Below are 227,922 nucleotides of genomic sequence, written 5' to 3' on the forward strand. Positions count from 1 at the left end.
CCAGCTCAACGGCCGCCGCAGCGGCGCGGGCGGCCAGGGCTTCGCGATCCCGATCAACCAGGCCGTCGACATCGCGCACCGGATCGTCGCGGGCACCGCGACCGACAAGATCCACATCGGCAAGACGGCGTTCATCGGCGTCTCGGTGTCGGACGGTCAGGGCGGCGGCGCCCAGGTCCGCGACGTCGTCGCGCGCGGCCCGGCCCAGCAGGCGGGCCTCGCGGCGGGCGACGTCATCACGGCCATCGACGGCAAGGCGATCGACTCGGCGACGACGTTGACGAACGTGATGGACACCCACCACCCGGGCGACCAGCTGACGCTGACCGTGTCGGACGCGTCCGGGGCGCAGCAGCAGATTCAAGTGAAGGCGATCGAAGGTCCGGTCGGCTAAGAAGCCTAAGAAACTCAGCCCAGGATTTCGGTCAGCACCGCGCGGTGCGTCCGCTTCGCCGCGAGGTACTTCTCCCGGCCGGCGTCGGTGATCGTCACGAAGATGCCCCGGCGGTCCACGTCGCAGAGCGCGCGTTCGACCAGGCCTTCCTTCTCCAGGCGGGCGACCAGCCGGGACGTCGCGCTCTGACTGAGGTGGATCGCGCCGGTGAGGTCGGCCGAGCGGCACTTGAAGTCGCAGGTGGCCAGCCGTTCGAGGGCTTCGAACTCGTTCGCGCCGATCCCGTGGTTCTCCTGCAGGCGGCACTCGAGCGTGCCGAACACGGCCGAGTAGCGGGCCAGCAGCTCGTGCCACTCCTGCACCAGGCCGTCTTCGACCAGACTCTGCTCGTTCACAGCGTGCTCAGCGACGTCGCTCACGGCGACCAACTTAGCATGCGTGGGCATTTGATGCAAACACATAAGATGCTTAGACATTAGATGCGCGTGCATGTACTGTCGCTGTCATGAGTTCTTCCGCGGACCTGTCCACCACCTCGACCCGGTGGGACGCGCGCCTCTGGGGTGTCCTGCTCACGGTGTCCATCGTCATCGGCCTCGACGCGCTCGACGTGTCGATGGTCGGTGTCGCCCTCCCCGCCATCCAGGCCGACCTGGGCCTGTCCACCGCCGCGCTGCAATGGGTCGTCAGCGGCTACGTGCTGGGTTACGGCGGGCTGCTGCTGCTCGGCGGGCGCACCGCCGACCTGCTCGGCCGCCGCCGCGTCTTCCTCGTCGCGGTCGCGGTGTTCGCACTGGCCTCGCTGCTCGGCGGCCTGGTCGACGACGGCGCGCTGCTCATCGCGAGCCGCTTCATCAAGGGCCTGGCCGCCGCGTTCACGGCGCCGGCCGCACTGTCCATCATCACCACGACGTTCCGGGAAGGCCCCGCCCGCAACAAGGCGATCAGCATCTTCGCCGTTTTCGGCGCCAGCGGGTACTCCGCCGGGCTGGTCTTCTCCGGGCTGCTGACCGAGGTCGGCTGGCGCTGGACGTTCCTGCTGCCCGCGCCGATCGCCGTCTTCGCGTTCGTCGCCGCCTGGAAGCTGATCCCGTCCTACCGTCGCGAAGAGGGCCGGGGGTACGACTTCCCGGGCGCGATCACCGGCGCCGTCGGGTCACTGCTGCTGGTGTTCGGCGTCGTCGAGGCGCCGCAGGTCGGCTGGGCCTCGCCGCGCACGCTGGTCACGTTCGCCGTCGCCGTCGCGCTGCTGGCGGCGTTCGTCCTCATCGAGAAGCGCAGCGCCCACCCGTTGCTGCGCCTGGGCATCCTGAAGTCCGGGCCACTGGCCCGCGCCAACCTCGGCGGCGCGTTGTTCTTCGGCGCGTACATCGGGTTCCAGTTCGTGGTGATGCTCTACCTGCAGCGGGTGCTGGGCTGGTCCGCGCTGCAGACCGCGCTCGGCTTCCTGCCGGCGGCGCTGATCGTCGCGTTCGGCTCGCCGCGCATCGAGCCGCTGATCGACCGCGTCGGCACCCCGCGCACGATCTTCGCGGGCGTCGTCGCGCACGTCATCGGGTACGCGCTGTTCCTGCGGGTCGACGAGCACTCGGGCTACGCGGCCTACGTCCTGCCCAGCATGGTCCTGCTCGGCATCGGCTTCATGCTGGCGTTCTCCTCGCTCAACATCCAGGGCACGAACGGCATCTCCGACGACGAACAGGGCCTGGCCGGCGGCCTGCTCAACACGTCGCTCCAGGTCGGCGGCGCGATCGGGCTCGCGGTGGTGACGGCGGTCCTGACCGCCAACGGCGGCGGTGAGGCGTCGCCCGCCGCCCTGCTCACCGGGCTGACGCCGGCGCTGAGCGTGGTCACCGGCATCGCGGTGCTGGGCCTGCTGGTCGCGATCAGCGGTCTGGTGGCCCGGAAGCGTGTCGTCGAGGAACCGGTCGTCGAAGAAGATCTGCTCGCTCTCGCGGACTGAGAGCCGACAGCGGAAGGACCACCATCGCCGGGGGATGGTGGTCCTTCCGCGTTTCCCGGATCAGGCCCGCTCGTCCGTGCCGGGCACCTTCGCCGTGGTGATGGCGATGCGGTTCCACGTGTTGCTGGCGAAGATCACCGCGAGCAGCTGCGCCAGCTCCTCTTCGCCGAACTGGCCGGCGGCCCGGGCGTAGACGTCGTCGGGGACGCCTGCGGCCGAGATCAGCGTGACGGCGTCGGTCAGCGCCAGCGCCGCCCGCTCCTGCTCGCTGAAGAAGTTGGCGGCCTCCTGCCAGACGGTGATCAGGCCGAGCCGCTCCTCGCTTTCGCCCGCCTTCCGGGCGTCGGAGGTGTGGATGTGCAGGCAGTAGGCGCAGCGGTTGAGCTGCGCGGTCCGGATCTGGACCAGCTCGACCAGCGCGGGGTCGAGCCCGGCGCGGGCGGCGGCGTCGAAGCCGATCAGGGCCTTGAAGGCCTTCGGGGCGGACTTGGCGAAGTTGGTGCGCGTCATGACCAGAAATCTAGGGCCGGAATGACCGCCGTGTAGGGTGCATTTCCGTGCTGGAATCATGGGTCAATCTGGCCGAGCGGCTGGGCGCCGACCTGCACCTGGAGCTGTCCGGCACCGGCGGCAAGCGGGCCGCGCTCATCACCGCGCTGCGTGACGCCGTCCGCACCGGGCGGCTCGCCCCGGGCACCCGGCTGCCGCCGTACCGCTCGCTGGCCGCCGACCTGGGCATCGCCCGCAACACCGTCGCCGACGCCTACGCCGAGCTGGTCGCCGAAGGCCGGCTCACCGCCGTCCAGGGCTCCGGGACGCGGGTCGCCGACCGCGCGGAACTCCTCGCGCCGGTGCGGACGCCGAAGAAGGCGCCGGGCACCCCGGCACCGCGGTACAACCTCCGTCAAGGGCAGCCGGACGCGGCGTCGTTCCCGCGTGCCGAGTGGCTCGCCGCCGCGCGCCGCGCGCTGGCCGTGGCCCCGCACGACGCGTTCGGCCCCGGCGACCCGCGCGGCCGCCCGGAGCTGCGGGAGGCGCTGGCCGGGTACCTCGCGCGCGCTCGCGGGGTGCGCACCTCGCCGGACCGGATCGTCGTCTGCTCCGGGTTCGCGCACGCGCTGCGCCTGCTGTTCCCCGCGGTGCTGCCCGGCCCGCTCGCCGTGGAGTCCTACGGCCTGGCGTTCCACCGCTCGATCTTCACCGCGGCTTCGGTGGCGACGATTCCCTTGTCCCTCGACGAAAACGGCGCCCGCGTCGACGAGCTGACCGCGGCCGTCCGCACGGTCCTGCTCACCCCGGCGCACCAGTTCCCGACGGGCGGCCCGCTGCACCACGACCGCCGCACCGCCGTCGTCGACCACGCCCGCGCGACCGGCGGGCTGGTGATCGAGGACGACTACGACGGCGAGTTCCGCTACGACCGCAAGCCGATCGGCGCGGTGCAGGGCCTCGACCCGGAACGCGTGATCTACGCCGGCTCGGTGAGCAAGAGCCTGTCACCCGCGCTGCGGCTCGGGTGGCTGGTGCTGCCGGAGCACCTCGTCGACGCCGTCCTGGCGGTGAAGGGTGAGCGCGAGGCCTGGGCGGGTGTGCTGGATCAGCTCACCCTGGCCGAATTCGTCGAATCCGGCGCGTACGACAGGCACATCCGGCGGATGCGGCAGCGGTACCGCCGCCGGCGCGACCTGCTGGCCGGCGCCCTCGCCGCGCAGGCGCCGCACGTCGCGCCCGCCGGCGTCGCCGCCGGTCTGCACGCCGTGCTGCGCCTGCCGGCGGGTACCGAGGCGTCGGTGCTGAAAGCCGCGACGTGGCAGGGGATCGCGCTCGACGGCCTGGCCGCGTTCCGGCACCCGGCCGCCATGATGTCCACAGTGGACGGACTGGTCGTCGGGTACGCGACCCCGCCCGAACACGTCTACGCCGCGGCCGTCGACGCGTTGTGCCGCGCCCTGCCGCCCGCGTGAGCCGTTGTCCGACTGCGTCAGCCGACGATGTCGATCTCGAACGGGTCAGCGGAGCTGTAGTTGATGTCGGCCCACACCGCGCCCGGCAGCTCGTACCGCCGGTGCGACGTCAGCTTCGAGTTGTAGCCACCGACCTGCGCCGGGTTGTGCCCGACACCGTTGTGGTCGTTGCCCCACGCGAAGATGTCGCCGACCCACATCGGCTTCGAGAAGCCGTCACCGCCCAGCCGCGGGCGGACGACCACGGCCGAGCCCGGGCTGCCGGAAAGGAAGACCCGCACCGTGTTCTGCTCGGCGTTCGGCGGGGTGACGGTGATGCGTTCCATGATCTCCACTCCAGTCGAGGCGGATCCGTTGCCGTCCACTCCGGGCCAGAAGTCGACGACGGACGAGACGTCGTAACCCGGGGCGACGTCGCCGCGGTACTGCTTGGCGACGGCGCCGTCCGGGATGGTGGGATCGCCGTTGTAGTGGGCGATCCAGTAGTGCGGTTCGGCGACGCCGGCGGACGAGAACGCCGAGCGCACCGACGACCAGGTCGAGAGGTTGCAGTAGATCGTCGGGTCCGCGCCCGCCGCGCGGCGCATCCGGGCCCAGCCCGGCGCCTCGGCCGGGGTGGCGTCACCGGGTTCGACGTCGAGGACGTGCCCGTCGTTCGTGCTCGCCTTCTTGACGATCGTGACCTTGACCGCGTTGGGGAAGCGGGCCCAGTCGGCGGCCGACCAGGGTTCCAGCTTGATCTTGTCGATGTAGCCGGCTACGAGTTGCCCGCCGGCCGGGATGTTCGCGGCCGTGACCGCGTCGTACATCGTGCGCACGGGATTGCGTCTCCGTTCGGTGTATCGCCGGTTCCGGGGACGGCGAAGTCGTCTCCGCGATCCGCCATCGTGCTGTTACCCATGTGGGACGGGCGTCAAGCGCAAATGTTACGCAGTTCCTTTCTGTCACCGAGACGGCCGCGGCAAACGATTCCTTCACCACGGGATCACGCGGCGACGGTGACTTTCCGCTATCGGCACTGGCTTCGCGGTCACCCGGCTGGCAAGCTGCAAGCTCTTCACTAGGGAAGGTACGTGCATGGCCGCACACCCGGCGCGATCCCGGCGTCTCGACGCGCGGGTCGTCGTCCTGAGCGTGCTGCTCGTCGTGGCCCTGCTTGCCTGGTTCGGCGTGGACTACGTGAAGAACCGCCTGGCGAGCGGGGGTTGTGACACCACGACCCCGGTCCGCATCACCGCCGCGCCGGACGTCGCGCCGGTGCTCTCGGCGCTCGCGCGGTCGGTGCCGGAAGCGGACTGTTACACCGTGGACGTCACGGCGAGCGCGTCGACGGCCACCGCGACGGCCCTCGAAGCCAACGGCGCGAACGGGCCCGACGTCTGGGTGCCGGAGTCGAGCACCTGGCTGCTGCAGGCGCGCGACGGCGGCGCGTGGAACCTGCCGGAGACCGGGCAGTCGGTGGCGAGCTCGCCCGTTGTCCTCGCGCTGACCGACGAAGTCGCGAAACAGGCGGGCTGGCCGGCGAAGTCACCGTCCTGGTCGGACGTCGTCGCCGGCAGCCCGGTCGGGCTGCCCGACCCGGGCCGCGACCCGGCCGGGATCGCCGCGCTGATCGGCCTGCAGCAGCTGACGAAGAACGCGCCCGACCCGGCCGCCGCGTTCACCGAGGAGATCCGCCGGCTGTCGGCGGTGAAGGAGCCGTACACCGCTTCACCCGCGTCGGAACAGTCCGTGCTGGCGCGCAAGCTCGTCGCCGCGTACCCGGCCGTCGGGGTGCCCAGCTTCGACTACCCGTACGTCGTGCTGCCGCGCGCGTCGGAGGCGTCACGGACGGCGTCCGAACGGTTCCTGCGGCTGTTGCTCGACCAAGCGGCCACGAAGGCGTTCGCCGACGCCGGTTTCCGGACGCCGACGGGCCAGTTCCTGGGCGACCGCGCGCCCGACACCCGCACGAGCGCGGCGCCGCGGCCGGTCGGCCCGCCCACGCCCGAGGCGATGTACGGCGTGCTGCAGGCCTGGGCCGGGGCCAACCTGAGCGCCCGCGTCCAGGTGCTGCTCGACGTCTCCGGCTCGATGGCCGCCACCGTCCCGGGCACCGGCCGCAGCCGGATGGCGCTGACGCTGGAGGCCGCGACGCAGGGTCTCGGGTTGTTCAAGCCGACGACCGAACTCGGGTTGTGGCTGTTCTCCACCAAGCTCGACGGCGACCGCGACTACAAGGAACTCCTGCCCATGCGGTCCATCGCGGACCAGCTCGCCCAGGGCGGGCTGACGACGTTGCAGGCGGTGAAGCCGAAACCCGGCGGCGCCACCGGGCTGTACGACTCCATCCTCGCCGCGTACCAGAACGCCCGGCAGAGCTGGAAACTCGGCCGGATCAACGTCGTCGTCGTGCTCACCGACGGCCGCAACGAGGACAGCGACTCGATCGGGCTGCCCGGCCTGCTCGCCGAGCTCGGCAAGCTGCAGGACCCGCGCAAACCGCTGCCGGTGATCGGGATCGGCATCGGCCCGGACATCGACGCCGGCGAGCTGCGCCAGGTTTCGGCCGCGACCGGCGGCGAATCCTTCACCACGCCCGACCCGCGCAAGATCTCCGACGTCTTCTACCAGGCGCTGAGCAAGCTCATGTGCCAACCACCGGCGTGCAAGAAGTGAGGACTCCGTGCTGGACGAGCTGACCGAAGAGCCGCGGGTGCGCCCGAAGGTCTCCGCGGTGGTGGTCGCCGCGTTCGTCGCGGGCCTGGTCCCGTTCGTGCTGCACACCTGGGCGGCACTGCACGGGAATCTCGCCCAGGACGACTTCGTCGTGACGTACCGAGCGGCCGCCGCCGGGCCGTTCGACCTCGGGTTCCTGTTCCAGGACTACCACGGGCACCTGACGCCGGGCGGGTTCTTCCTCGCCGCCGTCCTGACCGCGTGGGCGCCGCTGAACTTCCCGCTGCTGGTGCTGCCGCTGCTGCTCATGCGCGCGCTCGCGACGGTGCTGTTCTGGTGCCTGCTGGTCCGGTGTTTCGGCCGCCGGTGGGCGATCCTGGTGCCGTTCACCGTGTTCACGGCGTCGACGCTGCTGCTCGTCCCGACGCTGTGGTGGGCCTACGGCGTCCAGATCGTGCCGGTCGTGCTCGCGACCGCCGGCGCGCTGTACTCCCACGTCCGGTACTTCCAGGACGGCGGCCGCTGGTGGATGGGCACCTTCGCGTGGACGCTGTTCGGCCTGGCGTTCTACGAAAAGGCCGCGGTGATCCCGGTGCTGCTGGCCGGCGTGACCGTCCTGCTCGGACAGTCCTTCCGGGACCGGTGGCGCTACTGGGCCGGGCACGTCGCGCTGCTCGCGGCGTTCGTGGTGGCCTACCTCGCGCTGACGTCGAGCCAGGTGACCCCGGGCGGCACGCCGATGTCCGCCGGCACCGTCGCCGACCTGACCGGCCGGATGCTCGGCGACACCCTGCTCCCCGGCCTCGCGGGCGGCCCGTGGTCCGGCCCCGGGCCGGGCGCGACCTGGGCGCCGTCGCCGTTCGTGGTCGTCGTCGTGGTGTTCCTGGCGGCGCTGGGCGTGCTGATCGCCGGGGTGCGCGCGGGTGGCCGCCGCGCGTGGCGGGCGTGGGCGCTGCTCGGGGTCCTGCTCGCCGTGGACGTCGCACTGCTGGCGCTGACGCGGCTGCGCGAGGTCGGCCCGGCGGCCGGTGACGATCCACGCTACCTCGCCGAGCTGGCGCTCGTCGCCGCCCTTTGTGGAGCGTTCGCTTTCCTGACCCCCGGCGAAGTTGCGCCGTCCGGCGGAAAGCGGGACCGGCCGATCGCCCTAGGCGTCTGCGTGCTTCTGCTCGCGAGCTCCACGGTCGGATTCCTGCAGCTGTCGCCCGGGATGCGGTTCGAGCACGCCGGCCAGTACGTCGCCAACGTCCGGGCCGCGATAGCCGAGGACCCGGATCTCGTCTTCTACGACAACTTCGTCCCGTCCGACGTGGTGTTCGAATGGTTCGGCGCGGACTCCTTCGCCTCGCGCGTGGTCGGCCTGCTGCCCGGCGCGCACTTCGACCAGCCGACCAGCCGGATGCACCTGCTCGACGCGGACGGCAAGCCGCACCGGATCACCGGCGTCGAACCGGTTTCCCGCGGTGTCCCCGGCCCGGTGCCGAACTGCGGCAACACCATCGGCGAGACGCTCGTGCGGATCCCGCTCGACACCCCGGTGCTCGGCCGGTACCTGCTCAAGCTCGACTACTACACCTCGGACGGCGGCGAAGGCCTCGTCGACCTCGAAGGCAAGCGCACGCCGGTCTGGTTCCAGGACGGGCTGCACTCGATGTTCGTGCCGGTGGACGGCCTGTTCGACCACCTCGGCGTGCAGCTGTCGAGCCCGGGTGCGCCGGTGTGCCTCGCCAAGGTGGAGGTCGGCAAGCCCGTCGTGAGTGGTAATTAGGGTTCTAACCCGCATTACCACTCACGACGGGGTCAGTAGGGGTCGTACGGGCTGTCGTGTCCGGCCAGCCGCGCCACCGGCCGCAGCCGCAGGCGCAGCAGGACCTTGATCCCGACGTTGCGGACGAACCACGGCAGCTGGGCCAGCACGCGCAGCCGGTCCGCCGGGGATGGCGGCGCGAGGCGGAACCGCGCCAGCGACGTCGCCCGGTCCAGATAGGTGTACCGGCGTCCGAAGAGGACTTTCGCGATCGTGCCGAGCGTGACGCCGATGGAGGAAAAGCAGTCGTGGACCAGGATTTCCGCACCCGGCGGCAGGTGGTCGGACCAGCGCAGGTCGTCGGTGTAGGTCCAGTAGTCGTGCTTGCCGTCGACGTAAAGCAGCTGTATGGGCCGGTCCCAGTCAGGGCGCAGTGCCGTGCTGTAACCGGCGACGAGCTCGACGACGTCGTCCAGCCCGGCCGCGCGGATGTTGCGCTCGAACAGTTGCCGTGTCGGCGATCCGCCGAACAGCCGGCCGTCGACGAACGGGTCGACCGCGATCACGGTGGCCCCGGCCGTGCGCGCCGCCGCGCCCAGCACGATCGTCGAGCGGCCCTGGTGGCTGCCGATCTCGAGGATCACGTCGCCCTTCTCCAGGCGGCGCGCGGCGTCCCAGAGCGCTTCGCCCTGCGCGCGCGTCAGCCAGCCCTTGACCGGCTCGGCCATGGCCCAGGCGTCGTCGAACGCCGTGTCTTCGGAAGGGATGACGCACCTGCCCAGGAAAGTCGGGGGACCGCGGAAATCGTCGGCACATGGTAGCCAGGTTTCGGCCTAGTATCTACCGGATGGTAACCGCCACCCGCGAACGAACCCGGGACGACGCCGATCCGGTGCGCCGCGCCCGGAAGTTCTCGCCGGGGGCGTTCCTCCGCCGGCCGAGCACGTGGATCGTGCTGGCGCTGACCACGTTGTCGTTCCTGCAGATGCCGGGGAAGACGACGTTCGACACCAAGCTCGACCTGGCCGTCGACCCGCTCGCGTTCCTCGGCCGCGCGCTGCACCTGTGGAACCCGGACGCCACCGCCGGCGAGCTGCAGAACCAGGCGTACGGCTACCTGTTCCCGATGGGCCCGTTCTTCGCGCTGGGCCAGGCGGCCGGCGTCCCGGCGTGGATCACGCAACGCCTGTGGGGCGCGCTGCTGCTGTCGGCCGCGTTCGGCGGGGCGCTGCTGCTGGCGCGCGCGATGAAGCTCGGCACCGAGCGCACCCGGCTGATCGGCGCGCTCGGGTACGCGCTCGCGCCGCGCATGCTGACCGAAATCGGCGGTCTGTCCGCGGAGATGCTGCCCGCGGTGCTGCTGCCGTGGGTCCTGGTGCCGCTGGTGCGGGCCGGGGTGACGGGCTCGCCGCGGCGCGCGGCCGGGCTGTCCGCGATCGCCGTGCTGTGCATGGGCGGCGTCAACGGCGCGATGGTCGTGATGGCGCTCGTCCTGCCCGGGTTGTGGCTGGTGACGCGCGAGTGGACGCGGGAGCACGTCCGGCTGGTGGCCTGGTGGGTCGTGTTCGTCGTCGGCGCGACGTTGTGGTGGATCCTCCCGTTGCTCCTGCTCGGCGAGTACAGCCTGCCGTTCCTCGACTACATCGAGTCCGCGACGAACACGACCGCGCCGATGTCGTTGTTCGAGGTGCTGCGCGGGACGAACCAGTGGGTCGCCTACGTCGTGCAGGGCACGCCGTGGTGGCCGGGTGGCTGGTCGCTGATCGACAACCCGGTGCTGATGCTCGCCACCGGGCTCGTCGCCGGCGTCGGCCTGTTCGGGCTGACGCGGCGGGGGCTGCCGGAGCGGCGGTTCCTGGTGCTGGGCGTCGTCACCGGCCTGACGCTGCTGACGATCGGGTACGTCGGCACGCTCGACAGCCCGCTCGCGGAGCAGGTCCGGCACCTGCTCGACGGGCCGCTGGCGCCGCTGCGCAACGTCCACAAGTTCGAGCCGGTGCTGCGGCTGCCGCTGATGCTCGCGTTCGTGCACGGCATTTCCAGCCCGGTGCACGTGAAGTCCGCGCGCCGGTTCCTGCGGCCCGCCGTGGGGCTGCTGCTGGTGCTGGTGATGGCCGCGCCCGCGTGGCTGCTGAACCTGCGCTCCGGGCCGGGCTGGGACGAGGTGCCGGGCTACTGGTACGACGCGACGAGCTGGGTCGCGAAGGCCGACCCGAACGCGCGGACGCTGCTGCTGCCGGCGACCGGCTTCGGCGAGTACGACTGGGGCCGCACGGTCGACGAACCCGCGCAGGCGATCGCGAAGAGCCCGTGGGCGGTGCGCAACCAGGTGCCGCTGGGGTCCGAAGGAAACACGCGGCTGATGGACTCCGTCGACGCCGCGCTCGCCGACGGCCGCGGCGATCCCGGGCTGGCCGCGCTGCTCGCGCGGTCCGGCTACCGGTTCCTCCTGCTGCGCAACGACATCGACCGGGTCCGGACCGACGCTCCGTCGATCGCCACCCTGCGCTCGGGGCTGGCGGGTTCGCCGGGCATCGGCAAGGCCGCGACGTTCGGGCCGCTCGAGGTCTACGAGGTGCGGCGGCCGGTGCCGCTCGCCACCGTGACGTCCACAAAGGATGTTCCGACGGTGAGCGGCGGCCCGGAGAACCTGCTCCCGCTGCTCGACTCCGGTCAGCTCGACCCGGCGACGCCGACCGTGCTGACCGGCGACGGCGGCTCGCCCAGCGGGCCGCGGCTGGTGACCGACGGGCTGCGGCGCGCCGAACGGAACGTCGGCGGCGTGCGCGACAACCTCAGCCAGACGCTCACCGCGGGCGAGGCGTTCCGGCAGGAGCGCGCGGCCGGCGACCTGCTGCCGTTCCCCGGTCAGGAGCACCAGACCGTGGCCGCCTACCGCGGCATCCGCTCGGTGACGGCGTCGACGGCGGCGTCGTTCGCCGACGCCTTCGGCGGGTCCGACCCGAGCCACCAGCCGTTCGCCGCGATCGACGGCGACCCGCGCACGGCGTGGCAGTCGTCGTCGTTCACCGGCCCGGTCGGCCAGTGGCTGGAGGTGGAGCTGGACACCCCGCGCCTGGTCACGGCCGTCGACCTGCAGATGGTCGACGACCTGCGCGTCGGCTGGCCGGCGACCCGCGTCCGGATCACCACCGACAACGGCTCGGTCGACCAGCAGGTCATCCGCGGCGCCGGGGCGCACAGCTACCCGGTCGCGGCGGGCGTCACCACGAAGGTGCGGATCACGTTGCTGTCGCTGGTGGTCGGGCGGCAGGACGGGAACGTCGGCATCGCGGAGCTGGACATCCCCGGCACCGAGCCGCAACGCGCGCTCGAGGTGCCCGCGGACCTGCCCGCCGGCGCGGCGCCCGGGTTCGCCTTCACGCGCGGCGCGCAGCCGCGGTACGCGTGCCTCCCGACCGGCGGCGCCGTTCGGTGCGACGCGACGGCCGCCCGCGACGGCGAGGAACCCGACGGCATCCGGCGGTTGTTCGGCACCTCGGCGGACGCGACGTTCCTCGTCGGCGGCTCGGTGCTGCCCGCGGGCGGCGGCAAGAACCCGGTGTCGCTGCCCGGGGTGACGGTCGCGTCGACGTCGCAGCTCGGCGGCGACCCGGCGGCGAGCGGGTTCGCCGCGGTCGACGGCGATCCGGGCACGACGTGGCGCCCCGACGTCACCGACCTGCGGCCGACGTTGACCCTGGGCTGGACCGCGCCGAAGCGGATTTCGGGGCTGCACATCGGGGTTTCGCCGTCGAGCGGGGCGAAGGCGCCGCGGCAGGTGGAGCTGGTCGGCCGGACGGGCAACCGCACGGTGCCGCTGGACGAGAGCGGGTCCGGCACGTTCGAGCCGCTCGACACCGACCAGCTGCAGATCATCGTCCCCGGTGACGACGACGATCCGGCGGCCCGCGCGGTGGTCGGCGTCGGCAGCCTGGAGCTGTCCGGCACGGACGGCCTGCTGCCGGGCCCGGACCCGGCGTTCACGGTGCCGTGCGGCGCGGGCCCGAACATCCACCTGGACGGCCTCGACTACCGGACGTCGGTGACGGGCACGCTGTCGGACATCATCGACCACCGCCCGCTGCCGCTGACGATGTGCCGCGACTCGGAGGGCGGCATCGAACTGCCGTCCGGCGGCCACGAGCTGCGCACGGACCGGTCGGAGTCGTTCGTGGTCCAGGACCTGTGGCTGCGTCCCGCCGTGGCCGCTGCGGCGCCGGCTTCGCACCGGGCGGTGCAGATCGGCACGTGGGACGCGACGTCGCGCTCGGTGACGGTCGCCCCGGGCGACGAGTCGGTGCTGGCCGTCCCGGAGAACGCGAACGCGGGCTGGGTGGCCACAATGGACGGCAAGCCGCTGACGCGCACCCGCGTGGACGGCTGGCAGCAGGCCTGGATCGTCCCGGCGGGTGCCGGGGGCGTGGTCTCGCTTGCGTTCACCCCGGATTCCACTTACCGCACGGGCTTGTTGATCGGGGCTTTGGCGGTGCTGCTGGTGCTGGTGGGCGTCGCCTGGCCGGCCCGCCGCCGCCGTTTCCCGGTGGTGGCGGGGGGCGCGGTCGTGGTGCCGGTGCTGCTGATCGGCCTGCTGGTCGCGCTGGGCGGGATGCTGCCGGTGGTGCTGTTGATCGCCTGCTTGCTGGCACGCCAGTTCTCGGAACGGGCACCGAGGTTCCTGGCGTTCGGCGGCATGGCGGTGGCCGCGGCGGTCTCGGTGACGGGCCGGGTACTGGGCCACGGCCAGGACTGGGCGTACGGCCCGGTCACCCAAGCGGCACTGTTGCTGGCGGCCGCGGCCACGGTAGCGACGTGCATCGACTGGTTCGCCCGCAAGGAGAACCCCACCGAGCCGACCGCCGGAGGGGCTTGACGATGGAGGATCTGGGACGTCAGGTGGCCAGAATCCTCCATCGAACTCACCCGGTGTGCACGTCCGGGCGGGGTCGGCCGCGGGCGATCCCGTAGGCCGCTCGCAACTCGGCGAGGACCTTCTGCGGTTCACTGCGGAGCCGGGCAGGCAGGGTCTGGAGCACTACCACGCCCGCTCTCAGGTAACGCGTGTTCCGCGCGAGCGTCCCGGCGTGCTCGCCCGGCCCGGAGTGGTGTCTGCGCGAGTCGATCTCCCAGGCGAGACCGACTTCGTCCCACCAGGCATCCGGGGTGGCGATGTAGCGACCGTCCGCGGTGAACAGCTTGATGTTCCACCGGCACTCAGGCAGTTTCGAGCGGCCGAGCAATCGCCACGCGTCCACCTCGGCCACTGAGCGTGCGCCGCCGAGCAAAGGCGCCAGCGCACGGGCGGGCAACACTCTCCCCGCGCGCTTGCCGTCCGCGAGTTCACGCGCAAGGGCTTCCGGCGTGCAGCGGCGACGCTGGATAGCTTCGGCCATCATCGCGACCACGGCATCGTGGTTTCGCATGCGCCGCGCGGCGTCGATCACCGCCCGGTGCGTCGGTACCGTCGGGACCTCTCGAAGCACTCGGGCAGGAGGCAGCCGTGTGGTTCGTTCGACGTGGACGAACGCCATGCTGCCGACGCGGCGGTCCGCGGGCACCAGCACGTGGACATCCGTCGGTTCGGGAGCGCTGCGGAGCCCGTGCCGGAGCATCGCGTGGATCCCGGTCAGCAGCGCGCCTTCACGGCCGTGCAGCAGCGCGGCGCGGATCCGATGTTCGTCGGTCGCCACCCGCGGACCGCCAGGGGATAGAAGCGGCTGCCGGGTCCAGTCTCCTCTTCGCACCCCTCCAGGATGAAACGATCTTCGCCGGAACGAAAGCGAAACGCACGAACGGTCCGTTCGTGCTCAGCCCGCGCGGCGAGCCCGGATCTCCACCAGCGCCCCCGCCACCGCCAGCCCGCCCGCGCAGCACGCCGCGACCGTCACCACCTGTGTCGCCGATCCGTGCAGCCAGGCCGGGATCAGCACCGCCTCCACCGCGACCGCCGCCCACATCAGGACCGTCACCCGGCGGTCACCGTCAGCCAGCCGCGCGTACAACAGGATCTGCACCAGCGCCAGCATCGACCCCGCCAGTGCGAACGGCCACAGCGGCATCGTGCTGCCGGCGTACCGGGCTCCGCCGATCAAGGGCAGCAACCGGGACCCGAACAGGAGCATCACCAGCACCACCACCGCGTCCAAAGCCGCGCACACGCCCAGCGCCACCGGCAACGCACGGCGGCGGGCGGCACCGTGAGCGAACCGGGGGAGCACCAAGACGCCCACCGCCTGTGGCAGCCAGTACGCGATCTTCGTGACGATCGCGCCCAGCGCGTACTCGCCCGCCTCCGCGGCGGGGAGCGTGTGGCGGGCCAGGACCAAGTCCAGGTTCACCAGCAGCACCAGCGCCAGCATCGCCTGGGCCGTGTGCAGGACGTCGCCGCCGTGGCGGTCGGCCCAGCGGGGGCGCGGGCGGCCGCAGATCTGCCAGCTCGCCGTGACCACCGCCAGGGACCCGATCGCCGTCCCGGCCAGCGCGCCCGTCGTCGAACCCGAGACGAGCAGGCCTGCCAGTGAGCCGCCGACCTTGCCGACGCCTTCGAGCGCGATGAGCCCGGCCAGCGTCGCGAAGCGGTGGCTGCCCTGCAGGAAGCCGTGGAACAGCCCCAGCAGCGTCAACGGCCCGAGTGACGCCGTCACCAGCAGCGCGGGTGCCAGCGAGCCCAGGTGCAGCAGGAGCACCAGCAACGGGCTGAGCGTCAGCGCCGCCGCCGCGACGATCCCGCTCGTCACCAGGCCCAGCGCGAACAGCGACCCCGTGTGCTGCGGCGAGCGCGCGACGCGCAGCGCCACCACCGTCTGCAGCCCCATCGCCGGGACGACGCCGATCACCAGCACCGCCAGCAGCGAGCTCAGCTCCCCGAACGCGCCCGGCGCGAGGATCCGCGCCGCCGCGAGGCTCAGGACGTAGCTGCCCGCGTTGTTGCCCGCGAGCGCCAGCGAGACGAGGATCGCCGCGACCCGGCTGCCGGTCCGCGCCGGTTCGGCTTCGGTGTCTACGCTCAACGACGGGCTCCCATTACCGGCGAGTAATGAGCAGCGACGATAACCGCGCGGAAGACGGAAAGGAAGGGCCGTGGACGCACCGGGCAGGCGGCTGGCCCTTCCCGCCGTCTCCGCCGTGCTCGCGTTCGCCGTCTGCGCGCCCCTGCTCGGCCGCGGGTTCGTCCTGAGCTACGACATGGTGTTCGCGCCGCGGCAGTACTTCGTGCCGGACGCCTTCGGGATCGGCGCCACGCTGCCGCGGTCGGTGCCCGCCGACGCCGCCGTCGCGCTCGTCACCACCGTGCTGCCCGGCGACGTCGTCCAGAAACTCGTGCTGCTGCTGGCGATCTTCTTCGCCGCGTACGGCGCGGGCAAGCTCGTCCCGACCGAGCACACCGGCACCCGGCTGGTCGCCGCGACCGCGTACGCCTGGACGCCGTATCTCGCGGAACGGCTGTTCATCGGGCATTGGCCGCTGCTGGTGGTGTACGCGTGCCTGCCGTGGATCGTCCGCGCCGGCCTCGCCGCCCGCGACCACGAACCGAAATCCCTGTGGCGCCTCGTGCTCACCTGCGCGCCCGCGGTGCTGACGCCGCCGGGCGGGGTGCTCGCCGCCGCCGTCGCCATCGTGGCCGCCGGGTCACGCCGGATCCCGGCGACGCTCGGCATCGCCGTGCTGCTCAACCTGCCCTGGCTGGTGCCGACGTTCCTCGACGCCGGCGGCACGTACTCCGACCCGGCCGGCGTCACGGCGTTCAGCGCCCGCGCCGAAAGCTGGGGTCCGGCGCTGCTCAGCGTCCTCGGCCTCGGCGGGATCTGGAACGCCGAGACGGTGCCCGGCAGCCGCGCGATGCCGCTGATCCCCGTGCTCGTGCTCATCACGGTGGCGATCGCGCTGGCCGGGCTGAAACCGCTCGCCGCGCGCTGGGGCACCCCGCCGGTCCGCGCGCTCTTCCTCCTCGGCGTCGCGGGCGTGCTGCTGGCTTCGCTCGCCACGCTGCCGTTCGGTGACGCCGTGCTGGACTTCGCGACGCGGCGGCTCCCCGGCGCCGGTCTGCTGCGCGACGCCCAGAAGTGGGTGGCCTGGTGGGCGTTGCCGCTCGCGATCGGGTTCGCGCTCGCGATCGAAGCCGCGGCGGCGAAACTGCGGACGAGACAGGGACGCACCGGGCTCGTCGCGGCCGCGGCGCTCTTCCCGATCCTCACCATGCCGGACCTGGCGTGGGGTGGCTGGGGCCGGCTCGGCACCGCGCAGTACCCGGACGACTGGCGCGCGGTGTCCGAAGTGCTCGGTGGCGACGATCGTCCCGGTGACGTGCTGGCGTTGCCGCTCTCGACGTTCCGCGGCTTCGCGTGGAACGGCGGCCGCACGCAGCTCGACCCGGCGCCGCGCGTGCTCCCGAAACCGGTGCTGATGGACGACACCCTGCAGGTCGGGGCCGACCGGATCGCCGGTGAGGACCCGCGGATCGGCGACGTGCGCGCCGCGACGTCCGCCGGGGAGCTCACCGCGGCCGGGGTCGGCTGGATCCTCGTCGAACACGGGACCCCGGGCGACGTCGACCCGCGGCTGCTCGCCGGCGCGACGCCGGTGTGGTCCGGGGAATGGCTGACGCTGTACCGGACCCCGGGTGAGGCACCCGTGAAAGCCGTTGCGTGGGGCCCGGCTTTGCTCGCGGACGGAGTAGCGCTCACGTTGCTCTGCGTCGCACTGTTGTGCCGCATGTTACCGATGCGTACATTGAGCCGCGGCAGGACTTTCCCGCCGCGGAAGAAGGAGTGACACGTGGGCACGCTCATCGGGGTGGTAGCCGCCGTCATCATCGGTGGCGGTCTGGCGACCGGCGCGGGCTTCGCCCTCATCCAGAGCGCCGACCCGGACAGCACCGCCCAGGTGCAGGACCAGCTCAACGCGCAGGTGAAGTACAACCCCGCGGACCACCCGGCCAAGCTGTACGGGAACCGCTGACGCGCATGACGCAGTCCGCCACCGACCACGCGCACCGCGTGGTCGGGCTCTACGGCGACCCCACCGTTTCCTGGAGCATCCTCCTGGAAGCGGACCTCTTTTCGGCCCCGGACCCGGAGAAACTCCGCGCGCGGCTGGCGGCCGTCCTCCCGCAGTACCCGCTCCTCGGCGCCGCGCCGGCGGTCGAACAGACCACCGCGGCCGGGATTTCCCGGGTCCGCGCCCGGTTCGCGGCCGAGCCCTACGAACGCGGCGCGCCCCTGGTGCGCGTCGCCGTCAGCACGGACGAACCGGCGTTGCTCGTCGCCGGCCACCACGGCGCGCTCGACGGCCTCGGCCTGCTCGCCCTGCTCGGCTTCCTCCTCGACGTCCCGGTTTCCTCGGCGGCGCGCGGCATCGGGGCGCGCGCCGACGGCGGGAAGCCGTTCCTCGTTTCGGCCGTCCAGCGGCTCGCCGAGGCGCTTTTCGCGCCACCGGGCCGGATCGTGCCCGACCGGGACGGCGAGACCGCGGGAGACGTCTTCGAAGCCCGCCGCGTGCCCCGGCTGCGGCTGGGTGCCGCGGGGTTCGTCGCGGCCGCCACCCGCGCGACCGGACGCTGGAACCACGCGCACGGCGCCCGCACGGTCCGCGTCGTCGCCGCGCTGGGTGCGTCGTGGCGCTCCGGCGCCGCGCCGGAACCCGTGCACGACAGCGCGTTCTTCCGGTTGCGGCTGCCGGCCGACCCGGACTCCGGCGCCGTCGCGGACGTCCTGCGCGCACAGCCGCCCGAGCCCGATTTCCCCGCGCGCAGCAGCCGGATCGCCCGGCTGGGCACCCGGGTGCTGGCGAGCAGGCTCGGCTCGACGTTCCTGGTGTCGAACCTCGGCGTGGTGTCCACCGGGGACACCGTCCGCTCGATCGCGTTCTACCCGGCCGCGAGCGGCCGCTCAGGCGTGGCGTTCGGCGCGGCGACCACGGGGGACACCACCACGGTGACCGTGCGCGCCCGCCGCAAGGACTTCGGCGCGGCGGCCGCCGGCCGGCTGGTGGACCGGTTCCGCGACGCGGTGCGGGAACAGGCCGGCTGAACTCAGGACGCGGGGCCGCGGCGCGGGCCGGCCGGCGACGTCCCGCACGAGGGACGCGAACTCGCCGACGCTCTGGTCCCAGCTGTACTTCCCGGCCCGCTCGGCGCCGGCCAGGCCCATCTCCGCGCGGCGCAGGCCGTCCGCGAGCAGGCCGTCGACGCGGGCGGTGAAGTCGTCGAAGTCGTCGGCGAGCAGCCCGGTCCGGCCGTCCACGATGGACTCGGCGACGCCGCCCGCCGCGCGGTAGGCGACCGAGGGCACGCCGTGCGCGGCCGCCTCCATGATGACGATGCCCCAGCCCTCCTTGACCGACGGGCACAGGTGCAGCCACGAGCGCGCCAGGATCTCGTGCTTGGCCTGCTCGTCGACCCAGCCGTGCAGGGTGACGCGGTCCGCGACGCCGCGCTCGGCCGCGTGCGCCCGCAGCACCTCGTCCCACGGCCCCTGGCCGACGACCTCGAGCCGCAGCTGCGGCCAGCGCCGCGCGAGCCGCGCGACGACGTCGATGGCGTGCTCGATCCGCTTGTGCGGCACCAGCCGGCTCACCGCGACCAGCGTGGGCGAACTGTCGCGTCCGGCCGCCACCGGCGGGGGCGCGTCGAGGCCGTTGGCGACCACGGTGACGCGGTCGCGGTCGACGCCCAGCCCGGCGAGCTCGGCCTTGGTGACCTCGGAAACCGTGACGTAGGCGCACTCGCGGAACAGCCACGGCGCCAGCCGCGACTCGATCCACCAGCCGATCCGGCCCAGCGTCTCGCCCAGCGCGCTGATCCACTGTTCCTTGTGGACGTGGTGCACGAGCACCAGCACCGGACAGCCGGCGACCAGCCGGGCGAAGAACGGCATCCCGTTCTGGACGTCCACCACCAGGTCCGCGCGGGCCCGCCGGATCGCCCGCAGCGCGTGCGCGTAGACGCCGAACTTGTTGCCGCGGCGCCGGTAGCGGACGCCGTCTCGCCATTCGCCCGCGGTCGCGCCGGGGTAGGCCGCGCACTGGATCTCGACCCGGTAGCCCGCTTTCGCGAGCCCTTCGGCCATCCGCTCGACGTACCGCTCGGACCCGCCGCCCTCGGGGTGGCCGGTGTCGCGCCAGTTGACCAGGAGCACACGAGGACGGTCCATCGGGTTATCCAAACTGTAGCGACGATGCTAGGTTACCGGTGCGTACACAGTATGCGTACACAGTAGAGGAACGTATTTCGGAAAGCGATGGTTCAATGGCAGTAAATCCGGTCGTCGCCCCGAACACCGAGCCGCACCGCGCGACGCTCCACCGTTCCGTGACGCTCTTCCGCACCTTTCTCACCGAACAGACCGACCCGGACGGCTTCTACTCGGCGCTCGCCGCCGACTCCGTGCGGCAACTGGCGGCCCACGCTCCGCTGTCCGGGCGCACGGTGCTCGACGTCGGGGGCGGTCCGGGGTATTTCTCGGACGCCTTCCGCGCGGCCGGCGCGACGTATCTCGGGGTCGACCCGGACGTCGGCGAGCTGTCCGCGCGCGGTGAGCCGGGGGAGAACATGATCCGCGCGAGCGGCACGGAACTGCCCGTGCGCAGCGGATCCGTGGACGTCTGCTACTCGTCGAACGTGCTGGAGCACGTCGCGAAGCCGTGGGTGATGCTCGACGAGATGTGCCGGGTGACCAAGCCCGGCGGCACCGTCTTCGCGTCGTTCACGCCGTGGTATTCACCCTGGGGCGGGCACGAGACCGCGCCGTGGCATTTCCTCGGCGGTTACTACGCGCGTCAGCGTTATTTCCGGAAGCTCGGGAAGCAGCCGAAGAACAAATTCGGCGAAAGCCTTTTCCCGGTGTCGGTCGGCGCCGCGCTCCGCTGGGCGAAGGCGACGCCGCTGGCCGATCTGGTGGCCGGGTACCCGCGTTATCACCCGAGCTGGGCGATGTGGATCGTGCGGGTCCCGGCCCTGCGGGAAATCGCGTCCTGGAATCTGGTCCTGGTGTTGCGGCGGCGCTGATCCGGCGGCGCGGCGTGATCCGGCCCGCCCGCGTGATTCAGGGGCCGGCGGTGAAGAGCACCTTCCGCGGCGGCTGCTTACCCCGCGGCGCGACCGGGGGTTCGGGCCGCCGGCGCCGGGCCAGCAGCACGATCGAGCCGATGATCAGCACGCCGCCACCGATCCCGAGCCACAGGGGACCGGTGCTGGAGAGGAACTCCAAACGGCCCTTGTTCGCGTTCACCTGGTCGGCCATCTTCGCGACGGTCTCCGCGGTGAAGGCGAGCGTCCCGTCGAACACCACGGCCGAGCTGGTGAGGGTGCGCAGCTCCTGGTGCTGCTGTTGCTGCTGCTTGACCTCGATCCCGGTGACCGGCTCCACCCACATCGTGTTGACACCGCGGTAGTAGAGGTCGGCCTTGACGGTCGGGTCCGCGGAGCCGACGAGGGAGCCCGGCACGTCCTTCGTGGCGGTCTTGGTGTCGGGGATGTCCTGGACGAACTTGTAGGTCTCGATCCCGTCGACGGTCTCGGTCCCGGAGTACTTGGCGGTGACGGCCGCGCCGGTGTTGTCGTCGTAGACCTTGTAGTCCTGCTGCTCGGTGCCGAACGGGAACTTGAACTGCAGCCCGGGCTGCGCCTTGTAGTCGTTCGTCTCCGGCGGCTTCTGGCCGTCCTTGTCCGCCTTGTCCTTCAGCTCGGTGACGAAGCTGCTCTTGGCGTCGCACTGCGGGTCGGACTCGCCGCGCGGCTCGTAGCCCTCGCCGGTGCGCCGGTCGAAGCAGACCTGCCGCTTGCTCGCGCTGAGCACGGTGTTGTCGGCGTCGTCGGTGACCTGCACGGCCAGGAGCCAGACCGCGTAGTCGGTGTCCTGGTGCATCTCCGGCGCCGCGAAGTTCGCCTGCACGTGGGCCGTCGCGGTCAGCTTGGCGTCCTTGCGGATCGCCGAGACCGGGCCGGAACCGTTGTCCGTCACGGCGAGCACCTGGCTCGCGGTGCCTTCGAGCAGCGACGTCGAATCCTGGTCGAGCGGCACCTTGGCGAGCTTGGGGTAGACGTAGGTCGGCAGGAGCACGGCACCCGCGACCGCGAATACGCCCAGTGCCAGCAAGATCAGGCCGAAAGCACGTCGCAACGGTCCTCCTGGTGTCACGCAAATTACCGGGCGGTAATCAGTGCCCGGATAGTGGCCCGCGCCACGCCGGGCGTCAAAGTGTGACCGGCGGTCACAGACACCCGGTACGACCGGAAGGTCGCATGTGCGCCGCCATTCGCACCAAGCGACCAAACATGTTTGTTCCCGGGCACAACGGGCATGGGCCCACCATCGGACGATCCTCACTCCGCCGCGCAGTACCGCAAGGGAGAATCCCCACTTTGTCGCAGGATCCTCCGATGGTCGCCATCGCGGCCACCGCTCGCTGGCGCGCCCGGATCGTGGCGGCGGCCGCGAGCGTCGGTGTCAGTCTCAGTGATCCGTCGGCGGGCATCCCGGGCATCCGCACGCTCGTCTGCGATCGCGGCGACCTGGCGCGGTTCGTCCCCCGCCTGGCCCGCGACGCCGAGCCACCCCGCCCGGCGATCGGCGCCCATTCGGACTCGATAGCCGACCGCGAGCTGCGCGACGCCGTCGCCGACGTGGCGGCCCTGCTTTCGTTGCACGGCAACGTGGTACTCGACCTGGACGCGGGCGGCCGCCGCCGCCCGGCGCCGCGAGCGGACGTGGTCGTCTCGGCCGCCGTGAACCGTCCCCAGTGGACGGAGCCGGCGGTGACGCTCCCCGTGGGCACGGCCCGGCGCGGGGGCCCGCTCACGGTGGAGCTCACCGCCGGCCCCGGCTTCGAGGGCACCCTGCTGGAACTGGCGAGGCTGGTGGAGCTGGACGCGGCTTAGCCCGGGGCCGAACGGCTCCCGCCGAGTCGGCCCTGCCGCACGCCGTGTCAGGAATTCGCGGCCGCTCCCTTCCGGTGGACCTCGCAGTCCGGGTTCGGGCATTCGGCCGCGAGCCGGGTGTTCCACGCCGCCAGCATCGACTCGTGGCGCCGCGCGAACCGGGCGTCCCGCCGCGCCTGCCACGCCGACGGGTTCACCATGCGGGTCACCAGGAACTGGCCGGGCATGTAGTCGTTGCCGACGTCGGCGACCTCCAGGCCGGCGGCCGTCAGGATCGTCCGCATCGCCTCGGCCATCGCTGCCCCGATCGCGGACGTCAACCGCCCGAACGCCGCGCATTCCGCGCCCTCGCGGTGCGGGTCGTCGCCCCAGGCTTCCTGCGCCGCGTCGAGCAGGATCGCGTGCTCGTACCAGTCGACCGCCACTCCGCGCAGATCCGGCACGTCGACGTACACGACCGCGCCGGCGGTGCCGGTCGGGTGTTCTCCCGGCGCCACCGGCAACCCGGCGGCGGCCAGTTCGGCCTGGACGATGTCGCGGAGGGTCTCCAGCCGGAACCGGCGGTCCGGTTCCGCCGCGGCGGGTGTTTCCGTCATGCCGCCATCGTCACAGACACCCCCGACAAAATCCGGGGGCTCAGCTCACGACGGCCGTGGCCCGGATCTCCACCCGCATCCCCGGTGCGCCCAAAGCCGCGACGCCGAGCTGGGTCCAGATGGGCGCTCGGTCGCCCATACGCTTGCGGAACTGCTCCACCATGACGCGCGTGTGGTCGTCGCCGATGGTGTCGGGTGCCGTGGGGATGTGGAACGAGTCCACCGCGACCACGTCGGTCCAGCTCGCGCCCGCGGTGGCGAGCGTGCGCTCGACGTTCTCGAAGGCCTGGACGATCTCCTCCTCCAGGGACTCGGGGAAGACGGTGTCGTCGTCCCAGCCGCCCTGGCCCGAGATCTCGACGCGGTCGCCGATCCGGACCGCCTGCGTGTAGTGCAGGGCGGCCAGGTGCTTGGGGCCGTAGCCGGGGGTGACGAAGAACTCGGGCATGACGTTCCCTTCGATTGACTTCACGCTTGAAGTCAACGTATCAGACTTCAAGAGTGAAGTCATGCCGAGCTGGGTAGAGTTCCCCCATGGCACCCGATGACGACGAGCCGCGCTGGCTGACGCCGTCCGAAAAGGACGCCTGGACCGGGCTGGCCTCGCTCGTCCTGCTGCTGCCGGGCAAGCTGGAAGCGCCGTTGCAGCAGGAAGCCGGCGTGACGCTCTTCGAGTACCTGGCGCTCAGCCAGATGTCGGAGGCGCCGGACCGCCGGCTGCGGATGAGCGAACTCGCCTACCTGGCCAACGGTTCGCTCTCGCGACTGTCCAACGTGGTCAAGCGGTTCGAGCAGCGGGGCTGGGTCGAACGCTCACCCGATCCCGGCGACGGCCGCTACACGCTGGCCGCGCTCACTGACGCGGGTTACGCCGTGGTCGTCGCCGCGGCGCCGGCGCACGTGCGGGCCGTGCGGCAGCTCGTGCTCGACCCGCTCACCGCGGCCGACCAGCAGGCCCTGGCCCGGATAGCCGAAAAGCTGCGGGTGCGGCCCGTCGACCTCGCTTAGTCGTTCTGTCCGGGGAGGTTGCGATCGGTGCGACACGTGATCGGATGATCTTGGTGTGAGGGATTGCGACGTCTACACCGAGCAACGGAGACCCTCGTGACCCACGCTGACGCACCTCTGACCCCGACCGGCAGGCTGCGCTCGGCAACATCCCCGACGGCGCGGCCACAAAGTCCACAGCCGTGAATGACCACTCCCGGCTGACCGACAACGGATCCTGCTACCGCTCACTTCCCTGGCGCGACACGCTGCGCGACGCGCACATCGTTCACAAGCGCACCCGGCCTTGCCGGCCGCAGATCAACGGCAAGGTCGAGCGGTTCGACCGGACCCTGCTCGAGGAATGGGCCTACGGCCGGCCCTGCCGCACCGAGACCGAACGCCGGGCGGCCCTGCCGGGCTGGCTGCACACCTACAACCACCACCGAGGACACACCTCACTGGCTAGTCAGCCACGCCCCCAACCTCACAGGGCAATACACCTAGTCGTCGACCCACTCCAGCAGGTCGCCGGGCTGGCACTCGAGGACCCGGCACATGGCTTCCAGCGTGCTGAAGCGCACGGCTTTCGCGCGGCCGTTCTTCAGGACGGCGACGTTGGCCGGCGTCAGCCCGACCTTCTCCGCGAACTCGCCGACGCTCAGCTTGCGCTTGGCGAGTTCGACGTCGATGCGCACGACGATCGCCATCAGATGACCGCTTCCATGTCGGTACGCAGCGTAGTGGCCTGGCGCAGCAGGGCGCGCATGACCACCATCAGCAGGCCGATCACGGTGATCCCGACGGTGGCCAGGAACAACACCATCGGCATCCCCGGGTCGTCCGCGTTGAAGCCGACGAAGATCAGCATGCCGGCGAAGACCACCCACGCGGCGACCACGGCCCAGACGATCGCGTCGACCCACTTCAGGGCGCCGCTGGTGAAGATCCGGTCCTTCTTGACCAGGGTCAGCAGCTTCCACGTCGCGACCACCACCACCTCGACGCACAGCACGAGGAACACCGCGATCGCGGTCAGCGGCCACCGGAGGCTCGCGTCGTTCGGGTTCTGCGACGTCGTGTACGCGATCCCGCCGGGCAGCGAGAGCGTCTGGAAGACGACCAGGACGGCGAACAGCACGACGAGGAAGACCCGGAGCGCGGGTACGGCCCACTTCTCTGCGAACATGTGACGACTATCGCTGGATATCTATCGAAAGTCAATCGACGGGATCCAGTCGTACCGATTCGAGGGCGACGTACAGCTCGCCGATGTCCACCGGATCGGTCAGGTCGCGCTTGGTCAGCTCCTGCACGCGCCGCAGGCGGTAGCGGACGGTGTTGGGGTGCACGAACAACCGGTCCGCCGCCTCCTTCGCCGACCCGTGGCCGCCGAACCACGCGAGCAGCGTGTCGAGCAGGACCTTGCGCTCGGCACCCGGCAGCGTGAGCACCCCCGACAACGCGGACCGCACGACGTCGCGGGCCATCCCCGGCGCGGCCGCGACCAGCGTGGTCACCGGCGAGTCGCCGAACACCACCACGCCCGCGGTCGCCGACGGCAGTGAGCGACGCGCGATCCGGGCCCGGTGCAGCGCGTCCGGGACGTCCGGGAACCCGGTGAACGGCCGGCTCAGCCCGGCCGCGACCGGCAGCGAACCCAGCACCTCCCGCAGCCGCCGGACGTCTTCGATCCGGTCGATCGCGACCAGGCCCGCTTCGCCGCCGGGCCGCCAGGCCGACCGCCAGCGCCGCGCCCGCATCAAGGCCTCGACGGTGTCCTGTCCGTCCGGTTCGACGCGTTCGGTGACGACGGCGACGAACATGCCCGCGGTCGGCAGCCCCAGCTCGCGGGCCGCGGACTCCATTTCGGACTGACCGGCCAGCCGGCCGCGCAGCAGGTCGTCCAGCCGCTGGACGTTCGCGTGCGACGGCTCGGCCGCGACCTCGTCGTACGCCGTGGTCAGCGCGTCCGAGTAGAGGTCGATCGCCTTCCAGACGTAGGAGTTGATCTCGATCGTGCGGGTGGAGCTGAGGAACTCGGGCCCGGCCAGCTCCAGCAGGGCCTCGTAGACGAACGTGCCGCCGATCCGGAACGCGCGCAGCACCGCCGGGAGCGGAATGCCCTGCCGCGCTTGGACGAGCCCGGTCTTGCGGGCCGCGTCGAGGGCGAGGCCGTGGCCGTCGGCCAGCGCCGTGAGCGCGCGTTCGAGGTTGGCGTGGCAGACCTTGCGCAGCTCGGCCGGCGCGACGTGGTCGACCTGGCGGTAGAACTCGTCCTCGTCGCTGAGCAGCCGGGCGAGGCGATCGGCGAACTCCGGCAGCCGGCCCAGCATTTCGCGCACCAGCTCACGGTGTTCGCGAGGTACCGGCCTGGCCAGAGCTTCGATGCCCATCCCTCACTTTAGCTCGGGTTCCGGCGCCCGGGATACGCACGAAGTTGAGTAAAATTCATATCCGCTGGGTGATCTTCCCGGTGAGGGGTTGACGCCACGACTGACTCACGAAACCCGGCGCGCGGTCAGGTAGACGTGCGGCTCGGGCGCGGCACCGGGGTGGTCCGGGACGAACTCCGCTCGCTCCTCGCGGATGATCTCCAGCCCGGCCGCGCGCAGCAGCCCGGCCAGCGCTTCGGCGGTGAAACTGCTCGCGCGCACGGGGTGCCCCATGAAGACGATGTCGAGCCCGTCGACATCCGCCGGCACGGTGGCCAGCAGGACCAGACCGCCCGGTTTCACCCAGGCCGCCAGCCGGCCGATCACGGTCTCCTGCTCCGCGCGCGTGAGCTGCAGCAGCGAGAAGAACGTCGTGACCGCGTCCCAGGTGCCGTCCTCGAAGGTCAGTTCGCGCAGGTCGCCGAGCTCGAACCGGGCGGCGGGCACCTGCGCCCGCGCGATCTCGACCATCTTCGGCGCGATGTCGTACCCGGTGACGTCGTGGCCCGCCGCGGCCAGCAGTTCGGCGACCGGGCGCCCGGTGCCCGAGCCCAGGTCGAGCACCTTCGCCCGCGGGGGCAGCGATTCGATCAACGCCGTGATCGCGTCCCGCTGGGCGATCGCGGTGCGGAAGGCGGCTTCGTAGTCCTTGCCGAGCGCGTCGAAGACCTCGGCGGCGGATTCGGGACGAGTCATGCCCCGACCGTGCCAGAAACCCACGCCCGCGCGGGAGTGAACGTCCGATTGCGCAAGTCTGCGACCGCACAACGCAAGTTCGGAGTAAGTTCGGGCAAAATTGGGGCAACGTCTTGTGGCCTGGCCGAAGTGCGACCTACTCTTCCGCCGCACGCCCGAGAGAAACGAGTCCCGCGATGTCGCGAAGCACCCTCGGAGCCGCGTTCGTCGCGGTCGTCACCGCTCTTGTCTCCGTCGCCGTCCCCGCGTCGGCCGCCATCGCCCGGCCTGTGGTGACGCGCGCCGCGCTCGACCCCGCGCTGGTCGCCGGGCGCGGCGCCACCGTCGGCTTCGCCGAGCAGGAGGCGGAGAACGCCCGCACCGACGGCACCGTGATCGGCCCGGACCGCTCGGCCTACACGCTGCCCGCCGAGGCGTCCGGCCGTCGCGCCGTGAAACTGACGGCGGGGCAGCACGTCGAGTTCACGCTGCCCGCCGCGGCCAACGCGATCACCGTCCGCTACAGCATCCCGGACGCGCCGCACGGCGGCGGGATCACCGCGCCGCTGGACGTCACCGTCGACGGCGGCCACCGGCAGGCGATGACGCTGACCTCGCAGTACGCGTGGCTGTACAACCAGTACCCGTTCACGAACGACCCGGACGCGGACCTGCTGCACCCGGACTGGTGGATCACCGAGTGCTCGTGCGTCCCCGCCGCGACCACCCCGCCGCCGGTCGTCGCGAAACCCTTCCGTCCCAACCACTTCTACGACGAACAGCGCCTGCTGCTCGGCAAGACCTACCGGGCCGGGGACAAGGTCCGGCTCACCGTCCCGGCCGGGACGCCCGCCGCGTGGACGGTCGTCGACCTGCTCGACTCCGAGCTCGTCGCGCCGCCGCGCGTCGACCTCGTGGCCGCGAACGTGCTGTTCTTCGGCGCCGACCCGACCGGCAAGCGCGACTCCGCCGACGCCCTCGACCGCGCGATCGCCTTCGCCCGCCGGGCGCACCTCAAGGTCTACCTGCCGCCCGGCACCTACCAGGTCAACCGGCACATCATCGTCGACGACGTCACGATCGAAGGCGCCGGCAACTGGTACACGATCGTCAAGGGGCACGAGGTCAAGCTTGACACCCCCGCGCCGGACGGCTCGGTGCACACCGGCGTCGGCTTCTACGGTCGTGACGCGTCCGCCGGCGGCAGCCACAACGTCCACCTCTCCGGCTTCGCGATCGTCGGCGACGTCCGGGAACGCGTCGACACCGACCAGGTCAACGCCATCGGCGGTGCGCTCAGCGACTCCACTGTGGACGGCCTGTACCTGCACCACACCAAGGTCGGCCTGTGGTTCGACGGCCCGATGAAGAACACGCGGATCACGAACAACGTCATCGCCGACCAGATCGCCGACGGCTTGAACTTCCACACCGGCGTCACGGACTCGTTGGTGTCGAACAACTTCGTCCGCAACACCGGTGACGACGGCCTCGCGATGTGGTCGGAGAAGACCGAGAACGCGCGCAACACGTTCAGCCACAACACCGTCCAGACGCCGGTGCTGGCCAACGGGATCGCGCTCTACGGCGGCACCGACACCACCGTGGCGGGCAACCTGGTCGCCGACCCGATCCGCGAGGGCAGCGCGATCCAGGTCGGCTCGCGCTTCGGCGCCGAGCCGTTCACCGGGTACGTGCGGATCACGGACAACACGACCGTCCGGGCCGGGACCTTCGAACTCAACTGGAAGATCGGGCTCGGCGCGATCTGGTTCTACGCCCTGGAAAAGAACATCGACGCCGACGTCCAGGTGACCGGCGACGCCTTCCTCGACAACACCTACAACGCGATCATGCTGGTCAGCGACTTCCCGGTGAAGGACCTGTACTCGATCAACGGCCTGAAGTTCGCGGACCTGCGCGTCGACGGCGCCGGGACGTCGGTGCTGAGCGCCCGCGCGGCCGGGTCGGCGTCGTTCCGCGACGTCGACGCCCGCAACGTCGGCGCGGTCGGCGTCAACAACTGCGGGTCGTTCAACTTCCCGCCGACGGGCTCGGAGTTCTCGCTGACCGACCTCGGCGGCAACTCGAGCTGGCTGGCCCCCTGGCTCCTCCCGAACACGATCACCTGCGACGACCGCCCGCCGGTGGTCCCGCCACCCGCACCGTCCACCTGGTGAGTGCCGCCCGGGGGTCGTGAGTGTTTAGGGCGGTTAGAACCGCCCTAAACACTCACGACCGGCCGCGGCAGAGGGCCCGGCCGCTAGGGTTCGTGGGGTGGCTGGGTTGCGGGGTGTGTTCGCGGGGTTCGGGAAGAGCAAGGCGTTCGCGGTGGTCGGGCGGGCGTTGATGCCGGCCGACCGGGTGCTGCTGCGGATCAGCGGTGGCCGGGTCGGCGTCGGCACCGCCGTCGGGCTGCGGACGCTGCTGCTCACCACGCTCGGGCGCCGCAGCGGCGAACCGCGTCAGGTGCCGCTGTTGTACGTCGAGCGCGGCGGCGGGTACGTCGTCATCGGCTCGAACTGGGGCGGCGAGGCGCACCCGGCGTGGTCGGCGAACCTGCTGGCCAACCCGAAGGCGACCGCCGCGATCGCCGGCCGGACGGCCGAGGTCACCGCGCGGTTGCTCATCGGGGAAGAGCGCCAGGAGATGTGGGACGCGGTCGCGGAGTACTGGCCCGCGTACGACCGCTACGCCGTGCGGGCCGGGCACCGCGAGATCCGCGTCTTCCTGCTGGAGCCGGTCAGTCGATGAGGTCGGTGTGCCGGATCCGGTACACCTGCAGCCGCAGGTTGTAGTACTTGTCGGTCTCGCCGACCCACTGCATGCCGAGCCGCTTGGCGACGGCGATCGCGCGCGTGTTGTTCGGCCGGGCGACCGCGAACAGTTCGTCGGTGTCCTGGGTGAACGCCCACTGGATGAGCGCTTGCGACGCCTCCGACGCGTAACCCTGGCCCCAGACGCCGGGGCTCAGCTGCCAGCTCAGCTCCAGGTCCTCTTCGAACGGCGGGAGCAGCCGGATGCCGAGGCCGCCGATCACGGCGCCGTCCTCCTTGCGCTCCACGGCCCAGCGCCCGCGCGGCGGCCAGAGGTTGGGCTGCGCCTCCTGCCACGCGTTCAGCACGGCGCGCATCGCGCCGACGTCGCTGACGCGGTCCATGGCCGGGGTCAGCCAGTGCGTGACGTCTTCCGCGCCGTAGATCTCGAACGCGGCTTCGGCGTCGTCCACCGTCCAGTCCCGGATCACGAGCCGGTCGGTGCTCAGCGCAATCTCCATATCAAGACGCTACGCCGGGAGGGCCGCGGTTGTTCCCGCCGGAAAGTGCTCAGAAGGTGAACACTTCACCCCCGATGATGTGGGCATGGAGACTTTGGACGGCATCGCGGTGCTGAAGGTCACGTCGGTCGCGCAGTGGCGGGAGTGGCTCGCGTCGCGCGGCACGGCGGCAGCGGTGTGGCTGGTGATCCGGCGCAAGCACAGCGCGTCGCCGGGGGTGCTGGTGCACGAGGCGATGGAGCAGGCGCTGTGCTTCGGCTGGATCGACAGCAAAGCGCTGCGGCGGGACGCGGAGAGCACGTACCTCTGCTTCACACCGCGGAACCCGAAGAGCACGTGGAGCCGCGTGAACCGCGACCGCGTGGCCCGGCTGACGGCGGCCGGCCTGATGACGCCGTCCGGGCAGGCGGTGGTCGACCTCGCCCGCCGCACCGGGACCTGGGACGCGCTGGCCGAGGCGCAGGACGGCGTCGTCCCGCCGGATCTGGCGCGGGCGTTCGACGCCGTCGCGGCCGCGCACTTCGCCGCGTTCCCGCCGTCGTCGAAGCGGCTGATCCTGGAGTGGATCGCGAAGGCGAAGCGCCCGGAGACGCGGCAGCGGCGCATCACGACGACCGCCGAGCTGGCCCGGGAAAACGTGCGGGCCGCGCACCCGAAGGCCGCCTAGAGTCGGGGCCGTGGACGAACTGCGTGACCTCCTGGCCCGGGCCGCCGCGCTGGCCGCGGACCACCGGGACTCCCTGGCCGAACGACCGGTGGCGCCGGCCGCCGACGCCGCCGCGTTGCGCGCGGGCTTCGGCGGGCCGCTGCCGACGGACCCGAGCCCGCCGTCCGACGTGCTCGAACACCTCGCGCGGGCCGCCGCGCCCGGGCTGATGGCGACCGCCGGGCCGCGGTTCTTCGGGTTCGTCATCGGCGGGGGACTGCCCGCCGCGACCGCCGCCGACGTCCTCGCCGCGGGCTGGGACCAGAACGCCTTCAACGCCGTGCTCTCACCGGCCGCCGCGGCCGCGGAAGACGTCGCCGGCGGCTGGCTCAAGGAGCTGCTCGGCATCCCGGCCGGCGCGACGGCCGGGTTCGTCACCGGCGGGCAGGCGGCGAACACCGTCGGGCTCACCGCCGCGCGCCACCACGTGCTCGCCGAAGCGGGCTGGGACGTCGAACGCGACGGGCTCTTCGGCGCCCCGCGCGTCCGCGTGGTCGCGAGCGCCGAACGGCACGCGACGATCGACCGCGCGTTGCGGCTGCTGGGCTTCGGCACGAGCGCCGTCGAGGAGGTGGCGGCCGGTCCCCAGGGCGCGATCGACGTCGCCGACCTGGTGCGGATGCTGGCCGCCGGGACCGGTCCGGCGATCGTCTGCCTGCAGGCGGGCAACGTGAACACCGGCGCGTGCGACGACCTGCGCGCCGCCCGCGAAGCCGCCGGTGACGCCTGGGTGCACGTCGACGGCGCGTTCGGCCTGTGGGCCGCGGCCAACCCGGCCACGGCGTCGCTGCTCGACGGCGTCGAGCTGGCCGACTCCTGGGCCTGCGACGGGCACAAGTGGCTCAACGTGCCCTACGACTCGGGGTTCGTGTTCTGCGCCCGGCCGGACGCCCACGCCGCGGCCTTCGCCAACCGCGCGGCCTACCTCGTCGGCGCGGGCGAGGTGGCCGGCATGGGCGACCTCACGCCGGAGTCGTCGCGGCGCGCCCGCGGGTTCGCCGTCTGGGCGGCCCTGCGCGAACTGGGCCGTGACGGCGTGGCCGAGCTCGTCGACCGCTGCTGCCGGCTGGCCCGCCGCTTCGCCGCGGCGCTCGCCGACGGCGGCGCGGAGATCGCCAACGACGTCGTCCTCAACCAGGTCCTGGTGTCATTCGGCGACGACGCCCGCACCGACGCGCTCGTCACGGCGATCCAGCGCGACGGCACGTGCTGGCTCGGCGGAACCACCTGGCGCGGCCGCCGGTACGTGCGGATTTCGGTGTCGAACTGGTCCACGACGGAGGCCGACGTCGACCGTTCGGCGGCGGCGATCCTGCGGCTGGCCGGACTTGGCCAGGGACTTCAGTAGCCTTCACGCACCGAAAGCGGCTCCGATTTCCACGAAATCGTCTTCGCGCCACCGGTCGGCCACGCCGACGAGAGCCGCCGCCGCACGCTGCCGAGCGCACCGAGGGTGACCAGGTCGACGCCGGAACCCTGCGCTGCCAACGAGTTCACCTCGGTGCCGGTCAACGGCACGATGTCGAAGAACTGGGCGTCCGCGCCGCCGGTCCAGTCGACGAACTCGGTGAAGATCGAGGCGAACGCCTGGCCGCATTCCGGACATTCGCGCAGGGAAACGCCGAAGTGCGACTGCTCCACCAAACGGTGGGTTTCCCGGAGCCGGGTCGTGCAGAACGCCATCGCGGTCAATGCGTCTTTGCCGCAACAGCGGGCGCAGCCGAACTCCGTCATGCGGGGATCTTCGCACACGGTGAATCCGCACCCGGCTGCGACACGACCGGGAAATCTGTTCGCCGCCCGCTTTTCGCTCTGTCCGCAGTGGTCTGGACCTGTTAGCCTCAGCCGGTCCGCCCAGCCGGTCCCGAAAGGGCGGTGACCCCCGAAGGGAAAGCCGTGCTCCGCATGAGAAAACGCATCGCCGTGATCGCGCTGGCGCTCGCCGCCGCCGCCGTCGTCGCGCCGCCCGCGGAAGCCGGGCCGGCCCACGGCGGTCAGTCCGACGGCAAGGTGATGGCCTACTTCGCCGACTGGGACGTCTACGCCCGCAACTACCACGTCAAGGACATCGAGACGTCCGGGTCGGCCGCGAAGCTGACCCACATCAACTACGCGTTCGGCAACGTGACCGGCGGCGGCTGCGCGGTCGGCGACCCCTGGGCCGACCACGACATGCCCTACGACGCCGCCGGCAGTGTCAACGGCCAGGCGGACAGTGGCACGCTCCACGGCAGCTTCAACCAGCTCCTGGAGCTGAAGAAGCTGCACCCGAAGCTCAAGGTGATCTGGTCGTTCGGCGGCTGGACCTGGTCGAGCGGCTTCACCGAGGCGGCGAAGAACCCGGCCGCGTTCGCCGAGTCCTGCTACAACCTCGTCAACGACCCGCGCTGGGCCGGCGTCTTCGACGGCATCGACATCGATTGGGAGTACCCCAACGCCTGCGGCCTGAACTGCGACACCAGCGGGCCGAAGGCGTTCACGGGCCTGGTCAAGGCGTTGCGCGCGAAGTTCGGGCACCAGCTCGTCACGGCCGCGATCACCGCGGACGGCTCGCGCAACGGCAAGATCGACGCGAACGACTACGCCGGGGCGAGCCGCTACCTCGACTGGTACAACGTGATGACCTACGACTACTTCGTCGCCGGCGGCAGCCCGGCCGGACCCACCGCGCCGCACTCGCCGCTGCGGTCCTACCCGGGCATCCCGACCGCCGGGTTCTACGCCGACGCGGCCATCCAGAAGCTGCGCCACCAGGGCGTCCCGTCGTCGAAGATGTTGCTGGGCCTCGGGTTCTACGGCCGCGGCTGGGACGGCGTGACGCAGAAGCAGCCGGGCGGCACGGCCACCGGCCCCGCCCCGGGCACCTACGAAGCCGGCGTCGAGGACTACAAGGTCCTCAAGACGACCTGCCCGGCGAACGGGAAGGTCGCGGGCACGGCGTACGCCAAGTGCGGTTCGCAGTGGTGGAGCTACGACACCCCCGAGACCGCGGCGGCCAAGGCGGGGTACGCGAAGTCGCAGGGCCTCGGCGGGGTGTTCGCCTGGGAGCTGTCGGGTGACACGACCAACGCGGAACTGCTGCGGGCCATCTCGTCCGGCCGCTGCTGAAAGCTGGAGGGCCCGGGCGCGAGCCCGCCCGGGTCCTTCGTCCAACTCAATACCGCTCAAGACGGCTGCACTCAAGACGGCTGCGGGAAGCCGTGCCGCCGGGCGCCGAGCACCACGGCGAGCACCGGCACCAGGAGCACGAGCAGCGTCCACGGGAACGCGGTGGGACCGGCGGCGTCGAGCAGGACGCCGCCGGCCACCCCGCCCGCGGCCATCGCGGCGTTCCACAACGTGACGAGCATGGCCTGCGCGTTGTCCGCGGCCTCGCCACCGGCGTTGCCGGCGGCGGTCTGCAGCAGCGTCGGGACGCCGCCCCAGCCGAGGCCCCACAGCGCCACGGCGACGTAGATCAGCGCGGGACTGTCCGCGATCATGAGCGCGGCGGCGACGGCGACCAGGATCGTGCTGAGGATCGTGAGCCGGCGCAGCGCGCGGTCGATCCGGGCGCCGACGATCCCGATGCCCGCCAGCGACGCGACGCCGAAGACCAGCAGGACGACGTCCACCGAGCCGCCGAGCCCGGCGTGGCCGAGGAACGCGGCGACGTAGGTGTAGAGCACGGTGTGGGCCAGCACGAACACGAGCGTCACGACCAGGACGGGCGCGACGCCCGGCACGGTGAGCGTGCGCAGCACGGGCAGCCGGCCGCCGCGGGCCTGCCCCGGGTGGTCCGGCACGCCGACGGCGATCCAGGCCAGCAGCACGACGGCGATCGCCGACATCACGCCGAACGCCGAGCGCCAGCCGAACAGGCCGCCCAGGAACGTCCCGGCCGGGATGCCGAGCGACAGCGCGAGCGGGATGCCGGCCATCACGACCGCGATGGCCTTGCCCTCCCGGCCGGCGGGCGCCAGCCGTCGGGCGTACCCGGCCAGCAGCGCCCAGACGACGCCCGCCGCGATCCCGGCGACGAACCGGGCCACCATCGTCAGCGCGTAGTCCGCGGACAGCGCCGTCACGGTGTTGGCGACGGCGAACCCGGCCACGCCGGTGAGCAGCAAACGTTTGCGGGGCCAGGTCGACGTCGCCGCGGCCAGCGGGATCGCGGTGAGGGCGGTGCCGAGCGCGTAGATCGTCACGGCCTGCCCGGCCGCGGACTCGCCGACGCGCAGGCCGGCGCTCATGCCGGGCAGCACGCCCGCGGGCAGGGCCTCGGTGAGCACCGTGACGAAGGCGGCGGTGGTCAGGGCGAGCAGAGCGGGGGTCCTCATGGGGATATGCTCGAACCCTCACATGGATGTGAAGGTCCAGCCCGGCGGACGTGAGGTGGCGCACATGCGGATCGGCGAGCTGTCCGAGCGCACCGGCACGTCCCGGCGGCTGCTGCGGTACTACGAGGAGCAGGGCCTCATCATCGCCTCCCGCGGCTCGAACGGCTACCGCGACTACGACGAGACGACGGTCGACCGCGTGATCCAGGTCCGCGGACTGCTGGACGCCGGGCTGCCGACGCGGATCATCAAGCAGATCCTGCCGTGCCTGGACAAACCCCGGGCGATCTACTTCCCGGACGCGACCCCGGAGATGCTGGCCACGCTGGAAGCGGAACGCGACCGCATGGCGCGTCGCGCGGAGTGCCTGCTGCGCAACCGCGACGCGATTTCCGGCTACCTGGACGCGGTCCGCGAGTACAACCGCGCCTGACGCCGCTGTCCGCTCGCCGAAGTCCGTGAATGCCACATCGACGGACACCATGTCCCTCGATGTGGCATTCACGGACCCGCGACGGTGGCCGGGTCGGCCGGGGCGGGGTTCGTCGCCGCGACCCAGTGCAGTGTGTCGGCTTCCGGCCACCAGCCGGCCGGGTCCGGGCGGGGACGGGCGCCCTCCTCACCCCACCAGCGCGGGGGCGCCTCGTCACCCATGTCCCCGACCGTAGGAGAGCCGCGCCGGCCCGCGCACCGGTCGGGTGCGGCCAACGTCCGGTACCGGCCAGCCGGCCGGTGGCCGGTACCGGACACTGACCGAAACCGCCCCTGCCGCCGCCGGCCGGGCGGGCCTAACTTGGCCGGGAGATCCCCGCTCCGGAAGGAAGACCATGATCAAGCGAGTGCTGGCCGGCCTGCTCGCCGCGGCGGCCATCGGCACCCTCGCCGTCCCGGCGGCCGCCGCGGCGCCGGGAACCGGCACGCCGGGGGGCCGGCCGCCCGGGACCGGCTGCGTCTGGATGTGGACCCAGGGCCCGCCGGAGTGCCGGAAGCTCGAGTAGCGCCGGCTCAACCGAGCCAGCCCAGCCGGGTGGCCGCGAACACCGCGGCCACCCGGTTGTCCGCCTGCAATGCCTCCAGCAGCCCCTGGACGTGCCGCCGGACCGTGCGCTCGCTGACGTCGAGGTGCCGCGCGATCGCGCCGTCCGTCATGCCGGTGGCCAGCAGGTCCAGCACCTTCGCCTGGGTCGGGGTGAGGCCGTGACGGGGCTGCGCGCCACCGCCGTCCACCGCGACCGCCTGGCTCCAGACCAGCTCGAACAGCATGCGCAGGGCCGCGACGATCGTCGGGCTGCGGACGAACAGCGCGCCGTCCATGCCGCTCGGGTCCAGCGGGACCAGCGCGGAATGGTGGTCGGCGACGACCATCTTCATCGGCAGCTCCGGCGCCACCCGCATGGCCCACCCGGCCGCGACGCTGGCGGCCACGACCTCCTTGGCGCCGTCGAACTCCAGGGCCGCGCGCTCGTAGACGTTGCGCAGCCGCACCCCGCGTTCGGTCACCGCGTCCGGCAGCCGCAGCACCGTGCCCGCGTCCGGTTTCCGCTTGAAGTGCCGCGTGGTGAACGTCAGGAACTCCTCGCGCGCGGACAAGCACAGCTCCAGCGACAGCGAGCCGATGCGCTGCGGGTCCGTCAGCACCTCGACGCCCGGGTCGCCGCCGCTGCCGTGCGCCGCGCGGTACACCGCCTGCAGCATGTCCAGCTGCTGGCGCGCCGCGACGATCTGGCGCTGCTGCTCCACGAGCCGCTGCTGCGCGCCCAGGATCGCGTGGTCGACGGCGCGCACCGGCTCCATCGGCGCGATCACCGGGTCGTCGCGGTAGTCGCGGCGCACGAAACCCTGGTCGAACAGCTCCCGCATCTCCGGGCTCTCGGCCCGCGGATCGTCCAGCGGCAACGGCCCGGTGCGCACCATCGCGTCGTACAGCGCGCCCGCGCCGGGCGTCAGCAAGCCCTCGAGCATCCGTGCCCCTCCTCCGGCAGCGGCGGGGACGTGGACGGCCGGATCCGGCCGGTGTCCGCTCTGCCACCTACCCCACGCGCCGGACGGCGGAAAGGATTAGGCCGGTCGGGAACTTCGCCGCCGGACCCGTCGAGGGGGCAGGTCCGGCGGCGGACCCGACAGGAGCCGGACAGCGTCGTGCAAGGGGACTGCGGCACGGTGACGCCGTCGTGGCCGGCACGAACCGCCGAGGGGGCGGGTCGTGTTCCCCAGCACGACGACCGCGGACCGGACTGTCGAGGTCCGGTGAGGTGGCGGGGCCGGACCCGGCCCCGCCACCTCACCAGCGGCGGGACGGGTCGATCACGTGGACGGCCGCTTCCTCCGCCGAGGCCGCGCCGCCGTCGACGCCCGCGTCGGAGGCGTACAGCTCCTCGTCGGTGTCCGCGCCGAAGCCCTCGTCCGAAGCGACGAGCCGGCCCGCGCGGACGTCGCCGACCTCGTCGTCGACCAGTTCGCCGTCGGTGTCCTCGCTGTCGCCCAGGCCGTCGTCGTCGGCGTCGTCGGCCAGGTCGGGGACCTCGCGGGCGAGCCGGCCGTCGAGGCTTTCGCCCTCCGCCGTCTCCCGCGCGGTCGTGCCCCAGTCCTCGGTCGCGCGCGTGTGCTCCGGCGGCGAGTAGCCCTCGGCCAGCTCGTCGCGGTCGAGCAGGGTGTCCTCGGGGTCGAGCACGCCGTTGTCGGCGTTGTCTTCGATGTCGTCGTCCATGGACCCCATCTTCGTCCAGCTCCTTGGGCCGCACCCGGTCCGGGTGATATCACGTGCAGGCCGCCGCACGGGCGGTGTTCCGGTGAAAGGTGATTCCCCATGCCGATGAGACGCAGGGTGCTGGCCGCGGGGCTGGCCGGGGTGTTCGGCGCCGCCGTGTCCGGGCGGACCGCGCAGGCCGCGACGGCGACGACCCCGCCGGTGCGGCTCGACCAGCTGAACCTGGTCAACCTGTCGCACGTCAACGACCCCGCGAAGACCAACGTGTTCCCCGGCGATCCGGCGTTCTCGCTGGAGACCATCGCGACCATCCCGGACGACGGCTACTACCTGCAGTTCGTCCGCGAAGGCGAGCACACGGGCACGCACTGGGGCGCGCCCGGCCACTTCAACACCGGTCAGCCCCTCGCCGACGCGATGGACCCGGCGGATCTATTCCGGCCCGCCGTCAAGATCGACATAAGAGCGAAGGCCGCGGCCGATGCGGACTACGGCGTCACGATCGACGACCTCAAGGCCTGGGAGAAGCGCCACGGCCGGATCCCCGACGACGCCGTCGTCGTGCTCTGGACCGGCTGGGACGCCAAGTGGGGCACCCCGGCCTACCCGAACACCGGCGCCGACGGCGTGCTGCACCAGCCCGGGTTCTCGATCCCGGCGGTGAAGTGGCTGATCGACACCGGCCGGCTGGGCCGCCAGGGCGGCACGGGCACCGACACGTTCAGCCCGGACGTCGGCACCGACGAGACGTACACCGTGTCCAAGCTGGTCTACCAGCGTCACCGGATCAGCCTGGAGATCCTGGCGAACCTGAAGGCGCTGCCGACGACGGGCGCGTGGGTGCTGGCGGGCGGCCCGATCAACCGCAGGGGCGCGGGCTCGACGGCGACGATCTTCGGCGTCCTCCCGCCGGGCGTGCACGCGGACTGAGCGCTGGGGCTCGTGAGTGTTTAGGGCGGTTAGAACCGCCCTGAACACTCACGACAAGCCGCGGCAGACCCGGGTCAGCTCGCCGAGAGCGGCGCGGCGCCCGAGAGGCGCAACGCCGACAGCGGCGCCGGGCGGCCGAAGCGGTAGCCCTGGGCCGTCGTGCAGCCCGCGCGGGTGATCAGCTCGGCCTGCTCGGCCGTCTCGATGCCTTCCGCGACCACCGCGAGGTCGAGGTCGGCGCACAGCCCGACCAGCGAGCGGCACAGGGCGGCGTCGCGCTCCGGCTGGATGCCTGTCGTCAGCGCGCGGTCCAGCTTGATCAGGTCGACCGGCAGCGCGTGCAGCACGGTCAGCGAGCTGTACCCGGCGCCGAAGTCGTCGAGCGCCACCCGGACGCCGAGGGCCTGCAGCCGCCGGATCGCGTCGGCGCCGGCCGCGAGGTCCGGCACCGGCACCGTCTCGGTGATCTCGACGACGAGGCGGTCCGCGGGCAGGCCGTACCGGGCCAGGCTCGCGCTGACGCTCTGCTCGAGCGTGGCCGCGCCGAGCCGGCTGGCGCAGACGTTGACGTGCACCGTCAGGTCCAGCCCGGCCGCGGTGATCTCGCGGCAGGCCAGGTCCAGCACCAGCGCGTCCAGCTCGGCCCCGAGGCCGGCGCCTTCGACCGCGCGGACGAACGTCTCGGGCGAGACCGGCGTGCCGTCCGGGGCGCTCCAGCGGGCCAGCGCTTCGACGGCCACCGGCGTCTCGTCGGCGAGCCGCACGATCGGCTGGAACACCAGCCCGAAGCCCTCCGGGACGCCGCCGGCCGCGCGGCGCAGCGCCGACGGGAAGTCCGGCGGGCCGTCCTGCGACGGCCGGTAGACCACGGTGGTGTCCTTGCCGAGGCGCTTGCCCGCGTACATCGACGTGTCCGCGCGGCCCAGCAGCACGTCGGAGGTGACCAGCGGCTCGGCCGGGTCCGGCACGACCAGGCCCATGCTCGCCCGCACCACGACCAGCGTGCCGTGCACCGAGAACGGCCGGCGCAGCGCGCCGCGGATCCGGTCCGCGACCGCTTGCGGCGCCTCGACCTCGCCTTCGAGCAGGATCGCGAACTCGTCGCCGCCGAGGCGCGCGACGGTGTCGGTCGAGCGCACGCAGCTCAGCAGCCGCTGCGCGACGCCGTGCAGCAGGAGGTCACCGCCGGCGTGCCCGAACCGGTCGTTGACCTCCTTGAAGTCGTCGAGGTCGACGAAGATCAGCACGAGCGGACGGTGGTCGCCGGTGGCTTCCGCGCCGTCGGCGACGGCCCGGTCGAGCCGGTCGCCGAACAACGCGCGGTTGGCCAGCCCGGTGAGCGGGTCGTGGTAGGCCTGGTGGGTCAGCTGCTGCTGGCCCTCGTACACCCGCCGCAGCAGCAACCGGTTGTCCAGCACGGAAAGCAGCTGCCGGGCGAGCACCAGGAACACCACGAGCACACCGACGAACACCTCGACGCCGTCCGGCCCGGCCCCGGCCACCAGCTGCGCGGTGATCAGCAGCGCCACGGCCGTGACCGGGATGTAGGGCAGCGCCAGCTGCCACCAGTCGACGCCGCCGGACTGGCCCGCGTCGTCGCGCCGGCGCGCGTTCGGCGTCGCCAGCAGCGCGAACGCGATGAACATCGGGCCGAGCACGAACCCCGCGTCGGCCCACGGCTTCATGCTCTCCGCGCCGATGCTGACGAGGTAGGCGAACACGCTGTCGGAGCAGGCGAGCGCGACGATCCCGACGGCCAGCAGCAGCAGGTTCGCGCGGTAGGGCCGGTCCACCCGGTCGAACACCACCAGCAGCACCGCGACGACCACGATGACCAGGTCCGACAGCGGGTAGGCGATGGCCACGGCCCATGAGCCCGCGTCCGGCGCGGTGGCCCGGACCAGCTGCCCGAGCGCCGCGGTCCAGGTCAGGATGAACAGCGAGCCGGTGACGACCAGGCCGTCGAGCACCACCGCGATGCCGAAGTGCGCGGTCCACTGCGCGGGCTGCCAGCGTTCGCGGTCCGGCCGGATCCGCGCCCGGGCCAGCGTGAACAACGCCGCGAGCGCGAAGACCGGGAAGCTCAGGTAGCCGACGTCGGCCAGCGACGGCGACGGCAGGCCCCGGCCGTCGACCAGCTGGAACCAGGACCAGACGCACTGCCCGAGCGACCAGCCGGCCATGCCGAGCGCGACGAGCAGCCGCCACCAGCGCTGGTGCCCGCGGAAGCGGCGGGCGACCAGGCAGCCGCAGACGACCGCGGCGACCCCGGCGCTCAGCTGCATGGCGTCGTCGATCCACAACGCGAAGGTGTCGCCCCAGAACGCGAACCCGTTGCCGGCGATCAGCGCCGCCGTGACGACGACGAGCGTGATCGCCACCGGGTACCGCCGCACTGTCATGGCACCTCACGTGGTCAAACCCGGTCAGTCGAACTGAGAAACACTACACCGGGCACGACCGGGAACCGGCTCACCGCACCGGCACCATCAGGCGATGTCACGCCGGTGGAGCAGCCACCCGCCGAGCACGGCGAACCCGACCAGGTACCCCGCGATCACCACGGTGGCCTGCCCGGACCCGACGATCTGCCCGACCCCGGGAGCACTCGCCCCGAACGACGCCGCGAGCGCGCCGGCGTTCGGCCCGGGCAGCACCTTCTGCAGCTCGGCGACCCACGTCAGCAGCGGCGCGGCGACCGAGGCGAGCAGGTTCTGCACGGCCAGCAGCCACACCAGGCCCAGCCCGATCGGCAGCGCGACCGAGCGCAGGCCGATGGCCAGCAGCACGCCGAGCGCGCCCCACATGGCCGTCACCAGCCAGCCGGCGCCGAGGCCCAGCAGGACGTCGGACGCGCTCGGCCAGACCAGCGCCTGGCCCTGCAGTGAGGCGACGAGCGCACTCGCGCCCGCGGTCGCCGCGAACAGCGTGAGCACCGTGGCGAGTGCCGCCGCCGTGACGACGACCAGCTTCGCGCCGAAGACCGTGACGCGCGAAGGGTTCTGCACCAGCACGGTCTTCCACGTGCCGAAGCCGTATTCGCTGCCCGCGACGAGCACGCCGAAGATCAGCGCGAGCGCGCCGACGAAGATCGGCAGCCCGCCGAGCGCGCTGCCGACGAACGCGTCCGGCAGCATCGCGCTCAGCCCGCGTCCGGCGCCGGGCCCGCCGGCCGCCGGGGCCCCGCCCAGGCCCGCGTAGGGGACGGCGTAGCCGAAGGTCAGCGTCAGCACGACGGCGACGGCCAGCAGCAGCCAGCTCGCGGGCCGGCGCGCCTGCTTCAGGAGCTCGGCTCGGATGTCACGCGGCATCGGGGGTACCTCCGGTCAGGGCGAGGAACGTCTGTTCCAGGTCGGGTTCGCGCCAGCGCAGCTCGCTGACGTCGAGGCCGGCGCCGACGAGCGCCGCGTTGATCCGCCCGGCCTCGCCGGGGTCGACGTCGAGCTCGAGCGCGGCGCCGTCGGCGTGGACGCGGTCCGCGCCGAGCAGCCGGCCGAGGTGCGCGCGGGCCTGGTCGAGCGGCCTGGCGACGACGCGCAGCGCGCCACCCGCCCGCAGGTCCGGCACGGTCGTCTCGGCGACGAGCCGGCCGTGGTCGAGCACGCCGACGCGGTCGCAGATCAGCTCGATCTCGGCCAGCAGGTGGCTCGAGAGCAGCACGGTGCAGCCGTCCGCGGCGAGCTTGCGCAGCGTGACGCGCATGTCGGCCATCCCGGCCGGGTCGAGGCCGTTGGTGGGTTCGTCGAGCACCACCAGTTCGGGCTTCTTCAGCAGCGCGGCGGCGAGGCCGAGCCGCTGCTTCATGCCGAGCGAGTACGTCGCGTACTTGTCCTTCGCCCTCTCGGTCAGGGTGACGACGTCGAGCACGGCGTCGACGCGGCTGCGCGGGACACCGGCGTGGTCGGCGAGGACCCGCAGGTTCGCCCGGCCCGAGAGGTACGGGTAGAAGGCGGGGCCTTCGATGAGCGCGCCGACGCGGGCGAGGCTGGCCGGGCCCGGTTCGGCGCCGAAGAGCCGGACGCGGCCGGACGTCGGCCGGATCAGGCCGAGCAGCATCCGCAGCGTCGTCGTCTTGCCGGCGCCGTTCGGGCCGAGGAAGCCGTAGACCTCACCGGCGCGCACCGACAGGTTCAGCTCCGCCACCGCGGCGGCCGGTCCGTAGCGTTTGGTCAGGGCGATCGTTTCGACGGGCAGGTTCACGGGTCTCCTTCCGGACGCGGCCCCACGGCTTGAAGACCGAGAGGACGCTGGCGAACAGCAACAGGCTGGGGGCGACGATCACGGGGTAGAGCAGGCCGGCCGGGTCACCCTGCGGGGTCTGCTCGGCGGCGAGCTGACGGCCGTACTCGGCCGCGTCGTAGAGCCCCGGGCGCAGCGCGAAGAGGATCAGCAGCGCCATCACGACGTTCACGGCCAGCTTCACGGCCACCCACCAGTAGCGGACGAGGCCGTACTTCGTGCCGAGGCCGAGCACGACGCCGGTGCCGAGCGTGAGGAGCGCGGCGATCAGCATCGGCCACACGGCGAACAGCTCCAGCGCCTGCAGGCTCGTGGCGACGACGGCGGGGTCACCGGAGATCAGCGCGGTGGCGACGAGGATGCCGAGGACCGCGTCGATCCCGATCCACGCGCCCCCCGAGACGATGTGGGCCACCAGGTACCACTTGCGGGCCCGGGCGCCGAGACGGCGTGTCATGGGTCCCTCCTTTCGCTGCCACCCATCCTCGGGATCCGCGCCGCCGGGGGCGTCCCCCGGCGTACGGCACTTGGGCCTACGGCAGCGCGCGTAGCCGGGTACGTCCGGTGTGGTGTGCGGGCCGGTTCTCCGGCCGCGTCCCGGGCGCCCCGATAGACTGAGTCCGGCACGCAGGACGAACCGGCAGGTGGTGCAGGTGACGCAGGCGAAGGAGCGGACCCGGGAGCGCATCTCCCGCAGCGGGGTGGACAAGTTCACCGAGCGGCGGGCGCAGCTGGCCGGGTCGGCGCTGCGGACGCTGGCCGAGCTCGGTTACGCGCGCACGAGCCTGCGGGAGATCGCCCAGAACTCGGAGTTCTCGCACGGCGTGCTGCACTACTACTTCGCCGACAAGGTGGACCTGCTCACCCACTGCGTCCGCCAGTTCGAGGAAGTCTGCGTCACCCGCTACGACGAGATCGTGGCCCGCGCGCGGACGGCCGAAGAGCTGAAGCGCGACTTCGCGGCGGCGATGGCCGCCACCCTGCGCGCGGACGCGAAGATGCACCGCCTCTGGTACGACCTGCGCAACCAGAGCCTGTTCGAGGAGTCGTTCCGCGCGGACGTCCTCGAGATCGACCGCCGCCGCGAAGAGATGATCTGGCACGTGGTGACGCGCTACGCGGACCTCGCGAAGACCCCGGTGGAGGTCCCGGCCCCGGTCGCGTACGCCCTGTTCGACGGCCTGTTCCAGCAAGCCCTGCTAAGGCACTTGGCCGGCGCACCCGACGTCCCGGAGGAGCTGGAAAGCGCCGTCCCGTCGGTGCTGACCCGGATCGTGGCCGGCTAGCGCCTCGCCGTCACACCGGCCGGACGCGGGTTTCGCCGACCACGACCGGGTCGAGGCCGGGTTATGACGGCGCCGGAGCGTCGCCGGGGGTGGCCGGCCGGGTTCCGGGGCCCGGCCGGCCGCTGTGCGCACAGCCCGTGTTCGTCACGCATGGCCCCGTCCTCAGCCGAAGACGACGGTCAGCAGGGCGAGGATCAGCCCGATCGCGTGGGTCTGCATGGTTGGCGCACCTCCTCTCGGCGGGCGAAGACCAGGGAGGCGGCCCGGCCACCGGAGTGGTGAAAACGCACCGGCAACCGTCATTTCGACTCCTTCGACAGTGCGCACCAGGGCAGCACTCGGCGCGGGGTTCACCCCGTGGTCTTCGGTTTTTGCCGCGGAATCGCCGCGGCCCGCCAAGAATGCGGCCGCCCGGAACGGCCCGGCAAGGAGTTTCCCGTTTCCCACAAGGAGAGGAAAGGAAACTGCGGCATAACGATCCGTATGTCGTGCCATGATCGACTGGACAGCGGCCGCGGGGCTGACGAGTATTGACGACCGTGCGCGGAACGGCGAGGGGAGGAACGGTGGTCCTCAAAGCGGCGGATGTGGTCGGCGAGCTGAAGATTCTCCGCAAGGGGAGGGGAATTTTCACCACACCGCTGGGGGAACGGGTCGGGCCGGCGCTGCGCGAGATATGCGGCATTCTCGAAGATGACGACCAGGCCGAGGTGCAGCGTAAACTGTCCGGCCGTTTGCTGCCGCTGGTCGAGGCGCTGCCGGAGGACCTGAAGATCGTCCTGCTCGCCGCGTTCGCGCTGCACGAGAGCGCCCGCAAGCCCTTCTACCAGGAACGGGTGCACTGGGCGGCGATCACGCTGCAGCGCGACGACCGGACGGTGCGCCGTCGTATCGACGAAGGCATCGAACAGATCGCGGCAATGGCGGTCAAGGTGACCGAGCCGGATCCCGGACCGCGGTATCCGAGCCGCAGTTGGCACACCGAAGAACTGCGGGTCGCGCTGACGTTGGGCGACCCGTCGGCCGAGGCGTTCGAATTCCGGCGGGTCGTCGCGGACGCCGACGAAATCACCGAGCTGGATCTGGCGCTGACGCTGAGCGCGGCCGCGAAGTCAGGCGAATCCGTGCACGAGTCGGATCTGGAAGTGGACGTCTTCCACGGCGGTGTGCTGACCAGCCGGGCGATGGAGTCGAGCGACCGGATCGGGCTGGCGTTGCGGTTGCCGGAACCGTTGCGGCGCGGGGAACAGCACGAAATCGCGTTGCGGTTCCGGGCGAGCATCCGGGAACCGCACTACGTGTGCGTGCCGCGGCACCCGTGCGATCTGTTCGACCTGCACGTCAAGTTCGGCGACCGGGTGCCGGAGCACATCGTCCTCCTGGAAAAGGCTTTCCAGGAGGACGCGCGCGACACGTCCCGGCGCGGGACGCTGCTCAAGGCCGACGACTCCGGCGAGGTGCACGTCCGGTTCCGGCACCTCGCCCCCGGTTTCGCCTACGGCATCCGCTGGGAACCCGCGGACGTCAACTGACCCCGGCCCGGCCGGGCCAGATCAGCCGTTCGACGGTGAACAACGCCGACACGAACGGCTGGGGCAGCCGCACGACCTGCCGGGCGGCCTGGGCCTTGGCCGCCAGCTCGGTGCTGACGCCGAGCGCGTCGACGACGTCCAGCGCGGCGCCGTCGACCAGCCCGGTCGCCCGGTCACGCGGGCCGTGACCGCTCAGCGCCAGCGCGATCCCGAGGTCGAGGCGGCTTTCGATGGTCTCCGGGTGGGTCCGGCCGAGCAGCCGGATCTGCGGCTCCACAATGCCTTCCAGCAGCTCGGCCTGGCGGCCGAACTCGCGCAGCTGGGCGTGCGCCAGGCCCATCCCGTGCCGGATCCGGTACCGCAGCCGGTGGTCCCCGCCCAGCACCCGCAGCACGACCCGCTCGGTCGCGGACAGCACGGCCAGCGCGCGTTTGGGCTGGCCCAGGGCCAGCAACGCGCGGTCGGCGTGCGCCGCGGCCGTCAGGGTCAGCGGGTTTTCCGAGCCGTAGCGGCGCGCGTAGCTCTCCTCGAGCTCGCGCAGTTCGGCCGCCGAGCGCTCCCAGTCGGCCGGGGCGGCCCGCAGGTCGGCCAAGTCGAGCGCCAGCATCGCGTCGGCGCGGACGAGCTCCGCTTCACCGCAGCGGACGTGCCGCTCCCGGCCCGCCGCGTGGTAGGCCGCGACGACCTCGCCGGCAACCTCCCGCGCCCGTCGCGGTTGCCCGGACAGCTGCAGGCTGCGCGCGTGTTCGAGCCGGACGGCCGCCGGTTCGTCGCCGTCCGGCGGGGCGTCCCGCAGCTCCGCGAGCACCGGTTCGAGGAGCGCGACGGCCTCCCGCGGCCGGCCGCGCAGCCGGTGGGCCTGCGCCGCGACGACGGCGGCCCGGTAGCGCTCGCCGCCGTCGTCGGGCAGCCGGTCCCCGATGCGCCGCCAGAACGTCCGGTCGGCTTCGGCGTAGTCGCCCTGGCAGTCCAGGGCCTGCGCCGCGGTCAGGCCGGCCGCGTACTGCTCGGCTTCGCTGTCCGCGAGCACGAGCGCTTCACGCGCGTGCCCGACGGCCTCCGGGTACAGGCCGCACGCGATTTCGACGCGGGCCGCGCGGGTGTGGTCCGCCGCCGTCGCCTCGCCGCTCGCCAGGATCACGGCGTGGATCTCGCCGGCCGTCGTCGGATCGCCCTGGGCTTCGAACGCCGCCGCGACCGGCCGCAGCAGCCGCACCCGGTGCGCCGGCGCGGTTTCGGCGAGAGCGCGGGCGTGCTGGAGCAGGAAGTCACGCCGGCCCCGGTGGCCGGCCAGCCAGGCGAGCAGGACGTCGGCGGCGCGGCCGGGCAGGTCACCCGGGTCGAGCCCGGTGCGGGCGACGTCGAGGGTGAGACCCAGGAACCGCAGGTCGCCGTCCGCTTCGGTGGCGAGCCCGCGGCTGACGAGCGCCGCTTCGGCACGAGAACCCAGCACCTCGGCCGCGAACTCCGCCGGGACCGGCACGGGCGCGAGCACCGCACCCAGCCGGACCAGGTCCCGGGCCGCGGCGCCGAGGCCGGCGAGCAGGTCCCGGACGGCTTCCGGCGCGGTGTCCGGCAAGGCGTCGAGCACCTCGCCGGCCGGCGGCCGGAGCGCCGCGGCGCGCAGGGTGACCGGATGGCCGTCGCAGCGCTCGGCGAACCGCAGCACGGCCGCGCGCTCGGCGTCGCCGGCAAGCGTCCGGAACAGCCGCAGGCTCTCCTCGCCGGTGAGGCCGGCCAGGTCCACGGTCGCCGCGTCCCAGCGGCCCGACCGGCTGGTGACCAGGGTGCGGACGTGGTCGCCCGGCAGCACGAGCCGGTCGAGGACCGCGGGCGGCAGCCCGGCCGGGACGTCGTCGACGAGCACCAGCACCCGCTCGCGAGCGGCGTCGATCCGGTCGGTGAGCAGCGCGCGCAGGCGGTCGAGGTCCAGCCCGGAGACGTCGGTGCCGAGCCGGTCCGCGGCGGCGCGCGCGAGGGCGAGGGGGAACTGCGCGAGGAAGTCGTCCGGGTCGAGGTGCCCGAACGGGCCGGTCCGGAGCACCCCGCCGGGGAAGGCGCCGGCGAACAGGCAGGCGTACTGCTCGGTGAGCGCCGTCTTGCCGATGCCGGGCAGGCCGCGCACGACCACCGGCCGCGGATCCGCGGTGGCGCCCGGGAAGAGCGCGCTGTGGACGGCCCAGAGCGCCGGGTAGCGGCCGGCCGGCGGGCCCGGCCGGCCCAGGGGGACGTCGGTCGCGGCGACCTTCGCGCGGACCTGGGCGACGAGGTTCGCCGAGGTCACGGCGAACCTCGCGTCCCGGAGTTCGGCCGGCTCGAGGTGCGCCGTGTCGGATTCGGAGTTGAGCACCAGGACGCGATCCGCCGGGTCGCCGTAGTGCCAGGCAGCGGCCAGCGCGGCCGTCAGCTGCCATTGGCACGCGTATTCCGCCGGCAGGGCGGGTGAATAGCAGGCGAGCAGGACGCGCGATCCGGCGAGGGCGTCGATGGGCGCGTCGAAATCGTCGAATCGGGCCCGGAATACGCGCAGCCCGTCGGCTTCGAGCGCTTCTTCGACCCGTTCCACCGCCGGGTCGGCTCGCGGGGAACACAGGAAGACGTCGAACCGGTCCGTCACGGGGTAACCGTGCGGGCCGGAATCGGAATCCGTCATCGGGGCACACTCTCCGGTGGCGTTCAATGGGTGATCATCGGTGGAGGTCCTGGGGGTAGGGGGCGGTCACGGGCGAAGCATCGGTGCGCGGCGCGATTTCGCTACCGGTTCCCGCGGTGTGGCGACTACTGTCAAGAATCTGACCAGCCGGGCGGGGCCGACCGCCGGGTATGCCGAGTGGGCCGTTTCTCGTTAACGGACAATATGTGGACAAGAACCACAGCACTGCAACGTTGCTGGTCAGCGCCTCGATAATCGAATGCGGGAACAGAAAACGAGTTCCTGCGGAGTAGGTATTTCCGGGTGGCCGGAACGAGGAGGGAACCCCATGGAGACCATGGCGTTGGACACGGTTCCGGCCGAAGAGGTCGACGGCTACACCGTGCTGAAGGAGCTGCCGCGACCGGAAGGCCGGCTGACCAAGGAGGACCTCGACCCGGTGGTCGCGGCGGCGCGCACCGGTGACCCGGCGGCGATCCAGGCGCTGCTGCGGCTGATCAAGCCGACGGTCGCCCGCTACTGCCGCGCCCGGATCGGCGGCCGCGACCTGTCGTACCTCTCGGCCGACGACGTCGCGCAGGAGGTCCTGCTCGCGGTGCTGAAGGTGCTGCCGGGCTACCAGGACCGCGGCGGCTCGTTCCTGTACCTGGTGCGGGCGATCGCGGCGAACAAGGTCGCCGACGCGTTCCGCTCGGTGGCGCGCGACCGCTCGAAGCCGGTGTCGGAGCTGCCGGACCGCCCGCTGGGCGGCAACGAGCCGGAGAACCACGTGCTGGAGATGGACCTCGGCGCCCGCCTGGGCCGGCTGATGGCGACGTTGCCGCCGCTGCACCAGGCGATCCTGTCCCTGCGGATCGTCGTCGGCCTGTCGGCGAACGAGACGGCGGAGTCGCTGGGGATTTCGCCGGGCAACGTCCGCATCACGCAGTACCGCGCCCTCCAGAAGCTGCGCGCGATGATCGGCGAAAACGAGGTCTAGCGCGTCACTCCAGGTATTCGGTGATGAAGTGGTCGCTTTCGTGGATGTGCACGGCCTCGTAGACCCCGGGGCCGAGCACCGCGAACTTGTGCGCGGTGCCGGCCGGGACGACGAGCACGTCCCCGGCACCGCCGTCACGTTCCTCGGTACCGATGGTGAACCGCGCCCGCCCCCGGATGATGACGAACGTTTCGGCGTAGGGATGCCGGTGCAGCCGCGGCCCGGACCCCACGACGTCGCTGCTTTCCCGGATGACGGAGATCCCGGACCCGACGTCGCGCCCCTCGAAGTTCTCGCTGTCGCTCACCCGCTCCAGCGTAGGCGCCCCACGCAGACCGCGGTGCCGGTTTTCGCGCGGCCCCGTGTCGACCCCCCAATCACGCGTGTCGACCCTCCAATCACGCGAACTGACCCTCTGATCACGCGAGCCGACCCTCCAGGCACGCGAGCCGACTCTCCGGGTACGCGAGTTCGCCGGTCCGGTACGCCGAACTCGCGTGATCAGCCGCGGATCTCACGTGATTGAAGGCGGATCTCGCGTGATTGGGGGCGCATCTCGCGTGATTGGGGGCGCATCTCGCGTGATTGGAGGGACATCACGTGTGATTGGGGGGTCGACACGGCGTCAGGGGCGGGACTCCAGGGCGGCGATCCAGTGCGGGGCCTTGCAGCGGCGGGCCAGTTCCAGGGCTTGGCGGTAGTGCGAAGCCGCGGGACGGTTCAGAGCCGTTGCCAGTTCGGCCAGGTAGAACGCCACCGGGCGGAGGGTCAGCATGCCGCTGCCCGCGCCGGCCAGCTCGGCCGCCGCCGGGAGGAGCGCGTCGTACAGGCGGGTCATGGCGGGGACGTCACCGGTGTTGATGGCCGTCAGGGCCTGGAGGGACAGGCGGGCCTCGTACAGGAGGTCGTGTGGGGCGTCGCCCGGGTAGTCCACTGTGGACGCTCCGCGTTGCACCCGGTGGCACCGCAGGGCGAAGTCGAGGATGCCGTCCTCCAGGCCGGTCATGCCCGTCCCCGGGAGGCGGGCGGCCGCCGCGCGGAAGAGCGCTTCCGCCGCCGGGTCGTCCGCGATGCTCGCCCGCAACGCGCGGTACCACTGCGTGAACACGCCGACCAGCGGCAGGTCGTGGTCGGCGGCCAGGCGGTCGGCCGCCTCGGCGTGGACGTCGGCCGCGGGCAGGTCGGCCAGTGCCGAAAACGCCTGGACCAGCACCAGATGACCCAGCACTTCGAACGTCACCAGGCCGTGCGCCGCGGCGACGTCGACCAGTTCACGCCCGATGCGCGCCCGCTCCGGCGCCAGCCCGGCCCGGTCGAACGCCTGCATGAACCGCGCGTTGAGCGCGAACGCGAGCAGCGCCGGCTCACCCAGTTCCCGCGCCAGGGCCTCGGCTTCGAAGGCCGCCTCCCGGCCGCGGTCGCCGCCGGTGTTGCGCAGCTCCAGCGCGAGCGTCGCCAGCAGCCGCGCGCGCTCGGCGCGGCGCTCCGGCGGCAGCGCGACCAGCGTCTTCTCGACGACCGTGACGATCCGCGCGGCCAATTCCGGGTCGTCGTTGGCTGTCCACACCGCCGGGACGTCGAACGCGCCCAGCACGGACGCGGTCAGCACCGGGTCGCCGAGGGACTCCGCCAGCGTCACGGCTTCCGCGCGGTGCTCGCGGGCCTGCGCCAGCGCACCCGTGACGGCCAGCGCCCGCACCAGCCCCATGATCAGGTCCAGCCGCTCCCGGACGTCGTCGCCGGCCCGGTCGAGCGCGGCCCGCCACAGCCGCGCCGCCTCGTGCGGGGCCACCCGGCGCTCGGCGCGCTCCGCCGCCAGCCGCGCGTACCGCACGGCGGCCGGGCTTTCCGCGAGCAGGAAGTGGTGGGCCAGCGCGTCGACGTCGTCGGGGCGCAGCCGCTCCAGCGCCTCGCCGACGTCGGCGTGCCAGCGGGCGCGGCGCGTGCGCGAAAGATCGTGGTACAGCGTGTCCCGCACCAGGTCGTGCGCGAACCGGACCCGCCCGGGCGCGGGCTCGACCAGGAACCCGGCCCGGACCGCGGCTTCGACGTCGTCGAGGACGTCGGTGCCGGCCAGCGAGCCGAGCAGCCCGAGGTCGACGTCGCGGCCGAGCACCGCCGCACGGCGCAGCACTTCCCGCGTGCCGGCGGGCAGCTGAGACGTGCGGTGGCGGACGACGTCGCGGACCCCGGGCGGCACGACGGCGTCGGAGTCGGCGTCGAAGAGCCGCGCGAGCTCCCGCACGAAGAACGGGTTGCCGCCGCTGCGCCGGTGGATCGCCGCCGCGGTGGGCGCGGGGACGTCGTGGCCGAGCGTCGCGCGGACGAGGTCACGCACTTCGGTGGCCCCGAGCCCGCCCAGGTAGACGCGGGCGGGTTCGGCCCGCGCGACGCGCCCGAGGAAGCCGGCCAGGGTGGCGGGCAGATCGGTGCTGCGGTGCGTCCCGACGACGAGCACCCGCCGCACGGACGGATCCGCGACGACGGAGGCCAGCAGCGTGAGGGTTTCCGCGCCGGCCCACTGGAGGTCGTCGAACACGAGCAGCAGCGGCGTCTTGCGGCCGAGCGCGGCGAGGTGGGCGGCGACGGCGCGGTGCCGCCGGAACCGCGCGGCCACGGGATCGCCGCCCGGTTCGGGATCGAGCGCCACGGCCTCGCCCAGCACGCGGGTCCACGGCCACACCGCGGGCAGGCCCTCGTCGTCCGGGCTGGCGCCCCACGCCGTGGTCCAGCCGTTGGCGGCCAGGCGCGCCGAGAACGCCTCCGCCAACGCGGTTTTGCCCGCGCCCGCCTCGCCGGAGATCAGCGCCAGCCTCAACCGGCCGGTGCGGGCGGTGGTTGCCTCCGCGGCCAGCCGGGCCAGTTCGTCCGCGCGTCCCACCAGGGGCGAGACGGCCGGAGTCGCCGCCAGGATGTCCGCCTCCGCCTGACGCAGCCCGGGGCCGGGGTCGATGCCCAGCTCCGACGCCAGGACGTGCCGCGCCCGCCGCAACGCGCCCAGCGCGTCACCCTGGCGCCCGGCCCGGTAGAGGGCCAGCGCGAGCAGCCGCCAGCCGTCCTCCCGCAACGGCCACGCCTCGACGTGCGCCGCCAGGTCCGGCACCGCCTCGGCCGCGCGGTCCAGCTCCAGCAGCGCCGCCGCCCGCCGCTCGACGCCCAGCCGGCGCAGCTCGTCGAGGCGGTTGATCTCGCCGCGGGCCCAGGGCTCGTCGGCGAACTCCGCGTACGCGGGCCCGCGCCACAGCGCCAGGGCTTCGTCCACTTCGGACAGTGTCGCGCCGGGCGTGGTCACCGCGGCCTCGAAACTCCAGGCGTCGACGGACTCCGCGCGCAACGCGTACCCGGGTCCCGAGGTGACCAGCAGCCGGGCCGGGGTTCGCGGCGCCCGATCGGGTTCCAGCGCGCGGCGCAACGCGGACACGAACGTCTGGAGCGCGCCGACCGCACCCGCGGGCGGGTCCGGCCAGAGGTCGTCGACCAGGACGTCCACCGGCACGACCCGGCCGCGCGCGATCAGCAGCCGCGCCAGGACCGCCCGGTGCCGCGGGCCCTTGAGCGCCAGGGGACCCCGCTCGTCCTCGGCCACGAGCGGACCGAGCACGCCGAACCGGACCATGCACGCACTGTAACGCGCTCAGCCGGCGCTGACCCGGCGCTGATCGGCTTGACGCAGGCTCGCCGGGCAACCACCGCGAAAGGACGTCCATGCAGATCCCCGGGTTCGACTACCAGCGCGTCACGGTCGGTGACGACGTAGCTCTCAACGTCGCCGTCGGCGGCTCCGGCGCCCCGATCGTGCTGCTGCACGGCTTCCCGCAGACCCACCTGATGTGGCGGCACGTGGCCGCCGACCTCGCCGCCGACCACACCGTGCTCGTCCCCGACCTGCGCGGCTACGGCGCCAGCGACAAGCCGGCCGACACCGGCGAGACGTACGCCAAGCGCACGATGGCCGCTGACGTCGTCGCCGTCGCCCGCGCGTTCGGGCACGAGCGGTTCGCCCTCGCCGGGCACGACCGAGGTGCGCTGGTCGCCATCCGGGCCGGCCTCGACCACCCGGCCGCCGTCTCCCACCTGGCGATCCTCGACGTGCTGCCGACCCTCGACACGTGGGACGTGCTGCACGGCGTGAGCGCGGCGGTCGGCTTCCACCTCTACCTGATGGCCCAGCCGCCGGGCCTGCCGGAGACGCTCATCGCCGGCGCGCCCGACGCGTTCTTCGGGTACTTCCTCGACGCCTGGACGCAGCGCCCGGACGCGATCCCGGCCGACGTCCGCGCCGAGTACCTGCGGGCCAGCCGCGAGGCCGTGCCGTCGATCGTCGCGGACTACCGGGCGACGGCGACGGTGGACGTCGAGCACGACACGGCGTCACGGACGGCGGGCGACCGGCTCGGCATGCCGGTCACCGTGCTGCAGCAGGACTGGGGCGCCGCGCTCGGCTACGACGCGACGGCGTTGTGGCGCCCGTGGACGGCCGATCTGCGCCACCGCACGGTGTCGTCCGGGCACTTCATGGCCGAGGAGGCACCCGCCGACGTCGTGAAGGAACTGCGGGAGCTGGTGGCACGCTGAGGGCATGACCTTCGGCGTGCACCACGTCCAGCTGGCCATCGAGCCCGGCAGTGAGGACCGCTGCCGCGCGTTCTACGTCGGCGTGCTCGGGCTGACCGAGATCCCGAAGCCGCCGGAACTGGCCGCCCGCGGCGGGCTGTGGTTGCGGGCCGGCGGGCTGGAACTCCACCTCGGCGTCGAGACGGACTTCCGGCCCGCCCGCAAGGCCCACCCGGGCATCCTCACCGACGACCTCGACGCGCTGGCGGCCCGCCTCGAAGCGCACGGCAGCCCGGTGGAATGGGACGACGGTTTCCCCGGCCACCGCCGGTTCTACACAAGCGACTGCCTCGGCAACCGCCTGGAATTCCTGACCCCGGTTCCACCGCCCGCTTGACCCGAAGTCCGTGAATGCCACATCGAGGGACACCAAGTCCCTCGATGTGGCATTCACGGCTTTCAGCGCAGGTGTTGTCAGAGATCCGGTGAGCGGAACGCGTCCAGCACGCGGCGCTCCCTTTTGGTCGGTCGGCCCGCGCCGCGCTCGCGGCGGGCGACCGGGATCACGGACTCCGGGGTCGGCTTCGGCGTCCGGTCCAGGAAGCACGTCGCGGCGTCCGGCGCGCCCACGCGTTTCTGGATCACCCGTACCACGTCGAGGATCCTGGTCGTGCCGCCGACGCGGACGCGGACCTCGTCGCCGGGGACGACGGTCGTCGCGGGCTTCGCCGGCTTGTCGTTGACGCGCACGTGGCCGCCCCGGCACGCCGCCGCGGCGTCCGGGCGGGTCTTCATCAGCCGGACCGCCCACAGCCAGCGGTCCACACGGGTCGACTCCACAGTCGTCCATCATGGCCCATTCGCGCCAATGCTGCGCCGTGCCTGGAGGTTACTCGCGGGTATATGTCGACTTGTCTGTACCAGTGAGCTATAACGTGTTCTAAATACCTCAACGGTGAGGAACATCACATGAGCGACGAAGCCATGGAGAGAACAAACTCTGGCGGTCTTTCCCGACGTCTCTTCATTGCAGGAACAGGTTCTATCTTGGCCGGGGCCGCGCTCGCCGGCCGAGCCGCCGGTGCGACGCCGAGAGCGGCCGGCCCCATCCCCGACGGGGCCCGGGTCCCGGCCCTGGTGATCGGCTCCGGCTACGGCGGCCAGGTCACCGCCCTGCGGCTCGCGCAGGCCGGCGTCGACGTCCAGCTGGTCGAAATGGGCATGGCCTGGGACACGCCCGGCTCCGACGGCAAGATCTTCGCCAACACGACCACGCCCGACCAGCGCTCGTTCTGGTTGCGCACCCGCACGAAGCAGCCGCTGTCCAACTTCCTCGGGTTCCCGATCGACAAGGACATCCCGAAGTACACCGGCATCCTCGACGCCGAGGAGTTCAGCGGTATCACCGTGTACCAGGGCCGCGGCGTCGGCGGCGGCTCGCTCGTCAACGGCGGCATGGCCGTGACGCCGAAGCGGGAGAACTTCGGCGCGATCCTCCCGACGGTCAGCGCCGACGAGATGTACAACACCTACTACCCGCGCGCCAACGCCGGTCTCGGCGTCGGCCTCATCGACCCGGCCTGGTTCGACACCGCCGAGTGCTACCAGTACGCGCGGGTCGGGCGGAAGCAGGCGCAGCGGTCCGGGTTCCCGTACGTCTTCGTGCCGGACGTGTACGACTGGAACTACATGAAGCAGGAGCAGGCCAACACCGTGCCGCGCTCGGCGCTGGCCGGGGAAATCCTGTACGGCAACAACTACGGCAAGAAGTCGCTGCAGAAGACCTACCTGCCGCAGATCCAGGCGACCGGCCGCGTCACCATCTCGCCGCTGCACCGGGTGGCGAAGGTGACGCCGGCGTCCGGCGGCGGTTACACCGTCACGATCGAGCAGCTCAACACCACGGGTGACGTGTCGGCGACCAAGGTCGTGACCGCGGCCAAGGTCTTCTTCGCCGCGGGCAGCGTGGGCACGAGCAAGCTGCTGGTGAAGTTCAAGGCCACCGGCGCGCTGCCGAACCTCAACGGCGAGGTCGGCAAGAACTGGGGCGACAACGGGAACGTGATGGTCGGGCGGGCCAACCAGATCTGGGACCCGACCGGCAGCCTCCAGTCGTCCATCCCGTGCGGCGGCATCGACAACTGGGCGGCCGGCGGCGCGTTCGCGGAGGTCGCGCCGCTGCCGACCGGGATCGAGACGTGGGCGTCGTTCTACCTGTCCATCACGAAGAACCCGAACCGCGCGCAGTTCAGCTGGAACCCGTCGACCCAGAAGGTCGACCTGAACTGGCAGACGGCGTGGAAGCAGCCGGGCATCGACATGGCCAAGACCATCTTCGACAAGATCAACGCGAAGGAGGGCACGATCTACCGGTCCGACCTCTTCGGCTTCTACAAGATCTGGGGCGACCATCTGACCTACCACCCGCTCGGCGGCGCGGTGCTCGACAAGGCGACCGACAACTACGGCAGGCTCGCCGGATACCAGGGCCTGTACGCGATCGACGGTTCCCTGATCCCCGGCAACACGAGCGTCAACCCGTTCGTCACCATCACCGCGCTGGCCGAACGGAACATCGAGAAGATCATCGCCACGGACTTCTAGGGTCTGCCGCGGCTCGTCGTGAGTGTTTAGGGCGGTTCCAACCGCCCTAAACACTCACGAGCGGTGGGACGGGAGGACGCAGGCGACGTCGAGACCCAGGACGTGGTTGAGCCGCCCGAAGGCCAGCCACGAACCGAGGCTCATGCTCAGCTCGACGACCTCCTGCTGCGTGTAGTGCTCGGCCATCCGCTTCCAGAACTCGTCGTCGATGCTGTGGTGGTCGAGCGCGTACCGCTCGGCGTACTCGGCCGCCAGGCGCGTCCGCTCGTCGAACAGATCCGTCGTGCGCCACTCCGAAACGGCGTCGGCGAACTCCTCTTCGACCTTGACGCCGTCGCGTTCGGTGCGCCAGTCGAGGCAGAAGACGCAGCCGTTGATCTGCGCGATCCGCAGCCGCGCGGCCTCGAACTCCCGCAGCCCCAACGTGGTGTGCGAATAGACCGCCAGCGAGAACTTCGAGGCGGCGACCCCGATACCGGGCACCATTTCGCCCCACACGTACCCGATCGGGTCCTTGCCCTCGGGGATGTCGATGTTCACGAGCGCCTCCTTCCGAGCTTGCCGGCTGCCGGGCGCAGCGGGACGTCGAGTGCGTCGTAGAGGCCGGGTTTCGCGTCGGCCAGCCAGTCGATCGCGCCGACGAGACGGCCGACCGCGGTGGCGTTGCCGCCCGCGGACCGGTTTTCGCCTTCGTCGCTCGCTTCGACGCTGACCTCGATGCGCGGCCGGCCTTCGATGATCACGCGGTGGGCGCCGTCGCCGCTGGGCGGCGTCGGCCAGTCCGGCGCGCACGCCGGGTGGATGCGGGTGACGTGCTCGATGACGATCCGCGGCTCGCCGTCGACGATGCCCTGCACCTCGAACCGCACCGCGCCCTGAGTGCCTTTCTCGAACTCGCCCATGGTCCGCGTGGACACGGTTTCCTCCAGCGGACGCCGGTGCAGCGTCTCGCGCAGCTCGTCCACCTCGACGCCGAGGCCGCGCGCGATCAGCCGGACCTGCCCGCCCCACACCATCGACGGCACGCCGGTCATCAGCATCGGCGGGTCGTAGTCCATCGGCTGGCCCATGCCGACCAGGTACCGCACGGAGTCGGGCTGCTCGTAGGTCGAGTAGTCGAAGATCTCCTGGCAGCGGATGACGTCGACGTCGGTGCCGAGCCCGCTGATCAGCAGCGGCAGCACGTCGTTGCCCCAGCCGGGGTCGACGCCGGAGACGAACAGCGAGCCGCCGCCGTCGGTGATCGCGGCCAGGACCGGGTCCCGCAGCTCCGGCGGCGCGTTGCGCTGGTCGTAGAGCGGGTAGAGGGCCGGCGTCACGACGATCGCGCCCGAGCGGATCGCGCGCACGATGTCGGCCAGCGCGTCGTCGAAGCGGATGTCGCCGGAAGCGGCGTAGACGATCGCGCGCGGACTCGCCGCCAGCACCGCCTCGACGTCGTCGGTCGCGGTGACACCCAGGTCGCCGACGCCGGCGAGCGCGCCCGCGTCCTTGCCGACCTTGTCCGGGTCGTGCACGAGAACGGCGGCGAGTTCCAGTGCCGGATGGGCCTCGACGGCCCGGATTGCGGCCCGGCCGACGTTGCCCGTGCCCCACACCACTGTGGCGATCATTTTGCCGAGTTTTCGCCGGTTCGCGAAGGCGCGGGAAGCAAATCGTTCCGGTGAGCGGACCGCGCGGACGCGGGTAGCATCCAGTGCGTCCGAACGTCGTATCGGAAGGCGCGTCATGACGATCGACCCGAAGCCCCGCAGCCGCACGGTCACCGACGGGATCGAGGCCGCACCCGCCCGGGGCATGCTCCGCGCCGTCGGGATGGGCGACGACGACTGGCGCAAGCCGATCATCGGCGTCGCCAGCTCGTGGAACGAGATCACGCCCTGCAACCTGTCGCTCGACCGGCTGGCACAGGCGTCGAAGGAGGGCGTGCACGCGGCCGGCGGTTACCCGCTGCAGTTCGGCACGATCTCCGTCTCCGACGGCATTTCGATGGGCCACGACGGGATGCACTTCTCGCTGGTGTCGCGCGAGGTCATCGCGGACTCCGTCGAGACGGTGATGCAGGCCGAACGCCTCGACGGCTCGATCCTGCTGGCCGGCTGCGACAAGTCGCTGCCCGGGATGCTGATGGCCGCCGCGCGCCTCGACCTCGCGTCGGTCTTCCTCTACGCCGGCTCGATCGCCCCCGGCTGGGTGAAGCTCACCGACGGCACCGAGAAGGACGTCACGCTGATCGACGCCTTCGAAGCCGTCGGCGCGTGCCGGGCGGGCCGGCTCAAGACCGCCGACCTGGACCGCATCGAACGCGCCATCTGCCCCGGTGAAGGCGCTTGCGGCGGGATGTACACGGCGAACACGATGGCGTCGGCGGCCGAGGCGATGGGGATGAGCATGCCGGGATCGGCCGCGCCGCCGTCCGCGGACCGCCGGCGCGACAACTACGCGCACCTGTCCGGCGAGGCCGTGGTCGGGCTGCTCGAAAAGGGCATCACCGCGCGCGACATCCTGACCCGCGAGGCGTTCGAGAACGCCATCACCGTCGTCATGGCCCTCGGCGGCTCGACCAACGCCGTGCTGCACCTGCTGGCCATCGCGCACGAGGCGAAGGTCGCGCTCGACCTCGACGACTTCAACCGCGTCGGCGACCGCGTCCCGCACCTGGGCGACCTGAAGCCGTTCGGCAAGTACGTCATGAACGACATCGACCGCCACGGCGGCATCCCCGTGCTGATGAAGGCCCTGCTCGACGAGGGCCTGATCCACGGCGACGCGCTCACCGTCACCGGTAAGACCGTGGCCGAAAACCTGGCCGAGCTGGACCCCGAGCCGATCGACGGCGAGGTCCTGCGCAAGCTGGACAACCCGCTGCACCCGACCGGCGGCATCACCATCCTGCGCGGCTCGCTCGCGCCCGAGGGTGCCGTCGTGAAGTCCGCGGGCTTCGACACGGCCGGCTTCGAAGGCCCGGCGCGCGTGTTCGAGCGCGAGCAGGAGGCGATGGCCGCGCTGAACGAGGGCCACATCGAGGCGGGCGACGTCGTCGTCATCCGCTACGAAGGCCCGAAGGGCGGGCCGGGGATGCGCGAGATGCTCGCCATCACCGCGGCGATCAAGGGCGCCGGGCTCGGCAAGGACGTCCTGCTGCTGACCGACGGCCGGTTCTCCGGCGGCACCACCGGCCTGTGCATCGGGCACGTCGCGCCCGAAGCCGTGGACGGCGGGCCGATCGCTTTCGTCCGCACCGGCGACCGGATCGCCGTCGACATCAAGGCCCGCAGCATCGACGTGCTGGTCGACGCGGCCGAGCTGGCCCGCCGTCGCGAAGGCTGGGAGCCGCTGCCGAACAAGTTCCCGGAAGGCGTGCTCGGCAAGTACGCGAAGCTGGTCCGGTCGTCGTCCTACGGCGCCGTCACGACCTGAGCGAGGGCGCGTTTGTCGACCTTGCCGACTTCGGTGAGCGGCAGCGCGTCGGTGAAGGACACGCTCGCCGGGACGTAGTGCTCCTGGCCGAACGCTTTTCGGGCGAGGGCCTGCAGTTCCTCGACGGTGATCGGGTGCGTCGCGACGACGACGGCGTGCAGCACCTGGCCGTCCACGGTGTGCTTGCCGAAGACGGCGGCCGCGCGGACCGCCGGGTGCGTCGCGAGGGCGTGCTCGACGACGGTCGAGGGCACCTTCGTGCCGTGCTCGCCGACCACGACGACGTCGTCCACGCGGTCGAGCAGGTAGAGGTAGCCCTCGTCGTCGAAGCGGCCGAGGTCGCCGGTGCGCAGCCAGCCGGCGCCGACCTCCGGGCCGCCGAGGTAACCGTCCATCATGGACAGTCCGCGCACCTCGACCTCGCCGTCGGCGAGCCGCGCCTCCATCCCGGGCACGATCCGGCCGACCGAGCCGAGCCGCTCGGGGTGCCCGGCCAGCTCGGCGGCGGAGATGCTCGCGATCATCGGGGCTTCGGTGAGGCCGTAACCCTGGCCGACGACCGGGCCGAAAACGTCGAGCGCCTGCGCGAGCCGGTGCGGCGGCAGCGGCGCGGCGCCCAGGGAGAGCGAGCGGACGCTGCTGACGTCGGTGCTCGTCAACGCCGGGTGGTCCAGGACCGCGGCGAGGCGCGGTGGCGTCAGGGAGAGCGTGTCGATCCGGTGCTCCTGGATCGCTTCGAGGACGGCGCCCGCGTCGAAGCCGTCCTGGAGCACGAGGGTGTCGCGGCGCAGGAGCGCGCCGAACACGGTGGCGTTGCCGGTCATGTGCGTCATCGGCGCGACGAGCAGCGTGCGGCCGGGGCCGTCCGGCGACGGGGCGAAGATGTAGGCCATGCCGTCGTAGATGCCGCTGTGCCGGATGAGCTTCGGGGTGCCGGTGGTGCCGCCGGTGGGGAACAGGACGCGGACGGCGCTGGGAAGGTGCAGGTCCCGGGGCGCGCCGTCGAGGTCGTCGAGGGTGCGGACGTCGTCGCCGGGCCAGTCGTCCGGCCGGTCGGTGACGACGGTGGTGACCCCCGCCGCGGTGGCCGCGGCGAGCCGGTCCGGCCGCGGCGCCGAAGCGGCGACCAGCAGCACGGTGGCGCCGCGCAGGAGCGCCGCGAGCTGCACGAGCAGGGTCTCGGGCCGGTTCCGGACGTCGATCGCGACGACGTCCACCTCGCCCAGGCCGCCGTGCAACCGGCGCAGGCGGTCCCGGGCCTGGTGGTAGGTCGTGACGCCGTCCTGGTGGAACAGGACGCGGTCGCCGCCGTCGTCGAGGGCGGCCAGGACGGTCGTCAGGAAGAAGCTCACCCGGCGACGGTACTGCTCAGTCCTGGTACGAGAGCTTCTCGAGTTCGGTGTCGAAGTCGAACCAGTCGCTCTCGCTGCCGGCCGGGATGACCTCGTACGTCGTGTCCAGGAAGGCGGCGAGCTCCTTCGCGGGCGCCTCGAGCACGGCGGCGCCGTCCGGGGAGGTCAGCTCGACGATCACCAGCTCCGGGTTGCCGGCGGGGCCGATGCGCACGTCACCGTCGCCGCAGCGGGCGAGCAGGCCGTCGGCGAGCAGGTCGCGCCCGAACAGCCACCGGACGGCATTCGCGCCCGCGTGGAGCACGACGGCGACCGCGTACGGGTCGCGGGTGTCGTACTCGAGCTCGGCCGGCACCGGCTTCGGCTCCGCCCCGAAGGTGCGGAGGGCGAAATCGACGCTGGTGCTGGTCAGGCTGTGCGGCTCGGCCATGGGGTGGCCCCTCACGTCTCGTCGGTTCTGTCGATCTTGCTCTGGAGATAACCCATAGTGAGGTCAATGCCTTCTCAATGCGAAAGCGTTTCACTCCATAGGGGGACCGAGAAGTGCTAAAGGTCACCGTGAGCGTGAACAAACGGGCAACGCGCAGCCTCGAACGTGAAGGATTCGTCGCGACTTTCACGAAGCGGCCGGACCGGACCGAGTCCGCGACACCAGGTCTTCGGAGCCGCTGACCGGACGGATGGGTCCGGCTGCCGAACTTGCCCCGTCCGGGTGGGACACGCCACCTCATCGCCGCACAGACCAGTCCGCCGCGCCCGCCGGTCGCGAATCCCCCGCAGATGCCGGAGGGCGTCGTGGGTGACGTGGAGGTTGCCGGGGATGGGTGAGCGTGGGCGGCTGCGGCTGCATACGGACGAGGCTCCGGTGACCGTGGCCAGTGCCGAGGAGCTGCTGCAGCGGGTCGGGGCCGGGGACGAGAGCGCTTTTTCGGCGCTCTACGACCTCATCGCCGGTCCGGTGCTGGGTCTGGCGATGCGCGTGCTGCGCAACCACGCCCAGGCCGAGGAAGTGGCGCAGGAGGTACTGGTGGAGGTGTGGCGCAAGGCCACGAGGTTCGCCCCGGAGCGCGGCAGCGCGCTGTCGTGGGTGCTGATGATCGCCCACCGCCGGGCCGTCGACCGCGTGCGCTCCCACCAGGCCGTGCTCGACCGCGAGGACAAGGTCGGCCGGATGGACGTGCAACGGCCGTTCGACGAGGTCACCGAGTCCACCATGGCCAGCCTGGACCAGGAGCGGGTGCGCCAGTGCCTGTCCGCACTGACCGACCTGCAGCGCGAGTCCATCGTGCTGGCCTACTACAACGGCTACACCTACCCGGAAGTGGCCGAGGTGCTGAAGGTGGCACCCGGCACCGTCAAGACCCGGATCCGGGACGGGCTCATCCGGCTGCGCGACTGCTTGGGGGTGGAACGATGACTGCCGAACTGCACACGCTGACCGGCGCTTACGCGCTCGACGCGGTGTCCGATGCGGAACGTGCCGAGTTCGAACGGCACCTCGGGGAGTGCGCCGCCTGCCGCCAGGAGGTCGAAGAGCTGCGGGCCACCGGCTCGCGGCTCGCCGTCGCCGTGGCGGTCGACCCGCCGGCGGAGCTGCGGGCCCGCGTGCTGGCCGAGGTGGCCCGGACCCGGCAGGTGCCGCCCAAGGTGACCGCCATCGGCGCCGCGCCCGGCCGGGCGCGGACCTGGCAGGTGCGCGTCGCGCTGCTCGGCGCCGCCGCCGCGGCCGTCGTGGCGGTCGCGTTCGGCGTGCACACCGCCTCCAGCGACCGGCAGCTCGACACCGCCCAGCAGGAACAGGCGTCGCTCAACTCGGTGCTGACCGCGCCGGACGCCTCGACGCTCAAGGGCTCCGGCCAGAGCGGCGCCACGCTCGTGGTGTCGCGCGGCCAGGGCAAGGCCGTCCTGCTCGCCTCCGGGTTCCCGGCGCTCGACGCGGGCCACGCCTACCAGGTGTGGTTCACCGGCACCGACGGCACGCGGTCGGCGGGGCTGATGCAACCCGAGTCGCCGCACCAGATGCGCCCGATGCTCGCCGCGATCCCGCCGGGCACCGACCACATCGGGATCACCGTCGAGCCCGCGGGCGGTTCCGCGGGTCCGACGACCGCGCCGGTCAGCACGATTTCCCTTTCTTGACCGGTTTCGCCGAAACGCCGGCAGGGTGACACAGCTTCGCTTTCACCGCACAGTGAGCCGTGTCACCCGATCGGACCCAATCCGTTTTCACCGCAGCCCCGAATGACCCACAACAAACAGTTCCGAGTGAACTGTCCAAGCCGCTTAATGGAGTGATTTTCGTGCGTAACCTTCGTATTGCCGGTATCGGTCTGACGGCGGCCGCCGCGCTCACCCTGACCGCGTGCAGCGGCAGCGACACCGCGTCGTCGGGCAGCTCCAGCGCCCCGGCTCCGTCGTCCTCGATGGCCGCCCCGTCCTCCAGCGCCGACGCCGGTGCTTCCGATGGCATGACGACCAACGCCGACGTCTTCGGTCCGGCCTGCTCGCAGCTGCCGCAGGGCTCCGCGCCCGGCTCGCTGGACTCGATGGGCCCGCAGCCCGTCGCTTCCGCCGCCTCGACGAACCCGCTGCTGACCAAGCTGGTCGCCGCGGTCAAGGCCACCAACCTGGTCGACACCCTCAACAGCGCGCCGGCCATCACGGTGTTCGCGCCGGCCGACCCGGCCTTCGCCGCTTTGGGTGACGCCAAGTTCAACGAGCTGGCGGGCAAGCCGGCCGAGCTGTCGCCGATCCTGCAGTACCACGTCGTCGGCAAGCGTTACGACGCCAAGGGCCTCGCGTCCGCCGGCACGCTCGACTCGCTCAACGCCGCGGGTGGTCCGCTGAAGATCGAGGGCACCGGGGACAACATGACCGTCAACGGCGCGAAGATCCTCTGTGGCAACATCCCCACCAAGAACGCCACCGTCTTCGTGATCGACAAGGTGCTGACCCCGGGCACCAACAAGTAAGCATTCCCCGGATCAGTCCACAGTGGCCTCATCGAGGCCACTGTGGACTTTCCGCGTCTCAGGGGTGCCGGCCGAGCTCCGGGCCGAGCTTCGTCGCGATGTCCGTGAGGATCTGGACGTAGTCCTCGTGCTCGAAGGTGAACGGCAGCGCGAACGCGACCTCGTCGATTTCCCGGAACGCGGCGTGGGCGTGCAGCCGCTCGGCGATTTCCGCGGAAGTGCCGACGAAATCGGGGGAAAACAGCATTCGCGCCGGGCCCTGCGGCGTTTCCGTGCGCGGCAGCCGTTTCGCGGCGAACTCTTCGTATTTGGCGCGCTGTTCCGGCGTGGCGCTGTCGGTCGGGACGACGACGAGCCCCTGCGAGACCCGCGCGTTCTCGCCGTCGGGGTGGGCGGCGCGGAAGGTCCGGATGTGGGACAGCTGGATGTCCGCGAAGTCGTCGGCCTCTTCGGCCTTGACGACGCTGCTGGTCAGGAAGTTCATCCGGTGCTTGCCGGCCCACTCCGCCGAGCGCAGGCTCGCGCCGCCGTACCAGAGGCGGTCGCCGAGCCCGGGCGCCTGCGGCTGGACGCGGTCGGAGAACACCTCGAAGCCCGCGGTGCCGCTGAACTCCGTCGCCGGCTCGCCGCGCACGAAGCCGAGCAGCCGTTGGACGCGCTCGTAGCCGAAGTCCTCGACGTCCGCGGTGTCCGGGTAGAGGGCCGGCTTGACCTCGTCCCAGCGCATCGGCGGCCCGACGCTCAGGCCCGGGTTGAGCCGCCCGCCCGAGAGCAGGTCGACCGTGGCGAGGTCCTCGGCCAGCCGCAGCGGGTTCTCCCAGCCCAGCGGGATCACGGCGGTACCGAGGTGGATCCGGCTGGTGCGCTGCGACGCCGCGGCCAGCACGGCGACCGGCGACGAGATGCCGTACTGCAGGTGGCGGTGGCGCACCCAGGCGCTGTCGAAGCCGAGCTGTTCCCCGAGCTCGATGATCTCGAGGGTCGATTCGTGGCCGCGGCGCGGGTCGGCCGCGTCGAACAGGCCGATGGTCAGGAAGCCGAGCTTCCGCAGGGGTCGCGACACCGGTGTTCCTCCACGATCCGGGACGGGATGACGCTCTCGATTCTGCCCCTCGGACGCCGTCGTCCCACCTGCTGAACGTTTGGACCAAGTGCGGCTACGTCCGGCTCAGGTCTCGAGGAGGCGGTCCAAGCCGTCGAGGATGAGGTCCAGACCGAACTCGAACTCTTCCTGATCGTCGCACCAGCCCAGCGTCGAGTCCGGGTCGTCGTGGGCTATCTCGCTCAGCATGCCCACCAGGTTGGGCAGCTGGCCGGCCAGGTCCGCGGGGGTGCTGTCGCCGCTCTCGGACGGGTCGAACAGCTCCTGGTTGAAGCCGAGCGCGCGGCTGCCCAGGGCGTGCAGCGAGTGGTGGACCAGGTCGTACGAGAAACCGCCCGCACGCATCAGGCCGACCAGGGCGTCGTAGTAACGCAGGACCGCCAGGCTCGTCGACGAGCGCGTTTCGAACAGTGCCGGTGCCCAGCGGTGGCGGAGGAACACCTCGCGCGCCGCCAGGATTCGTTGGCGCACCGCGGCTTTCCAGCCTGGAGCGGAGATGTTCGCGACGGCTTCGTTGATCTCCTGGGCCACCGCGTCGACGATGCCGTCGAGCACGTCTTCCTTCTTGGCCACGTGGTAGTAGAGCGACATCGCCTCGGCACCCAGCTCCTCCGCGAGACGGCGCATCGTGAGCGCGCGCAGGCCGTGCTCGTCCGCGAGTTCGACCGCCGCGCGCAGCACGCGCTCGCGGCTCAGCGGGGTCCGCGGTGCGGGGACGGCGTCGGTGGCCACCCGCAAGATCGTACAAGGTAAGGCTGGCGATCATGCGCCTTACGGCGTACGGTCGCCTTACAACGTACGACTTACGTTGTAAGAGCCGGGGAGACGTCATGAAAGCGCTGGTCCTGCACGCGTACGGCCCGCCCGAGCACCTGAGTTTCGAGGACGTCGCCGAGCCGGTGCCCGCCGCCGGTGAGGTGCTGGTCCGGGTGCTTGCCACCTCCGTGAACCCCTACGACTGGCACTACATGCGCGGCGAGCCGCGGATCGCGCGCCTGATGCCCGGCGGCCCGCGACGGCCACGCGCCGTGATCCTCGGCTGCGACCTGGCGGGCCGGGTCGAGGCGGTCGGCGAAGGTGTGACGGCGTTCCGGCCCGGCGACGACGTCTACGCGCTGCTGCCGCACGGGGCATACGCCGAGTACGTCACCGTTCCCGAAGACCTGCTCGCCCCGAAACCCGCGAACCTGTCCCACGCGCAGGCGGCGGCGATGCCGATGGCGGCCGTCACCGCGCTGGTCGCCCTGAGCGGGGTGGAACGCGGGCACCGCGTCCTGGTCAACGGCGCTTCCGGCGGGGTCGGTACCTTCGCCGTCCAGCTGGCCAAGGCGCTCGGCGCGCGGGTCGACGCCGTCTGCAACGCGGCCAACGCCGACCTCGCCCGCTCGCTCGGCGCTACCGAGGTGACCGACTACCGCGAAGACGACTTCACCCGCGGCGGCCGCACCTACGACGTTCTCCTGGACATCGCGGGCAGCCGATCGCTTCCGGCCTGCCGGCGGCTGCTGACCCGGACGGGCCGGTTCGTCGCCGTCGGCGGCCCGGCCGGGCGCTGGGTGCAGCCGGCCGGCCACGTGTTCGGTGCGCTGGCCGCCGGGCCCTTCACCGGACGGAAGGTCGTGCTCGCGGACGCGGTGGCCTGCCGCGACAAGAAGGCGGTCCTGAGCAGGCTGGCCGGGTACGCCGAGTCCGGCGCCCTCACGCCGGTGATCGATCGGAGTTACCCGTTCGGCGACCTCCGCGAGGCGATTGCGTACCAGGAAGCGGGGCACGCCAAGGGAAAGGTCGTCATAACCCGGTGATCGCCGTGTGCTCCTCGGGGCTCAGGGCGAGGTCTTGCGCGGCCAGGTTCTCCCGCACGTGCGCGATCGACGTCGTGCCGGGGATCGGCAGGACGGCCGGGGAGCGGCCGAGCAGCCAGGCCAGCGCGATCTGCGAGACCGTCGCGCCGTGCCGCGCGGCGATGGGCTCGAGCACGCGGCGGACCGCGTCCGGCCCGGCGGTGTCCGTGGGTGCGCCCGGGACGGACAACGACACCGGCTGCCACGGGACGAAGACCGCGCCGGCCTCGGTGGCGGCGTCCAGCAGCGGTTGCTCGTGGCGGTCCGCGACGTTGTAGTGCGCGGTGACGGCGGCGACGTCGACGATGCCCTGCGCGGTGCGCAGCTGCTCGAGCGTCACGTTCGACAGGCCGATGTCGCCGATCACGCCCTCCTCCCGCAGCTCGGCGAGGGTAACGACCTGCTCCTCGAACGACGCGTCCCGCGCCCAGCCGCTGTGCAGGTAGTAGAGGTCGATCCGCTCGACGCCGAGACGCCGCGCGCTCAGCTTCGCGGACTGGCGGAGGTACTGGCGGTGGCCGAGCGCGGCGATCGTCGCGAGCTCCGGGCCGCTGCGGACGAACCCGCCCTTGGTCGCGATCCGCAGGTGCTCCGGGTACGGGTGGAGCGCGTCGCGGATCAGCAGCTCGTTGGTGTGCGGGCCGTAGACGTCGGCGGTGTCGATCAGCGTCACGCCGGCGTCGGCGACCTGGCGCAGCAGCTCGACGCCGCCCTCGCGGTCGGGGTACTCGCCCCAGTGGCCCGGCCCGGTGAGCCGCATCGCGCCGTAACCGATTCGTGGAGTGGTCATGACCCCACCGTCGGCCGGCTGCGGGCGCCGGACCAGGGAGGGTGTTGCCTATGCACGCGCGTACCAGGCAGCCGGGCGCCGACCGGCGGACACTGGAGGGATGGATGGCACCGAACTGGGCGAGTTCCTGCGGGCCCGCCGCGCCGCGCTCGACCCGCGCCGGGCGGGGCTGCCCGACGACGGCCGGCCGCGGCGGGTGCCCGGCCTGCGGCGGGAGGAACTGGCCCAGCTCGCGCACGTGAGCACGGACTACGTGATCCGGCTGGAGCAGGGCCGCACCCGGCGGGTGTCCCGCACGATCCTGGACGCGCTCGCGGACGCCCTCCGGCTGGCCCCGGACGAGCGCGCGTACCTGTTCACCCTGGCCGACGTCGCGCCGCGCACCTCGCCCCGGCCGCCCACGGCGGATCGGGTCGCGGGCCCGTTGCGGCGCCTGCTCGACGGCATGCCCGACATCCCGGCGCTGGTGCTGAACCGCCGGCAGGACGTGCTGGCGTGGAACCGCGCGGCCGTCGCCCTGCTGATCGACTTCGGCGCGTTGGCGCCGGCCGAGCGCAACCTGATCCGGCTGACGTTCCTCGACGCCGGTTACCGCTCCCGCTACGCGGACTGGCCGCGGGCGGCACGCGCGTGCGTCGAGGTGCTGCGCATGGAGGCCGGCCGGGACCCCGCCGACCCGGTGCTCGCCGCGCTGGTCGGCGAGCTGGTGCTGAAGGACGCGGAGTTCCGGTCGTGGTGGAGCAGCCACCAGGTGCGCGGGCCGCGGGAGCTGACCAAGACCTACGTGCACCCGGTGGCGGGCGCGGTCACCTTGGACGTCCAGCAGTTCTCGGTGGAGACGCACCCGGGTCAGCGGCTGGTGGCCTACACCGCCGAGCCCGGGTCCGACTCGGAATCCGCGTTGCGGTTCCTGTTGCAGTGGGCCACCGAGCCCGCGCGGCGGTGAAGCGCGGGCCCGGCGGACCGGTCAGCCGGCGTGCGGGCAGTTGCCCCGGTAGTCGGAGATCGTCGTGCTGGTGCCCGGGATCGGGCAGAGGAATCGCTCGTACCGGGTGTCGTCGTCGATGAACCGCTTGAGCCAGGACAGCGTGTACTTCGCGATCGTCGTGTTCGCCGAGTTCGGCGCGAAGTGGCTGGCACCGCGCAGTTCCAGGTACGCCTTGTCCAAAGAGGACGGCAGGCTCGTGTAGAACGGGATCGAGTGCGACGCCACTGGGGCGACGGTGTCCGCCTGGGCCCCGACGACCAGCGTCGGCACCCGCACGGTCGACCAGCTCTTCGTCAGGTTCCAGCCGGTCAGCGGGATGGCCGCCTGCAGGGACGGCCGTGAGCGCGCCGCCTCCAGGGTGCCGCCGCCGCCCATCGAGTGCCCGACGACGCCGAGCCTGCTGCTGTCGATCCGCGACCGCACCGAGCTCTGCTGGGTCAGGTAGTCCAAAGAGGACAGCAGCTGCCTGCCCCGGCTGTCGGGCTGGTCGCTCGTGGTCAGCGTGTCGATGGTGAACACCACGAACCCCTGCGACGCGAGCCGCGGGCCCAGCCAGGAGATGCTCGACTGGGTGGCCGTGAAGCCGGGGGCGATCGAGATCGCGCCGAACGTGCCGGCGGTCGTGCTGGTCGGGTAGTAGATGGTGCCGCCGCCGAAGCCGGAGACGGCCAGCCGGGACACCGTGGTGGTGCCGGTCGCGAAGCTGCCGCGGCTGGCTTCGATGCTGGACGTGGTCGGTGCCGGACCCCGTTCGTAGGGGTTCGCGGCGGCCGGGGCCGGCGCGACGACACCGGTGGTCAGCGCCAGCGCGGCCGCCACGACACCGGCGGTCTTGCTGCGCCAGCCGAGGCGGCGGGTTTTCTCACCCGAGCCAGACGACGTCGGCGGGCTGGTGAGTACGGACATGGATCGCTCTCTTTCCCCGGGCAGGCGAAAGTGCGCCCGGATACGGACGGCGGATCGATGGAACCGTTGCACGGCAGGGGAACGCATGCCGCGTGCGAGGAGGCGGAGTGGGCCGCTCCCGTCGCCCCATGAAACACTTCGTCGAAATGTTCCACAACGGCCGAACGGGTGAGGAATTGTCCGGTTGTTGGTGAATGAGCGCCCAGGAGCTGTCCTGTGAGTCATCAGAGCCAGAGCGCGATGGCGGCGGTGGTGAAGTTCGGCCTGGTAGTAGGCAGCGCGTTTGGCGTAGCGGATCGCCAGGTCACGGAACTGTTCGAGCCGGTTGAAGCAGCGTTCGACGACGTTGCGGTGCTTGTAGATCTTGGCATCGAAGGCAGGCGGTCTGGTTGTCCCGCTCCGGGCTGACGAACCTGATTCGCCGGTCCCGCGTCGCTTCCCGGGTCGAGGGATGCGGGAGCCCTTGTCCGCGATGATCGTCTCCGACCGGCATCGTGGACGCCCCGGTCCGACGCGGGCGACGCTGATGCCGCCCGGCAACGGCACCAGCTGAGGGTTGTCGCCGGCCTGGCCCGGGGTGGGCAGGAACCGCATCGGCAGGCCACGTCCGTCGACGGCGAGGTGAATCTTGGTGCTCAGTCCGCCGCGGGATCGTCCAGCTCAGCCACGTACAGGACAGCGCCTAGCGCTCCAAGGCGCCTTGGACGAGCTTGTCGAGCAGCGTCGTCGCCACCGCGAGGTCGACCGCGCGCGCGGCCAGGACGTCCGAGTAGAGGAACGACTCGCCCAGGCGGACCACGGCGAACGCCAGGTCGGGCAGCGGGACCAGCGGGGTGAGCCCGGCGGCCTCGGCGTCGGCGCGGAACAGGTCGACGTGCGCGTCGACCAGGGCGGGCTGGACGCCGCCGCGCGGGTCGGTCAGGACCCGCAGGGCGACCGTCGACTCGGTCGCGAACAGCTTGCGCATGCCCTCGTTGCCGGCGACCTCGCGGCGGTACTCCTCCATCACCCACAGGCAGCGCAGCCGCCCGTCCGGGCCGCGGACGTCGTCGCCGTGCTTCGCGTACCAGCGCTCCAGCGCCTGCTGCCAGGTGCGGTCGGACAGCAGCAGGAGCCCGGCGCCCATCAGGTCGTCGCGGTTGCCGACGCGGCGGAAGAACGTCGTGCGCGAGATCCCCAGCTCGGCGGCCATCCGGCCGAGGTCGAGGCGGGTGCCGGCGAACAGCAGCCGGGCCGCGTGCCGGACGATGTCGTCGGTCGAGACAGTCACCGGGCGCAGCCTAGTACCCGCCCGGATCCCCCTGAGCGCAGGGAATTCCCCGCAGGTCGCCGACGGTTACGTTGAAGTGCGTGGTGCCCCGTGGTTACGGTGGTGGGAGTTCCCGATCAAGGAGTACGTCGTGCGCGTCGACATCTGGTCCGATCTCGTCTGCCCGTGGTGCTACCTCGGCAAGCGCCGGTTCGAGCAGGCCGTGGCCGAGCTCGGTGTGGACGTCGAGGTGGTGCACCACTCGTTCCAGCTCGACCCGTCGTTCCCGCGCGGGACGTCGCGGCCGACGCGCGAGCTGCTCTCGGAGAAGTACGGCCGGACGCTCGAAGAGGCCGACGAGATGGAGGCGCAGATGGAACAGCGCGCCGCGGCCGACGGGCTCGAGTACCACCTCGACGGTGTCCACATGGGAAACACCGTCGACGGGCACCGGCTGGTCCACCTCGCCGCCGATCGCGGGCTGGCCGATGAGGTCGTCGACCGCTTCTACCGCGCGCACTTCACCGAGCGGCGGTCGCTGTTCGACCGCGACTCGCTGGTCGAGCTGGCCGCCGAGGCGGGCCTGGACGCCGACGAGGCCCGCGCCGTGCTGGCGTCCGGCGCCTACGAAGCAGAAGTCGAGGCGGACGGCGAGCAGGCGCGGGCCCTCGGGGCGACCGGCGTGCCGTTCTTCGTGATCGACAGCCGGTTCGGCGTCGCCGGCGCGCAGACACCCGAGGTGTTCACCCAGGTGCTGCGCCGGGCCTTGGAGCCCGCGGCGGGCTAGCGGGGGTCAGCGGCGACGACGGCTCCGGCTGAAGCGCGAGCGGTCGGTGGCGACACCGGCCAGGTGCAGCGCGACGCACAGGAGCCCGGCGGTGGTCAGGGTGCTCGTGGTGATGACCGGGCCGAGGCTGAACCCGGCGAGCTCCATGATCAGGGCGATCCCGAACAGCACTGCGGCGACGATGGCGAGCATGACGTCCTCGTTTCCTTGGTGGACACCGCTGAATGGTCCACACCACTACGGCATTTGCGTTACCGGGCAACAAAATCGCCGTCCGGCTGGTGGCCAGTAGTTCCCCCTGGGACGTGGGGTGAAACCGGCTATTCCGGCGGCGGTGCCGTGCTGGCGCGCACGACCAGTTCGGTCGGGACGGTCACCGGCGCGCCCGCTTCGACGTCCGCCGCGATCTCGGCGAGCAGGGCCGCCACCGCGTGACGGCCGACCGCCTCGAACGACTGGCGGATCGTCGTCAACGGCGGCCAGAAGTGGGCGGACTCGTCCATGTCGTCGAAGCCCACGACGCTCACCTCGCCCGGCACGCTCCGGCCGGCTTCGTGCAACGCGCGCAGCAGGCCGAGCGCCATCTGGTCGTTCGCCGCGAACACCGCCGTCACCGCCGGGTCCGTGGCGAGCCACCGGCCCGCGCGGTAGCCCGATTCGGGGGACCAGTCGCCGGTCAACGCCGGCGGCACCTCGCGCCCGGCGCACTCCAAGGTGGCCTGCCACGACTTCCGGCGCCGCTCGGCCGCGTACGACTGCGGCGGGCCCGCGATGTGCCACACCGTGCGGTGCCCGAGGTCGAGCAGGTGCCGGGTCGCGGTCGCCGCGCCGTCGGCCTGGTCGGTATCGACGACCGGGTAGTCGTAGCGGGCGCTGGAGTCGATCACCACGACCGGGAGGCCGTGCGGCAGCTCGATCTCGCTCTGGTCGAGCTGGTGCTGCTCGATGAGGATGACGACGCCGTCGACGGCCTGCTCGTTGAGCTTGCTGAACGCGCCGGTGACCTCGCCCTGCGTCGGGCGCGTCACCGGCATCAGGATGATCGAGAAGCCCTCCGCGACGACCGCCGCCGCGATGGCGTCGAGCGTGCGGCTGTTCCCGAAGGTCGGCAGCGCCGAGATGATCACGCCGATGCTGCGGAACGTCCCGTTGCGCAGCGCGCGGGCCGCGCTGTTGGGCCGGTAGCCGATCCGGCGCATCGCGGCCAGTACGCGCTCGCGCGTGGCGTCGTCGACGTTCGTCCGGCCGTTCGCCACCCGCGAGACCGTCTGGCCCGAGACGCCGGCCTCGCGGGCCACGTCCGCCATCGACGGTCCACGGCGGGCGGGTGCAGCCGGCACGGGTGCTCCTTGGTTGGTGTCCTGGACATGTTTACGTCAACACGTTACCCTCCCGATCGTCCATGTTGACGTAAACATCAGCACGAACCGCCGGAGGGACGATGACGTCCACAGTGGCTTCACTGACTCCACTGACCCGCCGACCACGGCGTCAGTGGCGTGGCTGGCTCTTCGTCGCCCCGTTCATGGTCGTGTTCGCGCTGACGTTCCTCGCGCCGATCATCTACGCGTTCGGCCTCAGCCTCTTCCGCGACCAGGCCTTCTTCGGCGGGACGACGTTCGTCGGCGCCGCCAACTACGCCGACGTGCTCGCCGACGCGAAGTTCTGGGCATCCTTCCTGCGGGTGCTGCTGTTCCTCGCCGTCCAGGTGCCGGTGATGCTGCTGCTCGCGCTGGTCGCGGCGCTGGCGATCGACAGCGCCCGGCTGCACGCGGCCGGCTTCTTCCGGATCGTGATCTTCCTGCCCTACGCCGTGCCCGCGGTGGTCGCCGCGCTGATGTGGGGCTTCATCTACGGCGACCACTTCGGACTGGCCGCGGACCTGAACCACCTGCTCGGCCGCGACGTCGTGAAACCGCTGTCCGACCACTGGATGCTCGCCTCGATCGGCAACGTCGTCACGTGGGAGTTCGTGGGCTACAACATGCTCATCTTCTACTCCGCGCTGAAGGTGATCCCGAAGGAGCTGTTCGAGGCGGCGGCGATCGACGGCGCGGGCGCGTTCCGCACCATCACGAGCATCAAGCTCCCGGCGTTGCGGGGCGCGATCGTGATCGCCACGATCTTCTCGATCATCGGCAGCTTCCAGCTGTTCAACGAGCCGAACATCATGCGGACGCTGGCACCCAACGTGATCGGCACGTTCTACACACCGAACATGTACGCCTACAACCTCTCCTTCGGCGGCCAGCAGTACAACTACTCCGCCACGGTCGCGATCGTGATGGGCGCGATCACCGCCGTCATCGCCTACGTCGTCCAGTTGCGCGGCGCTCGGAAGGGGATGTGATGACGACGGTCTCCGTGACGCGCCCCCGCCGCTCGCGCGTGCTCACCACGGTCATGGCGCTGTACCTGCTCTACACCCTCGTCCCGCTGGTGTGGCTGCTGATCAACGCGACCAAGACGCAGGCCGCGCTGTTCACCAGCTCGGGCCTGTCGTTCGGCGGCCCGTTCGCGCTGTTCGACAACATCGGGCAGACGTTCACCTACGACAACGGGATCTTCCTGCGCTGGCTGGGGAACACGCTGCTCTACGTCGGCGCCGGGGCCGGCGGCGCGACGATCCTCGCCACCGCGGCGGGGTACGGGATGGCCAAGTACCGCTTCCCCGGCCGCAAAGCGGTCTTCGCCGTCGTCCTCGGCGCGGTGGCCGTGCCCGGGACGGCGCTCGCCGTGCCGACGTTCCTGATGTTCAGCAAGCTCGGCCTGACCAACACCCCGCTGGCCATCATCATCCCGTCGCTGATCAGCCCGTTCGGGCTCTACCTGATCTGGGTGTACGCCACCGAAGCCATCCCCGACGAGCTGATGGAGGCGGCGCGGATCGACGGCGCGGGCGAGCTCCGGATCTTCTTCACCGTGACGCTGCGCCAGCTGATCCCCGGCGTGGTGACCGTCGCGCTGTTCACGATGGTGTCCACCTGGAACAACTACTTCCTGCCCTTGATCATGCTCAGCGAGCCGAAGTGGTACCCGCTGACCGTCGGGCTGAACCAGTGGAGCGCGCAGGCCTCCGGCGCCGGCGCGCAGCCGGTGTTCAACCTGGTGCTCACCGGCTCGCTGCTCACAATCATCCCGCTCGTCGTCGCTTTCCTGCTCCTGCAACGCTTCTGGCAGTCCGGGCTCAGTGCGGGCAGCGTCAAGCAATAAACCGTCACACCGTCGTGAAGGGACACTCGATGTCACGCACCCGTAGTCGCGCCAAGGCGTTCGGCGCCGTCGCGCTGGCCGCACTGCTGGCCGTCGGCTGCTCGTCCGGAAGCTCGTCCGGGCCGGCCGGCGCCACCGGTACCCAGGACTCCGTCGACGCCGCGCTGAAGGCCGGCGGCGAGATCACCTACTGGAGCTGGACGCCGTCGGCGAAGGACCAGGTCGCCGCGTTCGAGAAGGAGTTCCCCAACGTCAAGGTCAACTACGTCAACGCGGGCACGAACAAGGACGAGTACACCAAGCTGCAGAACGCGATCAAGGCCGGCTCCGGCGCCCCGGACGTCGCGCAGGTCGAGTACTACGCGCTGCCGCAGTTCGCGCTGACCGACTCGCTCGCCGACCTCGGCCAGTTCGGCTTCCAGGCGTTCGAAAAGGACTACAGCGCGTCGACCTGGGCCCAGGTGAAGAACGACAACGGGCTGTACGGCCTGCCGCAGGACTCCGGCCCGATGGCGTTGTTCTACAACAAGGAGGTCTTCGACAAGAACGGCATCACCGTGCCGAAGACCTGGGAGGAGTACGTCGCCGCGGCGAAGAAGCTGCACGCGACCGACCCGACGAAGTACATCACCTCCGACACCGGTGACCCCGGCTTCGCGCTGAGCATGATCTGGCAGGCGGGCGGGCACCCGTTCACCACCGACGGCCGGAACGTGAAGATCAACCTGGCGGACGCGGGCGCGAAGAAGTGGACCGCGCTGTGGGACCAGCTGATCGCGGGCAAGCTGCTCGCCCCGGTCAAGGAGTGGTCCGACGACTGGTTCCGCGCGCTCGGCGACGGCACCGTCTCCTCGCTGGTCACCGGGGCCTGGATGCCCGGCAACTTCAAGTCCTCGGTCCCCGGCGGCGTCGGCAAGTGGGCGGTGGCGCCGATGCCGACCTACGACGGGCAGCCGGTCACCGCGGAGAACGGCGGCAGCACGCAGTCGGTGCTCAAGCAGAGCAAGAACCCGGCGCTGGGCGCGGCGTTCGTGCGCTGGCTCAACCACGGCAACGGCGTCAAGCCGTTCATCGAGAGCGGCGGTTTCCCGGCCACCACGGCGGACCTGACCTCGCCCGCGTTCGTCGACGAGGCCGTGCCGTACTTCGGTGGCCAGAAGGTCAACCAGGTGCTGACGCAGGCGTCGAAGGACGTCGCGACGGGCTGGACGTACCTGCCCTACCAGACCTACGCGAACAGCGTCTTCACCGACACCGTCGGCCAGGCCTACCTCAACGGCACGAGCCTCGAGGCCGGGCTGGCCGCGTGGCAGAAGGCGCTGGTCGACTACGGCAACCAGCAGGGCTTCACGGTCACCGCGGGATGAGCGTCCGGATCGAAGGTGACGTCCGCAAGGCTGTCGGGCCGGTCCCGCGTCGCCTCTTCGGCTCGTTCGTCGAGCACCTGGGCCGGGCCGTGTACACCGGGATCCACGAGCCGGGACACGCCACTTCGGACAGTCGCGGCTTCCGCGGCGACGTCCTGGAGCTGGTCCGGGAGCTGGGCCCGACGGTGGTGCGTTATCCCGGCGGGAACTTCGTCTCGGCCTACCGCTGGGAGGACGGCGTCGGGCCCGACCGGCCGGTCCGGCTCGACCCCGCGTGGCACAGCGTCGAATCGAACAGGTTCGGGCTGCACGAGTTCGCCGCGTGGGCCGAAGCCGCGGACGTCGAGGTGATGTACGCGGTCAACCTCGGCACCCGCGGGATCTCCGAGGCCGCCGACGTCCTGGAGTACTGCAACCACCCCGGCGGCACCGAGCTGAGCGAGCGGCGGCGCGCGAACGGCGCCGACCGCCCGTTCGGCTTCCGGCTGTGGTGCCTGGGCAACGAGATGGACGGCCCCTGGCAGATCGGGCACAAGACGGCCGACGAGTACGGCCGGCTGGCCGCCGAGACGGCCCGGGTCATGCGGATGATCGACCCGGACGTCGAGCTGGTGGTCGCGGGCAGCTCCCACGCCGACATGCCGACGTTCGGCGCGTGGGAACGCACGGTGCTGCGCCACACCGCCGGGCTGGTCGACCACATCTCGCTGCACGCCTACTACCAGGAGCTCGACGGCGACACCGACAGCTACCTCGCGAGCGCGTCGGCGCTGGACGCCTACATCCGCACGGCGGCCGGGATCATCGACGAGGTCGGCAGTCCCGTCGGGATCAGCGTCGACGAGTGGAACGTCTGGGACCTGCGCCGCTGGACCGAGACCGACCAGCCGCGGCTCGTCGCCGGGGGCTGGCGCGAGCACCCGCCGCTGCTCGAAGACACGTTCACCCACACCGACGCGGTGGTCGTCGGCTCGCTGCTGGGTTCGTTGCTGCGCAACGTCGACCGCGTCACCATGGCCAGCCAGGCGCAGCTGGTGAACGCCATCGCGCCGATCCGCACCGAGCCCGGCGGTCCGGCCTGGCGGCAGCCGACGTTCCACCCGTTCCGGCTCGTCTCGTCGCTGGCCCGGGGCGTGAGCCTGCGATTGGGTGTCGAAGGAGAGCGGATCCGGACTGCGCAACACGGTGAGGTCGATCTTGTCGACGTCGCCGCGACTCTCGACGGGGCCACCGGTGCGGTGTTCCTGACGAATCGCGCCACGAAGACGAGCACCGACGTCGAGATCCGGCTCCGCGGCGGGCGGTTCGCGGTCGCCGCCGCCGAAACCCTCGGCGCCGCGGGCCCGGTGCCGCTGCCCGGCCCGGGAGCGACGTCCGACGCGAAGGGAACCGTCATCACCGCGACGCTGCCGCCCCTGTCCTGGACCGTGCTCCGGCTGGCGGGCGCGGATGCCTGAGTTCGCCATCGGGGACACGGACTTCCTGCTCGACGGCCGGCCGTTCCGGATCCTGTCCGGCGCCCTGCACTACTTCCGGGTGCACCCGGACCTGTGGGCCGACCGGATCGACAAGGCGCGGCGGATGGGGCTCAACACCATCGAGACGTACGTGCCGTGGAACGCGCACGCGCCCGAGCCCGGCACCTTCGACGTCACCGGCGGCCTCGACCTCGACCGGTTCCTGCGCCTGGTCGCCGACGCCGGGATGTACGCGATCGTCCGGCCCGGCCCGTACATCTGCGCGGAGTGGGACAACGGCGGGCTGCCGGCGTGGCTGTTCCGGGACCCCGCGGTGGGCGTGCGCCGGTTCGAGCCGCGGTACCTCGCTGCCGTGCGCGAATACCTGACGCGGGTGTTCGAAGTCGTTGCGCCGCACCAGATCGACCGCGGCGGGCCGGTGCTGCTCGTCCAGGTCGAGAACGAGTACGGCGCGTTCGGCGACGACAAGCGGTACCTGAAGGCGCTGGCCGAGTACACGCGCGAGGCGGGGGTCACGGTGCCACTGACCACAGTGGACCAGCCGGACATGCTCGAAGCGGGCGGCCTGGACGGGCTGCACCGGACCGCGTCGTTCGGCTCCGGCGCGGTGGCCCGGCTGGCGGTCCTGCGCGCGCACCAGCCGACCGGGCCGCTGATGTGCGCCGAGTTCTGGAACGGCTGGTTCGACGACTGGGGCACCCACCACCACACGACGTCCGCCCCGGACGCGGCGGCCGAACTTGACGCGCTGCTCGCCGCGGGCGCGTCGGTCAACCTGTACATGTTCCACGGCGGCACCAACTTCGGCCTCACCAGCGGCGCCAACGACAAGGGCGTCTACCGGCCGATCGTCACGTCGTACGACTACGACGCGCCGCTGGACGAAGCCGGCGACCCGACGCCGAAGTACCACGCGTTCCGGGAGGTGATCGCCCGCTACCACGACGTTCCGGACGCGGCACCGCCCCCGGCGCGGGCCGCCCCGACGCCGTCGGCGGCGCTGGGTGACCCGGTGTTCCTGCTCGACGCCCCGGAGCGCTGGGGCACGTGGCAGTGGTGCGAAGAGCTGCCGGTGTTCGACGAGCTGTCCCCGGTGCCGCGGCTGGCGCTGCTGCGCACCTGGGTCGACGGGCCGGGTGTGCTGGTGTTCGGCGAGGTCCGCGACCGGGCGACGGTGTTCCTGGACGGCGTCCGCGTCGGCACGCTGCTGCGGGAGCACCACGACCGCGCGGTGCGGCTGCCGGCGTCGGGGAAACTGCTGGTGCTGGTGGAGGACCAGGGCCGCGTCGACTACGGCCCGCGGATCGGCGAGCCGAAGGGCATCGTCGGCGGCGCCTCGGTGGCCGGTTCGCCGGTGCTGGGCTGGGAAGTGCTGCCGATCGACCTGGCCGCGCTGCCGGGCTCTTCGGAGCCGTCCGCTCAGGTTGCGGGTCCGGTGGCCGGGCCGGTGCTGCTGCGCGCGTCCTTCGACGTCCCCGAGCCGGCCGACCTGTTCCTGGACACGGCCGGGTGGGGCAAGGGAATGGTGTGGTGCAACGGTTTCCTGCTCGGCCGGTACTGGCGCCGCGGGCCGCAGCGGACGCTGTACGTGCCACGCCCGGTGGTCCGGAGCGGGGCCAACGAACTCGCGGTCCTCGAGCTGGACACGCTGCTGGACCCGGCGGTCCGGTTCGTACCGCGCCCGCTGCTGGGACACACCGAGGCCTGAGCGGCGCCGGAGTACCGGCGGGCTGTTCGACCGGCTGTGCGGGTCGGTCGTCCGCGTCGTGCGGGCTGTTCGTCCGGGGTCGACGCCGCCGACGTCGGGCGACCAGCCGTGGTGGTTCTCCTGTTCGGCCATGACGGCCTCCTCGATCACCGCAGCGCAGTCACGCGTCGGGTACCGCGGGCCGGCTGCTCCATGCCGGTGCCAGGCCGAACGCAGGGACCAGCGCCGGGTCGTTGAACGCCGTGATGCGCGCGATCCGGTCGCCGGCGAGCGTCAGCACCTGGACGCCGTGGGCCTCGAAGCCGCTCCCGGTCCTGGCGTACTCCACCAGCGCCGGCTGGCCGTTGGCGCGCGTCGGGACCAGGTGCCAGCGGCCCTCGCGCAGCACCCGGCTCGCGAGGAACCCGACGACCGCGTCCCGGCCGGTGAACCACGTCGGGATCGGGGGCATCTCCAGCTCGACGTCGGCCCGCAGCAACGTCACCAACGCGCCCGGGTCGGCGCGGACGAACGCGTCGACGTAGTTGTCGAGCAGCGTCCGGCGGGCGGGTTCACCGGGCTCGGCGAGGTCGTCTTCGGCCAGCGCGGCCTCGGCGAGCCGGGTGCGGGCACGCCGCAGCGCGCTGTCGACGGCGTCGGTCGTCGTGTCCAGGATGCCGGCGACGTCGGCGGCCGGGAACGCCAGCACGTCGCGCAGGGTCAGCACGGCCCGCTGCCGGGCGGGCAGCAGCTGCAGCGCGGCGATGAACGCCAGCCGCACGCCGGCCCGGCCCGCGGTGATCGCCGCCGGGTCGAGCAGCGCGTCCGGCACCGGCTGCAGCCACGGCACCGACGGTTCCGCGTCCGCGACGGGCACCCGGTGGTCGTCGGCCGGCGCGCCCAGGCCCGACGGCAGCGGCCGCCGGGCCCGGGTCGCCAACGCCGTCAGGCAGGCCGTGGTCGCGATCTTGTACAGCCACCGCCGCACCGAGGACCGGCCTTCGAACCGGCCGAACCCGCGCCACGCCCGCAGGTAGGTCTCCTGCACGAGGTCCTCGGCGTCGTGGATCGAGCCGAGCAGGCGGTAGCAGTGCGCGAGCAGCTCCGGCCGGAACGGCTCGGTCTCCGCGGCGAAGTCGGTCATGGTCCCGTCCACGTTAGAGCGCGCGCAGCCCGGAACCGTCGACCTGGTACTCCGCGGCGCTTCCGGCGTCCGAAGCGACGTCGAGGACGGCCTTCGCGACCTGCTCCGGCGTCAGGACCGGCTGCAGGCCCTCGATGAAGGCGTCGCGGTCGACGCCGGCGCGCGCGGCGTAGCCGGTGACGCCCGCCGCGCCGACACCCGCGGTCGGTGTCAGCTGCGGCAGCAACGTGACGAACCGCAGGCCCAGCGCGGCGCGGTCCGACTCGCCGGCGGCGTACCCGCGCAGGTACCGGACCGCGGCCTTCGCGCTGGCGTACCCGCCGCTGAGCGGCGACCCGCCGAGGGCGGCCCCGCTCGACATCGACACGACGACCCCGCCGGGCGCGAGGGGTTCCCGCAGCGCGGCGCGCGTCCAGGCGAAGACGTGCCGGGTGTCGACGTGCCAGTTGCGGCTGAAGGTCTCCCAGGTCTGTTCGTGGATCGGCGCCATCGGCGGCACGGCCCCGGCGTTGAGCACGAGCAGCGCCGGCCGGTGCTCGTGGATGACGTCTCGCGCGAGCGTGTCCTCGGTCGCGTCGGCGGCGACGGGCACGAAGCGCTCGCCGAGCTCGTCCCGGGCCGCGTCGAGGTCGGCTTCGCTGCGTGCGATGCCGACGACGGTGTGGCCGTCGGCGACGAGCGCGGCGGCGATCGCGCGCCCGAAGCCGCGGCCGGCTCCGGTGACGACGGCGGTCTGGCTGGAGTGGGACATCGGGCCCTCCGGGGGTGGTGCGGTGCGGTCGGGATCAAGACCGGCGGGAGCGCCGGAAACCGTCGCGACGACGACGTGAGCTGGGTCACAGTTGAATCCGGGGCGGCGGCCCGATCCAATGGCGTGGTGACCTCTTCGCTGCTCCTGCGCAACGCCCGCCTGCTCGACCCGCTGACGGGGGAGTACACCGAGGGGGACCTGCGGTGCGCCGACGGCCGGATCGCCGAGGCCGGGCCGGGGCCGGCCGCCGCCGACGTGCGGACGCTCGACCTGCGCGGCGCCGTCGTGCTGCCCGGGCTGATCGACGCGCACGTGCACGTCGCCGCGTCGACCGCGGACCTCGGCTCGCTGCCGGCGCAGTCACCGGCCTACGCGGCGGCTCAGGCCGCGCGCATCATGAGCGCGATGCTCGACCGCGGTTTCACCACGGTCCGCGACGTCGCGGGCGCCGACTACGGCCTCGCCGACGCGCAGGCGGAGGGGCTGTTCCGCGGGCCGCGGCTGCTGTTCTGCGGCAAGGCGCTGAGCCAGACCGGCGGGCACGGCGACAGCCGCACCCGCGGCACCCACGTCCGGGACGACCACCCGTGCTGCGCGGGCCTCAACCGGATCGCCGACGGCGTCGACGCGGTCCGCGTCGCGGCGCGCGACGAGCTGCGCAAGGGCGCCCACCACCTCAAGGTGATGGCCTCGGGCGGCGTCGCGTCCCCGACCGACCGGATCGACTCGACGCAGTACTCGGCCGACGAACTGCGCGCGATCGTCGAGGAGGCGGAGGCGGCGAACCGGTACGTCGCCGCGCACGCGTACACCGCCCGCGCCGTCAACCGGGCGCTGGAGCTGGGCGTCCGCTCGATCGAACACGGCAACCTCCTCGACGACCGCAGTGTCGAGCTGTTCGTTTCGCAGGACGCGTACCTCGTGCCGACGCTGGTGACGTACTGGGCGCTCAAGGAGGAAGGCCGCGAGCACGGCCTGCCGGAATCGAGCTGGCGCAAGGTGGACGAGGTCCTCGACGCGGGCCTCGCCGCCCTGGAGCGAGCGGCCCGCGGCGGCGTCAAGCTGGTCTACGGCACCGACCTCCTGGGCGGCATGCACCGCCACCAGAACCACGAGTTCCGCCTGCGAGCCGAAGTCCAGTCACCCCTGGAGGTGATCCGCGCGGCAACGTCCACGGCCGCGGACCTGCTGAACCTGACGGGCGAGATCGGCACCCTCGCCATCGGCGCGCACGCGGACCTCGTGGTGGTGGACGGCGACCCGCTGGCCGACATCGGGGTGCTGACCCGGCCGTTCCGGCACGTGGTGCAGGGCGGGGAAGTGGTGGCCTAGACCCAGTTCCGCACGCTCGGCGCGTAGCCCTCGGGCTTGTCGCCGACCTTCAGGCCCGGGGTGACGATCCAGTTCTGGTAGCCCGGGGTGAACATCTGGTAGACCGACGCCGGGGGGAGCGCGCTCGCCTCGTCGAGGAGCGTGCGCAGCTCGGCGGGGATCTCGAAGTCGAGGGCGGCCATGCTGGCGCCGAGCTGATCGGCGCTGCTGGCGCCGACGATCGCGGACGCGATGCCCGGCTGGGTGGCGACCCAGTTGAGCGCGACCTGGGCCATCGTCACGCCGAGCTTGCCCGCGACCTCTTCCAGGGGCTTGAGCAGCTGCCAGTCGCGGTCGGTCCAGGTCTGGGCGTCCGGGTCGGCGAACCGGCCTTCGGTCCCGGTGCGGTATTTGCCGGTGAGGAAACCGCCGGCCAGCGGGCTCCACGCCGTGACGCCGAGGCCGAGTGTCTGGCCCAGCGGGACGTGCTCGGTCTCGATCTGGCGCTGCACCAGGGAGTACGGCAGCTGCAGGTTGATCACCGGCGTGAGCGCGTTCGCCTCGGCGTAGGTCTGCGCGCGCGAGGCGTACCAGGCGGGCACGTCGGACAGGCCGGCGTAGCGGATCTTGCCCGCGCGGACGAGGTCGTCGAACGTGCGCACGACCTCCTCGACCGGGGTGAGCCGGTCCCAGGTGTGCAGCAGGAAGAGGTCGACGTAGTCGGTGCCGAGCCGGCGCAGCGACGCCTCGAGGGCGCGGATCATGTGCTTGCGCCCGTTGCCGCCCGCGTTCGGGTCGCCGTCGGCGACACTGTTGGTGAACTTGGTGGTGAGCACGACTTTTTCGCGGACGTTCGCTTCGGCGATGAGCTTGCCGAGGATGGTTTCGCTCTCCCCGGCGGTGTAGAAGTCGGCGGTGTCGATGAAGTTGCCACCGCCGTCGAGGTAGCCGCGGAAGATCGGGCGGGCCTCGTCCTCGGTCTTCCCGTAGGCGGCGTGGAAGCCACCGGTGCCGAAGTTCATCGTCCCCAACGCGAGCCGGCTGACGCGCAGCCCCGAGCGGCCGAGGAGGTAGTACTGGTCGAGTGCCATGGGAAGTGCTCCTGTGCAACGGAAATCTGGTGGACTCCTCCAGGGTGCCGAGAGTTTTTTGGACCGGCAAGTCCAGTCATCGGCCGCACGTCGGCCTGGACGTGGACCGGTTCTGAGGTCTGCCGCGGCTCGTCGTGAGTGGTAATTCGGGTTAGAACCCGAATTACCACTCACGACCTTCCGGCGTCGCGCGGCCCTCCGGGGCAGACGTCATCGGGGTTCGTTGTGGACCTGCGTGTCAGGCGAGTTCGGCCGAGACGACCGTCGGGAGTTCGCGCAGGCGGTCGAGCAAGCGGCCCGTCTCCTCGTCCGGGAGCAGGAGCGCGCAGGCCAGTGAACTCTCACGGACGCCGTCGCGGATGTCGACCGAGAGTTCGTGGATCATGCTTGCCTGCTGGGTGAGGGTGCCGACCAGGGCGGGGATTCCCGCGGCGCCGCCGGTGAAGTACGTGGCGATGCGGCGGCGGACCAGCAGGGAACTGGCGAAAGACGTGGGGGCCATGACGGATCTCCGGAAGTCGGGTTCTCAGGGGATCCGGGCCAGGCCCCGGGGGCAGAACATGGGTCGTCAGCGCTGCGCGCCGGCGACCTGGTTCAGCCGGCGCGCCGGGTTACGAGTCGCGAGGACGTCATCAGGCGCTGCACGGCGACAGGCTAACACGGACTCATCCGGTCGCCGGGAAATGCGGGTCCACCAGGGTCGCGAGGTGGTCGTCGAGCAGGTCGGCCTGCCGGTCCGGTGGGAACGCCTGCGGGTCGAACAGTGCTTGGACGACCAGGCCGAGCGTGAACGCGAGCGCGCCCGCGGCGATGCGCTCGGGGTCGCCGGGGCGCAGCTCGCCTAGGTGTTGTGCTTCGACGATCAGGTCGCGCAGGCGGTCGCGGCTCTCGGCGTACTTCCGTGCGTACGCGACGCTCAGCGCCGGGTCGGCCAGCGCGGTGTCCCAGGAGGACACCCAGATCCGGTTGCCCGTGGTCGCGTCGGCGGTCAGCGGCAGGATGTCCAGGAGCCTCGCGCGCACCGCGGCGAGGCCCGGGCCGGTGGTCCGGCGGGCGCGGGTGCTCGTGCGCTCGTCCAGCAGGTCGAGCGCGTGCGCGAGCAGCTCCTGTTTACCGCTGAAGTAGTGGGTGAGCAGGCCGGTGGTGGCGCCCAGCTCGGCCGCGACGGCGCGCATCGTCAGGCCGCCGAACCCGTGTGCGGTCAGGACGCGCCAGACCGCCTCGGAGACGTCGCGGCGGCGGGCTTCGTGGTCTCCCTTGGGGCGCGGCACGCGTGTTAGCATAACAGTCGTTGTGTGAATGGGGGCAGCCGTGTTCTTCAGACCGTTGACGGAAAACGCCCGGCTCGAGCCGCTGGAGCCGTGGCAGGCCGAGGAGTTCGCCGGGCACCTCGAGCGGGCGCGCGAGCACATCCGGCCGTGGGTCGGGCCGGCGTTCGTCACCGACGACGTCGAGGGCGCGCGGGCGACCCTGCGCCGGTACGCCGAGCGCCAGGCCGCCGACGGCGGCCGGCTGTTCGGGATCCGGCTCGACGGCGTGCTGGTCGGCGGCGTGATGTTCGTGGAGTTCGACGCGGGTGTGGGCTCGTGCGAGATCGGCTGCTGGCTGGAACCGGGCGCCGAGGGCCACGGCCTGGTCACACGGGCCTGCGAGGTCCTGCTCGACTGGGCGTTCACCACGCGCGGCCTGCACCGCGTGGAGTGGCGCTGCCGCGCGGACAACGTCCGCAGCTCGGCGGTGGCCGAACGCCTCGGCATGGTCCGCGAAGGCGTCCTGCGCGAGTACTGGCCGTACGACGGCGCCCGCTACGACAAGGAAATCTGGGCCATCCTCGCCCCGGACTGGGCCGACCGAACGTCGTGAGGGGCACCTTCAGGGCTTATATGTCCCTGAAGGTGCCCCTCACGGCAGGTCAGGCGCCGGTGGCGGCCTTCAGGTCCGCGGCGCGGGCGGTGCTCTCCCAGGGGAGGTTCAGCTCCGGACGGCCGAAGTGGCCGTACGCGGCGGTCGGGGCGTAGATCGGGCGCAGCAGGTCCAGATCGCGGATGATCGCCGCGGGCCGCAGGTCGAACACCTCGGTGATGGCCTGCTGGATCTTCGACGGATCCACCGTCTCCGTCCCGAACGTCTCCACGAACAACCCCACCGGCGCCGCCTTGCCGATCGCGTACGCGACCTGCACCTCGGTCCGCGTCGCCAGCCCGGCGGCAACGACGTTCTTGGCGACCCAGCGCATGGCGTACGCCGCGGAACGGTCGACCTTCGACGGGTCCTTGCCCGAGAACGCGCCACCACCGTGGCGGGCCATGCCGCCGTAGGTGTCGACGATGATCTTGCGACCGGTCAGCCCCGCGTCACCCATCGGACCACCGATCACGAACCGGCCCGTGGGGTTGACCAGCAGCCGCGCGCCGGACGTGTCGATCCCGAGGTCCGCCAGCTCCGGCTCGACGACGTGGTCCTTCACGTCGACGCCCAGCATGCGGTCGAGGTCGATGCCGTCCGCGTGCTGCGACGAGACCACGACCGTGTCCAGCCGGACGGGCCGATCGCCCGCGTACTCGATGGTCACCTGCGTCTTGCCGTCGGGACGCAGGTACGGCAGCACGCCGTCGTTCCGGACCGCGGTCAAGCGACGGGAAAGCCGATGAGCGAGGGCGATCGGCAAGGGCATCAGCTCCGGGGTGTCGGAGCACGCGTAACCGAACATCAGGCCCTGGTCACCCGCACCCTGGCGGTTGATCTCGTCCTCGTCGGACTCGACGCGGGACTCGTAGGCGGTGTCGACGCCCTGGGCGATGTCGGCCGACTGCGACCCGATCGCGACGTTGACGCCGCACGAGTTGCCGTCGAACCCCTTCGCCGAGGAGTCGTACCCGATCCGCAGGATCACGTCCCGCACGATCGTCGGGATGTCGGCGTAGGCCTCGGTGGTCACCTCACCGGCGACGTGGACCTGGCCGGTGGTGATCAGGGTCTCGACCGCGACGCGGCTGCGCGGGTCCTTCGACAGCAGCCCGTCCAGGATCGAGTCGCTGATGGCGTCGCAAATCTTGTCGGGGTGCCCTTCGGTCACCGACTCCGAGGTGAACAACCTGCTGCCGGACATGACGGGTCCTCGCTTCCGTGGAGTTTTCGTCGGGAGTTTTCGTCGGGAGTTTCTTCGGGAGTAATAGACAGCGGCAGGCACTCCCGCACGGAATGCCTGCCGCTGGTGGTGAACCCGAGTTAAAGTCTTTCCCCAGTCCCCAGTGAACTTCGGTCGAACTCGGTTTCCCCGGTGGTGCGTCGGAAGGCGGTCAGCCTTCCTTCTTCCCCGATATCGCGTGGTCGTCGCCCGGCAGCCCGATCACGGTGTCCGCCGCGTTGTCCAAAATGGACACGATCCACGAGAGCAGGTCCTGCTTCGTCGTGCTGGCGGCCTCGAGCCATCGCTGCTTCCGGTCCGCCGGCACGTTCATCTCGATGCTGAGGACGTCGCTGCCGCCCTCGTCGTCCGCCGCCCGCGCCGCCTTGCGGCTGGCCCGGACCCGGTTGCGCAGCTCGTTGCGGGACCAGCTGAACTTCTCCGCCCGATCGAGCCAGTTCTCCTGCTGTTCCTCCGGCAGGCTCGCCAGCTCCGCGTGGTGCTGGAAGCTGAGCGCCGGCCGGCGGCGGGTCACCGAGTACCGCCGCGCCACCCACGCGTAGTTGCGGAGCGTCTGATAGTCCAGCGACGTCTTCGCGATCGCGTGCATGTAGCGGTCGGGGTACTGCGCCTGCCCGTAGATCAACCAGTCGCCCAGCCACCACGTCGAGGACTCCGAGATCACGAAGATCTCGTGGCCGATCCTGCTCCACTCGTCGAGCGGGATCTGGGGTGGCAGGTTGAGGCTGGTCCGCCTGGTCAGCATCCCGTCGGTGAACGGCCGGCCGGCCAGCCGGCCCGGGGGCGACGCGACCGGTGACCGGTCGGTGTCCCGCGGGCTGCCGGCCGGTTCGGCGTGCCGCGGAATGCTGCCCTCTTTGCTCGTCATCATCACCATTCGTCTCCTAGGCGTCATCGACATAGACGACCTCGACCCGGCGAACGTGATCGCCGGGCCGCCCTGTACTCCTCCCCATTGGCCTTCTCCTCCTTCCACGATCGGGTGAATTCCTTGGTGTCAGCACCCTACACGCGGGCATGGTGCGGGGCGGGTTTTCCGGGATTCCGCGGGGCGGCTTCGCGCGCCGTTCCGGAATGCGGGCGGTGCCGCTCGCCGGGGTGCCCGGCCGCGGGGATCGGAACGGCGCGCGGCCGCCCTCGCCGTCCCATTCCGGGATAGCACCACAACGGTGTGGTGGATTGGAAAAGTGATCCCGGGCACACGTCCCGCCGCCCGGACGGGGTCCTGCCGGTTAGTCCACGCCGTGGACTAAATGAAGATCATTCGGGTTTGTCCGTTGGCTCCCCGGCCCGGCGCGCGCGTCCGCGTCCGCCGCTGCCGGTCGTGCACGAGCCTCGTGCCGAAACGGTCGTGTCCAAAGCGCCCCCAGGTGCCCCAGTGGTACGGGCCTCTTCGGGGCCCGCGTCCGGCCGACGGTGGCCCGGGTGCGCGGGCGATGCCGCGCAGAGGCGGACCACCTCGGTGACCAGGTGGATTCTGGCACCGCTGTAGGCCTTTGACAAGTTGGGCGGGCTGTGTCCACGTCGGACTCGGCACCGGTTCCGCGCCGGTCCGCCGGGTGCCGCGCGCGGGCCCGGCGTCCCGCCGGCGGGACGTCCGGCCCGCGGCGGCGCGTTCCCGGACCGGCTGGGAGCGCGACCGGAAATCGCCGCCGCGCGGCCATCGGGGAGAAGCGCTTCGATGCGGTGCCCGCACCATTGACGCCCCCGCGTCGCCTTGCCTAGTGTTCCCGATATCCACATCGCGGCATTCTCATTCTCGCCTCGCGGTCGACGTATATCGACGAATGGACCCAGAAAATGAACAAGGCCATGAAAGGAATCGTTCTCGCCGGCGGAACCGGTTCGCGGTTGTACCCCCTGACGAAGGCGACGTCTAAGCAGCTGCTCGCGGTCTACGACAAGCCGATGGTCTATTACCCGCTTTCGGTGCTGATGCTCGCCGGCATCCGGGAGATCCTGGTCATCTCGACGCCCGACAGCATCCCGGCCCTGCGCGCGCTGCTCGGTGACGGCTCCGACCTGGGGCTCGACATCAGCTACGCCGAGCAGGACCAGCCGCGCGGCATCGCCGAAGCGCTCCTGATCGGCGCGGACCACATCGACGGGAATCCGTCCGCGTTGATCCTCGGCGACAACATCTTCCACGGTGCCGGGTTTTCCCGAATCCTGCGCGCCGCGCGCGAGCGCCTCGACGGCTGCACGCTGTTCGGTTACCCGGTCTCCGATCCCGAGCGCTACGGCATCGGCGAAACGGACGAGCGCGGCTCCCTCGTGTCGATCGAGGAGAAACCGCTGCGCCCGCGTTCCGACAACGCGATCACCGGGCTGTACCTCTACGACTCCGACGCCGTCGAGATCGCCCGCGGCATCGAGCCGTCGGCGCGGGGCGAACTGGAGATCACCGACGTCAACAAGGCCTACCTCAAGGAGGGCCGCGCGCAGCTGTGCCGGCTCGGCCGCGGGTTCACCTGGCTCGACGCCGGGACACACGACTCCCTGCTCGCCGCCAGCCAATACGTTCAGGTGATCGAAAAGCGCCAGAGCGTCCGGGTCGCCTGCCTGGAGGAGATCGCGCTGCGCATGGGCTACATCGACGCCGAGCGGTGCCGGGCCTCCGGCGAGGCGATGAAGAGCTCCGAATACGGCAAGTACCTGATCCAGCTCGCCGAGACGCTGGGCTAGGGGGATGGGATACGCGGAGCTGACCCCGCACGAGCTGCTCACGCCCGGGTTCGCGGCGCCGGAGGTGACCGGGCGCGCCTGGCAGGTCCGGTGGGACCGCGAGCCGGCGATCGGGCCGGACGCGCTGCCCGCCGTCGTCGACTTCCACACCTCGGGCACCACCGGGCCGCGCCGGCAGTGGCGGCGGTACGGGCCGAAGGTGTGGGCCGAGGCGGGGATGCTCGCCGACCTCGTGGCGCCCGGTCGGCCGGACGCCGTCGTCTCGTTCGTGCCGCCGGTCCACCTGTTCGGCGCGCTGGCCACGGTGCTCGTCCCGGCCCGCCTGCGCGTGCCGGCGTGGTACCGCGACGGCTTCTACGGCACCCTGCCCGACATCGGCGGCCGCCCGGTGGTGATGGCGACGCCGTGGATCTTCGAGCTGCTGCTGCGCCACCTGGACTGGGTGCGCGGGCTCGACCACCTCACCGTGCTCTACGGCGGCGCCATGCTGCCGGCCACCGCGGGTGACCTGCTGCGCGAGCTCGGCCCCGAGCGGGCCCTGCTGGTCGAGGTGCTCGGCTCCACCGAGGCGGGCGGCATCGCGACGCGCACCTGGCGTGAGGGCGAGCCGCCGGAGTGGCAGCTGTTCCCGGACGTCGAGTTCGCGGGCCGGGTGACGTCGGGTGCCGAGGTGCCGCTGGCCGTCACCAGCCCGCGGCTGGCGTTCCGGCCCGGCGAACCGGAGCCGGCGTCCTGGGAGGCCGACGACCGGGTCGTGCCGCTCGGCGAGCGCTCGTTCCGGCACGCCGGCCGGGCCGGGCGCCTGGTCAAGGTCAACGGCCGCCGGATCAACCTGGACGACGCCGAATACGCCCTGCGGGCCGTGCTCGACTGCGCCGACCTCGCGCTGCTGCCGGTCACCGACCCGAAGATCGGCGAGCACGTCGAACTGCTCGTCGCCCTCACGCCCGGCACCGAGGTCGCCGACCTCGATCTCGCGGCCGCGTTCGCCCGCCTGGGCGTCCGGCCGCGCAAGCTGCACGTCGTGCCCCGGATCGACCGGTCCGCCCTGGGCAAGCTGCGGCACGTTCCCGCCCCCACCACACCCGACGAGGAGGTCGCAGCGAGGTGACACCGATCGCCGAAAGCCAGGGCCGCGAGCTGACCAGTTCCCTTTACCTGGGCGAGATCGTCTGGAGCGCCGACTGGGACGCGAAGATCGACCCGTGCGACGACGCGGACATCGCCCGGATGCGGGCGAGCGCGCGCACCATCGAGGAGCACCTGACCGCCGACAAGCCGGTGTACGGGCTCACCCAGGGCTTCGGGCCGCTGGTGGTGTTCGACGCCGACTCCGAGATGGAGCAGGGCAGCTCGCTCATCTCCCACCTCGGCACCGGCCAGGGCGCACCGCTCTCGCCCGACGTCTCACGGCTGATCCTGTGGCTGCGCATCCAGAACATGCGCAAGGGCTACTCCGCCGTCACGCCGCGGTTCTGGCAGATCCTCGCCGACCTGTGGAACAAGGGCTTCACCCCGGTGATCCCGCGGCACGGCACGGTCAGTGCCAGCGGGGACCTGCAGCCGCTGGCGCACGCCGCGCTGGCGTTCGGCGGGCAGGGCCGGGCGTGGCGCCGCGACGGCGGCGGCCGGTGGATCACCGTGCCCGCGAAGGACGCGCTGGCCGCGCTGGGCCACGAGCCGGTCGACTGGCCGGTGCGGGAGGCGCTGGCGTTCGTCAACGGCACCGGCGCGAGCCTCGCCCAGTCGATCGTCAACCACCAGTCGTCGCTGCGGCTGGTCCAGGCCGCCGCGATGCTGACCGGCCGGCTCGCGAAGCTGCTGGGTGCCAACCCGGAGCACTACGACGCCGGGCACGGCATCGCGCGCGGCCAGCTCGGCCAGCTCACCGCGGCCGAGTGGATCCGGCGTGAGCTGCCCGACAGCCAGACCCGTGACCCGAAGCGGCCGCTGCAGGAGCCCTACAGCCTGCGCTGCGCGCCGCAGGTGCTCGGCGCGGTGCTCGACCAGCTCGACAACGTCGGCAACGTGCTGGCCCTGGAGGTCGACGGCTGCCAGGACAACCCGATCACCTTCGAGGGGCGGCTGCTGCACGGCGGCAACTTCCACGCGATGCCGGTCGGGCTCGCTTCCGACCAGACCGGGCTCGCCATGCACATGGCGGTCTACCTGGCCGAACGGCAGCTGGGGCTGCTGCTGTCCCCGGCCACCAACGGCGACCTGCCGCCGATGCTGACCCCGCGCGCCGGCCGCGGCTGCGGCCTGGCGGGTGTGCACATCAGCGCGACGTCGTTCGTGTCGCGGATCCGGCAGCTGGTCTACCCGTCGTCGCTGACGACGTTGCCGACCAACGGCTGGAACCAGGACCACGTCCCGATGGCGCTCAACGGCGCCAACTCCGTGGCCGAGGCCCTGGAGCTGGGCTGGCTGGTGATCGGCTCGCTCGCCCTCGGCGTCGCGCAGCTGGCCGTGATGACCGACGCGCCGCCGCCCGACGGCGGGATCTGGGCCGAGCTCGCCGGGATCTCCCCGCCGCTGGCCGAGGACCGGCCGATGGCGGCCGAGGTGCGGGCCGCGCGCGACCTGCTCAACCGCTACGCCACCGACGCCCTGGCCAACGGCGACGCGGGATGAGCCTCGAGATCAAGGGGATCTCGCTGCAGGTCGACGAGGTGAGCGAGGAGGTCGCCGCGCACGACCTGCGCGCGATCAAGGAGCAGCTGCACTGCACCGACGTCATCCTGATCGGGATGGACCTGCCGAAGCTGTTCGCCGCAGCGCACAACGCCCTGACGGCCGGCCTCGACGTCTGGATCGAACCGCACCCGGTGGACATCGGGCGGCGCAAGGTGCTGCGCACCCTCGAGGTCGCCGCGCTGGCCGCCGAGCAGCTGCGGCGCGGCTTCCCCGGCCGCGTCAACCTGGTCGTCGGCTGCGAGTTCTCCCTGCACCTGGCCGGGATGATCCCCGGCAGGCCGGAGGCGATGCGGCTGCTCGTCACCATTCACTGGCGGCGGCGGTTCGAAAAGCGGATCAACCGCAAGGTGAACCGGCTGCTGGCACGGGCGCTGGGCCGCGTCAAGCCGGTGTTCGGCGGTCCGGTCACCTACGCGGCGGCGTCGTGGGAGGACGTCGACTGGTCCGGCTTCGACTACGCCGGGGTGAACCTCTACCGCACGGCGTCGAACTCCGCGCAGTTCGAGGTGCGGCTGAGGGAACGGCTCGCGCGCGCCGGGAAACCGCTGCTCATCACGGAGTTCGGCTGCGGGGCCTACGTCGGTGGCGCGCAGCGCGGGCCGGGATCGTTCAAGATCGTCAACTGGCTCTCGGTGCCGCCCAAGATCCGCAAGGGCAACATCCGCAGCGAGCGGGTGCAGGCCGCCTACGTCGGCGACATGATCGACGTCTACGCGCGCAACGACGTCCACGGCGCGTTCGTCTACACGTTCGCGTTGCGCGACTACCCGCACTTCGCGGATCCCTTGCGGGACCTGGACATGGCGTCGTTCAGCGTCGTCAAGATCGATCCCGACGACCTGGACCGCTGGGAACCGAAGGACGTGTTCCACGAGATCGCGCGCCGGTACGCCGTTCCCGCGGTTCAGCTCGCCGGGGGTGGCCGCGCTAGCATCGAGCAACCATGATCGGTTAGACCGCTTACGGGGGACCCATGGAAATTCACCAGCTGCAGAAGCACGATCGGTTCCACATCCGGCAGAAGCAGAAGCTGATGGTCATCCGCTACCACGTCTACGCGGACGACGGTCAGGGCCAGCCGGGTGACCTGGTCGCCTTCATCGAGGAGAAGCGCCTCACGTTCAAGGAACACGCGACGTTCTACACCGACGAGAGCAAGGAAACGGTGCTCGCGAAGTTCCGTTCCCACAAGGTGGAAGAGCTGTCCAGCGCGTACCAGGTGCTGGGCGCCGACGGCGACGAAGAGGTGCTCGGCCTGTTCGGCAAGAAGTTCGGCAAGTCCTTCTACCGCTCGACCTGGGTGCTCGACCAGGACGGCCGCGACCGCCTGACGGTCAGCGAGCGCAGCCAGGGCATGGCGGCGTTCCGCCGGATCTGGAAGCTGGTCCCGTGGCCGGGCGACGTCGAGGTCCCGTTCTTCTGGAAGTACCACTTCGACTTCACCCGCGGCGAGGACCAGGTCGTCGGCGCGGTGGAGAAGACCGCGCGGCTGTCGGACAACTACCTGCTGCGCCTGGAAGACGACGAGATCGACCGCCGCCTGGCCCTCGGCCTGGCGATCGGCCTGGACGCGTTGCAGTACAACTGATCCTCCCGCGGCTCCGTTCAAAGCCGTGAAGGCCTCCTTACCGGCTCTTATGGCCGGTAAGGAGGCCTTCACGGCTTTACGGCGTCAGGTGAGCTGGTGCTTGCGGGTGAGCTGCTCCAGCTGGGCGACGAGGTCGTTCGGGCCCGGCTGGGCCTCGATTTCGGCGCGTAGCGCCTGGGCTCGGGTGCGGAAGCCCGGCTCTGTGAGGAGCCGTTGTAGCGCGTCGCGGACGGCTGGGCCCGTTGCGTCGTCCGAGTGGACTGTCAGGCCCGTTCCCTGTTCCTCCAGTTTGCGGGCCAGCAAGGGGGCGTCGAAGTCGTACGGGAGCGTCAGCTGGGGGACGCCGTGGCGGGAGAACGTCGCCAGGGTGCCGAAACCGCCGTGGTGGATGGCCGCGGTGCACGTGGCCGCCAGGGCGTCCAGGGGGACGTACGGGACCACTCGCGCGTTCGACGGGATCGGGCCCAGTGACTCCGGGTCCGCGATCGTCGCCACCACCTCGATGTCCATTGTGGACAATGCGGCCAGGATGTCGCGGACGTTCACCGTGTAACCCGAGTACTCCGTCGCCGACGTGCCGAGCGTCAGCGCGACGCGGGGGCGGTCGAGCGGCTTGGTCACCCAGGGTGGGACCACCGCCGCGCCGCCGTACGGGGTGTAGCGGACCGGCAGCGCGTCCAGGGAAACGGCAAGGCTCGGCGGGAGCGGATCGAGGGTGAAGTGCCCGGCCCGCAGGTGATCCTCGTACGGGAGGCCGTGGCGGGACGCGGTCTCCGTGAGCCATTCGGTGAGGCGGTCGGTGGCGGTGAAACGCCGGATCCAGTCGTGCGTGACGCCCAGGAAGTCCGTGCCGAACAGCACCCGGCCGTGCGCGGCGCCGCACGCGTGGGCCGCCAGCGCGCCGCTGTAGGTGAACGGCTCCCACAGCACCAGGTCCGGCCGCCACGCGCGGGCGAACTCGACCGCGCCGTCCAGCAGTGGCTCGTTGTCCTCGCCGAACGCGTACGTCACCATCATCTCGAACGCCTCGGCGCGCTCGTCGGTCCAGTCGGCGGGCGTCGGCGTGAACTCCGCCAGGTCGTATGGCTTCGGCAGCCCGCGCCGCAACGCGTCGCGCGCTTCCTGCGCTTCCGGCGTGTCGTCCTCGGGGTCGGGTTCCGGGTCGTGGCCGAGCGGGACGGCGGTGAGGCCGGCGCGGGTGATCGCGTCGGTGAACCCCGGCGTGCTCGCCACCCGGACCTCGTGCCCGGCGGTGCGCAGCGCCCACGCGAGCGGCGCGAGCGCGTAGAAGTGCGTCAGCTGGGGCAGGACGCAGCACAGGACCTTCACGGCCGGCCTCCGCGGTGTTTCGTGGTCAGTTCTTCGAGCCGCGCGACGACGTCGTTGGGGCTCGGCATCGCGGCGATCTCCTCGGCCAGCGCGGTCGCGGCGGCCCGGATGCCCGTGTTGCCCAGCAGTTGTTCGACGCTCCACCGGATCCGGCGGCCGCTGGCCTGGGCCGGGTCGACCGTCAGCCCGGCGCCCTGGGCCGCGAGCTTGCGGCCGAGCAGGGGCGCGTCGAAGTCGTGCGGCAGAGTCAGCTGGGGGACGCCGTGGCGGGCGAACGTCAGCAGCGTGCCGAACCCGCCGTGGTGGATCGCCGCCGCGCACGTCGGGGCGAGGGCGTCGAGCGGCACGTACGGCACCGCCCGCACGTTGTCCGGCACCGGCCCGTCGACCGTTGCCACGACTTCGATGTCCATTGTGGACAATACGGCGAGCAGGTCGGTCACCTGCACGGTGTAGCCGCCGTACTCCAGTGTCGCGGACGTGCCCAGGGTGACCGCGATCCGCGGGCGTGACGGGGTTTCCCGCAGCCAGGCGGGAACTTCCGCCGGGCCGCCGTAAGCGACGTACCGCGCCGGGACGTACTCCAGCTCCGGCGAAGCCAGCCGCAGTGGTGACGGCAGCTGGTCGACGGTGAATTGCCCGGACCGCAGGTCGTCGGTGTAGGGAACATCCAACGAAGCGGCCGTCGAAGTCAGCCACCCGGTGAGCCGGTCGTCCGGGACGTGGGCGTGGATCCACTCGTGCGTGACGCCGAGGAAGTCCGTACCGAACAGCACCCGGCCGTGCGCCGCCCCGCACGCCGCCGCGGCGAACGCGCCGGCGTAGGTGAACGGTTCCCACAGCACCAGATCGGGCTGCCAGGAGCGGGCGAACGCGACCAGGTCGTCGAGGATCGGCGCGTTGAACTCGCCGAAGGCGTAGGTGACCATCGCGTCGAACGCCTCGGCGTGGCCGTCGGTCCAGTCGGAGCCCGACTCCGCGAGGTCGTACGGCGCGGGCAGCCCGGCCGGCGCTTCCTCGGCGATCTCCTCGTCGTCCTCGGCGTCGGCCGGGCCGACCGCGACGGCGGTGAGCCCGGCGTCCGTCACGGCTTCGGCGAAGTCGGGCGAGGTCGCGTACCGCACCTCGTGCCCGGCCGTGCGCAGCGCCCAGGCGAGCGGGACCGTGGCGTAGAAGTGCGTCAGCTGCGGCAACGCGCAGAACAGGACCTTCACGAGGCACCGCCGCGGTGCTTGACGGTCAGCGCTTCCAGCTCGCCGACCAGCTGGTTCGGCGTCGGCAGGGCGTGCATCTCGTCGCGCAGCCGCGCCGCCCCTTCGGTGAACGACGGTTCTTCCAGCAACCGCAGGACATTCGCGCGGATCGTGTCCGCGTCGATCGGGATGCCGTGCATGTTCAGCCCGGCGCCGGTCGCGGCGAAGCGGCGGCCGATCAGCGGCTCGTCGAAGTGGTACGGCAGGGTCAGCTGGGGGACGCCGTGCAGCGCGAACGTCGAGAGCGTGCCGACGCCGGCGTGGTTGATCGCGACCGAGCACGTCGACGCGAGCGCGTGCAGCGGGATGTACGGCATCAGCAGCGCGTTCTCCGGGATGCTGCGCAGCTTCTCCTGCTCGTCCTCCGGGACGGTCGCGTACAGCTCGACGTCGAGGTCGGCGAGCGCGTCGAGGACGTCCTGGATGTCGATCGTGTAGCCGGCGAAGTGGCCGGTCGCGGTCAGGCCCATGGTGAGCGCGACGCGCGGCTTCTCGGGCTTGATCTCCAGCCACCACGGCGCGATCGCGACGCCGCCGTACGGGACGTTGCGCATGTGCAGGTAGTTGAGGTCGGCTTCGCACTGCAGGCTGGCCGGCATCGGGTCGATCGTGAAGTCGCCGGTGATCAGGTCCTCGGTGAAGTCGAAGCCGTACTTGCGGCCGTAGGAGGCGAACCACTTGGCCAGCGGGTCTTCGGTCTGGCCGAAGCCGCGGAAGATCTCGCGGGCGCGGCCGTAGACGTCGGCGCCGAACAGGAGACGCGCGTGGGCGGCGCCGCACGCCTTGGCCGCGATGGCCCCGGCGTAGGTGAACGGCTCCCAGATGACCAGGTCCGGCTGCCACGACCGGGCGAACTCGACGAGCCCGCCGATCATCGAGAAGATCTCGTAGCGGCAGCGCTCGACGTCGTCGACGTAGCCGGTGAGCATGCTCTCCCAGTCGGCTTTCGACGGGTCCTCGACGGCGTCGTACGGCGGGTGCAGGCCCTCGCGGGCCTCCTCGAGCATGTCCTCGGTGACCTGCATGGCCACGAGGAGCCGTCGCGGGTCGACTTGGCGACCCGCCGGGACCGCGGTGAGCCCGGCCTGCGTCACCTCCTCGACGAAGTCGGGCTGCGTGGCGACGACGACCTCGTGCCCGGCCGTGCGCAGGGCCCAGGCCAGCGGCACCATCGGCTGGAACATGCTGCCCTGGTTGGCGGTGGTGAACAGGATGCGCATCGGGTCTACCTTTCGTGCGGTGCCGGTCGTGAGTGGTTAGGGCGGTTCTAACCGCCCTAACCACTCACGACGGGCACCGCGCTAGCTCGTGGGCGAGTTCGTTGGGGGTGGGCAGGGTCCGGATTTCCTTGCGCAGCGCGGCGGCGCGCTCGCGGAACTCCGGTTCGGTCAGCAGCCGTGCGACGTGCTCCCGGATGGCCGTGGGGGTGGCCTGGTCGCCGGGGAGGGTGAGCGAGCCGCCCTGGGCGGCCGCGCGGGCGGCGAGCGCCGGCTCGTCGAACGTCCACGGCACGGTCAGCTGCGGGACGCCGTGGCGCGCGACGGTCAGGAAGGTGCCCGGTCCGGCGTGGTTGATGACGACGTCGCAGGTCGGGGCCAGGACGTCGAGCGGGACGAAGGGGACGACGCGCGCGTCGACCGGGCCCAGGTCGTCCGCCACGGTGGCCACCACCTCGGCGTCCAAAGTGGACAACTCGGCGAGGATGTCCTTGACGCTCACGGTGTACCCGGCGAACTGCTCCGTGGCCGACGTGCCCAGGGTGAGGCCGATCCGGGGGCGGTCGTGGGGTCGTTGCAGCCAGTCCGGGACCGTCGACGGGCCGTTGTAGGGGACGTACTGCATCGAGCGGTAGTCGAGGTCGGCGTCCAGGCGCAGGGACGTGGGCAGCGCGTCGAGCGTGAACTCGCCCGTGATCAGGCTTTCGTCGAAGTCGAAGCCGTACTTGCGGCCGTACCCGCTGAGCCAGTTCTTCAAGGGGTCGGCGCCAGGTGAGAGGGCAAGGAAGCGTTCGCGCGTCACGCCGAAGACGTCGAGGCTCCACAGGAACCGCGCGTGGGCCGCGCCGCACGCCTTCGCCGCGATCGCGCCGGCGTACGTCGTGGCTTCCCAGATCACCAGGTCGGGCTGCCACGCGCGGGCGAACTCGACGAGCCCGGGGACCAGCGCGAAGTTGTTCAGCTTGTGGCCGTGCTCGATCATCCGCTCGTAGCCGGCCCGCATTTCCTCGACGCCCACCGGGCGCAGCGCGGCGTCGTACGGCGACGGCAGGCCCGCCCGGTCCGCTTCCGCTTCGGCGGGGTCCAGGGAGAGCAGCCGCCGCCAGGTGTTCGTGCGTTCCCGCCCGACCGGCACCGCGGTGAGCCCGGCCGCGGTGATCGTGTCGGCGAAAACCGGGGGAGCGGCGACGCGGACCTCGTGCCCGGCCGTGCGCAATGCCCAGGCCAGCGGCACCATCGGCTGGAACACCGTGGACTCGGGGTAGGTGGCGAACAGGACGCGCATCGGGCTCACCGGTTCTTCTCGACGAGGGCTTCGATCTCCTCGGCGACGTCGTTGGGGGACGGCAGGCCGCGCAGCTCGTCACGCAGGTCCGCGGCGCGGGTCTTGAACGAGGGTTCGGCCAGCAGCCGTTCGACGCCCTCGCGGATCCGGACGCCGGTCGCCCCGTCGCCGCGGATGGTGAGCGACCCGCCCCGCGCGGCCGCGCGGCGGGCCAGCTCGGGCTCGTCGAAGTCCCACGGGACCGTCAGCTGCGGGACGCCGTGGCGGGCCACGGTCAGGAACGTGCCCGGCCCGGCGTGGTCGATGACGACGTCGCAGGTCGGGGCCAGCGCGTCCAGCGGGACGAAGGGCACCACGCGCGCGTTGGCCGGGATCGGGAACGCGGGATCCTTGACCGTCGCGACCACCTCGACGTCCAATGTGGACAGTTCGGCGAGGGTGTCTTCGACGCTCACGACGTACCCGCCGAAGTGCTCGGTCGCCGTGGTGCCCAGGGTGAGGCCGATGCGCGGGCGCTGGGTGGGCAGCCAGTCCGGGGTGGCGGCCGGGCCGCCGTAGGGGACGTACTGCATCGGCCGGTAGTCCAGGTCGCCGGCGCGCAGGCCGATCGACGGCGGCACCTGGTCGATGCTGAACTGCCCGGTCGTCATGTCCTCGCTGAACTCGAAGCCGTACTTGCGCCCGTAACCGCCCAGCCAGTCCGCGAGCGGGTCCTCGGGAGCGCCGTTCGCCGTCCGCCGGTAGATCTCGCGGGTCGCGCCGAAGACGTCGAGGCTCCAGAGCAACCGGGCGTGCGCCGCGCCGCACGCCTTCGCGGCGATCGGGCCCGCGTAGGTCAGCGGCTCCCAGATCACCAGGTCCGGCTCCCACGCCCGAGCGAACTCGGCGAGGCCGTTGATCAGCGGGAAGTTCTCCAGCTTGTGGCCCTCGTCGACGGCGACGCGGTGGCCCTCGCGCAGGTCCTCCCAGTCGGCGTTGGCCGGGTCCTCGACCACCCGCCACGGGCTCGGCAGCCCGGCCCGCGCCTGCTCCAGCAGCGCCGGGTCGAGGCTCTCCATCCGCCAGATCGTCGCGTCGCGCCCGACCGGGACGGCCGTCAGCCCGGCCTGCGTCACCACGTCGGCGAACGCCGGCTGGCAGGCCACCCGCACCTCGTGGCCGGCCGTCCGCAGCGCCCAGGCCAGCGGGACCATCGAGCAGAAAATGGTCCGCTCGGCGATGACGGTGAACAGGATCCGCATCAGCGCGTCCGGAACTTCACGGTCAGCTCTTCCAGCTGTCCGACGACGTCGTTGGGCGAGGGCAGCGCGAGCATCTCGTCCCGCAGGTCGACGGCCCGCGCGCGGAACCGCGGCTCGGCGAGCAGGCGCGCGACGCCGTCGGCGACATCCTTGCCGGTCGCGTGGTCGCCGCGGATCATCAGCGCCGACCCGTGCGCGGTGGCGCGGCGCGCCAGCTCCGGCTCGTCGAGGTCCCACGGCAGGGTCAGCTGCGGGACGCCGTGCAGCGCGACGGCCAGGTAGGTGCCCGCGCCGGCGTGGTTGATCACGACGTCGCAGGTCGGCGCGAGGGCGTGCAGCGGCGCGTACGGCACGATCCGGGTGTTGCGCGGCACGGCGGTGAGCCGGCCGCGGACGTTGTCGGCGACGGTGGCGATCACCTCGATGTCGAGGTCGCCGAGCGCGGTGAGGACGTCCTGGACGTCCACGGTGTAGCCGTCGAAGCGGATGGCGGCGGTGCTGCCCAGGGTGAGCGCGACGCGCGGGCGCGTCGGGGCCGCCCACAGCCAGTGCGGCACCGACGCCGGGCCGCCGTAGGGGACGTGCTGCATCGGCAGGTAGTCGACGTCGTCGGCGGCCATCCGCAGCGAGCCGGGGAACTGGTCGACGCTGAACTGGCCGGTGACCATGTCCTCGGAGAACTCGAAGCCGTAGCGCTCGCAGTAGCCCTCGTACCAGTCGGCGAACGGGTCGTAGCGCTGGTCTTCCGGCTGCTGCGCCATCAGCCGCCGGTAGTGCGACCGGGTGACGCCGAACGCGTCGAGCCGGCCCAGGAGCCGGCCATGGGCCGCCCCGCAGGCCTTGGCCGCGATCGCGCCCGCGTAGGTCGACGGCTCCCACAGCACCAGGTCCGGCTCCCAGGCGCGGGCGAACTCGACGAGCCCGGCGATCATCGGGAAGTTCTCGGGTTTGTGGTCGGTCCACACCGCGCCCGCGTAGGCCGGCAGCATCTTCTCCCAGTCGGCGCGCTCGGGGTACTCGGCGACGTCGTAGGGCGCGGGCATCCCGGACTCGAGTTTCAGCAGCTCCAGGGCGTCTTCGTCGGAGACGCCCTCGAACTCGGCCTTCAGCTCCGCGTTGTGGTCGAGCGCGCCCATCACGGCGTCGAGACGGCGGTACAGGTCGACGTCGCGACCGACCGGGACGGCCGTCAGCCCGGCCTGGGTGATCGTCTCGGCGAACATCGGGGCCGCGGCGAACCGGACCTCGTGCCCGGCCGTGCGCAACGCCCAGGCCAGCGGGGCCATCGGCATGAACGTCGTCGGCTCGGGGGTGTCGGTGAACAGGACGCGCATGGGATCTCCTGGGCTTCTACTGGCGGGTGCGGTGCCGGGCGGTGAGCTCTTCGAGCCGCGGCACCAGGTCGTTCGGGCTGGGGGCCGAGAGGACTTCGCCGCGCAGCGCGACGGCCCGGCGGCGGAACTCCGGCTCGGTGAGCAGCCGCTGCACGGCGTCGCGGACGCTCGCGCCGGTCGCCTCGGTGGTGTGCAGCGCGAGCCCGGCGCCGTGCTCGGCCAGCTTGCGGCCGAGGATCGGCTGGTCGAAGTGGTAGTGCACGGCCAGCTGCGGCACCGGGTAGCGCGACGTCGTCAGCAGCGTCGCCGCGCCCGCGTGGTGCACGATCGCCGCGCAGGTCGGCACCAGCGCGTGCCACGGGACGTACGACACGACCCGGACGTTGTCCGGCAGCGTCCCGAGCTTCTCCTGCTCGGCCTCGGCGACGGTCGCGACGACCTCGACGTCCAAAGTGGACAGCTCGGTGAGGACGTCCCGCAGCGGGACGGTGTAGCCGGTGAAGATCTCCGTCGCGGTCAGGCCGAGGGTGAGGCCGACGCGCGGACGTTCCGGCGGGCGCTTGAGCCAGTCCGGGATCACGGCCGGGCCGCCGTAGGGGACGTACTGCGTGCGGACGTAGTCGAGGTCGGCGTTCTCCTGGAGGCTCGCGGGGAACTGGTCGATCGTGAAGTGCCCGGTCGTCATGTCCTCGGTGAACGCGAAGCCGTACTTGCGGCCGTACGCGCCGAGCCAGTCGGCCAGCGGGTCTTTCCCTCGTTTCGCCTTCAAGAAGTGCTCGCGGGTCAGGCCGAAGACGTCGACGCTGAACAGCATCCGCGCGTGCGCCGCGCCGCACGCCTTGGCCGCGATCGGCCCGGCGAGGCAGAACGGCTCCCAGATCACGAGGTCCGGCTGCCAGGCCTGGGCGAACTCGACGAGCCCGGCGAGCATCGGCACGTTGTCCGGCCGGTGGATCGACGCGACGGAGTGTTCCTGCTTCTCGACGAGGTCGTCCTCGTTTCCGTCGAGGACGTCCCACGGCGACGGCAGCCCGGCGCGTGACTGTTCCAGCAGCTCGGGCCGGGTACCGCGCCACTTGTCGACGTCGCGTCCGACCGGGACGGCGGTCAGGCCGGCCTGGGTGATGACGTCGGCGAACCCGGGCTGGCTCGCCACCCGCACCTCGTGCCCGGCGGTCCGCAACGCCCACGCCATCGGCACGAGGTACAGGAACGTGCTCTTCTCCGGGTTGACCGCGAACAGGACGCGCATCAAACCTCCGTTTCCGGGTCTGCCGCGGCTTGTCGTGAGTGTTTAGGGCGGTTAGAACCGCCCTAAACACTCACGACCGGGTGCGGTGCTTGGCGGTCAGGGCTTCGATCTCAGGGACCAGGTCGTTGGGGCTGGGCAGCGCGCGGATCTCGGCCTGGAGGCGGCGGGCCGCGGTGGTGAAGGACGGCTCGTTGAGCAGGCGGAGGACGCCTTCGCGGACGTTCGCGCCCGTCACCTGCGTCGGGTCGAGGTTGAGGCCGGCGCCTTGGGCGGCGAGGCGGTGGCCGAGCGCCGGCTCGTCGAAGTGGAACGGCAACGTCAGCTGCGGGACGCCGTAGGGCGCGAACGCCGTCAGCGTGCCGAAACCGGCGTGCGTGATCGCCGCCGTGCACGTCGGGGCGAGCGCGTGCAGGGCCACGTACGGGACGAGCCGCGCGTTGTCCGGGATCCGCGCCAGCTTGGCCTGCTCGGCCTCGGCGACCGTCGCGACCAGCTCGATGTCCAGGTCCGCGAGGGAGTCGAGGATGTCCTGGACGTTCACCGTGTAGCCGGAGAAGTACCCCGTCGCGCTCAGGCCCATGGTGAGCGCGACGCGCGGGCGTTGCGGCGGCAGCTGCAGCCAGCGCGGGACGACCGCCGCGCCGCCGTACGGGATGTACGGCGTCCGCAGGTAGTGCAGGTCCGACTCGGTCTGCAGGCTCGCCGGGATCTGGTCGATGGTGAACTGGCCGACCGTCATGTCCTCGCTGAACTCCGCGCCGTACTTGCGCGCGTACCCGCCGAGCCAATCGGCGAGAGGGTCGTTCCGGCCGTTGCGGATGCTCAGGAAGTGCTGTCGGGCAAAGGCGTAGACGTCGACGCCGTAGAGCAGCCGGGCGTGGGCGGCGCCGCACGCCTTGGCCGCGATCGCGCCGGCCGGGGTGAACGGCTCCCACACGACGAGGTCCGGTTCCCAGTCGCGGACGAACTCGACGAGCGCCGACATGATCGCGAACGTCTCGAACCGCGCGCCCTCGGCGACCTCGGTGAACGCGCGGTGGGCGCGGTCCCAGTCGGTCGAGCCGGGGTCGTCCAGCACCGCGTACGGGTCCGGCAGCCCGCGGCGGGCCTCCTCCAGCGTGGCGCTGTCCATGCCCATGGCCAGGAGCAGCCGCGGGATGCCGAGGTCACGCCCGAGCGGCACGGCGGTGAGCCCGGCCTGGGTGATCTCGTCGGCGAACGCGGGCTGGCTCGCGACGCGCACGTCGTGCCCGGCGGTCCGCAGCGCCCAGGCCAGCGGCACCATGCTGTTGAACACGGTCGTCCCCGGGCTGACGGTGAACAAAACCCGCATTACTCCTCCGTTTCCGGGTCTGCCGCGGCTGGTCGTGAGTGGTAATGAGGGTTAGAACCCTCATTACCACTCACGACCCCCTGCGGTACTGGGCGGCCAGCTGCTCGGCGACCGCGTTGGGTGTGGGCATGGCGAGGATTTCGTCGCGCAGGACGGCGGCCTGGTCCGCGAAGGCGGGCTCGTCGAGGAGGCGGGCCACGGCGTCCGCGACCACCTCGCCCGTCGCCTGGTCGGCGCGGACGGCGAGGGCGCCGCCTTGCGCCGCGGCGCGGGCGGCGAAGACCGGGCCGTCGAAGTCCCATGGCGTGCACAGCTGCGGGACGGCGTGGCGCGCGGTCGTCAGGAACGTGCCGAAACCGCCGTGGGAGACGACCGCCGAGCACGTCGCGGCCAGGGCTTCGAGCGGCGCGTACGGCACGATCCGGACGCCGTCGGGGATGCTCGCCAGCTTCGCCTTCTCGACGTCCGGCAGGGTGGCGACGACCTCGACGTCCAGCTTGACCAGATGATCCAGCACGTCCTGCACGGCGACCGAGTACCCGGCTTCGTGGTCGGTGAGGCTGATCCCCATGCTCAACGCGACGCGCGGCTTCTCGGGCGGCTTACGCAGCCAGTCCGGGATGGACGCCGGGCCGCCGTACGGAAGGTATTGCAGCGGCAAGGTTTCCAGCGACGTCGGCAGCCGCAGCGACGCCGGGAGCTGGTCGATCGTGAACTGCCCGGTGACCAGCTCCTCGGTGAACTCGCCGCCGTGCTTGCGCGCGTACGCGCCGAGCCAGTCTCCCAGCGGATCGCCGGCGGCGGGAAACGACCGGGCGACGCCGAAGACGTCGGTGCTCCACAGGATCCGGCCGTGCGCGGCGCCGGACGCCAGCGCCGCGATCGGGCCCGCGAAGCACAGCGGCTCCCACAGCACGAGGTCCGGCTCCCAGGCGCGGGCGAACTCGACCAGGCCGCCGATCATCGGGAAGCACGCGGGCTTGTGCCAGTAGTGCAGGATCGCCGCGTACGACTCCTCGAGGTACTCCGGCGTCGCCTTCTCCGGGAACTCCGCGACCTCGTACGGCACCGGCAGCCCGTAGGCCGGCCGCCACTGGGTGCCGCGGTAGTCGGGGTGGCGCGGCATGAGGTCCCACAGGTCGCCGTCGCGGCCCACCGGCACCGCCGTCAGCCCGGCCTGGGTGACGACGGGCGCGAACTTCGGCTGGCACGCCACGCGCACCTCGTGCCCGGCGGTGCGCAGCGCCCAGGCCAGCGGCACCATCGGCAGGAAGTGCGCCTTCTCGGGGTTGGCGGCGAAGAGGACCTTCACGCGATGGCCACCTTCGCGACGCGACGGGCGAGCTGGTCGGCGACGTCGTTGGGCGTCGGCATGGCGAGGATCTCGTCGCGCAGCCGGTGCGCGCCCTCGGTGAACTTGGGCTCGGTGAGCACGCGCAGCAGCCGGTTGCGCAGCACCCCGCGTGCCGACGCCTGGTGGACGTGCAGCGCCAGCCCGGCACCCTGCGCGGCGACGCGCTTGGCGAGCGCGGGCCCGTCGGCGTTCCAGGGCACGATGACCTGCGGTTTGCCGTGCAACGCCGTTGTCGCGAGGGTGCCGTAGCCGGCGTGGTGGATGACGGCGGTGCAGGTTGGGACCAGCGCGTGCAGCGGCACGAACGAGACCATCCGGACGTTGTCCGGGACCTGGCCGAGCTTCTCCTGGACGCTCTCCGGGATCGTCGCGACGAGTTCCATGTCCACATCGGACAGTTCTTCGAACAGGTCCTTGAGGTCGACCATGTCGCCGCTCGACTCGGCGATGCTGATGCCCATGGTGAGCGCGACCCGCGGCTTCTCGGGCGGCGTGCGCAGCCAGGCCGGGAGCACAGCGGGGCCGCCGTAGGGGACGTACCGCATCGGCACGTAGTCGAGGTCGGCCTCCACGCGCAGCGACGGCGGCAGCAGCGAGATCGTGAACTCACCGGTGACGAGGCGTTCGCTCCACGGGACGCCGTACTTGCCCGCGGCCGGCGCGAGCCACTCCTTCAGCGGGTCTTCGGCGCCTTCGGGGCTGAGCCGGGTGAAGTGGTCGCGGGTGACGCCGAAGGTGTCGAGGCTGAACAGCAGCCGCGCGTGCGCCGCGCCGACGGCCTCGGCGGCGATCGCGCCCGCGTACGTCGACGGCTCCCAGATGACCAGGTCGGGCTGCCACGCCTGGGCGAACTCGACCAGGCCCGGGATCAGCGGGACGTTGCTCATCTTGTGCCACTTGGTGACGTGCAGCTTGTAGCCGTCGCGGAGGTACTCGTACGAGACGTCCTCGGGGCGCCAGTCGACGGTGTCGTAGGGCACCGGCAGGCCGTTGAGCCCGACGCTGAACCAGTTCGTGTCGCGGGCCATCAGCTGCCACAGGTCGCGGTCCGGCCCGACCGGCACGGCGGTGAGCCCGGCCTGCGTGACGACGTCGGCGAACTTCGGCTGGCACGCGACACGCACCTCGTGCCCGGCGGTGCGCAGCGCCCAGGCGAGCGGCGCCATGGCGAGGAAGTGGGTCTTCTCCGGGTAGGTGGTGAACAGGACGCGCATGTCTCTCCTTGCGAGCGGTGCCGGGGTCGTGAGTGTTTAGGGCGGTTAGAACCGCCCTAAACACTCACGACCCGCGGCGGGCGGCCAGGTGCGCGGCGACGTCGTTGGGTGACGGCATCGCGAGCATCTCGTCGCGCAGGTGGGCGGCGCCCTTGGTGTACGCGGGTTCGTGCAGCAGCCGGACGAGTGCGTCGCGGATGCCTTCGGTGGTCGCTTCGGTGGCGTGGATGGAGATTCCGGCGTCCTGTGCCGCGAGGCGGGCGCCGAGCGTGGGCTGGTCGACGTCCCAGGGCAGGGTCAGCTGCGGGATGCCGCGCAACGCCGTCGACGCCAGGGTGCCGACGCCCGCGTGGTGGATGGCGACCGAGCACGTCGTCAGCAGCGCGGTCAACGGCACGAACGGGACCAGGCGCGTTCGCGAGGGGACCCTGCTCAGCCGGGTCTCGGGGGTGACCGTGGCGACCAGTTCGACGTCGAGGCCGTCGACCGCGTCGAGGATGTCCTGCAGGTCGACCGGGTAGCCGCCGGTGCGGTCGTGGGCGGTCAGGCCCATGGTCAACGCGACGCGTGGGCGTGAAGGTGGCGTCGAAAGCCAGTCCGGGACGACCGCGGCGCCGCCGTAGTTCACGTACCGCATCGGGACGTGCTCCAGCGACGCCCGGTGCCGCAGGGACGCCGGGAGCTGGTCGATCGTGAACTGCCCGGTGACCATGTCCTCGCTGAACTCGCCGCCGTACTTGCGCGCGTACGCCCCCAGCCACTCGCCGAGCGGGTCCGGCGCGCCGTCCGGTCGCAAGCGCAGGAAGTGGTCGCGGGTCAGGCCGAAGACGTCCTCGCCGATGAGGATCCGGCCGTGCGCCGCGCCGCACGCCTTGGCCGCGATCGCGCCGGCGTACGTCGTCGGCTCCCACAGCACCAGGTCCGGCTGCCACCAGCGCGCGAAGTCGACGAGGTCGTTGATCAGCGGGACGTTGCTCGTCTTGTGCCAGCGCACGGCGATGTCGCGGTAGCCGCGCAGCACGTGGTCCCAGTCCGGTGTGGACAGTGCGGCCGTGTCGTAGGGCGCGGGCCAGCCCGTCTCGACGCCGAACAGGTGCTCGGGTCCGGTGCGGCGCAGCAGGTCCCACAGGTCGCGGTCGTGCCCGACCGGGACGGCGGTGAGCCCCGCCCCGGTCACCGCCCCGGCGAGCTTGGGCTGCACCGCCACCCGGACGTCGTGCCCGGCGGTGCGCAGCGCCCACGCGAGCGGCACCATCATCAGGAAGTGGGTGCGCTCGGCGTAGGTGGTCAGCAGGACGCGCATGTCACCGCGCCCGGTGCTTCACGACGAGCTCTTCGATCCGCGGCACGGCCTGGTTCGGGGTGGGCAGCGCGAAGATCTCGTCGCGCAGGGCCACCGCCCGGTCCTGGAACACCTGCTCGGTGAGCAGCCGGTCGATCGCCGTGCGGAACTTCTCCGGCGTGACCTCGGAAACGTGGATCGACAGCCCGGCGCCCTGCTTCTCGAGCATCTTGCCGAGCGTCGGCTGGTCGTAGTGGTAGGGCAGGGCCAGCTGCGGCACCGGGTGGCGCGCAGTGGTGCCCATGGTCGCGGCGCCGGCGTGGTGCACGACGACCGAGCACGTCGGGGCCAGCGCGTGCATCGGCGCGAAGTCGACGATCCGGGCGTTGGCCGGCGTCTTGCCGAGCAACGGCTGCTGCGACGCGGCGACCGTGGCGACCACCTCGACGTCGAGGTCGGCGACGGAGTCGAGCAGGTCGCTCAGCGGCACGTTGTAGCCGCGGTACACCTCGACGGCGCTGTTGCCCATGGTGATCGCGATCCGCGGCTTCGCCGGCGGCGTCTGCAGCCACTTCGGGACGACGGACGCGCCGTTGTAGGCGATGTACTGCGTCCGCACGTACTCCAGGTCGGCCTCGTCCTGCCAGCTCAGCGGGAACTGGTCGAGCGTGAAGTCGCCGGTGAACATGTCCTCGGTGAAGTCGAAGCCGTACTTGCGGGCGTAGGCGCCCATCCACTCGGCGAGCGGGTCGCGGCGCTGGTCGGCCGGCTGGGCGTCCCGCAGCTTCACGAACTGCTGGCGCACCTTGCCGAAGACGTCGACGCCGAACAGGAGCCGCGCGTGGGCCGCGCCGCACGCCTTGGCCGCGATCGCGCCGGCGAAGCTCAGCGGGTCCCAGACGACGAGGTCGGGCTCCCAGTAGCGGGCGAACTCGACGAGCCCGGAGATGATCGGGAAGTTGCCGTACTTGTGCCACTCGATGCCCTCGTTGGCCATCGTCGAGACCATGTGCTCCCAGGTGGCCTTCTCGGGCTCTTCGTAGACGTCGTAGGGCGCCGGGATGCCCGCGCGCTCGTTCTCGACGCCGCGGGTGCGGGCGGCGACCTTGTGCATGTCGCGGCTGTGCCCGACGGGCACCGCGGTGAGCCCGGCCTGCAGGACCTCGTCGACGAACTCGGGCTGGCTGGCGAACCGGACCTCGTGCCCGGCCGTCCGCAGCGCCCAGGCGATGGTGAACATGTACTTGTAAACGGTCCGGGGCGGGTTGGAGACGAACAGGATGCGCATGGGCTTTCCTCCGGTCAGCGGGCGACGTGGGCTTCGAGCGCCTGGACGACGTCGTTGGGCGAGGGCGTGGCGGCCATCCGCGCGGCCAGTTCCCGCGCCCGGGTGGTGAACGACGGCTCCGACAGCAGCCGCAGGACGCCCGCGCGGACGGCCTTGCCCGAGACCTCCGAGCCGGTCAGGGTCAGTGCGGAACCGTGGACCGTCGCGCGGCGGGCCAGCTCCGGCTCGTCGAACTCCCACGGCACGGCCAGCTGCGGGACGCCGTAGCGGGCCGTCGTCAGGTAGGTGCCGGGACCGGCGTGGTTGATGACCGCCGCGCACGTCGGCACGAGCGCGTGCAGCGGCACGTACGGCACGATCCGGGCGTTGGCCGGGACTTCCGTGACCTTGGCGGCTTCGGCGTCCGGCAGCGTGGCGACGATCTCGGCGTCCACATCGGACAGTGCGGCCAGGATGTCCGGGACGCTCACCGTGTAGCCGCCGAAGTGCTCGGTGGCCGTCGTGCCGAGGGTCAGGCCGATGCGCGGCCGGTCGCTCCTGCGCTTCAGCCAGTCCGGGACGCTGGCCGCGCCGCCGTAGGGGACGTACTGCACCGGCAACGTCGGCAGCCGCGTGTCGAGGCGGATCGGGTCCGGCACCGGGTCGATCGTGAACTGCCCGGTGATCAGCTCCTCGTCGAAGGCGAAGCCGTACTTGCGGCCGTACCCGGCGATCCAGCCGGCCAGCGGGTCCGGGCCCGGACCGAGGGAAAGGAACCGTTCGCGGGCCGCGCCGAAGACGTCGATGCTCCACAGGAGACGGCCGTGTGCCGCACCGCACGCCTTGGCCGCGATCGCGCCCGCGTACGTCGTCGGCTCCCAGATCACCAGGTCCGGCTGCCACGCTCGCGCGAACTCGACCAGACCGGTGACCAGGGGGAAGTTGTTCTGCTTGTGCCACAGCTCCAAAATGGACGCGTAGCCGTCAGTCATCTCCGCACGCGTACCCACACCGGAAACGGCGGCGTCATAAGGCGAAGGCAGGCCGACGCGCTCGGCTTCGGCCAGGTCGGGGTAGGCCTCGGTGAGCCGCCGCCAGTTGCCGACGCCGCGGCGGCCGACCGGCACGGCGGTCAGCCCGGCGTCGGTGATGACGTCCTCGAAGCCCGGCTGGGTCGCCACCCGCACCTCGTGCCCGGCGGTGCGCAGCGCCCACGCCAGCGTGACCATCGGCTGGAAGATGGTCTTCTCCGGGTAGGTGGTGAGCAGGACGCGCATGGTCTCTCTTCCGGGGTCTGCCGTGGCTGGTCGTGAGTGGTAATGAGGGTTCTAACCCTCATTACCACTCACGACCCCCTGCGGAACTTGGCGGTGAGGTCTTCCAGGTCGGGGACGATGTCGTTGGGCGACGGCAGGGTGTCCATTTCGGACTGGAGGCTCGCCGCGCCGCGCGTGAAGGACGGGTCGTCGAGGAGGCGACGGACGCTCTCGCGGATTGTGTCGGCCGTGGGTGAGCGGAGGTCGATGCCGGCGCCGGCGCGGGCCAGGCCGGCGGCGAAGATCGGCTCGTCCAGGTGGTGCGGCACGCACAGCTGGGGGACGCCCGCCCGGGCGAACGTGGCGAGGGTACCCAGGCCGCCGTGGTGGACGGCGGCCGCGCACGTCGGGGCGAGGGCGTGCAGCGGGACGTACGAGACCAGGCGGACGTTCGCCGGGACGGTGCCGAGGCCCTGCGCCGTCGCCACCACCTCGACGTCCACATCGGACAGTGCGTCGAGGACGTCGGGCAGCGACAGGTGGTAGCCGCCGAAGATCTCGGTCGCGCTCAGGCCCATGGTGAGCGCGATCCGCGGGCGCTCGGACGGCCGTTGCAGCCAGTCCGGCACCGAAGCCGGGCCGCCGTAGGGGACGTACTGGAAGCGCAGGTACGGGAGGCCGGCCTCGATCTGCAGGCTGCCCGGGAGGTGGTCGAGGGTGAAGTCGCCGGTGACCATGTCCTCGCCGAACTCGAAGCCGTACTTGCGGCCGTAACCGGAGAACCACGCCTCGAACGGGTCCGGCTCGTCGCCGCGCAGCCGCAGATAGTGGTCGCGGACGCCGCCGAAGAGGTCGATGCTCCACAGCATCCGCGCGTGGGCCGCGCCGCACGCCCGCGCGGCGATCGCGCCCGCCTGGCTCAGCGGCTCCCACACGACCAGGTCCGGCTTCCAGGCCCGGGCGAACTCGACGAGGTCGGCCACGATGGGGAAGTTGCTCACCCGGTGCCAGCCGCGCACCGCCTCGGTCAGCCCCGGCTGCAGGTAGCCGAGGTTCTGCTTGGCGACGTCGTCGAAGGCGTCGTAGGGCGGCATGATCCCCTCGCGCATCGCCTCCGTGCCGCCGGCGCGCGTCTCGGTGATCCGCCAGAAGTTCCGGTCGGACCCGACCGGCACCGCGGTCAGCCCGGCCTGCGTGACGACCGGCGCGAACTTCGGCTGGCACGCCACGCGCACCTCGTGCCCGGCCGTGCGCAGCGCCCAGGCGAGCGGGACCAGGTGGTAGAAGAACGTCTTCTCCGGGTAGGTGGTCAGCAGGACTCTCATCGGACGCGCGCCTCGATCTCCGGCACGATCGCGTTCGGCGACGGCAGCCCGAGGATCTCGTCGCGCAGGTCGGCGGCTCGGTCCTTGAAGGACTGTTCGGTCAGCAGTCGTTCGACGCTCTCGCGGATCCGCGCGCCGGTCGCGCGGTGGGTCGGCAGCTCCAGCCCGGCGCCGTGCTCGGCCAGCTTGCGGCCGAGGAACGGCTGGTCGTAGTGGTGGTGCAGGGCCAGCTGCGGCACCGGGTGCCGCGACGTCGTGGCCATGGTCGCGGCGCCGGCGTGGTGGACGACGACCGAGCACGTCGGGGCCAGCGCGTGCCACGGCACGTACGAGACGATCCGCGCGTTGTCCGGGATCCGCGTCAGTTCCGCTTGGGCCTTCTCCGCGACGGTCGCGACCAGGTCGATGTCGAGGTCGGCGAGTGCGTCGAGGGCCTCCTGGACGCCGACGGTGTAGCCGTTGAAGTGCTCGGTCGCGGTCAGGCCCAGGGTCATCGCGACGCGCGGGCGCTCCGGCGGCTTGCTCAGCCAGCTCGGCACCACGGCCGGGCCGCCGTACGGGATGTACTGCGTGCGCAGGACGTCCAGCTCGGTCGCCGGCTGCAGGCTCGCCGGGAACTGGTCGATGGTGAACTGCCCGGTCGTCATGTCCTCGGAGAACTCGGCGCCGTACATCCGCGCGTACCGGCCGAGCCACGCGCCGAGGTGGTCGACGCGGCCGGGTTCCTCGGCCAGCCGCCGCCGGTACTGCTCACGGGCCGCGCCGAAGACGTCGACGCCGAACAGGAGACGTGCGTGTGCTGCGCCGCACGCCTTCGCGGCGATCGGCCCGGCGTAGCAGAACGGCTCCCAGACGATCAGGTCCGGCTGCCAGGCGCGGGCGAACTCGACGAGCCCGCCGACCATCGGGTGGTTGGTCAGCCAGTGCCAGCCGCGCACCGCGTCGGCCATGCCGGGCTCGAGGTACTCCCAGGTGGCGCGCTCGTAGTCGTCGAAGACGTCGTACGGCGCGGGCAGCCCGGCGCGCCCCTCTTCCCGGCCGTCGACGTCGTTGAGGCGGCGGTTGCGGGTGTGCCCGACCGGCACCGCGGTGAGGCCGGACTGCGTGATCACGTCCGTCAGCGCGGGCTGGCTCGCGAAGCGCACTTCGTGGCCGGCGGTGCGCAGCGCCCACGCCATCGGCGCCAGGTACAGGAAGACGCTCTTCTGCGGCGTGGTGGCGAACAGGACGCGCATGGTGCTCCTTTCCGGGTCTGCCGCGGCTGGTCGTGAGTGTTTAGGGCGGTTCTAACCGCCCTAAACACTCACGACCCCGTGCGGTGCTTGGCGGTCAGCTCTTCGAGCGTTCCGGCCAGTTCGTTCGGGGTGGGGAGCGCGAAGATCTCGTCGCGCAGGTCTGCCGCGCGGGCTTTGAAGGACTGCTCGGTGAGCAGGCGCGCGACGGCGTCGCGGACACCTCCGCCCGTCGCGTCGCCGGTGTGGATCTCCAGGCCGGCGCCGTGTTCGGCGAGCTTGCGGCCGAGGTAGGGCTGGTCGAAGTGGAAGTGCAGGGCCAGCTGCGGCACCGGGTGCCGCGCGGTCGTCGCCAAGGTTGCCGCGCCCGCGTGGTGCACCACCGCGGCGCACGTCGGGGCGAGCGCGTGCCACGGCACGTAGGGCACCATCCGGACGTTGGACGGCATCGGCGGCAGCGTCCGCTGCACGTCCTCGGCGACCGTCGCGACGACCTCGACGTCCAATTCGGACAGTCCTAAGAGGATCTCCGACAGTGGCACGTTGTAGCCGCCGAAGACCTCGGTCGCGGTGAGGCCGAGGGTCAGCGCGACCCGGGGACGTTCCGCGGGCCGCTTCAGCCAGTCCGGTACCACCGCGGCCCCGCCGTAGGGCACGAACTGCACCCGCACGGTGTCGAGACCGGCGTCCAGGCTCAGCGACGCGGGCAGCTGGTCGATGGTGAAGTCGCCGACGGCGAGGTCCTCACCGGCGTCGAAGCCGTACTTGCGGGCGTAGCTGCCGAGCCAGTCGGCCAGCGGGTCGACGCGGTCGGCCGGCGCCTGCCGGGCCTGCGTCCGCAGGTAGTCGACGCGGGTTGCGCCGAAGACGTCGATGCCGAACAGCAGCCGGCCGTGCGCCGCGCCGCACGCCTTGGCGGCGATCGCCCCGGCGTAGCAGAGCGGCTCCCACAGCACGAGGTCCGGCTCCCAGTACCGGGTGTACTCGACCAGGTCGGCGACCATCGGGAAGTTCGTCAGCCGGTGCCAGCCCTTGACCGCCGCCGTCATCCCGTCACGCAGGTAGTCCCACGTGGCCGACCCGGGGACGTCGAACAGGTCGTACGGCGCGGCCACCCCGGCCCGCAGCGCCGCGCGTTCCTCCGGCCGGTTTTCGGTGATGCGCCACGGGTCCCGGTCGTGCCCGACCGGGACCGCCGTCAGCCCGGCCTGGGTGATCGTGCTCGCGAACCGCGGCAGGCTCGCCACGTGCACCTCGTGCCCGGCGGTGCGCAGCGCCCAGGTGACCGGCACCAGGTAGTTGAAGATGCTCTTCTCGGCGGGCAGGACCAGCAGGACGCGCATCGCCGGCCCCTCAGACGCCCGACGAGACGGCGTCGCGCGCCATCGCCGCCGCGAGGTTCTCCAGGCCGTGCTCCAGCGAGACGCGCGGCGCCCAGCCGGTGGCGTTCCGGAAGCCCGACGGGTCGAGCACGAAGTCGAGCAGGTCGGTCGGCATCGAGTGGTCGGCCGGCGGCACCGACACCACCGGCACCGGCTCCCGCCCGGTCTGCGCGGCGACGGCCTTCGCGACCCCGCCGAACAGGTCGCCGACGCTGGTCGCCAGCCCGGTGCCGACCAGCCACGGCCGGCCGTCGACGGCGTCCGGCTGGTCGAGCGCGGCCAGGAAGGCGCGCGCGACGTCGTCGACGCACACCAGGTCCCGCTTCACGGTCCCGTCGTGCCACATGGTGAGCGCCTCGCCGGCGAACGCGCGGCGCATCATCGCCGAGACGACGCCGCGGTCGAGCGCGGGGGAGTCGGAGCCCTGGGTGTAGAGCGTGGCCAGCCGGAGCGACGCGCCCCGCAGCAGGCCCGTCTCGACGGCGTCGCGGATCGCGTGCTCGGCGTCGAGCTTCTGCCGGTCGTAGGTGGTGAGCGGCTGGTCCGGTTCGGTGCCGTCGATCCGGCCCGAGATCGAGCGCCCGGCCTGCGACATCGACCCGGCCAGCAGGACCACCGGCGGGTGCACCGGCCGCTGGTCCTTCACGGCGGCGACGAGGTCGTGCACCAGGCCGACGTTGACGCGCTCGGCGACCGGGTCGTCCGACGACACCCGCCAGGTGCTGGCCCCGGCGATGTGCGCGACCAGGTGGATCACCGCGTCGGCGCCCTCGACGGCGTCGGCGACGGCACCGTCGGCGGTCAGGTCGGTGGTGCGGACGTCGATGTCGGCCCGCGCCCCGGCCGGGACCGTGGTCGGCCGGCGCCCGGCGAGGCGCAGGCGGACCGGCCGGGCGGCCAGTTCGCGGGTGATGGCGGTGCCCAGGAGCCCGGACGAGCCGAGCACCGTGATCAGCGGTCGTGCCTGTTCGCCCACGGCTTCTCCTCCAGTTTCGCGTGAATGGGTGGAATGGCTCTTCCGGGAATAGCCGGAACGTCTCGGCCGGTGAGCTGTCCGCAGTCTAAGTCAGCTTCGCCGCCGTATCCAAAGAATTGCGCGATCATTTCGACACGACGGCTTCGCGGTGTTCGTCCCAGCGCTTTTCGCCGGTCGCCACGGGCAGTGTGTCGATGTCGCGCAGGTCCGCCGCGCTCAGCCGGATCCCGGCCGCGCCGACGTTCTCCGTCAGCCAGCGCAGCCGCCGGGTGCCGGGGATCGGCACGACGTTGTCGCCGTGCGTGGTGAGCCAGGCGATCGCCACCTGCGCCGGGGTCGCGCCGTGCCGGGCGGCGACCCGCTGCAGGCCGTCGACGATGCGCTGGTTGTCGGTGAGCGCGCCGGCCTCGAACCGCGGGTCGCGCCGCCGCGAGTCGCCGTCGACCAGCTCGTCGACGGCGACCTGCCCGGACAGGTAGCCGCGGCCGATCGGGCAGCAGGCGAGGAAGCCGACGTCGTTCTTCCAGGTCCACGGCAGGATCTCGTCGAGGTTCCGGCGTTCCCAGACCGACAGCTCGTACTGCACCGCGGCGATCGGGAACAGCGCGTGGATCTGCTCCAGCTCCTCCACGGTCGCGTGCGAGATGCCGAGGCCGAGGACCTTGCCCTCGGTGACGAGCTCGGCCAGCGCGCCCCACGACTCGGTCAGCGGCACGGCGGGATCGACGCGGTGCAGCTGGTAGAGGCCGATCGCGTCGACGCCCAGCCGGCGCAGCGAACCTTCGCAGGCCTCGCGCAGGTATTCGGGGCGCCCGTTGCGTTCCAGGGTGCCGTCGGGCCGCAGGATCAGGCCGACCTTGGTGGCGATCGTGGTCCGCGCGCGGTACGGCGCGAGCACCTCGCCGAGCAGCTGTTCGTTCGTGAAGGGGCCGTAGACGTCGGCCGTGTCGAACACGGTGACGCCCAGGTCGACCGCGTGCCGGAGCACCCGGGCCGACTCTTCGTGGTCCCGCGCGGTCCGGGCGGGCCCGTAACCGTAGGACATCGAACTGCAGCCGAGCCCGATTTCACCGACGGAAAGCGTTTCGGTGAGCCGTGTGTGCCGCATATTCACCTCCGATAGCCACAAGGGCGATTCATGAAGCGTCCGATCGCGGGGCGAAATGCGAGTCGGCCGGGGGCGTCCCGGTGCCGGAAAGGAATTCGTGCGCGAGGTCCGGGTCGGCGCCGGCGACGAACGCGAGGGCCTGCTCGGTGCCGGCGTCGATCGCGCGGTAGTAGCGGTCGCCGGCCGCGGTCGGGACGCCGATCGTCATCCGCGAGCCCAGGCGCTGGAAGATCGTCTGCCGCAGCCGCCAGCCGATCACCGCGCGGGTGCGCAGCACGGTCGTCGAGCGCCCGGCCGCGCCGCTGCGCACGACCAGGTACGGCCCGACCAGCGCGTGGCCCAGCGTGCGGTAGGCGACCCAGGCCAGCGCCCAGGTCAGCGGCAGGAGCAGCAGCGGCAGCGGCCACCACGACGCCGGCACGACGCCGGTCGCGCCGAGCCAGGCGAGCAGGCCCGCGACGGCCGCCGGGCCGTAGGTCGCCCAGTAGAGCCGGCGCCGGAACGCGCCGGCCGGGTGCCGCAGCAGCGGCGCTTCGAGGGGCTGGTGGCCGTCCGGGAAGACGAAGCTCGCCGCGTGCCGGGCGTCGTGCAGCGGGGTGCGCGGCAGGATGTTGGCCGACTCGTTGAGCGAGGCGTTGAGCCCGGTCGTGATCACCTTGGTCTCGGCGAGGCGCATCCACCGCCACAGCAGCGGTTCGTGCAGGTGCACCCCCCGGATCCGGCGGTCCTCCCGGTGCACGGTCTTGGTGGTGAACAGGCCTTGCCGGGTGCGCAGCTCGGTGCCGTCCTCGCCGCTGGTCGTGCGGACCAGCTCGAAGTTCCAGTGCTTCGCGGCGAAGTCCAGGCCGAGCGAGAAGTAGCCGAGGACGAACGTGATCACGACGGACGCGCCGATCGTGCGCCAGACGCCGAGGTTCGCCCAGTGGATCAGGCCGGCGATGACGTCGATCAGGTCGACGGCGAACGTCTGCATCGTGAAGTACAGCGACACGAGGAAAAGCACCCCGGCGAGGATCGCCCAGACGTGGAAAACGTTGTACCACAACCAGATCCAGCGCAGCCGGGCGATGACGACCTCGCGCTCCGCCGGTGCTTCGGCGTCGCGGGGGATCAGGTCGCGCCGCAGCTGGGCGGCCGTCTCCTTCGACAGCGCGTCGAGCTTGAACGCGGGTGAGAAGTGCTTGCCCTCACCCGATCCGATGTGGACGACGCGCAGCTTCACCAAGCGGTGCCGCAGTTTCGCGCTGCTGCTGACGCTGCGGATGCGGTCGCGCCCGACGTGCCGCTCCTCGCGGACCAGCAGGCCGGTGCGGCGCTCGACGCGTTCGGGGGTGACGCGGTAGCGGGTGAACAGCCAGCGCCACAGGTCCCGCAGGGTCATCAGCGCGCTGATGCCGCTGACCACCAGCAGCGGCCAGACCGGGCCCGAGTCGTAGAGGAAGTAGCTCGTGATGCTGATGGCGAAGGAGATCGTGAACTTGGCCGCGTTGACGTAGAAGAGCTTGATGTCCAAGCGCAGCCAGGGAAGTTCGCTCTCTTCGGCCGACGCGGGAGACACCGGTTCGGCCGTCGCTTCCGCCGTCACGTCGCGTCCCCGGGGGTGGCCTGGGCGATCTCGTTGAGCCGGCGGACCGCCTCCTCGGCGATCGGCGTCTCCAGGCCTTCGATCTTCACGTGCCCCTCGTGCGAGGCCGTCGTGACCTTGATTGTCGAGAGGCCGAGCAGCTGCTCGATCGGGCCCTGCACGGTGTCGATGCTCTGGATCCGGGACACCGGGACGATCCGCCACTCCCGGGTGATCCAGCCGCTGAGGGAGTACACGGCCTCGTCGGTCGTCTCCCAGCGGTGCACCAGGTAGCGGTAGGTCGGCATGAACAGGAAGTTCGCCGCGAAGATCGCGCCGACGCCCCAGGTGATCGGGTCCAGCCAGGTGCGGATGCCGGCGAAGATGATGTGGAGCGTGACGAACACGCCGAGCACGCCGATCGCCCAGAACAGCGTGTTCAGCGTGCGCCACAGGATGAAACGGCGCGCGAGCCGGTGCCGCGGCGGCCGGACGGCGAGGGGTTCGGGCCGGACCGGGAGCACGGGCCGTGAAGAATCCGTGGTGGAGTGGTCCATCGGCTGAGCGTCCGATCTGTGAGGAGAACCGTGTCTCGCCGGCGGGACCCGGTGTGCGGACCCGGGGCGCCCGCACACCGGCGTCTGCCGCGGCCGGTCGTGAGTGGTTAGGGCGGTTCTAACCGCCCTAACCACTCACGAGCACTAGGCCGGGGCGTCCGGAGCGGCGGCGTCGGGGGCCGCCGTTTCGGCTGTGGGGGCCGGGGTTTCGGCCGGGGCCGCGTCCTCCTCGGCGACGATCTTCACGATGTAGGCGGCCAGGTCGCGGAACTCCTCGCCCTCCGTGAAGTCCTCGAACTTCTCCAGCAGCTTGCGGTCGGTCGTGTTCTCGACCTCGAGCAGCACCTGCACCACGGAAAACGAGTCGAGGTCGCGCAGGCTCTCCGGCTCGGGCATGTCGGGCTGCTCGGCGCAGATCATCCGGGCGATCTCCCGGACCATCTCCTCGACGTCGTCGACATTGGTGAGGTCGACTTTCGTGGCGTTCTCTGACATGACAATTCAGCCCTTCCGCTTAATCGTCCGTGTGGCCGCGCGGCGAATCCTTCCCCTGATGCGGGGTGACGCGCTCCGGGCGAATGCCCCCAGTCGGCAGCCGGAACCCGGCCGAGGTTAGCCAGCACTCCGGCCCCGGTCAACAACACCGTGGCGGCCGTTGTCCCGCCGGCGGGACGGGCCGGTCAATGCGCGTCGAATGATGGCCGGCAAGGCTGTGACAGCCGAGCGGAAGTGTGCTTCCATGACTCCGGCGGCGCTGGGCAGCAAAACGAATAGGCGTCGCGTTGAATAGCCCATGTGTTGCGGCGTCCCGGAAGTTCACCGGGAATTCGCCCGCGTCGTACGAGCCCTGTCCGGTCGTGCCACGGCCGATCCCCTGGAGGTGACCCGCCCTGATGGCTCAATATGTCTGGGGTTATTTGCCGGAGTACGAGAAAGAACGGGACGACATTCTCGACGCCGTCGACACGGTCTTCCGCTCCGGCAAGCTCGTGCTCGGCCCGAGCGTGAAGGCGTTCGAAGAGGAGTTCGCCGCCTACCACGGCGTCGAGCACTGCGTCGGCGTCGACAACGGCACCAACGCCATCGTCCTCGGCCTGCGCGCCCTCGGCGTCGGGGCCGGCGACGAGGTGATCACGGTGTCCAACACCGCGGCGCCGACCGTGCTGGCGATCGACCAGATCGGCGCCGTGCCGGTGTTCGTCGACGTCCACCCCGGCACGTACCTGATGAACGTCGAGCAGGTCGAGGCGGCGATCACCGAGCGCACGCGCTGCCTGCTGCCGGTGCACCTGTACGGCCAGTGCGTCGACATGGCGCCACTGGAAGCGATCGCGGCCGAGCACGGCCTGCCGATCCTGGAAGACTGCGCGCAGGCGCACGGCGCCCGCCACCACGGGAAGATCGCCGGGTCGATGGGCAAGGCCGCGGCCTTCTCCTTCTACCCCACCAAGGTGCTCGGCGCCTACGGTGACGGCGGCGCGACGATCACGTCGGACGCCGAGATCGAGGCGAACCTGCGGCGGCTGCGCTACTACGGCATGGAGAAGGTCTACTACGTCGTCTCCACGCCGGGGTACAACAGCCGGCTCGACGAGGTGCAGGCGGAGATCCTGCGGCGCAAGCTGACCCGGCTCGACGACTACCTCGTCCGCCGCCGGCTCATCGCCGAGCGCTACGCCGAGGCCTTCGCCGGCACCGACCTCGTGACGCCGGCGCTCGCCCCGGGCAACGACCACGTCTACTACGTCTACGTGGCGCGGCACCCGTTGCGGGACAAGATCATCGAAGCGCTCAAGCCCGAGGGCATCGAGCTGAACATCAGCTACCCGTGGCCGGTGCACACGCAGTCCGGCTTCGCGAAGCTCGGCTACCGCGAAGGTTCGCTGCCCGAGACCGAGGCGGCGGCCCACGAGATCTTCTCGCTGCCGATGTACGCGTCGCTGTCCGACGTGGACCAGGAACGGGTCGTGGAAAAGGTGCGGGCGGTGCTGGCGAAGCTCTGACCCACCCGGTGGTCCGACAGACAGGAGAGCACGAGCATGAAGCGACTCGCGGTGCTGCACCGGGAACTCAACCCCGGGCCCGGAACCACCGGCGGCAGCATGATGTCCATGGTGGAGTTCCACGACTGGTGGGCCGAGCGGACGGCGGCCGGGCACTTCGCCGTCGACCGCATCCCGTTCGCCGAGCTCGGTGACTGGGCGTTCGAGGCCGGCACCGGGAACCTCGGGCACAAGAGCGGGCGCTTCTTCACCATCGAAGGCCTGCAGGTGCGCGAGGGCGGCGTCCCGACGTGGTCCCAGCCCATCATCAACCAGCCCGAGATCGGCATCCTCGGCATCGTCGTCAAGGAGTTCGACGGCGTGCTGCACTGCCTGATGCAGGCCAAGATGGAGCCGGGCAACGTCAACACGCTCCAGCTGTCGCCGACGGTGCAGGCCACGCGCAGCAACTACACGCAGGTGCACCGCGGCGCGACCACGCGCTACCTGGAGTACTTCGTCGGCGCCGGCCGCGGCCAGGTGCTGGTGGACGTGCTGCAGTCGGAGCAGGGCGCGTGGTTCTGGCGCAAGCGCAACCGCAACATGGTCGTGCTGGTCACCGGCGACGTCGAGCTGCACGAGGACTACTGCTGGCTGAGCCTGGCCCAGATCGGCGAGCTGTCCCACCGGGACAACCTGGTGAACATGGACGCCCGCACGGTGCTCTCGTGCATCCCGTTCGCCCTCCCGGACGGCGACGGCGCGACCGGCGAGGACTTCCGGGACGCGCTCGTGCGCTCCTACCAGTACGCCGCCGAGGACGCGCCGGGCCCGGCCCTGCACACCGCGGGCGACATCCTCAGCTGGTTCACCGAGGCCAAGACGCGCTGCGACTGGTCGGCCCGGCTGACGCCGCTGTCGGCGACGACGGGCTGGCACCGCGACGACGAGGAGATCGCCGACGACGCGGCGGCCAACTTCCGCATCATCGGCGTGCGGGTCGAGGCGGGCACCCGGGAGGTCAAGGCCTGGCGGCAGCCCCTCCTCCACCCCAGGGGGGAGGGGCATGCCGCCTTCCTCGCCCGGCGCGTCCGCGGCGTGCTGCACCTGCTGGTGCAGGCCCGCCCGGAGTACGGCCTGATGGACATGGTCGAGATGGCGCCCACCGTGCACCTGCTGCCCGGCCAGGACGCGTCGTCGATCAAGGAGCCGTTCCTGCGGGACGTGCTCGAGGTCGGCGGGGTCAAGACGCACTACGACCAGAAGCTCTCGGAGGAGGGCGGCCGGTTCTACCACGCGCTGACCCGCTACCAGCTGATCGAGGTGGGCGAGGAGTTCCCGGTCGAGGTGCCGCCGAACTACTGCTGGATGACCGTGCGCCAGCTGATCGACCTGCTGCGCCACGGGCACTACCTGAACATCGAGGCCCGCAGCCTGCTGGCCTGCATCCACAGCCTCTGCTGACCCGAGGCGGCACTTTCACGTGAAAGTGCCCACCTGGGAGCGGCACTTTCACGTGAAAGTGCCGCCTGGCCGGAAACCGCACAGGGAAAGGAAGTTCGCGTGCGATTGCTGTTCACGACCGCGCCGTTGCGCGGCCATCTGTTCCCCCTCGTGCCGCTCGCCTGGGCGGCCCGGGCGGCCGGGCACGAGGTCCTGGTCGCCACGACCGAGGCGTTCGCGCCGGTCGTGCTCCGGTGCGGGCTGCCGGTCACGTCCTGGGGTGCCGCGCCCGACTTCGTCGAGCTGGTCGGCGGCGAACCGCCGGTGACGGCCGAGAGCACCGTGCTGCGCCGCGCCGAGCACGGGCACGCGTTCGGGCAGATCGCCCGGGCCTGCCTGCCCGGCGCGCGCAAGCTGGTGGACGCGTGGCGGCCCGACCTCGTCGTCAGCGAGCGGGCGGAGTTCGCCGGCCCGCTGGCGGCCGCGGCCGGCGACGTCCCGGTCGTCGCCTACCACTGGGGTGTCGCCCCGCTGACCGAGTACGCCCGGGCGGCGGCGATCGAGCTCGCCGTGGCACCGCCGGACCCGGTCGCCACGCTCGACCCGTGGCCGCCCGGGATGCGGCTGCCGCACGCCGCCGGGCACGAAGGCGTGCGGGGCGGGTCGTTCAACGGCGACGTCCACCTGCCGGACTGGGTGTTCGAGCCGCGCGAGCGGCCGCGGGTGTGCGTCACCTTCGGCACCGTGCTGCCCGGGATGGCCGCCCTCGGGCTGCGCGAAACCGTGGCACCGATGCTGAAACTGCTCAAGGAGCTCGACGTCGAGCTGGTGGTGGCCGCCGCCGACGACGTGCTGGCGGACTGGCCCGAGCTGGCCGCCGCGGCCGACCGCGCCGGGCAGCTCCCGCTCGCCCAGGTGCTGCCGGCCTGCGAGGCCATGGTCAACCACGGTGGCCAGGGCACCGTGCTCACCGCGCTGGAGGCCGGCTGCCCGCAGCTGGTGCTCCCGCAGTTCGACGACCAGTTCGACAACGCCGCGGCCGTGGCCGCGAGCGGCGCGGGCCTGCAGCTCTCGCTGGACGAGGTGTCGCCGGAGCGGGTGGCCGAGCGGTGCCGCGCGCTGCTGGACGAACCCGCCTTCACCACCGGCGCGGTGCGCGCCGCCGCCGCGGTCCGGGCCCAGCGCTCGCCCGCGGAAGTCGTGGGCCTGCTGGAGAAACTGGTCGCGGCATGACGAACTCTTTCTGGGACGAATTGGGGAGCTGGTAGCTATGCCGGGCGGAATGCGGATCGAAGAGACCAAGGTCCCGAATGCCTTCAGGCTGTTCCCGGAGCAGTTCCCGGACCAGCGGGGCCGGTTCCACGAGGCGTTCCGCGCGGACGCGCTCTCGGACCTGATCGGCTACCCGTTCGTGGTCAACCAGGTGAACTACTCCACGAGCCGCCGCGACACCGTGCGCGGCATCCACGGCACGACGCTGCCACCGGGCCAGGCGAAGCTGGTCACGTGCGTGCGCGGCGCGGTGATGGACGTCGTGGTGGACCTGCGCGTCGGCTCGCCGACGTTCGGCGTCTTCGACGTCACCTACCAGGACGAGGACTCCGGCACGGCGGTCTACCTGGCCGACGGCCTCGGCCACGCCTTCCACGCCCTGACCGACGACGCGTGCATGAACTACCTGTGCTCGCAGAACTACGTGCCGGGCACCATGCTCGTGCTCAACCCGATGGACCCGGACATCGGCATCCCGTGGGAGCTGACCGGGCCGCCGATCATGTCCGAAAAGGACGCGAACGGCGTCGGCCTCAAGGAGGCGGAGTCCGAAGGGCTGCTGCCGACCTACGAGGAGTGCCTCGCGCACTACGCGGCACTGGGGGCGGGCGCCGCCGCGACGCCGGCGAGCCGGCCGACCTCCCCACTTCCCGACGAGCAGCGGAGCTTCTGCCGATGACGAGCTACCAACCGGCCCAGCGGCTGCGCTTCGGGGTGATCGGCTGCGCGGACATCGCCTGGCGGCGGACGCTGCCGGTGATGGAGACCGACCCGGCGATCGACGTCGTCGCGATCGCCAGCCGCGACGGCGACCGGGCCCGGACGTTCACCGACCGCTTCGGCGGCACGCCGTACGCCGGCTACCAGGCGGTGGCCGAGCACGAGGACGTCGACGCCGTCTACATCCCGCTGCCGCTGATGCTGCACGCGGAGTGGATCGAACGGTGCCTCGACGCCGGCAAGCACGTGCTGGTCGAGAAGCCGATGTCCGACGGCTACAAGGAGTCGGCCCGGCTGCTCGACCTCGCCCGCGAGCGCGGCCTGGTGCTGCTCGAGAACTACATGTTCCTCTACCACTCCCAGCACGCGGCGGTGCGCAAGCTGCTCGCCGACGGCGCGATCGGGGACCTGCGCGGCTTCCACAGCGCGTTCACGATCCCGCCGAAGCCGCCGGGGGACATCCGTTACCAGGCGGACGTCGGCGGTGGCGCGTTCCTCGACTTCGGCGGCTACCCGATCCGCGCGGCGCAGCACCTGCTCGGCCGGGACCTGTCGGTGGAGGGCGCGGTGTTCCGCCGCGACCGCGCGCTCGACGTCGTGATGTCGGGCAGCGTGCTGCTGGCGTCGCCCGAAGGCGTGCCGGCCCAGCTGACCTTCGGCATGGAGCACTCCTACCAGAACAGCTATGCCCTGTCCGGCAGCACCGGGCGGCTGACGGTGGACTGGGCGTTCACCCTGCCGGAGACGCACCGGCCGGTGCTGCGGATCGAACGGCAGGACCACCGCGAAGAGGTGGTGCTGGCGGCCGACCACCAGTTCGCCGGGGCGATCCGGGCCTTCGTCGAAGCGGTCGTCACCAAGGCGCCGCTGCGGGAGGAGCACGACGGGACGCTCGAGCAGGCCGCCCTGATCGAGCAGGTGCAGCGGGTCGCCCGCAACGTCTGGATCTGAAACTTTCCCATACCCAAGAGGGAGATTGTGAGCATGTCGAACACAGCCGAATGCCGGATCTGCGGCGGCACGGTCGAAGAGTTCTTCGACTTCGGGCGCCAGCCGCTTTCCGACGCCTTCGTCGCGCCCGGCGCGGACCCGGGTAAGGAGTTCTTCTTCCGCCTCGCCGTCGGCCTGTGCGGCGGGTGCACGATGGTGCAGCTGATGGAAGAGGTGCCCCGCGAGGCGATGTTCCACGAGGAGTACCCGTACTACTCCTCGGGTTCCGTGGTGATGCGCGGGCACTTCGAGAACCTCGCCAAGCACCTGATCGCCACCGAGCTCACCGGCGACGACCCGTTCGCCGTCGAGATGGGCTGCAACGACGGCATCATGCTCAAGACCCTGGCCGACTCCGGCATCCGGCACCTGGGCGTCGAGCCCTCCGGTGGCGTCGCCGACGTCGCGGCGTCGAAGGGCGTGCGCGTGCGCAAGTCGTTCTTCGAGGAGTCGACCGCGCGCGAGATCCTCGCCGAGGACGGCCCGGCCGACGTCATCTACGCGGCCAACACCCTGTGCCACATCCCGTACATGGACTCGATCCTCGACGGCGTCAAGGCGCTGCTCAAGCCGACCGGCGTGTTCGTCTTCGAGGACCCGTACCTGGGCGAGATCGTGCGGCGCACGTCGTTCGACCAGATCTACGACGAGCACTTCTACTTCTTCACCCTGCGCTCGGTGCAGCAGATGGCGCAGCGCCACGGCCTCGAGCTCGTCGACGCGCAGCGCCTCGACGTCCACGGCGGCGAGGTGCGCTACACGCTGGCGCCGGCCGGGTCCCGGACGCCGTCGGACGCCGTCCGCGAGCTGCTCGCCGAGGAGCAGGCCGCCGGGCTGCACGAGCGGGCGACGCTGGAGGCGTTCGGCGCGAAGGTGCTGCAGGTCAAGGAAGATCTCGTCACCCTGCTGCGCAAGGCGAAGGACGAGGGCAAGCGCGTCGTCGCCTACGGCGCCACGGCGAAGAGCGCGACCATCGCCAACCTGTGCGGCCTCGGCCCGGACCTCGTCGAGTTCGTCTGCGACACCACGCCGGCCAAGCAGAACCGGCTCACCCCGGGCACGCACATCCCGGTGAAGCCGGCCGCCGCGTTCTCGGACCCCTACCCCGACTACGCGCTGCTGTTCGCGTGGAACCACGCCGACGAGATCATGGCCAAGGAGCAGGCGTTCCGCGACGCCGGCGGCCAGTGGATCCTCTACGTGCCGACGGTCCGGCTGGTCTGATGACCGAGACCACGACGTTCCCGCTCTCCTGGATCGGCGACTGGGCGCCGGAGCCGATCCCGGGCGGCGCGGCGGGCATCTTCAACTCGGCCGTGGCGGCGTTCGCCGTCGCCACGGCCTGGGAGGCCGGCGCCCTCGACGCGCTCGACGGCGGCGGCACCCTGGACGTGCCGGGGTTCTGCGCGCGCCGGGACCTGCACGAGCCGTCGATCCGGAGCGTGTTCGCGGCGCTGGCCTCGGTCGGCATCGTGGTGCGCGAGGGGGACGCCGTCGTGGCCGGCCCGGAGTTCGCCGAGGTGTACCGGGCCAAGGCGTTCTTCCACTGGCTCACCATCGGCTGCGGCGAGCTGTTCGCGAACATGCCGCGGATCGTGCGCAACACCGAGCGCACCGGCGACTTCTTCCGGCGCGACGCGGCGGCCATCGGGTTCGCCTGCCGGGACATCAACCGGCAGGCGTTCGACCCGGTGTTCGCCGACGCCCTGGCGGACCTGGACTTCCCGGTGACCAAGGTGGCCGACCTCGGCTGCGGCAGCGGCGGCCGGCTCATCGACCTGGCCCGCCGGTTCCCGGGCGTGCGCGGCGTCGGCGTCGACATCGCCCCGGCGGTGCTGCGCTCGGCGGCGTCGAACACCGAAGCCGAGGGACTGGGCTTCGAGTTCGTCGAGGCGGACGTCCGCGCGCTGGGGCCGTCGCCGCGCTTCGAAGGCGTCGAACTGCTGACGTGCTTCATGATGGGCCACGACTTCTGGCCGCGGGAGCGCTGCGTGGCGACCCTGCGGATGCTGCGCGAGGCGTTCCCGGACGCGCGCCGGTTCCTGCTCGGCGACACCGCGCGCGTCGAAGGCGTGCCGGACCGCGAGAAGCCCGTGTTCACCCTGGGGTTCGAGACCGCGCACGACCTGATGGGCGTCGACCTGCCGACGCTCTCGCAGTGGGACGGCGTGTTCGCCGAGAGCGGCTGGCGCCTGCTGCGCGCCCGGCCGGTCGAGGTGCCCGCCGCGTCCGTGATCTTCGAACTGAGCTGATCTTCTGAGCTTGCTTGAGAGGGGACGACATGCGGGTCCTGGTGACCGGCGGAGCGGGTTTCATCGGCTCGAACTACGTCCGGCGGGTGCTGTCCGGGGGCTACCCCGCGCTGGCCGACGCCGAGGTGACGGTGCTCGACAAGCTGACCTACGCCGGGAACCGGGCGAACCTCGCCCCGGTGGCCGGCAGCGAGCGGCTGAGGTTCGTCGAAGGCGACATCTGCGACGCCGCGGTCGTGGCGGACGTGATGCGCGGCGTCGACCTCGTGGTGCACTTCGCGGCGGAGTCCCATGTGGACCGGTCGATCGCCGGGTCGGGCGACTTCGTGCTGACGAACGTCCTCGGCACGCACACGCTGCTCGAAGCGGCGTTGCGCGCCGGGACCGGCAAGTTCGTGCACGTGTCCACCGACGAGGTGTACGGCTCGATCGACGACGGCTCCTGGCCCGAAACGCACCCGCTGGAGCCGAACTCGCCGTACTCGGCGGCGAAGGCGTCGTCGGACCTGCTGGCCCGGGCGTACTTCCGTACGCACGGCCTGCCGGTGTGCGTGACGCGGTGCTCGAACAACTACGGGCCGTACCAGTTCCCGGAGAAGGTCGTCCCGCTGTTCGTCACCAACCTGCTCGACGGCGAGCAGGTGCCGCTCTACGGCGACGGCCTGAACGTGCGCGACTGGCTGCACGTGGACGACCACTGCCAGGGCATCCAGCTCGTCGCCGAGGCGGGCCGGCCGGGCGAGGTGTACAACATCGGCGGCGGGACCGAGCTGAGCAACCTGGACCTGACCGGCCGGCTGCTGGACGCGGCCGGTGTCGGCTGGGACCGCGTCCGCCGGGTGGAGGACCGCAAGGGGCACGACCGGCGGTACTCCGTGGACATCTCGAAGATCAGTGCCGAGCTGGGGTACGCGCCGCAGGTGAAGTTCGACGACGGCCTGGCCGCGACGGTGGCCTGGTACACCGCGAACCGGTCCTGGTGGGAGCCGTTGAAGGAACGAGCCGCCGAAAGGTGAAGACGTTTCGGGCCGGGGTCGGCTATGTTGGCCTCTTCGGTCGGCGTGCTGGGGGGTCGGAGGCGATGGAAGGTGCGGGCCGGTACGACCTCGTGACCGAGCGGCGGTTCCTGAACCCGCTCGAAACCGAGGCCGACACGGGCCGCGCGCCCGCGGTGGTCGGTGACCGCTACGAGCTGGGCGAGCTGCTCGGCAGCGGCGGCACCGCCCGCGTCTACCGCGCCCGTGACCGCGACACCGGCACCGAGTGCGCCGTCAAGCTGTTCCACCGCAACGCCGCCACCCTCGGTCCCCGCCGCGCCCGCGAGACGGCGATCCTGCAGGGTCTCGACCACCCGGGGGTCGTCGGCCTGCACGACGCCGGCCTGGAAGACGGCCGCGCGTACCTCGTGGTGCAGCTCGTCGAGGGCGAGGACCTGGCCGAGCGCCTGCTCACCGGGCCGCTCGGCCTCGACGAGATCACGGTCGCGGCCCGGCGGCTGGCCGACGCGCTGGCCCACGTGCACGAGCGCGGCGTCATCCACCGCGATCTCAAGCCGGGCAACGTGCTGCTGGGCGCGGACGGCGCGATGATCACCGACTTCGGCGTCGCGTACCTGCTGGACACCACGCGCGTCACGGCGGTCGGCTCGGTCGCCGGGACCGCGGCGTACATGGCGCCGGAACAGGTCCTCGGCGAGCCCGTGGGCCCACCCGCCGACGTCTACGCGCTGGGCCTCGTGCTCATCGAAGCCGTGACGGCCGAGCGCGAGTACGCCGGGCCGCGTGTCGAGGCCGCGCTCGCCCGGCTGAGCAGGCAACCCCGCATCCCGGAAGGCCTGCCGGACGAGCTTTCCCAGGTGCTGCACCTGATGACGGCCCGCGACCCGGCGTTGCGCCCGACCGCCGCCGAGGTCGTGCGGGCGCTGTCGGAGGTCTCGTCACCGTCCGAGTCGTCACCGTCCGAGCCGCTGCCGTCCGGCCTGGTGACACCGCCTTCGCTGCCCGCGTCCCGTCGCAAGCGCGGCGTGGTCGCGGCGGCCGTCCTGTCGCCGGTGGCCGCCGGGCTGGTGCTGGTCGCGCTGGTGACGGGCAGCGGCCGGGTGACCGACAGCCTGCACTCGCCGTCCTACCCCGACCCCGGCCGGATCCCGGCCACGTCGTTCGCCCCGGCGCCGTCGTCCATCGTGATCCTCACCCCGGTCGGTTCGGACGTGGTTTCCCCGCCGGGCGAAGGGAAAGCGCCGTCCGGCGGCACCGCGGCGGCCGTCCAGGCACCCCCGCCGTCGATGACCACGGTGACGTCGACCGCGACCCGCGGCCCGCACCGCGGGGTCCGCCACCACACCCCGCTGAAGCACGCGACCAAGGCGATCCCCTCGGGCAAAGCCAAAGCCCGGTAGCGCCGCCGCCGCGGGGCAGGCCGAAGTCCGTGAATGCCACATTCACGGACACTGTGTCCCTCGATGTGGCATTCACGGACGTTCGCCGGACGTGTGGCCGGGCTCACGTGGGTGCGCGGAAACTCGTGGCCGTCGGAGGCCGGGATCGCCGAGCGCGTCCGGACGGTTACCGGGAGCATGGGGGCATGGCGCGACGTCTGGCTGCGGCCCTCCTCCTGGTGGCACTGTCCCCGTTCGTCGCCGAGTTCCTGCTCGGCGACCAGTACCTCAGCGGCACCCCGCGACCCGGGCAGCAGTTCGGCCAGTTCGGCATGTTCGTCGCCTTCTACGGCAGTGGCGCGCTGCTCATCCGCGAGATCGCCCGGCACCTCAACCGCGGCTGGCCGACCATCCTCACCCTGAGCCTCGCGTTCGGCCTGCTCGAAGAAGGCCTGCTGACGCAGTCGCTGTTCAACCCGGACTACCTCGGCATCCGCGTGCTCGACGCCGGGCACATCCCGGCGCTCGGGATCGGCGCGCCGTGGACGGTGTACGTGCTGACGCTGCACGTCGTGTGGAGCATGGGCACGCCGATCGCGATCACCGAGGCGTTGTTCGGCCGGGAACCGTGGCTGGGCAAGCTCGGCCTGGCGTTCTGGTCGGTCGTGTTCGTCCTCGGCTGCGCCGCCGAGTTCCTGATCTCGCTGCTGGTCGGGCCCGCGCCGTTCATGTCGGCGCCGGCCCAGCTGATCGTGGCCGGCCTGATCGTGGCCGGGCTGGTGGTGCTGGCGATCCGCGGCTTCCGCAAGCCGCCGCGTGACGCGCCGAAGGGCAACCGCTGGGCCGGGTTCGCGGTCGGCCTGGTCGCCGGCACGGGCGTGCAGCTGCTGGAACGCTGGGAGTCGATCTCGCCGTGGCTTCTGGCCGCGCTGATGCTGGCGCTGGTCGTGGTGGCCGCGGTGGTCGTGCGGGCCCTGAACCCACCGGCGTTCGCGCCGGCGGCGGGCACCCTGCTGACGTACTGCTGGGTCGGCCTCAACACCGCGATCGGCCAGGGCGTGGTGGCGATCATCGAGCAGACGGTGCTGGTGGCCGTCGCGGTGGCGCTGCTGCTGGTGACGGCCCGCCGGACCACGGCGGAGTACTGAAGTCCACAGTGGACAGCGCCTGGCGGGACGCCGTCCAGTGTGGACTCAGGTGCCGGCCGGCTCGGTCAGCAGCGCGGCGTCGACGGCGCGGCGCATGGCCGCCGCGGTGGCGGGGCTGTCCCGCGCGGTCGCGATCGCGGTGTTGACGAGCACCGCGTCCGCCCCGAGTGCCAGCGCTTCCGAGACTTGTTCGGGAGTACCGAGCCCGCCCTCGGCGACGACCGGGACGTCGACGGTTTCGATCACGGCCCGCACGGCGTCCGGGTCGAGGACTCCCCGCGCGCTCGCCACCGGTGACGCCATCACACGCAACGCCACGGCGCCGAGGTCGACCAGCCGCTTCGCCAGGCCGGCGTCGGGCCGGATGAACGGCAGCACCGAAAACCCGTCGCCGATCAGGGTTTTCGCCGCGGCCACGGTGGGTTCGCCGTCGGGCAGGTTGTCCGGCGTGCGGACGTCCAGCTTGATCACCTCGATGCCGAACGCGTCACGCAGTTTCTTCGCGGTGTCCACCGCTTCCCCGGCCGAGTAGGCGAACGAGGTTGTCCCGATCCAGCCGTACCGGGTGAGGTCCATCGCCTCGTCGAGGTCCGAGAGCAGCAGGCTCGCCCGGTCCCCGGTGGGGTCGTAGGTGGTGATGAAGACGTCGCAGCCGCCGGCGGCCAGGACGTCGGCGACGAGCCGGGGGTCGGCGTACTGCTCGATCCCGACGATCAGCCGGGAGGTGAAGGAGACCCCGCCGGCCACCAGCCAGGGGGTGTTCACCGGTCTGTTCGCGTCGTGCACGATCCTCCTCGCAGATCGATGACTTCGACACCGGCGGCCGCCGGCGCCTCTGACCGAGGATGCCGCATCCTGGTCTGGACCAATAAAGCGGCCCTCTCCGAACGGGTTTCGCTAGAGTCGCGACCATGGATTTCCAAGACGTGGTACGGCGTCGGCGCATGGTCCGGGAGTTCGGCCCGGAGCCGGTGCCCGCCGGGAGCCTGGAGCGCCTCCTCGACAACGCCACGCGCGGTCCGTCCGCCGGGTTCTCGCAGGGACAGGCGTTCCTGGTCCTCGAAGGCGACGCGCTCGAGCGCTTCTGGGCGGTGGGCCTGGACGCCGTCCAGGACTCGGTGCGCACCGCGCCGCTGGTGATCGTGCCGCTGTCGTGCAAGCGGGTGTACCTGGACCGCTACGCCGAACCGGACAAGGGCTGGACCGACCGCGACGAGTCGCGGTGGCCGGTGCCGTTCTGGCACATCGACACCGGGATGGCGGCGCTGCTGATCCTGCAGACCGCCGTCGACGAGGGCCTGGGCGCGCTGTACTTCGGGATCGTCCCCGAGCAGGTGGCGCCGTTCCGCGCGCTGTACGGCGTGCCGGACGACCAGGAGCCGATCGGCGCCATCGCCATCGGGTACCCGGCGGAGACCGTCCCGGTCGACCGGGAGCGGTTCAAGCGGCGCCGGAAGCCGCCGGCCGACGTCGTGCACCGCGGCCACTGGAGCTGACGCCCGGATCCGGACCGTGGAATCCGTAGCGGCCCGTGTCGCCGCCGTCGCTTTCCGGGGTCCGGTTGCGCCGGTCGAGTCGGCCTTTCGCATTCAGCTAGCGAGGGCCAAACGGCCGTGCCAAATTGATCCCATGAGCGAATACCCGAGTTATCCGGCTTCGTCCGACCCATCCGCTTCGAGCGCCGCCGCCCCGGCCCGGCCGAGCACCATCGAGGTCTCGTTCTGGGCGTTCATCGCCTCCACTGTGGTCAGCCTGATCGGCGGCATCCTGGTCTTCGGCAACAGAGACGCCCTGACCACCGCCACCCGCGACGCGAGCAGGCAGAACGGCACCGGCCTGACCGAGGCGCAGATCGACCAGGCGGTGACCATCGGCCTGGTCGTGGCGGTGGTGATCGCGGTCGTGATCGCGCTGCTGTACCTGCTGTTCGCGTTCAAGCTCCGCGCCGGCCGCAACTGGGCCCGCATCGTGCTGACGGTGATCACGGTGCTCCAGGTCCTGTCGGTCCTGGTCGGCCAGAGCACGTGGGTCACGTACGTGAGCGTCGTCGCCGCGGTGATCGGCGTGGTGTTCTCGTTCCTGGCCCCGTCGAGCGCCTACATCAACGCGAGGAAAGCCGTCCGCTGACCCCGCGGGCCGCGCCGCATCCCCCGGCGGCGCGGCCTGGGGTCACCCCGCTCAGCCGACGGCCGCTCGGGCGGCTTCGACGTCCGGGTGGATCTCCAGCATGTCGGCCAGTCCCAGCAGGGAGATCGGCCTCAACACCGCGCGCTGGCGGGTGACGAGGACGAACCTCGTGCCGGCCGCGTCGGCGGCGCGGTGGGCGTGGATCAGTGCCGTCAATCCGGTGGAGTCGCAGAACGTCACGTCGGTCAGGTCGGCGATCACCGGGGTCCCGGACTCGATCGCCGTCGCGAGCCGGTCGCGCAGCTCGCCGGAGACGGACGCGTCGATCTCGCCGGCCGCCTTCAGCACCGTCGCGGCGCCAGTGGACGTCAGCTCGAGCGCGAAGTTGACGCGGGCTGGCGGGCCTTCGATCACGGGTGGACTCCTCCGGGGGGTCAGCGCGGGATCACGCATGACGGAACCACGGCTGGTGTCTCAACCGTATTGACACGACCGTAGCAGCCGGGGCCGTCGGCGGCGCCGCTCCGGAGGCCGCGAAGCCGCGTACCGTGTGGAGGCGGCGACTGAGGAGGTCCTGGCGTGGATTGGTTCCTTGACCGGCAGGACCGCGCCTCCGCGTCGCTGCTGCGCCGCGAGATCACCGCCTACCTCAGCCGCCACGCGGTGGACCAGGCCGAGCAGATCGACGACGCCGCGTTGATCGTCGCGGAGCTGCTCGCGAACGCCTACGACCACGGCCGCGGCGACATCTGGGTGTCGCTCCAGTGGACCGAGGTCCGGCCGGTGCTCGAAGTGCACGACATGGGTGAGGCGTTCACGCTGCCGCGGGAGGCGCCGACGGCGGAGCAGTACCGCGGGCGTGGCCTGTGGCTCGTATCGCAGTTCTCCTCCGAGCTCGCGGTGGCCGCGAAGCGCGCCGGCGGGAAGTTCGTGCGGTCGGTGCTGCCCGTGGTCCGGCCGGTGGAGCTGACGCTCGACCTGCCCGCGCGCCGCGTCAGCCCGCTGCCCGCCATGTCCGAGGCCCGCCCCGAGGGCGGGTTCGGCCGCGAAAGCTTCCTGCGCGCCCTGGTCGTCCAGTTGTCGACGGCCGTCGAGCAGCAGCAGGGCCCGGAAGCCGCGCAGCGCGCGATCGCCCAGGTCGCGGCCGACATCGGCGGCCAGATGGAGCAGGAGTACCGCGACGCCATCGCCACGCAGGCGGCCCAGCTGGCGCCCGAGCAGATCGCCGAGTGCCTGGTCCGGCTGAAGGCGGCGATCGGCGGCACGTTCCAGGTCGTCGAGATCACCGGCGACCGCCTGGTGTTCGTCAACTCCGACTGCCCGTTCGGCGCGGCGGTGCGCCAGTCGCCGTCGTTGTGCCGCATGACGTCGTCGGTGTTCGGCGGCATCGCGGCCCGCAACGTCGGCGAGTCGGCGGTGACGCTGGAGGAGCGCATCGCGGTGGGCGATCCGCAGTGCCGGGTGGTGGTCCACCTGGGCGCGGCGGCGGCGAAGGCGGAGAACGCGCACCGCTACACCGCGAGCGCCTGACTCCTCGGCGGCGCCGGGGATCGAGGCGGTGGCCCCGGGTCTTGGCGGCATCGCGGCCCGCGTCGACGGTGACACTGGAGGAGCGCATCGCAGTGGGCGACCGCAGTGCCGGGTGGTAGTCCACCTTGGGTGGGGCGGCGAAGAAGGCGGAGAACGCGCATCGCTACACCGCGACCGCCTGACCTCTCACCGTCGCCGAGGATCGAGGCGGTAGCCCCGGGTCTCGGCGGCATCGCGGCTCGCAACGTCGGCGAGTCGGCGGTGACGCTGGAGGAGCGCATCGCGGTCGGCGATCCGCAGTGCCGGGTGGTGGTCCACCTGGGCGCGGCGGCGGCGAAGGCGGAGAACGCGCACCGCTACACCGCGAGCGCCTGACTCCTCACCGCCGCCGGAAGGCCAGCAGCGCGATGTCGTCCTCCGCGGCTTCGCCGAAGCGGTCCAGCAGCGTGTCGCACAGCGTCTCCAGCTCCGCGTCGTGGGTGACCGCCGTGCGGAGCAGGTCCATGCCGTCGTCGATGACGCTGCCTCGGCGCTCGATCAGGCCGTCCGTGACCAGCAGCACCAGCGTGCCGCGGTCGAGGGTCAGGGCCGTCGCCGGCGGGCGGGGCAGGCCGATGCCGAGCAGGGGCCCCGCGACCTCGACGTACCGGGCCCCGGCCGCGTCGGCCAGCAGGGGTGGGATGTGGCCCGCGCTGGCGATCTCCAGTGCGCCCGACGCGGGGTCCAGCACGACCAGGCAGAGCGTGGTGAGGCTGCGCGGGTGGTAGCGGCGCAGCATGGCGTCCAGCAGGTCCAGGATCTCGACCGGCCCGTGCCCCTCCACCGCGTACGCGCGCAGGGCGTGCCTGACCTCGCCCATCACCGTGGCCGCCTCGATGGAGTGCCCGACGACGTCGCCGACGGCGATCAGCAGGCGGCCGCCGATGTCGGAGACCTCGTAGAAGTCGCCGCCGATCTCCGCGTTGTCGCTCGCGGGGGCGTAGCGCGCGGCCATCTCCAGCTCGGGCCGGGCCGGGAGCTCGCGGGGCAGCAGGCTCTGCTGCAGCGTCAGCGCGAGCTGGTGCTCTTCGGAGAACGTCCGCATCGCCTCGCACGCCAGCGCGGTCGCCTGGCCCAGCTGCAGCAGCAGGTTGCGGTCGTCCTCGGACTTGATCCCGCGCGCCGCCACGGTGATCGCGACGGGCAGCCGGGACGGGTTCGGGTAGACCAGCGCCACCAGCGAAAGCCCGTCCGGGGACGGGAAGACCGAGGACGCCGGCGCGTCGGCGGCCACCGCCTTGGTGGCCTGCTCCAGCGCGCGCGGGGTGTCCGCGTGGACGACCGGGACCTCGGCGGCGTCCTCGGTGGTGGCGGAGCGCACCTGGCCGCGGTGGCTCGCGCTGACGACCGAGGCCGGGCCCTCGAAGATCGTCGCCGCCCCGGTGGCGGCCGCGGCGAGGACGTCGTCGAACGTGCGGGCGCTGTTCATCGCGAGGGTGGCGCGGGTCAGCCGGCCCAGCCGCAGCGCCAGCCGCTCGGCGTGGGTCCGGGCCCGGTAGTACCGCAGGGCGGCCTCGACGGTGGCCACCAGCTCGCCGGGGTCGACCGGCTCGATCAGGTACCCGTCCGCGCCGCGGTCGAGGCCGGTGGTGCGGTCCTCGACCTCGATGGCCGTGGCGGAGATGTGGATGACCGGCATCGCGGCCGTGCGCGGGTCGCCCTTGATCCGCTCGCAGACGTCGAACCCGCTCATGTCCGGCAGGTTGACGTCCAGCAGGACGATGTCCAGCTCCTCGGCGGCGATGGCGGTCAGCGCCTCCCGGCCGGTGCGGGCCTCGGTGACGCGGTAGCCGTTGCGGCGCAGCCAGCTGCTGGTCAGGTACCGGCTGGCCTCGAGGTCGTCGACGACCAGGATGCTGGCCCGGCCGGGTTCGCCGGGGGTGCTCATCCGGTCACCGTCCTCGCCACGACCGCGAACGCTTCACCGATGGCGAGCCGGAGGGTTTCCGGCGTGACCTGCGACTTGAGCAGCAGGCCCGCGCGGAGACCGGCCCCGGTCAGGTCCAGCCCGTCCGGCGGCGACGAGGTGACCACGACGACCGGGATGTCCCGCAGGCCGGGTTTCTCCCGCAGCACCTGGAGCACCTCCTTGCCGTTCATCCCGGGCATGAGCAGGTCGAGGAAGATCAGGCCCGGCCGGTGCTCGTCGAGGGCTTCAATGGCCTCCCGCCCGTCCGCGGCGTGCCGGACGTCGGCGGCGACGCCGTGGACCAGCCGGGCGAGCCGGTCCCGGAAGTCGGCGTCGTCGTCCACGATCAGCAGCGAGTCGACGCGGGCGGGCGAGGGCCGGCTCGGGTCGGGACGCGGCAGCCGGAGCACGACGGTGGTGCCCGACCCGTGCTCGCTGGCCAGCGTCAGCCCGCCGCCCAGGATCTCCGCGAGCCGGCGCGCGTAGGGCAGGCCGAGCCCGGTGCCCGGGGCCCCGGCCTGCAGGTCGTTGTGGACCTGGTGGAACTCCTCGAAGACGCGGTCCTGCTGGTCGGCCGGGATGCCGATGCCCGTGTCGGTGACGGTGAACCGGACGTCGCCGCCGTCGGCGTCGATCCGCAGCCGGACCTCGCCGCGCTCGGTGAACTTGAGGCTGTTGGACAGCAGGTTGCGCAGGATGCGGACGAGCATCGTCTCGTCGGTGACCAGCTGCGGTTCCGGGCCGGGGTCTTCGATCACCAGCTTGACCTCGGGCGAGGTCACCGTCGAGCGCAGGGCGCCCCGCAGCTGGAGGCAGACGGCGGTCAGGTCGACCTGGGTCGGCTGCGCGACCAGCCGGCCGGACTCGGCCTTCGCGGTGTCGAGCAGCTCGTTGACCAGGGAAAGCAGCGTCGACCCGGCGTCGTTGACCAGGCTCACCTGACGGCGCTGGTCGTCGGTGAGCGGATCCGCGCCGGGGCCGGTCAGCAGGCGGGCGAGGCCGATGACGGAGTTGATCGGCGCCCGCAGCTCGTGGCTGATGTTCGACCAGAACCGGGTCTTCGCCTCGCTGGCCGCCTTGAGCTGGCTCGACTTCTCGTTGAGCTCGGCGTAGAGGGCGACGACCCCGCGGTTCGTTTCCTCGAGCTCTTCGGAGAGTTCCTTGTACAGCGCGACGACCCCGTGGTTGGTCTCTTCGAGCTCCTCGTTGACCCGCATCAGCTCCTGGCTCTTCGCTTCGAGGCTCTCCAGGGTTTCGATCAGCTCCTGGTTCTGCGCCCGCAGCTCGTCCATCGGGGTGCTCACCCCGCGCAGCGCCAGTGCTTCGCGCAGCCGGTCGAGGTCGGCGGCCGTGGGCGTCTTCGCCGCGGGGGAGCGCAGCTTGTGCAGCGCGACGACGTTGCGGTCCGCCTCGCGGGTGACGCGCACGTCGTCCATCAGCCGGTCCGCGGTGGCCCGGCCGGACCTGAGCACGGCGTCGGCCGGGCCGCCGGGCCAGCCGAACTCGACGACGAGCGCGGGCGGCGCGTCCTTGAGGAGGAACCGGACGGTGGCCTGCACCCCGGCGTGGACGAGGTCACGCCCGATGTCGCTGAGCACGGTGGCGACCCGGATCTGGTCCTGGCTCTCCAAGCCCACCGCTTCGGCCACCTCGCGGCCGCACCGGCGGATCGTGAAGACGTCCGGTTCCGCGCCGACCGGCAACCGGATCAGCTCGTCGCGCTGCCGGGTGGTCATGGGCGGGGCTTGCCGACCAGCACGCCGGCGTCGTCGTGGCGGATCCCGGCGTCGCGCAGCAGCGCCGCCGCGATCGCCAGGGGAGTGGCGGCGAACAGCCGTTCGCGGCCGTCGACGCTCCACCGCTCGGTGAGGCCGTCGGAGTGCAGGACCACCGTCGAGCCGGGCGGCAGCGGGTAGTCGAACGCGCGGATCGTGCGGGCCTGGTGCCCGGCGACGCCGGGTGCGGAGATCATGCCCTGCTTGCGCCCGCCGGCCACGACGCAGCCGGCGATGTTGCCCAGGCCGGCGAACCGGACGGTGCCGGCCGCGGTGTCGACGTCCGCCACCGCGACCGCGCCGCCGCGGGTCCGGCGCAGGGCCTCGTGGATGTGCTTCACCACTGCCTCCGGCGGCTCGGTCGCGTGCTCGCGGAAAACGTCGGCGGCGGCGCGGGACGCCGCGGCCGCCAGCGGGCCGTGGCCCGATCCGTCACACATCATCAGCCGGAGCCGGCCGGGCTCGTGGTGCACAGCGTAGGCGTCGCCGCAGACTTCTTCGCCGCCGATCGGCCGGGTGATCCCGGCGAAGCCGGTCTCGGGGATCTCGGCGAGCGGGCCGCGCCGGGGGTGGAACCGCGCGGTGACGACGGTGCCGTGGCCGGGCTCGGAGAGCACCGAGGCCACGTCGGCGAGCCGGCGCACGGCCCCCATGCCGATCCCGAGCGTGCCGGCGGTGGACTCGCCGTCCTGGCCGGCGGCGACGGCGTCGGCCATGCCGGGGCCGCGGTCGATCGCGACGACCTCGACGGCGGCCTCGCTGACGCCCCGGACGGACCGGACGACCACGACGCCTTCGACGGCGTGCTTGGTGAGGTTCGTCGCGAGCTCGGTGACGGCCAGCCCGATCTCGGCTACCCGGACCTCGCCGAAGCCGAGCTGGCCGGCGAGCGTGGCGGCGGCGCGCCGGGCCCGGCCGTGCGCCGTCTCGTCTTCGACCCGGATCCAGGCGAAGTCCTCGGTGACGGGAAGGGAACCGGCGGTGGTCATCGCGCCCACTTGACGACGGTGATGTCCGTCCCGCGGCCGACCTCGGTGTCCAGGTCGAACTGGTCCACCAGGCGCTTCGCGCCGCCGAGCCCGAGGCCCATGCCCTTGCCGCTGCTCCAGCCGTCGGCCAGGGCGACGGTGACGTCCGGGATGCCGGGGCCGTCGTCGTGGAAGTGCGCCCGGACGCCCTTGCGGCGGCCGTCGGTGATCTCCTCGACGCGGGCCGTCCCGCCACCGCCGTAGATCAGGGTGTTGCGCGCGAGCTCGCTGGTCGCGGTGACCAGCTTGGTCTGGTCCACCAGGGACAGCTTGACCTGCAGCGCGTAGGCGCGGACGAGCTGGCGGACGCGGACGACGTCCTCGTCCGCCCGGATCACCTGCTCGTCCGTTCTGCCGGGGTCGGTCATCCCGTCACCGGAACGGGTTCCTCGTCCGGGCCGGCCGTGGTCCCGGCGCGCCGGGCGGCGAGTGAGTCGAGCACCTTGATCCCGCGCTCGAGGTCGAGCGCCGTGCGCACGCCACCCAGCGTCAGACCCAGCTCGACCAGGGTGATCGCCACGGCCGGGCGCATGCCGACGACGACGGTCTCGGCGTCGAACAGCTTCGACAGCGAAGCGATGGTCGCGAACATCCGGCCGATGAACGAGTCGACGATCTCGACCGCGGAGATGTCGATGACCACCCCGGACGCGCCGGTCGTGCTGATCTTCTCCGCGAGATCCTCCTGCAGGGCCAGCACGCTCTGGTCCTGCAGGTCGATCTGGATGGAGACCAGCAGCATGTCGCCGATCTTCAGGATGGGGACCCGGTCCATCAGCGCGTCCGCTCGCGGGTACGGGTCACGACGACGCCGTCACGCTGCAGGGCGTGGCGGAGCGCGTCGGCCAGCGTGGCCTTGGTGGTGATGTCGCCGAACTCGATCCCGAGCGCGACGATCGTCTGCGCGATCTGCGGCCGGATGCCCGAGATGATGCATTCGGCGCCCATCAGCCGCGCCGCCACGACGGTCTTGAGCAGGTGCTGGGCGACCTGGGTGTCGACGGCGAGCACGCCGGTGATGTCGACGATCGCGTGCTCCGAGCCGGTCTCGACCAGCGCCTCCAGCAGCTTCTCCATCACGACCTGGGTGCGCGCGGAGTCCAGGGTGCCCACCAGCGGCACGGCCAGCACGCCTTCCCAGAGCTTGACCACCGGCGTGGTCAGCTCGAGCAGCTGCTCGGACTGCTCCCGGATGATCTCCTCGCGGGCGGCGGCGTAGGTCTCGAACGTCCACAGCCCGAGGGTGTCCAGCAAGGAGGAAAACGCCAGCACCTCGCGGAACACCTGGGGGTCGGCGGCGTTCTCGGTCAGCTCGGACACGGCCTGCTTGAGGGCGAAGACGCCCGCGGCGGTCTCGGAGGGGCTGAAACCCTGGCGGGCCCGGCTGCGGGAGAGGTCGGCCAGCTGCGCCTTGAGCTCGGTGAACTCGGACCGGTCCAGACCACCGTCCAGGGTGATCACGGCGGCGATCGCGGTGTACAGCTCGCGCAGGTCACGCTCGAGCTCGGTGGTCGTCAGCCGCCCGCGCAACGCCGACCCGGCCAGCTCGGCCCAGCGGCCGACCAGCCGGTCGCGGTCCGTTTCGAACACCTCGGCCAGCCGGTGGACCGGCCCGCTTTCCGCTACCACGGTTTCTCCTTGCGACGTCACTTGTGGTGCTGACAGTAGCCGGTGGCCCCGGCCGGGTTTCCCGTCGCGAGGGGTAATCCCGATGGGGGTACCCGCGCACCGCAGTTGGTGCGTTATTCACGAAAGGGGGAGCGGTGTGATCGGCGCGGCACCGGGGTAGTCCGGGGAAATGACGATGACCAGGGCCTACCGCGGCGGCGAACTGAAGAAGGAGGGTTTTCCGGTCGAGCAGGTGTCGGATTTCCTCGCCGACGAGGACACGATCGTGTGGGTCGACCTGTGCGAGCCGACGGAAGCGGACCTCGCCGCGCTGACGGCGGAGTTCGGGCTGCACCGCCTGGCCGTGGAGGACGCCGTCCACGAGCACCAGCGCCCCAAGCTGGACCGCTACGACCGGCACGCGTTCCTGACCGCGTATTCGGCCGAGTTCGACCAGGAGAACGGCCGGGTGCGGACGTCGGAGCTGGCCGCGTTCGTGATGCCGCGCGCGCTGGTGACCGTCCGCAAGGACGACCGGTTCGCCATGGACGCCGTCGTCGCGCGCTGGGACGCCGCGAAGGACCTGGCCGGCTCGGGCGTGGCGTACCTGCTGCACGGCCTGCTCGACTACGTCGTGGACGGGCACTTCGAAGCCGTGCAAGCTCTCGACGACGAGATCGAACGCCTGGAGGACCTGGTCTTCGACGACCGCCCCGACCAGGCCGAGCTGCAGCGGCGCTCGTTCCGGCTGCGCAAGAGCCTGACCGCGCTGCGCCGGGTGGTGCTGCCGATGCGGGAGGTCGTGAACGCGCTGATGCGCCGCGACCAGCCGTTCTTCGACGAGGCGACCGCGCCGTACTTCCAGGACGTCTACGACCACGTGCTGCGCGCGTCGGAGTGGACGGAGTCGTTGCGGGAGCTGGTTTCCACGATTCGCGAGACGCAGCTGAACCTGCAGAGCAACCGGCTCAACCTGATCATGAAGAAGGTGACGGGCTGGGCCGCGGTGATCGCCGTCCCGACCGCGGTGACCGGCTTCTTCGGCCAGAACGTGCCGTATCCGGGCAGCGGGAGCTCGCTCGGTTTCTGGATGTCGACGCTGGCGATCGTGCTGTTGTCGGCGTTGCTGTTCGGTATTTTCCGCCGTCGCGACTGGCTCTGACGACTAGGCGGTGTCCTGCAAGTCTGCTCGATGGGCTTCGTGATCCAGGTGGTTCCTGACGGCGCGGGCGGGTCACCCTCGTACTGGGCCGTACTCGGGTGATCCCGCCCGTGCCGTCAGGGGCCGCCTGGGCGCGAAGACCGCGAGCTTGACTTGCAGGACACCGCCTAGCCGCGGAGCAGGACGAAACTGGCCCGCGCGACGGTCGTTCCCGCCGACGTCACCCGGCACGACGTGAAGACCGCGCGGCGGCCGACGCGGTCCACCGTCGTGGCCACTTCCAGCCAGCTGCCGACCGCGGCCGCGGAGAGGAAGTCGACCGTCGAGCTGACCGTGCGGACCACCGCGCCCTCGCCGATCGCGTGGCGCGCGGTGCGGCCGGCGGCGATGTCGGCCAGCGTCATCAGGAAGCCGCCGTGGGCCGTGCCGAGCGTGTTGCGGTGCTCGTCGCGGACGTGGACCCCGAGCACTCCGGCGTCGTTGACGTGCAGTGGTCCCACCAGCCCCGAGAACGGCGACGACTCCAGCACCACGAAGCCCGGCGGCGGGGTGTTCACCGGGCCGCCTGGAGGAGCCGGGCGAGGCGGTCGAGGTCGTCCTCGAGGTCGATCGACGGGTCGAGCAGCCACTGCGCCTGCAGGCCGTCGGACGCCGCGATCAGCACCCGCGCGGCGAAGTCCGCGTCGACCGGCGGCGTCTCGGGCCGCGGTGACCGGGTGAACTTGCGGGCGAGGATCTCGCGCAGCTCGCGGTAGCGGCGCGTGAAGAACCCGTGGGCGGCGTGTTCGGGGTCGGGCGCGGCCGCGGTCATCTCGAGGAAGAGCCGGACGAGGCCGGGCGTCTTGGCGGTGTGCGCGGTCACCGCGGCGAGGTCGTCGAGGGGGCCGTCCGGGTCGAAGCTCGCGCGGTCGGCCGCGTCGCGCTCGGCGAGGATCGCCACGAACAGCTCGTCACGGGCCGGGAAGTAGTGCAGCAGCCCGCGTTCGCTCAGCCCGGTCCGCTTCGCGATGGCCCGCAGCGACGGCCCGGTGCTGTCGCTCTCGGCGTAGGCGGCCAGCGCCTCGCGCAGGATCTGCTGCCGCCGGGCGATCCCCTTGGCGTACGGGCCGCGACGTGTCGGTTCGGGCATGGGCCGACGGTACCGGGAAATTGAAAACACAGCATCGCTGGGTTTTCGTGTACCGTCCTCGCCGTGGAGAGATCGCCGATGATCGACGCGCGCGCCTTGCGGCTGGGCCGCCTCGGGCCGTTGCTGCTGCTCGGCCAGCTGGCCTGGGCCGCGCCGGGCGCGGCGAGCGGCACCCTGCTCGCGGCCCTGCTGGCCGGCGTCACCCCCGCGCACAAGGTCGGCGTCTTCACCGCCTACGCCGTGGCCGGCGCGGTGACCAGCGCCGCCGGCACCGTGCTCGGCGGGCTCCTCTCGGACCGGACGCGCAGCCGGCTGGGCCGGCGGTCGCCGTGGCTGCTCGGCTCGGCCCTGCTGGCCGCAGTGGCGCTCACCGCGGCCGGGCTCACCAGCGATCTCGTGCTGGTCGGTGCCTGTTACGCGGTCTTCCAGCTCGGCGTCGGGACGTGGGTGGCCGCGTTGTCGGCGCTGATCCCCGACCACGTGCCGGCCGGCTCGGTCGGCCGGGCGTCGGCGTTCGCCGGCTTCGGCTTCCTGCTCGGGCAGACCGCCGGCGGGGTCGTGGCGGGCGCGCTGGTGACGACGCCGGCGCGCGGGCTGATCGTCGTCCCGTGGCTGATGGTGCTCGTCGCGGTCGTCCTCGCGCTCGCCGTACCCGGGCGCGACAACCGGGACGAGCCCCGGCGGATCGCCCGGCGCGACCTGGCGCTCCCGGCGTCGCGCGACTTCTGGCTCGCGTTCACCGGGCGGTTCCTGTTCATCTTGGCGATCCTGATGATCACGACGTTCCAGCTCTACCTGCTCACCGACTACCTGGGCCTGCCCACCGCCGAAGCCGGCCGGGTCGTCGGCCTGGCGACGCTGCTGGTGGGCGTGCTCTCGGCCGTCTCGGTGATCGTCGCGGGGGTGCTGGCCGACCGGCTCGGCCGGCTGAAACCGGTGGTCGGCGGGGCGCCGGTGCTGCTGGCGCTCGGCCTGGTCCCGCTGCTCGTCGCGCCGGGGCTGGGCACCGAGCTGGTGTTCTTCGGGATCGTCGGGCTGACGCTGGGCGCGTACCTGGCGGTCGACCAGGCCCTGATGGTCGCGGTGCTGCCCGATCCCGACACGGCCGCGCGCGACCTCGGCGTGCTGAGCATCGGCTCGACGCTGCCCGGCGTCGTCGCGCCGATCGCCGGCGGCCTGCTCGCCGGCGCGGCCGGCTACCTGGCGATCTTCGTGGTCGCCCTCGTCCTGGCGGTGGCCGCGGCCGCCGTCGTCCTCGGCATCAGGAGTGTGCGATGACCTTCCCGCCCGGTTTCCTCTGGGGCGTCGCGACCGGCGCCCACCAGACCGAAGGCGGCAACGTCGCCAGCGACTGGTGGTACCGCGAGAACCGGCCGGACTCGCCGGTCGCCGAGCGCTGCGGCGACGCCGTCGACAGCTACCACCGCTGGCCCGAGGACCTGGACCTCGCCGCGGGCGCGGGGTTCACCGACTACCGCTTCGGCATCGAGTGGTCCCGCGTCGAACCGGCCGACGGCCACGTCTCGCACGCCGCTGTCGCGCACTACCGCCGGATCGTCGAAGGCGCGCGCGAACGCGGGCTGCGGCCCCTGGCGACACTGCACCACTTCACGCTGCCGCTGTGGTTCTCCGCGGCCGGCGGCTGGCTGCGACCCGATGCCGTGGACCGGTTCCTGCGGTACGTCGACGCGCTCGCGCCCGTCCTCGACGCCGGCGTCGAGCGTGTGGAGACCATCAACGAGCCCAACATCGTCGCCATCTTCCCGAAGCTGACGGCGGCCGGGGAGCTGGCCCACGGCCTGCCCGAACCGGACGCGGCGACGACGGCGGCGATGATCGCGGTCCACCGGTCCACTGTGGACCGACTGCGGGCGAACCACCCGGGCCTGCTCGTGGGCTGGGGCGTCTCGGTGCAGGACTACCAGGCCGAACCCGGCGCCGAGGCGGCGCTGGAGGCTTACGCCGAGCCCCGCGACCAGGTCTTCCTGCGGGCGAGCGCGGGCGACGACTTCGTCGGCGTCCAGACCTACACCGGCGGCCGGCTGCGCGCGGACGGCACGGTGGCCGAAAACCCGGCGGCCGAGCGCACGCAGACCGGCTGGGAGTACACGCCCGGCGCCCTGGGCGGAGCCGTGCGACGGGTGGCGCGCGTGGCCCGCGACGTCCCGATCATCGTCACCGAAAACGGCGTCGCGACGGCGGACGACGACCGGCGCGTCGCCTACACGACCGGAGCGCTGGAGTCGTTGCGCGAAGCGATGGCCGACGGCGCCGACGTCCGCGGCTACTTCCACTGGAGCCTGCTCGACAACTGGGAGTGGGGCCACTGGGGTCCGACGTTCGGCCTGGTCGCCGTCGACCGCACGACGTTCGCGCGCACGCCCAAGCCGTCGCTGAAGTGGCTGGGCGGGCTCGCGCCGTCGAGGATGGACGCGTGACCCCCGAAGACGCCGGCCTCTCGCCGGCCGGACTGGACCGCGTCGACGCCGCCGTGCAGCGGCAGGTCGACGACGGCGTGATCGCCGGCGCCGTCACGCTGGTGGCGCGCCACGGCGAGGTCGTGCGCACCACGGTGCTGGGCCGCGACCGCCGGTTCCCGCGCAAGCCGCTGCGGACCGACACGATCTTCCGGATCTTCTCGATGACGAAACCCGTCACCGGCCTGGCCATGTCCATCCTCGCCGACCGCGGGCTCTGGAAGCCGGCCGACGCCATCGCCGAGCACCTGCCCGAGCTGCAGGACCTGCGCGTCGTCACCGGGTTCGACGACCGCGGCCGCCCGGTGCTCGCCGACCCGGTGCACCCGCCGACGATGCTCGAGCTGCTGACGCACACCGCGGGGTTCGCCTACGGCTGGGACAAGGCCGACCCGATGACCCGGCTCTACCGCGCCGAACGGCCGTTCCGGGCCACGAGCCTCGACGACTTCGTGGCGCGCGTGAGCCGGCTCCCGCTGGCCTACCAGCCGGGGACGAGCTGGCGCTACAGCCTGTCGATGGACCTGCAGGGCGCGATCATCGAGCGGCTCAGCGGCCAGTCGCTGCCGGACTTCTTCCGGGAGCACATCTTCGAGCCGCTGGGCATGACCGACACCGCGTTCCACACCCCGCCGGAGAAACGCCGGCGGCGGGCGGCACTGCACTTCACCGGCGGCCCGGTCCGGCTGCTGCCGATCCGGAACCCGCTCTACCGCGACTCCGCCACCCCGCCCGCGGCGGCGATGGGCGGCATGGGCCTGGTCTCCACGATCGGCGACTACGCGAAGTTCGCCCAGCTGCTGCTGAACCGCGGCGAGTGGCACGGCCGCCGGATCGTCAGCGAAGAAGCTCTCGCCGCGCAGATGTCGAACCAGCTGCCGGAATCCTTGCTGGAGAAGGGTTTCCACGCCGGGCACATGGACCTGCGGCCCGGGTTCGGCTACGGCTACGACGGCGCGGTGTTCCACGACCCGGCCCTGGCCGGCGCCCCGGTCGGGCGCGGCACCTACCAGTGGGACGGCGCCGCGGGCACCTGGTTCTGGGTCGACCCCGAGCACGACCTGCTCTACGTCGGGATGATCCAGCTGCTGTCGTACGCGGCGCCGCCGCTGCAGAAGATCACCCAGGCGCTGATCGCCGAAGCGCTGCTCGACCGGTGACCGCGACGTTCCCGCTCGGGCCGTTCGAGCCGAGCCCGGCCAACCCGATCCTGCGCCCGCGCGGTACCGGCTGGGAGTCGGCGAACCTCTACAACCCGGCCGCGATCGTCGTCGGCGACCGCGTCGCGCTGCTCTACCGCGCGCACGCGGCCGACCGCGTCTCCCGCATCGGCCTCGCCTGGAGCGCGGATGGCATCCGGTTCGACCGCGAAGACGACCCGGTTCTGGTCCCCGCGCACGACTACGAGCGGGCCGGGTGCGAAGACCCGCGGATCACGCGGGTCGGCGAGACGTACTACCTGACGTACACCGGCTTCGACGGCGCGCAGGCCCAGCTGTGCCTGGCGACGTCGGCCGATCTGCGCACCTGGACGAAGCACGGTCCGCTGTTCCCGGGCTTCAACACCTGGCGAACCTTGCCTTACGGGCCGGACAAGCCGTGGAGCAAGGCCGGCGTCATCCACCCGGAGAAGCTCGGCGGCCGCTACTGGATGTGGTTCGGCGAAGGCACGATCCACGCGGCGACGTCGGCGGACCTGCTGCACTGGACGCCGGTCGCCGGCGACGAGCACCCGATGCACACGCCGACCCCGGGCGAGTGGGACGCGACCCTGGTCGAGATCGGCGCCCCGCCGGTCCGCACCGACGACGGCCTGCTGGTGTTCCTGACCAACGGCGCGACCGCGACGTCGCCCACCGAGGTCCACTACCGCTGCGGCCAGATCGCCGTGGCCGCAGCGGATCCGGCGACGGTCGTCGCGCGCACAACCGAGCCGTGGCTGCGCCCGACGAGCTTCGAGGACACCCACGGGATGGTCTCGAACGTCACGTTCGTCGAGGGCCTGGTGCACTTCCGCGGCCGGTGGTTCGCCTACTACGGCCAGAGCGACACGACCCTGGCCGTCGCGATCTGCTGATCACCGTCGTTCCAGGACGACGATGGGGATCTCGCGACCGGCTGCTTTCTCGCGGTACTCCGGGAAGTGCGGCCAGAAGGTCTCCGCGATCCGCCACCAGCGGTCTTTCTCCGCACCGTGCACTTCGCGCGCGCGGACGGCGAGGACGTCGTCGTGGTCCTGCACGCGCACGAGGGGATCGGCGAGGACGTTCCGGTACCAGGCGGGGTGCTCGGGCGCACCCCCGGCGGACGCGACCACGGCGTAGACGCCGTCGTGCTCGATCCGGATCAGCGGGGTCTTGCGGACCTTGCCGGTCTTGGCGCCGGTGGTGGTGAGGATGACGACGGGCTGGCCTTCGAGCGTCCCGCCCTCACGGCCACCGGTGGCTTCGTACCGGTCAACCTGCTCGCGAACGCGGTCACTGGGGCTGGGTGCGTAATCCATGGTTCGTGCTCCTGTCTTCAGATGGCGGTGCGGCCGCCGTCGGCGGCGATGGTCGCGCCCGTGACGTAACTGGCCTTCGGGGACGCCAGGAACGCCACCACTTCGGCGATCTCCGCCGGGTCGGCGGCCCGCTTCATCGCGGTCGTCTCGGCGAGCGCGTCGAACAGGTCGCGGGCCTCCGGGCGGGTGTACACCGGGCCCGGCGCGACGGTGTTGAAGCGGACGCCCCGGCCGCTGTACTCGGCCGCCCAGCCGCGAGTCAGGGCGGCGAGCGCCGCCTTGGTCGCGCCGTACGCGGCGCCGTTCACCAGGCCGACGCTGCCCGCCATGCTGCCCAGCGAGATCACGCTGCCCGACCCCCGGGCCGCCATCGCCGGGGCGAACGCGGCCACCAGCAGGAACGGCGCACGGACGTTGCCGGCGAACATCGCGTCGTAGTCGGCGAGCTTCAGGTCCTCGGTCGGCGCCCAGACCGACTGGCCGGCGTTGTTGACCAGGACGTCGACGTCGCCGACGTCGGCCGCGAGCCGCTCGATGGCGGCCGGGTCCTCGAGATCGGCCTCGACGAACCGGGCCCGGCCACCCGCGGCGGTGATCTCCTCGACGGTCTCGGCGCCGCGGCGGGCGTTGCGGCCGACCGCGATGACGGTCAGCCCGTCGGCGGCCAGCTTCTTCGCCACGGCTTTGCCGATCCCGGACGTCGCGCCGGTGACCAGGGCGGTAGCAGGCTGAGCGGACATGGTCGGCACCTTCCGAAGTCGTCATCCAGACCGGTCTGTCTGGCAAGAATCAACCTAGACAGACCGGTCTGGATGCGTCAAGGGTGACGCTCGCCTCAGCGCAGACAGACCGACCTGTCTGCTATGGTTTGCGCATGTCCGAGAAGGCGCCGTCACCCCGGGAACGCAGCGCGGCCGCGCGAGCGCGGCTGCTGGCCGCCGCCGACGAGCTGTTCTACGCCGAGGGCGTGCAGTCCGTCGGCATCGACCGGGTCATCGAGCACGCCGGCGTCGCCAAGGCGACGCTCTACAGCGCGTTCGGCAGCAAGGACGGCCTCGTCCGCGCGTACCTGGAGGCGCGGCACGCCGCCACGGCCGACCGGATGGCCCGCGAACTCGAAACCCGTTACGCCACGCCGAAAGAGCGTCTCGTCGGCGCCTTCGAGGTACAGGGCTTGTCGTTCACCGAGCCGGGGTTCCGGGGCTGCGCGTTCGTCAGCGCGAGTGCCGACGCCGCGCCGGGCGGCGTGGTCGAGGAGACCGCCGCCGACTACCGCACCTGGCTGCACGACCTGTTCTTCGACCTCGCCCAGCAGGCGCGCGCGACGGACCCGAAGCTGCTCGCGCAACAGCTGGTGCTGCTCTACGACGGCGCCGGGATCAGCGCGTGGATGGACCGCGACCCGAGCGCCGAATCGGCCGCTCGCGGGGTCGCGGCCGCCTTGGTGAGCGCCGCCGTCCCGGACTGATCACGTCGCACCGGCGAAGGCGACGACTGCCTCCAGGACGACCGTCGTGTCGGGGCCGTACAGCGCGAGCGTCGGGGTCGAGCGCGGCACGTTACGCGCGTGTGGCGCGGGTGGAAACGATCCGGGACCACCCGCCTGGCCGAGCGCGGGCGCGGTGCGCGCGCCTACGCTGGGGGCGCGCCCCGGACCCAGGCGACCGCAGTCGAACGGCCCGAGGAGATCCGCCGATGACCACCACGCACCGGGAGCTCGATCCCGTCGAGATCGAGCAGATCGGCACGGAGCTGGACAAGCTGCGCACCCGCGTCGCCGGGGAGCTCGGCGCGGAGGACGCCGACTACATCCACAACGTCGTTGCCGTGCAACGGTTCTGCGAGGTCTCCGGCCGGGTGCTGTTGTTCGCGGGCTGGTTCCCGCCCGCCTGGGCCGGCGGCGTCGCGGCGCTGACGCTGTCGAAGATCCTCGACAACATGGAGATCGGCCACAACGTCATGCACGGCCAGTACGACTGGATGAAGGACCCGGCGCTGAACTCGCGGACCTTCGAGTGGGACATGGTGTGCCCGGGTGAGCAGTGGCGCCGCTCGCACAACTTCATGCACCACACCTACACCAACATCCTCGACAAGGACCGCGACGTCGGTTACGGCATCCTGCGGATCACCGAGGACCAGCCGTGGCACCCGTACTACCTCGGCAACCCGGTCTACGCCGCGGCGCAGGCGGTGTTCTTCGAGTACGGGATCATGCTGCACGACCTCGAAGTCGACCGGATCGTGCAGGGGCGCCGCGGCTGGCGCGACGTCCTCCCGCTGCTGAAGCCGATGCTGCGCAAGACGGCGCGCCAAGCCGGACGCGACTACGTCGTCTACCCGCTGCTCACCGGCCCGCTCGCGCCGCTGACCCTGACGGCGAACGTCACGGCCAACGTGCTCCGCAACCTCTGGGCGTTCTCGATCATCTTCTGCGGCCACTTCCCCGACGGCGCCGAGGTTTTCGCCGAGGAGGAGAGCGAGCACGAGAGCCGGGGCCAGTGGTACCTGCGTCAGATGCTCGGGTCGGCCAACATCACCGGCAGCCCGCTGTTCCACGTGCTGTCGGGCAACCTCAGCCACCAGATCGAGCACCACCTGTTCCCGGACCTGCCCAGCCACCGCTACCCGCGGATCGCCGCCGAGGTGCGGGAGATCTGCGAACGGCACGACCTGCCGTACAACACGGGATCGCTGTCCCGGCAGCTGGGCTCGGTGGTCCGCAAGATCTTCCGCCTCGCGCTCCCGGGGCGTCTACTTTAGACGGTCCAGCAGCATGTCGACGGTGTCGGTGCCGTCCCGGTGCGCCGCCGCCATCTGCACGTCGTGCGCGGCTTCCGGGTTCGCGTCCGAGGGAACGATCAGCAGGGTCACGCGGTGGCGGTCCGACGCGCCGATCACGGTGAGCGTCCCGGCTCGCTGCGAGCGGAACCCCTCCAGCCGGACCCGCTCGCCGTCGTACTCGATTCGCCTTGGCGGGTCGGCGAAATCGCCGAGGTGGAAGGTGACGCGCTCGATCCGGCCCAGCCGGACGGCCAGTACGGCGAACAGTTCCGGCAGCTCGCCGACCAGGTCGGCCGAGCGCGGCCACCACGCGCCGTCGACGTACCCCGTCGTGGGTCCCTTCGGCTTCAACCGAAGCCGGAGGGCGTGCTCCTCGGCCGCGGGGGTGGTGACAGTGCTGGGGGCCGACGTCATGCCGGGACTCCCGTCCCCGGCCGCCGATCGCGACCGGTACGCGCCCGAGGACGGCGCGGGCTCGAGCGCCCGCGCGCGAAATGCTCTCGGTCACCACAGACACTACACGCACTGTGTGTTAAGACTGGGGTCTACCAAAGGGGCCCTCGTGGACCAGCTCACCCTCGGCGTCGTCTCCCGTTCACGGAAAGAGAACGAACGCCGGCTTCCCATCCACCCCCGCCACTTCGAGCGGATCGATTCCGATCTGCGCGAACGCATCTTCCTCGAACACGGCTACGGCGAGAACTTCGGCGTCGCGGACGAACAGCTGGCCGGCCTCGTCGGCGGCCTGCGCACCCACGAGCAGCTCGTCGCCGAGTGCGACGTCCTGTTGCTGGCCAAGCCGTTGCGGGAGGATGTCGCCGAGCTGCGGACCGGCCAGGTGCTGTGGGGCTGGCCGCACTGCGTCCAGGACACCGGGCTCACGCAGCTGGCGATCGACAGCAAGCTGACGCTGATCGCGTTCGAGGCGATGAACCACTGGAACCGCGACGGCTCGTTCGGGCTGCACGTCTTCCACAAGAACAACGAGCTCGCCGGCTACTGCTCGGTGCTGCACGCGCTGCAGCTGGCCGGTGCGACCGGGGACTACGGCCGCCGGCTGAAGGCGGTCGTGATCGGTTTCGGCGCGACGGCACGGGGTTCGGTGACCGCGCTCAACGCGCACGGGGTGCACGACGTGCACGTGCTCACCGGCCGGGGGATCGCGGCGGTCGGCTCGCCGATCCACTCCGCCACGATGGTGCACTTCGAGCACGACGAGAACAACCCGGGCGACCTCCGGCGCAGCCACGCGGTGAACGGCCGGGGCCGCGTGCCGCTGGCCGGGTTCCTCGCCGAGCACGACATCGTCGTCAACTGCGTGCTGCAGGACACCGCCGAGCCGCTGACGTTCCTCATCGAGGAAGACCTCGCCGCGTTCGCGCCGGGCAGCCTCATCGTCGACGTCTCCTGCGACGAGGGCATGGGCTTCAGCTGGGCGAAGCCCACCACGTTCGCCCACCCGGCTTTCACGGTCGGCGACGGCATCACCTACTACGCCGTCGACCACAGCCCGTCCTACCTGTGGAACTCGGCCACGTGGGAGATCAGCGAGGCGCTGCTCCCGCTGCTGCGGCCGGTGCTCGGCGGACCGTCCGAATGGGACGGTCACGAGACCGTGCGGCGCGCCGTGGAGATCCGCGACGGCGTCATCGTGAACCCCGCGATCCTGGCCTTCCAGCACCGGTCGGCCGCGTACCCGCACGTAGCGGGGTAGGGTTCGGTGCGGCCGCGGTGGCGGAGCTGATCCGGACCCATGTCCTTTCCGAGTCGGTGTGGCGGTGCAGGACACCGACCCGGAGGAGGCCCGCATGCGCCGGCGTGTGGTGGGTGGCTGAGCTCGACGCCCTGCGCAGCGGCGTCCTGGCCGCCCTCGCCGGCGGCCGGGCGGGCAGCGGCGTCGACACGGTCGGCCGGGTGTGCCGGGCCTGCGTCGAGCTGCTCCCGGTCGACGGCGCCGCGGTGTCGGTGATGGCCGACGCCGGGCACCGCGAAGTCGTCTACACGAGCGACGAGGTGAGTTCCGCGCTCGCCGAAATGCAGTTCTCGCTCGGCGAAGGACCGTGTTTCGAAGCGTTTTCCCAAGGCGGGCCGGTGCTCCACCCCGACCTCGCCGCCGGGCTCCCGCCGGCCTGGCCGGTGTTCGCCGCCCAGGCCGCCGAGCACCCGGTGGCGGCGTTGTTCACTTTCCCGCTGCAGATCGGGGTCGTGCGCGTGGCGACCCTCGACACCTACCGGTCGACGCCGGGCTCGCTCACCGCCGCCGAGCTCTCGACGGCCCTGCAGGTGGCCGACATCGCCGCGCTGGCGCTGTCCGGCCTGCTCGGCGGCGACCGGTGGCTCGACGGTGACGGCCGGTGGATGGAAGGTGCCGGGATGCGGCACCGGGAGGTCCACCAGGCCACCGGGATGCTGATCGCGCAGCTCGACGTGCCGGCCGAGGCGGCGCTGGCCCGGATGCGCGCGCACGCCTTCGCCGACGGGCGCCCGCTGCTCGACGTCGCCGCCGACATCGTGGCCGGCCGGCTCCGGCTGGACCGGGAGCCCTGATGGGGGCCACCGTGAAGACATCCGACGAACAACCAGGAGGTGGTGGGCATGGCCGACCGTGAACGACAGGTGACCCGGACGTTCGTCGCACTGGCCGACACCCTCGTCGACGACTTCGACGTCGCCGACCTGCTGCACACGCTGGTGCGGCGGTGCGTGGACCTGCTCGACGTCGCCGCGGCCGGCCTGACGCTCGTCGACGAGCGCGGCAGCCTGCAGGTGCTCGCGTCGTCGACCGAGCAGGCCCGGCTGCTCGAGCTGTTCCAGCTCGGCATCGACGAGGGCCCGTGCGTGGAGTGCTTCGCGAGCCGGACCCCGGTCCTGGTCGCCGACATCGCCGCGGCGGCCGGCCGCTGGCCGCGGTTCGCCGCCGAGGCCGCCCGCGAGGGGTTCGCCTCGGTGCACGCGCTGCCGATGCGGCTGCGCAAGCAGACCATCGGCGCGCTGAACCTGTTCGGCGCCCGGCCGGGCGAGCTCGCGGCCGACGACGTCTACCTGGCCCAGGGGCTGGCCGACACCGCGACCATCGGCATCCTCCAGGAGCGGGCCGTCCGGCACGGGGAGACGATGTCCGAGCAGCTGCAGACCGCGTTGAACAGCCGGGTGACGATCGAGCAGGCGAAGGGCGTCCTGGCCGTGACGGGCGGGCTCACCATGGACGACGCCTTCGCCGCGCTGCGGGGCTACGCGCGCAACAACGGCCTCCGGCTGAGCGACGTCGCCCGCGCGCTCGCCGAACGGGCATTGGACCCGGCCCTCGTGCTGGCGGGCCGCAAGGCCTGATCACCGGCGGGTGCGAGCGACCGGCGGAACCACCCGGCTGGAGCTGCCGCGGTGCCGCGGCGCTCACGTAGGCTGGATCATCGCCCCGGACCACGGCGACGAGAGTTCGTCGACGAATCGGGGCTGTGCGGTGGAATCGGCAAAAGCGTTGGACGACGAGTACCCGGTGGGCTGGGTCCTCACCTACCGGGACCGGCGGGTTCCCGGCTGGTCGGCCGGGGTGGTGCTCGGGTCGCCGGTGCGGGATCCGCGCACGGGCCTGGAAACGATCCCGCTGGCCCCGCTGGGCGACGGCCCACCGGTCTGGGTGCCGGACAGCGACGTCGTCGGCATCGAACCCCGGCGCCCACCATCCGAGTAACGTCCGTCCTCAATGGACTGCTCCGACGGAACCACCCACCTGGCCGAGCCCGCCGAGCCCCGCCCGGGCTTAGGCTGGACGCCACGCCCCAGCCCCCGGCGCCCTTCGACGTTCGAGCGAGCGGGGTGACGAGATGGCCACGGCCGAGGATGCCGAACCCGGCGTGTACCCACCGGGCTGGCAGGTCCGCTACCGCGGCCGCCGGGAGCCGTCGATGCCCGGGTTGCGAACGTCGCGGGAACGCATCGGCACGATAGCCGGCCCCACCCTGCGCGACGAGCACACGTGCACGACGTGGGTCCGGGTCAGACCGTTCCGCGCGGCCCCCGGAACCCCGCTGAGGCTGGTGCGCTCGACGGACATCCTCGACGCCCGCCCTCCGGGCGGGCCGATGCCCCCACCCCCCGCAAACGACGACGACGAAGGCCGCACGGTGGTCATCGAACTACCGGACCGCGGCCCGTGAGCTGTCGGGCGGCCGTCGCATGAGCGCTGACGCGGGCGCGTAAGCGATGACGGGGGGCGCGTGAGCGCTGACGCGGGCGCGTGAGCGAAGACGCAGGCGACCGGTGGTCGCCGAGCCTTCGGAGCCGGGCCCGGGAGGTCAGGTCGCGTGCCGGGAGGGTCGGCTCACGTACTCAGAGGGTCGGCTCACCTACTCGGACGGTCGGCTCACGTACTTGGAGAGTCGGCTTGCGTCCTTGGACGGTCGGCTCGCGGGTACGGAGGCCGGAACTCGCGTGATTCGAGCCGGAACTCGCGTGGTCCGGGTCGGGACTCGTGTGATCCAAGCCGGGACTCGCGTGATCTGGGCCGGGACTCGTGATTGAAGGCGGAACTCGCGTGATTGGACGGTCAACTCGCGTGATTGGAGGGTCGGCTCGTGTGTCTGGAGGGTCGGCTCACGTACTTGGAGGGTCGGCTCGCGATACGGGAGGCCGGGACTCGCGTGATTCGGGCCGGAACTGGCGTGATTCGGGCCGGGACTCGCGTGATCCAAGTCGGACTCGCGTGACCAGAGCCGGGACTCACGTGATCTGGGCCGGGACTCGTGTGATTGAGGGCGGGACTCGTGTGGTTTGGGGTGACTCGGTGTGGAGGCGAGCGGGTTAGGGGGGTGTGGGGAGGTGGCCGGGGCGGAACTGGACCAGCAGGGCCGTTGCCGTTGCGCAGACCACGTTGCCTGCTCGGAGTTCGCCGGTGGCGTGGACCTTGCGGCCGTCGCGGCTTGTGAAGCGGCCCTCCGCCGTCAGCGGGACGCCGTACGGCGTGCCCTGGTGGTAGTCGATCGTCAGGGAGGCCGTCATGCCGGGGAAGCCCGCCGCCGCGGTGGCGCGGCCCAGTACGTGGTCCATGACCGCCGCTACCCAGCCGCCGTGCACCCGGCCTGGCGGTCCCTCGTGCGCCGGGCCGAGGAGCAGCTCGGCCCGCACCCAGTCCGGCCCGACGTGCACCCACGACAACGGCGGCGCCAGCGGGTTTCCCGGCCCTTCGACCGGGTTGTTGATGCTCAGGTACCCGCCGCCCTCGAGCGCGGCCAGCAGCAACGGCGACTCGCCGCCGGCGGCGCGCAGGGCCTCGGTGACGGCCTCGATCCGGTCCGCCGCGGCGACCAGGTCGGCTTCGTCGTCGCGCACGCACACGGCGGCCTCGATCAGGTCCCGGATCCGTGAACCGAGCAGGGCCCGCGCGGGTGGCACGCCGGGGACCACCGGGTACGCGCTCCTGAGCTGCGGTTCGGCCATCGTCCTCCTGCCGCCGGAACTAGAACACGTTCCACATTAGCAGGATCTTCACCGGCCGGTACGGCGCCGGGCGACGAGGCACTGATGGAGGCGGGCAGGCCGGAACCGGCCTGCCCGCCGACGGTTCACCCCGTGACGAACGGGTTCGCGTCCAGCCCGCAGGTCTTGCCCGCCGCCGGGAACGTGCCGGCGATCAGGTAGTTCCGCTTGACCTGCTCCGTGCACGTGCTCGGCGCGTACATCGACGAGTGCCCGAAGCCGTCGGTCACGAACACCTTGGCGCGCGCCAGTTCCGCGGCGCCGTCCTGTGCGCCGTGCAGCGGGGTCGACGGGTCGTAGCGGTTGTTGATCACCAGGATCGGCGCCGACGTCCAGCGGTTCCACGGCCCGGTGTACCGGTCGGTGTCCTTGGCCTTCCAGTACGCGCAGCTCATCATGTCCAGCGCGCCGATCCGCCCGAAGTACGGCACCCGCTGGTCTTCCGAAGCGGCATAACGGCTGTAGATCGCCGGATCGGCCGGGACGTCGCTGTCGGTGCACTGGATCGCGTTGAACGCCTCGGTGCGGTTCGAGGTGTACTGCTCACCGGTGGCCGCCGACAGCCGCGCGACCGTGTTCTTGGCGTTGTACAAGCGCTGCAACAGGTCAGCGATGTCCGGCCAGCCCCGCAGGTCCGAAAGGTCGCCCGCGGTGTTGATGATCCCGGAGTACGTCCAGGTTTCCGGGCCGTCGGCCCCCTGGACGGTGATCGGGCCCTGCTTCGCCCGCGCCGTGATCGCCGTCCACTTCGCCTTCGGGTCACCCGAGGAGAACGCGCAGTCCGGCCCGGCCGCGGTGCACTGCTTCAGGAACTGGTCGAACGTGTCCGCGATGCCTCGCGGGACGTCCTGCCGGGTGTCGAGGGGGACCGTCGGCCCGGTGCCGTCGTGGCCGGTGGCGCTGCCCACGAAATCCATCGAGCCGTCGAAGACCATGGCCCGGATCCGGTCCGGGAACAGGTTGGCGTAGACGGCGCCGAGGAACGTCCCGTACGAGATCCCGTGGTAGGTCAGCTTCTGGTCACCGACGGCGCGGCGCAGCAGGTCCAGGTCCCGCGCCGTGTTCGCCGTCGAGACGTGCTGGAGGATGTTCCCCGCCTTCTGGCCGCACCGGTCGGCGAGGTCCTTCGAGGCGGCGTAGAACGGCGCTTCGCCGCTCGGGTCGCCGGGCATCTCCGGGAAGGCACCGAAGAACGCCTGCTGGCCGGCCTCGGTGTCGAAGCACCGCACGGCCGTGCTGTTACCGATGCCCCGCGGGTCCCAGGACACGACGTCGAACCGGGACCGCAGCTCGGCGGAGAACAGCCACGGCCACTTGCCGCGCTCGCGCAGCCGCTGCAGCCCGGACGCGCCGGGGCCGCCGAAGTTGACGAACAGCGTCCCGATGCGCTTCGCCGGGTCGGGTGCCGGGAGCTTGATCAGCGCCAGCTGCACCTGGGCGCCGGTGGGCTGGTCGTAGTCCAACGGCACCGGCGCCGTCGAACACTGGAAGCCGTCCTGGCAGTCGGACCAGGTCAGCTGCGGTGCCGCCGGTTCCCGTGGGGTGGCGGCGGTGGCCGGTACGCCGGGCAGGGCCAGGGCGGTCGCCAGCACGGCGATCACGAGCCGGCGCGCACGGCGGGGGAGAAGGGTGGGCAAGGGGGAGTCCTCCAGTTTTGCCGCTTGTGGTGTCGCCTCCTCTTGCCCGCAACCGTGAAAGGTGTTCACGCGGGTGCCGGATCGCTCCGGCACCCGCGTCGGAGATCAGTTCGCGGCGCTGGTGTTGACCTCGCCGTTGACGCCCTTGGGGAAGAATCCGCCGGAGGTGGCGGCCTTGTTCGTCAGGTAGACGATGTTGAGGACCTGACCGGGTGAGCGGCTGTAGGCGATGCCGTTGGCGTCGGTGGGGACGATGTTGGCGTTGCCGTGGCTGTCGATGACGCCCTGGTCGTCGTCGGTGGGGCCGTCGAGGCTGTCGCGGGCGGCCGAGAGCTTGACGGTGGCCTTGCCCTCGCCGCGCTGGTAGAGCGCGCTGCGGATGTTGGCCGCGTGGTAGGCCTCGACGGCGAGGATCCCCGCCGCGGCTTCGAGGTAGGTCTTGTTGGTGATCAGCGGCGCGGCGCCCTTGTAGGCGGTGACGCCGACGTCTTCGAAGAGGAACGCGGCGAGCAGGAAGTTCTCCTCGCAGGAGAACGCGTCGAAGCTCTGGCCGGGCTTGACGAGCCCGGCGGCCTGGGCCGCGGCGGTGAAGCTGGAGCGCAGGTCGATCGCGGGGCGGCTGACCGCGGCGGAGCCGAGGGCGGAACGCAGGAACTGGACGTGCGCCTTCTCGTCGCCGGCGATCTCCTGCGCGTACTGCTTGGCGGCCTTGGTCTGGAAGCGGACGGCGCGGCCGCCGGTGACGCCGCCGCGGGCGCCGGTGCCGGTGGTCATCGCGTCGGCGAGGCCCTTGCCGGTGACGGCGTGCAGGTAGAACTCGGCTTCGAGGTACTCGAGGTTGAGGGCGAAGTTGAGGACGGCGGCGTCGCTGACGCCGCTCGGCGCGGCGGCCGCGGCGGCGGGCCGGGCGGTGGCCGCGGACGCGGTTCCGGCGGTGAGACCGCCGAGGGCTCCGGCGCCGACGACGCCGAGTCCGGTCATGCCGGCCGCTTTGAGGAAGCGGCGGCGGTCCTGGTCGTTCTCGGCACTCCGGTTGATCATGGCTGCTGCGTAGCGTTTGCCGAACACGGGCGAACTCCTCCCCGCCCGCACGCGTACGGCGGGCGACACCCGCTCGCCGGGCTTCCCGGCGGCGGGACGGATCCATCGTGGACGTTTCCCTTTCGGGGCCGTCGGCGCCGTGGATGGGTCGGAAAGCGAACCAAATACCCGCTACTCAGCGGTAGGAAACCCTTTCGGGTAAAAGAAAATAACTTGGATCTACCCCAATCCGGTGATGGCGTTCGCCCCGAAAGACGACTGACGGTGAAGTCGCCACTCGAAAGGGGGTGAGATGATGGATACTTCCCTGACGGACACAACGCCGGCCCCGCACCCGTTCGTGCTGCGGATGCTGATCTTGGCCGGCGCGTTGTTCGGGTTCACCGTGCTGGCCCTGCTCGTGTCGGGCACCGCGAACGCTGCCGAAGGTTCGCCGCCACCCGACCGGCCCGGCCTGCTCGACCAAGCCGGGCAAACCGTGCACGGCGTGCTCGAGCCCGTGGAACCGGCCCTCAAGCCGGTGACGGGCACTCTGCACGCGGTGACAACGCAGGTGGAACCGGTGCTGAAGCCGGTGACGGGCACCGTGCACACGGTGACGTCGCAGGTGGCGCCGGTGTTGAAGCCGGTGACGGACACGGTGTACGCCGTGACGTCGCAGGTCGCTCCGGTGCTGGAGCCGGTGACGAGCGGGCTCGAGCCCGTCGTCGCGCCGCTGATCCACGCGGTGAAGCCGGTGACGAGTCCGGTGCTTTCGGCCCTGCGGCCGGTGACCCAGCCGGTGCTGCACGCGCTTTCTCCGGCGACGGAGCCGGTGCTGCAGTCGCTGTCCCCGGTGACGGAGCCGGTACTGCACGTCACGGCTCCGGTGACCGCGTCGCCGGTCCGTCCGATCCGGACTGACCAGGTGGTTCCGGCCGTGACCGGGCAACCGGCCGTGCCCCAGCCGCGTGAGGGTGCCAGTGCCTCGCCGGTGCAGGCCCGGGTCTTCGCGGTGGTCCACAGCGGTTCTTCCCAGGCGGTCGCCAAGACCGCCGACACCGCGGTTCCGATGTCCGGATCCGGCGGTGGCGGGTTGCCCGCCGACGTGTCCGGCACGAGCGGTGCGATGTCGGCGAGCCCGGGTGGTCAGCACGGTGGTGAATACGCCGTGACGTCCGCCGGTTCGCGGGTGCTCGGCACCGACCGGGCCTGGCGCGCGCCACCGGGCGCCGCGTGGTCGCTGTACTGGCTGGTCTTCTACGGAAACGACCATCCGAGCTGACTTTCCCTTTCCACCTCCGGAATCCATAAAGGACAGATGGTAAGGAAAGGGAAGTCATGCACAAGTACGTGCGACGCGGCCTGACCGCCGCATTCATCTCCGGCGGGTTCGTCCTGCTGGGCAGTGCGGTGGCCAGTGCGGACACCGGCAACACGAACCCGCTCGGCGGGCTCGGCAACACGCTGCACTCGGTCGTGACCGGCACCGCCACCGGCGGCAACGGCGGGACCTCGGGCAACGGCGGCAACGCGACCAGCGGCAACACCGCGGTCAGCGGGAACTCCGGCAACTCGGGCAACTCCGGTTCCACCGGCGGCAACAGCGCTTACGGCGTCTGTGTGCTGGCCAAGTGCAACACCACGGTGTCCTCGGGCAACTCCGGGAACACGGGCGCGACCGGCTCGACCGGGAACGCCTCGAACACCAGCACCACCACCGGTGGCCACTCCGGGAACGCCGGCGACGGCGGCTCCGGGACGTCGGTGGCCTCGGGCAAGAACACCGCGGACTCGCGGGGCGCCCGCGGTGTCGGCAAGGTGCTCGGGACCGTCACGGGTACCGCGAAGGGCGGCAACGGTGGCAACTCCGGCGACGCCGGGAACGCCACCAGCAGCAACTCCGCGACGTCGGGGAACTCGGGCAACTCCGGGAACTCCGGCTCGACCGGTGGCAACAGCGCCTACGGCCTCTGCCTGCTGGCGCAGTGCACCACCTCGGTGACCTCGGGTGACTCCGGGAACACCGGCGCCACCGGCTCGACCGGCGACGCCACGAACACCAGCACCACCACCGGCGGTAACTCGGGCAACGCGGGCAACGGTGGCGACGCCACCGCGGCCGGCACGGGCCACAACTCCGCCACGAACAACGGTGGGCACGGCTGGGGCTGGAACCGTCAGGGCGGCACCACGGGCGTCCTGGGTTCGGTCACCGGCACCGCCAAGGGCGGCAACGGTGGCAACTCCGGCGACGCCGGTAACGCCACCAGCCACAACTCCGCGGTGACCGGGAACTCCGGCAACTCGGGTGACTCGGGCTCCACCGGCGGCAACACCGCCATCGTGTGGACCCTGGGCGGCCAGGACAACGGCCGCGGTCACCAGAGCGGCGGCTGGAACCACGGTGGCTGGAACAACGGCTGGAAGCACGACTCCGGCTGGAAGCACGAGGGCACGAAGTCGGCCACCACGGTGACCTCGGGCAACTCGGGTGACACCGGCGCCACCGGTTCGACCGGCGACGCGTGGAACACCAGCACCACCACCGGCGGTAACTCGGGCTGGGCGGGCAACGGTGGCGACGCCACCGTCGTGAGCACCGGCAAGAACTCCGCCACGAGCAACAACGGTGGGCACGGCTGGAACCGTCACAACCAGGGCGGCACCAGCAGCGTTTCGGGCACGGTCACCGGCACCGCGACCGGCGGCAACGGCGGCAACTCCGGCGACGCCGGTAACGCCACCAGCGGCAACGACGCGGTGAGCGGCACGTCCGGCAACTCGGGCGACTCGGGCTCGACCGGCGGCAACACCGCCGTCACGTCGACCCGTGGCCACGAGCAGCAGGGCCGCCACCACGGTGGCTGGAACAAGGGTGGCTGGAACAACGAGAGCGGCACGAAGTCGGCCACCACGGTGACCTCGGGCAACTCGGGTGACACCGGCGCCACCGGCTGGACCGGCGACGCGGGCAACACCAGCACCACCACCGGCGGTAACTCGGGCTGGGCGGGCAACGGCGGCGACGCCGGCGTCATCGCCTCGGGCTGGAACACCGTCGCGCACAGCCCGCACACCGTCTGACGGTAAGCGGGAGAACGACCGAGCGGGGGCACCGGAATCCGGTGCCCCCGCTCCGTGCGTGTCAGGGCGTCGGCCGGGCAGTCCGGCCGCACCGAGCCGGTTGCACCGAGCCGGTTGCACCGAGCCGGTTGCACCGAGCCGGTTGCACCGAGCCGGTTGCACCGAGCCGGTTGCACCGAGCCGGTTGCACCGAGCCGGTTGCATCGAGTCTGGCCGCGCCGAGGCCGGTCGCATCGAGCCTGGCGGCATCGAGCCTGGCCGCGCTGAGCCTGGTCGCATCGAGGCCGTGTGCGCTGAGCCCGGCCGCGCCGAGCCGGGCGGCACCGAGGCCGGTCGCGCCGAGCCCGGCGGCACCGATCGCGTCAGGGCAGGGTCAGGGCAGCGCCAGGGCGTCGTCGACCGTCGGGACCAGGGTGATCAGTTCGTGCGCCCCGGCGAGCTGGATGGTCTTGAGGACCGTCGGGCCGTCCGCCACCACCCGTAGCCGCGTGGGGTTGTCGTTGGCGTCGCGGCTGGCGCGGACGATGGCGTTGATGCCGCTCGAGTCGAGAAAGGTCACCGCCGTCAGGTCCAGCACCACGGGCCCGGCGGCGGCCGCCTGGATGGCGGTCAGGGTCCTGCTGAACTCCGGGACGGTCAGGAGGTCGAGCTCGTCGGCCACGGCGACGACGACCGCGCTGCCACGGCGGCTGACACTGCACTGCAAGGCCGGCTGCTCGTCGGGGATCACCAGCGGCGGCGGCTCAGGGGGTTCGTTGCTGGACACGGGTCAAGTCTCTCCCGGCCGTCCGGCCTCCGCAGCGTGGTCCCCGAGGTCGAGTGCCGGTTCTCACTCCGGCAGCGTCGCGCTCGAGGTCACGGTCCGCAGCGCGGCCCGCAGCAGCCGGGCGATCTGCGGCGGCGTCCAGCCCGTGCGCGTGGCGAGTTCGGCGGTCGTGAGGCGGTCCACGGCGGTGGACCACAGGGCGAAGCGCTGCCGCGGCGGCAGCTGGGTCACCTCGTCGAGCAGGACGGCGTCGCGCAGGGCCGCGTCCAGCGTGGCGCGCTCGATCCGCGGCGCCAGGTCCGCCCGCAGCGCCACCAGCACGCGGGCCCGCACCTGCCGCTCGGCGGCCGCGTCCCGGCACCGCCGGTCCACCTCCGGCGCCGCGGCCAGCACCCGGCGGCACAACGCGGTGCTCGTGCGCTGGGAGCGCCCGGTCTGCTTCGCGACGCGGTAGACCAGCGTCAGCATCCGCCCGGGAAGATCGGTTTCGGCGGACTGCCAGGTGAGCACCGGCCGCGTGCGGCTCTCGGTCTTCATCCGTCCACCTCGGCGCCGGTCCGGGCGCACGGATCGCCGGTCAGGTGGCCCAGCAGCCAGGTGAGCTCGGCGGCGTCGATCAGCCCGGCGTCCGCCGCGCGGATCCAGGCGCCGGCGGCACGACGGGTGAACTCGCGCGTGAGAACGGGACTGGTCGCGTGCTGAACGCTGTTCATCAGCTGCTCCCGATCGGCGAGTGGTGCGTGTTCGGCCACCGGGGTCCGGGGGTGCCGCGACTGGCTGAATCCTAACCCCCGCCCGCCTCCGTCGCAGTGGTCAGGACCCCAAACCGAACCGTTGCGCTGCGGAGGAGTTGCAGTCGTAGATCCGTAGCCGGTCACCGGCCTTCCCGGCGTTGTCCGGGTCGTCGAGGCACCGCCCGGAGCCGACGTTGCGCAGCGCCCCGCCCGTGCCCGCGACCCACTGCTGCGCGGCGCTTCCGTTGCAGTCCCACAGCTGGACCGGGGTCGCGTTCGCGGTGCCGCCGTTGACGACGTCGAGGCACTTCCCCAGCGTCCGCAGCGACGCGTCACCCGGCGCGGACCAGCGCTGCGCGTCGGTGCCGTTGCAGCCGTAGAGCTGCACCCCGCTGCCCGACGCGGGGTAGGCGTCGACGACGTCGGCGCAGAGCCCGGCCGGCCCGGTGACCGGCGCCGGCGGGAAGCGCCAGGCCTGGTCGGTGGTGTCGGCGCAGTCGGCCAGGCGCATCCCGTCACCCGCCGTCGTGGCGGCCAGGCACCGGCCGGCGTTCAGCAGCTTGCCCGCCGTGGTCAGGCTCCACGCCTGCGCGGCCGTCCCGTTGCAGGTGTAGAGCTGGACCGGCGTGCCGGCGGCCGTCGAGCCGCCGGCGAGGTCGAGGCACTTGCCGAGCACACGCACCGTGCCGCCACCGCTCGGCGGGGTGAGCTGCTGGCCCGCCGAGTGGTCGCAGGCGGCCAGTTCCAGCGCCGTCCCGTCGGCCGACGCGCCGCCGTGGACGGCGAGGCAGAGCCCGCCGCGTCCGGTCACCTGGCCCGCCGCCGGGTTGTCGGCGGCGCTGCCGGTCAGGGTGACGGTGTGCCGGGCGTTCGACGGCAGGCTCGCCGTCGTCACGGTGACCGTGCGGGAGTGCGCGTTGTAGGCCCACGCCGTCTCGGGCAGCCGCTGCCCGTCGACCGAAACCGCGGTCGGCGCGGCCGAATTGGCCAGCCGCAGGGTGTAGGCCTTGGCCGGGGAGGTGCCGGAGGCCGCGTCGACCGTCAGCGTCTTCGCGGTGTCCTGCCAGCCGAACCGGGTGGTCGACGACGCTCCGGCGCCTTCACCGGAGTCCTCGTACAGCGAGAAGTTCCCGTCGGCGCCCGCCGTCACGTTCAGCGTGAGCTGGTCGAGCGGCGCGGCGGCGTTGTCGACGTAGTTCGTGCGCAACGGCACGACGCCACCCGCCTTGACGAGCACCGGCATCTCCGACAGCGGCTTGGTGATCGTCGCCGTCGACGGTCCCGTGTAGACGGTCCCGGTGAAGTAGTCGGTCCAGGTACCCGGCGGGATCCACGCCGAGACCGAGCCGCTCGCCGTGGTGATCGGCGCGACGAGGACGTTGTCGCCGTACAGGTATTCCTGCGGGTGGGTGTAGGCCGCGTCCTGGTCCGGGTAGTTGAGGTAGAGCGGCCGGGTGATCGGCACGCCGGTCTGGTTGGCCTGCTTGGCGAGGGTGTAGGTGTAGGGCACCAGTGATTCGCGCAGCCGCAGGAACTTCTCCGCGCTGTCGCCCGCCGCGCCGGGGTAGTCCCACGGCAGCCGGTCGCCGTGGTCGGAGTGCAGCCGGTCGATCGGCTGGAACGCGCCCAGCTGCAGCCACCGCGCGTAGAGGTCGTCGGGCAGGTGCCCGCCGTGGAAGCTGCCGATGTCGTGGCTGACGTTGCTGAGCCCGGCGGCCGCCTCGTCCGGCGTGAAGTGGGCCTCGTAGGCGAGCATGTCCCAGCTCAGCGGGGTGTCGCCGGTGAACTGGAGGGTGTTGCGGCGCTCCGACCACGGGCCGAGCGGGTAGCTGCTGTGGATGCCGCCCTGCTCGGCGCCGCCGATCCGGCCGAAGGAGAAGCCGCGCAGGCCCTGCGCCGCCGCGTGGTCGGCGTAGGCCTGGTTGATGAAGTTGTCCGGCGCGACGCCGGGGTCCGACGCCGTCGACCGGCCGCAGCCGGAGCAGTAGTCCAGCCACCACGTCCGGACGCCCTGGGCGTCGAACGGCTTGTGCAGGTCGAAGTAGGAGCGCAGGTGCGCCGGGTTCGACCAGTCCCACACGTAGTTGGAGCCGTCGGCGATCAGGCCGCCCGCCGTGGCGTTCGCCGCCGCGAACTTGGGGTCGTTGCCCGCGATGGACGTGTGGATGTTGAGCGAGACGGCGAGGCCCTGCTGCTTGGTCCAGTTCAGGAACCCTTGCGGGTCCGGGAAGAGCCCGGTGTTCCAGTTCCAGCCGTTCCACTGCGACGGCGACTTCCAGTCGGTGTCGACGACCAGCCAGTCGATCGGGGTGAAGCTCGAACGGAACTTCGGCAGCAGCGAGGTGCGGTAGTCGTTGTCGGAGTAGGCGAAGTAGCGGGAGAACCAGACGCCGTAGGCGGACCGGGGCAGCAGCGCCGTGCCGCCGGTGAGCGCGTTGAGATCGCCGAGGCCCTGCTTGAAGTCCTTGCCGTAGCCGAAGAAGTAGCCGTCCTGGTAGGGCTGCGCGCCGTGCGACGCCCGGTCCGTGACGGTGCGGTCGGCGTTGAGGACCGCCGAGCGCGTGTCGTCGAGCAGGTACCAGCCGTCGCGGTCGAGCAGGCCCGGGTGCTGCGGCGTCGGGACGGCCTCCGGGTTGTCCAGCGAGCGGTCCCAGCCGCCGAGCACGGACTTGGGGCCGGCGCCGTAGGCCGTGGTGAGCAGCGAGGTGTCGGCGGCGGGGTAGGCCCCGGTGGCCGTGGTGACGGCGAGGCTGTCGAGGTTGACGTTGCCCGAGTCGCCGGACTTGCGGTCGACGCGCACCGCGTTCGTCCCGGCGTTGAGCGGCACCGTCACCGACGCCGTCGCCCAGGTGTTCCACGACGACGTCGCCGGCAGCGAGAGCTTGGGCCCAGGCGCGCCGTTGACGGTGGTGGACAGCGTGCGCGTGGTGGTCTGGCCGTCGCCGCCCTGGGCGTTCGCGTAGCGGACGGTGAGCCGGTACTGCCCGGCCGACGGCACCGCAGAGACGTCCTGGGCGAGCGACGCCCCGACCGAGGTGAAGCCGGCGAGGAAGCCCGAGCCGGTGTTGCCGGTGTGGTCGTAGGCGGTCGCCGCCGACCCGCCCGGGACGCCGTTTTCGGCCTCGCAGGCCGTGGCGAAGGCGCAGTAGGACGGGAACAGAGGAGCGGCGGTCACGTTCGTCGTCGTGAGCAGCACCGACGTGTTGTCGCGGGTGAACGGGCCGCTGTTCTGCCGGTACCGCAGGGTCAGGCCCGCGGTCCTGATCTCGCGGACGCCGCCGGTCACCGTGGTCGTGTAGGCCGGGGCGGGGAAGGACCGGTTGACGGCGTTGAAGGTGGTCAGGTCCTGGAACCGGTCGTCGCCCGCGTACTCGAGCCGGATCAGCGTCGGCGTCAGCACCTCGAACCGCGCGTGCCCGTCCTGGACGACGGCTTGGTCCACCTGCTGGGGTCTGAGGTCCTGGGCGGCGGCGGTGCCGGTGACCGTGGCGACGCCCGTCACGACGGCGACCAGGGTGTGGATCAGCTTCAGCGACGGTGATCGGAACACGCGCACTCCCTTGTCCACGCAGACCAGCTGATCCACTGTCAACGTTGTCCACCGGACATGTCAGCCGCCGAATGCAGCAGAACCGGCCGAAGCGTCCACAATGGACGGACCACGGCGGCGCGCTGGTCCGGTGCGGTCGACTCTTTCGGGTACCGGCGGTTCGCCCGGGCCCGTGCGGGGTAAGCCGGGGGCGAGACGGTCTTCGCCGGTCAAACAGCCGGCCGGTGAAGACCGTCTCGGCCGGGTACCGGAACCCGCCGGGCGGCGTCCGCCTGACAGGATGACCCGATGGACGCGCGCAGCAGGAACAACGTGGTCGTCACGGGTCCCGCCGACGGCCCGGTGGTGCTGCTCGCCCACGGGTTCGGCTGCGACCAGAACCTCTGGCGGCTCGTCGCCCCGGCGCTGGCCGAACGCTTCCGCGTGGTGCTGTTCGACCACGTCGGCGCGGGCCGCTCGGACCTCTCGGCGTGGTCGGCCGAGCGGTACGCCGGCCTCGACGCCTACGCCGAGGACGTCCTCGAGATCTGCGCCGAGCTGGACCTGCGTGACGTGGTGCTCGTCGGGCACTCGGTGTCGGCGATGATCGCCGTGCTGGCCGTGAACCGCGCGCCGGAGCGGTTCGCGAAGCTGGTGCTGCTCACGCCGTCGCCGTGCTACCTCGACGACGGCGACTACCGCGGCGGGTTCAGCCGGGCGGACATCGACGAGCTGCTCGAGTCCCTCGACGCCAACTACCTGGGCTGGTCGGCGGCCATGGCCCCGGTGATCATGGGCAACCCGGACCGGCCCGAGCTCGGCGGTGAGCTGACGGACAGCTTCTGCCGCACCGACCCGGTGATCGCGCGGGTGTTCGCCCGGGCCACGTTCCTCTCCGACAACCGCGCCGACCTGCCGGGCGTCTCGGTGCCCACGCTGGTCGTCCAGACCGCCCAGGACGCCATCGCCCCGCCGGCGGTCGGCGCGTTCGTCCACGACCGGATCGCCGGCAGTGAACTGGTGACGCTGGACGCGATCGGGCACTGCCCGCAGCTGAGCGCGCCCGAGGCGACCACCGAAGCGATCCGGGCGTTCGCGGGCACGCCGTGATGTGCGAAATCGGGGACACCGGCGGCAGCGAGGACACGGTCGGGGCCGCGTTCGGCGCCCTGCTCGAGGACAGCGCCGAGGACCTCTACGAGCACGCCCCCTGCGGCTACCTCTCGACGTTGATGGACGGCACCATCGCGAAGATCAACACCACCCTGCTCGGCTGGCTGGGCCACGGGCGCGCCGACCTGGTCGGGCGGCGCCGTTTCGCCGACCTGCTGACCGTCGGCGGCCGGATCTACCACGAGACGCACATCGCGCCGATGCTGGCGATGCACGGCGAGGCCGGCGGCCTGGCGCTGGAGCTGCGGACCGCGGACGGGACCCGGATTCCGGTGCTCGTCACCTCGACGGTGAAGAAGGGCGAAGACGGCACCGCCCAGCTGATCCGCAGCACGATCTTCGACGCCCGTGACCGCCGCGCCTACGAAGAAGAGCTGCTGCGCGCCCGCCGTCAGGCCGACGACGAACGCGACCGGGCGCGGGAGCTGGCGGCGATCCTGCAGCGCACGCTGCTGCCGCCCGCGCTCCCCGCCGTCCCCGGCATGGAGGCGGCGGCGTACTACCACCCCGCCTCGGCCGACGAGGTCGGCGGCGACTTCTACGACCTGTTCCCGCTCACCGGCGACACCTGGGGGTTCTTCCTCGGCGACGTCTCCGGCAAGGGCGCCGTCGCGGCCGCGGTGACGTCGCTGGCCCGCTACACGCTGCGCGCCGCCGCCGTCTACGACCCCGATCCCGTCGGCGTGCTCGCCAACCTCAACACGGTGCTGAACCAGGAGTTCCACGGCGCCGACCCGCGGTACTGCACCGCCATCTACGGCGCGCTCACCCCCGAACCCGGCGGCTACGGGATCACCCTGGCCAGTGGCGGCCACCCGCCGGCGATCCTGGTCCGCGCCGACGGCACCACCGAGTTCCTCGACACCCCGGGCGGCATGCTCGTCGGCGCGGTGCCGAACGCCCGGTTCACCAGGATCGGCCTGCACCTGGCCCCCGGCGACACGCTGCTGCTCTACAGCGACGGCCTCACCGAAGCCCGCACCGCGGCCGGCCGGGACCGCTACAGCGAAGAGCAGCTGCTGGAGTTCCTCACCACGCGCGCGTCGACGACGGCCCCGGCGCTGATCGCGGCGCTGACGGCCCTGCTCACCGGCTTCGGCGACGGCGTCGAGGACGACACCGCCCTGCTGGCCCTGAGCATCCCCGCCCGGACCCGGCCGTGACCGCGGCCTTCACCACCGCCACCCGCCGCTCCGCCACGGGGACCGTGCTCGAGTTCGCCGGCGAGCTGGACGCCGCCACCTCGCCCGACGCCCTCGCCGCGATCCAGGCGCTGACCCTGAACCGCGGCGAGCACCTGGTCGTCGACCTGTCGGCGTTGACGTTCTGCGACTCCAGCGGCATTTCCGCCCTCCTGGCGGCCCGCAACCTGGCCCTCGCCGCGGACGCCGGGATCGCGCTGGTCGCCGTGCCCGGCCAGCTGCAGCGCAGCCTGCGGCTCATCGGCCTGGCGGACTTCTTCCCGGCCCACCCCACCCTCGCCGACGCCGACGCCGCGTGGGCCGCCGCACGGCGTTAGCGCGTGTCTGACAATGCCGTGTTGGCCGCTCCGGTCGCCGTGTCGGCGCTTCCGGTCACCGTACTGTCCGTTCGTGAACGGCCGAGCGCCTGCCGACGGCCACCGCAGTGCCCGGAGTGGCCAATACGGCGACCGGAGTGGCCAACACGGGCGCTGGGCACCGCTTTTCGCGCCTTCGCCACGTGGTCGGCCGGCAGGTGGGTGGGGTACGGCACGACCGTCGCGAGGACGGTGAGCCCGAGACCGGCGTACAGCGCGGTGATCGCCCCGCGTTCGGTGCGGGTCATCGGTGCGCTCCCGCGTCGAGGGCGGTGCGGAGGAACTCGAGGATCTCCGCCCGCGCGGCCCCGGCCTGCGGCGCCACGCCCGGCATGCTGAGGAACGCGTGCCCGGCGCCGGGGTATTCGCTGAGCCGCACGGAAGTCCCGGCCGCGCGCAGCCGGCCGGCGTAACGACGGCCGTGGTCGGCCACCGGGTCGTCGGTCGGCACCACCACGAGCGCCGGCGCCAGTCCGTCGAGATTTTCCGCGTACAGCGGGGAAACCGCGCGGGCGTCGGTGCCCGGCGGCACGGCGAGCCGCTGGAACAGCCGCAGCTGCCCGGTGGTGAGCGTCGGGCTGACGGCGTACTCGGTGGCCGACGGGTAGCCGAACATCGTGGCGGTCGCGTCGACGGCGGGGTTGACCAGCACCTGCGCCCGCAGCGGCAGGCCGGCGTCCTCGGCCCGGATCGCGGCCAGCGCGCAGATCAAGGCGCCGCAGCTCTCGCCGAAGACGGCGGTCCGCGCCGGGTCGACGCCCCACTGCCCGGCGTGGTCCAGCAGGTGCCGCAACGCGTCCCAGCCGTCGTCGACGGCCGCCGCGAGCGGCGTGGCGGCGTCGAGGAGCCGGTGCTCGACCGAGACGACGACCGCGGGCAGCCGGGCGGCGACGTGGCTGGTGACCCAGTCGCACTGCGCCGCCGTGCCCACGAAGCCGCCGCCGTGCACGTGGAGCACGAGCGGCAGGACGTCGTTCCCGCCGACCGGCCGGTGCACCCGGACCGGCAGGTCGCGGCCGGGCAACGCCAGTTCCCGCCACGCGATCGCGGCGCCGGGATCCGGTTCCCCGGTGATCACCCGCGCCGCCGCGGACGCCCGGACGCGGTTCTCCGCCTCGCGGTAGCCGACCAGCTCCTCGTCGGTGATGGCCGACCAGTCCGGCTCGGGCGGCCGCTGGGCCAAGGTGGTTTCACTCATGCGCTTCTCCTCGCTTCGCCAATTACGCTACCTCAGGTATCGATACCAAGGGTAGCGAAAACCGGTATCGTCCGGCCATGAGTTCCGCCCGGCCCCCCGGCCGCCCCCGCACCGGCGTCAACGAGGTGGTCTTCGCGGCCACCTTGAGCACGGTCCACGCCCTCGGCTACGCGGCGGCCACGGTGGAGCGCATCGCCACCGCGGCCGGCGTCGCCAAGACGACGATCTACCGCCGCTGGCCCTCGAAGGGCGAGCTGATCGTGGACTGCCTCCTGGACGCGTTCGGCCCGCTGCCCCTGACGGGCGGGGGCCGGGTGGAGCTGATGGCGTCGTCGATCCGCTGGATCGCGGCGAAGATCGCCGAGCCCGGGGTGGGCGACGCGTTCGCGGGCGTGTTCAGCGACGCCGTCAGCGACCCGGCCCTGCGCGAGATCCTGGCCGCCCGCCTGCAGGACCCGTACCGCGAGGCGCTCCAGGACGCCCTCGACGAGCCGGAGAACCGGGTCCTGTTCTTCATCGACGTCGTCGTCGGCACCCTGCTCCACCGCATGGGCATGACCGGCGAACCCATGGCGGACAACGACGTGGCGGCCCTGGTGGAGATGGTCCTGCCCCACTTCACCGCGGGGAAGCGCGCCGGATGATCACCTTCCGGACGGGCCGCGACTAGGGCATCCTTGGCGGCCTGACGAGGAGGATCATGCTCGACGATGTGATGACGGCGCTCGACACCGTCCTGCCGCGGCTGGCGGCGGTCACCGGCACGCCCGGGGTCGCCGTCGCGGTGGCGACGAGCAGCGAACTGCGCACGGCCGCGACCGGGTTCGCGGACCTGGCCGCGGGCGCGCCGATGACCGCCGACACCGTGGCGCCGGCGGGGTCGCTCACCAAGCCCGTCACGGGGCTGGCCTTCATGCAGCTGGTCGAAGCGGGCGAGGTCGGCCTGGACACGCCGATCGACGCGCTGCTGCCCGCGGGGCTGCGCGGTCCCGGCGCGGCGTCCGTCACCACGGCCATGCTGGCGGCCCACCAGGGCGGCTACTACAACGACATCGTCACGGCCACGGCGTTCGAGGCGCCGGCCGAACCGGTCCTCGACTACGTCCGCCGTCGCCACGAAGCCGGGCGCGCCGTCGAGTACGGCGGGGCGCTGCCGCTGGTGACGACGCCGGGGCCCTACTCGTACTCCAGCTTCGGCGTCGGCGTGCTGGGCGGTGCGCTCGAGCACCTGACCGGGGACGCCTACGGCGCGCGCCTCCACCGGGACGTCTTCGCCCCGGCCGGGATGACCGGCACGAGCGTCGACGACGGCACGCGGAACCCGTGGGCGACCGGCGCGCCGGGCCGCGGCACCGACCGGGCGACGGGGTACATGGCCTTCGGCGACTGGTGCGTGCCGAGCCCGCCGCTGCGCACCTCGGCCTACCCGGGCGTCGGGATGCACACCAGCGCCGCGGACGCCGGGCGGCTGCTGCAGTCCTTGCTGCGCACCGCCCGCGGCGACCGCGGACTCGTCCGGCCGGAGTCGCTCGCGGCGATGGTGACGCCGCGGGTCGCCCGGCCCAGCCACGGCGCCCCGTCGTTCTCCGGCCTGACGCTCGAGCTCGCCGACCCGGCGCTGGGCGACGACTGGTGGTGGGGCCACACCGCGGCGTTCCCGTGGGGCTTCTGGTGGGAGGCACGGGTCTGGCCGCACCGCGACCTCGCCGCCGTCGCGGTCGGCACCCGGTGGGACATGGCCCGCTTCCACAACCCCGCCACCCGCAGCGCCCCGGGCCTGGCCGTCGAGTGGGCCGGCCGCTGGGCCGTGTCCGGGGTCCCCGCGAGCCTCCCGGACACGGACGCGCGCCCCCGCTGGACCGGACCGAGCCCGACACCGGAAACCTCGCGCTGGATGGGGGTGCTGGCCGGGGAGCGCACCCACGGCCTGCTCGGCGTCACCGACCCGCTGCCGGCCGCGACGCTGACCGCGATGACCAAGGGAGCGCGCTGCCTCGGCGACGCCGTCCCGGACGGCTGGGACCCGGACGCGTTCACGCGCGGGGTGGCGCAGGCGCGCGCGGTCGCCCCCGATCCGGACGCGCTCGGCGCACTGGGCCGGAACCTCGGGCCCGCCGCGGCGCTGTGGATGCTCGAGTGCGGGGCGTCGAGCGCCGAGGTGACGATGCCGGTCGGCTTCTACGCGCGGGCGTAGCGACGATCAGCGCAGCCGGACGTCCAGGTTGACGCGGTGGCGGCCGCGCGGCAACGGCACCCACGCCGGTTCGGTCACCGGGGACACCTCGGGGAAGCGGGCGAACAGGGTGCTCAGCGCGACCTCGGCCTCCAGCTTCGCCAGCGCGACGCCGAGGCAGAAGTGCGGCCCCCAGCCGAATCCGACGCTGCCCTCGCGGCCGCCGTAGAGGGCCTGCCATCGCACGTCGGTGTCGTGGGGGTGGGCGAACTGCGCGGGATCGCGGTTGGCCGCTCCGAGCACCGCCTGCACCGCGTCACCCGCGCTGATCCGCACGCCGCCGACCTCGAGGTCGGTCGCGGCGTAGCGCAGCCGGGCGAGCTGCACCGGGCCGTCGGTGCGCACCAGCTCGCGCACCGCGGCCGGCCAGAGCTCGGGCTCGGCGCGCAGCAGCTCCCGCTGGGCGGGGTCGCGCATCAGGGCGAGCGCCGCGTTGGACAGCATGTGCGCCATGGTTTCGTGCCCGGCGAGCACGAGGAACACCAGGACGGCCACGGCGTCGACGTCGGTCAGGTCGTCCTTGGCGACGACCTGGCTGATCAGGTCGTCATGCGGCTCGGCGCGGCGCCGGTCGATCAGGGCGTGGCAGAAAGCGAACATCTCGCCCAGCGTCGGCGTGATCTGCGCCGGGTCGCCGCCGACCAGCACCTTGCCCCAGCGCCACCAGTCCGCCCAGTCGGCTTCGGGGACCCCGACCAGTTCGCAGACCACGGCCATGGCCAGCGGGTAGGCGTACTCGTCGAGCAGGTTCACCGTCTCCGCCGCGGCGAAGCCGTCGAGCAGCTCGTCGACGATCTCCTGCACCCGGGGCCGCAGCGTGGCGACCTGGGCCGCGCTGAAGGCGTGGCTGATGCTGCGGCGCAGCCGGGTGTGCTCGGCACCGTCCAGGCTGAGCAGGCTCGCCCGCAGGTAGGGCAGGTGTTCCGGGGGCGTGCCCAGCGCGAGGAACGCCTGCTCCTGCGTCTGGGCACCTGCCCCCGGCAAGCCGGTGGGATCGTTGCGCACGGCCGGGTCGGAGAGCACGGCGCGGACGTCGTCGCTCCGGGTGACCAGCCAGCCCTCCTCGCCGCCCGGCAGCCGGGCCCAGCAGACCGGTGACTCGGCGAGGATGCGGTCGTAGCCGGACACGGGGTCACCGAGGATGGCCGGATCACGCAGGTCCACAACGGGTTCGGGCGGCACCCGGCCATCCTGCCACGAAGATCGCCCCGGGCGGAGCGGCCCGCGTCACTTGCCCGGCTGCGGCCCGAGCATCGTGTTCACGTCGATCGGCGACGGGATGGCGCCCAGCTGCAGCAGCAGGTCCGGCACCCGCTGCAGCCGCCGTGAGTCCAGGCTCGACCCGTAGCCCGGCAGGGTGAGCAGCTTGGCCGTGTCCTCGTCGATCTTGGCGAACCGCACCAGCAGCGGCTCGACCTTGGCGCGGTCGTTGGTGGCCTCGTGGGTGGCCTTCTGCATCGCCCGCTGGAACGCGGCCAGCGTCTTCGGGTTCTCCCGCACCCACTTCTTCGTCGCGCCGAAGCCGGTCAGCGGGAAGTCCTGGGTCGCGCCGGTGTTGATGTCGATCACCGGGATGGCGCCGGCCGTCTTGGCGGCCTGCGTGATGTAGGGCTCCGGCAGGTACGCGGCGTCGGCCTCGCCCTGCTGCAACGCCGCCGCGACGTTCGGCAGCGGGAGCAGCACCCACTTCACCTTGCTGAAGTCCACGCCGTGGTCCTGCATCACCGAGCGGGTGAGCAGATCAGCGGCGGTGTTCTTGGCCGTGATGGCTATCTTGCTGCCTGCCAGGTCGTAGATGGTCTTCACCGGCGAATTCGGCACCGTGACGATCGCGTTGCTCTTCGCGTTGACCGACGTCGCGTCGGCGACCAGTTCCATGTCGGCGGCGCCGGTGCTCTTCGCGATGAAGAACGGCGGGTAGGTCGAGAACGCGATGTCGGCTTCACCCGAGATCGCTTTCGTCAGTGAGGCCTGCCCGCTGGCGGCGACCACGGACGTGACGTCGAGCCCTTCGTCCTTGAAGTAGCCACTGTCCTGGGCCAGCCAGAACGGCCCCAGGTCCGTGGTGGGCAGGATCGAGACCTTCAGCGCGGTCTTCTCCAGGCCGGTGCCCGCAGAGGCTTTCGAATCGGTCGAACCGAGTGCCCCGCAGCCGGTGACGAGTGTGACGACGGTGGCGGCCGCGAGGGCGAGGGTGGCGCGAAGAGCGCGATCCCGGCTGCTCCTGGCGATTCCAAACAAGACCTGCTCCTTGACGGAGATGATGGTTGATGTACCGAATCCAAAGAAGCCGGGTGAATAATTCCCGGAGTCAGGCAGGTGACTGTAGGCACCTGCGAACCGCGTGGCAATGCGTTGGTGCGCCCCAAAACCGGGATTTCACCAGAATGGCGGTGCGTATTCTTGATCGACGATCATGAATTGATCTTCGCTGCGCACGGCGTAATTCTACGAATCGCTGCGGCTGACCGGCGGGGCGCTGCCGATTCCTTCGGCCGTGGCCGGAGGAATCGCGGATTCGCGAAAGAGCCGGTGGTGGCGGGTGGTGACCGGTGGTGTGCGGTGGCCACCCATCCGGCCCAACGGTGCCGATTCCCGCTCACCACGAGAGTCCATTGTGGACTCGATAAAGTGCCTAAGCGGTGACGCGAAAAGCGTCGATCATGCCGACGGACGTGCTGCGGTTGACGATCCGGACGGTGTGCTGCGCCGCGCTCAGCCCGCTCTTCTGCCAGACCACCTGCTGCACCTGCCGGGCGCCGTCGGCGTGCAGGTCCACGGTCGCCTGGAAGGTGTTGTCGAGGTAGACGTCGACGGTGCCCATGTCGCCGTTGCGTTCGGAGAGGTACTGGATTCCGGTGCCGGTGAAGGAGTAGTTCGCCGTGGCGCCGACGACGGTCGAGTGGTGCGTGTCGTCGTTGTAGTCGCCGTAACCGCGGTTGGTGGTGGCGAACCAGTTGCTGTCGTAGCCGGCCTCGGTGTCGTTGACCAGACCGCCGCCGCCGGCGTTGAGGCCCAGGGTGGAAGCGGTGCCGCTCAAGGCTTTGGCGCCCTGGTTCGGGCTGCCGGTCAGCCGGGTCGTCGCGTACGAGGTCAGCGGCTTCGCGGTGCGCTCGACGACGTAGGTGGTGCCGCCGGCCGTGGGGAACTCGAACTCCGCGTCGGTGGTGGTCAGGAGGATCGTGTTGTCCGACGCGCGCCGCACGCGCACCTGCTGCCCGCTCCAGGGGTTGACGACGTGGGCGGTGGCGCCCCACTGGCTGCGCAGGCCGACGTACTTCGTCTCGTTGGCCTCGCGCTCGGCGCTGACGAGGAAGCCGTTCTTCGCCAGCAGCGTGAACTTCCCGACGAACGCGGAGTTTCCGGGCACGGCCGGGAAGACGCGGATCTTGTCGTTGTACGACTGCAGCAGGGCCTCGTTCATCGCGGAGAGGTTGACGCCGTGGTACTCGAAGACGCCGTTGGTGTTGCTGGTGAACCCGTTGGGGTAGTTCTGGTACTGCCGCAGCATCCGCTTCACGCCGTCGAAGGTCTGGTCGCCGAGCCCGAGCCGCGCGGCCTGCACGGCGTCGTTGGCCCAGACGTTGCCGTAGGGGAAGGGCCGGCTGTTCCAGGCGTTCAGGGCGGTCTGGTAGTCGGGGGCGCCGATGCCAGTGACGTTGTAGGGCCAGATCAGCTCCGAGGCGACGTTCTCGTTGTTGCGCGTCTGGGCCAGTGGTGGCTGGTGCGGCTGGTAAGCGCCGTTCTGCTGCGGGTAGGCGACGAGGTTGGCGAGGACGCGCTGCCATTCGGGCCGCAGGTTCGCGTCGGCGCCGAGCTGCTGGGAAACCTGGATGGCGATGGGGAAGATGCTGCGCACGGCGGCGAGGTCGGTGATGGCGTTCGGGACGTTCCAATACGTCTCGTGCGCGTTCGAACCGGCCATGTAGTACTTGCCGTTGCCGTCGACGGAAAGCATCCGGGAGTAGAACTTCGCTGTTTCCCGGATGAACGGGTACGCGACGGTGCGCAGGTAGTTGTCGTCGTTGGTGTAGCGGTACTGCAGGTACATGTTGTACGCGGCTTCGTAGCCGGTGGAGAGGTTGTTCTTGGTGTAGTCGCTGCCGACCGTGCCGCGCGCGTTGCCGTCCCAGCCCATGGTTTCCGGCACCCACAAGCCGTCGACGCCGTACCGGGTCTGGGTGTAGGACTTCAGCGCGGTGTAGTTGCGGCTGTAGAGGTTGTCGAAGGTGTTCATCAGGTCGACGTGGTTCGAGGCTAGGAAGGAGTTGTAGACGTCGCGCTGGTTCCAGTACCAGTAGGCGTTGCTCCACTTCGTCTGGTCGCCGGTCGCGCGGAAGACGCCGTTGATGAAGTGGTACGGGTAGTTGCCGTAGCCGCCGGCGGCGATCAGGTACGTCGAAAGGTAGTAGACGTTCTCGAGGTAGTCGGCGTCGCCGCCGAGCCCGCCGTACTGGACGAAGGACTTGCTCCAGAAGCTGTGCCACCAATTCCGGTAGGCCGTGTAGGTGCTCGGGTAGCCGGTGGCCTTGACCGCGTTGAGCGCGGTTTTCGCCTGGTTGACGGAGTTGTTGCCGGCGGCGTTGAGCCGGGTGCTCGCCGTGAACCACACGGTGTAGCTCGACGTGGGCGTGATGGTGAGGCGCACCCGGCTGTTGTTGACGACCGAGGCGCTGTAGTTCGCGCCTTCGACGGTGGCCGCGAGGGTGTAGCCGAACTTCTGCGGGTCGGCCTGGCCGCGGCTGATCCCGGCGCCACTGGCGTCGGCGTAGCTGGACACCTGCCGCCAGGTGCTGATGTCGGGCACGTCGCCGCTGTTGGCCAGGTTCGCCACGTCCCACAGCGACAGCTCGAGGGTCACGCTGCTCACGCCGCCGCGGGTGTCGTCGACGTGGATGCCCATGACCTCGGAACCGGGCTGGCCCATGATCGTGACGGTGCGATTGCTGTCGTACTTCGTCGTCAGCGTCCCGTCGTAGAGGGACAGCCGCTGCTGGTAGGCGGTGTAACCGGAGTCCATCGCCGGCGTGGTGGCCAGGTTGACCAAGCCGGCCCCGAACGCGGTCTGCTGCGACGCGTCGACGTTCGACACCTGCATGGTCAGGCCGCCCGCCTGCCACACCATCGCCCCGGTGCGGCCGTTCCCGACGGTCAAGCCGTAGTCCGGGTTGGTGTTCGGCCGGTTGTAGACGATGTCGTGCTTGGCCAGGTAGCCGGCGTAGTCGACGTCGAGGCGGCCGGCCGCGGGGGAGAACGCGGCGTCACCCGGGGCGGCCAGCGCGGGCGAGGTGACGGGGACGGTGAGCGCGGCACCCAGCAGCACGGCGACGGGCAGCAGGCGGATCGACCTCATGGAGCACCTTCCGGAGCCAGAGATATGATGAATCGATCAGATCTTGAGCGCGTAACCGGGCTATGAGCTTGTTTAAGGTTGTAGCAGACGTCAGGCATCGCGTAAAGAACCGATGTCTGGACCTTTGGCTGCGAGAGGCCTACGGATCGGGCGGGCACCAGGTGTCGGACGTCGGGCCGTTGGCGGCGCCGCAGAAGCCGTGCACCGACTTGTCGACCTCGCCGCCGGCCACCCCCATCACCGCGACCGGCTTGTTCTGCGGCACGTTCCGGCTGATGTCGCCGCCGTAGTCGATGATGCCGGTGACGCCTTCGAGGTACTTGTTGACCTGCTTGCCGTCCGGGCGCGAGGTGTGGATGGCGGTGATCTCGCGCCAGATCGCCCCCGGCGTCACCGGGATCTCGGCGGCGGTCTCCCGCAGGTACGCCGCCGCGACGATCATCACCTGCGCGGCGTCGTAGGCGAGCGCGGCGTGGCCGTCGTACGAGCGGCCCTCCGGCGTCCGCTCGAACGGGAACAGCGTCTGGTCCAGCGTCGTGTAGAAGTCGAGCGCCGCGCCCCGCGGCTCGGTGACCGGCGCGGTGGCGAACGACATGAAGTAGTACGGCAGCGCGCGGTTGCGCTGGCGTTCGCCCTGGTCGGCGACGAACCGCGTGACGTCGTCGTCGCCGATCACGGTGGCCCGGCTGCCGCACAGCGCCGCGCTGCTGATGAACTGGCCGAAGTCGGGGACGCCCCGGCCGGCGAAGAACACGAAGCCGTCGTAGGAACAGGTGTCGCGGCCCGCCGCGCCGGCGTTGCCCACCAGCGTCTCGCCGTACCGCAGGTGCGACGGCGGCCCGCCGGGCCCGCCGTCGGGCGTGAACGCCCGCGCCTCGACCTGGAAACCCTTGTCCCGGAACGACTTCAGCGTGTCGTCGCGCAGGTTGGTGCTGTAGACGTCGGCGTCGTCGTCGGAGTAGTAGACGCGGATCACGCGCGGCCCCGGCAGCTGCTCGACGAACCCGGCCGCCACCGCGGCCTCGCGCCGGTTCTGCGGCGTGACCTGGAAGTACATCGGGTTCAGGTCGGCCAGCGGGTCGGCGGACAGCGTCGAGGCGACCATCGGCAGCCCGGCGTTGGTCAGCGCGGCGATGGTCTGCTGCGTCGGCTGGCTGCTCAGGTCCAGCCCGACCACGCCGACGATGCTGCGGTCCTGCTCGGCCTGCTGCCGCAGCTGGTTCGCCACCCGCACGCCCTGGCGCATGTCGCGGCCGGCGTTGGCGATGAGCAGCCGGACGATCGGGTCGGCCGACCCCGGGGCGTTCAGCTGCCGCAATTGGGCGACCGCGAAGCCCTCCAGCGATTCGCGCTCGCTGGTCAGCCCCTCCGCGAGGTTGTTGGACGACGTCAGCGCCTCCAGCGCGACGAGCGTGATGTACGGCCGCTCCGGGTGGGCCTCGTGCAGCTTCTCCGCGCGGTGGTTCTGGTCCAGCACCACCGCTTCGACCTGCCGGATCGTCGCGTCCGACGGCTGGAAGAGGTCCTGGGCGCCGTCCGTGGTGCCGACGCACTCGCTGCCGGTCCAGGTCAGCCAGGGGTTGTCCGAACCGCAGTGCTCGGCGTAGGTGTCGTGGCTGCGGTAGGCGATGAACCCGGCGACCAGCGCCACCACGACGACCGGCACGCCGATCCGCGTCCACCGGCTCGCCCACCACGGCGGGCGGACCTGCCGGCGGAACCGGTAGTCGCTGCCGAGGGTCTGCAGCATCTGCTGGACCTTCGGCTCGTCGGCGTCGGCGGGCGGCCGGACGCCGATCGGCAGGTACCACGCGGTCGGCTGCCGTTCCCGCCGGTCGCGTTCGAGCTGGTTCTGCCAGGCCACGTAGGCCGCGCGCGCCTGCTCCGCCTGGAACTGCGGGCGGCGCGAGGTCGGCACCGCGTCCGGCGGCGGCGCCGGGCTGGCGCTGACCACCAGCAGCGGGTCGAACAGGCCGACCTGGTTGCGGACCGAGTTGACCAGCTCCAGCAGGCGGTAACCGCCGTTGCCGACGCTCACCTCGTCCAGCAGCAGCACCGGGTACGTCATCCGGCGCCGCCGCCACACCCGCCACGGCCGCAGCCGGTAGGCGCGCCGCAGGTCCTCGAGGAAGGCGTTGAGCAGCAGCCGGCAGACGTATTCGGGCGCCTCCTCCTGCCACTGCCCCTCGGTGAGCCGCCGCGCGAACCGCACGAAGCTGCCGGACATCTCCGGCGCCAGGTGCGGCTGCCGGAGGAACCAGCGATACCGGCCGGACAGCAGCGGGACGCGCCCGGTGACGGCGATCCGGAAGGTCAGCAGGGTCAGCCCGCGCACGAGCAGCGAGAAGACCTTCCAGATGCCCTGGTTCTCCGGCAGCTGCTTGACCGCGTCCTCGGCGGACGAGCTGAACCGCTCGGCGAGGCTGATCCGCCGGATGGCCCGCCGCAGCACCCCGTCGGGATCGTCACGGCCGTCGTAGTCCTGCAGCATGAGCCAGTAGACGAGGTCGAACAGCGGGAACGGCAGCCGGCTGGTGTGCGCCGTCGCGCTGTCGCCGAGCTCCTTGCGCGCCTCCCGCAGGACGTCCCGGACGACGGTGACGGAGTCCGCCGTCGCGGGCCCCGCCTCGTCCCGGTCCTCGTGCTCGGCGAGCCCGGGCCGCGCGTACCGGATGCTGCCCTGCGGTTTCGCGGTCTTGAGCCGATCCGCGACGGCGGCCAGCACGTCGGCGCTTTCCGGTGGCCGGACCAGGCACACCATCGGCAACCCGCGCCGTTCGGACCGCTCGTCCTGGTAGTCCGTCCACTCGCACTGTTCGTCGAGTTTCCGCGGCCGATCCCCGAATCGCGGCCGCAGGCACAGCGCACCGAGCAGTTTCACCAGCGCGTCGGCCCCGAGAAAGCCGAGCGGTCCCGTTCTCCCCATGGGCCCAGAATGGCACATTGGGAGCGCGGCTGGTCCCGGAAATGTACCGACAATGCCGGAACCGAAATCCTATCCCCGCTGGACGTCGGGCCCGCCGGCGGCGGCCGGACCGGTGTAGCGCGCCCCGCCGAAGGCGAGAATCAGGTAGCCGATGATGGAGAACACGAACAGCCCGAAGAACCCGAAAACCCCGCTCTTGCCGAACGCCTTCGCGACGTCGATCGAGACGATGATCGCCACGACCAGGTTGACCACCGGGATCAGCAGCAGGAGCAGCCACCACCCGGAGCGGCCGGCGATCTTCAGCAGGATGTAGGCGTTGTAAATCGGGATGATCGCCGCCCAGCCGGGCCGCCCGGCTTTGGTGAACACCTTCCACAGCGCGATGATCGTGAGCACGGCGAAGATCAGGCCGGAACCGAACCCGATGCCGAGGCCGAAGACGGACGTCGAGTTTTGATCGTTCATGGAGCGGGAGTGTCCTTCCGGGAGCGTCAGTCGTGACGGGTGACCTTAGCGTCGACCGAATCGGCTCACCGCAGGTGGGCGGTCATTTCCCGCGGCTTTCGAATATCGGGCGGCCCACCGCATTCGAACGGGACGGGATCACGGGCGTTGCTCAGCCCAGCCGGCCGGCTTCCGCCGCGGCCCGGGTCACCGACTCCGCCGCGCGGCGGGACGAGCCGGTCAGCTTCCCGCGGGCCATCGCCAGGAGCACGGCCGGCTTCGGCGGGAACGCGCCGAGCTGGCTGAGCATGGTCAGGTCGTCCCGCACCGCCTCGTGACTCGTGACGCCGTCCGGGCCGACGCGCAGCACGTGGATCTGCTCGAAGTCCATGGCCCGCCCGGTGGCGGGCAGGATCTTGTCGGGCTTGCCGTCCCGGAAGCGGACGAACGGCCGGTTCTGCACCCCCTGCATCCGCAGCCGGACCCAGGCCACTCCGGCGTCGAAACCCGCGTCGAGCACCGGGAACCGCAGATCGTCGAAGGCGGCGCGCATCCAGGCACCCGAGGCGAGCAGCGCGCCGGGCCCAGGCACCGAGCAGGCGGGCGGGGCGACCGCGGCCTCCCGGTTGACGAACGCCGGCGCGGCCACCGACCGCGCGAGATCGGGATCGCCGGTCACCAGGACCCGGAAGACGTCGATCGCGGACTGCAGCTCGGTGCTGGTGGTCACGGTTCCCTCCTCGGACCGGACCGCGCTGATCCGGTGTAGCTCCATCTAATGATAGTAATGCGTTCCAGTCAATGTGACGCATGACGGTGAAGTACGCTGAGCGGCGTGACGCGCCCCTACAAGTCCGCCAGGCGGACGTCCGCGGCGGCGGAAACCCGCCGCGCCGTGCTCGCGGCCGCACTCGCCCTGTTCGAAGAGCGGGGCTACGTCGGGGCGACGCTGGCGGAGATCGCCACGCGCGCGGAGGTGGCGGTCAACACCGTCTACACGAGCGTCGGCGGCAAGCCGCAGCTGCTGATCGAGCTGATCCGCGAAGCCGCGAACAACGACCAGATCGACGACTCGCTGCGCAGGCTGAACACCGCCCGGTCCGGCCGAGAGGTCATCGCCGAAGTCGCGGAGGGCACCGCAACGGTCTTCCGCGACCGCGCTTGGCTGCTGGGCGCGCTGTACGACAACGCGGGCACCGAGCCGCTGTTAACCGAGGCGGTGGAAAGCGCCGAGACAGCGTACGCCGACAGACTCGCCGAGGCGGCGTCCCGAATAGCGGCCCTGGGCGAACTCCGCGAGGGGGTCGACATCGCGACCGCGTCGGACATCCTCTGGTTCCACTTCGGTTTCCGCCCATGGCGAGACCTCCGAACACGAGGCTGGTCCTGGGAACGAGCGACCACCTGGCTGACCACCCAGGCGGGCCACGCACTGCTCACCGAGCCACCAGCTCACTGAGCGTTGGTTTCACCAGGCTGCTTCGAATCCGCGGACACCGTCGCGCTGGAGCCGCGACGAACGGCATTCCCGGCCCTGCCACAGTTGGCCGCACCCCGCACGACCCGGGTCGTCGCTCGGCGGGTCGTTCGCCCAGTCGGAGCCTGTTGCCAGGGAGGCCGGCCGGCCGACGCCGCCACCGAGCTACCGGTCCGCTCGTTACCTTCGGGACGTGTCCAGCGAACCCGTTGTCACGGCCCGGGGCAGCCAGCGTTTTCGCGACCACGAGCAGCAACACGACGGCCACCGCGAGCAGGACCCGGCCGCCGCGGTGCTGACGCCGGCTGCGGCAGCTGCACGACGCGGTGCGTCGGCTGGTCCGGGCAGGTGGCGCGGGTCCTCGTCGTGCCGGTACCCGATTGGGCACGGTCACGCGCGTGCCGGCGGCCTGTATCGGACGCTGGTCTCCGCGGCGAGCCGAGCACCGTAACAATCAGCCAAGTCAAGCGACTCTCAGGGGAGCGGGCAGGCATTCTCGCTCGGTCTTGTCGCGATGACAGGTGAGGGGCCGATGAGCGGCAGTGGTGACGATGCGGACGTTGACCGCCTGGTCAGCGTGCTGCTGGTGGTGCGGCCCGATGCGGAGTCGGATCCGGACGTAGCTGAGCGGTTGGCTCGGCAACTGCGTGCCGAGCTTGTCGAACTGGACGTTGAATCGACTGCTTTGGTTACTGATGGGGCCAGTCCGGACGGCGCGAAAGGTGCCGATGCAGTCACGCTGGGAGCGCTCGTCATGGCGTTGAGCGCGTCTGGTGGGGCGTTCACTGCTTTGATCGGGACTTTGCGCGATTGGCTGAGCCGTCATTCCGCACGTCATCGGATCGTGATGACCGTCGACGGTGACACCATCGAGTTGGAGCGGGCGTCGGCCGAGCAGCGGCAGGCGCTTGTCGACGCATACGTCCGGCGCCATACAGGTGGGCAGGCGGGGTAGCGGGATGGGGCGGCGGCTGGCGCTGTTGATAGCCACTTACCTGTACCAGGACAGCGGCTTGCGGCAGTTGACCTCGCCGGCCCACGACGCGGAAGCGTTGGCCGCGGTGCTGGGCGATCCGGCCATCGCCGGGTTCGAGGTCACCACGTTGATCAACGAGCCTCATCACCGGGTCGGGCAGGCCATCGGGGAGTTCTACCGAACACGGCGACGCGATGACCTCACGTTGCTCTACTTCACCGGCCATGGCCTGAAGGACGATGATGGCCGGCTCTACCTGGCGATGACCAACACGCTGCGCGACAATCTGCTCTTCACCGGGTTGCCCGCCGAGCAGGTCGACCAGGCGATGGAAAGCTGTGTGTCGCGACAGAAGGTGCTGGTGCTCGACTGCTGCTACAGCGGGGCGTTTCCGGCTGGTCGGGTCGCCAAGGCCGACACGGCGGTGCATGCGCTGGAGCGGTTCCAGGGACGTGGCCGCACGGTACTGACCGCGTCGGATGCCACCCAGTACTCCTTCGAGGGCGATCAGCCGCATGGCCGAGCCGTCCAGTCGGTGTTCACCCATCACCTCGTGGCCGGCCTGCGCGACGGCAGCGCGGACCTCGACGGAGACGGTGACATCACCCTCGACGAGCTGTACAGCTACGTCCACGACCGGGTTGTAGCCGAGATGCCGCAGCAGCGGCCCAAGAAGCAGGACAACGTCGAGGGTCGCACCGTCATCGCCAGAAACATCAACTGGACACTGCCCGCCTATCTGCGCAACGCGGTCGTCAGCCCCATCGCCACCGACCGGCTCGCCGCGTTGGAAGCGCTGGCCCATCTGTACCGGATCGGCAATGACCTCGTTCGCGGCCACGCTCGGGACCAGATCCGCAACCTCACCGACGATGACAGCAAACTCGTTTCAGCCGCCGCCACAACACTTCAGCGGTCGCTCACCCGCGAACCACGCGCACCGTCCCCGGAGCTCGTCGACAGCGAGCAGGTCGACACGAAAAGACCCGCAGCGTTCGAATCCGCCGATTCGCCCCAAGCCGAGGATGTCGGTCACGGGAATCTTCCGCCGAGCACCCCGGCTGCCGAGACCGACCCGCCGACGACAGCCGGTCCGGCGGCGCTCAAGACGGTGCCGCCGAAAAGCGAACCGCCCGCGACGATGGCCCAGGACAGTGATCCGGCACCGGCAGAACCGACACCGGAGAGCGAGCACCGCTCGAGATCCCGCTACTTCTCCATTGTCGGCGGCATCTTGACGCTGGCTGCGGCACTGTTGATTCTCGCTGGCCAGACCGTGGGGATGGGCAGCCTGGGCGATCGGTATCTCAATCTCTTCGCCTTGGTCACCGTGATGGCCGGATCGTGTCTGCTCGCGCCGCGGACACGGATGTTGGTCGGCCCCGGCATGCTGCTCGGCCTGGCTGTCGCGGCGATCTGGGGAGGAGTCGGCTTCGGACTCGAACTCCCGGAGTACCCGTGGCATCACGACGTTCTGTTGTTCACGCCCGCCGGACATGCGATCTTGTACGTGGCGGCTCTTGTGGTTGTGGTGCCCATGTTCGTGAACGGCAGCGTCCGGGTCCGACTCCGACGCACGCCGGACGCCCTCACCTGGAGGCACATCGGTCTGCTCACTGCCGCGTCGTGTGGTGTGAGCGCGGGTCTGGTCCTCGTTCATGGAAGCAACCAACTCTTCAAAGCGAGCTATCTGGTAGCCGCGGTCCTCGCGATCGTTGTTCCGCTCGTCGTCGCCGTGCTCGTGCCGCGCAGGTTTGGACTGTCCGTCCTAGCAGGGTGGCTGGCCGGCCTGTGGGTCGTCTGGCTGGCAGCCGACGCTGGGGTCGACTACCAGGACGCGGTCAACGTCTACATCGGACTTCCCATCATCGCCCTATCAGGCGGTGCCATTCTGCTACTCACACTGGTGTCCGCGGCTGTCACCGTCAGCGGAGCACCCAGCGATCGCCCGTCGCCGACGCGAGTTCCGCCCCGTCGGCCGCGCCTGCGCATCGCCGCCTACGTCGCCGCGGCCATCGTGGCCGTTCTCCTTGCCGGTCCCGGGATCGCCAGCTATTTCACGGACCGCAACCAGCCCAGCCTTCTTGTCCTTGACAGTCAGGTCGTCAGCGTGGCGTTCAGCCCTGACGGCAAGACCCTCGCCACCGGGAGCAACAACGACAAGCGGGTGCGGCTGTGGAACCTGGCCACCGGTGAGACCGTCGGCGACTTCGAGACCGAAGCCAACCCCGCCTACGCGTTCAGCCTCAACGGAAAGACTGTGGCTGTTGCCGGCGAGTTCCAGACGAGACTGCGGGTTTGGAACCTGGAGACAGGCCAGGCTACCGCCACCATGACCAGTAACAAGGAGATTCAGAGCGTGGCGATAAGCCCTGACGGCAACACCGTCGCCACCGCTGTCGGCGATGACGGTACTTGGCTGTGGAACGCGAACACCGGCGAGCACACCGGCACCCTGCCCGAACCCTACGAATTCTTGGGCGGAGACGTGGCGTTCAGCCCTGACGGCAAGACCATCGCCACCATCGGCCACCACGACAATCAGATGCGGGTGTGGAACGTCAGCACAGGAAGGGTAATCACAACCATCAGCCCGGATCCTGGCGACGCCTTCGGGAGCGTGCAGTTCAGCCCCGACAGCAAAACCCTGGCCACCAGCGGCCGGGGAAACAAATCACAGGTGTGGGACGTCAACACGGGAAAGGCCACCACCACGCTCACCGGCCGGGATGCCGTCATCCGAGCGTTCAGTCCCGACGGCAAGACCCTCGCGACCGCAAGCAACCACGATGACAATGACAGCCAGGCGCAGCTGCGGAACACCGCTACCGGCAAGATCGTCGCCACGCTCACCGGACACACCGACTACGTCAGATGTGCGGCTTTCAGCCCAGACGGCAAAACCCTCGCCACCGGTAGCTACGACGGTCGGGTCCGGCTGTGGAACGTCGACACCGGCCAGGCCAGATAGTCTTTTCCGGACGCAGCCCAGCACCGTGTCCGCGGCAGCCCCTTTGGCTCATCGCGGATAACCACGCAGTCGGCTTCGATAGCTGCTCGCAGCCGGGTCTCGGCCGTCAGCCGAAGTCGATCACCCGCATTTGCTCCACACGTACGTGCTTACGATGGGCGAGATCCTCGGCATCACCGCCGAGGTGATCGAGGCACCGACGGGCTTCTCGGCATTTCCGGTTACCGCTCGGGAGGTGTTCGACGTCGCCGAGGTGTCGGAGGCGTATGAGGTGCTCCCGATCGACGTGGATTCCCTGCCGAAGTCGATGCGCGGCGGCGACGATGCCGAAGAGGCCGCGCTGGTGCTCCAGGACGCCGTCCTCAACGTCCGAGAAGGCGCGAAAGGGACCAAGCTCGACGATCGGTTCGAACTCGACGTCGGGTTCGATCGAGGACTTCACGCCGACGCCGTTGATCCACGACGCGATCGCCAAGTGAAGGCGTCGAGCAACAAGTCGGACAACCGCGGTGTGAAGGTCGGCGACTGCGACGTCGTGCTCGCCCAGGCACAGAAGAACATGCTTTACCTGGACAAAGATCTGCTCGTCGACCGGTTGGCGAACACCACCCTTGCGGAGCCTGGTTGTCGTGCAGCCGCCATTGAAGATGGCGCGCATCGCGGCGGTCAAGCACGTGACCGATCCGACGGTGATCGGCAGCGGTCAGGTCGTGAGAACCCGTGCGGCGTGGACGGCTCCCGGGCAGTCGAGGACGGCCGATGCGAACTGAGCGCAGAGCAGGTCGTCGCTCAGCCACCGGTCGAACTTCTCGGTAGCCTTGCTCTCGATCTTGCGGGCGAGTTCGCCCGGGTCGGGCGCAGGCCCCTCGGCCACCCTCGTCAGCGCGGTCAGCGCCGCTTCGCGGGGCGTGCCGACCAGTCGAAGAGCGGCTCCGTCGACTGCGGCCTCCATCCTGGTGTCGTTGAGGATCGCGGCGAGAGTGTGCAGCCGGCGGTCGCCGGTCCACGGGAACAGCAGGGTGTCGGAGCCGTCGGCGATGACCGGGCGACTGTCGAGTTCGAGGGCCGCGTACTTCCGCCGGGCTTGCTCGAGCAGCGTTCGCGACTGCTGGTCGAGGTAGGCGGGAGCGTGGTCGCCTTCGAGGAGCGTTCGCATCTTCGCCCGGACTTCGCTGTGCACCAGACCGCCGGAGTCGCCGAGGTGCGGAGGCTTGCCGCCGGGCGCCGGGGTGAGCTGGACGACTTTGTCTTCTTCGTGGACGGCGACCACGCGCCATCGTTGGCCGGCGAAGACCAGCAGGAGTCCTTCGTAGAGGGGGAAGTCGATCGGCATGGTGCCGAGCTGACGTCCACTGTGGACAAGGCGGTACTCCTCGGGAGTCTGGAAGGCGGCGTAGAACGTGTAGTGGTTGACGGTCGGCTCTCCGCGTCCACCGAGCAACAGGGTGCCGTCGCCGGCCTGAGTCAGCACATCTTCGGCGCCGAGAGTCCTGAGCAAGTCCGCGAACTGCGTTGTGGTGACGTTCGAGAACGGGCTTCCGCGTCCGCACAGCACCCGGTACGCCTCGACTGGTTGTGCTCCGCCGTGCTGGGCGATCAAGGACAGAAGTTGCTGGATCAGGGTGGACAGGTGCAGCCGGGACGGCTCCGGTGGCTCACACCAGCGTTCGAGCAGCAGGTCGATCGACGCAATCGTCTGCACCAGCGGCAGCTGCAGGCTGTCGAGGAGCGACGTCTCGGCGTCGATCGCCACCGTGGCGCAGTAGGCGCGGAGAATCGCCGGCTCGTCGCGACGTCCCGAGCGGCCGAGCCGTTGCCGCAGGGAGGCGACCGACGGCGGTGGGCCGATCTGCGCGACCTGGGCGATGGCGCCGATGTCGATCCCCATCTCCAGCGTCGTCGTGCAGACGGCCGTGGTCGGCTTGGTGGGATCCCTGAGCATCGCTTCGACGTCTTCGCGGAGTTCCTTCGCAAGGTTGCCGTGGTGAGCGTGAAACTCGTTTGAGACCCCGGCGGTGACGCTGCGGTCGGCTAGTTCGGCCGCGTACAGCTCGACACGTGACCGTGCGTTGGCGAACACCAGGTTGGTCCTGCCTCGCAGCATCGCGAACAGATGGTCCGCGATGCTGCGGACCGCGGTGTCCGAGGCTTCCTCGGAGTCCGGTCGTTCGTCGACGTAGCTCCTCAGCTGCAGTCGCAGCTCCTGACCGGTCGCAGCCGATTCGAGGACCGTCACCCGGTCGCCGTTGTCAGGACGAAGCTGATCGGCGGCCAGGGACATGTTTCCCAATGTCGCCGACAGCCCGATCCTCGGAACTCGTCGCTTGACAGCGATTTCGAGGCGGTGAAGCTGAGAAAGCAACTGGGCCCCGCGTTCGGTGCCCAGGAACGAGTGCAGCTCGTCGACGACCACGTACTGCAATGACCCGAACAGCCGCGTGATCTGCGTCCCGCGCAGCACGAACATCGCTTCCAAGGACTCCGGGGTGATCAGCAGGATTCCGGAGGGATCGCGCAGCAACGCCTGCTTGCGGGTGCCCGCGACGTCGCCGTGCCAGCGGTGAGTCCGGATGTCGAGTGCTTCGCACAGCTCTTCGGTTCTCCGGAACTGGTCGTTGATCAGTGCCTTGAGCGGCCCGACGTACAGCGCCTGAATTCCCGGGCCCGTGTTCTCGGCGAGCCTCGAGCAGATCGGCAGGAACGCGGCTTCGGTCTTTCCCGCGGCGGTAGCCGCGCCGATCAGGACATCGGTGTCGCCTTCCAGGATGGCGGGGATGGCCGAGTCCTGGACGTCGCGCAGCTCGCTCCACCCTTGTTGCCACACCCACCGCTGCACTTTCGGATGCAGCAGGCCGAAGTTGACGGCTTCAGATGCGGAGACTGGTGAGTTCATCGGTGCCGTTCGTGTTCGAGGCGTCGAGTTCGTCGGGCAGAGGCTCGAGATCGGGGTTCGTCTCGGTGTCGATCGAGACGTTTCCGAGCAGCTGCCGCCAGTCGGCGCCGGGGTTCTGGTCGAGCACGGCCAGGAGGTTGACGAACTCCTTGATGGTGTTGCGCGGGGTGCGGAAGTACGCGTCGCCGATCCGGCCGGCGCAATGCTGCATGAACGCGGCCAGCGCCTCGTCCGGGACGAGGTAGGCGGCGGGGTCGCCACCGGCGTAGACGTGGCGGAGGTGCTCGAGCAGCACGTGCATGTCTTCCGGGGTCAGGTTCGCCAGCCGCAGGACGGGACCGGAGTAGTCGACCAAGCCGCCGACGGCGAAGTTGTTCTCGGCGAGACGGCTGCGGAGGGCTTCGTAGCTGTAGAGCCCGCGGCGGGTGTCCATCAGCATTTCCGGGGTGCCGCCGAAGCAGAAGCCGAGACCTTCGACGTTGCCCTGGAGGCAGTCGTTGACGATCCGCAGCACCTGCTCGTAGTTGGACTTGCGGGCTCCGGTGTGAGCGAGCTTGTAGAGGTTGACCATCTCGTCGAGGCAGACGAGCAGACCGGAGAAACCGGCAAGCCGGACGAACCGCGCGACGAGCTTCAGGTGGTCGTAGAAACCGGCGTCGTCGACGATGCTGCGCACACCCAACGCGGCCCGGGCATCGGTGCGGGTCGCGAACTCGCCACGCAGCCAGCGGATCGCGTCCGACTTCAGCTGCTCGTTACCCGTGTCGTGGCCCTTCCAGTAGGCGGCGATGACCTGGGCGAAGTCGTACCCACCGACGCTTTCCGACAGTTGTTCGAGCCGGCCGGCGATCACGGTGGCAGGCGAGGTGCCGGCACTCGTGGCCTCCTGGATCGCCGAGGTCACGAACCGCTCGACGATACTGGGCAAGGCGTTGCCGTCCGGAGTCGAGCGAGTCGCGATGTTGCGCATCAGCTCGGCGTAGAGCGAGCGTGCCTGACCACCGCTGGCGTGCAGCCGCCGATCGGGGCTGAGGTCGGCGGAGGTCGTGACGAGCTTGCGCTCGGCGGCGATGGACCGGACCAGGTTGAGGAAGAACGTCTTGCCGGCGCCGTACTCGCCGATCACGAAGCGGACCGCGGAACCGCCGTCGGCGATCCGGGTGATCTCCTGGCTCATCGCCGAGACCTCGGCGGCGCGTCCCACCTGGATGTGCTGGAAGCCGGTGCGGGGCACCACTCCGGACCGCAGGGAGGAGATGATCGCGTCCCGGTCGCGGGGGCGCAGGCGAGCGGGTTTCTGAGCGGGTGTGGTCATCCGAGCATGTCCTTCACGATGTCCTGGTTGATCTCGATGGGGTCGGAGCCCTCGCACAGCGGCTCGTCGGTGCGGTCGTAGGCCGCGTCGTTGAGGACGTCGAGGGCGCCGTCGGGCAGGAGACCCGCCTCGGCGGCCAGCGCGTCGAACTCGGAGCGGCTCCACGAGTCCCGCTCGACGAGCCGGTGGAACAGCTGTGCGTGTGCGGGGTCCAGCCCGCCGACGGTCGCTGTTTCCGGCGGCGGGGGTGGCGGCGGAGCCGGTTCGCCTTCGGCGAAGATCTCGGCGAGTTCGGCGGCGACCCGGACCGATTCGGCCCGTGTCCGGGCGAGCCGGTCCGGGTCGAGGGTCAGCGTCGTGGTCGGGCTGGTGGGTGGCGCGGGGATCGTGCGGCCGGATCGGGGCGTACCGGGAATCCGGGCGCTGGTCAGCTCGTCCGTCGAGGTGGCTGCCGCGTGCAACGTGCCGTACACATCGGCGGGATCGAGGCCGAGAGTGGTGAACAGCCGCTCGAGGGTACGGATCTCGTCCGGGGTGACCTGGCCATCGGCTGCCGCGATGGTGGCGAGCAACTGCCCCACCGTGGCCTTGCGGGAGGTCGGCAGGGACTCCAGCCGCCGGCGCAGGACCGCGGGGGTGGGTGGTTTGGTCAGGACGAGAGCGGCGTGGGCGTCGAGCCGGAGCCGCTCGTCCTCGCTGAGATCGAGGTCGTCGATCGCCAGCTCCCGCAGTGCACGTCGTTCGGGTTCGCTGACCGTGCCGTCCGCGGCGGCGACGAGCATGCCGAGGTTGATGATCGCGAGCGCGGCCGCGTACTCGGCGCCCGGGGCGCTGACCACGTGGTCCGCTCGCCGGAACAGGACGACCGACGACGTCGGTGTCGGGGTGCTCCCGCCGAAGCGCACGTCGGGTTCGATGCCGAGCCCGCGGTTCTCGAGCAGCTGAGCCACCGCGACGGCATCGGCCTTGGCGAGCTTGCCGGTCTTCGTCGGCCACCGCGAGATCAGCTCCTGAGCCGAGGTGACGCCGCGGCCGTCGCTGCCGATGCTCTGCGCGGCCCACGACCACAGCGCCTCGGTCTCGGGGCTGGGCTTGTGCGTGACACCCTCCGGCAGCAGCGCGATGGCGGCGGGGGAGCCCGCGCCGTCGGGATTGCGGCCGAGGTAGCGGCTGTAGGCGTCGAGATCGCTGGTCACACCCTCGACGATGTCCCGCAGCTTGGTGATCGGGCCGGTCAGCTTGCCGACGTCGGGCAGCTTCGTGTTTTCGAGCGTGACGTGCCCGTAGAAGCCTCTGCTGGCCGCGTAGTAGCCGACGGAGAGGCGCGGCTTGTTCGGCTTGACGACCATGCCGTCGCCGTACTTCGCGCGGTACCGCTTCGTGAACAGTTCCAGGAACTCGTTCGCGCAGCGCACCGCCGGCGTGCGCAGGTACGAGTCCGGGTGGTGGCCGTACCAGGACAACGCCCAGTCCGCCGGGACCGGACGTCCCTCGACAGCCAACTGCGCCAACCCCACCTTGAGGTCCACGGGAAGCTCGTGACTCCACTCGCCGACCGGTGGCGCCGCGCGGTCGTACCGCACCGTGGGGTCGAGCAGGGCGACCGCATCGAGCAAGCCTTCGGCGTAACCGCGGAAGGATCGGTTGCCGCGGTAGATGTCGAGCAGCCGGCGGACTTCGCTCACCAGGGCCGCGAACTCCGCGCCTGCGTCGTCGAGGTCGGGAGCCTCGGTCAGCAGGCGACGCTCGAGACCGTAGAAATACAGGAACACGTAGCCGATGTAGGCATTCGGGTTCGCGCGGCCACCGGCCAGCCATGCCAGGTAGGCGCCGCGTGCCCGTGGCGAGATATCGGCGTAGCTGGGCCAGTAGCCCATCGATTCGCCCGGCCAGTCCGGGTTGCGCAGGTCGACCGGCAGGGCCGGGTCGATCAAGGCGGGTTCGATCCCGACGCCGGCGGCGTCGGGCATACCCGTGCCGAAGTAGAGCAGTCCACCCGGCAGCGTCGTGCCCGCGACCATGACCCCCCGGCCCGGAGGAACCCAGCCATGGCCACGCGCTGGCCGGTCCGGTCGAGGTGGGGGCGGAGCAACGGCCTGCGTGCTGGTCGAGGGCCGATTGTTCAGCGGCCGTGAGGGGGCAGGCTGCGCCGGCACCTCTGGTCGGATCTGATGCGGAGCCGCCCGGAATTGAGCCGGCTGCTGTTGCGATGCCGGAACCGCGCGCGGCTGCGGCGTGGCCTGCGTCCTTTCAAGGCCAGGGGTTCGCCTGATTCGCCGAACCAGCCAGATGACGATCACCAGCACGACCAGGAACGCGATCAGCGCTGCCAAAGAACCCCCTTGGTCGAATACCTTCAGGCGTCGAACCCCTCCAGGTCGGCGCCGCCCGGCCTCGGGTGATGATCGGTGCCCGCCGGACGAGAGTTACCGGCTTGACCGAAATGTCACCGAGAAGTGTGGTCCGGAGCGGCCGCGGCTGCCCGTCGAGTCGTGGGAGCGAGTGGCGCGTTCTGGTGGGTGAGCACCGCCGCGGTCGCGATCCTGATCGCGGTTTGAACGTCCTCCGTCTGCGACGGCGAGGAATCATCCTCGCCGCAGGCGGGCGGCTTGCGGTGATCTCGGCCCGGCTCAGCCCGGCCCGGCCGGCTACGCCGGTTACGGTGTCTCAGTGAGGGTGCGGCCGATGTGGTCGTCCGGGGCGGCTGTGGTGCCCGGTAGGACGAAGAAATACCCGCCGCCTACCGGGAGTACGTACTTGTCCAGGGCCTGGCCGGCCAAGCGGCGTTGCACCGTCGCGAAACCCGCCTCGATGTCGCGCTGGAAGCAGACGAATACGATTCCCTCGTCGCGGTCGGTGGTTGGGGTCGGGTTCGTGCGGAATGAGTAGCCGCGGCGCAGGATTCGGTTCGGCTCTGTCTCCGGGGTTCGCGGGTTCGCCCGCCGGATGTGGGAGTCCAGGGCGATTGATTGCCCGGACGGGTCGGCTGCGTAGTCGAACGCGGCGTCCTCGCGGTCGTGGCCCAGTGGGGCGCCGTCCGTCTTGCGGCGGCCGATGACCGCCTCCTGGCGGGCTGTCGGTTCGGCGTCCCACAGTGCCGGTGAGAAGCGGATCCGGCGCACTACCTGGTAGGTGCCGCCCGCGGCCCAGGCCGGTTCGCCGTCGTCCGCCCAGACGAACCTCGCGGCGACGGCTGGGTCGCGCACGTCCGGATTGCCTTCGCCCTCGCGGAAACCGAACAGGTCCCGGGTCGCCGCGCGGCCGTCGGTGGTGGTCGTGTTCTCCTCGCGGAAGCCGTCGATCCGCCAGCGCGGGCGCAGCGCGCCGCCCACCGGTGCGAGCGCGCGGCGCAGGGCAGCGTCGGCGGTCCGCGCGTCGTGCGAAGCCACCTGCAGGAGCAGATCTCCGTGGCACAGCGCGGGATCCAGGACGTCGTTCGGGAACGCGGGCATCGCGCCCAGCCGCCGCGGTGCGCGCTTCGCCAGGCCGAACCGGCCGTCGAACAGCGACGCGCCGACCGCGATGGTGACCTCGGCGTCGGTCGCGCGCGTCCCGGGGGTCAGGGCCCGGAAGACCGCCTCCGGCGTTCCGGAAACCACGTCGAACGCGGCGAAGACGGCGGCCGCGGGCGGCGCCGTCACCACGCCCGGTTGGTGGGGGACCGACGCCACGGACGGCGCCGGAGCGGGCGCCGCGGATGGCGCCGGGGCCGGCGCGCAGCCCGCCACGCCGAGCAGACCGGCGCCCGCCAGCACGGTTCGCCGCCGCACGCTGGTCAACAGCCCACGGCGGCTAGCACGTGCTCGTACCGCGGGCGCGACGGCGAGTCCGGTGGGTACGCGGTCGTCAGCAGCTCCTTCGCCCGCTCGGGCTCGCCCAGCACCAGGAACGCGGCCGCGACGACGACGGGTTCGGCGCCCCACTGGCCGTCGTTGCCGCCGAGCCGGGTGATGACCTCGGCCTTCGGCTCGGCGAAAGCCCGCACCGTGCGCCTCGCGTCGAGGTGCGGCAGGACGCCGGTCCGCAGGTACCCCTCGATCGTCGGCACGTGGGCGGCCAGCTCGGCGGGCGTGCGGAAGGTGAGCACCGGCGGGTTGCGCACCAGCGTGCCCAGCAGCTCGCGCTGGACCAGGTCCGGCTTACCGCGGACGAACGGCTCGCCCCGCAGCTCGGCGGCCTTCGCGCCCACCTCCGGCAGCAGCAGCGAGGTGAACAGCGTGAGCTGCACGGCGTCCTTGGCGTACCGCGGGCGCATCACCAGGTCGAAGTCGATCCGCTGCTTGCCGCCGTCGATCTTCCGCGTGTAGGCGATGCTCTTCGCCGGCCGCGTGAAGCCCTCGGCCCGCAGCGGCTCGTCCAGCCGGGCCGCCAGCACCTCGCGGGTCCAGGCCGCCGCCGTCGCGCGGTCGAGGGGACCGCCGTCGCTCGTCATGGGACGTTCCACTGGTACACACCTACCACCTGCCGGCCCGCATGCCTACCGACGCCGACGGCTTCCGCACCCGGTGTCGTGTTGAGCCAGGTGTCGAACGCCCGCTGCTCCGGGGTCAGCCGGGCCGTGCCGCTCTTGACCTCGATGCCGATGAGCCTGCCGTCGTCGGGCCGCACGATGGCGCCGTCGAAGATCCGGGTCTGGCCGTCGTTGCCGGTGACCGTCACCGGCTCGCGGATCACCTCGTAGCCCAGCTCTTCGAGCCGGTCCCAGACGTCCGCTTCCGCCTGCGAGCCCGGCCGCGCCCCGGTGGTGCCGACGAAGTGCCCGGCGTGGTCCCGGATCGAGCCGTCCGGGTACTGGAAGGTGCCGTCGCCGAGCGCGATGCGCCGCGGCTTCTCCGGGATGGCCGGCTTCGCCGACGTGCCCAGCGGGTCGACGAACGTCGTCGGGGCGTCGCCGACGTAGGCGTACAGGTTGGTGTCGCCGCCGCCGAAGCCCAGCGAGTCCTGGCCGAGGAAGCGCTGGTCGGTGGTCGAGTAGTACCGCGAGCGGTACTGGTACAGGCCGTTGCCCTCGTCGTCCCGGCCGGTGAAGCGGGTCGGGTTGCCGCCGTCGTCGCCGGTCAGCGTGGTGGCCCCGAACGGTTGGTAGGTGTACTCGCCGGTGACCGTCCCCGCGCCGTCGGCGACGGCGATCGTGCTGCCGAGCCGGTCGGTGAGCAGCGAGCGGGTGGTGCCCCCGGACGTCCGGGCGAAGACCTCGTCGACACCGCCGGTGAGCAGGTTCGCGCTGGGCGTCCCGCCGGTGAGCTCCTGGACGACGTTCAGCCCGTCGAACAGGTACCCGGTGGTCACGCCGCCGGTGGTCTTGCCGGTGCGGCGGCCGAGACCGTCGTAGGCGTAGGTGGTGCTCACCCCGGCCCTGGCCGACGACGCCAGCTGCCCGCGCGCGTCCCAGACGTAGCTCGTGGTGCCGTCCGAGGTGGGGTTCCCGTCGGCGTCGTAGGTCCGGGCGACCCCGGCCAGGCTGGTCAGCTGGTTCGCCGCGTCGTACACGGCGGGCCCGTAGGCCGCCGGGACGTCGCCGCGGGCGTAGCTGCCGCCCGCCTGGGTCAGCCGGCCGGCCGGGTCGTAGGCGTAGGACAGGTCGCCCAGCGCCGTGCCCGCCCTGGCGTACCCGATCGCGGTGATCCGGTCGTCGGCGTCGTAGGTGTAGTTCTGCGCGATGCCGTCGGGCAGGGTGACCGCGCTCCGGCGCCCGGCGGCGTCGTAGCCGAGGGTCACGGTGTCGGTGCCGCGCTGGACCTGCGTCAGCTGGCCGTCGGCGTCGTAGCCGTAGGTGATCTGCGGCTGGCCGGCGACGGTGAGGCCGGTGCGCTGGTCGGCCGCGTCGAAGGTGTAGTCGAGCTGCCCCTGCGGGCTCACCGCGCGGGTGATCCGGTCGAAGCCGTCGACGGTGAAGGTCGTGGTGCCGCCGGCCGAGTCGGTGATCGAGGTCGCCCGGTCGCCCGCGTCGTAGGCGTAGGCGATCTGGCTCTCGGCCGTGCTCCCGGAGACGCCGAACCGGGCCTGGGTCAGGCGGCCGAGCGAGTCGAACGCGTAGTCGCTCGCCTTGCCCCGGGCGGTGGTCAGGCCGGTCCGGTTCCCTTCGGTGTCGTAGGACGTCGTCGTGACGCGGTTGAGCGGGTCCGTCTCCGTGATCGCCCGGTTGGCCGCGTCGTAGGTGTAGGCGGTGACGCCGCCGCGCGGGTCGGTCAGCTTGACCGGGTTCCCGTTGGCTTCGTACTCGTAGGCGGTCACCCGGCCCAGCGGGTCGGTGATCGACCGGACGCGGTCGTCGGCGTCGTAGGTCGCGCGGGTGACGGCCCCGGCCCGGTCGATCTGGGCGACCGGGCGGCCCGTGCCGTCGGTCACCCGGCGGGCGACGCGGCCGAGCGCGTCCGTCACCGTGACCGGGTCGCCGAGCAGGTAGCCGTAGCTCGTCGCGTGCGAGAGGGGATCGGTCACCTTCGTGACCCGGCCCTGCTCGTCGGTGTCCACAGTGGTCACCCGCGTCAGCGGGTCGGTGGTGGTCCGCGGCGCGCCGTTCGCGCCGTAGCCGAACGTGGTGACCCGCCCGAGCGGGTCGGTGGCCTGGCTCAGCTGGCCGAACGGCCCGGCGTAGGCGTAGGTCCGGGTGCGGGCGGCCGAGGTCCCGGCCAGCTCGGTGGTCCCGGTGACGTCGCCGAAGGCGTCGTAGGTCAGGTCCGTGCGCCGCCCGAGCGGGTCGGTCGTGCTGGTCACCAGGTTGGTGGCCGGGTCCCGCGCGATGGTCGTCGTCCGGGCGAGCGCGTCGCCGAACGCGGCGGTGTCGGACGTGCTGTAACCCGCCGCGTTGAAGGTGACCCGGCGGACGGTGCCGCGCGGATCGGTCAGCTTGGTCTCCGTCACCTTGCCGGCGGAGTCGGTCAGGTAGGCGAACTGGTAGGTGCCGCCGCCGGCGACGGTCTGCTTGCTGACGCGGCCGTTGGTGTCGTAGAGGTTGGTCAGGTAGACGGTGCCGCGGGGGTCCTTCGCCGTCGCGAGCCGGCCCTGCCCGTCGTAGGTGTACGTCGTGACCGCGCCGGTGGCGTCGGTGAACGTCGAGAGCCGGCCGCTCGCGTCGTAGGTGTAGCCGACCGCGCGGCCCGTGTTGTCCTCGGCGCGGGTGATCCGGTTCGCCGTGTCGTGCGCGAAGCTGATCCAGCGCCCGTTGGGCGAGGTGACCTGGGTGATCGGGCCCTTCGCCCGGACGTGCCCGTCGGTGTCGGCCTGCGCCGGCCCGCGGGTGATCGTCACGGTGTTGCCGAAGCGGTCCCGGATCGCCTGCAGCGGCGCCTCTTCGCCGAACACCAGCGTGGTGCCGTCGCGCAGCCGGAGGTCGAAGCCGTTGCCGTTCCAGGCCAGCACCGAGCCGGCGTACTTCGTCGGCGTCGGGTCGGCGGCGAACGCGGCCGTCAGGTAGTCGGTCGGTCCGGTGCCGCCGGGGGTGATCCGGTGGTACTTGACCTTCGCGCCGTCGGGCAGGATCAGCTGCCCGTCGATCCACTGCTGCTGGGCGTAGAGGTAGACGTCGTAGTCCGAGCCGGTGCCGACGCCGAACGTGCGGCGCCCGGTGTCGGCCTGCTGGTAGGTGCGGGTGACGCCGATCGGCAGCGTGTCGGACACCGTGAGGTCGGTGTGGGTGTCGCTGAGCAGGCCGCTGCCCAGGTCGACGGGATCGCCGCCGACGGTGTCGCCGCCGGGGGCCGGCGCGGCGTCCGGCGGGGCGTCGACGCCCGGCTCGATGAGCATCGCGCCGGTGAACTGGTAGACCTCGGTGCCGGGATCGGGCACGACCTGCTTGCCGTCCGGGGTCACCTTGCCGTGCCCGTAGACGAACCAGCCGCGCCCGGCCGGGTCGTAGTGCCAGAAGTCCATCGCCGCGCCGGGCGGGGCGTGCGGGTAGTTCGGGTAGATCACCCGCGCGCCGGTCGGGAAGACGTAGGAGCTGCCGGGCTGCACGGTGAAGTACGTCGGGACGTTCGACTTCGGCAGCGGGAACGGCGGCCGGTCCACCGGGATGGCCGTGATGCCGAGTTCGGTGACGACCTTGCCGGCGCTGTCGCGCACGACGGCGCCCTTCGGCAACCGCACCTCCAGCCCGGGGATGGCCGGGGTCGTGACGACCACTTCGGCCGGTGCCGGCGACGCGAACCGCACCACGTGCTTCGTGTCGAGCGCGGTCATCCAGATCGGGTACGGCAGCACGGTGGTCCGCCCGGCGACGAGGTCGACGCCGTCGTCGTAGAGCCCGAACCGCCGGTCCGGGGTGCTCGCGCTCGCCCCGTCGATCCGCAGCACACCGTGGCCGGGGGTGACGCCCTCGAGCAGGAACCGGCCCTGCGCGTCGCTCACCCCGCGGGTCGCGCCGACGGACAGGGTGACGCCGGCCAGCGGGTGGCCGTCCAGGGTGCGCACCCGGCCGGACACCGCGGTCGAGCCCGGCTTCCCTTGCAGCGCCGGGGTTTCGTCCCCGGTCACCGGGGGCAGGTGCGTGGTCCAGTCGGCGCCGGACAGGTTGCGCGCGTCGGGGACCCAGGAGGCGCCGGCGGCCGGGCTGGTCTGCGTGCCGGTGTCGGGCCGCTCCGCCCTCGGCCGGTTGGCGGGCTTGCCGCCCTCGGCCAGTGCACGCGGGACACCGGGCAGCGGCGCCGCCGCCGTCGCGCGCGGGGCGGACGGCTGCGTGACGAGCGGCTGCAGCGCGGCCCGCGTGACGAGCTTGAGGGTGTCCGATCCGGTGTAGGAGTAGGGACTGACGACGATCTCGTAGGTGCCGGTGACCGGCAGCGTCGCGATCGGCACCGACGCGGCGCCGGCGTGCTGGGTCAGCACCGTGCCGTCCGGCTTGCGCACCTCGACGTACGGGTAGTAGGGCAGCGTGGTGCTGGTGGAGTTGAGCGAGAGGTTCTGGCCCGCGGTCCCCGCGTACGTCAGCCGGACGCTCTGCCCGGCGCGGCTCATCGTCACGGTTTTCGCGGTGTTGAAGGCGATCGCGCCGCCGTCGAGCTGCTGCGACAGCGTCGCCGAAACCGAGCCGGTCGCGTTCGCCCCCGGGGCGAGGATCAGCCGGTACGTCCCGGCCGCGCCGACCTTGGTGTCGACGGCGCCGCTCTTGTAGACGAGGATGTCTTCGCTCTCGACGCCGTTCGCGTCGACCACGCGGGCGCGGAAGTAGCCGGCCGCGGGGAAGGTCCAGTTGGTGAACCCGATCGACAGCCGCTGGTTCGCCGTCGCGGTGAAGGACGTTTCGACGTACTTGCCCGCCTGCGCGACGGTCATCGTCTTCGCGGCCCCGCCGACGGTCGCGGTGCCGGCGTCGGTCCGTTCGGCCAGGGTCAGCTGCGCCGTACCGGTTTCGGCGAACGGGTACACCACGATCTGGTAGGTGCCGGCGGCCGGCAGCGGCCCGAGGTCGACCTGCGTGGCGGTGATCGTCCCGTTCCGCAGCAGCCCGCCGTCCGGCCGGATGACCATGACGCCCAGGTAGTAGGTGAAGCCGTAGGACGGGAAAGCCAGGCTGAGCCGCTGGTTCGCGGTTCCGGTGAAGCTCAGCCGGGTGGTCTGGCCGGGCCGGGTCGCCGAAACCGTCTTCGGGGTGCCGACGGCGACGGTGCCGCCCGCGGTTTCCGCGGACAGCGTCACGGCGGCGGAACCGGCGCCGGACCCGTCCGGGGTGAGCAGCAGGCGGTACGCGCCGGAAGCCCCGGGCACGAACCAGAACGTGCTGAGCGAGCCGACGTCGTAGGCCGCTTCGACCTCTCCCGTCGGCTTGATCACCTGCGCGAGGACCGTTCCGGGCAGCGTCCAGTTCGTGAAGGCGAGCGACAGCCCGCTGCCGGCCGTGGCGGTGAAGGCGAGCGACGCCGTCTGCCCCGACTGCGGGAGGTTCACGGTGACGGCCGGGCCGGTGGTGGTGAGGGTGCCCGCGTCCTGCCGGGTGGTCAGCAGCAGCGTCGCGGACCCGGTGGTGGACTGCGGGCTCACCGTGATCAGGTAGCCGCCGTCGACCGGCAGCGCGGGGAAGTCCGCGTGGTAGCCGGACGGGCCCGCGTAGAGCGCCGAGCCGTCGGGCTTGGTGACCGTGAGGTAGGGGAAGTAGCCGAAGATGTACTGGTCGAAGTCGAGGCTGAGCTGCTGGCCGGCGACCCCCGCGTAGGTCAGCCGGGCGTCCTGGCCGGGCCGGGAGATGGCGAGGTTCCTCGGTGCGCCGAGGGTGATCGCGCCCGCTTCGAGGGCCGGGGACGCGGTGACCGTCAGCGAGCCGGTGGTGGCGTCCGTCGAGCCGACCACCAGCGTGTAGGTGCCGGTCTGGCTCGGGACGAAGTCGTAGTCGCCGCCGCCGTCGGACTTGAGCAGGCCGCGCGTGGAACCCTGGGCGTTCCACAGCAGCGGGGTGCCGTTGGGTTCCTTGACCGACAGCGTGAGCTGGGTGCTCGCGGCGAAGGTCGACCCGCTGAACCCGACGCCGATGTGCTGGCCCGCGGTCACCGGCAGCGTCAGCTCCGCCTGCTGCCCCGCCCGGGCGAGGGCCACGGTGACCCCGGCGCCGGCCGGGTCGAGCGTGCCGGTGACGCGGCTGGACAGCGTCGCGGTCACCGAGCCGGTGCCGGCCGCGCTGGGATCGACGACCACCTGGTAGACGCCGCTGCTGGGCAGCGGCGGCAGTTCGTAACCGCCGTAGAGGTACGTGCTCAGGCGCGGCGCGTCGTAGTCGTTGCGGGCGAAGGGCGCGCCGTAGGGCGTGAAGACCGCGACCGAGTACTCGGTGGTGATCGTCGAGCCGGTGAGGCCGAGGCTCAGCCGCTGGCCCTTCGTGCCGGCGAACCGCAGCAGCGCGACCTTGCCCGACGCGGCCACGGACACCGTGGCCGCGGTGCCGTCGACCGCCAGGGTCGCCGCGGACCCGACGTCGGCGACGGCGTAACCCCTTGGCACGACGACGAAGTCGGTGCCGGACACCGCGGCGGTGCCGCCGGGCGTCGCGACGGTGATCCGGCCGGAGGTGGCCGCGTCCGGGACGGTCACGGTGAGGCTGGTGGCCGTGGCCGCGGTGACGCGGGCGCGGGTGAGGCCGAACGTCACGGTGTCGTCGGCCGCGACGGGGGCGAACCCGGTGCCGGTCAAGGTGACCGTCGTGCCGGCGACGCCGGTCGCGGGGCTGAAGCCGGTGACCGCCGGGGCGGCGGTGGCCGCGTCGACGGTGAAGGACTGCTGGCTGGTCGCGGTGCCCGCGGTGGTCGTCACCGTGACCGGGCCGGTGACCGCGCCCGTGGGCACGGTCACCTCGAGGGAGGTGGCGCTCGCCGTCGTGACGGTGGCGGCCTTCCCGCCGAACTTGACGGTGTTCGCGCCGGCCGTGGCGGCGAACCCGGTACCGGCGACGGTGACCTTCGCGCCGGCGGCGGCTCGCGCGGGGACGAAGCTCGAGACCGACAGCGCCGAAGTGACGGTGCGGTCGATCGAGGTGACGTTGCCCGAATCGTCGTAGTTGTACCGCGCGGCGGCGCCCGAACCCGTGCTCTGGGAAACACCCTTCACGCGGCCGGCCGCGTCGTAGGCGTAGTTCGTCGGGGTCGAGGGCAGCGCCGCGGCCTTCGCCGTGGCGGCGGCCGGCTCGGCGCCCGCCGGGTGCGTGAACCCGGCGATCTGGCCCGCGATGAGCAGGGCGGCCGCGAACGCGGCGAATCTGGACGACCTGGCCATGAGCTCTAGTCCCCTCGTGCCGCATCCGGTCGGGGAAAGCATGCGCCGGGCCGTGCCCAGATCTTGCCCAGATTCCGCCCAGGCCCGGCACTGTGACGCCGGACCGCGTTTCCCGAACTGCCGTTGTGCGTTGAGGTACCGGCGTAGCACTATGCGTAACGAGGGGAAGACTAGGGGGACTCGATGCGATTCGACCTGCTCGGACCGCTGGAGGCGCGAAGAAACGGGCGGACCGCGGAGCTGGGCGGGCCGCGGCAGCGTGCCGTGTTCGCCGCTTTGCTGGTTCGTGCGAACAAACTCGCCAGCGTCGACTACCTGGCCGAAGCCGTCTGGGACACCCCGCCGGCCAGCCCGGAGTCGAACCTCCGCACGTACGTCGCCGGCCTGCGCCGCTGCCTCCGCGAAGCGGGTGACGTGGAGGACCGGTTGCTCACCCGCGCGGGTGGTTATCTCCTGCGCGTCGAGCCCGGCGAACGCGACCTGGACCTGTTCGACCGCTACGCGTCGGCGGCCGAGGCGGCCGCCCGGCTCCACCGGTATTCGGACGCGCTGGAGTACTACCAGCAGGCGTCGGCGTTGTGGCGCGGCCGCGCGGGCGAAGGCCTGCGGGTGGGGGCGTTGCTGCACGCCGAACTGCTGGCGCTGGAGGACCGCCGGACCACGCTGGCCGAGCGCCAAGCCCAGGTGCACGCGGAACTGGGCGAACACGACCAGGCGGCGTCGGAGCTACGGGAACTCGCGGCACGCAACCCGCTGAGGGAAAGCCTGTGGGCACAGGCGATGCGGGCCCTGGCGCACGCGGGCCGCCGGGCCGAAGCGCTGGAGGCGTACCTGCAGATCCGCCGCCACCTGGTGGAAACCCTGGGAGTGGAGCCGGGAGCGGTCCTGCGCGAACTGCACCAGCGCATCCTCCGCGGCGACTTCCCGGGCGACGCGGTCTTCACGGCCCACACCCGAATCTTCGGCTGAGGTTCTTCAGGCCCGGCAATGGGTCAACGCGACGTACACGGCCGCGGTCGGCTATCAGCGGTGCGAAGTCCGACAACCAGAACTACAACTGGACGCCGGTCTGGCATAACGACCCCTGCTGAGTCGCAGCGTCGCCTTGCGCGCGGCCTCGACCCGGCCGCGCGCAAGCCCGACGGCACCGCCGCATCGGCGCCGCTACGACACGGTCACCGAGGACCGGAGGTCGTTGAACCCGGTCGCCGCGTCCCACAGGCCCGTATTGGCCGTCCGGATGGAGTACTCGGGCCGGGTGGGCAGCAGGGGATCGGCCAGTTCCAGCAGCAGCGCGTACGTGCCCGGAGCCAGCGACGACGGCACCGTCACGGTTTGCGCCACGGTCTGCGCGCCGGGCAGCCAGGTGCGGGGGTCGGCGGCGAGCGGGATCCGTGTCACCGCTCCGGTGGCGGTGTTGCGCAGTACCAGCGTCACGTTGCGGGGATTGGTCGCCGCCGCGTAGCCGTCGTTGGTGAGCCCGATCCGGATCGCGAGGCCCGACCCGCGCACGGCGGTGGCCGGGAAGGTGCCGTCGCGCAACGTGAACCGGTAGCCGAGGCGGTCGGTCACGTCCGCGAGGCAGCCCTGGGCGGCCCACGACTGCAGGACCGCCTGCTGGTAGTCGGTGTTGAGGAACGTCCAGTGGAACCGCGACAGCTCACCCGTGGCCGTGGGGCAGTCCGAACGGGGCGGGTTCAGCGCACACGTCTCGCCGCCCATCGGCACCGTCCGGGTCTCGCCCTCCAGGTACGGGTACTCCACGGACGGGTTCTCGTAGGTGCCGAAGTCGTCCGGGCCGGCCAGGAAGCAGTCGTTGTGGTGGCCCAGCCGCGTGTTGCCGCCCGCGTAGAGGGTGCGCTTGATCTTCGGCGTCCGCAGCTGCACCGCCCGCGTGGCGGGCAGGACGCTCAGCAGCTTGTCCACCACGGCCTTGCGGTTCGCCCAGTCGGCCGCGGTGATCGTGCCCGCGTTGCCGAAGTTCTGCGTGTAGTACCACTCGCCCCACGCGCCGATGAGACCCGCCTGCACCACGTCGATGACGTCCGCGTTCGCCTTGAGGTAGGGCGCGAGCTGGTCCAGGTGCCCGAGCACGCGGTCCTTCGGCGCGTCGTCTCCGGCGTCCGACGCCGTGTAGGCGAAGCGCAGCACCAGTTTCACCCCCGCCGCGCGGGCCGCGGCGAACTGCCGGCCCAGCCGGTCCAACGCGCTCTGGGCGATCGGCGCGGTCTTGTACTCGGCGAGGTAGAAGATGCACATCACCAGCGTGATGCCCTGCGAGACCCGGTACTGGCGCAGCGTGTCGGCGGAGAAGTCGGCCTTGTCGCAGTCCTGGGTGTGGTGGTAGAGCCCGCGTTCCGGGTTGGCGATGAGGTCGGCCGAGGGCTGGTAGACCGGACCGCTCGCACCTCCGGTGTAGGTGTAGGTGATCTTGGCGGAGGTCTCCACCGGGGCTTCCACCTGGAACACCGCGTCGGCGTCGTTCGGGCTCGCCGATTCGCCGATGTCGGCCCGGTCCACCGTCCAGCGCGCGATCCCGCCCGACGACGTGAACGGCACCGGCTTCACCGGCGTCCACGCCCATCCGCCACCCGCGTGCCGGTAGAGGGATCCGTTCTCCAGCAGGAAGTCCGCGCCGACCGCACCCTGGGCGAACCCCGTGCCGGTGTTCCGGTCCACGTCGAGGTAGACCCGCGCGAACGCGGGCGCGCCGGTATACCCCATCTGGTAGGTGACGGTCGTGGCGGTGCTGGTCACCGTCGGAGCGGTGATCGCGGCGGCGGCGGGAACGGCCGCGACACCGGTGAGGACCACGGCCAACACGAGGGCTCGCACGATCTTCGGCACGCGCTTCTCCGTTCCCGCCCGCGGAGCGACTGCCGTCACCCAGCGGAAGACGTCTTCGGTGGAGCCGACCACAGTGATCGAACGTTAGACGCGCGCGCCGCAGGGGTCAATATCCGGGGGCAGGATGCGGACCACACGGTCAATCGATCATTTCCCGCCCGTCCGTGAATGAGTGAAGCTCACGCGAGAAAGCGCTTTCACAATTGACTCACGGCGTGGACCTGGAATCGGCGCCGTGGTCGTAGGCCTGCTGGGCCTGCTGGATCCGCGCGCTGTGTTCGACCGTCCAGGAGTAGAGGTGACCGAACGGCTCACGCAGTGACTCGCCCAGCGGGGTCAGGGAGTACTCGACGCCGACCGGCGAGGTCGGCAGCACGGTGCGGCGGATCATCCCGTTGCGTTCCAGGCGGCGCAACGACTGGGTGAGCACCCGCTGCGTGACCCCCTCCAGCCGGCGCATCAGCTCGTTGAACCGCGTCGGCCGCTCCAGTACCGCCATGATCATCATCGACCACTTGTCCGCGATCTGGTCGAGGATCGGCCGGCTGGGGCAGTCCGAGCGGAACACGACCCGGCCGCCGGTGGCGTCCGCGGCCGCGCCGAGCAGGTAGGTATCCCTCATGATCCCTGGTTCTCCCAAAGTGCGTTCTTGATCTTCACTGTCGTGCTGACCAGCATGGGTATGCATCGCAAACCTACAGGCCGATCAGTAACGCGAGGGATCCGTGATGACCGAACAGCCCTACTCGACCCTGCACGTGAGCACTGGTCGCGGGGTCGCCCGCGTCGTGCTGCACAACCCGCCGGTGAACGTGCTCGGCGCGACGATGATGCGGGAGCTGCGCACGCTGCTCGACGGGTTCCGCGACGACCCGTCGGTCCGGGTCATCGTCTTCGCCGGCGCCGACCCCGAGTTCTTCCTCGCCCACGTCGACATGCTGATCCTGGAGGACGCCGACGCCCTCGACGCGCTTGCCGAGGCAGCACCGGCGGGGGTCAACGTGTTCCAGGCCGTCGGCGAGCTGCTGCGCCACCAGCCCCAGGTGACGATCGTCGAGCTCGCGGGCAAGGCCCGCGGCGGTGGCGCGGAGTTCGTCGCGGCCGCGGACATGGCCTTCGCCGCGGCCGAGACGGCCGGGCTCGGCCAGATCGAGGCGCTCATGGGCATCGTTCCGGGTGGTGGCGGCACGCAGTACCTGCGTGAGCGGGTCGGGCGCAACCGCGCCCTGGAGATCGTCCTGGCGGCTGACCTGTTCGACGCCGAGACCGCCGCGGCCTACGGCTGGATCAACCGGGCCGTGCCGGCCGCAGAGTTGCGCGGTTTCGTCGACCGGATCGCCCGCAACATCGCCGCGCTGCCCGACGGGGTCATCGCCGCGGTGAAGCGCGTTTTGCCCGCCGACGACCTCACCGCCGGATACCGGCGTGAGCACGACGCCTGGGCGTCCCAGGTCGAATCGCCCGCCGTGCAGAAGCTGATGGCCGCGGCGTTGCCGAACGGGGTTCAGACTCGCGACGGTGAGCGCGACCTCGAAACGCTGATGCGCACCATCGCCCGCTGAGCGTCAAGGAATCGACCGCCGACGTCGGTCCCGTGCGTGTGAGGGGAAACGCGAATCGCCGTTCTCAGCCGTGCAGGGCGCTGCCGGCCTGCCAGGCGCTCCAGCTGATCGCCCAGTCGCCGTGGCCGTTGTTGATCGACAGCTGCGGGCCGCCCGAGTCGGTGACCTCGACGACGTCGCCGGTGTTGAAGTTGTCGAAGAACCACTTGGCGTTCTCGGTGTTCATGTTGAGGCAGCCGTTGGAGACGTTGTCGCTGCCCTGCACCCCGACCGTCTTCAGGTTCTCGTGCAGGTACTCGCCGTCGTTGGAGATCCGGACGTCCCAGTTCTCCGGCGCCTTGTAGTAGCCGGGGTCGCCCTCGCACACGCCGTAGCTGCAGGAGTCCATGATCGTGTGGTCCACCTTCGACAGCACGGTGTGCGTGCCGTTGAACGTCGGCGTCGGGCCCCGCGGCGGGGTGTCGACGGTCTTGCCCATGCTGATCGGCGCGGTCTTCACCAGCTGACCGTTGTGGAACGCCTTCATCTGGTGCGTCTTGCCGTCCGCCTTGGCGACCCAGGAGTCGTGCACCTTGTAGCTGGCCGAGACGTCCTGGCCGCCGTACACCCCGCCCCCGATGGGCATCCCGAAGGTCGTGGTCTCGAGCTTCACGGTCGAGCCGGCCTTCCAGTACTCCTTCGGCCGGAAGTGCACCTCGCGCTTGCTCACCCAGTACCAGCCGCCGCCCTGCGCGGGCGAGGACGTCACCTTGAAGGACTTCTCCACCGTGGCCTTGTCGGTGATGTCGTGGTCGAACTTCAGCCCGAGGACCACGCCGACGCCGATGTCACCCGACGCCGGCTGGAACAGCGAGGCGGTGGCGACCCCGGACGGCTTGAGGGTGTGCACTTCCCCGCGTTGCTCGGTCGCCGCGCCCGCCTGGTTCACCGCGGTGGCGACCGCTTGGTAGGTGGCCCCGTACCGCAGGTTGTCCGCGCTGGTCCAGGTCGTCTTGTCCGGCGAGAGGTCACCCTTGACGGCGTTGCCGGTCTGCGGGTTCGTGACCGTGACCGCCTGCAACGTGCCACCCGACGCCCTGACCACGATCGGGTCCTTCGGACTCAGCTGGTCCCCGCCCTCGAACGCCACCGTCGCGGCCGGCATCCCGGGCACCGTCGCCGTCCCGGCCACTCCGACCGCTCCGACTGCCTGCGCAGTCCCGCCGGTCTCGTTCTGTCCACTACACGCGGCCAACAGCAGGGTCACCAGGCCGAGCCCGGCGATGCGGATCACTCTCACGGTCCATCAGACGTTCGACCCCACGCCAAGTTGCGTCACGATCCGGTCACTCGTGGACAAAGTTGCCGCCGGTCGTCCGAGCCGCTCGCAGCCTCGCCGGTTCCGTACCTGTCGTCGGCGTCCGGCTGGCATCGCCTGATGCCGATCCCAGCCGGACGGGGTACCCACCCAGCCCGAGGTTTCTCGGGCTGGGTGATCATGCCGCATCGCCTACGTGTGACGCCCACGTCGTCTCGCGTCTCTTCACACGGCCGCTGCTGGGCAACCCGACGGATCAGCCGCCGAGCAGCTCGGCGAAGCGCTCCGGGCTGATGTTGCCGCCGCTGAGGATCACGCCGACCCGGCCCGGCGCGGTGATCTGCCCGCTCAGGAGGGCAGCGATCCCGGTCGCCCCGCTCGGTTCGAGGACGAGCTTCAGCCGCTCGAAAGCGAACCGCATCGCGTCCCGGATGGCGTCGTCGGTGACCAGTGCGATCTCGTCCACGAGGTTCCGGTTGATCGAAAACGTGAGTTCGCCGGGGATCTCGGCGGCTTGGCCGTCGGCGATCGTGTGGGGCACGGGAATCGCGACACGCTCGCCGGCCGCCAGCGACCGCTTGGTGTCGTCACCGGCGGCCGGTTCGACGCCGACGACCCGGATGCCGGGCTGCAGTGCCTTCGCGGCCGTGGAACTGCCCGCGATGAGGCCGCCGCCGCCGACGGGGACGACCAGCGTGTCCAGCGAACCGGCCTCCTCCAGCAGTTCCAGCGCCGCGGTCCCCTGACCGGCGATGACGTGCGGGTGCTCGTAGGGCGGGATCAGGGCGAGCCCGCGCTCGGCGGCCAGCGCCTGCCCGATCGCGACCCGGTCGCCGGTGTACCGGTCGTAGGTGACGATCTCGGCGCCGTAGCCCCGGGTCGCGTCCACTTTGGACTTCGGGGTGTCCTCGGGGACGAGGATCACCGCACTGCTCCCGAGTTCCCGCGCGGCGAGCGCGACGGCCTGGGCGTGGTTGCCCGAGGAGTAGGCGGCCACGCCCTTGGCCAGCTGCTCCGGCGTGAGGCGGGAGACGGCGTTGTACGCGCCGCGGAACTTGAAGGCCCCGATGCGTTGCAGGTTCTCGCACTTGATCAGCACCTCGGCGCCGACGAGGTCGTCGAGGGTGCGGGAGCGCACCACCGGGGTCCGGTGCGCGACGCCGGCCAGCCGGGCGGCGGCGTCGCGGATGTCGTCGAGGGTCACGGGCGCGGTCATGGTGCTCCTTGGGCGCGGATGTCGGCGAGGTAGTTGTAGGCGGAGGCGCGGGAAATGCCGATCCGGGCCGCGACCTGCGGCACCGCCCGCCGCACGGCGAACACGCCGCGGGCGTGCAGGCTGCGGAACAGGTCCAGCCGCTCGTCGCGGCTGAGCGCGGCCCAGGGTTTGTTCAGGCGCAGCTGGTGCTCGTCGACGATCGCGTCGACCACGGCGTCGACGTCGTCGCCGAAGGTGGTCATCGGTGGTTCCGCGGTTGTGCCGACGTCGGCCAGTTCGCCCACGAGGGTCCGCAGCCGGCCCAGCGCGGTGACGTCGAGGTTCACGCAGAGCGCGCCGAACACCGCGCCGCCGCTGTCGCGCACCAGCATCGTGGAGGACTTCACCAGTTTCCCGGATGCGGTGCGGGTGACGTAGTTCAGCTGGTCCTCGGCGTCGTCACCCCGGGCGAGCAGGCCCATGCCGATCTCGCTCATCGACCCGCCCACCGAGCGTTCGGTGACCGACCCGGCGATCGCGACGACCGAGCTGTCCGGCTGCCGGAAGTCGTGCACGACGACCTCGCAGAACGAGCCGAGGGTCGCGGCGATGCCGTCGGCGACCGGGGCGAGCGCCGCGAGGATCGCGTCCCGCTCGGAGACCTCAGGCATCCCGCACCCGGGCGAGCGCTTCGACCTCGACCACGGCGCCGTAGGGCAGCGACGCCACCCCGACACAGGTGCGCGCGGGCCGGGGCTCGGCGAAGAACCCCTCGTAGACGGAGTTGAGGCCGGGCCGGTCGGCGATGTCGGTCAGGTAGGCCACGACCTTCACCACGTCGGCCCGGCTCGCGCCCACCGACCGCAGCGCGGCGTCGAGGTTGGTGAAGGCCTGCGGGCACTCGGCATCGAACCCTCCCGGCACCAGCTCGCCGGTCCCGGTGACACCGAGCCGCCCGGACACGGAAACCAGATCGCCGCTGCGGAAGGCCGGCGGGTAGGGGTGCTCGTTGCTCATGGACTCAGCGTATAGCGGTTGGACGAACTGTCCAGATGGCTTGCGTCACGCCGTTGCCGAGCAGGCCCTCACGTCGGCCGCGGGGAACCGGTGCGGGTGCTAAAGCGCAACGTGCGGCCGGTCGCCACCCAGTGCGGCCAGCACGGTCCGGTAGGTCAGGTCGGCCCGCGCGCCCACCTCGCCCGCCGCGGTACCCAGCGCCGGGGAGTCCGTCGGCAGCCGTGCTGCCTCGTGGACGACAGCCAGGTAAATGGCGCAGCACCACGCGGTGTCGGTGGCGGTGATTTCGCCGGCTTCGCGCAACCGCTTGAACAGCAGCTCGAGCCCGGCCGTGACCTCGGGGCTCATGGGTGTCATCTGGGTGGCCGGGTCCGCGGTGAGTTCCATGATCGCCCGGCTGCCGACCTTGAGCTCGAAGAGCAGCTCGGTCAGCCGGTACAGCGCCGCGACGGGCGGGGCCGTCGCCACTCGCGCCTGCTCGAGCCCGCGCAGGTAGCGCTCGTTGAGCACGCCGGTCAGCGCCTCCAGCAACGCCTTGCGGGACGAGAACCGGCGGTGGACGGTGGCGCGCGCGAGCCCCGCGGCGTCGGCGATCCGCTCCAGCGTGGCGTTCGCGTCGACGGCGAGCACCTCCTCGGCGGCCGCCAGGATCCGCGCCGTGCTGCGCTCCGCGTCCGCCCGCAAGCGCCGCGGTCCGGCGTCTGCGCTCATCCGAACCCCTCCTCGTCCCGGATCAGCCTACATTCGAAGCGCTGCCGTCTCGACTCCTGGACTAACTGAGACTCTCGTGTAGCATTTGTGTGGTCAAGTCAGACGCGAAGGGAACGTCATCATGGATCTGGATCTTGCGGGCAAGCGCGTCCTCGTGACGGGGGCGAGCAGGGGCATCGGACTGGCGACGGTCGAGGCGTTCCTCGCCGAAGGCGCCGAAGTCGTTGCTGTGTCGAGGAAGAGCACTCCCGAGCTCGAAGCCACCGGTGCGACGTTCGTGTCCGCCGACCTCCTCGACCCCGCCGCGCCGCGGCGGGTGCTCGACACGGTGCTCGCGAACGACCCGCGCCTCGACGTGCTCGTCAACAACGCCGGCGGCGGCGATGTGGCCGAGGCCGACCTCCTCGACCCCATCGGCGGTTCCGGCGCGGTGTGGAGCGACGTCCTCGCGCTGAACCTCGGCGCCGCCGTGGAGATGACCCGGGCGGCGCTGCCGGCGCTGTCGCGGGCGCGAGGCGCGATCGTGAACATCAGCTCGAGCTCCGCGCGCGACCCGCGTGGGGTGCCGCTGTCCTACGCCGCGGCCAAGGCCGGGCTGAGCGCGTTCTCCCGCGGACTGGCGGAGAAGCTGGGAGAAACGGGCGTCCGGGTCAACGTCGTCACCCCCGGCGCCACCCGGACCGCGATCCTGACGAGTCCGGACGGCTACGTGGGGAGGCTGTCGGCGAGCATGGGCATCGACCAGGAGACGGTGCTCGCGGCGATGCCCGAGCAGTCGGGAATGGTGACCGGCAAGCTGATCGAGCCCGCCGAGATCGCCCGGGCGGTGCTCCTGCTGGCATCGCCGGCAATGCCCAGCGCGGTGGGCTCCAACTGGACCGTCGACGGGGGCATCCTCAAGACACCGTAAGCGTCCTGCCGAACCCCCACCCGCACCTCGTGCTCGGGGTGATCGGGTTCTTCGTCCCCGGCAACGCCGGGTCGGCGCCCGCCGGTCCATTGTGGACGCAGTATTCGGTGCTGATCTTCAGCGTAAGCCGGTTCCTGAACGCCTTGCACACCCTCATCGGCGTGCTGGGGCATCATGGCCGCGCGCCTGACAGCTCCGCGGAGGCACGCCGGTGTGACCGGTTCGTGTCCGAAATGTTCTTCCCCGCTCTCGCTCGCCGGTTATAGTCGCTGGCCAGGGCTCTGGAGTGCCGGGCCCTTCCTTGGGGGAAGGAAACGACGTCGGATGAGCGGGTTCGTCACCGCGGCTTTGGCTTTTCCTGCCGTGCTCTTCAGCTTCCTGCTGATCGTCGTCATCGGGTACTGGGTGCTGGCCCTCGTCGGGGTGCTCGACGTCGAGGACGGTGAAATCGGCTTCTTCGGCGGGGTTCCGCTGCCCATCCCGCTGTCGCTGCTCGTCGCCTTCAGCTGGTTCCTCAGCCTCGTCGGGACCGTTCTCATCGACGGCGTGGGCACACCCCTGCGGGTCGGGCTCGGCTTTGGCGTGCTGGTCGCCGCGCTCGTGGGAGGGGCGCTCGGGACCCGGCTGGTCGTCGTGCCGTTGCGGCGCGTCTTCGCCGGGGCCGTGCCGAGCCGGCAGGACTTCGTCGGCCGGGTTGCCGTTGTGCGGACCTCGACCGTCACCGAGGACTTCGGGCAGGCCGAAGTGGCCGCCGCCGATGGGGCGTCGGCGATCATCTCCATCCGGCTCGCCGGGGAAGGCAACCTCGGGCTGGGCAGCCGCGTGGTCATCTACGACTACGACAGCGAGGGTGAGTTCTTCTGGGTCAGCCCGCTGGAACTCGAAGCAGAAAAGGACTGACGCATGGATGCCATCGGCCTGGGTGCCGGCGTGTTGATCGCCGTCGTGGTGCTGATCCTGCTGGTGCTGTTGTTCGTCGTGAGCCGGCTGTTCCGGAAGGTGCCGCAGGGCAAGGCGCTGATCATCTCCAAGGTGCGCAAGGTCGACGTCACCTTCACCGGCGCCGTCGTCCTGCCCGTGCTGCACAAGTCCGAGGTCATGGACATCTCGGTGAAGACGATCGACATCGAGCGCACCGGCCAGGAAGGCCTGATCTGCCGGGACAACATCCGCGCCGACATCCGGATTTCGTTCTTCGTGCGGGTCAACAAGACGGCCGAGGACGTGGTGAAGGTCGCGCAGGCCATCGGCACCGAACGCGCGAGCGACGAGACGACGTTGCAGGCGCTGTTCAGCGCGAACCTCTCCGAGGCGTTGAAAACCGTCGGCAAGCAGCTCGACTTCGTCGACCTCTACACCAAGCGCAACGAGTTCCGCGACCAGATCATCCGCGTCATCGGCACCGACCTGAACGGGTACAGCCTCGAGGACGCGGCGATCGACTACCTCGAGCAGACGCCGATGACGTCGCTGGACGCGGCGAACATCCTGGACGCGCAGGGAATCCGCAAGATCACCGAGCTGACCGCGATCGAGCACGTGCGCACCAACGAATTCCGCCGCCACGAAGAGAAGGAGATCACGCGCCAGAACGTCGACGCCCGCGAGGCGATCCTCGAACTGGAGCGGCGCCAGGCCGACGCGGAGATCAAGCAGCGCCGCGAGGTCGAGACCATGCGGGCGCGTGAAGAGGCGGAAATCCTCAAGGTGCAGGCCGAGGAGCGGCTCAAGTCGCAGGCCGCGCAGCTGCGCACCGACGAGCAGCTCGGTATCCAGCAGCAGAACCAGCAGCGCGAAATCGAAGTCGCCGGCAAGAACCGGGAACGCGTCATCGCCATCGAGTCCGAGCGGATCGAAAAGGACCGCCTCCTCGAAGTGATCGGCCGCGAGCGCGAGACCGAGCTTTCCCGGATCTCGAAGGACAAGGAACTCGAAACGGAGAAGCGGTCGATCGCCGAGGTGATCCGCGAGCGGATCGCCGTCGACAAGACCGTCGCGGAGCAGGAAGAGAACATCAAGAAGCTGCGCGTGGTCGAGGAGGCCCAGCGCACACGCGAGGCCATCGTCATCCGGGCCGAAGCCGAAGCCCAGGAGAACCTGGTCAAGGGCATCAAGGCCGCCGAGGCTTCGGAGCAGGCCGCCAAGCACAAGGCGCGCGAGGAGCTGACCCTCGCCGAGGCGCGCCAGCAGACCGCCGAGCTGGAGACGCGGGCCAAGATCCGGCTGGCGGAGGGCATCCAGGCCGAGGAGGCCGCCGCCGGCCTCGCCGCGGCGCTGGTCAAGGAGCGCGACGCCGACGCGCTGGAGAAGGTCGGCCGCGCCGAAGCGATCGTCGAACGCGAGAAGGCGATCGTGATCGCCGAGGCGCTGCGCGACAAGCTGAAGGGTGAGGCCGAGGGGCTCACCGAGAAGGCCGCCGCGCTGGCCGCTCTCGACAGCGCGAGCCGCGAGCACGAGGAGTACCGGCTGCGGCTGGAAGCGGAGAAGGAGATCCGGCTGGCCGCGCTCGATGTGCAGCGTGACGTCGCCGAGGCGCAGGCGACGGTGCTGAGCGTCGGGCTGGAGAAGGCCGACATCGACATCGTCGGCGGCGAGACCATGTTCTTCGACCGGATCGTCGGCTCGATCGGCCTCGGCAAGAGCGTCGACGGCTTCGTGCAGCACTCCGACGTCGTCCAGTCGCTCGCGCGGCCCTACCTCGACGGGTCGGCCAGCCTCACCGACGACCTCGCCAAGCTGATCGGCGCGGTCAGCACCGAGGACGTGAAGAACCTGACGCTGTCGGCCTTCCTGGCGCAGCAGCTGAAGGCGGGCGGCCCGGACACGGACAAGCTCCGTGAGCTGATGACCACGGCGCAGCGGCTCGGCCTCGCCGAGACGTCGGTCGCCACCGTCGTCGCCGCGAAGCAGTGACGGCGGCCGAGACGGAGCTGGACGCGGGCACGTATGACGTGCTCCGCGTCCGGCTGGCCGCCCAGGCCGCCGAGTTGGCGAAACGCGCGGACGAGCTCAACGCGCACCGGCTGGCGGTCTTCGGCAGCGCGCAGCTCGCGCTGATCGGCACCGAACGCATCCGCACCGCGAACAACTGCGTGCCCCGGGACATCGTCGCGGTCGGCGGGCAGATGTTGTTCGGCTACAACGTCTTCATCGGGCTCAAGCCCGAGACGGCGGTCGATGACGTCTTCTCGCTGCAGCGCTTCAGCCACGACGAAAACGCGTTCCGGTTCGACGACGTGAGCGCGCAGGACCTGCCCGAGCTGCTGCGGGACGAGCAGTTCGGGCGGGACTTCGGCGAGCTGTACCGGTACTACCGCCAGGCGAAGCTGCTGCAGCTGCGCCGGCTGGACGGGAAGCTGCTCGCGGTGTTCCAGATCGGCCCGCGCACCGAGGACATCCGGGTGCTGCGGTGGGGCATCGCGTCCGACGGCGCGGTGTCCTACCTGGACAACCGCGGTGAGCGCGATCACGTCTTCCCGCCGTCGCACGATTTCGAGTGGGTCGAGACCACGCGCGAGAACCACGTCCTCGGCCGGCATCCGCACATCTCGATCGAGGACGAGGTGTTCGTCGAGACCGTCGGCGGCAACCTGACGGTCAAGGTCGAGAACAACACCGAGACCGGCGCCGGCGTCTACGCCGAGCCGGTCGACGAGCCGTTGCAGAGCCTCGCCGACGCCGAGGTCTCCTACGCCCGGATCGGCCCGCTGATCCTGCTGCGCATGCTGCCGTACAAGGAAACCACCCACCGCTACCTGGTCTTCAACACGCGCACCCAGGACGTCGTGCGGCTCGACGGCATCGGGCAGGCGTGTCAGCGGCTCCCCGAGGACCACGGCATCATCTTCCCCGGCGGCTACTACCTCGACACCGGCGTGAGCAAGACGTTCGACACCACGGTGGACGGTCTCGAGTTCGAGCGCGTGATCCGCTCGCCCAACGGCGAGGACGTGCTCTACGTCTTCCACGCGCGGGCCGAGGGACGCTCGCTCCTGCTGCCCTACAACGTGATCCGCAAGGAGGTCGCCAACCCGATCCCGTGCCACGGGTACTCGCTGTTCGACGACGGCACGATGATCCTGTTCCGCGCGCTGTCCGGCGAACCGAGCCGGGTGCACCCGATGCAGGTGTGGCGCACGCCGTTCCAGTCGGACACCTACGCCGCGTCACAGCCCGCCGGGACCGGGCCGCTGGAGCGCGTCGGGAATGCCGATCTCGTCCGCGGGATCTCGGACTGCCTCTCGATCACGACGATGATCGCGGACATGGCGCCGTCGGCGGCGGTGTTCGAGGCGCTGATCGCCGCGTGCGCGCGGCTCTTCGACCACTACCACTGGCTCGGCGAGTCCGAGCTGGGTGATCTGCGCTCGCCGCTGTCCGACGTCCGGGTCACCGCCGAGCAGGTGCTGGACGAGTTCGAGACGGTCACTTCGCTCACCGCGCAGGCGGCCGAGGCCGTCGACACGGTGGCGGCCGACACCGCGTCCCTCGTGCGGCGGGTCCGCGGCGAGGCCCTGAACACAGCGGACGCGTGGGTGCGCCGCCTCGCCGAAATGCACCGGGCGCGGGGACGCCTCGTCACCGTGCGGGAGCTGCGCTACGCCGGCACCGCGCGCGTCGACACGCTGATCGGCGAGCTGGACACGGAGTTTTCCGAGGCCGCGCACCGCGCGGTGCGGTTCCTGCAGGGCGAGGAGGCGTTCACCGGCTACCACGCCGAGGTGGACGCGCTGGTCGCCGGGGCGGCCGCGATCGCGACGGTCGCCGAGGCTGGCCCGGTCGCCGAGCGGCTCGACGAGCAGTCGGCCGGCCTGGAGGTGCTCATCGACGTCGTCGGCGGGCTCGACATCGCCGACGCCGTCGTCCGCACGAAGATACTGGAGCGCGTCGGCGAGGTGATCGGCGCCGTCAACCGCGCCAGGGCCACCTTGGACGCGCGGCGCCGGGAACTCCTGGAGACCGAGGGCCGGGCGGAGTTCGCCGCCGAGTTCGCGTTGCTCGCGCAGGCCATCACGGGCGGGCTCGCGGTCGCGGACACCCCGGAGCGCTGCGACGAGCAGCTGGGCAGGCTGTTGCTGCAGCTGGAGAACCTCGAATCGCGGTTCGGGGAGTTCGACGACTTCCTGACGTCGCTCGGGGAGAAGCGCACCGACGTCTACGAGGCGTTCTCCTCGCGCAAGCAGGCGCTGCTCGACGAGCGGGCGCGGCGGGCGGACCGGCTCGTCGATTCGGCGGGCCGGATCCTCGGCAGCGTGACCCGCCGGGCCGGTTCGCTCGGCTCGGCCGACGAGATCAACACCTACTTCGCGGCCGATCCGATGGTCTCGAAGCTGCGCAGCGTCGTCGAGGACCTGCGGGCGCTCGGCGACCAGGTCCGCGCCGAAGAGCTCGAAGGCCGGGTGAAGGCCGCCCGCCAGGAGGCCGGCCGGAGCCTGCGCGACCGGCTGGACCTCTACGGCGAGGGCGGCGGGACGATCCGCCTCGGACGCAGCACCTTCGCCGTCAACACGCAGGACATCGACCTGACGCTGGTGCCGCACGAGAGCTCGATGAAGTTCGCGATCACCGGCACCGACTACCGGGCGCCGGTGCGCGACGAGGCGTTCGAGGCGACGCGGCCGTACTGGGACCAGCTGCTGGTCTCGGAGTCGCCGGAGGTGTACCGGGCCGAGTACCTCGCGACGTCGATCCTCGCCGAACGGCCGGTGGCCGAACTGGTCGAAGCCGACCTGCTCGACGTCGTGCGGAGCGTGGCCGGGGAGCGTTACGACGAGGGTTACGCGCGCGGGGTGCACGACCACGACGCGGCCGCGATCCTCGCGGCCCTGCTGCGCCTGCGGTCCGCCGCCGGTTTGTTGCGCTACCCGCCCGCGGCCCGTGCGGCGGCTCAGCTGTTCTGGGCCTTCGGCGCCGACGAGCGGGCCAAGGCCGCGTGGACGACGCGGGCCGCGTCGCTGGGGCGGGTGCGGGAGGCGTTCGGCCACCCGAAGGCGCTGGACGACCTGGCGCGGGAGCTCACGGACGCGATGACGGCGTTCCTCGACGGCGCCGGGCTGCGGCTCGGGGCCGAGTTCGCCGGGGAGTACCTGGTCGAGGAGCTCGCCGTCGCCCAGCCCGGGTTCGTCACCGACAGCGGCGCGCGCACGGTGCTGGACAAGTTCCGGCTCGACCGGCGGAGCTTCGCCGAAGACCTGCGTTCCCTCGACGCCCTGGCGGACCGGTACCAGCTGGCCGACGCCTGGCTGCGATCCTTCGTGGCCGCCGCCGGGCTGCCGGCCGACGAGCTGCCGGAGGCCGTCGCGATCGAGCTGTGCGACCTCCCGCGGTACGACTCGTCGGCGACACTGACGACCACTGTGGACGGTCTGCTCGGCGCGCACCCGCGGATCACCGGGCGGTCGGTGACGCTGCGGCTGGACGAGGTGCTGGCCAGGACGCACCGGTTCCGGCGTGATCGCGTGCCGGGGTTTCGCGCCTACCAGCGGCTGCGCAACGAGCTCGTCGCGGCCGAACGCGACCGGCTCCGGCTGGACGAGTACAAGCCGAAGGTGATGAGCGCCTTCGTGCGCAACCGGCTGCTGGACGAGGTCTACCTCCCGCTGATCGGCGACAACCTGGCCAAGCAGCTCGGCGCGACCGGGGACGCCAGGCGCACCGACCAGTCCGGCCTGCTCCTGCTGATTTCGCCGCCGGGGTACGGCAAGACGACGCTCATGGAGTACGTGGCCAGCCGGCTCGGGCTGGTGTTCGTGAAGGTCAACGGGCCGGCGCTCGGCCACGACGTCACCTCTGTCGACCCGGCCGACGCGCCCGACGCGACCGCACGGCAGGAGGTCGAGAAGATCTCGTTCGCGCTGGAGCAGGGCAACAACGTGCTGCTGTACCTCGACGACATCCAGCACACGTCGCCGGAGCTGCTGCAGAAGTTCATCTCCCTGTGCGACGCGCAGCGACGGATGGAAGGTGTGTGGGAGGGCCGCACGCGGACCTACGACCTGCGCGGCAAGCGGTTCGCGGTGTGCATGGCCGGGAACCCGTACACCGAGCAGGGCAAGCGGTTCCGCATCCCCGACATGCTCGCCAACCGCGCGGACGTGTGGAACCTCGGCGACGTGCTGTCCGGGAAGGAAGACCTCTTCGCGCTGAGCTACGTCGAGAACTCGCTGACGTCGAACGCCGTGCTGGCGCCTTTGGTGTCCCGCGAACAGTCCGATGTGGACGTCCTGGTGCGGATGGCGCGCGGTGACGGTTCGGTGCGCACCGACCAGCTTTCGCACGCGTATTCGGCGACGGAGCTGGAGCAGATCCTCGCGGTGCTGCGGAAACTCCTGCGGGTGCAGCGGACCGTGCTGGCGAACAACCGGGCCTACATCGCCTCGGCGGCGCAGGCGGACGCGTCCCGCACCGAACCGCCGTTCCAGCTGCAGGGTTCGTACCGGAACATGAACAAGCTGGCCGAGCGGATCGTGCCGGCGATGAACGACGCGGAACTCGAGGCCCTGATCGACGACCACTACGCGGGCGAGGCGCAGACGCTGACTTCGGGCGCCGAAGCCAACTTGCTCAAGCTGGCCGAGCTGCGGGGCCGCCTGTCCGAGGAGCAGGCCCGCCGGTGGGCCGACGTCAAGGCCGCGTACCTGCGGGCGCAGGCACTGGGCGGCGACGACGAGGACCCGATGAGCCGTGCGGTCGGCGCGGTGGGCCTGCTGGCCGACCGGGTGGGCGCGGTCGAAACCGCCATCGGACGTGCGGCACAACGGCTTGTGCGCGAAGAAGCTTAGTCCGGCCGCGGTTTCGCCCGTGCGGTAGCGCCGGACGAGAACCTCTGTGATCGCGTCGTCACCCGCTTCGGCAAGAGCCGGGCGACCTGCTCGGGCACCTGGACCAGCGACCCCACTCTGGCGCCGTTGACCTGCTGGTACTGCCTACTCTGCGAGTGTATACGCCGCGTGTATACGCGTCCGGTATAGTGGTCCCTGCTCGGGGAGACCCGGGCAGGGAGGAGTGGGAATGTCGGTTTCGCACACCTTGCTCGCGTTGCTCGAATCGGGCCCGCGGCATGGCTACGACCTCAAGCGGACGTACGACGAGCAGTTCGGGCAGGACCGCCCGCTTGCTTACGGGCAGGTCTATTCGACGTTGTCGCGGCTGCTGCGCAACGGCATGGTCGAGGTGGCCGGCGTCGAAAGCGGCGAGGGGCCGGAGCGGAAGCGCTACACGATCACCGACGCGGGGGTCACCGATGTCGAGACGTGGTTGCACACTCCGGAGAATCCGCAGCCGTACCTGCAGAACACGCTCTACACGAAGGTGGTGCTCGCGCTGCTGTCCGGGCGCAGCGCCGCCGACGTGCTCGACGTCCAGCGCGGCGAGCACCTGAACGTGATGCGTTCGCTGACCAAACGCAAGAACGGGGGCGACCTCGCCGATCAGCTGATCTGCGACCACGCGCTCTTCCACCTCGAGGCGGACCTGCGGTGGCTGGAGCTGACCGCCGCGCGCCTCGGCGAACTCGAGAAGGCGGTGCGCTGATGACCACGCCCGGAACGCCGTTGCTCGTCGGCAACGGACTGCACAAGTCGTTCGGCCGCACACAAGCGCTCGACGGGGCGGCCCTGTCCGTCTCGACCGGGGAAGTGCTCGCGATCATGGGCCCGTCCGGCTCCGGCAAGTCGACGCTGCTGCACTGCCTCGCCGGCATCGTCCGGCCGGACTCGGGCACCATCCGCTACGGCGGCGCCGACCTCGTCGGGATGGACGACAAGGAACGGAGTGCGTTGCGGCGCACCGAGTTCGGCTTCGTGTTCCAGTTCGGCCAGCTCGTGCCCGAGCTGTCCTGCCTGGAGAACGTCGCGCTCCCGCTGCGGCTCACCGGCGTCAAGCGGAAGCCGGCCGAGGCCAAAGCGGCCGAATGGCTCGCCCGGCTGGAGGTCGACGGACTGGCGAAGCGCCGTCCCGGCGACGTCTCCGGCGGGCAGGCACAGCGGGTCGCGGTGGCGCGGGCGCTGGTGACCGAGCCGAAGGTGGTCGTCGCGGACGAGCCGACCGGCGCGCTCGACTCGCTCAACGGCGAGAAGGTCATGCAGATGCTCACCACCGCGGCGCGGGAAACGCACGCCGCGGTGGTGCTGGTGACCCACGAGCCGCGGGTCGCGGCCTATTCGGACCGGGAGGTCGTGGTGCGCGACGGGCAGACGGTCGACCGGGAGCTGGTCGCGTGATGCGGGATCTGGCGCTGGGGCTCCGGCTGGCCGTCGGGGGCGGCCGGATGTCCGGCGCGGCGCTGCTGCGCCTCGCGATGACCGCGTTCGGGATCGCGCTCGCGGTCGCCGTATTGCTGCCCGCGGCGGCGGTCCAGCACCTGACCGGCGCGCAGGCGGAGCGCAAGGCCGCGATCGCCCAGGTCACCGAGCCGCGTGCGGGCGTCGCCCCGCTGCTGACCTACAACTGGTACCCGTCGGTCGGCGACGACTTCGTGAAGGTCACCGCGGTCGCGGCGACCGGACCCGGCTCGCCGGTGCCGCCGGGACTCACCCGGCTGCCCGCGCCGGGCGAGCTCGCCGTGTCACCGGAGCTCGCCGCGAAGCTGGCCGCGCCGGGCGGCGGTTCGCTGAAGGCGCAGCTGCCGGGGCAGGTGGCCGGCCAGATCTCGCGGGACGGCGTTTCCGGCGCGGGTGATCTGGCCGCGTTCTACGGGGTGCCGGCCGCGCAGATCGAGGCCGAAGGCGCCAGGGGCAACAAGGTCTACGCGTTCGGCAAGCCCTACACCGGGCTCGGGCTGTCGGCGGCCATGCTGGCCATCATCCTGCCGATCGCGGCGGTGCTGCTGCTGCCGTTGCTGATCTTCGTGACCACCGCGTCGCGGATGGGCGCGGCGCAGCGGGAACGCCGGCTCGCCGCGCTGCGGCTGATCGGCCTCGACTCCCGGCAGGTCAAGCGAGTGGCAGCAGCGGAGTCACTGGTCGGGGCGGTGATCGGGCTCGTGGCCGGCATCGGGTTCTTCGCCGTGCTGCGCACGTTCGTCGCGGACATCCTGCCGTTCGGCCTGCGGATCTTCCCGGAGGACTTCGTCCCGGACTGGCCGCTGGTCGTGGTGATCGTGCTGCTGGTGCCCGGCCTCGCGGTCGGCTCGGCGATGTTCGGGCTGCGCCGCACGATCGTGGAACCCCTCGGCGTGGTCCGCCAGGGCAAGCCGATGCGCCGGCGGATGTGGTGGCGCTGGGCGCTCACCGCGACGGGTGTGCTGCTCCTGGCCGCGAGCTTGGCTCTCGGACGCGGGACAAGCGACACGACCGCCGGGATGACACTCGCGACGGGCAGCGTGTTCCTGCTGGTGGGCGTCGCGGCCCTGCTGCCCTGGCTGGTCGAACGGCTCGTGGAGCGGTTGCACGGTGGTCCGCCGTCGTGGCAGCTCGCGATCCGGCGGCTGCAGCTGGACAGCGGCACCGCCAGCCGCGTCGTGTCCGGCCTGGTCGTCGTGCTGGCCGGCACCATCCTGGTCCAGGGCGTGCTCACGTCCCTGACCGGCGGCGTCGAGCAGCAGGTCTCGCCGGACAGCGTGGCCGCGGCCCCGGTGCGGGTGCAGACCACCACCGCGCACCAGGCCGAGGCCGCCGAGCGGGCGGCGTCGGCGGCCGGGGTGACCGGGACGCACCCGGCCACGAACATCATGGTCCAGTCCGGGCGGGAGTCGACCTACGGCGTGGTCGGTGATTGCGTCGCGCTCGAGGTGGCAGCCGACATCGGCGGCTGCGCCGACGGCGACGTGTTCTACGTCGTGCCGTCGCGAGGCGGTACCGCCCCGGCGGGAACGGTGCAGCTGCGGAGCTTCCTGCACGACAGCGAGGCCGATGGTCCGGAGTGGACGGTCCCGGGCGGCGTCAAGGTCGTGCCGTCGGCCACCACGGCGACGGCGGCGGAGGGGACGTTGTTCGTCACACCGGGTGCGCTCGGCGGGCTCACGGTGCCGGCCTCGTCGGTCGCGCTGTACGTGTCGGGCACCGGCGACCCGCAGGCGCTGACGGACAACGTCGCGAGGGCGGTCAACGCGCTCGCGTGGAACGCCACGGTCAGCAAGAGCAGCTACCTCGACGACTTCCACGCCCAGGACCAGCGGATGGTGGAGAACTTCCGCTCGGTGCTGATCACGGCGGCACTGTTCGTGCTCGCGGTGGCCGCGATGAGCCTGCTGATGCTGTCGATCGAGCAGATCAGCGAACGGCGGCGCCCGCTCGCGGCGTTGTCCGCGGCCGGCGTGCCGATCGGGGTGCTGGCCCGCGGAGCGCTGTGGCAGACCGCGGTGCCGGTGGTGGTCGGCGTGGTGCTGGCGATCGCGGCGGGGCTGGGGCTGACCGCGCCGATCCTGTCGCTGGCGGACCGGCCGATGATCGTCGACGTCCCGGTGCTGCTCGCGCTGGCGGGCACGACGGTGGCGGCGGTGCTGCTGGTGACCGGGTTGACGATGCCGTTGTTGCGGCAAGCGACCCGGTTGGACACGTTGCGCTCGGAATGAGCCGCTGCCGGCGCGTCGCGCCGACCCGACCGGCGATCTTGTCCAGCCGGCGGGTGAAGGACACCGGCAGTGGCAGCGGCTCGGGAGTCACGTCGTGCTCCGGTCGCGCAGTGCGGTGGCGAGTTCGGCGAGGCCGGCGGCGGTGCGCAGATCCGGCGGGTCGAGCCGGCCGACGCGGTGGTCGTCTTCTTGCAGTGCGGTGACGAACCGGGCGACGTGCTCGGGTGCCGGGGTGATGGTGGGTCCGCCGAGGTACCGCACGACGACGAGGTCCTGGCCGGAGTGGGTTTCGATGGCGGCGGCCCAGCCGCGGGTCTCGTCCCACAGCAGGGCGACGTCGCGGCCGGGGTAGCCGGGCAGCTGTTCGTCGAGGGCGACGTAGGCGGAGACCGGGGTGTCGTGGTCGACGAGGCAGGATTCAGGACCGATGCCGAGTGCGGTGGTGACGTCGGCGAGGTAGCCCCACAGGGCGGTGAGGGCGGGGTGGCCGGTCGGGATGTGCAGCGATGCGGTCACGGGCGCGGGTGCCTTCCGGGACAGTGTCGTTCGAGGACAGTGTCTTTCGAGGACAGGGCCTTTCGGGGACTTGCGGGGCCGGCGCAGGACCGGTTCGGGGTTCCGGTCCTGCGCCGGGTGGGCTCGTCAGGCCTGGATTTCCTTGTGGTCGCCGGCGGTGCCGGTGATCTCGATACGGCGTGGCTTGGCCTTTTCGGCGACCGGGATGCGCAGGGTCAGGACCCCGGCTTCGTAGTCGGCGGCGATGTGGTCGGTGTCGAGGGTGTCGCCGAGGAACAGCTGGCGGGAGAACACGCCCAGCGGCCGTTCGGAAACCTGCATCTGGACGTCGCCGCCGCCGGGGAGGGGTCGTCGTTCGGCCTTGACGGTGAGGACGTTGCGCTCGACGTCGAGCTCGATGGCGTCGGGGGTGACGCCGGGCAGGTCGAAGCAGACGACGAACTCGTCGCCGGCGCGGTAGGCGTCCATCGGCATCGCGGCCGGCTTGGACCAGGTTCCGGGGGCTGCGGCGCCGAGCACCTGCTGGGCGAAGCGGTCCAGCTCACGGAACGGGTCGGTGCGCATCAACATGGTTCCACCTCCTGGGGTCGTTGATCTGGTGTCAACACGCCCCACTGTTCTAACATGTCATCACAACGATGACAAGTGAGTAGTCGTCAAAGGGATGACAGGTGGTGGACATGGATCCGATCCGTGCCGCGCGAGACGTGCACGAGGTGGTCCTCGCGACCGGCCGCGGCGAGGTGCCGCCCGACCGGCTGCTGGGCGCCCTGGCCTCGCTGCGGTCCCTGCGTGAGCAACTCACCGGGTGGGAACCGGAGCTGATCGCCGCGGCAAGGTCCGAGGGCGTCAGCTGGGCGGCTCTTGCCCCGGCCCTGGGTGTGGCCAGCCGGCAGGCCGCGGAACGGCGGTTCCTGCGACTGAGGCCGTCGGCGACGGGCGAGACGACGGGGGAGGCGCGCGTCGACGCCGAGCGGGACCGGCGTGCGGGTGATCGCGCGGTCGCGGACTGGGCTCGGCGCAACTCGGCGGTGCTGCGGCAGCTGGCCGGTCAGGTGAATGCGCTGGAAGACCTGGACGGCGCGGCTCGCGCGGACGCCGACCGCCTCGGCGCGGCACTCGGCGGCGACGACGTCACCAGTCTGCTGCCTCCACTGGCGGCGGTTCGTGGCCACCTGGGGCGCGATCATGCGGGCCTGGCCGACCGGCTCGGCGCCATCGAAGACCACGCCGACATGGTGCGCCGTGACGCCACCGGGCACCGTCGTGATCGTGCCACCTGATCACTGCAGGACCACTTCTCGTGTCATGTGGTGGCGCATCGGAGGCTGATGGAACCCACCGCCAGGAGAACAGCTCGATCGGCCACCTGCCGGCGTGACTCGTTTCCGGCAATGGCCGCACCGTCGGTTGTGGCGCGATCGACCCGCCGCCCCGAGGACGCCGAGTGGCGAAATTCGGCACCCCTGCTCGCGGCCGTGGTCGCTGTGCGTCCCGATCACGTCGCCAGGTTGGTGGACCTCCCGCGGCGAACCCCGCGCGTCGATACCGACGAACCTCTTCTTCGTGGCTCTCGGGTGGTCAGGTCCACCGGGACGTCACGGCCGGTCGGCACACTCGCGATGCAGGGCCGCGCCACGCTTTCCGCGGTACTGACCGCGATCTGCCGCACCAGCGCGCGATGTGCGACGTCGGCCGGCCTCTCGTTCGCACGCGCGTCTGTGGTCCGGTCCCGCTCGGGATCGCCATCGGACGGCTCGGTCGTGATCACCACGTCTCCGGTCGCGCGGGCACCGACTGTCCCGTGTCGTTCACCTGGGTGGGCCTTCCGGGTGCTCAGGCGCCGAGGCGGCTGTAGATGCGGCCGGCCAGGGACGCGGCCAGCCGGTTCAGCGCGCCCAGCGGGTCGAGTTGCGCGAACTGCCCGAGCAGCTCCGCCGCCGCGTAGGCCTCGGCCTCCGACAGCACCGCCGCGCACCGCTCCCGCCGGCCCCGTTCCAGCAACCGCGTCAAGGCTTCGGCGTATTCGCTCAGGTCACGTACTCCGGCCAGGCCGTACCGCTCATCGAGCGGGCTCTGCTGCGTGATGTCGTCGCTCATGGCCGCACGCCCTCCTCATCACTCGTTCGACTGCCTTCAGAAAATCTATGACGGTCGGAGTAGACATTCAACGTCGGGTGTGTGTACTGTTCTGCTCATACCGAGAGAGACAACGTCAAGCAGGCG

The 227,922-nt window shown here is 71.5% G+C and carries 203 protein-coding genes and 2 pseudogenes (1 of these 205 only partly in view); 91 read left to right on the plus strand and 114 right to left on the minus strand.

Annotated elements, in window-relative coordinates; all coding sequences use genetic code 11:
• Nucleotides 1-394, plus strand: partial view of a S1C family serine protease gene (locus OG570_RS20785; RefSeq protein WP_326958519.1) — the 3' portion only. It extends 1,112 nt beyond the left edge of the window; the window shows 394 of its 1,506 coding nt (coding positions 1,113-1,506); its start codon lies beyond the left edge, outside the window; its stop codon occupies nt 392-394.
• A gap of 14 nt (nt 395-408) precedes the next feature.
• Here OG570_RS20785 and OG570_RS20790 read toward each other — a convergent pair whose 3' ends face one another.
• Nucleotides 409-822: a MarR family winged helix-turn-helix transcriptional regulator gene (locus tag OG570_RS20790; protein WP_442788324.1), complete on the minus strand. Its 414-nt coding sequence runs from the start codon at nt 820-822 to the stop codon at nt 409-411.
• A 77-nt stretch (nt 823-899) separates the two neighbouring features.
• On the opposite strand from OG570_RS20790, the gene OG570_RS20795 reads away from it, so the two are divergent.
• Nucleotides 900-2,357: an MFS transporter gene (locus OG570_RS20795; RefSeq protein ID WP_326958521.1), complete on the plus strand. Its 1,458-nt coding sequence runs from the start codon at nt 900-902 to the stop codon at nt 2,355-2,357.
• A 60-nt stretch (nt 2,358-2,417) separates the two neighbouring features.
• Here OG570_RS20795 and OG570_RS20800 read toward each other — a convergent pair whose 3' ends face one another.
• Nucleotides 2,418-2,867, minus strand: coding sequence for a carboxymuconolactone decarboxylase family protein (locus OG570_RS20800; protein ID WP_326958522.1), 450 nt, complete (start codon nt 2,865-2,867; stop codon nt 2,418-2,420).
• A 47-nt stretch (nt 2,868-2,914) separates the two neighbouring features.
• Here OG570_RS20800 and pdxR point away from each other — a divergent pair, with 47 nt between their 5' ends.
• On the plus strand, nt 2,915-4,321 hold the full coding sequence (gene pdxR, locus OG570_RS20805) for a MocR-like pyridoxine biosynthesis transcription factor PdxR (RefSeq protein WP_326958523.1): 1,407 nt from the start codon (nt 2,915-2,917) through the stop codon (nt 4,319-4,321).
• 17 nt (nt 4,322-4,338) lie between these two features.
• On the opposite strand, the gene OG570_RS20810 is transcribed toward pdxR, so the two are convergent.
• On the minus strand, nt 4,339-5,139 hold the full coding sequence (locus OG570_RS20810) for a hypothetical protein (protein WP_326958524.1): 801 nt from the start codon (nt 5,137-5,139) through the stop codon (nt 4,339-4,341).
• A 259-nt stretch (nt 5,140-5,398) separates the two neighbouring features.
• On the opposite strand from OG570_RS20810, the gene OG570_RS20815 reads away from it, so the two are divergent.
• The gene (locus OG570_RS20815; protein WP_247056662.1) at nt 5,399-6,979 is read left to right on the plus strand and encodes a substrate-binding and VWA domain-containing protein; all 1,581 of its coding nucleotides are present in this window, start codon (nt 5,399-5,401) and stop codon (nt 6,977-6,979) included.
• A 7-nt stretch (nt 6,980-6,986) separates the two neighbouring features.
• Nucleotides 6,987-8,747, plus strand: coding sequence for a hypothetical protein (locus tag OG570_RS20820; protein ID WP_326958527.1), 1,761 nt, complete (start codon nt 6,987-6,989; stop codon nt 8,745-8,747).
• Nucleotides 8,748-8,779: 32 nt separating this feature from the next.
• Here OG570_RS20820 and OG570_RS20825 read toward each other — a convergent pair whose 3' ends face one another.
• Nucleotides 8,780-9,454, minus strand: a complete 675-nt coding sequence (locus tag OG570_RS20825) for a class I SAM-dependent methyltransferase (RefSeq protein ID WP_326958530.1) — start codon at nt 9,452-9,454, stop codon at nt 8,780-8,782.
• Nucleotides 9,455-9,573: 119 nt separating this feature from the next.
• On the opposite strand from OG570_RS20825, the gene OG570_RS20830 reads away from it, so the two are divergent.
• Nucleotides 9,574-13,599: an alpha-(1->3)-arabinofuranosyltransferase gene (locus OG570_RS20830; RefSeq protein WP_326958531.1), complete on the plus strand. Its 4,026-nt coding sequence runs from the start codon at nt 9,574-9,576 to the stop codon at nt 13,597-13,599.
• Between the two features lie 46 nt (nt 13,600-13,645).
• Here the strand turns inward: OG570_RS20830 and OG570_RS20835 are convergent, their stop codons facing one another.
• Entirely contained in the window at nt 13,646-14,416 is a 771-nt protein-coding gene (locus OG570_RS20835) for a hypothetical protein (protein WP_326958533.1), read from the minus strand.
• Nucleotides 14,417-14,533: 117 nt separating this feature from the next.
• A complete protein-coding gene (locus OG570_RS20840; protein ID WP_326958535.1) occupies nt 14,534-15,736 on the minus strand; it encodes a lipopolysaccharide biosynthesis protein in 1,203 nt (400 codons plus the stop codon).
• A 70-nt stretch (nt 15,737-15,806) separates the two neighbouring features.
• On the opposite strand from OG570_RS20840, the gene OG570_RS20845 reads away from it, so the two are divergent.
• A complete protein-coding gene (locus OG570_RS20845; RefSeq protein ID WP_326958537.1) occupies nt 15,807-17,498 on the plus strand; it encodes a hypothetical protein in 1,692 nt (563 codons plus the stop codon).
• 3 nt (nt 17,499-17,501) lie between these two features.
• Nucleotides 17,502-17,684: a hypothetical protein gene (locus tag OG570_RS20850; protein WP_247056652.1), complete on the plus strand. Its 183-nt coding sequence runs from the start codon at nt 17,502-17,504 to the stop codon at nt 17,682-17,684.
• Nucleotides 17,685-18,613: 929 nt separating this feature from the next.
• Here OG570_RS20850 and OG570_RS20855 read toward each other — a convergent pair.
• Complete coding sequence (locus tag OG570_RS20855) at nt 18,614-19,861, minus strand: glycosyltransferase family 4 protein (protein WP_326951638.1); 1,248 nt, start codon at nt 19,859-19,861, stop codon at nt 18,614-18,616.
• 173 nt (nt 19,862-20,034) lie between these two features.
• Here OG570_RS20855 and OG570_RS20860 point away from each other — a divergent pair, with 173 nt between their 5' ends.
• A complete protein-coding gene (locus OG570_RS20860; protein WP_326951636.1) occupies nt 20,035-20,730 on the plus strand; it encodes a class I SAM-dependent methyltransferase in 696 nt (231 codons plus the stop codon).
• Between the two features lie 37 nt (nt 20,731-20,767).
• Here OG570_RS20860 and OG570_RS20865 read toward each other — a convergent pair whose 3' ends face one another.
• Nucleotides 20,768-21,844: a DUF3068 domain-containing protein gene (locus tag OG570_RS20865; protein WP_326958539.1), complete on the minus strand. Its 1,077-nt coding sequence runs from the start codon at nt 21,842-21,844 to the stop codon at nt 20,768-20,770.
• 260 nt (nt 21,845-22,104) lie between these two features.
• Here OG570_RS20865 and OG570_RS20870 point away from each other — a divergent pair, with 260 nt between their 5' ends.
• Nucleotides 22,105-22,602, plus strand: a complete 498-nt coding sequence (locus tag OG570_RS20870; RefSeq protein ID WP_326958541.1) for a hypothetical protein — start codon at nt 22,105-22,107, stop codon at nt 22,600-22,602.
• Between the two features lie 47 nt (nt 22,603-22,649).
• Here OG570_RS20870 and OG570_RS20875 read toward each other — a convergent pair whose 3' ends face one another.
• Nucleotides 22,650-23,198 (minus strand): hypothetical protein, encoded by a 549-nt coding sequence (locus OG570_RS20875; protein WP_326958543.1) that lies wholly within the window; start codon nt 23,196-23,198, stop codon nt 22,650-22,652.
• A 40-nt stretch (nt 23,199-23,238) separates the two neighbouring features.
• Nucleotides 23,239-23,670 carry a RidA family protein gene (locus tag OG570_RS20880; protein WP_326958544.1) on the minus strand — a complete coding sequence of 144 codons (432 nt, stop codon included), beginning with the start codon at nt 23,668-23,670 and terminating at the stop codon, nt 23,239-23,241.
• Between the two features lie 62 nt (nt 23,671-23,732).
• On the opposite strand from OG570_RS20880, the gene OG570_RS20885 reads away from it, so the two are divergent.
• Together OG570_RS20885 and OG570_RS20890 are read left to right on the plus strand one after the other, a co-directional pair.
• Entirely contained in the window at nt 23,733-24,206 is a 474-nt protein-coding gene (locus OG570_RS20885) for a MarR family winged helix-turn-helix transcriptional regulator (protein ID WP_326958546.1), read from the plus strand.
• Nucleotides 24,207-24,406: 200 nt separating this feature from the next.
• Nucleotides 24,407-24,692 (plus strand): annotated as a pseudogene (locus OG570_RS20890) (integrase core domain-containing protein); the annotation flags it as partial.
• Here the strand turns inward: OG570_RS20890 and OG570_RS20895 are convergent.
• The 4 genes from OG570_RS20895 to OG570_RS20910 all read right to left on the minus strand — a co-directional run bounded on the left by OG570_RS20895 (nt 24,689) and on the right by OG570_RS20910 (nt 27,316).
• Nucleotides 24,689-24,895, minus strand: coding sequence for a helix-turn-helix domain-containing protein (locus OG570_RS20895; RefSeq protein ID WP_247056639.1), 207 nt, complete (start codon nt 24,893-24,895; stop codon nt 24,689-24,691). The pseudogene OG570_RS20890 and the gene OG570_RS20895 overlap by 4 nt on opposite strands.
• Nucleotides 24,895-25,374 carry a DUF2975 domain-containing protein gene (locus tag OG570_RS20900; protein WP_326958548.1) on the minus strand — a complete coding sequence of 160 codons (480 nt, stop codon included), beginning with the start codon at nt 25,372-25,374 and terminating at the stop codon, nt 24,895-24,897. The genes OG570_RS20895 and OG570_RS20900 overlap by 1 nt, the downstream gene beginning before the upstream one ends.
• 31 nt (nt 25,375-25,405) lie before the next feature.
• Nucleotides 25,406-26,581, minus strand: a complete 1,176-nt coding sequence (locus OG570_RS20905) for a PucR family transcriptional regulator (protein ID WP_326958550.1) — start codon at nt 26,579-26,581, stop codon at nt 25,406-25,408.
• A 105-nt stretch (nt 26,582-26,686) separates the two neighbouring features.
• Nucleotides 26,687-27,316 carry a class I SAM-dependent methyltransferase gene (locus tag OG570_RS20910; RefSeq protein WP_326958552.1) on the minus strand — a complete coding sequence of 210 codons (630 nt, stop codon included), beginning with the start codon at nt 27,314-27,316 and terminating at the stop codon, nt 26,687-26,689.
• Between the two features lie 176 nt (nt 27,317-27,492).
• On the opposite strand from OG570_RS20910, the gene OG570_RS20915 reads away from it, so the two are divergent.
• Entirely contained in the window at nt 27,493-29,475 is a 1,983-nt protein-coding gene (locus OG570_RS20915) for a glycosyl hydrolase family 28-related protein (RefSeq protein WP_326958555.1), read from the plus strand.
• A gap of 106 nt (nt 29,476-29,581) precedes the next feature.
• A complete protein-coding gene (locus tag OG570_RS20920) occupies nt 29,582-30,049 on the plus strand; it encodes a nitroreductase family deazaflavin-dependent oxidoreductase (RefSeq protein WP_326960105.1) in 468 nt (155 codons plus the stop codon).
• Here the strand turns inward: OG570_RS20920 and OG570_RS20925 are convergent.
• Nucleotides 30,039-30,572 carry a GNAT family N-acetyltransferase gene (locus tag OG570_RS20925; RefSeq protein ID WP_326958557.1) on the minus strand — a complete coding sequence of 178 codons (534 nt, stop codon included), beginning with the start codon at nt 30,570-30,572 and terminating at the stop codon, nt 30,039-30,041. The genes OG570_RS20920 and OG570_RS20925 overlap by 11 nt on opposite strands.
• 85 nt (nt 30,573-30,657) lie before the next feature.
• On the opposite strand from OG570_RS20925, the gene OG570_RS20930 reads away from it, so the two are divergent.
• On the plus strand, nt 30,658-31,239 hold the full coding sequence (locus tag OG570_RS20930; RefSeq protein WP_326958559.1) for a YdeI/OmpD-associated family protein: 582 nt from the start codon (nt 30,658-30,660) through the stop codon (nt 31,237-31,239).
• Between the two features lie 19 nt (nt 31,240-31,258).
• Nucleotides 31,259-32,626 (plus strand): pyridoxal phosphate-dependent decarboxylase family protein, encoded by a 1,368-nt coding sequence (locus OG570_RS20935; RefSeq protein ID WP_326960107.1) that lies wholly within the window; start codon nt 31,259-31,261, stop codon nt 32,624-32,626.
• On the opposite strand, the gene OG570_RS20940 is transcribed toward OG570_RS20935, so the two are convergent.
• Entirely contained in the window at nt 32,620-33,012 is a 393-nt protein-coding gene (locus tag OG570_RS20940; protein ID WP_247056625.1) for a hypothetical protein, read from the minus strand. The two genes, OG570_RS20935 and OG570_RS20940, sit on opposite strands and share 7 nt — an antisense overlap.
• A gap of 171 nt (nt 33,013-33,183) precedes the next feature.
• On the opposite strand from OG570_RS20940, the gene OG570_RS20945 reads away from it, so the two are divergent.
• Nucleotides 33,184-34,386 carry a glycoside hydrolase family 18 protein gene (locus OG570_RS20945; protein WP_442788288.1) on the plus strand — a complete coding sequence of 401 codons (1,203 nt, stop codon included), beginning with the start codon at nt 33,184-33,186 and terminating at the stop codon, nt 34,384-34,386.
• 71 nt (nt 34,387-34,457) lie between these two features.
• Here OG570_RS20945 and OG570_RS20950 read toward each other — a convergent pair whose 3' ends face one another.
• Nucleotides 34,458-35,597: an MFS transporter gene (locus tag OG570_RS20950; protein WP_326943918.1), complete on the minus strand. Its 1,140-nt coding sequence runs from the start codon at nt 35,595-35,597 to the stop codon at nt 34,458-34,460.
• 64 nt (nt 35,598-35,661) lie between these two features.
• On the opposite strand from OG570_RS20950, the gene OG570_RS20955 reads away from it, so the two are divergent.
• Nucleotides 35,662-36,030 carry a MerR family transcriptional regulator gene (locus OG570_RS20955; protein WP_326951633.1) on the plus strand — a complete coding sequence of 123 codons (369 nt, stop codon included), beginning with the start codon at nt 35,662-35,664 and terminating at the stop codon, nt 36,028-36,030.
• Between the two features lie 68 nt (nt 36,031-36,098).
• Here the strand turns inward: OG570_RS20955 and OG570_RS20960 are convergent, their stop codons facing one another.
• Nucleotides 36,099-36,251 (minus strand): hypothetical protein, encoded by a 153-nt coding sequence (locus OG570_RS20960; RefSeq protein WP_326958561.1) that lies wholly within the window; start codon nt 36,249-36,251, stop codon nt 36,099-36,101.
• A 173-nt stretch (nt 36,252-36,424) separates the two neighbouring features.
• Here OG570_RS20960 and OG570_RS20965 point away from each other — a divergent pair, with 173 nt between their 5' ends.
• Complete coding sequence (locus OG570_RS20965; RefSeq protein WP_326958563.1) at nt 36,425-36,595, plus strand: hypothetical protein; 171 nt, start codon at nt 36,425-36,427, stop codon at nt 36,593-36,595.
• Nucleotides 36,596-36,602: 7 nt separating this feature from the next.
• Here OG570_RS20965 and OG570_RS20970 read toward each other — a convergent pair whose 3' ends face one another.
• A complete protein-coding gene (locus OG570_RS20970) occupies nt 36,603-37,559 on the minus strand; it encodes a helix-turn-helix transcriptional regulator (protein ID WP_247056616.1) in 957 nt (318 codons plus the stop codon).
• A gap of 319 nt (nt 37,560-37,878) precedes the next feature.
• Nucleotides 37,879-38,304 (minus strand): DUF5709 domain-containing protein, encoded by a 426-nt coding sequence (locus OG570_RS20975; protein WP_247056613.1) that lies wholly within the window; start codon nt 38,302-38,304, stop codon nt 37,879-37,881.
• 99 nt (nt 38,305-38,403) lie between these two features.
• Between OG570_RS20975 and OG570_RS20980 the strand changes: the two genes are divergently transcribed.
• A complete protein-coding gene (locus OG570_RS20980; protein WP_326943915.1) occupies nt 38,404-39,234 on the plus strand; it encodes a cyclase family protein in 831 nt (276 codons plus the stop codon).
• A 74-nt stretch (nt 39,235-39,308) separates the two neighbouring features.
• Here the strand turns inward: OG570_RS20980 and OG570_RS20985 are convergent, their stop codons facing one another.
• From OG570_RS20985 to OG570_RS21000, 4 genes are all read right to left on the minus strand, one after another.
• A complete protein-coding gene (locus tag OG570_RS20985; RefSeq protein ID WP_326958565.1) occupies nt 39,309-41,636 on the minus strand; it encodes a putative bifunctional diguanylate cyclase/phosphodiesterase in 2,328 nt (775 codons plus the stop codon).
• A gap of 87 nt (nt 41,637-41,723) precedes the next feature.
• Nucleotides 41,724-42,545 carry an ABC transporter permease gene (locus OG570_RS20990; protein ID WP_326958567.1) on the minus strand — a complete coding sequence of 274 codons (822 nt, stop codon included), beginning with the start codon at nt 42,543-42,545 and terminating at the stop codon, nt 41,724-41,726.
• Nucleotides 42,535-43,434 carry an ABC transporter ATP-binding protein gene (locus OG570_RS20995; protein ID WP_326958570.1) on the minus strand — a complete coding sequence of 300 codons (900 nt, stop codon included), beginning with the start codon at nt 43,432-43,434 and terminating at the stop codon, nt 42,535-42,537. Before OG570_RS20995 ends, OG570_RS20990 begins: the two co-directional genes overlap by 11 nt.
• Nucleotides 43,343-43,930 carry a hypothetical protein gene (locus tag OG570_RS21000; protein ID WP_326958572.1) on the minus strand — a complete coding sequence of 196 codons (588 nt, stop codon included), beginning with the start codon at nt 43,928-43,930 and terminating at the stop codon, nt 43,343-43,345. The genes OG570_RS20995 and OG570_RS21000 overlap by 92 nt, the downstream gene beginning before the upstream one ends.
• Before the next feature lie 196 nt (nt 43,931-44,126).
• Between OG570_RS21000 and OG570_RS21005 the strand changes: the two genes are divergently transcribed.
• Nucleotides 44,127-44,759 carry a TetR/AcrR family transcriptional regulator gene (locus tag OG570_RS21005; protein WP_326943910.1) on the plus strand — a complete coding sequence of 211 codons (633 nt, stop codon included), beginning with the start codon at nt 44,127-44,129 and terminating at the stop codon, nt 44,757-44,759.
• A gap of 566 nt (nt 44,760-45,325) precedes the next feature.
• Nucleotides 45,326-46,291 carry a hypothetical protein gene (locus OG570_RS21010; protein ID WP_326958574.1) on the plus strand — a complete coding sequence of 322 codons (966 nt, stop codon included), beginning with the start codon at nt 45,326-45,328 and terminating at the stop codon, nt 46,289-46,291.
• Here the strand turns inward: OG570_RS21010 and OG570_RS21015 are convergent.
• Entirely contained in the window at nt 46,284-48,944 is a 2,661-nt protein-coding gene (locus OG570_RS21015) for a hypothetical protein (RefSeq protein ID WP_326958576.1), read from the minus strand. The genes OG570_RS21010 and OG570_RS21015 overlap by 8 nt on opposite strands.
• 328 nt (nt 48,945-49,272) lie before the next feature.
• Between OG570_RS21015 and shbA the strand changes: the two genes are divergently transcribed.
• Nucleotides 49,273-49,923: an RNA polymerase sigma factor ShbA gene (gene shbA, locus OG570_RS21020; RefSeq protein WP_326943904.1), complete on the plus strand. Its 651-nt coding sequence runs from the start codon at nt 49,273-49,275 to the stop codon at nt 49,921-49,923.
• A 4-nt stretch (nt 49,924-49,927) separates the two neighbouring features.
• Here the strand turns inward: shbA and OG570_RS21025 are convergent, their stop codons facing one another.
• The gene (locus tag OG570_RS21025; protein ID WP_326958578.1) at nt 49,928-50,230 is read right to left on the minus strand and encodes a cupin domain-containing protein; all 303 of its coding nucleotides are present in this window, start codon (nt 50,228-50,230) and stop codon (nt 49,928-49,930) included.
• A 318-nt stretch (nt 50,231-50,548) separates the two neighbouring features.
• The gene (locus OG570_RS21030) at nt 50,549-53,539 is read right to left on the minus strand and encodes a BTAD domain-containing putative transcriptional regulator (protein ID WP_326958580.1); all 2,991 of its coding nucleotides are present in this window, start codon (nt 53,537-53,539) and stop codon (nt 50,549-50,551) included.
• 89 nt (nt 53,540-53,628) lie between these two features.
• On the opposite strand from OG570_RS21030, the gene OG570_RS21035 reads away from it, so the two are divergent.
• Nucleotides 53,629-54,498 carry an alpha/beta fold hydrolase gene (locus tag OG570_RS21035; RefSeq protein WP_326958582.1) on the plus strand — a complete coding sequence of 290 codons (870 nt, stop codon included), beginning with the start codon at nt 53,629-53,631 and terminating at the stop codon, nt 54,496-54,498.
• A gap of 4 nt (nt 54,499-54,502) precedes the next feature.
• Complete coding sequence (locus tag OG570_RS21040; protein ID WP_326958584.1) at nt 54,503-54,874, plus strand: glyoxalase; 372 nt, start codon at nt 54,503-54,505, stop codon at nt 54,872-54,874.
• Nucleotides 54,875-54,951: 77 nt separating this feature from the next.
• Here OG570_RS21040 and OG570_RS21045 read toward each other — a convergent pair whose 3' ends face one another.
• Entirely contained in the window at nt 54,952-55,317 is a 366-nt protein-coding gene (locus OG570_RS21045; RefSeq protein WP_326958586.1) for an RNA-binding S4 domain-containing protein, read from the minus strand.
• Nucleotides 55,318-55,524: 207 nt separating this feature from the next.
• On the opposite strand from OG570_RS21045, the gene OG570_RS21050 reads away from it, so the two are divergent.
• A complete protein-coding gene (locus tag OG570_RS21050; protein ID WP_326958588.1) occupies nt 55,525-57,081 on the plus strand; it encodes a GMC oxidoreductase in 1,557 nt (518 codons plus the stop codon).
• A gap of 54 nt (nt 57,082-57,135) precedes the next feature.
• Here OG570_RS21050 and OG570_RS21055 read toward each other — a convergent pair whose 3' ends face one another.
• Together OG570_RS21055 and OG570_RS21060 are read right to left on the minus strand one after the other, a co-directional pair.
• Nucleotides 57,136-57,621: a carboxymuconolactone decarboxylase family protein gene (locus OG570_RS21055; protein WP_326958590.1), complete on the minus strand. Its 486-nt coding sequence runs from the start codon at nt 57,619-57,621 to the stop codon at nt 57,136-57,138.
• Entirely contained in the window at nt 57,618-58,694 is a 1,077-nt protein-coding gene (locus OG570_RS21060; RefSeq protein WP_326958592.1) for an NAD(P)H-dependent amine dehydrogenase family protein, read from the minus strand. The genes OG570_RS21055 and OG570_RS21060 overlap by 4 nt, the downstream gene beginning before the upstream one ends.
• A 115-nt stretch (nt 58,695-58,809) precedes the next feature.
• Between OG570_RS21060 and ilvD the strand changes: the two genes are divergently transcribed.
• Complete coding sequence (gene ilvD / locus OG570_RS21065; RefSeq protein ID WP_326958594.1) at nt 58,810-60,501, plus strand: dihydroxy-acid dehydratase; 1,692 nt, start codon at nt 58,810-58,812, stop codon at nt 60,499-60,501.
• Here ilvD and OG570_RS21070 read toward each other — a convergent pair.
• Nucleotides 60,480-61,853 carry a class I adenylate-forming enzyme family protein gene (locus tag OG570_RS21070; protein WP_326958596.1) on the minus strand — a complete coding sequence of 458 codons (1,374 nt, stop codon included), beginning with the start codon at nt 61,851-61,853 and terminating at the stop codon, nt 60,480-60,482. The genes ilvD and OG570_RS21070 overlap by 22 nt on opposite strands.
• Before the next feature lie 16 nt (nt 61,854-61,869).
• Nucleotides 61,870-62,283 (minus strand): SsgA family sporulation/cell division regulator, encoded by a 414-nt coding sequence (locus OG570_RS21075; RefSeq protein WP_247056575.1) that lies wholly within the window; start codon nt 62,281-62,283, stop codon nt 61,870-61,872.
• A 390-nt stretch (nt 62,284-62,673) separates the two neighbouring features.
• Between OG570_RS21075 and sigK the strand changes: the two genes are divergently transcribed.
• From sigK to OG570_RS21090, 3 genes are all read left to right on the plus strand, one after another.
• Nucleotides 62,674-63,270 carry an ECF RNA polymerase sigma factor SigK gene (gene sigK / locus OG570_RS21080; protein WP_247056573.1) on the plus strand — a complete coding sequence of 199 codons (597 nt, stop codon included), beginning with the start codon at nt 62,674-62,676 and terminating at the stop codon, nt 63,268-63,270.
• Nucleotides 63,267-63,992, plus strand: coding sequence for an anti-sigma factor (locus OG570_RS21085; protein WP_326958599.1), 726 nt, complete (start codon nt 63,267-63,269; stop codon nt 63,990-63,992). Before sigK ends, OG570_RS21085 begins: the two co-directional genes overlap by 4 nt.
• A 161-nt stretch (nt 63,993-64,153) precedes the next feature.
• Nucleotides 64,154-64,825 carry a fasciclin domain-containing protein gene (locus tag OG570_RS21090; RefSeq protein WP_326943893.1) on the plus strand — a complete coding sequence of 224 codons (672 nt, stop codon included), beginning with the start codon at nt 64,154-64,156 and terminating at the stop codon, nt 64,823-64,825.
• 58 nt (nt 64,826-64,883) lie between these two features.
• On the opposite strand, the gene OG570_RS21095 is transcribed toward OG570_RS21090, so the two are convergent.
• Entirely contained in the window at nt 64,884-65,888 is a 1,005-nt protein-coding gene (locus OG570_RS21095) for an LLM class flavin-dependent oxidoreductase (RefSeq protein ID WP_326958601.1), read from the minus strand.
• Nucleotides 65,889-65,993: 105 nt separating this feature from the next.
• Entirely contained in the window at nt 65,994-66,659 is a 666-nt protein-coding gene (locus OG570_RS21100) for a TetR/AcrR family transcriptional regulator C-terminal domain-containing protein (protein ID WP_326958603.1), read from the minus strand.
• Between the two features lie 98 nt (nt 66,660-66,757).
• Between OG570_RS21100 and OG570_RS21105 the strand changes: the two genes are divergently transcribed.
• Nucleotides 66,758-67,729, plus strand: coding sequence for an NAD(P)-dependent alcohol dehydrogenase (locus OG570_RS21105; RefSeq protein ID WP_326958605.1), 972 nt, complete (start codon nt 66,758-66,760; stop codon nt 67,727-67,729).
• On the opposite strand, the gene OG570_RS21110 is transcribed toward OG570_RS21105, so the two are convergent.
• A complete protein-coding gene (locus OG570_RS21110; RefSeq protein WP_326958607.1) occupies nt 67,716-68,558 on the minus strand; it encodes an aldo/keto reductase in 843 nt (280 codons plus the stop codon). The two genes, OG570_RS21105 and OG570_RS21110, sit on opposite strands and share 14 nt — an antisense overlap.
• Nucleotides 68,559-68,658: 100 nt before the next feature.
• On the opposite strand from OG570_RS21110, the gene OG570_RS21115 reads away from it, so the two are divergent.
• Nucleotides 68,659-69,504: a helix-turn-helix transcriptional regulator gene (locus tag OG570_RS21115; RefSeq protein WP_326943888.1), complete on the plus strand. Its 846-nt coding sequence runs from the start codon at nt 68,659-68,661 to the stop codon at nt 69,502-69,504.
• A gap of 21 nt (nt 69,505-69,525) precedes the next feature.
• On the opposite strand, the gene bdeA is transcribed toward OG570_RS21115, so the two are convergent.
• A complete protein-coding gene (gene bdeA / locus OG570_RS21120) occupies nt 69,526-70,452 on the minus strand; it encodes a bis(hydroxyethyl) terephthalate hydrolase (protein ID WP_326958609.1) in 927 nt (308 codons plus the stop codon).
• A gap of 216 nt (nt 70,453-70,668) precedes the next feature.
• Here bdeA and OG570_RS21125 point away from each other — a divergent pair, with 216 nt between their 5' ends.
• On the plus strand, nt 70,669-70,860 hold the full coding sequence (locus OG570_RS21125) for a hypothetical protein (RefSeq protein ID WP_326958611.1): 192 nt from the start codon (nt 70,669-70,671) through the stop codon (nt 70,858-70,860).
• On the opposite strand, the pseudogene OG570_RS48305 reads toward OG570_RS21125, so the two are convergent.
• Both OG570_RS48305 and OG570_RS21130 read right to left on the minus strand, forming a co-directional pair.
• Nucleotides 70,786-71,109 (minus strand): annotated as a pseudogene (locus OG570_RS48305) (IS5 family transposase); the annotation flags it as partial. The gene OG570_RS21125 and the pseudogene OG570_RS48305 overlap by 75 nt on opposite strands.
• Nucleotides 71,110-71,134: 25 nt before the next feature.
• Nucleotides 71,135-71,722, minus strand: coding sequence for a QsdR family transcriptional regulator (locus OG570_RS21130; protein ID WP_326958613.1), 588 nt, complete (start codon nt 71,720-71,722; stop codon nt 71,135-71,137).
• 130 nt (nt 71,723-71,852) lie between these two features.
• On the opposite strand from OG570_RS21130, the gene OG570_RS21135 reads away from it, so the two are divergent.
• Entirely contained in the window at nt 71,853-72,488 is a 636-nt protein-coding gene (locus OG570_RS21135; protein WP_442788289.1) for a DsbA family oxidoreductase, read from the plus strand.
• A gap of 6 nt (nt 72,489-72,494) precedes the next feature.
• Here OG570_RS21135 and OG570_RS21140 read toward each other — a convergent pair whose 3' ends face one another.
• A complete protein-coding gene (locus tag OG570_RS21140) occupies nt 72,495-72,680 on the minus strand; it encodes a hypothetical protein (RefSeq protein WP_247056556.1) in 186 nt (61 codons plus the stop codon).
• Between the two features lie 128 nt (nt 72,681-72,808).
• Nucleotides 72,809-73,795, minus strand: a complete 987-nt coding sequence (locus tag OG570_RS21145; protein WP_326960109.1) for a LacI family DNA-binding transcriptional regulator — start codon at nt 73,793-73,795, stop codon at nt 72,809-72,811.
• A gap of 218 nt (nt 73,796-74,013) precedes the next feature.
• Between OG570_RS21145 and OG570_RS21150 the strand changes: the two genes are divergently transcribed.
• Genes OG570_RS21150 through OG570_RS21170 form a run of 5 tightly spaced genes read left to right on the plus strand, consistent with a single transcriptional unit; the run spans nt 74,014 to nt 80,254 of the window.
• Nucleotides 74,014-74,838, plus strand: a complete 825-nt coding sequence (locus OG570_RS21150) for a carbohydrate ABC transporter permease (RefSeq protein ID WP_326960111.1) — start codon at nt 74,014-74,016, stop codon at nt 74,836-74,838.
• Nucleotides 74,838-75,701: a carbohydrate ABC transporter permease gene (locus OG570_RS21155; protein WP_326958615.1), complete on the plus strand. Its 864-nt coding sequence runs from the start codon at nt 74,838-74,840 to the stop codon at nt 75,699-75,701. The genes OG570_RS21150 and OG570_RS21155 overlap by 1 nt, the downstream gene beginning before the upstream one ends.
• A gap of 29 nt (nt 75,702-75,730) precedes the next feature.
• A complete protein-coding gene (locus OG570_RS21160) occupies nt 75,731-77,068 on the plus strand; it encodes an ABC transporter substrate-binding protein (protein WP_326958617.1) in 1,338 nt (445 codons plus the stop codon).
• The gene (locus OG570_RS21165; RefSeq protein ID WP_326958619.1) at nt 77,065-78,525 is read left to right on the plus strand and encodes an alpha-N-arabinofuranosidase; all 1,461 of its coding nucleotides are present in this window, start codon (nt 77,065-77,067) and stop codon (nt 78,523-78,525) included. Before OG570_RS21160 ends, OG570_RS21165 begins: the two co-directional genes overlap by 4 nt.
• Entirely contained in the window at nt 78,518-80,254 is a 1,737-nt protein-coding gene (locus tag OG570_RS21170) for a glycoside hydrolase family 35 protein (protein WP_326958621.1), read from the plus strand. The genes OG570_RS21165 and OG570_RS21170 overlap by 8 nt, the downstream gene beginning before the upstream one ends.
• A gap of 160 nt (nt 80,255-80,414) precedes the next feature.
• Here OG570_RS21170 and OG570_RS21175 read toward each other — a convergent pair whose 3' ends face one another.
• On the minus strand, nt 80,415-81,377 hold the full coding sequence (locus OG570_RS21175; RefSeq protein WP_326958624.1) for a sigma-70 family RNA polymerase sigma factor: 963 nt from the start codon (nt 81,375-81,377) through the stop codon (nt 80,415-80,417).
• A 13-nt stretch (nt 81,378-81,390) separates the two neighbouring features.
• Nucleotides 81,391-82,128, minus strand: a complete 738-nt coding sequence (locus OG570_RS21180) for an SDR family oxidoreductase (RefSeq protein WP_326958626.1) — start codon at nt 82,126-82,128, stop codon at nt 81,391-81,393.
• A 126-nt stretch (nt 82,129-82,254) separates the two neighbouring features.
• Between OG570_RS21180 and OG570_RS21185 the strand changes: the two genes are divergently transcribed.
• Nucleotides 82,255-83,460 carry a metal-dependent hydrolase family protein gene (locus OG570_RS21185; protein ID WP_326958628.1) on the plus strand — a complete coding sequence of 402 codons (1,206 nt, stop codon included), beginning with the start codon at nt 82,255-82,257 and terminating at the stop codon, nt 83,458-83,460.
• On the opposite strand, the gene OG570_RS21190 is transcribed toward OG570_RS21185, so the two are convergent.
• The 3 genes from OG570_RS21190 to OG570_RS21200 form a co-directional block, all read right to left on the minus strand.
• On the minus strand, nt 83,457-84,530 hold the full coding sequence (locus tag OG570_RS21190; protein ID WP_326958630.1) for an aldo/keto reductase: 1,074 nt from the start codon (nt 84,528-84,530) through the stop codon (nt 83,457-83,459). The two genes, OG570_RS21185 and OG570_RS21190, sit on opposite strands and share 4 nt — an antisense overlap.
• A gap of 238 nt (nt 84,531-84,768) precedes the next feature.
• On the minus strand, nt 84,769-85,032 hold the full coding sequence (locus OG570_RS21195; RefSeq protein ID WP_326958632.1) for a hypothetical protein: 264 nt from the start codon (nt 85,030-85,032) through the stop codon (nt 84,769-84,771).
• Nucleotides 85,033-85,195: 163 nt separating this feature from the next.
• Nucleotides 85,196-85,801 (minus strand): TetR/AcrR family transcriptional regulator, encoded by a 606-nt coding sequence (locus tag OG570_RS21200; RefSeq protein WP_326958634.1) that lies wholly within the window; start codon nt 85,799-85,801, stop codon nt 85,196-85,198.
• A gap of 40 nt (nt 85,802-85,841) precedes the next feature.
• Between OG570_RS21200 and OG570_RS21205 the strand changes: the two genes are divergently transcribed.
• The gene (locus tag OG570_RS21205) at nt 85,842-86,393 is read left to right on the plus strand and encodes a GNAT family N-acetyltransferase (RefSeq protein ID WP_326958636.1); all 552 of its coding nucleotides are present in this window, start codon (nt 85,842-85,844) and stop codon (nt 86,391-86,393) included.
• A 49-nt stretch (nt 86,394-86,442) separates the two neighbouring features.
• Here the strand turns inward: OG570_RS21205 and metK are convergent, their stop codons facing one another.
• Nucleotides 86,443-87,639: a methionine adenosyltransferase gene (gene metK, locus OG570_RS21210; RefSeq protein ID WP_326943874.1), complete on the minus strand. Its 1,197-nt coding sequence runs from the start codon at nt 87,637-87,639 to the stop codon at nt 86,443-86,445.
• Between the two features lie 190 nt (nt 87,640-87,829).
• Nucleotides 87,830-88,549 carry an LmbU family transcriptional regulator gene (locus OG570_RS21215; protein WP_326958638.1) on the minus strand — a complete coding sequence of 240 codons (720 nt, stop codon included), beginning with the start codon at nt 88,547-88,549 and terminating at the stop codon, nt 87,830-87,832.
• Nucleotides 88,550-89,490: 941 nt separating this feature from the next.
• Here OG570_RS21215 and rfbA point away from each other — a divergent pair.
• From rfbA to OG570_RS21240, 5 genes are read left to right on the plus strand one after another with little or no spacing between them, the layout of a single operon-like run.
• Nucleotides 89,491-90,363, plus strand: coding sequence for a glucose-1-phosphate thymidylyltransferase RfbA (rfbA, locus tag OG570_RS21220; protein WP_247063580.1), 873 nt, complete (start codon nt 89,491-89,493; stop codon nt 90,361-90,363).
• Nucleotides 90,364-90,367: 4 nt separating this feature from the next.
• Nucleotides 90,368-91,474 (plus strand): long-chain fatty acid--CoA ligase, encoded by a 1,107-nt coding sequence (locus tag OG570_RS21225; protein ID WP_326958640.1) that lies wholly within the window; start codon nt 90,368-90,370, stop codon nt 91,472-91,474.
• Nucleotides 91,471-92,997 carry an aromatic amino acid ammonia-lyase gene (locus OG570_RS21230; protein ID WP_326958642.1) on the plus strand — a complete coding sequence of 509 codons (1,527 nt, stop codon included), beginning with the start codon at nt 91,471-91,473 and terminating at the stop codon, nt 92,995-92,997. Before OG570_RS21225 ends, OG570_RS21230 begins: the two co-directional genes overlap by 4 nt.
• Nucleotides 92,994-94,007: a hypothetical protein gene (locus OG570_RS21235; protein ID WP_326958644.1), complete on the plus strand. Its 1,014-nt coding sequence runs from the start codon at nt 92,994-92,996 to the stop codon at nt 94,005-94,007. The genes OG570_RS21230 and OG570_RS21235 overlap by 4 nt, the downstream gene beginning before the upstream one ends.
• Before the next feature lie 26 nt (nt 94,008-94,033).
• Nucleotides 94,034-94,648 carry a hypothetical protein gene (locus OG570_RS21240; protein WP_326958646.1) on the plus strand — a complete coding sequence of 205 codons (615 nt, stop codon included), beginning with the start codon at nt 94,034-94,036 and terminating at the stop codon, nt 94,646-94,648.
• A gap of 84 nt (nt 94,649-94,732) precedes the next feature.
• Here OG570_RS21240 and OG570_RS21245 read toward each other — a convergent pair whose 3' ends face one another.
• The 21 genes from OG570_RS21245 to OG570_RS21345 all read right to left on the minus strand — a co-directional run bounded on the left by OG570_RS21245 (nt 94,733) and on the right by OG570_RS21345 (nt 119,904).
• Nucleotides 94,733-95,977: a nucleotide disphospho-sugar-binding domain-containing protein gene (locus OG570_RS21245; RefSeq protein WP_326958648.1), complete on the minus strand. Its 1,245-nt coding sequence runs from the start codon at nt 95,975-95,977 to the stop codon at nt 94,733-94,735.
• A complete protein-coding gene (locus OG570_RS21250) occupies nt 95,974-97,191 on the minus strand; it encodes a nucleotide disphospho-sugar-binding domain-containing protein (protein ID WP_326958650.1) in 1,218 nt (405 codons plus the stop codon). The genes OG570_RS21245 and OG570_RS21250 overlap by 4 nt, the downstream gene beginning before the upstream one ends.
• The gene (locus OG570_RS21255) at nt 97,188-98,450 is read right to left on the minus strand and encodes an activator-dependent family glycosyltransferase (protein ID WP_326958653.1); all 1,263 of its coding nucleotides are present in this window, start codon (nt 98,448-98,450) and stop codon (nt 97,188-97,190) included. The genes OG570_RS21250 and OG570_RS21255 overlap by 4 nt, the downstream gene beginning before the upstream one ends.
• A gap of 64 nt (nt 98,451-98,514) precedes the next feature.
• Nucleotides 98,515-99,732 (minus strand): nucleotide disphospho-sugar-binding domain-containing protein, encoded by a 1,218-nt coding sequence (locus OG570_RS21260; RefSeq protein WP_326960113.1) that lies wholly within the window; start codon nt 99,730-99,732, stop codon nt 98,515-98,517.
• A 5-nt stretch (nt 99,733-99,737) separates the two neighbouring features.
• Nucleotides 99,738-100,973, minus strand: a complete 1,236-nt coding sequence (locus tag OG570_RS21265; protein WP_326958656.1) for a nucleotide disphospho-sugar-binding domain-containing protein — start codon at nt 100,971-100,973, stop codon at nt 99,738-99,740.
• The gene (locus tag OG570_RS21270) at nt 100,973-102,307 is read right to left on the minus strand and encodes an activator-dependent family glycosyltransferase (RefSeq protein WP_326958658.1); all 1,335 of its coding nucleotides are present in this window, start codon (nt 102,305-102,307) and stop codon (nt 100,973-100,975) included. The genes OG570_RS21265 and OG570_RS21270 overlap by 1 nt, the downstream gene beginning before the upstream one ends.
• 16 nt (nt 102,308-102,323) lie before the next feature.
• Entirely contained in the window at nt 102,324-103,559 is a 1,236-nt protein-coding gene (locus OG570_RS21275; RefSeq protein WP_326958660.1) for an activator-dependent family glycosyltransferase, read from the minus strand.
• 70 nt (nt 103,560-103,629) lie between these two features.
• Nucleotides 103,630-104,892 (minus strand): activator-dependent family glycosyltransferase, encoded by a 1,263-nt coding sequence (locus tag OG570_RS21280; RefSeq protein ID WP_326958662.1) that lies wholly within the window; start codon nt 104,890-104,892, stop codon nt 103,630-103,632.
• A gap of 70 nt (nt 104,893-104,962) precedes the next feature.
• Complete coding sequence (locus tag OG570_RS21285; RefSeq protein ID WP_326958664.1) at nt 104,963-106,204, minus strand: nucleotide disphospho-sugar-binding domain-containing protein; 1,242 nt, start codon at nt 106,202-106,204, stop codon at nt 104,963-104,965.
• Nucleotides 106,201-107,460: an activator-dependent family glycosyltransferase gene (locus OG570_RS21290; RefSeq protein ID WP_326958666.1), complete on the minus strand. Its 1,260-nt coding sequence runs from the start codon at nt 107,458-107,460 to the stop codon at nt 106,201-106,203. The genes OG570_RS21285 and OG570_RS21290 overlap by 4 nt, the downstream gene beginning before the upstream one ends.
• A gap of 64 nt (nt 107,461-107,524) precedes the next feature.
• Nucleotides 107,525-108,763 (minus strand): activator-dependent family glycosyltransferase, encoded by a 1,239-nt coding sequence (locus OG570_RS21295; RefSeq protein ID WP_326958668.1) that lies wholly within the window; start codon nt 108,761-108,763, stop codon nt 107,525-107,527.
• Nucleotide 108,764: 1 nt separating this feature from the next.
• Entirely contained in the window at nt 108,765-110,030 is a 1,266-nt protein-coding gene (locus OG570_RS21300) for an activator-dependent family glycosyltransferase (protein WP_326958670.1), read from the minus strand.
• Between the two features lie 14 nt (nt 110,031-110,044).
• Nucleotides 110,045-111,286, minus strand: a complete 1,242-nt coding sequence (locus tag OG570_RS21305) for an activator-dependent family glycosyltransferase (RefSeq protein WP_326958673.1) — start codon at nt 111,284-111,286, stop codon at nt 110,045-110,047.
• A gap of 68 nt (nt 111,287-111,354) precedes the next feature.
• Nucleotides 111,355-112,590 carry an activator-dependent family glycosyltransferase gene (locus tag OG570_RS21310; RefSeq protein WP_326958675.1) on the minus strand — a complete coding sequence of 412 codons (1,236 nt, stop codon included), beginning with the start codon at nt 112,588-112,590 and terminating at the stop codon, nt 111,355-111,357.
• The gene (locus tag OG570_RS21315) at nt 112,587-113,825 is read right to left on the minus strand and encodes an activator-dependent family glycosyltransferase (protein WP_326958677.1); all 1,239 of its coding nucleotides are present in this window, start codon (nt 113,823-113,825) and stop codon (nt 112,587-112,589) included. Before OG570_RS21315 ends, OG570_RS21310 begins: the two co-directional genes overlap by 4 nt.
• 68 nt (nt 113,826-113,893) lie before the next feature.
• Nucleotides 113,894-115,165 carry an activator-dependent family glycosyltransferase gene (locus OG570_RS21320; protein ID WP_326958679.1) on the minus strand — a complete coding sequence of 424 codons (1,272 nt, stop codon included), beginning with the start codon at nt 115,163-115,165 and terminating at the stop codon, nt 113,894-113,896.
• A gap of 10 nt (nt 115,166-115,175) precedes the next feature.
• Nucleotides 115,176-116,180, minus strand: a complete 1,005-nt coding sequence (locus OG570_RS21325; protein WP_326943853.1) for an NAD-dependent epimerase/dehydratase family protein — start codon at nt 116,178-116,180, stop codon at nt 115,176-115,178.
• Between the two features lie 124 nt (nt 116,181-116,304).
• Nucleotides 116,305-117,288 (minus strand): aldo/keto reductase, encoded by a 984-nt coding sequence (locus OG570_RS21330; RefSeq protein ID WP_326958681.1) that lies wholly within the window; start codon nt 117,286-117,288, stop codon nt 116,305-116,307.
• Nucleotides 117,289-117,316: 28 nt separating this feature from the next.
• Complete coding sequence (locus OG570_RS21335) at nt 117,317-118,873, minus strand: PH domain-containing protein (RefSeq protein WP_326958683.1); 1,557 nt, start codon at nt 118,871-118,873, stop codon at nt 117,317-117,319.
• Nucleotides 118,870-119,409: a PH domain-containing protein gene (locus OG570_RS21340; RefSeq protein ID WP_326943850.1), complete on the minus strand. Its 540-nt coding sequence runs from the start codon at nt 119,407-119,409 to the stop codon at nt 118,870-118,872. The genes OG570_RS21335 and OG570_RS21340 overlap by 4 nt, the downstream gene beginning before the upstream one ends.
• A gap of 144 nt (nt 119,410-119,553) precedes the next feature.
• Nucleotides 119,554-119,904, minus strand: a complete 351-nt coding sequence (locus OG570_RS21345; RefSeq protein ID WP_326943849.1) for a hypothetical protein — start codon at nt 119,902-119,904, stop codon at nt 119,554-119,556.
• A gap of 398 nt (nt 119,905-120,302) precedes the next feature.
• Here OG570_RS21345 and OG570_RS21350 point away from each other — a divergent pair, with 398 nt between their 5' ends.
• The 10 genes from OG570_RS21350 (at nt 120,303) to OG570_RS21395 (ending at nt 131,593) form a co-directional block, all read left to right on the plus strand.
• Entirely contained in the window at nt 120,303-121,412 is a 1,110-nt protein-coding gene (locus OG570_RS21350) for a DegT/DnrJ/EryC1/StrS family aminotransferase (protein ID WP_326958685.1), read from the plus strand.
• A gap of 36 nt (nt 121,413-121,448) precedes the next feature.
• The gene (locus OG570_RS21355; RefSeq protein ID WP_326943848.1) at nt 121,449-122,855 is read left to right on the plus strand and encodes an NDP-hexose 2,3-dehydratase family protein; all 1,407 of its coding nucleotides are present in this window, start codon (nt 121,449-121,451) and stop codon (nt 122,853-122,855) included.
• Between the two features lie 99 nt (nt 122,856-122,954).
• On the plus strand, nt 122,955-124,067 hold the full coding sequence (locus tag OG570_RS21360; RefSeq protein ID WP_326958687.1) for a nucleotide disphospho-sugar-binding domain-containing protein: 1,113 nt from the start codon (nt 122,955-122,957) through the stop codon (nt 124,065-124,067).
• A gap of 49 nt (nt 124,068-124,116) precedes the next feature.
• Nucleotides 124,117-124,785, plus strand: a complete 669-nt coding sequence (locus OG570_RS21365) for a dTDP-4-dehydrorhamnose 3,5-epimerase family protein (protein WP_326943846.1) — start codon at nt 124,117-124,119, stop codon at nt 124,783-124,785.
• Nucleotides 124,782-125,777, plus strand: a complete 996-nt coding sequence (locus OG570_RS21370) for a Gfo/Idh/MocA family protein (RefSeq protein ID WP_326958689.1) — start codon at nt 124,782-124,784, stop codon at nt 125,775-125,777. The genes OG570_RS21365 and OG570_RS21370 overlap by 4 nt, the downstream gene beginning before the upstream one ends.
• Nucleotides 125,778-125,810: 33 nt before the next feature.
• Nucleotides 125,811-127,040: a class I SAM-dependent methyltransferase gene (locus tag OG570_RS21375; RefSeq protein ID WP_326958691.1), complete on the plus strand. Its 1,230-nt coding sequence runs from the start codon at nt 125,811-125,813 to the stop codon at nt 127,038-127,040.
• Nucleotides 127,040-128,068 (plus strand): class I SAM-dependent methyltransferase, encoded by a 1,029-nt coding sequence (locus OG570_RS21380; protein WP_326958693.1) that lies wholly within the window; start codon nt 127,040-127,042, stop codon nt 128,066-128,068. Before OG570_RS21375 ends, OG570_RS21380 begins: the two co-directional genes overlap by 1 nt.
• A gap of 29 nt (nt 128,069-128,097) precedes the next feature.
• Complete coding sequence (rfbB, locus tag OG570_RS21385; RefSeq protein ID WP_326943842.1) at nt 128,098-129,084, plus strand: dTDP-glucose 4,6-dehydratase; 987 nt, start codon at nt 128,098-128,100, stop codon at nt 129,082-129,084.
• Nucleotides 129,085-129,149: 65 nt separating this feature from the next.
• Nucleotides 129,150-130,466: a serine/threonine-protein kinase gene (locus OG570_RS21390; RefSeq protein WP_326958695.1), complete on the plus strand. Its 1,317-nt coding sequence runs from the start codon at nt 129,150-129,152 to the stop codon at nt 130,464-130,466.
• A 185-nt stretch (nt 130,467-130,651) separates the two neighbouring features.
• Entirely contained in the window at nt 130,652-131,593 is a 942-nt protein-coding gene (locus OG570_RS21395) for a hypothetical protein (protein WP_326958697.1), read from the plus strand.
• Nucleotides 131,594-131,638: 45 nt separating this feature from the next.
• On the opposite strand, the gene OG570_RS21400 is transcribed toward OG570_RS21395, so the two are convergent.
• Nucleotides 131,639-132,379, minus strand: a complete 741-nt coding sequence (locus OG570_RS21400; RefSeq protein ID WP_326958699.1) for a nitronate monooxygenase — start codon at nt 132,377-132,379, stop codon at nt 131,639-131,641.
• Between the two features lie 125 nt (nt 132,380-132,504).
• Between OG570_RS21400 and OG570_RS21405 the strand changes: the two genes are divergently transcribed.
• Both OG570_RS21405 and OG570_RS21410 read left to right on the plus strand, forming a co-directional pair.
• Nucleotides 132,505-133,089 (plus strand): nitroreductase family protein, encoded by a 585-nt coding sequence (locus tag OG570_RS21405; protein WP_326943838.1) that lies wholly within the window; start codon nt 132,505-132,507, stop codon nt 133,087-133,089.
• Between the two features lie 133 nt (nt 133,090-133,222).
• Nucleotides 133,223-133,720, plus strand: a complete 498-nt coding sequence (locus OG570_RS21410; protein WP_326943837.1) for a hypothetical protein — start codon at nt 133,223-133,225, stop codon at nt 133,718-133,720.
• A 51-nt stretch (nt 133,721-133,771) separates the two neighbouring features.
• On the opposite strand, the gene OG570_RS21415 is transcribed toward OG570_RS21410, so the two are convergent.
• Entirely contained in the window at nt 133,772-134,134 is a 363-nt protein-coding gene (locus OG570_RS21415) for an STAS domain-containing protein (protein WP_247056443.1), read from the minus strand.
• 165 nt (nt 134,135-134,299) lie between these two features.
• Here OG570_RS21415 and OG570_RS21420 point away from each other — a divergent pair, with 165 nt between their 5' ends.
• Complete coding sequence (locus OG570_RS21420) at nt 134,300-135,250, plus strand: methanogen output domain 1-containing protein (RefSeq protein ID WP_326943836.1); 951 nt, start codon at nt 134,300-134,302, stop codon at nt 135,248-135,250.
• Between the two features lie 379 nt (nt 135,251-135,629).
• On the opposite strand, the gene OG570_RS21425 is transcribed toward OG570_RS21420, so the two are convergent.
• Genes OG570_RS21425 through OG570_RS21450 form a run of 6 tightly spaced genes read right to left on the minus strand, consistent with a single transcriptional unit; the run spans nt 135,630 to nt 141,630 of the window.
• Entirely contained in the window at nt 135,630-137,177 is a 1,548-nt protein-coding gene (locus tag OG570_RS21425) for a fused response regulator/phosphatase (protein ID WP_326958701.1), read from the minus strand.
• A complete protein-coding gene (locus OG570_RS21430; protein ID WP_326958703.1) occupies nt 137,174-138,934 on the minus strand; it encodes an ATP-binding protein in 1,761 nt (586 codons plus the stop codon). The genes OG570_RS21425 and OG570_RS21430 overlap by 4 nt, the downstream gene beginning before the upstream one ends.
• Nucleotides 138,931-139,962 (minus strand): SpoIIE family protein phosphatase, encoded by a 1,032-nt coding sequence (locus OG570_RS21435; protein ID WP_326958705.1) that lies wholly within the window; start codon nt 139,960-139,962, stop codon nt 138,931-138,933. The genes OG570_RS21430 and OG570_RS21435 overlap by 4 nt, the downstream gene beginning before the upstream one ends.
• Nucleotides 139,959-140,369, minus strand: a complete 411-nt coding sequence (locus OG570_RS21440) for an anti-sigma regulatory factor (RefSeq protein ID WP_326958707.1) — start codon at nt 140,367-140,369, stop codon at nt 139,959-139,961. Before OG570_RS21440 ends, OG570_RS21435 begins: the two co-directional genes overlap by 4 nt.
• Nucleotides 140,366-140,776 (minus strand): STAS domain-containing protein, encoded by a 411-nt coding sequence (locus OG570_RS21445; protein ID WP_326958709.1) that lies wholly within the window; start codon nt 140,774-140,776, stop codon nt 140,366-140,368. The genes OG570_RS21440 and OG570_RS21445 overlap by 4 nt, the downstream gene beginning before the upstream one ends.
• Complete coding sequence (locus OG570_RS21450) at nt 140,776-141,630, minus strand: STAS domain-containing protein (RefSeq protein ID WP_326958711.1); 855 nt, start codon at nt 141,628-141,630, stop codon at nt 140,776-140,778. Before OG570_RS21450 ends, OG570_RS21445 begins: the two co-directional genes overlap by 1 nt.
• A gap of 169 nt (nt 141,631-141,799) precedes the next feature.
• Between OG570_RS21450 and OG570_RS21455 the strand changes: the two genes are divergently transcribed.
• Nucleotides 141,800-142,771 carry a magnesium transporter CorA family protein gene (locus tag OG570_RS21455; RefSeq protein ID WP_326958714.1) on the plus strand — a complete coding sequence of 324 codons (972 nt, stop codon included), beginning with the start codon at nt 141,800-141,802 and terminating at the stop codon, nt 142,769-142,771.
• A gap of 167 nt (nt 142,772-142,938) precedes the next feature.
• Here the strand turns inward: OG570_RS21455 and OG570_RS21460 are convergent, their stop codons facing one another.
• Nucleotides 142,939-143,328 (minus strand): PaaI family thioesterase, encoded by a 390-nt coding sequence (locus OG570_RS21460; protein WP_326958716.1) that lies wholly within the window; start codon nt 143,326-143,328, stop codon nt 142,939-142,941.
• Entirely contained in the window at nt 143,325-143,900 is a 576-nt protein-coding gene (locus tag OG570_RS21465; RefSeq protein ID WP_326943826.1) for a TetR/AcrR family transcriptional regulator, read from the minus strand. The genes OG570_RS21460 and OG570_RS21465 overlap by 4 nt, the downstream gene beginning before the upstream one ends.
• A gap of 63 nt (nt 143,901-143,963) precedes the next feature.
• Between OG570_RS21465 and OG570_RS21470 the strand changes: the two genes are divergently transcribed.
• Genes OG570_RS21470 through OG570_RS21485 form a run of 4 tightly spaced genes read left to right on the plus strand, consistent with a single transcriptional unit; the run spans nt 143,964 to nt 148,454 of the window.
• Nucleotides 143,964-145,178 carry an MFS transporter gene (locus OG570_RS21470; RefSeq protein WP_326958718.1) on the plus strand — a complete coding sequence of 405 codons (1,215 nt, stop codon included), beginning with the start codon at nt 143,964-143,966 and terminating at the stop codon, nt 145,176-145,178.
• A complete protein-coding gene (locus OG570_RS21475; RefSeq protein ID WP_326958720.1) occupies nt 145,175-146,338 on the plus strand; it encodes a glycoside hydrolase family 1 protein in 1,164 nt (387 codons plus the stop codon). Before OG570_RS21470 ends, OG570_RS21475 begins: the two co-directional genes overlap by 4 nt.
• The gene (locus tag OG570_RS21480) at nt 146,335-147,537 is read left to right on the plus strand and encodes a serine hydrolase domain-containing protein (protein WP_326958722.1); all 1,203 of its coding nucleotides are present in this window, start codon (nt 146,335-146,337) and stop codon (nt 147,535-147,537) included. Before OG570_RS21475 ends, OG570_RS21480 begins: the two co-directional genes overlap by 4 nt.
• Nucleotides 147,534-148,454, plus strand: coding sequence for a glycoside hydrolase family 130 protein (locus OG570_RS21485; protein WP_326958724.1), 921 nt, complete (start codon nt 147,534-147,536; stop codon nt 148,452-148,454). The genes OG570_RS21480 and OG570_RS21485 overlap by 4 nt, the downstream gene beginning before the upstream one ends.
• Here the strand turns inward: OG570_RS21485 and OG570_RS21490 are convergent, their stop codons facing one another.
• On the minus strand, nt 148,455-148,880 hold the full coding sequence (locus tag OG570_RS21490; protein WP_326958726.1) for a nitroreductase family deazaflavin-dependent oxidoreductase: 426 nt from the start codon (nt 148,878-148,880) through the stop codon (nt 148,455-148,457).
• A 17-nt stretch (nt 148,881-148,897) separates the two neighbouring features.
• Nucleotides 148,898-149,620, minus strand: coding sequence for an SDR family NAD(P)-dependent oxidoreductase (locus tag OG570_RS21495; RefSeq protein WP_326958729.1), 723 nt, complete (start codon nt 149,618-149,620; stop codon nt 148,898-148,900).
• 134 nt (nt 149,621-149,754) lie between these two features.
• Between OG570_RS21495 and OG570_RS21500 the strand changes: the two genes are divergently transcribed.
• Nucleotides 149,755-150,348 carry a TetR/AcrR family transcriptional regulator gene (locus OG570_RS21500; RefSeq protein ID WP_326943819.1) on the plus strand — a complete coding sequence of 198 codons (594 nt, stop codon included), beginning with the start codon at nt 149,755-149,757 and terminating at the stop codon, nt 150,346-150,348.
• A 227-nt stretch (nt 150,349-150,575) separates the two neighbouring features.
• Nucleotides 150,576-151,643, plus strand: a complete 1,068-nt coding sequence (locus OG570_RS21505) for a fatty acid desaturase family protein (RefSeq protein ID WP_326943818.1) — start codon at nt 150,576-150,578, stop codon at nt 151,641-151,643.
• Here OG570_RS21505 and OG570_RS21510 read toward each other — a convergent pair.
• Nucleotides 151,635-152,078 (minus strand): DUF5994 family protein, encoded by a 444-nt coding sequence (locus OG570_RS21510; RefSeq protein WP_326958731.1) that lies wholly within the window; start codon nt 152,076-152,078, stop codon nt 151,635-151,637. The genes OG570_RS21505 and OG570_RS21510 overlap by 9 nt on opposite strands.
• Before the next feature lie 148 nt (nt 152,079-152,226).
• Here OG570_RS21510 and OG570_RS21515 point away from each other — a divergent pair, with 148 nt between their 5' ends.
• The 5 genes from OG570_RS21515 (at nt 152,227) to OG570_RS21535 (ending at nt 155,821) form a co-directional block, all read left to right on the plus strand.
• On the plus strand, nt 152,227-153,378 hold the full coding sequence (locus OG570_RS21515; protein ID WP_326958732.1) for a N(5)-(carboxyethyl)ornithine synthase: 1,152 nt from the start codon (nt 152,227-152,229) through the stop codon (nt 153,376-153,378).
• A gap of 113 nt (nt 153,379-153,491) precedes the next feature.
• Complete coding sequence (locus OG570_RS21520; protein ID WP_326958735.1) at nt 153,492-154,211, plus strand: GAF and ANTAR domain-containing protein; 720 nt, start codon at nt 153,492-153,494, stop codon at nt 154,209-154,211.
• A gap of 48 nt (nt 154,212-154,259) precedes the next feature.
• Nucleotides 154,260-154,994: a GAF and ANTAR domain-containing protein gene (locus OG570_RS21525; RefSeq protein WP_326958737.1), complete on the plus strand. Its 735-nt coding sequence runs from the start codon at nt 154,260-154,262 to the stop codon at nt 154,992-154,994.
• Between the two features lie 130 nt (nt 154,995-155,124).
• Nucleotides 155,125-155,355 (plus strand): hypothetical protein, encoded by a 231-nt coding sequence (locus OG570_RS21530; RefSeq protein ID WP_326958740.1) that lies wholly within the window; start codon nt 155,125-155,127, stop codon nt 155,353-155,355.
• A gap of 133 nt (nt 155,356-155,488) precedes the next feature.
• On the plus strand, nt 155,489-155,821 hold the full coding sequence (locus OG570_RS21535; RefSeq protein WP_326958742.1) for a hypothetical protein: 333 nt from the start codon (nt 155,489-155,491) through the stop codon (nt 155,819-155,821).
• A gap of 643 nt (nt 155,822-156,464) precedes the next feature.
• Here the strand turns inward: OG570_RS21535 and OG570_RS21540 are convergent.
• The 3 genes from OG570_RS21540 to OG570_RS21550 form a co-directional block, all read right to left on the minus strand.
• Entirely contained in the window at nt 156,465-157,100 is a 636-nt protein-coding gene (locus tag OG570_RS21540) for a PaaI family thioesterase (RefSeq protein WP_326958744.1), read from the minus strand.
• A 125-nt stretch (nt 157,101-157,225) separates the two neighbouring features.
• Nucleotides 157,226-158,776, minus strand: a complete 1,551-nt coding sequence (locus tag OG570_RS21545) for an alpha/beta hydrolase (RefSeq protein ID WP_326958746.1) — start codon at nt 158,774-158,776, stop codon at nt 157,226-157,228.
• Nucleotides 158,777-158,881: 105 nt separating this feature from the next.
• Nucleotides 158,882-159,844, minus strand: a complete 963-nt coding sequence (locus OG570_RS21550; protein WP_326958748.1) for a ferritin-like domain-containing protein — start codon at nt 159,842-159,844, stop codon at nt 158,882-158,884.
• A 265-nt stretch (nt 159,845-160,109) separates the two neighbouring features.
• On the opposite strand from OG570_RS21550, the gene OG570_RS21555 reads away from it, so the two are divergent.
• Both OG570_RS21555 and OG570_RS21560 read left to right on the plus strand, forming a co-directional pair.
• Complete coding sequence (locus OG570_RS21555; protein ID WP_326958750.1) at nt 160,110-161,081, plus strand: hypothetical protein; 972 nt, start codon at nt 160,110-160,112, stop codon at nt 161,079-161,081.
• Nucleotides 161,082-161,137: 56 nt separating this feature from the next.
• Complete coding sequence (locus OG570_RS21560) at nt 161,138-162,883, plus strand: beta strand repeat-containing protein (RefSeq protein WP_326958752.1); 1,746 nt, start codon at nt 161,138-161,140, stop codon at nt 162,881-162,883.
• A gap of 373 nt (nt 162,884-163,256) precedes the next feature.
• On the opposite strand, the gene OG570_RS21565 is transcribed toward OG570_RS21560, so the two are convergent.
• The 4 genes from OG570_RS21565 to OG570_RS21580 all read right to left on the minus strand — a co-directional run bounded on the left by OG570_RS21565 (nt 163,257) and on the right by OG570_RS21580 (nt 167,933).
• Entirely contained in the window at nt 163,257-163,649 is a 393-nt protein-coding gene (locus tag OG570_RS21565; RefSeq protein ID WP_326958754.1) for an STAS domain-containing protein, read from the minus strand.
• Between the two features lie 63 nt (nt 163,650-163,712).
• A complete protein-coding gene (locus OG570_RS21570) occupies nt 163,713-164,186 on the minus strand; it encodes a sigma factor-like helix-turn-helix DNA-binding protein (RefSeq protein ID WP_326943805.1) in 474 nt (157 codons plus the stop codon).
• Nucleotides 164,183-164,362 carry a hypothetical protein gene (locus OG570_RS21575; protein WP_326958756.1) on the minus strand — a complete coding sequence of 60 codons (180 nt, stop codon included), beginning with the start codon at nt 164,360-164,362 and terminating at the stop codon, nt 164,183-164,185. Before OG570_RS21575 ends, OG570_RS21570 begins: the two co-directional genes overlap by 4 nt.
• Nucleotides 164,363-164,462: 100 nt before the next feature.
• The gene (locus tag OG570_RS21580) at nt 164,463-167,933 is read right to left on the minus strand and encodes a ricin-type beta-trefoil lectin domain protein (protein WP_326958758.1); all 3,471 of its coding nucleotides are present in this window, start codon (nt 167,931-167,933) and stop codon (nt 164,463-164,465) included.
• Between the two features lie 288 nt (nt 167,934-168,221).
• Here OG570_RS21580 and OG570_RS21585 point away from each other — a divergent pair, with 288 nt between their 5' ends.
• Genes OG570_RS21585 through OG570_RS21595 form a run of 3 tightly spaced genes read left to right on the plus strand, consistent with a single transcriptional unit; the run spans nt 168,222 to nt 170,604 of the window.
• On the plus strand, nt 168,222-169,022 hold the full coding sequence (locus OG570_RS21585; protein WP_326958760.1) for an alpha/beta fold hydrolase: 801 nt from the start codon (nt 168,222-168,224) through the stop codon (nt 169,020-169,022).
• The gene (locus tag OG570_RS21590; RefSeq protein ID WP_326958762.1) at nt 169,022-170,248 is read left to right on the plus strand and encodes a PP2C family protein-serine/threonine phosphatase; all 1,227 of its coding nucleotides are present in this window, start codon (nt 169,022-169,024) and stop codon (nt 170,246-170,248) included. Before OG570_RS21585 ends, OG570_RS21590 begins: the two co-directional genes overlap by 1 nt.
• Nucleotides 170,245-170,604 (plus strand): STAS domain-containing protein, encoded by a 360-nt coding sequence (locus OG570_RS21595; protein ID WP_326958764.1) that lies wholly within the window; start codon nt 170,245-170,247, stop codon nt 170,602-170,604. Before OG570_RS21590 ends, OG570_RS21595 begins: the two co-directional genes overlap by 4 nt.
• Here the strand turns inward: OG570_RS21595 and OG570_RS21600 are convergent.
• Both OG570_RS21600 and OG570_RS21605 read right to left on the minus strand, forming a co-directional pair.
• On the minus strand, nt 170,601-170,891 hold the full coding sequence (locus tag OG570_RS21600) for a hypothetical protein (RefSeq protein ID WP_326958767.1): 291 nt from the start codon (nt 170,889-170,891) through the stop codon (nt 170,601-170,603). The two genes, OG570_RS21595 and OG570_RS21600, sit on opposite strands and share 4 nt — an antisense overlap.
• Entirely contained in the window at nt 170,888-171,841 is a 954-nt protein-coding gene (locus OG570_RS21605) for an alpha/beta hydrolase (RefSeq protein ID WP_326958769.1), read from the minus strand. The genes OG570_RS21600 and OG570_RS21605 overlap by 4 nt, the downstream gene beginning before the upstream one ends.
• A 77-nt stretch (nt 171,842-171,918) precedes the next feature.
• Between OG570_RS21605 and OG570_RS21610 the strand changes: the two genes are divergently transcribed.
• Nucleotides 171,919-172,485 (plus strand): TetR/AcrR family transcriptional regulator, encoded by a 567-nt coding sequence (locus OG570_RS21610; RefSeq protein ID WP_326958772.1) that lies wholly within the window; start codon nt 171,919-171,921, stop codon nt 172,483-172,485.
• A gap of 56 nt (nt 172,486-172,541) precedes the next feature.
• Nucleotides 172,542-174,035: a serine hydrolase domain-containing protein gene (locus OG570_RS21615; protein WP_326958774.1), complete on the plus strand. Its 1,494-nt coding sequence runs from the start codon at nt 172,542-172,544 to the stop codon at nt 174,033-174,035.
• Nucleotides 174,036-174,041: 6 nt separating this feature from the next.
• Here the strand turns inward: OG570_RS21615 and OG570_RS21620 are convergent, their stop codons facing one another.
• The 6 genes from OG570_RS21620 to OG570_RS21645 all read right to left on the minus strand — a co-directional run bounded on the left by OG570_RS21620 (nt 174,042) and on the right by OG570_RS21645 (nt 183,530).
• Entirely contained in the window at nt 174,042-175,256 is a 1,215-nt protein-coding gene (locus tag OG570_RS21620) for a cytochrome P450 family protein (protein WP_326958776.1), read from the minus strand.
• A 45-nt stretch (nt 175,257-175,301) separates the two neighbouring features.
• Complete coding sequence (locus OG570_RS21625) at nt 175,302-176,315, minus strand: ABC transporter substrate-binding protein (RefSeq protein ID WP_326943794.1); 1,014 nt, start codon at nt 176,313-176,315, stop codon at nt 175,302-175,304.
• Nucleotides 176,316-176,709: 394 nt separating this feature from the next.
• Entirely contained in the window at nt 176,710-179,427 is a 2,718-nt protein-coding gene (locus OG570_RS21630; RefSeq protein WP_326958778.1) for a glycosyl hydrolase family 95 catalytic domain-containing protein, read from the minus strand.
• A 139-nt stretch (nt 179,428-179,566) separates the two neighbouring features.
• Entirely contained in the window at nt 179,567-182,353 is a 2,787-nt protein-coding gene (locus OG570_RS21635; RefSeq protein ID WP_326958780.1) for a hypothetical protein, read from the minus strand.
• 69 nt (nt 182,354-182,422) lie between these two features.
• On the minus strand, nt 182,423-182,821 hold the full coding sequence (locus OG570_RS21640) for a DUF5684 domain-containing protein (RefSeq protein ID WP_326958782.1): 399 nt from the start codon (nt 182,819-182,821) through the stop codon (nt 182,423-182,425).
• Between the two features lie 151 nt (nt 182,822-182,972).
• A complete protein-coding gene (locus tag OG570_RS21645; protein ID WP_247056355.1) occupies nt 182,973-183,530 on the minus strand; it encodes an ester cyclase in 558 nt (185 codons plus the stop codon).
• A gap of 105 nt (nt 183,531-183,635) precedes the next feature.
• Between OG570_RS21645 and OG570_RS21650 the strand changes: the two genes are divergently transcribed.
• The 3 genes from OG570_RS21650 to OG570_RS21660 all read left to right on the plus strand — a co-directional run bounded on the left by OG570_RS21650 (nt 183,636) and on the right by OG570_RS21660 (nt 188,224).
• Entirely contained in the window at nt 183,636-184,259 is a 624-nt protein-coding gene (locus tag OG570_RS21650) for a TetR/AcrR family transcriptional regulator (protein ID WP_326958786.1), read from the plus strand.
• 550 nt (nt 184,260-184,809) lie between these two features.
• The gene (locus OG570_RS21655; protein ID WP_326958788.1) at nt 184,810-185,232 is read left to right on the plus strand and encodes an effector-associated constant component EACC1; all 423 of its coding nucleotides are present in this window, start codon (nt 184,810-184,812) and stop codon (nt 185,230-185,232) included.
• A 4-nt stretch (nt 185,233-185,236) separates the two neighbouring features.
• Nucleotides 185,237-188,224 carry a caspase, EACC1-associated type gene (locus OG570_RS21660; protein WP_326958790.1) on the plus strand — a complete coding sequence of 996 codons (2,988 nt, stop codon included), beginning with the start codon at nt 185,237-185,239 and terminating at the stop codon, nt 188,222-188,224.
• Nucleotides 188,225-188,330: 106 nt separating this feature from the next.
• Here OG570_RS21660 and OG570_RS21665 read toward each other — a convergent pair whose 3' ends face one another.
• The 7 genes from OG570_RS21665 to OG570_RS21695 form a co-directional block, all read right to left on the minus strand.
• Entirely contained in the window at nt 188,331-188,894 is a 564-nt protein-coding gene (locus OG570_RS21665) for a hypothetical protein (protein WP_326958792.1), read from the minus strand.
• Nucleotides 188,895-188,927: 33 nt separating this feature from the next.
• Nucleotides 188,928-191,117 (minus strand): DEAD/DEAH box helicase, encoded by a 2,190-nt coding sequence (locus OG570_RS21670; RefSeq protein ID WP_326958794.1) that lies wholly within the window; start codon nt 191,115-191,117, stop codon nt 188,928-188,930.
• Nucleotides 191,092-192,432, minus strand: a complete 1,341-nt coding sequence (locus OG570_RS21675; RefSeq protein WP_326958795.1) for an ATP-binding protein — start codon at nt 192,430-192,432, stop codon at nt 191,092-191,094. Before OG570_RS21675 ends, OG570_RS21670 begins: the two co-directional genes overlap by 26 nt.
• Nucleotides 192,429-194,738, minus strand: coding sequence for a tellurite resistance TerB family protein (locus OG570_RS21680; protein ID WP_326960115.1), 2,310 nt, complete (start codon nt 194,736-194,738; stop codon nt 192,429-192,431). Before OG570_RS21680 ends, OG570_RS21675 begins: the two co-directional genes overlap by 4 nt.
• Before the next feature lie 351 nt (nt 194,739-195,089).
• Entirely contained in the window at nt 195,090-196,202 is a 1,113-nt protein-coding gene (locus OG570_RS21685; protein ID WP_326960117.1) for a Dyp-type peroxidase, read from the minus strand.
• A 5-nt stretch (nt 196,203-196,207) separates the two neighbouring features.
• Nucleotides 196,208-196,864 (minus strand): hypothetical protein, encoded by a 657-nt coding sequence (locus OG570_RS21690; protein ID WP_247056338.1) that lies wholly within the window; start codon nt 196,862-196,864, stop codon nt 196,208-196,210.
• A complete protein-coding gene (locus OG570_RS21695) occupies nt 196,861-204,129 on the minus strand; it encodes an RHS repeat-associated core domain-containing protein (protein WP_326958798.1) in 7,269 nt (2,422 codons plus the stop codon). The genes OG570_RS21690 and OG570_RS21695 overlap by 4 nt, the downstream gene beginning before the upstream one ends.
• A gap of 183 nt (nt 204,130-204,312) precedes the next feature.
• On the opposite strand from OG570_RS21695, the gene OG570_RS21700 reads away from it, so the two are divergent.
• Complete coding sequence (locus OG570_RS21700; protein ID WP_247056333.1) at nt 204,313-205,098, plus strand: AfsR/SARP family transcriptional regulator; 786 nt, start codon at nt 204,313-204,315, stop codon at nt 205,096-205,098.
• A 195-nt stretch (nt 205,099-205,293) separates the two neighbouring features.
• Here OG570_RS21700 and OG570_RS21705 read toward each other — a convergent pair whose 3' ends face one another.
• Nucleotides 205,294-206,976: a DUF4832 domain-containing protein gene (locus tag OG570_RS21705; RefSeq protein WP_326958800.1), complete on the minus strand. Its 1,683-nt coding sequence runs from the start codon at nt 206,974-206,976 to the stop codon at nt 205,294-205,296.
• A 208-nt stretch (nt 206,977-207,184) separates the two neighbouring features.
• Nucleotides 207,185-207,598 carry a winged helix-turn-helix transcriptional regulator gene (locus OG570_RS21710; RefSeq protein ID WP_326958802.1) on the minus strand — a complete coding sequence of 138 codons (414 nt, stop codon included), beginning with the start codon at nt 207,596-207,598 and terminating at the stop codon, nt 207,185-207,187.
• A 106-nt stretch (nt 207,599-207,704) separates the two neighbouring features.
• On the opposite strand from OG570_RS21710, the gene OG570_RS21715 reads away from it, so the two are divergent.
• Nucleotides 207,705-208,538, plus strand: coding sequence for an enoyl-CoA hydratase/isomerase family protein (locus tag OG570_RS21715; RefSeq protein ID WP_326958804.1), 834 nt, complete (start codon nt 207,705-207,707; stop codon nt 208,536-208,538).
• Nucleotides 208,539-208,602: 64 nt separating this feature from the next.
• Here OG570_RS21715 and OG570_RS21720 read toward each other — a convergent pair whose 3' ends face one another.
• From OG570_RS21720 to OG570_RS21740, 5 genes are all read right to left on the minus strand, one after another.
• A complete protein-coding gene (locus OG570_RS21720; protein ID WP_326958806.1) occupies nt 208,603-209,811 on the minus strand; it encodes a L,D-transpeptidase in 1,209 nt (402 codons plus the stop codon).
• Between the two features lie 280 nt (nt 209,812-210,091).
• On the minus strand, nt 210,092-211,051 hold the full coding sequence (locus tag OG570_RS21725; RefSeq protein ID WP_326958808.1) for a pyridoxal-phosphate dependent enzyme: 960 nt from the start codon (nt 211,049-211,051) through the stop codon (nt 210,092-210,094).
• Nucleotides 211,048-211,701, minus strand: coding sequence for a helix-turn-helix transcriptional regulator (locus OG570_RS21730; RefSeq protein WP_326958810.1), 654 nt, complete (start codon nt 211,699-211,701; stop codon nt 211,048-211,050). Before OG570_RS21730 ends, OG570_RS21725 begins: the two co-directional genes overlap by 4 nt.
• Nucleotides 211,694-212,047, minus strand: a complete 354-nt coding sequence (locus OG570_RS21735; protein WP_326958812.1) for a RidA family protein — start codon at nt 212,045-212,047, stop codon at nt 211,694-211,696. Before OG570_RS21735 ends, OG570_RS21730 begins: the two co-directional genes overlap by 8 nt.
• Before the next feature lie 99 nt (nt 212,048-212,146).
• Nucleotides 212,147-212,758 carry a TetR/AcrR family transcriptional regulator gene (locus OG570_RS21740; RefSeq protein WP_326958814.1) on the minus strand — a complete coding sequence of 204 codons (612 nt, stop codon included), beginning with the start codon at nt 212,756-212,758 and terminating at the stop codon, nt 212,147-212,149.
• Between the two features lie 121 nt (nt 212,759-212,879).
• Between OG570_RS21740 and OG570_RS21745 the strand changes: the two genes are divergently transcribed.
• The 7 genes from OG570_RS21745 to OG570_RS21775 all read left to right on the plus strand — a co-directional run bounded on the left by OG570_RS21745 (nt 212,880) and on the right by OG570_RS21775 (nt 225,180).
• Complete coding sequence (locus OG570_RS21745; RefSeq protein ID WP_326958816.1) at nt 212,880-213,668, plus strand: SDR family NAD(P)-dependent oxidoreductase; 789 nt, start codon at nt 212,880-212,882, stop codon at nt 213,666-213,668.
• 324 nt (nt 213,669-213,992) lie between these two features.
• A complete protein-coding gene (locus OG570_RS21750; RefSeq protein WP_326958818.1) occupies nt 213,993-214,568 on the plus strand; it encodes a hypothetical protein in 576 nt (191 codons plus the stop codon).
• 3 nt (nt 214,569-214,571) lie between these two features.
• Nucleotides 214,572-216,581 carry a flotillin family protein gene (locus tag OG570_RS21755; protein ID WP_326958820.1) on the plus strand — a complete coding sequence of 670 codons (2,010 nt, stop codon included), beginning with the start codon at nt 214,572-214,574 and terminating at the stop codon, nt 216,579-216,581.
• Nucleotides 216,578-221,449 (plus strand): DNA repair ATPase, encoded by a 4,872-nt coding sequence (locus tag OG570_RS21760; RefSeq protein ID WP_326958822.1) that lies wholly within the window; start codon nt 216,578-216,580, stop codon nt 221,447-221,449. The genes OG570_RS21755 and OG570_RS21760 overlap by 4 nt, the downstream gene beginning before the upstream one ends.
• 229 nt (nt 221,450-221,678) lie before the next feature.
• Entirely contained in the window at nt 221,679-222,200 is a 522-nt protein-coding gene (locus tag OG570_RS21765; RefSeq protein ID WP_326943772.1) for a PadR family transcriptional regulator, read from the plus strand.
• Entirely contained in the window at nt 222,200-222,889 is a 690-nt protein-coding gene (locus tag OG570_RS21770; RefSeq protein WP_326958824.1) for an ABC transporter ATP-binding protein, read from the plus strand. The genes OG570_RS21765 and OG570_RS21770 overlap by 1 nt, the downstream gene beginning before the upstream one ends.
• Nucleotides 222,889-225,180 (plus strand): FtsX-like permease family protein, encoded by a 2,292-nt coding sequence (locus OG570_RS21775; protein ID WP_326960119.1) that lies wholly within the window; start codon nt 222,889-222,891, stop codon nt 225,178-225,180. The genes OG570_RS21770 and OG570_RS21775 overlap by 1 nt, the downstream gene beginning before the upstream one ends.
• A gap of 87 nt (nt 225,181-225,267) precedes the next feature.
• Here OG570_RS21775 and OG570_RS21780 read toward each other — a convergent pair whose 3' ends face one another.
• Both OG570_RS21780 and OG570_RS21785 read right to left on the minus strand, forming a co-directional pair.
• Nucleotides 225,268-225,696, minus strand: coding sequence for a DUF6292 family protein (locus OG570_RS21780; RefSeq protein WP_326958826.1), 429 nt, complete (start codon nt 225,694-225,696; stop codon nt 225,268-225,270).
• Nucleotides 225,697-225,822: 126 nt separating this feature from the next.
• Nucleotides 225,823-226,266, minus strand: coding sequence for an Hsp20/alpha crystallin family protein (locus tag OG570_RS21785; RefSeq protein ID WP_326943769.1), 444 nt, complete (start codon nt 226,264-226,266; stop codon nt 225,823-225,825).
• 110 nt (nt 226,267-226,376) lie between these two features.
• On the opposite strand from OG570_RS21785, the gene OG570_RS21790 reads away from it, so the two are divergent.
• Nucleotides 226,377-226,979: an HSP18 transcriptional regulator gene (locus tag OG570_RS21790; protein WP_326958828.1), complete on the plus strand. Its 603-nt coding sequence runs from the start codon at nt 226,377-226,379 to the stop codon at nt 226,977-226,979.
• A 215-nt stretch (nt 226,980-227,194) separates the two neighbouring features.
• On the opposite strand, the gene OG570_RS21795 is transcribed toward OG570_RS21790, so the two are convergent.
• A complete protein-coding gene (locus tag OG570_RS21795; RefSeq protein WP_326958830.1) occupies nt 227,195-227,467 on the minus strand; it encodes a hypothetical protein in 273 nt (90 codons plus the stop codon).
• Between the two features lie 65 nt (nt 227,468-227,532).
• Complete coding sequence (locus OG570_RS21800; protein WP_326958832.1) at nt 227,533-227,796, minus strand: hypothetical protein; 264 nt, start codon at nt 227,794-227,796, stop codon at nt 227,533-227,535.
• Nucleotides 227,797-227,922: the final 126 nt, after the last annotated feature.

The sequence above is a fragment of the Amycolatopsis sp. NBC_01286 genome, assembly GCF_035982555.1.
Classification (GTDB): Bacteria; Actinomycetota; Actinomycetes; order Mycobacteriales; family Pseudonocardiaceae; genus Amycolatopsis.

Excerpts from the sequence above, each read along its gene's own strand:
- OG570_RS21405 (WP_326943838.1), top strand. The coding sequence starts at position 132,505 with ATGGATTTCCAAGACGTGGTACGGCGTCGGCGCATGGTCCGGGAGTTC.
- OG570_RS21730 (WP_326958810.1), bottom strand. The coding sequence starts at position 211,701 with ATGCCTGAGGTCTCCGAGCGGGACGCGATCCTCGCGGCGCTCGCCCCG.
- OG570_RS20960 (WP_326958561.1), bottom strand. The coding sequence starts at position 36,251 with ATGGGTGACGAGGCGCCCCCGCGCTGGTGGGGTGAGGAGGGCGCCCGT.
- OG570_RS21735 (WP_326958812.1), bottom strand. The coding sequence starts at position 212,047 with ATGAGCAACGAGCACCCCTACCCGCCGGCCTTCCGCAGCGGCGATCTG.
- OG570_RS21155 (WP_326958615.1), top strand. The coding sequence starts at position 74,838 with ATGACGACGGTCTCCGTGACGCGCCCCCGCCGCTCGCGCGTGCTCACC.
- OG570_RS21750 (WP_326958818.1), top strand. The coding sequence starts at position 213,993 with ATGAGCGGGTTCGTCACCGCGGCTTTGGCTTTTCCTGCCGTGCTCTTC.
- OG570_RS21655 (WP_326958788.1), top strand. The coding sequence starts at position 184,810 with ATGAGCGGCAGTGGTGACGATGCGGACGTTGACCGCCTGGTCAGCGTG.
- OG570_RS21040 (WP_326958584.1), top strand. The coding sequence starts at position 54,503 with ATGACCTTCGGCGTGCACCACGTCCAGCTGGCCATCGAGCCCGGCAGT.
- OG570_RS20925 (WP_326958557.1), bottom strand. The coding sequence starts at position 30,572 with ATGGAGATTGCGCTGAGCACCGACCGGCTCGTGATCCGGGACTGGACG.
- OG570_RS21755 (WP_326958820.1), top strand. The coding sequence starts at position 214,572 with ATGGATGCCATCGGCCTGGGTGCCGGCGTGTTGATCGCCGTCGTGGTG.
- OG570_RS21180 (WP_326958626.1), bottom strand. The coding sequence starts at position 82,128 with ATGTCCCACTCCAGCCAGACCGCCGTCGTCACCGGAGCCGGCCGCGGC.
- OG570_RS21235 (WP_326958644.1), top strand. The coding sequence starts at position 92,994 with ATGAGCCTCGAGATCAAGGGGATCTCGCTGCAGGTCGACGAGGTGAGC.
- OG570_RS21305 (WP_326958673.1), bottom strand. The coding sequence starts at position 111,286 with ATGCGCGTCCTGCTCACCACCTACCCGGAGAAGACCATCTTCCAGCCG.
- OG570_RS21215 (WP_326958638.1), bottom strand. The coding sequence starts at position 88,549 with ATGATGACGAGCAAAGAGGGCAGCATTCCGCGGCACGCCGAACCGGCC.
- OG570_RS21525 (WP_326958737.1), top strand. The coding sequence starts at position 154,260 with ATGGCCGACCGTGAACGACAGGTGACCCGGACGTTCGTCGCACTGGCC.
- OG570_RS21615 (WP_326958774.1), top strand. The coding sequence starts at position 172,542 with ATGCTCGACGATGTGATGACGGCGCTCGACACCGTCCTGCCGCGGCTG.
- OG570_RS21570 (WP_326943805.1), bottom strand. The coding sequence starts at position 164,186 with ATGAAGACCGAGAGCCGCACGCGGCCGGTGCTCACCTGGCAGTCCGCC.
- OG570_RS21320 (WP_326958679.1), bottom strand. The coding sequence starts at position 115,165 with ATGCGCGTCCTGCTGGTCCTGCCCGCCGAGAAGAGCATCTTCAACTAC.
- OG570_RS21715 (WP_326958804.1), top strand. The coding sequence starts at position 207,705 with ATGACCGAACAGCCCTACTCGACCCTGCACGTGAGCACTGGTCGCGGG.
- OG570_RS21260 (WP_326960113.1), bottom strand. The coding sequence starts at position 99,732 with ATGCGCGTCCTGTTCGCCACCTACCCCGAGTCCACGGTGTTCCAGCCG.
- OG570_RS20895 (WP_247056639.1), bottom strand. The coding sequence starts at position 24,895 with ATGGCGATCGTCGTGCGCATCGACGTCGAACTCGCCAAGCGCAAGCTG.
- OG570_RS21075 (WP_247056575.1), bottom strand. The coding sequence starts at position 62,283 with ATGGCCGAGCCGCACAGCCTGACCAGCACCAGCGTCGATTTCGCCCTC.
- OG570_RS21295 (WP_326958668.1), bottom strand. The coding sequence starts at position 108,763 with ATGCGCGTCCTGCTGACCACCTACGCCGAGCGCACCCACTTCCTGATG.
- OG570_RS21575 (WP_326958756.1), bottom strand. The coding sequence starts at position 164,362 with ATGAACAGCGTTCAGCACGCGACCAGTCCCGTTCTCACGCGCGAGTTC.
- OG570_RS21115 (WP_326943888.1), top strand. The coding sequence starts at position 68,659 with ATGGATGGCACCGAACTGGGCGAGTTCCTGCGGGCCCGCCGCGCCGCG.
- OG570_RS21410 (WP_326943837.1), top strand. The coding sequence starts at position 133,223 with ATGAGCGAATACCCGAGTTATCCGGCTTCGTCCGACCCATCCGCTTCG.
- OG570_RS21610 (WP_326958772.1), top strand. The coding sequence starts at position 171,919 with ATGAGTTCCGCCCGGCCCCCCGGCCGCCCCCGCACCGGCGTCAACGAG.
- OG570_RS21060 (WP_326958592.1), bottom strand. The coding sequence starts at position 58,694 with ATGATCGCCACAGTGGTGTGGGGCACGGGCAACGTCGGCCGGGCCGCA.
- OG570_RS20915 (WP_326958555.1), top strand. The coding sequence starts at position 27,493 with ATGTCGCGAAGCACCCTCGGAGCCGCGTTCGTCGCGGTCGTCACCGCT.
- OG570_RS21170 (WP_326958621.1), top strand. The coding sequence starts at position 78,518 with ATGCCTGAGTTCGCCATCGGGGACACGGACTTCCTGCTCGACGGCCGG.
- OG570_RS21375 (WP_326958691.1), top strand. The coding sequence starts at position 125,811 with ATGTCGAACACAGCCGAATGCCGGATCTGCGGCGGCACGGTCGAAGAG.
- OG570_RS21560 (WP_326958752.1), top strand. The coding sequence starts at position 161,138 with ATGCACAAGTACGTGCGACGCGGCCTGACCGCCGCATTCATCTCCGGC.
- OG570_RS21395 (WP_326958697.1), top strand. The coding sequence starts at position 130,652 with ATGGCGCGACGTCTGGCTGCGGCCCTCCTCCTGGTGGCACTGTCCCCG.
- OG570_RS21555 (WP_326958750.1), top strand. The coding sequence starts at position 160,110 with ATGATGGATACTTCCCTGACGGACACAACGCCGGCCCCGCACCCGTTC.
- OG570_RS21165 (WP_326958619.1), top strand. The coding sequence starts at position 77,065 with ATGAGCGTCCGGATCGAAGGTGACGTCCGCAAGGCTGTCGGGCCGGTC.
- OG570_RS21140 (WP_247056556.1), bottom strand. The coding sequence starts at position 72,680 with ATGCTCGCCATCGTCGCCGCAGTGCTGTTCGGGATCGCCCTGATCATG.
- OG570_RS21350 (WP_326958685.1), top strand. The coding sequence starts at position 120,303 with ATGGCTCAATATGTCTGGGGTTATTTGCCGGAGTACGAGAAAGAACGG.
- OG570_RS21310 (WP_326958675.1), bottom strand. The coding sequence starts at position 112,590 with ATGAGAGTCCTGCTGACCACCTACCCGGAGAAGACGTTCTTCTACCAC.
- OG570_RS21390 (WP_326958695.1), top strand. The coding sequence starts at position 129,150 with ATGGAAGGTGCGGGCCGGTACGACCTCGTGACCGAGCGGCGGTTCCTG.
- OG570_RS21275 (WP_326958660.1), bottom strand. The coding sequence starts at position 103,559 with ATGCGCGTCCTGTTCGCGGTCAACCCGGAGAAGAGCACGTTCCTGTAC.
- OG570_RS21640 (WP_326958782.1), bottom strand. The coding sequence starts at position 182,821 with ATGAACGATCAAAACTCGACGTCCGTCTTCGGCCTCGGCATCGGGTTC.
- OG570_RS21630 (WP_326958778.1), bottom strand. The coding sequence starts at position 179,427 with ATGAGGTCGATCCGCCTGCTGCCCGTCGCCGTGCTGCTGGGTGCCGCG.
- OG570_RS21300 (WP_326958670.1), bottom strand. The coding sequence starts at position 110,030 with ATGCGCATCCTGTTCGTCTCCAACCCGCCCCGGACCGTTTACAAGTAC.
- OG570_RS21030 (WP_326958580.1), bottom strand. The coding sequence starts at position 53,539 with ATGGTCCGGTTCGGCGTGCTCGGTCCGCTCGTGGCCGAGGACGAGCGG.
- OG570_RS21000 (WP_326958572.1), bottom strand. The coding sequence starts at position 43,930 with ATGACACGCCGTCTCGGCGCCCGGGCCCGCAAGTGGTACCTGGTGGCC.
- OG570_RS21475 (WP_326958720.1), top strand. The coding sequence starts at position 145,175 with ATGACCTTCCCGCCCGGTTTCCTCTGGGGCGTCGCGACCGGCGCCCAC.
- OG570_RS20815 (WP_247056662.1), top strand. The coding sequence starts at position 5,399 with ATGGCCGCACACCCGGCGCGATCCCGGCGTCTCGACGCGCGGGTCGTC.
- OG570_RS21670 (WP_326958794.1), bottom strand. The coding sequence starts at position 191,117 with ATGAACTCACCAGTCTCCGCATCTGAAGCCGTCAACTTCGGCCTGCTG.
- OG570_RS21380 (WP_326958693.1), top strand. The coding sequence starts at position 127,040 with ATGACCGAGACCACGACGTTCCCGCTCTCCTGGATCGGCGACTGGGCG.
- metK (WP_326943874.1), bottom strand. The coding sequence starts at position 87,639 with ATGTCCGGCAGCAGGTTGTTCACCTCGGAGTCGGTGACCGAAGGGCAC.
- OG570_RS21255 (WP_326958653.1), bottom strand. The coding sequence starts at position 98,450 with ATGCGCATCCTGTTCACCACCGCCAACCAGGGCAGCATGTTCCAGCCG.
- OG570_RS20825 (WP_326958530.1), bottom strand. The coding sequence starts at position 9,454 with ATGGCCGAGCCGGTCAAGGGCTGGCTGACGCGCGCGCAGGGCGAAGCG.
- OG570_RS21150 (WP_326960111.1), top strand. The coding sequence starts at position 74,014 with ATGGTCGTGTTCGCGCTGACGTTCCTCGCGCCGATCATCTACGCGTTC.
- OG570_RS20875 (WP_326958543.1), bottom strand. The coding sequence starts at position 23,198 with ATGACGGAAACACCCGCCGCGGCGGAACCGGACCGCCGGTTCCGGCTG.
- OG570_RS20975 (WP_247056613.1), bottom strand. The coding sequence starts at position 38,304 with ATGGACGACGACATCGAAGACAACGCCGACAACGGCGTGCTCGACCCC.
- OG570_RS20930 (WP_326958559.1), top strand. The coding sequence starts at position 30,658 with ATGGAGACTTTGGACGGCATCGCGGTGCTGAAGGTCACGTCGGTCGCG.
- OG570_RS21740 (WP_326958814.1), bottom strand. The coding sequence starts at position 212,758 with ATGAGCGCAGACGCCGGACCGCGGCGCTTGCGGGCGGACGCGGAGCGC.
- OG570_RS21085 (WP_326958599.1), top strand. The coding sequence starts at position 63,267 with ATGACTGCCGAACTGCACACGCTGACCGGCGCTTACGCGCTCGACGCG.
- OG570_RS21540 (WP_326958744.1), bottom strand. The coding sequence starts at position 157,100 with ATGGCCGAACCGCAGCTCAGGAGCGCGTACCCGGTGGTCCCCGGCGTG.
- OG570_RS21425 (WP_326958701.1), bottom strand. The coding sequence starts at position 137,177 with ATGAGCACCCCCGGCGAACCCGGCCGGGCCAGCATCCTGGTCGTCGAC.
- OG570_RS21695 (WP_326958798.1), bottom strand. The coding sequence starts at position 204,129 with ATGGCCAGGTCGTCCAGATTCGCCGCGTTCGCGGCCGCCCTGCTCATC.
- OG570_RS21110 (WP_326958607.1), bottom strand. The coding sequence starts at position 68,558 with ATGACCACTCCACGAATCGGTTACGGCGCGATGCGGCTCACCGGGCCG.
- OG570_RS21430 (WP_326958703.1), bottom strand. The coding sequence starts at position 138,934 with ATGACCACCCGGCAGCGCGACGAGCTGATCCGGTTGCCGGTCGGCGCG.
- OG570_RS20830 (WP_326958531.1), top strand. The coding sequence starts at position 9,574 with ATGGTAACCGCCACCCGCGAACGAACCCGGGACGACGCCGATCCGGTG.
- OG570_RS21465 (WP_326943826.1), bottom strand. The coding sequence starts at position 143,900 with ATGCCCGAACCGACACGTCGCGGCCCGTACGCCAAGGGGATCGCCCGG.
- OG570_RS20795 (WP_326958521.1), top strand. The coding sequence starts at position 900 with ATGAGTTCTTCCGCGGACCTGTCCACCACCTCGACCCGGTGGGACGCG.
- OG570_RS21675 (WP_326958795.1), bottom strand. The coding sequence starts at position 192,432 with ATGACCACACCCGCTCAGAAACCCGCTCGCCTGCGCCCCCGCGACCGG.
- OG570_RS20800 (WP_326958522.1), bottom strand. The coding sequence starts at position 2,867 with ATGACGCGCACCAACTTCGCCAAGTCCGCCCCGAAGGCCTTCAAGGCC.
- OG570_RS20955 (WP_326951633.1), top strand. The coding sequence starts at position 35,662 with ATGCGGATCGGCGAGCTGTCCGAGCGCACCGGCACGTCCCGGCGGCTG.
- sigK (WP_247056573.1), top strand. The coding sequence starts at position 62,674 with ATGGGTGAGCGTGGGCGGCTGCGGCTGCATACGGACGAGGCTCCGGTG.
- OG570_RS21605 (WP_326958769.1), bottom strand. The coding sequence starts at position 171,841 with ATGAGTGAAACCACCTTGGCCCAGCGGCCGCCCGAGCCGGACTGGTCG.
- OG570_RS21435 (WP_326958705.1), bottom strand. The coding sequence starts at position 139,962 with ATGACCACCGCCGGTTCCCTTCCCGTCACCGAGGACTTCGCCTGGATC.
- OG570_RS21175 (WP_326958624.1), bottom strand. The coding sequence starts at position 81,377 with ATGACCGACTTCGCCGCGGAGACCGAGCCGTTCCGGCCGGAGCTGCTC.
- OG570_RS21600 (WP_326958767.1), bottom strand. The coding sequence starts at position 170,891 with ATGACCCGCACCGAACGCGGGGCGATCACCGCGCTGTACGCCGGTCTC.
- bdeA (WP_326958609.1), bottom strand. The coding sequence starts at position 70,452 with ATGTCCGTACTCACCAGCCCGCCGACGTCGTCTGGCTCGGGTGAGAAA.
- OG570_RS21015 (WP_326958576.1), bottom strand. The coding sequence starts at position 48,944 with ATGACGGATTCCGATTCCGGCCCGCACGGTTACCCCGTGACGGACCGG.
- OG570_RS21270 (WP_326958658.1), bottom strand. The coding sequence starts at position 102,307 with ATGCGCGTCCTGTTCACCGACACCCCCGAGCCGACGACGTTCATGCCG.
- OG570_RS21370 (WP_326958689.1), top strand. The coding sequence starts at position 124,782 with ATGACGAGCTACCAACCGGCCCAGCGGCTGCGCTTCGGGGTGATCGGC.
- OG570_RS20990 (WP_326958567.1), bottom strand. The coding sequence starts at position 42,545 with ATGCCGCGTGACATCCGAGCCGAGCTCCTGAAGCAGGCGCGCCGGCCC.
- OG570_RS20945 (WP_442788288.1), top strand. The coding sequence starts at position 33,184 with ATGAGAAAACGCATCGCCGTGATCGCGCTGGCGCTCGCCGCCGCCGCC.
- OG570_RS21290 (WP_326958666.1), bottom strand. The coding sequence starts at position 107,460 with ATGCGCGTCCTGTTCACCACCTACCCGGAGAAGACCCACTTCCTCGCC.
- OG570_RS21775 (WP_326960119.1), top strand. The coding sequence starts at position 222,889 with ATGCGGGATCTGGCGCTGGGGCTCCGGCTGGCCGTCGGGGGCGGCCGG.
- rfbA (WP_247063580.1), top strand. The coding sequence starts at position 89,491 with ATGAAAGGAATCGTTCTCGCCGGCGGAACCGGTTCGCGGTTGTACCCC.
- OG570_RS21500 (WP_326943819.1), top strand. The coding sequence starts at position 149,755 with ATGTCCGAGAAGGCGCCGTCACCCCGGGAACGCAGCGCGGCCGCGCGA.
- OG570_RS21770 (WP_326958824.1), top strand. The coding sequence starts at position 222,200 with ATGACCACGCCCGGAACGCCGTTGCTCGTCGGCAACGGACTGCACAAG.
- OG570_RS20870 (WP_326958541.1), top strand. The coding sequence starts at position 22,105 with ATGGTCGCCATCGCGGCCACCGCTCGCTGGCGCGCCCGGATCGTGGCG.
- OG570_RS21365 (WP_326943846.1), top strand. The coding sequence starts at position 124,117 with ATGCGGATCGAAGAGACCAAGGTCCCGAATGCCTTCAGGCTGTTCCCG.
- OG570_RS20910 (WP_326958552.1), bottom strand. The coding sequence starts at position 27,316 with ATGACTCGTCCCGAATCCGCCGCCGAGGTCTTCGACGCGCTCGGCAAG.
- OG570_RS21105 (WP_326958605.1), top strand. The coding sequence starts at position 66,758 with ATGAAAGCGCTGGTCCTGCACGCGTACGGCCCGCCCGAGCACCTGAGT.
- OG570_RS21315 (WP_326958677.1), bottom strand. The coding sequence starts at position 113,825 with ATGCGCGTCCTGTTCGCCACCACGCCGCAGAAGAGCGTCTTCCTGTAC.
- OG570_RS21800 (WP_326958832.1), bottom strand. The coding sequence starts at position 227,796 with ATGAGCGACGACATCACGCAGCAGAGCCCGCTCGATGAGCGGTACGGC.
- OG570_RS21635 (WP_326958780.1), bottom strand. The coding sequence starts at position 182,353 with ATGGGGAGAACGGGACCGCTCGGCTTTCTCGGGGCCGACGCGCTGGTG.
- OG570_RS20950 (WP_326943918.1), bottom strand. The coding sequence starts at position 35,597 with ATGAGGACCCCCGCTCTGCTCGCCCTGACCACCGCCGCCTTCGTCACG.
- OG570_RS21535 (WP_326958742.1), top strand. The coding sequence starts at position 155,489 with ATGGCCACGGCCGAGGATGCCGAACCCGGCGTGTACCCACCGGGCTGG.
- OG570_RS21700 (WP_247056333.1), top strand. The coding sequence starts at position 204,313 with ATGCGATTCGACCTGCTCGGACCGCTGGAGGCGCGAAGAAACGGGCGG.
- OG570_RS21745 (WP_326958816.1), top strand. The coding sequence starts at position 212,880 with ATGGATCTGGATCTTGCGGGCAAGCGCGTCCTCGTGACGGGGGCGAGC.
- OG570_RS20980 (WP_326943915.1), top strand. The coding sequence starts at position 38,404 with ATGCCGATGAGACGCAGGGTGCTGGCCGCGGGGCTGGCCGGGGTGTTC.
- OG570_RS21790 (WP_326958828.1), top strand. The coding sequence starts at position 226,377 with ATGGATCCGATCCGTGCCGCGCGAGACGTGCACGAGGTGGTCCTCGCG.
- OG570_RS21725 (WP_326958808.1), bottom strand. The coding sequence starts at position 211,051 with ATGACCGCGCCCGTGACCCTCGACGACATCCGCGACGCCGCCGCCCGG.
- OG570_RS21440 (WP_326958707.1), bottom strand. The coding sequence starts at position 140,369 with ATGACCGACCCCGGCAGAACGGACGAGCAGGTGATCCGGGCGGACGAG.
- OG570_RS21355 (WP_326943848.1), top strand. The coding sequence starts at position 121,449 with ATGAAGCGACTCGCGGTGCTGCACCGGGAACTCAACCCCGGGCCCGGA.
- OG570_RS21505 (WP_326943818.1), top strand. The coding sequence starts at position 150,576 with ATGACCACCACGCACCGGGAGCTCGATCCCGTCGAGATCGAGCAGATC.
- OG570_RS21455 (WP_326958714.1), top strand. The coding sequence starts at position 141,800 with ATGACGATGACCAGGGCCTACCGCGGCGGCGAACTGAAGAAGGAGGGT.
- OG570_RS21240 (WP_326958646.1), top strand. The coding sequence starts at position 94,034 with ATGGAAATTCACCAGCTGCAGAAGCACGATCGGTTCCACATCCGGCAG.
- OG570_RS21660 (WP_326958790.1), top strand. The coding sequence starts at position 185,237 with ATGGGGCGGCGGCTGGCGCTGTTGATAGCCACTTACCTGTACCAGGAC.
- OG570_RS21160 (WP_326958617.1), top strand. The coding sequence starts at position 75,731 with ATGTCACGCACCCGTAGTCGCGCCAAGGCGTTCGGCGCCGTCGCGCTG.
- OG570_RS20985 (WP_326958565.1), bottom strand. The coding sequence starts at position 41,636 with ATGACAGTGCGGCGGTACCCGGTGGCGATCACGCTCGTCGTCGTCACG.
- OG570_RS20965 (WP_326958563.1), top strand. The coding sequence starts at position 36,425 with ATGATCAAGCGAGTGCTGGCCGGCCTGCTCGCCGCGGCGGCCATCGGC.
- OG570_RS21785 (WP_326943769.1), bottom strand. The coding sequence starts at position 226,266 with ATGTTGATGCGCACCGACCCGTTCCGTGAGCTGGACCGCTTCGCCCAG.
- OG570_RS21195 (WP_326958632.1), bottom strand. The coding sequence starts at position 85,032 with ATGGCCCCCACGTCTTTCGCCAGTTCCCTGCTGGTCCGCCGCCGCATC.
- OG570_RS21590 (WP_326958762.1), top strand. The coding sequence starts at position 169,022 with ATGTGCGAAATCGGGGACACCGGCGGCAGCGAGGACACGGTCGGGGCC.
- OG570_RS21510 (WP_326958731.1), bottom strand. The coding sequence starts at position 152,078 with ATGACGTCGGCCCCCAGCACTGTCACCACCCCCGCGGCCGAGGAGCAC.
- OG570_RS21585 (WP_326958760.1), top strand. The coding sequence starts at position 168,222 with ATGGACGCGCGCAGCAGGAACAACGTGGTCGTCACGGGTCCCGCCGAC.
- rfbB (WP_326943842.1), top strand. The coding sequence starts at position 128,098 with ATGCGGGTCCTGGTGACCGGCGGAGCGGGTTTCATCGGCTCGAACTAC.
- OG570_RS21445 (WP_326958709.1), bottom strand. The coding sequence starts at position 140,776 with ATGGACCGGGTCCCCATCCTGAAGATCGGCGACATGCTGCTGGTCTCC.
- OG570_RS21490 (WP_326958726.1), bottom strand. The coding sequence starts at position 148,880 with ATGGATTACGCACCCAGCCCCAGTGACCGCGTTCGCGAGCAGGTTGAC.
- OG570_RS21340 (WP_326943850.1), bottom strand. The coding sequence starts at position 119,409 with ATGGACCACTCCACCACGGATTCTTCACGGCCCGTGCTCCCGGTCCGG.
- OG570_RS20970 (WP_247056616.1), bottom strand. The coding sequence starts at position 37,559 with ATGCTCGAGGGCTTGCTGACGCCCGGCGCGGGCGCGCTGTACGACGCG.
- OG570_RS21145 (WP_326960109.1), bottom strand. The coding sequence starts at position 73,795 with ATGGCGGACGTGGCCCGCGAGGCCGGCGTCTCGGGCCAGACGGTCTCG.
- OG570_RS21225 (WP_326958640.1), top strand. The coding sequence starts at position 90,368 with ATGGGATACGCGGAGCTGACCCCGCACGAGCTGCTCACGCCCGGGTTC.
- OG570_RS21345 (WP_326943849.1), bottom strand. The coding sequence starts at position 119,904 with ATGTCAGAGAACGCCACGAAAGTCGACCTCACCAATGTCGACGACGTC.
- OG570_RS21190 (WP_326958630.1), bottom strand. The coding sequence starts at position 84,530 with ATGGCACTCGACCAGTACTACCTCCTCGGCCGCTCGGGGCTGCGCGTC.
- OG570_RS20900 (WP_326958548.1), bottom strand. The coding sequence starts at position 25,374 with ATGTTCGCAGAGAAGTGGGCCGTACCCGCGCTCCGGGTCTTCCTCGTC.
- OG570_RS20940 (WP_247056625.1), bottom strand. The coding sequence starts at position 33,012 with ATGACGGAGTTCGGCTGCGCCCGCTGTTGCGGCAAAGACGCATTGACC.
- OG570_RS20905 (WP_326958550.1), bottom strand. The coding sequence starts at position 26,581 with ATGGGCATCGAAGCTCTGGCCAGGCCGGTACCTCGCGAACACCGTGAG.
- OG570_RS21495 (WP_326958729.1), bottom strand. The coding sequence starts at position 149,620 with ATGTCCGCTCAGCCTGCTACCGCCCTGGTCACCGGCGCGACGTCCGGG.
- ilvD (WP_326958594.1), top strand. The coding sequence starts at position 58,810 with ATGACGATCGACCCGAAGCCCCGCAGCCGCACGGTCACCGACGGGATC.
- OG570_RS21035 (WP_326958582.1), top strand. The coding sequence starts at position 53,629 with ATGCAGATCCCCGGGTTCGACTACCAGCGCGTCACGGTCGGTGACGAC.
- OG570_RS21710 (WP_326958802.1), bottom strand. The coding sequence starts at position 207,598 with ATGAGGGATACCTACCTGCTCGGCGCGGCCGCGGACGCCACCGGCGGC.
- OG570_RS21690 (WP_247056338.1), bottom strand. The coding sequence starts at position 196,864 with ATGACGAGCGACGGCGGTCCCCTCGACCGCGCGACGGCGGCGGCCTGG.
- OG570_RS21765 (WP_326943772.1), top strand. The coding sequence starts at position 221,679 with ATGTCGGTTTCGCACACCTTGCTCGCGTTGCTCGAATCGGGCCCGCGG.
- OG570_RS20885 (WP_326958546.1), top strand. The coding sequence starts at position 23,733 with ATGGCACCCGATGACGACGAGCCGCGCTGGCTGACGCCGTCCGAAAAG.
- shbA (WP_326943904.1), top strand. The coding sequence starts at position 49,273 with ATGGAGACCATGGCGTTGGACACGGTTCCGGCCGAAGAGGTCGACGGC.
- OG570_RS21280 (WP_326958662.1), bottom strand. The coding sequence starts at position 104,892 with ATGCGGGTTTTGTTCACCGTCAGCCCGGGGACGACCGTGTTCAACAGC.
- OG570_RS21265 (WP_326958656.1), bottom strand. The coding sequence starts at position 100,973 with ATGCGGATCCTGTTCACCGTCATCGCCGAGCGGACCATTTTCTGCTCG.
- OG570_RS21330 (WP_326958681.1), bottom strand. The coding sequence starts at position 117,288 with ATGCGGCACACACGGCTCACCGAAACGCTTTCCGTCGGTGAAATCGGG.